This window comes from Curtobacterium sp. MEB011, from assembly GCF_030209655.1.
In the GTDB taxonomy this organism is placed as follows: Bacteria; Actinomycetota; Actinomycetes; order Actinomycetales; family Microbacteriaceae; genus Curtobacterium; species Curtobacterium poinsettiae.
Genome location: NZ_JARVRN010000002.1, coordinates 110,817 through 336,324, shown reverse-complemented (window position 1 = coordinate 336,324; position 225,508 = coordinate 110,817). Strand labels below are relative to the sequence as shown.

Annotated in this window: 221 protein-coding genes, 6 tRNA genes and 1 pseudogene (1 of these 228 running past the window's edge); 102 read left to right on the top strand and 126 right to left on the bottom strand. The window is 70.2% G+C overall.

The window, feature by feature from the left end; all coding sequences use genetic code 11:
* The 5 genes from QRN30_RS03495 to QRN30_RS03475 form a co-directional block, all read left to right on the top strand.
* Window positions 1–15, top strand: the end of a protein-coding gene (locus QRN30_RS03495; protein ID WP_071249837.1) for an SRPBCC family protein. 438 nt of this gene lie to the left of the window's left edge; only the last 15 of its 453 coding nucleotides appear in the window; its start codon lies beyond the left edge, outside the window; the stop codon is at window positions 13–15.
* A 191-nt stretch (window positions 16–206) separates the two neighbouring features.
* Window positions 207–650, top strand: a complete 444-nt coding sequence (locus QRN30_RS03490; RefSeq protein WP_284760481.1) for a hypothetical protein — start codon at window positions 207–209, stop codon at window positions 648–650.
* Window positions 647–1,102, top strand: a complete 456-nt coding sequence (locus tag QRN30_RS03485; protein WP_214518845.1) for a hypothetical protein — start codon at window positions 647–649, stop codon at window positions 1,100–1,102. The genes QRN30_RS03490 and QRN30_RS03485 overlap by 4 nt, the downstream gene beginning before the upstream one ends.
* Window positions 1,103–1,106: 4 nt before the next feature.
* The gene (locus QRN30_RS03480) at window positions 1,107–2,057 is read left to right on the top strand and encodes a hypothetical protein (RefSeq protein ID WP_284760480.1); all 951 of its coding nucleotides are present in this window, start codon (window positions 1,107–1,109) and stop codon (window positions 2,055–2,057) included.
* Window positions 2,054–3,076: a DUF8805 domain-containing protein gene (locus tag QRN30_RS03475; RefSeq protein ID WP_284760479.1), complete on the top strand. Its 1,023-nt coding sequence runs from the start codon at window positions 2,054–2,056 to the stop codon at window positions 3,074–3,076. Before QRN30_RS03480 ends, QRN30_RS03475 begins: the two co-directional genes overlap by 4 nt.
* Window positions 3,077–3,396: 320 nt before the next feature.
* On the opposite strand, the gene QRN30_RS03470 is transcribed toward QRN30_RS03475, so the two are convergent.
* Window positions 3,397–5,916 (bottom strand): ATP-dependent Clp protease ATP-binding subunit, encoded by a 2,520-nt coding sequence (locus QRN30_RS03470; RefSeq protein ID WP_027467068.1) that lies wholly within the window; start codon window positions 5,914–5,916, stop codon window positions 3,397–3,399.
* A gap of 280 nt (window positions 5,917–6,196) precedes the next feature.
* Window positions 6,197–6,673 carry a Clp protease N-terminal domain-containing protein gene (locus QRN30_RS03465; protein WP_284760478.1) on the bottom strand — a complete coding sequence of 159 codons (477 nt, stop codon included), beginning with the start codon at window positions 6,671–6,673 and terminating at the stop codon, window positions 6,197–6,199.
* A gap of 70 nt (window positions 6,674–6,743) precedes the next feature.
* Between QRN30_RS03465 and QRN30_RS03460 the strand changes: the two genes are divergently transcribed.
* Entirely contained in the window at window positions 6,744–7,676 is a 933-nt protein-coding gene (locus QRN30_RS03460) for an NAD(+)/NADH kinase (RefSeq protein ID WP_017887672.1), read from the top strand.
* Between the two features lie 150 nt (window positions 7,677–7,826).
* Here the strand turns inward: QRN30_RS03460 and QRN30_RS03455 are convergent, their stop codons facing one another.
* The 15 genes from QRN30_RS03455 to tilS form a co-directional block, all read right to left on the bottom strand.
* Entirely contained in the window at window positions 7,827–8,885 is a 1,059-nt protein-coding gene (locus QRN30_RS03455) for a sigma-70 family RNA polymerase sigma factor (RefSeq protein ID WP_017887673.1), read from the bottom strand.
* Window positions 8,886–9,238: 353 nt separating this feature from the next.
* A complete protein-coding gene (locus tag QRN30_RS03450; protein WP_258320880.1) occupies window positions 9,239–9,373 on the bottom strand; it encodes a hypothetical protein in 135 nt (44 codons plus the stop codon).
* Window positions 9,374–9,436: 63 nt separating this feature from the next.
* Window positions 9,437–9,619: a hypothetical protein gene (locus QRN30_RS03445; RefSeq protein WP_139179570.1), complete on the bottom strand. Its 183-nt coding sequence runs from the start codon at window positions 9,617–9,619 to the stop codon at window positions 9,437–9,439.
* Between the two features lie 58 nt (window positions 9,620–9,677).
* On the bottom strand, window positions 9,678–9,881 hold the full coding sequence (locus QRN30_RS03440; protein ID WP_017887676.1) for a hypothetical protein: 204 nt from the start codon (window positions 9,879–9,881) through the stop codon (window positions 9,678–9,680).
* Between the two features lie 29 nt (window positions 9,882–9,910).
* Window positions 9,911–11,437, bottom strand: a complete 1,527-nt coding sequence (gene lysS, locus QRN30_RS03435) for a lysine--tRNA ligase (RefSeq protein WP_071249845.1) — start codon at window positions 11,435–11,437, stop codon at window positions 9,911–9,913.
* Window positions 11,438–11,690: 253 nt separating this feature from the next.
* Complete coding sequence (locus tag QRN30_RS03430) at window positions 11,691–12,383, bottom strand: Rossmann-like and DUF2520 domain-containing protein (protein ID WP_071250364.1); 693 nt, start codon at window positions 12,381–12,383, stop codon at window positions 11,691–11,693.
* Window positions 12,380–14,146, bottom strand: a complete 1,767-nt coding sequence (locus QRN30_RS03425; RefSeq protein ID WP_284760477.1) for a PH domain-containing protein — start codon at window positions 14,144–14,146, stop codon at window positions 12,380–12,382. The genes QRN30_RS03430 and QRN30_RS03425 overlap by 4 nt, the downstream gene beginning before the upstream one ends.
* Window positions 14,147–14,155: 9 nt before the next feature.
* Complete coding sequence (locus tag QRN30_RS03420; protein WP_056072434.1) at window positions 14,156–14,677, bottom strand: PH domain-containing protein; 522 nt, start codon at window positions 14,675–14,677, stop codon at window positions 14,156–14,158.
* A 23-nt stretch (window positions 14,678–14,700) separates the two neighbouring features.
* Window positions 14,701–15,192 (bottom strand): DUF3180 domain-containing protein, encoded by a 492-nt coding sequence (locus QRN30_RS03415; RefSeq protein WP_017887681.1) that lies wholly within the window; start codon window positions 15,190–15,192, stop codon window positions 14,701–14,703.
* A complete protein-coding gene (gene folK / locus QRN30_RS03410; protein ID WP_017887682.1) occupies window positions 15,189–15,743 on the bottom strand; it encodes a 2-amino-4-hydroxy-6-hydroxymethyldihydropteridine diphosphokinase in 555 nt (184 codons plus the stop codon). The genes QRN30_RS03415 and folK overlap by 4 nt, the downstream gene beginning before the upstream one ends.
* A complete protein-coding gene (folB, locus tag QRN30_RS03405) occupies window positions 15,740–16,129 on the bottom strand; it encodes a dihydroneopterin aldolase (protein ID WP_017887683.1) in 390 nt (129 codons plus the stop codon). Before folB ends, folK begins: the two co-directional genes overlap by 4 nt.
* On the bottom strand, window positions 16,126–17,094 hold the full coding sequence (folP, locus tag QRN30_RS03400; protein ID WP_017887684.1) for a dihydropteroate synthase: 969 nt from the start codon (window positions 17,092–17,094) through the stop codon (window positions 16,126–16,128). Before folP ends, folB begins: the two co-directional genes overlap by 4 nt.
* A 6-nt stretch (window positions 17,095–17,100) precedes the next feature.
* Entirely contained in the window at window positions 17,101–19,089 is a 1,989-nt protein-coding gene (ftsH, locus tag QRN30_RS03395; RefSeq protein WP_017887685.1) for an ATP-dependent zinc metalloprotease FtsH, read from the bottom strand.
* Between the two features lie 162 nt (window positions 19,090–19,251).
* Window positions 19,252–19,803 carry a hypoxanthine phosphoribosyltransferase gene (hpt, locus tag QRN30_RS03390; protein ID WP_017887686.1) on the bottom strand — a complete coding sequence of 184 codons (552 nt, stop codon included), beginning with the start codon at window positions 19,801–19,803 and terminating at the stop codon, window positions 19,252–19,254.
* Window positions 19,804–19,812: 9 nt separating this feature from the next.
* Complete coding sequence (gene tilS, locus QRN30_RS03385; RefSeq protein WP_140448690.1) at window positions 19,813–20,832, bottom strand: tRNA lysidine(34) synthetase TilS; 1,020 nt, start codon at window positions 20,830–20,832, stop codon at window positions 19,813–19,815.
* 64 nt (window positions 20,833–20,896) lie between these two features.
* Between tilS and QRN30_RS03380 the strand changes: the two genes are divergently transcribed.
* Window positions 20,897–21,388, top strand: coding sequence for an inorganic diphosphatase (locus QRN30_RS03380; protein WP_017887688.1), 492 nt, complete (start codon window positions 20,897–20,899; stop codon window positions 21,386–21,388).
* Between the two features lie 113 nt (window positions 21,389–21,501).
* On the opposite strand, the gene QRN30_RS03375 is transcribed toward QRN30_RS03380, so the two are convergent.
* Both QRN30_RS03375 and QRN30_RS03370 read right to left on the bottom strand, forming a co-directional pair.
* Window positions 21,502–22,959 (bottom strand): C40 family peptidase, encoded by a 1,458-nt coding sequence (locus QRN30_RS03375; RefSeq protein WP_284760473.1) that lies wholly within the window; start codon window positions 22,957–22,959, stop codon window positions 21,502–21,504.
* 34 nt (window positions 22,960–22,993) lie between these two features.
* Window positions 22,994–24,271, bottom strand: coding sequence for a M23 family metallopeptidase (locus QRN30_RS03370; protein ID WP_017887689.1), 1,278 nt, complete (start codon window positions 24,269–24,271; stop codon window positions 22,994–22,996).
* Window positions 24,272–24,529: 258 nt separating this feature from the next.
* Here QRN30_RS03370 and QRN30_RS03365 point away from each other — a divergent pair.
* From QRN30_RS03365 to QRN30_RS03355, 3 genes are all read left to right on the top strand, one after another.
* Window positions 24,530–24,602 (top strand) — tRNA-Glu (locus tag QRN30_RS03365).
* Window positions 24,603–24,655: 53 nt separating this feature from the next.
* Window positions 24,656–24,732, top strand: a tRNA-Asp gene (locus QRN30_RS03360).
* A gap of 1 nt (window position 24,733) precedes the next feature.
* Window positions 24,734–24,806 (top strand) — tRNA-Phe (locus QRN30_RS03355).
* Window positions 24,807–24,946: 140 nt separating this feature from the next.
* On the opposite strand, the gene QRN30_RS03350 is transcribed toward QRN30_RS03355, so the two are convergent.
* On the bottom strand, window positions 24,947–25,957 hold the full coding sequence (locus QRN30_RS03350) for an aldo/keto reductase family protein (RefSeq protein WP_056072448.1): 1,011 nt from the start codon (window positions 25,955–25,957) through the stop codon (window positions 24,947–24,949).
* 127 nt (window positions 25,958–26,084) lie between these two features.
* Between QRN30_RS03350 and QRN30_RS03345 the strand changes: the two genes are divergently transcribed.
* The gene (locus tag QRN30_RS03345; RefSeq protein WP_274008220.1) at window positions 26,085–27,077 is read left to right on the top strand and encodes an NAD-dependent epimerase/dehydratase family protein; all 993 of its coding nucleotides are present in this window, start codon (window positions 26,085–26,087) and stop codon (window positions 27,075–27,077) included.
* A 107-nt stretch (window positions 27,078–27,184) separates the two neighbouring features.
* Here the strand turns inward: QRN30_RS03345 and rocD are convergent, their stop codons facing one another.
* Both rocD and ddaH read right to left on the bottom strand, forming a co-directional pair.
* Window positions 27,185–28,414 (bottom strand): ornithine--oxo-acid transaminase, encoded by a 1,230-nt coding sequence (gene rocD / locus QRN30_RS03340; protein WP_284760467.1) that lies wholly within the window; start codon window positions 28,412–28,414, stop codon window positions 27,185–27,187.
* Window positions 28,414–29,322, bottom strand: coding sequence for a dimethylargininase (gene ddaH, locus QRN30_RS03335; RefSeq protein WP_017887693.1), 909 nt, complete (start codon window positions 29,320–29,322; stop codon window positions 28,414–28,416). Before ddaH ends, rocD begins: the two co-directional genes overlap by 1 nt.
* 246 nt (window positions 29,323–29,568) lie before the next feature.
* Here ddaH and QRN30_RS03330 point away from each other — a divergent pair, with 246 nt between their 5' ends.
* The 4 genes from QRN30_RS03330 to QRN30_RS03315 are packed head-to-tail and all read left to right on the top strand — an operon-like array spanning window position 29,569 to window position 31,992.
* Window positions 29,569–30,006 (top strand): Lrp/AsnC family transcriptional regulator, encoded by a 438-nt coding sequence (locus QRN30_RS03330; RefSeq protein WP_017887694.1) that lies wholly within the window; start codon window positions 29,569–29,571, stop codon window positions 30,004–30,006.
* Window positions 30,007–30,016: 10 nt separating this feature from the next.
* Window positions 30,017–30,397, top strand: coding sequence for a hypothetical protein (locus tag QRN30_RS03325; RefSeq protein ID WP_284760464.1), 381 nt, complete (start codon window positions 30,017–30,019; stop codon window positions 30,395–30,397).
* A gap of 3 nt (window positions 30,398–30,400) precedes the next feature.
* Window positions 30,401–31,234 carry a nitroreductase family protein gene (locus tag QRN30_RS03320; protein WP_027467047.1) on the top strand — a complete coding sequence of 278 codons (834 nt, stop codon included), beginning with the start codon at window positions 30,401–30,403 and terminating at the stop codon, window positions 31,232–31,234.
* Window positions 31,231–31,992, top strand: coding sequence for a YqjF family protein (locus QRN30_RS03315; RefSeq protein ID WP_056072461.1), 762 nt, complete (start codon window positions 31,231–31,233; stop codon window positions 31,990–31,992). The genes QRN30_RS03320 and QRN30_RS03315 overlap by 4 nt, the downstream gene beginning before the upstream one ends.
* Here the strand turns inward: QRN30_RS03315 and QRN30_RS03310 are convergent.
* Window positions 31,964–32,677 (bottom strand): hypothetical protein, encoded by a 714-nt coding sequence (locus tag QRN30_RS03310; RefSeq protein WP_194589863.1) that lies wholly within the window; start codon window positions 32,675–32,677, stop codon window positions 31,964–31,966. The genes QRN30_RS03315 and QRN30_RS03310 overlap by 29 nt on opposite strands.
* Before the next feature lie 92 nt (window positions 32,678–32,769).
* Between QRN30_RS03310 and QRN30_RS03305 the strand changes: the two genes are divergently transcribed.
* The 4 genes from QRN30_RS03305 to QRN30_RS03290 are packed head-to-tail and all read left to right on the top strand — an operon-like array spanning window position 32,770 to window position 34,890.
* On the top strand, window positions 32,770–33,765 hold the full coding sequence (locus QRN30_RS03305; protein ID WP_194589864.1) for an SDR family oxidoreductase: 996 nt from the start codon (window positions 32,770–32,772) through the stop codon (window positions 33,763–33,765).
* Window positions 33,762–34,106, top strand: coding sequence for a hypothetical protein (locus QRN30_RS03300; RefSeq protein WP_071249865.1), 345 nt, complete (start codon window positions 33,762–33,764; stop codon window positions 34,104–34,106). Before QRN30_RS03305 ends, QRN30_RS03300 begins: the two co-directional genes overlap by 4 nt.
* Before the next feature lie 33 nt (window positions 34,107–34,139).
* Entirely contained in the window at window positions 34,140–34,682 is a 543-nt protein-coding gene (locus tag QRN30_RS03295; protein ID WP_214519290.1) for a dihydrofolate reductase family protein, read from the top strand.
* A 10-nt stretch (window positions 34,683–34,692) separates the two neighbouring features.
* Window positions 34,693–34,890 (top strand): hypothetical protein, encoded by a 198-nt coding sequence (locus QRN30_RS03290; protein WP_042537971.1) that lies wholly within the window; start codon window positions 34,693–34,695, stop codon window positions 34,888–34,890.
* Between the two features lie 93 nt (window positions 34,891–34,983).
* Here the strand turns inward: QRN30_RS03290 and QRN30_RS03285 are convergent, their stop codons facing one another.
* On the bottom strand, window positions 34,984–38,553 hold the full coding sequence (locus QRN30_RS03285) for a bifunctional proline dehydrogenase/L-glutamate gamma-semialdehyde dehydrogenase (RefSeq protein ID WP_284760457.1): 3,570 nt from the start codon (window positions 38,551–38,553) through the stop codon (window positions 34,984–34,986).
* Window positions 38,554–38,681: 128 nt separating this feature from the next.
* Between QRN30_RS03285 and QRN30_RS03280 the strand changes: the two genes are divergently transcribed.
* A complete protein-coding gene (locus tag QRN30_RS03280) occupies window positions 38,682–39,161 on the top strand; it encodes a MarR family winged helix-turn-helix transcriptional regulator (protein WP_161598107.1) in 480 nt (159 codons plus the stop codon).
* Here the strand turns inward: QRN30_RS03280 and QRN30_RS03275 are convergent.
* From QRN30_RS03275 to QRN30_RS03260, 4 genes are read right to left on the bottom strand one after another with little or no spacing between them, the layout of a single operon-like run.
* Entirely contained in the window at window positions 39,158–39,865 is a 708-nt protein-coding gene (locus QRN30_RS03275; RefSeq protein WP_284760455.1) for an anti-sigma factor, read from the bottom strand. The genes QRN30_RS03280 and QRN30_RS03275 overlap by 4 nt on opposite strands.
* On the bottom strand, window positions 39,862–40,377 hold the full coding sequence (locus QRN30_RS03270; RefSeq protein WP_017887705.1) for a sigma-70 family RNA polymerase sigma factor: 516 nt from the start codon (window positions 40,375–40,377) through the stop codon (window positions 39,862–39,864). The genes QRN30_RS03275 and QRN30_RS03270 overlap by 4 nt, the downstream gene beginning before the upstream one ends.
* On the bottom strand, window positions 40,374–41,063 hold the full coding sequence (locus QRN30_RS03265; RefSeq protein ID WP_017887706.1) for a YceI family protein: 690 nt from the start codon (window positions 41,061–41,063) through the stop codon (window positions 40,374–40,376). Before QRN30_RS03265 ends, QRN30_RS03270 begins: the two co-directional genes overlap by 4 nt.
* Before the next feature lie 43 nt (window positions 41,064–41,106).
* Entirely contained in the window at window positions 41,107–42,147 is a 1,041-nt protein-coding gene (locus tag QRN30_RS03260) for a TerC family protein (RefSeq protein WP_042537974.1), read from the bottom strand.
* 188 nt (window positions 42,148–42,335) lie between these two features.
* On the opposite strand from QRN30_RS03260, the gene QRN30_RS03255 reads away from it, so the two are divergent.
* Complete coding sequence (locus tag QRN30_RS03255; protein ID WP_052481691.1) at window positions 42,336–43,007, top strand: HAD family hydrolase; 672 nt, start codon at window positions 42,336–42,338, stop codon at window positions 43,005–43,007.
* Window positions 43,008–43,019: 12 nt separating this feature from the next.
* On the opposite strand, the gene QRN30_RS03250 is transcribed toward QRN30_RS03255, so the two are convergent.
* The 3 genes from QRN30_RS03250 to QRN30_RS03240 form a co-directional block, all read right to left on the bottom strand.
* Window positions 43,020–43,547 (bottom strand): AAA family ATPase, encoded by a 528-nt coding sequence (locus tag QRN30_RS03250; RefSeq protein WP_042537976.1) that lies wholly within the window; start codon window positions 43,545–43,547, stop codon window positions 43,020–43,022.
* A 65-nt stretch (window positions 43,548–43,612) separates the two neighbouring features.
* The gene (locus QRN30_RS03245; RefSeq protein ID WP_042538049.1) at window positions 43,613–44,977 is read right to left on the bottom strand and encodes a hypothetical protein; all 1,365 of its coding nucleotides are present in this window, start codon (window positions 44,975–44,977) and stop codon (window positions 43,613–43,615) included.
* A 50-nt stretch (window positions 44,978–45,027) separates the two neighbouring features.
* Window positions 45,028–45,360, bottom strand: a complete 333-nt coding sequence (locus QRN30_RS03240; RefSeq protein WP_020381114.1) for a hypothetical protein — start codon at window positions 45,358–45,360, stop codon at window positions 45,028–45,030.
* Window positions 45,361–45,432: 72 nt separating this feature from the next.
* Here QRN30_RS03240 and QRN30_RS03235 point away from each other — a divergent pair, with 72 nt between their 5' ends.
* Window positions 45,433–46,290 carry an NAD-dependent epimerase/dehydratase family protein gene (locus QRN30_RS03235; protein ID WP_042537979.1) on the top strand — a complete coding sequence of 286 codons (858 nt, stop codon included), beginning with the start codon at window positions 45,433–45,435 and terminating at the stop codon, window positions 46,288–46,290.
* Window positions 46,291–46,376: 86 nt separating this feature from the next.
* On the opposite strand, the gene QRN30_RS03230 is transcribed toward QRN30_RS03235, so the two are convergent.
* Window positions 46,377–47,345 carry a DNA-3-methyladenine glycosylase family protein gene (locus QRN30_RS03230; RefSeq protein WP_284760447.1) on the bottom strand — a complete coding sequence of 323 codons (969 nt, stop codon included), beginning with the start codon at window positions 47,343–47,345 and terminating at the stop codon, window positions 46,377–46,379.
* A 74-nt stretch (window positions 47,346–47,419) separates the two neighbouring features.
* Here QRN30_RS03230 and QRN30_RS03225 point away from each other — a divergent pair, with 74 nt between their 5' ends.
* The 6 genes from QRN30_RS03225 to QRN30_RS03200 all read left to right on the top strand — a co-directional run bounded on the left by QRN30_RS03225 (window position 47,420) and on the right by QRN30_RS03200 (window position 53,340).
* The gene (locus QRN30_RS03225; protein ID WP_031260061.1) at window positions 47,420–48,448 is read left to right on the top strand and encodes a 6-phosphofructokinase; all 1,029 of its coding nucleotides are present in this window, start codon (window positions 47,420–47,422) and stop codon (window positions 48,446–48,448) included.
* Window positions 48,449–48,675: 227 nt separating this feature from the next.
* On the top strand, window positions 48,676–49,653 hold the full coding sequence (locus QRN30_RS03220) for an MDR family oxidoreductase (RefSeq protein ID WP_042537980.1): 978 nt from the start codon (window positions 48,676–48,678) through the stop codon (window positions 49,651–49,653).
* A gap of 79 nt (window positions 49,654–49,732) precedes the next feature.
* On the top strand, window positions 49,733–50,401 hold the full coding sequence (locus tag QRN30_RS03215) for a GntR family transcriptional regulator (RefSeq protein WP_017887715.1): 669 nt from the start codon (window positions 49,733–49,735) through the stop codon (window positions 50,399–50,401).
* Between the two features lie 3 nt (window positions 50,402–50,404).
* The gene (locus QRN30_RS03210) at window positions 50,405–51,727 is read left to right on the top strand and encodes a hypothetical protein (protein ID WP_262118241.1); all 1,323 of its coding nucleotides are present in this window, start codon (window positions 50,405–50,407) and stop codon (window positions 51,725–51,727) included.
* A complete protein-coding gene (locus tag QRN30_RS03205; protein ID WP_017887717.1) occupies window positions 51,724–52,521 on the top strand; it encodes an ABC transporter ATP-binding protein in 798 nt (265 codons plus the stop codon). Before QRN30_RS03210 ends, QRN30_RS03205 begins: the two co-directional genes overlap by 4 nt.
* A gap of 99 nt (window positions 52,522–52,620) precedes the next feature.
* The gene (locus QRN30_RS03200; protein ID WP_284760443.1) at window positions 52,621–53,340 is read left to right on the top strand and encodes a hypothetical protein; all 720 of its coding nucleotides are present in this window, start codon (window positions 52,621–52,623) and stop codon (window positions 53,338–53,340) included.
* A gap of 48 nt (window positions 53,341–53,388) precedes the next feature.
* On the opposite strand, the gene hemL is transcribed toward QRN30_RS03200, so the two are convergent.
* The 11 genes from hemL to hemE all read right to left on the bottom strand — a co-directional run bounded on the left by hemL (window position 53,389) and on the right by hemE (window position 63,209).
* Entirely contained in the window at window positions 53,389–54,720 is a 1,332-nt protein-coding gene (gene hemL / locus QRN30_RS03195; protein ID WP_284760441.1) for a glutamate-1-semialdehyde 2,1-aminomutase, read from the bottom strand.
* Window positions 54,717–55,772 (bottom strand): porphobilinogen synthase, encoded by a 1,056-nt coding sequence (gene hemB / locus QRN30_RS03190; RefSeq protein WP_284760440.1) that lies wholly within the window; start codon window positions 55,770–55,772, stop codon window positions 54,717–54,719. The genes hemL and hemB overlap by 4 nt, the downstream gene beginning before the upstream one ends.
* Entirely contained in the window at window positions 55,769–56,350 is a 582-nt protein-coding gene (locus tag QRN30_RS03185) for a uroporphyrinogen-III synthase (protein WP_231564045.1), read from the bottom strand. The genes hemB and QRN30_RS03185 overlap by 4 nt, the downstream gene beginning before the upstream one ends.
* A 258-nt stretch (window positions 56,351–56,608) precedes the next feature.
* Window positions 56,609–57,661 carry a hydroxymethylbilane synthase gene (gene hemC, locus QRN30_RS03180; protein ID WP_235517694.1) on the bottom strand — a complete coding sequence of 351 codons (1,053 nt, stop codon included), beginning with the start codon at window positions 57,659–57,661 and terminating at the stop codon, window positions 56,609–56,611.
* Complete coding sequence (locus QRN30_RS03175) at window positions 57,658–58,890, bottom strand: ferrochelatase (protein ID WP_071249887.1); 1,233 nt, start codon at window positions 58,888–58,890, stop codon at window positions 57,658–57,660. Before QRN30_RS03175 ends, hemC begins: the two co-directional genes overlap by 4 nt.
* Entirely contained in the window at window positions 58,887–59,639 is a 753-nt protein-coding gene (gene hemQ / locus QRN30_RS03170; protein WP_017887724.1) for a hydrogen peroxide-dependent heme synthase, read from the bottom strand. The genes QRN30_RS03175 and hemQ overlap by 4 nt, the downstream gene beginning before the upstream one ends.
* A 68-nt stretch (window positions 59,640–59,707) precedes the next feature.
* Window positions 59,708–59,938 carry a DUF3618 domain-containing protein gene (locus tag QRN30_RS03165; RefSeq protein WP_017887725.1) on the bottom strand — a complete coding sequence of 77 codons (231 nt, stop codon included), beginning with the start codon at window positions 59,936–59,938 and terminating at the stop codon, window positions 59,708–59,710.
* Between the two features lie 41 nt (window positions 59,939–59,979).
* Window positions 59,980–60,438, bottom strand: a complete 459-nt coding sequence (locus QRN30_RS03160; protein ID WP_017887726.1) for a phage holin family protein — start codon at window positions 60,436–60,438, stop codon at window positions 59,980–59,982.
* Window positions 60,435–60,689 carry a hypothetical protein gene (locus QRN30_RS03155; protein WP_017887727.1) on the bottom strand — a complete coding sequence of 85 codons (255 nt, stop codon included), beginning with the start codon at window positions 60,687–60,689 and terminating at the stop codon, window positions 60,435–60,437. Before QRN30_RS03155 ends, QRN30_RS03160 begins: the two co-directional genes overlap by 4 nt.
* 100 nt (window positions 60,690–60,789) lie before the next feature.
* A complete protein-coding gene (locus tag QRN30_RS03150; protein WP_194589867.1) occupies window positions 60,790–62,106 on the bottom strand; it encodes a protoporphyrinogen/coproporphyrinogen oxidase in 1,317 nt (438 codons plus the stop codon).
* Entirely contained in the window at window positions 62,103–63,209 is a 1,107-nt protein-coding gene (gene hemE / locus QRN30_RS03145; RefSeq protein ID WP_194589868.1) for a uroporphyrinogen decarboxylase, read from the bottom strand. Before hemE ends, QRN30_RS03150 begins: the two co-directional genes overlap by 4 nt.
* 38 nt (window positions 63,210–63,247) lie before the next feature.
* Here hemE and QRN30_RS03140 point away from each other — a divergent pair, with 38 nt between their 5' ends.
* Window positions 63,248–64,570, top strand: coding sequence for a glutamyl-tRNA reductase (locus QRN30_RS03140; RefSeq protein WP_017887730.1), 1,323 nt, complete (start codon window positions 63,248–63,250; stop codon window positions 64,568–64,570).
* 35 nt (window positions 64,571–64,605) lie between these two features.
* Window positions 64,606–65,004, top strand: a complete 399-nt coding sequence (locus tag QRN30_RS03135) for an NUDIX hydrolase (RefSeq protein WP_017887731.1) — start codon at window positions 64,606–64,608, stop codon at window positions 65,002–65,004.
* 3 nt (window positions 65,005–65,007) lie between these two features.
* Here QRN30_RS03135 and QRN30_RS03130 read toward each other — a convergent pair whose 3' ends face one another.
* Complete coding sequence (locus QRN30_RS03130) at window positions 65,008–65,283, bottom strand: hypothetical protein (RefSeq protein ID WP_071249893.1); 276 nt, start codon at window positions 65,281–65,283, stop codon at window positions 65,008–65,010.
* Between the two features lie 99 nt (window positions 65,284–65,382).
* Between QRN30_RS03130 and QRN30_RS03125 the strand changes: the two genes are divergently transcribed.
* The 4 genes from QRN30_RS03125 to QRN30_RS03110 all read left to right on the top strand — a co-directional run bounded on the left by QRN30_RS03125 (window position 65,383) and on the right by QRN30_RS03110 (window position 69,668).
* Window positions 65,383–66,060, top strand: coding sequence for a DUF4232 domain-containing protein (locus QRN30_RS03125; RefSeq protein ID WP_284760435.1), 678 nt, complete (start codon window positions 65,383–65,385; stop codon window positions 66,058–66,060).
* Between the two features lie 191 nt (window positions 66,061–66,251).
* Window positions 66,252–67,523 carry an SGNH/GDSL hydrolase family protein gene (locus tag QRN30_RS03120; protein WP_284760434.1) on the top strand — a complete coding sequence of 424 codons (1,272 nt, stop codon included), beginning with the start codon at window positions 66,252–66,254 and terminating at the stop codon, window positions 67,521–67,523.
* A gap of 291 nt (window positions 67,524–67,814) precedes the next feature.
* Window positions 67,815–68,234, top strand: coding sequence for a GNAT family N-acetyltransferase (locus QRN30_RS03115; RefSeq protein ID WP_284760433.1), 420 nt, complete (start codon window positions 67,815–67,817; stop codon window positions 68,232–68,234).
* 60 nt (window positions 68,235–68,294) lie between these two features.
* Window positions 68,295–69,668, top strand: coding sequence for a hypothetical protein (locus tag QRN30_RS03110; protein ID WP_284760432.1), 1,374 nt, complete (start codon window positions 68,295–68,297; stop codon window positions 69,666–69,668).
* Window positions 69,669–69,827: 159 nt separating this feature from the next.
* Here QRN30_RS03110 and QRN30_RS03105 read toward each other — a convergent pair whose 3' ends face one another.
* On the bottom strand, window positions 69,828–70,766 hold the full coding sequence (locus QRN30_RS03105; RefSeq protein ID WP_017887737.1) for a serine hydrolase: 939 nt from the start codon (window positions 70,764–70,766) through the stop codon (window positions 69,828–69,830).
* Complete coding sequence (locus QRN30_RS03100) at window positions 70,766–72,730, bottom strand: M13 family metallopeptidase (protein WP_284760430.1); 1,965 nt, start codon at window positions 72,728–72,730, stop codon at window positions 70,766–70,768. The genes QRN30_RS03105 and QRN30_RS03100 overlap by 1 nt, the downstream gene beginning before the upstream one ends.
* Window positions 72,731–72,811: 81 nt before the next feature.
* On the opposite strand from QRN30_RS03100, the gene QRN30_RS03095 reads away from it, so the two are divergent.
* Window positions 72,812–74,149, top strand: coding sequence for a uracil-xanthine permease family protein (locus QRN30_RS03095; protein ID WP_284760428.1), 1,338 nt, complete (start codon window positions 72,812–72,814; stop codon window positions 74,147–74,149).
* A 165-nt stretch (window positions 74,150–74,314) separates the two neighbouring features.
* Here QRN30_RS03095 and QRN30_RS03090 read toward each other — a convergent pair whose 3' ends face one another.
* Entirely contained in the window at window positions 74,315–75,079 is a 765-nt protein-coding gene (locus QRN30_RS03090) for a hypothetical protein (protein WP_284760427.1), read from the bottom strand.
* Window positions 75,079–75,654 carry an RNA polymerase sigma factor gene (locus tag QRN30_RS03085; protein ID WP_284760425.1) on the bottom strand — a complete coding sequence of 192 codons (576 nt, stop codon included), beginning with the start codon at window positions 75,652–75,654 and terminating at the stop codon, window positions 75,079–75,081. Before QRN30_RS03085 ends, QRN30_RS03090 begins: the two co-directional genes overlap by 1 nt.
* A gap of 237 nt (window positions 75,655–75,891) precedes the next feature.
* Between QRN30_RS03085 and QRN30_RS03080 the strand changes: the two genes are divergently transcribed.
* The gene (locus QRN30_RS03080) at window positions 75,892–77,202 is read left to right on the top strand and encodes an MATE family efflux transporter (protein WP_284760424.1); all 1,311 of its coding nucleotides are present in this window, start codon (window positions 75,892–75,894) and stop codon (window positions 77,200–77,202) included.
* A gap of 83 nt (window positions 77,203–77,285) precedes the next feature.
* Window positions 77,286–78,503 (top strand): lipopolysaccharide biosynthesis protein, encoded by a 1,218-nt coding sequence (locus QRN30_RS03075; RefSeq protein WP_284760422.1) that lies wholly within the window; start codon window positions 77,286–77,288, stop codon window positions 78,501–78,503.
* A gap of 68 nt (window positions 78,504–78,571) precedes the next feature.
* Here QRN30_RS03075 and QRN30_RS03070 read toward each other — a convergent pair whose 3' ends face one another.
* Window positions 78,572–81,523, bottom strand: coding sequence for an NACHT domain-containing protein (locus tag QRN30_RS03070; protein WP_284760421.1), 2,952 nt, complete (start codon window positions 81,521–81,523; stop codon window positions 78,572–78,574).
* Window positions 81,524–81,980: 457 nt separating this feature from the next.
* Window positions 81,981–83,111, bottom strand: a complete 1,131-nt coding sequence (locus QRN30_RS03065) for a substrate-binding domain-containing protein (RefSeq protein WP_284760420.1) — start codon at window positions 83,109–83,111, stop codon at window positions 81,981–81,983.
* A 115-nt stretch (window positions 83,112–83,226) separates the two neighbouring features.
* Between QRN30_RS03065 and QRN30_RS03060 the strand changes: the two genes are divergently transcribed.
* Entirely contained in the window at window positions 83,227–84,534 is a 1,308-nt protein-coding gene (locus QRN30_RS03060) for an MFS transporter (RefSeq protein ID WP_231564046.1), read from the top strand.
* A gap of 12 nt (window positions 84,535–84,546) precedes the next feature.
* Here the strand turns inward: QRN30_RS03060 and QRN30_RS03055 are convergent, their stop codons facing one another.
* The 6 genes from QRN30_RS03055 to QRN30_RS03030 all read right to left on the bottom strand — a co-directional run bounded on the left by QRN30_RS03055 (window position 84,547) and on the right by QRN30_RS03030 (window position 92,591).
* Entirely contained in the window at window positions 84,547–86,070 is a 1,524-nt protein-coding gene (locus QRN30_RS03055) for a helix-turn-helix domain-containing protein (protein ID WP_284760417.1), read from the bottom strand.
* The gene (locus QRN30_RS03050) at window positions 86,067–87,161 is read right to left on the bottom strand and encodes a DUF917 domain-containing protein (RefSeq protein WP_284760416.1); all 1,095 of its coding nucleotides are present in this window, start codon (window positions 87,159–87,161) and stop codon (window positions 86,067–86,069) included. The genes QRN30_RS03055 and QRN30_RS03050 overlap by 4 nt, the downstream gene beginning before the upstream one ends.
* A 65-nt stretch (window positions 87,162–87,226) precedes the next feature.
* Window positions 87,227–88,351 (bottom strand): S-methyl thiohydantoin desulfurase family protein, encoded by a 1,125-nt coding sequence (locus tag QRN30_RS03045; RefSeq protein ID WP_017887750.1) that lies wholly within the window; start codon window positions 88,349–88,351, stop codon window positions 87,227–87,229.
* The gene (locus tag QRN30_RS03040; protein WP_284760413.1) at window positions 88,348–89,529 is read right to left on the bottom strand and encodes an S-methyl thiohydantoin desulfurase family protein; all 1,182 of its coding nucleotides are present in this window, start codon (window positions 89,527–89,529) and stop codon (window positions 88,348–88,350) included. The genes QRN30_RS03045 and QRN30_RS03040 overlap by 4 nt, the downstream gene beginning before the upstream one ends.
* The gene (locus QRN30_RS03035; protein WP_042538007.1) at window positions 89,526–91,082 is read right to left on the bottom strand and encodes a hydantoinase/oxoprolinase N-terminal domain-containing protein; all 1,557 of its coding nucleotides are present in this window, start codon (window positions 91,080–91,082) and stop codon (window positions 89,526–89,528) included. The genes QRN30_RS03040 and QRN30_RS03035 overlap by 4 nt, the downstream gene beginning before the upstream one ends.
* 144 nt (window positions 91,083–91,226) lie before the next feature.
* A complete protein-coding gene (locus QRN30_RS03030) occupies window positions 91,227–92,591 on the bottom strand; it encodes a purine-cytosine permease family protein (protein ID WP_042538008.1) in 1,365 nt (454 codons plus the stop codon).
* A gap of 175 nt (window positions 92,592–92,766) precedes the next feature.
* Between QRN30_RS03030 and nucS the strand changes: the two genes are divergently transcribed.
* From nucS to QRN30_RS03010, 4 genes and pseudogenes are all read left to right on the top strand, one after another.
* Entirely contained in the window at window positions 92,767–93,462 is a 696-nt protein-coding gene (gene nucS / locus QRN30_RS03025; RefSeq protein WP_017887754.1) for an endonuclease NucS, read from the top strand.
* 101 nt (window positions 93,463–93,563) lie between these two features.
* Entirely contained in the window at window positions 93,564–94,238 is a 675-nt protein-coding gene (locus QRN30_RS03020; protein ID WP_042538010.1) for an HAD hydrolase-like protein, read from the top strand.
* Window positions 94,235–95,512: an MFS transporter gene (locus tag QRN30_RS03015; RefSeq protein WP_042538012.1), complete on the top strand. Its 1,278-nt coding sequence runs from the start codon at window positions 94,235–94,237 to the stop codon at window positions 95,510–95,512. The genes QRN30_RS03020 and QRN30_RS03015 overlap by 4 nt, the downstream gene beginning before the upstream one ends.
* A 289-nt stretch (window positions 95,513–95,801) precedes the next feature.
* A pseudogene (locus tag QRN30_RS03010) lies at window positions 95,802–96,419 on the top strand (ArnT family glycosyltransferase); the annotation flags it as partial.
* A 1,401-nt stretch (window positions 96,420–97,820) separates the two neighbouring features.
* Here the strand turns inward: QRN30_RS03010 and QRN30_RS03005 are convergent.
* The gene (locus tag QRN30_RS03005; protein WP_259576513.1) at window positions 97,821–98,654 is read right to left on the bottom strand and encodes an SDR family oxidoreductase; all 834 of its coding nucleotides are present in this window, start codon (window positions 98,652–98,654) and stop codon (window positions 97,821–97,823) included.
* A 94-nt stretch (window positions 98,655–98,748) separates the two neighbouring features.
* A complete protein-coding gene (locus QRN30_RS03000; protein ID WP_284760409.1) occupies window positions 98,749–99,390 on the bottom strand; it encodes a nucleoside/nucleotide kinase family protein in 642 nt (213 codons plus the stop codon).
* Between the two features lie 54 nt (window positions 99,391–99,444).
* Here QRN30_RS03000 and QRN30_RS02995 point away from each other — a divergent pair, with 54 nt between their 5' ends.
* The 3 genes from QRN30_RS02995 to QRN30_RS02985 all read left to right on the top strand — a co-directional run bounded on the left by QRN30_RS02995 (window position 99,445) and on the right by QRN30_RS02985 (window position 100,789).
* The gene (locus QRN30_RS02995) at window positions 99,445–99,813 is read left to right on the top strand and encodes a VOC family protein (RefSeq protein ID WP_071250378.1); all 369 of its coding nucleotides are present in this window, start codon (window positions 99,445–99,447) and stop codon (window positions 99,811–99,813) included.
* Between the two features lie 74 nt (window positions 99,814–99,887).
* Window positions 99,888–100,076 (top strand): hypothetical protein, encoded by a 189-nt coding sequence (locus QRN30_RS02990; RefSeq protein ID WP_017887761.1) that lies wholly within the window; start codon window positions 99,888–99,890, stop codon window positions 100,074–100,076.
* On the top strand, window positions 100,073–100,789 hold the full coding sequence (locus tag QRN30_RS02985) for a hypothetical protein (RefSeq protein WP_071249937.1): 717 nt from the start codon (window positions 100,073–100,075) through the stop codon (window positions 100,787–100,789). The genes QRN30_RS02990 and QRN30_RS02985 overlap by 4 nt, the downstream gene beginning before the upstream one ends.
* A 9-nt stretch (window positions 100,790–100,798) precedes the next feature.
* Here the strand turns inward: QRN30_RS02985 and QRN30_RS02980 are convergent, their stop codons facing one another.
* From QRN30_RS02980 to QRN30_RS02970, 3 genes are all read right to left on the bottom strand, one after another.
* Window positions 100,799–101,239, bottom strand: coding sequence for an NUDIX hydrolase (locus tag QRN30_RS02980; protein ID WP_056072589.1), 441 nt, complete (start codon window positions 101,237–101,239; stop codon window positions 100,799–100,801).
* Between the two features lie 263 nt (window positions 101,240–101,502).
* The gene (locus QRN30_RS02975) at window positions 101,503–102,825 is read right to left on the bottom strand and encodes a carboxylesterase family protein (protein ID WP_083389191.1); all 1,323 of its coding nucleotides are present in this window, start codon (window positions 102,823–102,825) and stop codon (window positions 101,503–101,505) included.
* Window positions 102,826–102,935: 110 nt separating this feature from the next.
* Complete coding sequence (locus QRN30_RS02970) at window positions 102,936–104,234, bottom strand: MFS transporter (protein WP_017887765.1); 1,299 nt, start codon at window positions 104,232–104,234, stop codon at window positions 102,936–102,938.
* Window positions 104,235–104,484: 250 nt separating this feature from the next.
* Here QRN30_RS02970 and QRN30_RS02965 point away from each other — a divergent pair, with 250 nt between their 5' ends.
* The gene (locus QRN30_RS02965) at window positions 104,485–105,285 is read left to right on the top strand and encodes a sugar phosphate isomerase/epimerase family protein (protein WP_031260100.1); all 801 of its coding nucleotides are present in this window, start codon (window positions 104,485–104,487) and stop codon (window positions 105,283–105,285) included.
* Entirely contained in the window at window positions 105,282–106,397 is a 1,116-nt protein-coding gene (locus QRN30_RS02960; protein ID WP_056072597.1) for a Gfo/Idh/MocA family protein, read from the top strand. Before QRN30_RS02965 ends, QRN30_RS02960 begins: the two co-directional genes overlap by 4 nt.
* A gap of 144 nt (window positions 106,398–106,541) precedes the next feature.
* Here QRN30_RS02960 and glgX read toward each other — a convergent pair whose 3' ends face one another.
* The 4 genes from glgX to QRN30_RS02940 all read right to left on the bottom strand — a co-directional run bounded on the left by glgX (window position 106,542) and on the right by QRN30_RS02940 (window position 110,105).
* A complete protein-coding gene (gene glgX / locus QRN30_RS02955) occupies window positions 106,542–108,560 on the bottom strand; it encodes a glycogen debranching protein GlgX (protein WP_284760405.1) in 2,019 nt (672 codons plus the stop codon).
* A gap of 59 nt (window positions 108,561–108,619) precedes the next feature.
* Window positions 108,620–109,234, bottom strand: coding sequence for a TetR/AcrR family transcriptional regulator (locus tag QRN30_RS02950; protein ID WP_042538020.1), 615 nt, complete (start codon window positions 109,232–109,234; stop codon window positions 108,620–108,622).
* A gap of 133 nt (window positions 109,235–109,367) precedes the next feature.
* Window positions 109,368–109,904, bottom strand: coding sequence for a MarR family winged helix-turn-helix transcriptional regulator (locus QRN30_RS02945; RefSeq protein WP_284760404.1), 537 nt, complete (start codon window positions 109,902–109,904; stop codon window positions 109,368–109,370).
* A gap of 18 nt (window positions 109,905–109,922) precedes the next feature.
* Window positions 109,923–110,105 (bottom strand): hypothetical protein, encoded by a 183-nt coding sequence (locus tag QRN30_RS02940; protein ID WP_017887771.1) that lies wholly within the window; start codon window positions 110,103–110,105, stop codon window positions 109,923–109,925.
* Window positions 110,106–110,331: 226 nt separating this feature from the next.
* Between QRN30_RS02940 and QRN30_RS02935 the strand changes: the two genes are divergently transcribed.
* Window positions 110,332–110,790 carry an Hsp20/alpha crystallin family protein gene (locus QRN30_RS02935; protein WP_017887772.1) on the top strand — a complete coding sequence of 153 codons (459 nt, stop codon included), beginning with the start codon at window positions 110,332–110,334 and terminating at the stop codon, window positions 110,788–110,790.
* Between the two features lie 11 nt (window positions 110,791–110,801).
* A complete protein-coding gene (locus QRN30_RS02930) occupies window positions 110,802–111,128 on the top strand; it encodes a hypothetical protein (protein WP_042538024.1) in 327 nt (108 codons plus the stop codon).
* Between the two features lie 69 nt (window positions 111,129–111,197).
* On the opposite strand, the gene QRN30_RS02925 is transcribed toward QRN30_RS02930, so the two are convergent.
* Window positions 111,198–112,079: a manganese catalase gene (locus QRN30_RS02925; protein WP_259551313.1), complete on the bottom strand. Its 882-nt coding sequence runs from the start codon at window positions 112,077–112,079 to the stop codon at window positions 111,198–111,200.
* Window positions 112,080–112,576: 497 nt separating this feature from the next.
* On the opposite strand from QRN30_RS02925, the gene QRN30_RS02920 reads away from it, so the two are divergent.
* The 3 genes from QRN30_RS02920 (at window position 112,577) to QRN30_RS02910 (ending at window position 115,393) form a co-directional block, all read left to right on the top strand.
* On the top strand, window positions 112,577–113,263 hold the full coding sequence (locus QRN30_RS02920; protein WP_017887776.1) for an SDR family NAD(P)-dependent oxidoreductase: 687 nt from the start codon (window positions 112,577–112,579) through the stop codon (window positions 113,261–113,263).
* 250 nt (window positions 113,264–113,513) lie between these two features.
* Window positions 113,514–114,725, top strand: coding sequence for a sensor histidine kinase (locus QRN30_RS02915; RefSeq protein WP_236558901.1), 1,212 nt, complete (start codon window positions 113,514–113,516; stop codon window positions 114,723–114,725).
* A complete protein-coding gene (locus QRN30_RS02910; protein WP_056072621.1) occupies window positions 114,722–115,393 on the top strand; it encodes a response regulator in 672 nt (223 codons plus the stop codon). Before QRN30_RS02915 ends, QRN30_RS02910 begins: the two co-directional genes overlap by 4 nt.
* On the opposite strand, the gene QRN30_RS02905 is transcribed toward QRN30_RS02910, so the two are convergent.
* The 10 genes from QRN30_RS02905 to QRN30_RS02860 form a co-directional block, all read right to left on the bottom strand.
* Window positions 115,390–116,148 carry a triose-phosphate isomerase family protein gene (locus QRN30_RS02905; protein WP_042538028.1) on the bottom strand — a complete coding sequence of 253 codons (759 nt, stop codon included), beginning with the start codon at window positions 116,146–116,148 and terminating at the stop codon, window positions 115,390–115,392. The genes QRN30_RS02910 and QRN30_RS02905 overlap by 4 nt on opposite strands.
* Window positions 116,145–117,851 (bottom strand): dihydroxyacetone kinase family protein, encoded by a 1,707-nt coding sequence (locus tag QRN30_RS02900; protein ID WP_056072624.1) that lies wholly within the window; start codon window positions 117,849–117,851, stop codon window positions 116,145–116,147. Before QRN30_RS02900 ends, QRN30_RS02905 begins: the two co-directional genes overlap by 4 nt.
* Complete coding sequence (locus tag QRN30_RS02895; protein ID WP_284760401.1) at window positions 117,848–119,239, bottom strand: MFS transporter; 1,392 nt, start codon at window positions 119,237–119,239, stop codon at window positions 117,848–117,850. The genes QRN30_RS02900 and QRN30_RS02895 overlap by 4 nt, the downstream gene beginning before the upstream one ends.
* A 120-nt stretch (window positions 119,240–119,359) precedes the next feature.
* Window positions 119,360–120,148, bottom strand: coding sequence for an SDR family NAD(P)-dependent oxidoreductase (locus QRN30_RS02890; RefSeq protein ID WP_042538032.1), 789 nt, complete (start codon window positions 120,146–120,148; stop codon window positions 119,360–119,362).
* Window positions 120,149–120,164: 16 nt separating this feature from the next.
* A complete protein-coding gene (locus QRN30_RS02885; RefSeq protein ID WP_071249941.1) occupies window positions 120,165–121,118 on the bottom strand; it encodes a 3-hydroxyacyl-CoA dehydrogenase family protein in 954 nt (317 codons plus the stop codon).
* A complete protein-coding gene (locus QRN30_RS02880) occupies window positions 121,115–122,137 on the bottom strand; it encodes a sugar phosphate isomerase/epimerase family protein (protein WP_017887785.1) in 1,023 nt (340 codons plus the stop codon). The genes QRN30_RS02885 and QRN30_RS02880 overlap by 4 nt, the downstream gene beginning before the upstream one ends.
* Window positions 122,138–122,184: 47 nt before the next feature.
* Complete coding sequence (locus QRN30_RS02875) at window positions 122,185–122,946, bottom strand: GntR family transcriptional regulator (protein WP_284760400.1); 762 nt, start codon at window positions 122,944–122,946, stop codon at window positions 122,185–122,187.
* A 457-nt stretch (window positions 122,947–123,403) separates the two neighbouring features.
* The gene (locus QRN30_RS02870; RefSeq protein WP_031260109.1) at window positions 123,404–124,012 is read right to left on the bottom strand and encodes an RHS repeat-associated core domain-containing protein; all 609 of its coding nucleotides are present in this window, start codon (window positions 124,010–124,012) and stop codon (window positions 123,404–123,406) included.
* Window positions 124,013–124,332: 320 nt separating this feature from the next.
* Window positions 124,333–125,091, bottom strand: coding sequence for an RHS repeat-associated core domain-containing protein (locus tag QRN30_RS02865; RefSeq protein ID WP_284760399.1), 759 nt, complete (start codon window positions 125,089–125,091; stop codon window positions 124,333–124,335).
* A gap of 452 nt (window positions 125,092–125,543) precedes the next feature.
* Window positions 125,544–129,773, bottom strand: a complete 4,230-nt coding sequence (locus QRN30_RS02860) for an RHS repeat-associated core domain-containing protein (RefSeq protein ID WP_162243028.1) — start codon at window positions 129,771–129,773, stop codon at window positions 125,544–125,546.
* Between the two features lie 499 nt (window positions 129,774–130,272).
* Between QRN30_RS02860 and QRN30_RS02855 the strand changes: the two genes are divergently transcribed.
* Complete coding sequence (locus QRN30_RS02855; protein WP_052481874.1) at window positions 130,273–131,157, top strand: phosphotransferase; 885 nt, start codon at window positions 130,273–130,275, stop codon at window positions 131,155–131,157.
* 21 nt (window positions 131,158–131,178) lie between these two features.
* Here QRN30_RS02855 and QRN30_RS02850 read toward each other — a convergent pair whose 3' ends face one another.
* The 4 genes from QRN30_RS02850 to QRN30_RS02835 all read right to left on the bottom strand — a co-directional run bounded on the left by QRN30_RS02850 (window position 131,179) and on the right by QRN30_RS02835 (window position 138,562).
* The gene (locus tag QRN30_RS02850; RefSeq protein WP_052481873.1) at window positions 131,179–132,081 is read right to left on the bottom strand and encodes a GNAT family N-acetyltransferase; all 903 of its coding nucleotides are present in this window, start codon (window positions 132,079–132,081) and stop codon (window positions 131,179–131,181) included.
* A 177-nt stretch (window positions 132,082–132,258) separates the two neighbouring features.
* Window positions 132,259–134,232, bottom strand: coding sequence for a S9 family peptidase (locus tag QRN30_RS02845; RefSeq protein ID WP_231564106.1), 1,974 nt, complete (start codon window positions 134,230–134,232; stop codon window positions 132,259–132,261).
* Entirely contained in the window at window positions 134,205–135,998 is a 1,794-nt protein-coding gene (locus QRN30_RS02840; RefSeq protein ID WP_017887791.1) for an N-acetylglutaminylglutamine amidotransferase, read from the bottom strand. Before QRN30_RS02840 ends, QRN30_RS02845 begins: the two co-directional genes overlap by 28 nt.
* Window positions 135,998–138,562, bottom strand: a complete 2,565-nt coding sequence (locus tag QRN30_RS02835) for a carboxylate--amine ligase/circularly permuted type 2 ATP-grasp protein (protein WP_284760396.1) — start codon at window positions 138,560–138,562, stop codon at window positions 135,998–136,000. Before QRN30_RS02835 ends, QRN30_RS02840 begins: the two co-directional genes overlap by 1 nt.
* 110 nt (window positions 138,563–138,672) lie before the next feature.
* Here QRN30_RS02835 and QRN30_RS02830 point away from each other — a divergent pair, with 110 nt between their 5' ends.
* Complete coding sequence (locus QRN30_RS02830) at window positions 138,673–139,326, top strand: DUF1345 domain-containing protein (RefSeq protein ID WP_042539994.1); 654 nt, start codon at window positions 138,673–138,675, stop codon at window positions 139,324–139,326.
* 84 nt (window positions 139,327–139,410) lie between these two features.
* Here QRN30_RS02830 and QRN30_RS02825 read toward each other — a convergent pair whose 3' ends face one another.
* Both QRN30_RS02825 and QRN30_RS02820 read right to left on the bottom strand, forming a co-directional pair.
* The gene (locus QRN30_RS02825; RefSeq protein WP_156155365.1) at window positions 139,411–139,572 is read right to left on the bottom strand and encodes a hypothetical protein; all 162 of its coding nucleotides are present in this window, start codon (window positions 139,570–139,572) and stop codon (window positions 139,411–139,413) included.
* Between the two features lie 35 nt (window positions 139,573–139,607).
* Window positions 139,608–140,288, bottom strand: a complete 681-nt coding sequence (locus tag QRN30_RS02820) for an NUDIX domain-containing protein (protein WP_017887795.1) — start codon at window positions 140,286–140,288, stop codon at window positions 139,608–139,610.
* A gap of 90 nt (window positions 140,289–140,378) precedes the next feature.
* Here QRN30_RS02820 and QRN30_RS02815 point away from each other — a divergent pair, with 90 nt between their 5' ends.
* On the top strand, window positions 140,379–140,858 hold the full coding sequence (locus QRN30_RS02815) for a hypothetical protein (protein ID WP_042539991.1): 480 nt from the start codon (window positions 140,379–140,381) through the stop codon (window positions 140,856–140,858).
* A gap of 100 nt (window positions 140,859–140,958) precedes the next feature.
* Here QRN30_RS02815 and QRN30_RS02810 read toward each other — a convergent pair.
* Window positions 140,959–141,045, bottom strand: a tRNA-Leu gene (locus QRN30_RS02810).
* Window positions 141,046–141,131: 86 nt separating this feature from the next.
* Here QRN30_RS02810 and QRN30_RS02805 point away from each other — a divergent pair.
* The 7 genes from QRN30_RS02805 (at window position 141,132) to pknB (ending at window position 150,355) form a co-directional block, all read left to right on the top strand.
* Window positions 141,132–141,812 carry an FHA domain-containing protein gene (locus QRN30_RS02805; RefSeq protein WP_017887797.1) on the top strand — a complete coding sequence of 227 codons (681 nt, stop codon included), beginning with the start codon at window positions 141,132–141,134 and terminating at the stop codon, window positions 141,810–141,812.
* Window positions 141,809–142,360 carry an FHA domain-containing protein FhaB/FipA gene (locus tag QRN30_RS02800; RefSeq protein WP_042539989.1) on the top strand — a complete coding sequence of 184 codons (552 nt, stop codon included), beginning with the start codon at window positions 141,809–141,811 and terminating at the stop codon, window positions 142,358–142,360. The genes QRN30_RS02805 and QRN30_RS02800 overlap by 4 nt, the downstream gene beginning before the upstream one ends.
* A 6-nt stretch (window positions 142,361–142,366) precedes the next feature.
* A complete protein-coding gene (locus tag QRN30_RS02795; RefSeq protein WP_017887799.1) occupies window positions 142,367–143,725 on the top strand; it encodes a Stp1/IreP family PP2C-type Ser/Thr phosphatase in 1,359 nt (452 codons plus the stop codon).
* Window positions 143,722–145,167, top strand: a complete 1,446-nt coding sequence (locus tag QRN30_RS02790; protein WP_017887800.1) for an FtsW/RodA/SpoVE family cell cycle protein — start codon at window positions 143,722–143,724, stop codon at window positions 145,165–145,167. The genes QRN30_RS02795 and QRN30_RS02790 overlap by 4 nt, the downstream gene beginning before the upstream one ends.
* Window positions 145,164–146,618 (top strand): peptidoglycan D,D-transpeptidase FtsI family protein, encoded by a 1,455-nt coding sequence (locus QRN30_RS02785; protein ID WP_017887801.1) that lies wholly within the window; start codon window positions 145,164–145,166, stop codon window positions 146,616–146,618. The genes QRN30_RS02790 and QRN30_RS02785 overlap by 4 nt, the downstream gene beginning before the upstream one ends.
* Window positions 146,615–148,402: a serine/threonine-protein kinase gene (locus QRN30_RS02780; protein WP_042539987.1), complete on the top strand. Its 1,788-nt coding sequence runs from the start codon at window positions 146,615–146,617 to the stop codon at window positions 148,400–148,402. The genes QRN30_RS02785 and QRN30_RS02780 overlap by 4 nt, the downstream gene beginning before the upstream one ends.
* A 120-nt stretch (window positions 148,403–148,522) precedes the next feature.
* Window positions 148,523–150,355, top strand: coding sequence for a Stk1 family PASTA domain-containing Ser/Thr kinase (gene pknB / locus QRN30_RS02775; RefSeq protein WP_262118207.1), 1,833 nt, complete (start codon window positions 148,523–148,525; stop codon window positions 150,353–150,355).
* Window positions 150,356–150,689: 334 nt separating this feature from the next.
* Here the strand turns inward: pknB and QRN30_RS02770 are convergent, their stop codons facing one another.
* On the bottom strand, window positions 150,690–151,334 hold the full coding sequence (locus QRN30_RS02770; RefSeq protein WP_017887804.1) for an anthranilate synthase component II: 645 nt from the start codon (window positions 151,332–151,334) through the stop codon (window positions 150,690–150,692).
* Window positions 151,335–151,415: 81 nt separating this feature from the next.
* Here QRN30_RS02770 and QRN30_RS02765 point away from each other — a divergent pair, with 81 nt between their 5' ends.
* Window positions 151,416–151,670: a cell division protein CrgA gene (locus tag QRN30_RS02765; RefSeq protein WP_017887805.1), complete on the top strand. Its 255-nt coding sequence runs from the start codon at window positions 151,416–151,418 to the stop codon at window positions 151,668–151,670.
* 349 nt (window positions 151,671–152,019) lie between these two features.
* On the opposite strand, the gene QRN30_RS02760 is transcribed toward QRN30_RS02765, so the two are convergent.
* Together QRN30_RS02760 and QRN30_RS02755 are read right to left on the bottom strand one after the other, a co-directional pair.
* On the bottom strand, window positions 152,020–152,874 hold the full coding sequence (locus QRN30_RS02760; RefSeq protein WP_042539983.1) for a rhomboid family intramembrane serine protease: 855 nt from the start codon (window positions 152,872–152,874) through the stop codon (window positions 152,020–152,022).
* Window positions 152,875–152,881: 7 nt separating this feature from the next.
* Entirely contained in the window at window positions 152,882–153,421 is a 540-nt protein-coding gene (locus tag QRN30_RS02755) for a peptidylprolyl isomerase (RefSeq protein ID WP_017887807.1), read from the bottom strand.
* Window positions 153,422–153,536: 115 nt separating this feature from the next.
* Here QRN30_RS02755 and QRN30_RS02750 point away from each other — a divergent pair, with 115 nt between their 5' ends.
* Window positions 153,537–154,112: a hypothetical protein gene (locus QRN30_RS02750; RefSeq protein WP_017887808.1), complete on the top strand. Its 576-nt coding sequence runs from the start codon at window positions 153,537–153,539 to the stop codon at window positions 154,110–154,112.
* Between the two features lie 413 nt (window positions 154,113–154,525).
* Here QRN30_RS02750 and QRN30_RS02745 read toward each other — a convergent pair.
* From QRN30_RS02745 to dnaA, 10 genes are all read right to left on the bottom strand, one after another.
* Window positions 154,526–154,598: transfer RNA gene (locus QRN30_RS02745), tRNA-Ala, on the bottom strand.
* Between the two features lie 56 nt (window positions 154,599–154,654).
* Window positions 154,655–154,731, bottom strand: a tRNA-Ile gene (locus tag QRN30_RS02740).
* Between the two features lie 75 nt (window positions 154,732–154,806).
* The gene (locus QRN30_RS02735) at window positions 154,807–155,214 is read right to left on the bottom strand and encodes a DUF3566 domain-containing protein (RefSeq protein WP_017887809.1); all 408 of its coding nucleotides are present in this window, start codon (window positions 155,212–155,214) and stop codon (window positions 154,807–154,809) included.
* A complete protein-coding gene (gene gyrA, locus QRN30_RS02730) occupies window positions 155,207–157,864 on the bottom strand; it encodes a DNA gyrase subunit A (protein WP_284760394.1) in 2,658 nt (885 codons plus the stop codon). Before gyrA ends, QRN30_RS02735 begins: the two co-directional genes overlap by 8 nt.
* 114 nt (window positions 157,865–157,978) lie before the next feature.
* Window positions 157,979–159,982, bottom strand: a complete 2,004-nt coding sequence (gene gyrB, locus QRN30_RS02725; protein WP_017887811.1) for a DNA topoisomerase (ATP-hydrolyzing) subunit B — start codon at window positions 159,980–159,982, stop codon at window positions 157,979–157,981.
* A gap of 133 nt (window positions 159,983–160,115) precedes the next feature.
* On the bottom strand, window positions 160,116–160,616 hold the full coding sequence (locus QRN30_RS02720; protein ID WP_017887812.1) for a DciA family protein: 501 nt from the start codon (window positions 160,614–160,616) through the stop codon (window positions 160,116–160,118).
* Window positions 160,616–161,986: a DNA replication/repair protein RecF gene (gene recF, locus QRN30_RS02715; protein ID WP_350225042.1), complete on the bottom strand. Its 1,371-nt coding sequence runs from the start codon at window positions 161,984–161,986 to the stop codon at window positions 160,616–160,618. The genes QRN30_RS02720 and recF overlap by 1 nt, the downstream gene beginning before the upstream one ends.
* Before the next feature lie 31 nt (window positions 161,987–162,017).
* Window positions 162,018–162,905 carry a phosphogluconate dehydrogenase (NAD(+)-dependent, decarboxylating) gene (gene gnd / locus QRN30_RS02710; RefSeq protein WP_284760393.1) on the bottom strand — a complete coding sequence of 296 codons (888 nt, stop codon included), beginning with the start codon at window positions 162,903–162,905 and terminating at the stop codon, window positions 162,018–162,020.
* Between the two features lie 71 nt (window positions 162,906–162,976).
* Window positions 162,977–164,122 (bottom strand): DNA polymerase III subunit beta, encoded by a 1,146-nt coding sequence (gene dnaN, locus QRN30_RS02705; RefSeq protein WP_017887815.1) that lies wholly within the window; start codon window positions 164,120–164,122, stop codon window positions 162,977–162,979.
* Between the two features lie 407 nt (window positions 164,123–164,529).
* Window positions 164,530–165,984: a chromosomal replication initiator protein DnaA gene (gene dnaA, locus QRN30_RS02700; protein WP_017887816.1), complete on the bottom strand. Its 1,455-nt coding sequence runs from the start codon at window positions 165,982–165,984 to the stop codon at window positions 164,530–164,532.
* A 514-nt stretch (window positions 165,985–166,498) separates the two neighbouring features.
* Between dnaA and rpmH the strand changes: the two genes are divergently transcribed.
* From rpmH to QRN30_RS02655, 9 genes are all read left to right on the top strand, one after another.
* Entirely contained in the window at window positions 166,499–166,636 is a 138-nt protein-coding gene (rpmH, locus tag QRN30_RS02695; RefSeq protein ID WP_022889115.1) for a 50S ribosomal protein L34, read from the top strand.
* Between the two features lie 48 nt (window positions 166,637–166,684).
* The gene (gene rnpA / locus QRN30_RS02690; RefSeq protein ID WP_017887818.1) at window positions 166,685–167,035 is read left to right on the top strand and encodes a ribonuclease P protein component; all 351 of its coding nucleotides are present in this window, start codon (window positions 166,685–166,687) and stop codon (window positions 167,033–167,035) included.
* Window positions 167,032–167,412 carry a membrane protein insertion efficiency factor YidD gene (gene yidD, locus QRN30_RS02685; protein WP_017887819.1) on the top strand — a complete coding sequence of 127 codons (381 nt, stop codon included), beginning with the start codon at window positions 167,032–167,034 and terminating at the stop codon, window positions 167,410–167,412. Before rnpA ends, yidD begins: the two co-directional genes overlap by 4 nt.
* Before the next feature lie 8 nt (window positions 167,413–167,420).
* A complete protein-coding gene (gene yidC / locus QRN30_RS02680; protein ID WP_071249959.1) occupies window positions 167,421–168,389 on the top strand; it encodes a membrane protein insertase YidC in 969 nt (322 codons plus the stop codon).
* Window positions 168,390–168,890 carry a Jag family protein gene (locus tag QRN30_RS02675; protein ID WP_017887821.1) on the top strand — a complete coding sequence of 167 codons (501 nt, stop codon included), beginning with the start codon at window positions 168,390–168,392 and terminating at the stop codon, window positions 168,888–168,890. It abuts the gene before it with no gap.
* Window positions 168,887–169,546: a 16S rRNA (guanine(527)-N(7))-methyltransferase RsmG gene (gene rsmG / locus QRN30_RS02670; RefSeq protein WP_071249963.1), complete on the top strand. Its 660-nt coding sequence runs from the start codon at window positions 168,887–168,889 to the stop codon at window positions 169,544–169,546. The genes QRN30_RS02675 and rsmG overlap by 4 nt, the downstream gene beginning before the upstream one ends.
* Window positions 169,547–169,627: 81 nt before the next feature.
* On the top strand, window positions 169,628–170,521 hold the full coding sequence (locus QRN30_RS02665; RefSeq protein ID WP_017887823.1) for a ParA family protein: 894 nt from the start codon (window positions 169,628–169,630) through the stop codon (window positions 170,519–170,521).
* Window positions 170,521–171,489, top strand: coding sequence for a ParB/RepB/Spo0J family partition protein (locus QRN30_RS02660; RefSeq protein ID WP_214532066.1), 969 nt, complete (start codon window positions 170,521–170,523; stop codon window positions 171,487–171,489). Before QRN30_RS02665 ends, QRN30_RS02660 begins: the two co-directional genes overlap by 1 nt.
* Window positions 171,490–171,653: 164 nt before the next feature.
* Window positions 171,654–172,142, top strand: a complete 489-nt coding sequence (locus tag QRN30_RS02655) for an RES family NAD+ phosphorylase (protein WP_284760391.1) — start codon at window positions 171,654–171,656, stop codon at window positions 172,140–172,142.
* Window positions 172,143–172,253: 111 nt separating this feature from the next.
* Here the strand turns inward: QRN30_RS02655 and QRN30_RS02650 are convergent, their stop codons facing one another.
* The 5 genes from QRN30_RS02650 to QRN30_RS02630 all read right to left on the bottom strand — a co-directional run bounded on the left by QRN30_RS02650 (window position 172,254) and on the right by QRN30_RS02630 (window position 180,339).
* Window positions 172,254–173,216 (bottom strand): D-alanine--D-alanine ligase family protein, encoded by a 963-nt coding sequence (locus QRN30_RS02650; RefSeq protein ID WP_284760390.1) that lies wholly within the window; start codon window positions 173,214–173,216, stop codon window positions 172,254–172,256.
* A gap of 60 nt (window positions 173,217–173,276) precedes the next feature.
* Window positions 173,277–174,581, bottom strand: coding sequence for an aminotransferase-like domain-containing protein (locus QRN30_RS02645; protein ID WP_284760389.1), 1,305 nt, complete (start codon window positions 174,579–174,581; stop codon window positions 173,277–173,279).
* A 150-nt stretch (window positions 174,582–174,731) separates the two neighbouring features.
* Window positions 174,732–175,058 carry a thioredoxin gene (gene trxA / locus QRN30_RS02640; protein ID WP_071291672.1) on the bottom strand — a complete coding sequence of 109 codons (327 nt, stop codon included), beginning with the start codon at window positions 175,056–175,058 and terminating at the stop codon, window positions 174,732–174,734.
* A gap of 66 nt (window positions 175,059–175,124) precedes the next feature.
* Complete coding sequence (gene trxB / locus QRN30_RS02635) at window positions 175,125–176,123, bottom strand: thioredoxin-disulfide reductase (RefSeq protein WP_017887829.1); 999 nt, start codon at window positions 176,121–176,123, stop codon at window positions 175,125–175,127.
* 94 nt (window positions 176,124–176,217) lie between these two features.
* The gene (locus QRN30_RS02630; RefSeq protein WP_284760388.1) at window positions 176,218–180,339 is read right to left on the bottom strand and encodes a DUF6049 family protein; all 4,122 of its coding nucleotides are present in this window, start codon (window positions 180,337–180,339) and stop codon (window positions 176,218–176,220) included.
* 127 nt (window positions 180,340–180,466) lie between these two features.
* Here QRN30_RS02630 and QRN30_RS02625 point away from each other — a divergent pair, with 127 nt between their 5' ends.
* The 6 genes from QRN30_RS02625 (at window position 180,467) to dnaB (ending at window position 185,831) form a co-directional block, all read left to right on the top strand.
* The gene (locus tag QRN30_RS02625; RefSeq protein WP_284760386.1) at window positions 180,467–181,933 is read left to right on the top strand and encodes a CCA tRNA nucleotidyltransferase; all 1,467 of its coding nucleotides are present in this window, start codon (window positions 180,467–180,469) and stop codon (window positions 181,931–181,933) included.
* Between the two features lie 176 nt (window positions 181,934–182,109).
* Entirely contained in the window at window positions 182,110–182,499 is a 390-nt protein-coding gene (rpsF, locus tag QRN30_RS02620; protein ID WP_017887832.1) for a 30S ribosomal protein S6, read from the top strand.
* 3 nt (window positions 182,500–182,502) lie between these two features.
* Window positions 182,503–183,072 carry a single-stranded DNA-binding protein gene (locus QRN30_RS02615; protein WP_017887833.1) on the top strand — a complete coding sequence of 190 codons (570 nt, stop codon included), beginning with the start codon at window positions 182,503–182,505 and terminating at the stop codon, window positions 183,070–183,072.
* Window positions 183,073–183,172: 100 nt separating this feature from the next.
* Window positions 183,173–183,430, top strand: a complete 258-nt coding sequence (gene rpsR, locus QRN30_RS02610) for a 30S ribosomal protein S18 (RefSeq protein WP_017887834.1) — start codon at window positions 183,173–183,175, stop codon at window positions 183,428–183,430.
* Window positions 183,431–183,444: 14 nt separating this feature from the next.
* Entirely contained in the window at window positions 183,445–183,897 is a 453-nt protein-coding gene (rplI, locus tag QRN30_RS02605; RefSeq protein ID WP_017887835.1) for a 50S ribosomal protein L9, read from the top strand.
* A 569-nt stretch (window positions 183,898–184,466) separates the two neighbouring features.
* The gene (gene dnaB, locus QRN30_RS02600; protein WP_031260130.1) at window positions 184,467–185,831 is read left to right on the top strand and encodes a replicative DNA helicase; all 1,365 of its coding nucleotides are present in this window, start codon (window positions 184,467–184,469) and stop codon (window positions 185,829–185,831) included.
* 305 nt (window positions 185,832–186,136) lie between these two features.
* On the opposite strand, the gene QRN30_RS02595 is transcribed toward dnaB, so the two are convergent.
* On the bottom strand, window positions 186,137–186,655 hold the full coding sequence (locus QRN30_RS02595) for a GrpB family protein (protein WP_284760384.1): 519 nt from the start codon (window positions 186,653–186,655) through the stop codon (window positions 186,137–186,139).
* Between the two features lie 52 nt (window positions 186,656–186,707).
* Window positions 186,708–187,109 carry an NUDIX domain-containing protein gene (locus tag QRN30_RS02590; RefSeq protein ID WP_284760383.1) on the bottom strand — a complete coding sequence of 134 codons (402 nt, stop codon included), beginning with the start codon at window positions 187,107–187,109 and terminating at the stop codon, window positions 186,708–186,710.
* 222 nt (window positions 187,110–187,331) lie between these two features.
* On the opposite strand from QRN30_RS02590, the gene QRN30_RS02585 reads away from it, so the two are divergent.
* Window positions 187,332–187,754, top strand: coding sequence for a hypothetical protein (locus tag QRN30_RS02585; protein ID WP_140448621.1), 423 nt, complete (start codon window positions 187,332–187,334; stop codon window positions 187,752–187,754).
* A gap of 51 nt (window positions 187,755–187,805) precedes the next feature.
* On the opposite strand, the gene QRN30_RS02580 is transcribed toward QRN30_RS02585, so the two are convergent.
* The 3 genes from QRN30_RS02580 to QRN30_RS02570 all read right to left on the bottom strand — a co-directional run bounded on the left by QRN30_RS02580 (window position 187,806) and on the right by QRN30_RS02570 (window position 190,108).
* Window positions 187,806–188,108 carry a transcriptional regulator gene (locus QRN30_RS02580; protein ID WP_042540960.1) on the bottom strand — a complete coding sequence of 101 codons (303 nt, stop codon included), beginning with the start codon at window positions 188,106–188,108 and terminating at the stop codon, window positions 187,806–187,808.
* A complete protein-coding gene (locus tag QRN30_RS02575; protein WP_156155399.1) occupies window positions 188,105–188,548 on the bottom strand; it encodes a hypothetical protein in 444 nt (147 codons plus the stop codon). Before QRN30_RS02575 ends, QRN30_RS02580 begins: the two co-directional genes overlap by 4 nt.
* A 510-nt stretch (window positions 188,549–189,058) precedes the next feature.
* Entirely contained in the window at window positions 189,059–190,108 is a 1,050-nt protein-coding gene (locus QRN30_RS02570; protein WP_502869528.1) for an IS110 family RNA-guided transposase, read from the bottom strand.
* Window positions 190,109–190,443: 335 nt separating this feature from the next.
* Between QRN30_RS02570 and QRN30_RS02565 the strand changes: the two genes are divergently transcribed.
* Entirely contained in the window at window positions 190,444–191,610 is a 1,167-nt protein-coding gene (locus tag QRN30_RS02565) for an IS30 family transposase (protein ID WP_284760378.1), read from the top strand.
* Window positions 191,611–191,651: 41 nt separating this feature from the next.
* Window positions 191,652–191,903 (top strand): hypothetical protein, encoded by a 252-nt coding sequence (locus tag QRN30_RS02560; RefSeq protein ID WP_140448618.1) that lies wholly within the window; start codon window positions 191,652–191,654, stop codon window positions 191,901–191,903.
* 347 nt (window positions 191,904–192,250) lie between these two features.
* Here the strand turns inward: QRN30_RS02560 and QRN30_RS02555 are convergent, their stop codons facing one another.
* A complete protein-coding gene (locus QRN30_RS02555; protein ID WP_284760376.1) occupies window positions 192,251–192,637 on the bottom strand; it encodes a hypothetical protein in 387 nt (128 codons plus the stop codon).
* A 132-nt stretch (window positions 192,638–192,769) separates the two neighbouring features.
* On the opposite strand from QRN30_RS02555, the gene QRN30_RS02550 reads away from it, so the two are divergent.
* Window positions 192,770–193,102, top strand: coding sequence for a hypothetical protein (locus QRN30_RS02550; protein ID WP_284760373.1), 333 nt, complete (start codon window positions 192,770–192,772; stop codon window positions 193,100–193,102).
* A gap of 315 nt (window positions 193,103–193,417) precedes the next feature.
* Here the strand turns inward: QRN30_RS02550 and QRN30_RS02545 are convergent, their stop codons facing one another.
* From QRN30_RS02545 to QRN30_RS02535, 3 genes are all read right to left on the bottom strand, one after another.
* Window positions 193,418–193,618, bottom strand: coding sequence for a hypothetical protein (locus tag QRN30_RS02545; protein ID WP_259576583.1), 201 nt, complete (start codon window positions 193,616–193,618; stop codon window positions 193,418–193,420).
* 590 nt (window positions 193,619–194,208) lie between these two features.
* Window positions 194,209–194,676: a hypothetical protein gene (locus QRN30_RS02540; RefSeq protein ID WP_056072299.1), complete on the bottom strand. Its 468-nt coding sequence runs from the start codon at window positions 194,674–194,676 to the stop codon at window positions 194,209–194,211.
* Window positions 194,677–194,862: 186 nt separating this feature from the next.
* Window positions 194,863–195,297, bottom strand: a complete 435-nt coding sequence (locus QRN30_RS02535) for a hypothetical protein (protein WP_262160893.1) — start codon at window positions 195,295–195,297, stop codon at window positions 194,863–194,865.
* A gap of 283 nt (window positions 195,298–195,580) precedes the next feature.
* On the opposite strand from QRN30_RS02535, the gene QRN30_RS02530 reads away from it, so the two are divergent.
* Genes QRN30_RS02530 through QRN30_RS02515 form a run of 4 tightly spaced genes read left to right on the top strand, consistent with a single transcriptional unit; the run spans window position 195,581 to window position 198,096 of the window.
* Window positions 195,581–196,045, top strand: coding sequence for a hypothetical protein (locus QRN30_RS02530; RefSeq protein WP_284760369.1), 465 nt, complete (start codon window positions 195,581–195,583; stop codon window positions 196,043–196,045).
* A gap of 54 nt (window positions 196,046–196,099) precedes the next feature.
* Window positions 196,100–196,519 carry a DoxX family protein gene (locus tag QRN30_RS02525; RefSeq protein WP_017887847.1) on the top strand — a complete coding sequence of 140 codons (420 nt, stop codon included), beginning with the start codon at window positions 196,100–196,102 and terminating at the stop codon, window positions 196,517–196,519.
* A 48-nt stretch (window positions 196,520–196,567) separates the two neighbouring features.
* Entirely contained in the window at window positions 196,568–197,128 is a 561-nt protein-coding gene (locus QRN30_RS02520) for an MOSC domain-containing protein (RefSeq protein WP_284760367.1), read from the top strand.
* On the top strand, window positions 197,128–198,096 hold the full coding sequence (locus QRN30_RS02515) for an NAD-dependent epimerase/dehydratase family protein (RefSeq protein ID WP_284760366.1): 969 nt from the start codon (window positions 197,128–197,130) through the stop codon (window positions 198,094–198,096). The genes QRN30_RS02520 and QRN30_RS02515 overlap by 1 nt, the downstream gene beginning before the upstream one ends.
* Window positions 198,097–198,117: 21 nt before the next feature.
* Here the strand turns inward: QRN30_RS02515 and QRN30_RS02510 are convergent, their stop codons facing one another.
* The gene (locus QRN30_RS02510) at window positions 198,118–198,564 is read right to left on the bottom strand and encodes a MarR family winged helix-turn-helix transcriptional regulator (RefSeq protein WP_269429906.1); all 447 of its coding nucleotides are present in this window, start codon (window positions 198,562–198,564) and stop codon (window positions 198,118–198,120) included.
* A gap of 173 nt (window positions 198,565–198,737) precedes the next feature.
* On the opposite strand from QRN30_RS02510, the gene QRN30_RS02505 reads away from it, so the two are divergent.
* The 4 genes from QRN30_RS02505 (at window position 198,738) to QRN30_RS02490 (ending at window position 202,035) form a co-directional block, all read left to right on the top strand.
* Window positions 198,738–199,391: a COG1361 family protein gene (locus tag QRN30_RS02505; protein WP_017887851.1), complete on the top strand. Its 654-nt coding sequence runs from the start codon at window positions 198,738–198,740 to the stop codon at window positions 199,389–199,391.
* A 105-nt stretch (window positions 199,392–199,496) separates the two neighbouring features.
* On the top strand, window positions 199,497–200,381 hold the full coding sequence (locus tag QRN30_RS02500; RefSeq protein WP_214584699.1) for a S26 family signal peptidase: 885 nt from the start codon (window positions 199,497–199,499) through the stop codon (window positions 200,379–200,381).
* Entirely contained in the window at window positions 200,378–201,235 is an 858-nt protein-coding gene (locus tag QRN30_RS02495; protein WP_071250004.1) for a LamG domain-containing protein, read from the top strand. Before QRN30_RS02500 ends, QRN30_RS02495 begins: the two co-directional genes overlap by 4 nt.
* 230 nt (window positions 201,236–201,465) lie before the next feature.
* On the top strand, window positions 201,466–202,035 hold the full coding sequence (locus QRN30_RS02490; protein WP_017887854.1) for a manganese efflux pump MntP: 570 nt from the start codon (window positions 201,466–201,468) through the stop codon (window positions 202,033–202,035).
* 83 nt (window positions 202,036–202,118) lie between these two features.
* Here QRN30_RS02490 and QRN30_RS02485 read toward each other — a convergent pair whose 3' ends face one another.
* A complete protein-coding gene (locus QRN30_RS02485; RefSeq protein ID WP_017887855.1) occupies window positions 202,119–202,454 on the bottom strand; it encodes a DUF4190 domain-containing protein in 336 nt (111 codons plus the stop codon).
* An 85-nt stretch (window positions 202,455–202,539) separates the two neighbouring features.
* On the opposite strand from QRN30_RS02485, the gene QRN30_RS02480 reads away from it, so the two are divergent.
* A complete protein-coding gene (locus tag QRN30_RS02480; RefSeq protein ID WP_284760358.1) occupies window positions 202,540–202,896 on the top strand; it encodes a hypothetical protein in 357 nt (118 codons plus the stop codon).
* Between the two features lie 29 nt (window positions 202,897–202,925).
* Here QRN30_RS02480 and QRN30_RS02475 read toward each other — a convergent pair whose 3' ends face one another.
* Window positions 202,926–204,323 (bottom strand): hypothetical protein, encoded by a 1,398-nt coding sequence (locus QRN30_RS02475; protein WP_284760357.1) that lies wholly within the window; start codon window positions 204,321–204,323, stop codon window positions 202,926–202,928.
* A 138-nt stretch (window positions 204,324–204,461) separates the two neighbouring features.
* On the opposite strand from QRN30_RS02475, the gene QRN30_RS02470 reads away from it, so the two are divergent.
* The 3 genes from QRN30_RS02470 to QRN30_RS02460 all read left to right on the top strand — a co-directional run bounded on the left by QRN30_RS02470 (window position 204,462) and on the right by QRN30_RS02460 (window position 207,239).
* On the top strand, window positions 204,462–205,184 hold the full coding sequence (locus tag QRN30_RS02470; protein ID WP_284760355.1) for an SDR family NAD(P)-dependent oxidoreductase: 723 nt from the start codon (window positions 204,462–204,464) through the stop codon (window positions 205,182–205,184).
* A 97-nt stretch (window positions 205,185–205,281) separates the two neighbouring features.
* Window positions 205,282–205,974 carry a DUF6766 family protein gene (locus QRN30_RS02465; RefSeq protein WP_262161584.1) on the top strand — a complete coding sequence of 231 codons (693 nt, stop codon included), beginning with the start codon at window positions 205,282–205,284 and terminating at the stop codon, window positions 205,972–205,974.
* A gap of 140 nt (window positions 205,975–206,114) precedes the next feature.
* Window positions 206,115–207,239, top strand: a complete 1,125-nt coding sequence (locus QRN30_RS02460; RefSeq protein ID WP_056072268.1) for a LacI family DNA-binding transcriptional regulator — start codon at window positions 206,115–206,117, stop codon at window positions 207,237–207,239.
* Here the strand turns inward: QRN30_RS02460 and QRN30_RS02455 are convergent.
* Window positions 207,169–207,564, bottom strand: a complete 396-nt coding sequence (locus QRN30_RS02455; RefSeq protein ID WP_159556167.1) for a MerR family transcriptional regulator — start codon at window positions 207,562–207,564, stop codon at window positions 207,169–207,171. The two genes, QRN30_RS02460 and QRN30_RS02455, sit on opposite strands and share 71 nt — an antisense overlap.
* A gap of 95 nt (window positions 207,565–207,659) precedes the next feature.
* Between QRN30_RS02455 and QRN30_RS02450 the strand changes: the two genes are divergently transcribed.
* Together QRN30_RS02450 and QRN30_RS02445 are read left to right on the top strand one after the other, a co-directional pair.
* Complete coding sequence (locus tag QRN30_RS02450) at window positions 207,660–208,361, top strand: SDR family oxidoreductase (protein WP_042539945.1); 702 nt, start codon at window positions 207,660–207,662, stop codon at window positions 208,359–208,361.
* 121 nt (window positions 208,362–208,482) lie between these two features.
* A complete protein-coding gene (locus tag QRN30_RS02445; protein ID WP_159556166.1) occupies window positions 208,483–209,466 on the top strand; it encodes a matrixin family metalloprotease in 984 nt (327 codons plus the stop codon).
* A gap of 91 nt (window positions 209,467–209,557) precedes the next feature.
* Here QRN30_RS02445 and QRN30_RS02440 read toward each other — a convergent pair whose 3' ends face one another.
* Window positions 209,558–210,208 carry an NAD(P)H-binding protein gene (locus QRN30_RS02440; protein ID WP_056072266.1) on the bottom strand — a complete coding sequence of 217 codons (651 nt, stop codon included), beginning with the start codon at window positions 210,206–210,208 and terminating at the stop codon, window positions 209,558–209,560.
* A gap of 139 nt (window positions 210,209–210,347) precedes the next feature.
* Between QRN30_RS02440 and QRN30_RS02435 the strand changes: the two genes are divergently transcribed.
* Window positions 210,348–210,833 carry a DUF4126 family protein gene (locus tag QRN30_RS02435; RefSeq protein WP_017887863.1) on the top strand — a complete coding sequence of 162 codons (486 nt, stop codon included), beginning with the start codon at window positions 210,348–210,350 and terminating at the stop codon, window positions 210,831–210,833.
* Between the two features lie 439 nt (window positions 210,834–211,272).
* Window positions 211,273–212,244, top strand: a complete 972-nt coding sequence (locus tag QRN30_RS02430; RefSeq protein ID WP_042539937.1) for an NAD-dependent epimerase/dehydratase family protein — start codon at window positions 211,273–211,275, stop codon at window positions 212,242–212,244.
* Between the two features lie 9 nt (window positions 212,245–212,253).
* Here the strand turns inward: QRN30_RS02430 and QRN30_RS02425 are convergent, their stop codons facing one another.
* The 4 genes from QRN30_RS02425 to QRN30_RS02410 form a co-directional block, all read right to left on the bottom strand.
* Entirely contained in the window at window positions 212,254–213,447 is a 1,194-nt protein-coding gene (locus QRN30_RS02425; RefSeq protein WP_284760344.1) for an MFS transporter, read from the bottom strand.
* A gap of 155 nt (window positions 213,448–213,602) precedes the next feature.
* Window positions 213,603–213,806, bottom strand: a complete 204-nt coding sequence (locus QRN30_RS02420) for a hypothetical protein (RefSeq protein WP_017887867.1) — start codon at window positions 213,804–213,806, stop codon at window positions 213,603–213,605.
* Window positions 213,803–214,723, bottom strand: a complete 921-nt coding sequence (locus tag QRN30_RS02415; RefSeq protein ID WP_284760341.1) for a helix-turn-helix transcriptional regulator — start codon at window positions 214,721–214,723, stop codon at window positions 213,803–213,805. Before QRN30_RS02415 ends, QRN30_RS02420 begins: the two co-directional genes overlap by 4 nt.
* Window positions 214,724–214,908: 185 nt before the next feature.
* On the bottom strand, window positions 214,909–216,066 hold the full coding sequence (locus QRN30_RS02410; protein WP_284760339.1) for a PQQ-dependent sugar dehydrogenase: 1,158 nt from the start codon (window positions 216,064–216,066) through the stop codon (window positions 214,909–214,911).
* Between the two features lie 110 nt (window positions 216,067–216,176).
* Here QRN30_RS02410 and QRN30_RS02405 point away from each other — a divergent pair, with 110 nt between their 5' ends.
* The gene (locus tag QRN30_RS02405) at window positions 216,177–216,575 is read left to right on the top strand and encodes a (R)-mandelonitrile lyase (RefSeq protein ID WP_284760338.1); all 399 of its coding nucleotides are present in this window, start codon (window positions 216,177–216,179) and stop codon (window positions 216,573–216,575) included.
* Entirely contained in the window at window positions 216,572–217,243 is a 672-nt protein-coding gene (locus tag QRN30_RS02400; protein ID WP_017887872.1) for an SDR family NAD(P)-dependent oxidoreductase, read from the top strand. The genes QRN30_RS02405 and QRN30_RS02400 overlap by 4 nt, the downstream gene beginning before the upstream one ends.
* Window positions 217,244–217,498: 255 nt before the next feature.
* Here the strand turns inward: QRN30_RS02400 and QRN30_RS02395 are convergent, their stop codons facing one another.
* The 6 genes from QRN30_RS02395 to QRN30_RS02370 all read right to left on the bottom strand — a co-directional run bounded on the left by QRN30_RS02395 (window position 217,499) and on the right by QRN30_RS02370 (window position 223,725).
* Window positions 217,499–220,321, bottom strand: a complete 2,823-nt coding sequence (locus QRN30_RS02395; protein ID WP_284760337.1) for an ABC transporter permease — start codon at window positions 220,319–220,321, stop codon at window positions 217,499–217,501.
* Window positions 220,318–221,046: an ABC transporter ATP-binding protein gene (locus QRN30_RS02390; protein WP_017887875.1), complete on the bottom strand. Its 729-nt coding sequence runs from the start codon at window positions 221,044–221,046 to the stop codon at window positions 220,318–220,320. Before QRN30_RS02390 ends, QRN30_RS02395 begins: the two co-directional genes overlap by 4 nt.
* Window positions 221,043–221,627, bottom strand: a complete 585-nt coding sequence (locus QRN30_RS02385) for a PadR family transcriptional regulator (protein WP_071250014.1) — start codon at window positions 221,625–221,627, stop codon at window positions 221,043–221,045. The genes QRN30_RS02390 and QRN30_RS02385 overlap by 4 nt, the downstream gene beginning before the upstream one ends.
* Before the next feature lie 178 nt (window positions 221,628–221,805).
* Entirely contained in the window at window positions 221,806–222,687 is an 882-nt protein-coding gene (locus QRN30_RS02380; RefSeq protein ID WP_017887877.1) for an aldo/keto reductase, read from the bottom strand.
* A 125-nt stretch (window positions 222,688–222,812) separates the two neighbouring features.
* Window positions 222,813–223,358, bottom strand: coding sequence for an acyl-CoA thioesterase (locus QRN30_RS02375; RefSeq protein WP_284760333.1), 546 nt, complete (start codon window positions 223,356–223,358; stop codon window positions 222,813–222,815).
* A gap of 139 nt (window positions 223,359–223,497) precedes the next feature.
* Window positions 223,498–223,725: a hypothetical protein gene (locus QRN30_RS02370; protein WP_284760332.1), complete on the bottom strand. Its 228-nt coding sequence runs from the start codon at window positions 223,723–223,725 to the stop codon at window positions 223,498–223,500.
* A gap of 119 nt (window positions 223,726–223,844) precedes the next feature.
* Between QRN30_RS02370 and QRN30_RS02365 the strand changes: the two genes are divergently transcribed.
* On the top strand, window positions 223,845–224,831 hold the full coding sequence (locus tag QRN30_RS02365) for an aldo/keto reductase (RefSeq protein ID WP_284760331.1): 987 nt from the start codon (window positions 223,845–223,847) through the stop codon (window positions 224,829–224,831).
* Between the two features lie 164 nt (window positions 224,832–224,995).
* Here QRN30_RS02365 and QRN30_RS02360 read toward each other — a convergent pair whose 3' ends face one another.
* Window positions 224,996–225,478, bottom strand: a complete 483-nt coding sequence (locus QRN30_RS02360) for an FBP domain-containing protein (protein WP_284760330.1) — start codon at window positions 225,476–225,478, stop codon at window positions 224,996–224,998.
* Window positions 225,479–225,508 lie beyond the last annotated feature (30 nt).

The following is a 225,508-nucleotide window of genomic DNA, read 5'->3' as shown; positions in this document are numbered from 1 at the left end:
GACGTGCAGGCGTAGTCCGCACCACACGACGAACGGGAGGCGCGGTGCCAGCTGGCACCGCGCCTCCCGTTCGTCGTCCCCCGTTCGGCATCCCCCCATCGAAATGCCGACCTGACGAGCGAGCGCGAGCCTGGCAGAGTGGTGACACCGGCTGACGCGCTGGATCAGTTTTATCATGTCTGAGACAGATGTGAGAGTGGGGACACGTGATCGAGTACAACGACGACGACGCACACCGTCGGGAACTGTCGCGCAAACTGCAGCTCCTGATGGACGTCGTCGAGGCCAACTCGGGCCAGCGACCCCCGTACAAGGAGATCGCCGCCGAGATCGAGGCGCAGGGTGCGTCGATGAGCCGACCGCGCTGGGGCTACATGCTCGGCGGCAACGGTCCGGCCGTCCGTGACCAGCGACTCCTGGCGGCCCTGGCGGCCTACTTCGGCGTCCCGGCGGAGTACCTGGCCGACGCCGCCGGCAACACGGACGTGCCCGAGCGGGTGCAGGCGCAGCTCGAACTCGTGCTCGAACTGCGCAAGCGCGAGGTCGTGGCGTTCGCCACCCGGCGTCTGGGCGAGTTCGCCTCGGCGGACGAGATCCGCGACTTCACCGACCACCTGCGTCGGCTCGACGAGTCGGGCGGCACCCCGTGAGCGGGTACCGCGACCGGTTCGGCGCCCTGCGCCGGCAGACCGAGGCCCGTCGTCGCGTGCAGCGTCTCGGGCTCCCCCGCCGGCTGACCCTGCCGGAACTGACCGCGCGGGCCGAGGCGGCGCTCGGCAAGCCCATCCACGTGCGCACCACCGAGCTGCCGGGCGACCTGTCCGCGCGGCTCATCCAGCGCACCGACCACGCCCTGCTCGAGACCCGCCCCGGGCTGTCCGAGCGCTCCCGGGTCGCCTGCGTGCTGCACGAGCTCGCCCACGTGTTCATGGACGACACCGGCTGCGACCACCAGGCGTACACGGGGCTGCTCACCGGCCGGACGGCGTTCACCCGTTCGCTGGACACCCCGCACGAGCAGGCCGTCGAACTCGTCGCCGACCAGCTCGCGCTGCGGATCGGGCTGCTCGACCCCGAGGGTCAGCCCGGGATCTTCCGGTGATGCGATGACACTGCACGTCTGGGGATCGATCCCGGTCTGGCTCATCCTGGCGGTCCTGGTCGTCCGGCTGTTCCTCGTGCGCACCCAGTCGGCCAGCGTCACCTGGCTGATGGTCTGCTGCAGCTGTGTCGCGGTGGGGCTCACGATCAACCAGCCCGACGTCACCACGTTCCTCGCCGGCGTGACGAACGTGCCGAACATCGCCGACCTGATCGGCCGCTGCCTGATGGTGTGCGGCATGTTCGCCCTCGCGCAGTCGGTCGAGGCAGCGGCGCGCTCCGCCAAGCTCCTGCGCGCCAGCCGCATCATCGGCTGCGTGCTCGTGCTCGTCGCCCTCGTCGTGCTGTTCAGTCGCATCGACGCACCGACCCCGACGGCACAGTTCATGGTGGTCTACGGCGACCAGCTGCCGACCGCGCTGTACTCCGCCGTCGAGATGACCTACATCGCCATCGTCATCGCCCGGTCCGCCGTCGCCGTGCTGCGCGGGTTCCGGAGCGGGGACGGACTCGGCCGCCTGTACTGGCTCTTCGTCGTCGGGGCAGCCGGTCTGGTGCTCCTCGCCGGCATCGCGATCGCCCTGGACGCCGTGCACGTCGCCGGTGCCGACGGCGCGGTCGGGGTGCTGTCGAAGCTCTACACGCCGGTGTTCCTCGGCTCGATGGTCCTGCTCGCCATCGGTGCGGCCGGCGGTGTGCTGCCCGACGCCGCTCGGGAGTTCCGCGACTGGCGGGCCGCCCGACGCCGGTTCCGCGCCCTCGAGCCGGAACTCCGTCGGCTCGAGATGGCTTCGGGCAACACCGGGCTCTACTTCACGATCGTGTGGCAGCGTCGCCAGTGGCGGAGCCGGCAGCACCGGCTCTCCGTCGAGATCGAAGACCGCGCGCGCGAGGCCGGGCAGGCAGTGCCGGCCGCTGCGACGCTCACCACGGCACGACTCAGGGAGATCACATGACCGGCGCACGCATCACGGCACTCGGCACCGCAGCGGGGGCGGTCGGCACGCTCGGCCTCAGCGCCTTCGTCGCACGGCGGCTGCTGTTCCCCACGCCCTACACGGCGACCGCCACGGTCCGCCGTGCCACGGACACCGAGGTCGAGCTCACCGCCACCCGCGACACCCGCCTGCCGGGCACCTACGACCTGCAGCGGGACGGTACCCGGGTGCAGGTCGGCGCGATCACCACCGCGAGCACCCAGGACGGGGCCAGCGGCGACGGCGACACCGTCCGACGCAGTGTGACCGGCCCCGTGCCGACCGGTGAATGGGCCTGGGACGCCATGCGGTACGACGGGCCGGACGAGGTGCCCGGCACCGAGCCCGAGGCGCCCACGACCCACGTGGTCCACGTACACGGACAGTCCCTCGGCCCGCGCCAGGTGCTGCGGGGCGTCGGGGTCTGGCGTTCGCTCGGTGCGTCGTCCCAGGTCATCGACACCACCGACCTGCCGCTCCGCTCCCTCGATGCCGGGGCCGCCGAGCGCATCGTCGCCGCCGTCCGCGCCGCCCGTGCCCGCGGTGCCCGGCGCGTCGTCCTGCAGGGCTGGTCCGCCGGAGCCCTCGCCTGCTCCGTCGCCGCCGGCCGGGTGGACGTCGACGGGATCGTCGCCGTCTCCCCGCTGCTCGACGTCGCCTCGGCACTCCGCGGCGCCGTCCGTGGTGCACGCCTGCCCGCCTTCGTCGGGACCGTCGCCGGCCGGATCGCGACCACGAACGTGCTGTCCCGTCTCGCCGGGGCCTCGACGCCCGTCACGACGACGACCTGGCAGGACTCCGCGACGCCGACGCTGCTGATCCACTCCGAGGCGGACGCCCTGGTCGCCGCCGACGACGTCGCCACGGTGGCTGCACGGTCGGGTGCCACCACCCTCGCCTTCCGCACGGCTCCGCACACGCTGGAGTGGAACGAGGACCCGGAGCGCTGGGAGCGCGCCGTCCGCGACTTCGCCGCACAGCTGCCCGACGCCGCCTGACGCGGCGGACGCCCGCCCGCACGCACGGCCGACCGCAGGCACCACCGACCGGAGGCACCACCCCTGAAACGTGCAACGGCCCCGGTCTGCGAACAGACCGGGGCCGGCTGCGTCTCGACCCGTTGGGGGGAACCGGTCGAGCGCGACGCGCGAGGAGTTGGGGGGAACGTCTCGCGCGTTGCCACAACAGTACCCCCGGACGGGGGCCGATGGGCGCACGACGCGCAGATCGGCGGGTGGAGATCTGGACGCGACCCGAGAACGGACAGGAGGCCCGGTGCCAGCTGGCACCGAGCCTCCTGTTCGTGGAGTGTCAGGTCCTAGGACTCGATCTCGCCCTGGGGCGTGTCGGTCGCGGCCTCGACCGCGGCTGCACCGGCGAGGACCTCTTCGCGGCCCGGCTGACGCCCGGTCTCGAAGTGGAACGCACCGTCGACGAAGTCGACCTTCACGTGGTCACCGGCGTTGAGCTCACCCTGCAGGATGTGCTCGGACAGCTGGTCCTCGACCTCGTGCTGCATCGCGCGACGCAGGGGCCGAGCACCGAGGGACGGGTCGAACCCGACCTTGATGAGCTGCTCCTTGGCCGGCAGCGTGAGCTCGACGGTCATGTCGCGGTCGAGCAGGCGGTCGGCCAGACGCTTCACGAACAGGTCCACGATCTGCAGCAGCTCGGGCTGCGACAGCTGCGGGAACACGATCGTGTCGTCGACACGGTTCAGGAACTCGGGCTTGAAGTGCTTCTTGAGCTCCTCGTTGACCTTGCCGCGCATGCGGTCGTAGCCGACGGCCGAGTCACCCTCGACCTGGAAGCCCACCGGGCCACCGGCGATGCCCTGCGAACCGAGGTTCGTGGTCATGATGATGACGGTGTTCTTGAAGTCGACCACGCGGCCCTGACCGTCGGTGAGACGGCCTTCCTCGAGCACCTGCAGCAGCGAGTTGAAGATGTCCGGGTGGGCCTTCTCGATCTCGTCGAACAGGACCACGGAGAACGGCTTGCGGCGCACCTTCTCGGTGAGCTGGCCGCCTTCTTCGAACCCGACGAACCCGGGAGGGGCGCCGAACAGGCGGGACACGGTGTGCTTCTCACCGAACTCCGACATGTCGAGGGAGATCAGCGCGCCCTCGTCGTCGAACAGGAACTCGGCGAGTGCCTTGGCGAGCTCGGTCTTCCCGACGCCCGTGGGGCCGGCGAAGATGAACGAGCCGGAGGGACGGTTCGGGTCCTTCAGGCCGGCACGGGTACGGCGGATGGTCTTGGACAGGGCCGAGATGGCCTCTTCCTGACCGATGACGCGCTCGTGCAGTGCCTTCTCCATGAAGACGAGACGCGAGGTCTCCTCTTCGGTGAGCTTGAACACCGGGATGCCCGTGGCCTGGGCCAGGACCTCGGCGATGATGCCCTCGTCGACGGTGCCGGACGCGGCGACGTCACCGGCACGCCACTGCTTCTCGAGGCGGAGACGCTCGCCGAGGAGCTTCTTCTCCTCGTCGCGCAGGCTCGCGGCCTTCTCGAAGTCCTGCTCCTCGATGGCGGCTTCCTTCGACCCGCGGACCGTCGAGATCTTCTCGTCGAACTCACGGAGCTCCGGCGGCGCCGACAGGATCGACAGGCGCAGGCGGGCGCCGGCCTCGTCGATCAGGTCGATGGCCTTGTCGGGCAGGAAGCGGTCCTGCACGTAGCGGTCCGCCAGGTTCGCCGCGGCGACGATCGCACCGTCGGTGATGGACACCTTGTGGAACGCCTCGTACTTGTCGCGCAGACCCTTGAGGATGTTGATCGCGTGGGGCAGCGACGGCTCGTTGACCTGCACCGGCTGGAAGCGACGCTCGAGTGCGGCGTCCTTCTCGAAGTGCTTGCGGTACTCGTCGAGCGTGGTGGCACCGATGGTCTGGAGCTCTCCGCGGGCGAGGAGCGGCTTGAGGATCGACGCGGCGTCGATCGCGCCCTCGGCTGCACCGGCACCGACGAGCGTGTGGATCTCGTCGATGAAGACGATGATGTCGCCGCGGGTGCGGATCTCCTTCGTGACCTTCTTCAGGCGCTCCTCGAAGTCACCGCGGTAGCGGGACCCGGCGATGAGCGACCCGAGGTCGAGCGAGTAGAGCTGCTTGTCCTTCAGCGTCTCGGGCACGTCGCCCTTGACGATCGCCTGGGCGAGGCCCTCGACGACAGCGGTCTTGCCGACGCCGGGCTCACCGATCAGGACGGGGTTGTTCTTGGAGCGGCGGGAGAGGATCTGCATGACCCGCTCCATCTCCTTCTCGCGCCCGATGACGGGGTCGAGCTTGCCGTCGCGCGCGGCCTGAGTGAGGTTGCGACCGAACTGGTCGAGGACCTGCGAACCCTGCTGCGCGTTCTGCTGCTGCTCGCCGCCGACGGCGACCGCTTCCTTGCCCTGGTAGCCGGACAGGAGCTGGATGACCTGCTGGCGCACCCGGTTCAGGTCGGCGCCGAGCTTCACGAGGACCTGGGCTGCGACACCCTCGCCCTCGCGGATCAGGCCGAGCAGGATGTGCTCCGTGCCGATGTAGTTGTGGCCGAGCTGCAGCGCCTCGCGCAGGGACAGCTCGAGCACCTTCTTGGCGCGCGGCGTGAACGGGATGTGCCCGGTCGGCTGCTGCTGGCCCTGCCCGATGATGTCCTGGACCTGCTCGCGCACGGCGTCGAGCGAGATGCCCAGCGACTCCAGCGCCTTGGCAGCGACGCCCTCGCCCTCGTGGATGAGGCCGAGGAGGATGTGCTCGGTGCCGATGTAGTTGTGGTTGAGCATCTTCGCTTCTTCTTGAGCGAGGACGACAACACGACGGGCCCGGTCGGTGAATCTCTCGAACATGTGCTCTCCCTTGGCCCCTGATGAGCGGAGCCGACGCTGTGCCGGTCTCGTGTGAGTCCGGCCAAGTACTTCGAGAGTAACCAGCGCTCCCCCCGCGGGCTGCCCCTGTTCGCCGTGGGCGTGACCGACGTGCGTCTTGTGCGCAGTGAGCGAACGACGAGACGGACCGGGCCCCTCCGCCGGTACCGGACCGACGCGCCAGCGGCGGGTCCGCCGTGCGGACGGGAGGCCCGTGGCGATCCCGCCACGGGCCTCCCGTGTGCGCTGTGGTCGCGCTGGGTCAGGCGCGCCGCACCGCGCGACGCAGGTCGCGTCGGAAGCGACGCGGGTCGACGCCGAGGGCGTCGAGGACGTCGTGCGCCGATCCGGCGAGCGGGTCGTCGACGGCGTCGAGCACGGCGAGCACGACGTGCGGCGGCCAGATGCGTTCCGATCGACCGGCGATCGTCGCGGCTCGGGCGAGCACGCGCATCGCGGCGGGCGTGCAGGCGACCCGGTCGTGCTCGCCGGGGCAGGTGGTGTGCGCCCCGACGAACGCGCGGATGCTCGCCCGGACGGCGTCGGGCGAGACCCGGTGGGCGTCGAAGACCGGCCGGAAGCGGGGCATGCCGGCACACAGGGTGACGGCCGCGAGGAGCAGGTGCTCGGCGTCGACGAAGCCGAAGCCGGACTCGTGGGATTCGAGGTCGGCGAGCAGCACGATCTCGCGGCCGTGCCGGACGGAAGGGAGGGCGACGGAGAGCTGAGCGGTCTGCATGTATTCAGAATATCGCATACCGGTTCGATCGACCAGCCCGCATCAGAGGTCCGCTCGGTACGATCCCCTCATGGAGCAGCCCGTCGTCGGCCTCGTCGTCCACCCGACCAAGAACGTGCAGGAGTCCGTCACGACCCTGCAGCGCTGGAATGCGTCCGGCCAGGGCGAACTGCTCGCCCGCCGCGCGGACGCCCAGCGCATCGGTGGCGGGGTCGAGGTGGTCGACGACGACGACTTCACCGACCGCGTCGACCTGGTCGTGGCGCTCGGCGGCGACGGCACCATGCTCGGCGCGATGCGGCTCGTGGCGAGCCGCCCCGTGCCCGTCCTCGGCGTGAACTACGGCAACGTCGGGTTCCTGGTCGAGATCGAACCGCCCGAACTCGAGAGCGCGCTCGACCGGTTGTCCGCCGGCGAGTACCAGCTCGAGCCGCACCACGCGCTCGAGGCCCGGCTGTCCTGGGGCGGCGCCCGCACCGACTACCTGGCGTTCAACGACCTGACCATCGTGCGGCGGCCCGGCTCCGGGCAGGTCTCGGCCGACCTGAGCGTCGGCGGCCTCGGGTACGGGTACTACCGCGCCGACGCCATCGTGGCCGCCACTCCGGCGGGCTCCACCGCGTACAACTACGCCGCCGGCGGCCCGGTGCTCTCCCCCGCACTCTCCGGCTCCGTGGTGACCCCGGTCGCGCCGATGGCGGGGATCGACCGCTCCGTGGTGCTCTCCGCGCGCGAGCGCTACCGGTTCGACATCGCCGAGGGCACCAGGAGCGCAGCGCTCGAGGTCGACGGGCTCGTGGTCGGCGAGGTCGCGACCGGGGCGCAGATCGACATGCGGCTCCGCAAGGACGCCGGCAGCGTGGTGCGCCTCGACGCCGAGCGGCACGGGCGCACCGGCCGCGTGAAGCTCAGCCTGCTCGACCTGCCGGTGCGGCCCGACCAGCTGGTCGAGCTCATCCCGAGCGACCTGCGGCAGAAGCTCCGGCGCGAGATCGACGACTGACACCGCGGGCGGGTGCCCCGGGAACGTGAATGGCCCGCTCGAGCAGTGCTCGAGCGGGCCGTCCCATCACCCCACCGGATCGTCTTCCCACAGAACGACCCGGTTTCCCCGCGCCGACACGGGTGAGCGTGCCGGCCGAAGTCCACTGACCTAGTCGGTCAGGTACAGCTGCATGTCCTGCGAGACCGCCTTGGCGAACAGGCGGAGCTTGGCGCGCGACTCCACCCGGCTGACCGCCTGGCGGGTCGTGTGCACGATCTTCGAGATCTCGTCGAGCGTCATCGGCTTGTCGTCGTCCAGGCCGTAGCGCATGCGGATGACGTTGGCCTCGTCGCTCGGCAGCTCGGAGACGATGGAGCGGATGTCGCGGTGCAGCAGCGTCGTCTCGGTGAGCTCGTTCGGGCTGGCGGCGTCCTCGTCCTCGATGAAGTCACCGAGTTCGCTGTCGTCCGAGTCGCCGACGACCGTGTGGATCGAGACCGGCTCGTGCGAGCGGCCCTTGAGGTCGACGAGTTCCTCGACGCTCATGCTCAGCTCGGCCGCGACCTCTTCCGGCATCGGCGCGCGGCCGAGGTCGACGGTCAGGTCACGCTCGGTGCGCGAGATCTTGTTGATGAGCTCGACGGTGTGCACCGGGATGCGGATCGTGCGCGCCTTGTCGGCGAGACCACGCGAGATCGCCTGGCGGATCCACCAGGTGGCGTAGGTCGAGAACTTGTAGCCCTGCGTGAAGTCGAACTTCTCGACCGCGCGGACCAGGCCGAGGTTGCCTTCCTGGATGACGTCCATGAAGGGCAGGCCGCGCTGCGAGTACCGCTTGGCGATGCTCACGACGAGACGGAGGTTCGAGGTGATCATGCGCTCCTTGGCGCGCTCACCGTCGCGGACGAGCCAGCGGAGTTCACGCTGCAGGGTCTTCGCCAGACCCTTCTCGGTGGCGAGCTTCTCTTCGGCGAAGAGCCCGACCTCGATGCGGCGGGCGATCTGCGCTTCTTCCTCGGCGGTGAGGAGCGAGAGACGGCCGATGTGACGGAGGTAGTCGCCGACCTGGTCGACCGAGGCACCGCGGACACCGGCGAGCTGCTCGTCGGCCTCGACCTCGGTGTCGAGGGAGGTGGTGGCGGACTCGGCGGTCGCGGTCTTCGATGCCGATGCCTTCTTGGTGGCGGTGCGGCGGGTGGTGCTGGGTGCAGCCGTTGCGATCGTCATGGTGTTTCTCCCTGCGTTCGACGGTGATGGCTTCGTGGGGTGGTACCGGGGGGTGCTGATGAGTAAAGCGGCCCGGAGGTGTACCCCACAAATCGTTCGGAGCGATTCTCAGGGATCTCCGTGCTTCACCCTCGGCAGCATCCCCAGCGGGGTACAGCACACCGCCAGTCTGGTCCCCCATCAGGCCCCGGATCAAGCCGGAACTGCCGTGTTTCCGGCGTTGCAGACGTGTTTCACCAGCGTTTCCAACCGTGTACCCCGAGGGACTGCGTACTCCGGACATGCAAAAGGGGTACGTGCGACCCGATCAGTGTGATCTGGTCGTCGTACCCCGAACAAGGGATGGGTGGGGGTCACCAGGAGGGTTCGAGCCACCCGTCCCGGCGCTTGGACACCTCGAGGTCGGCGTCTCGGTCGAACTCGTCGTACTCGCTCTCGATGTCCCCGACGAGGCTGCGGCCCGTGAAGGGATGTGCGGTGGTTGCCATGCGGACGATGCTCACCCCGGCACGCGTCGGCGAGGTGAACGGTGTGTGACGGTCGGTCGGCGCTCAGACGTCGAGGTCGTCGACGTCGCCCTCGTCGTCGAGGGCTCCACCGTCGGCGACGCCGGTGGCTCCGCCGGGTCCGTCCGTGCCGTTCGGCGCGCCGGACGTGCCCGACACCCGGTGGCCGAAGGCGTCCTCCACGTCGAGGTCGTCGAGGTCGTCGACGGGATCGGGGGAGGTCGGCATGCGCGACAGGATCACACCGCGCGGTGAACACGGGGTGAAGTGGATCGTGCGCGGGCGGCTACTCGCCGGGCGTCGGAGCCGGCGCGGGACGACCGTGCTCGCGCTCGAAGCGGGCGCGCTCTTCGGCCTCGACCTTGGCGTACGCGGCACGCTCGGTCCGGTCGGCACGCATGATCGCGCGCATCACGAACCAGAAGATCAGGCCGACGACGATGGTCGGCGTCAGGGCGAAGACGATCCCGCTTACGACTCCATCAGGCACCCGAGCATCGTACCCCGGTGGACTCGGAGTTATTTGACCAGCGGGAACAGGATCGTCTCGCGGATGCCGAGACCCGTGATGGCCATCAGCAGGCGGTCGATCCCCATGCCCATGCCGCCCGACGGGGGCATCGCGTGCTCGAGCGCCCGCAGGAAGTCCTCGTCCACACGCATCGCCTCGAGGTCGCCGCCGGCCGCGAGCTTCGCCTGCTCGACGAAGCGCTCCCGCTGCACGACCGGGTCGACGAGCTCGGAGTACGCCGTGCCGAGCTCGAAGCCACGGACGTACAGGTCCCACTTCTCGACGACGCCCGGACGGGTGCGGTGCTGCCGGGTGAGCGGCGAGGTGTCGACCGGGAAGTTCATCACGAAGGTCGGACGGTCGAGCGAGTCGATGACGAAGTGCTCCCAGAGCTCCTCGACGTACTTGCCGTGCGTGGCGTGGGCGACCTCGACGCCCTCGGCCTCGGCGAGCGCCTGCAGCTCGGACAGCGGGGTCTCCGGGCTGATCTCGCGCCCGGCGGCCTCGGACAGCGAGCCGTACATGTCGATGCGGGGCCACTCGCCACCCAGGTCGTAGGTGCTGCCGTCGGGCAGGGTGACCTCGAGCGCACCACCGGTGACGGCGCGGGTCGCGTTCTGCACGAGCTCCTGGGTCAGGTCGGCCATCTGCTCGTAGTTGCCGTACGCCTGGTACGCCTCGACCATCGCGAACTCGGGCGAGTGCGACGAGTCGGCACCCTCGTTCCGGAAGTTGCGGTTGATCTCGAACACCCGGTCGATGCCACCGACGACGGCCCGCTTCAGGAACAGCTCGGGGGCGATGCGCAGGAACAGCTCGGTGTCGAAGGCGTTCGAGTGCGTCACGAACGGTCGGGCCGAGGCGCCGCCGTGCTGGGTCTGCAGCATCGGGGTCTCGACCTCGAGGTACTCGTGGGCGGTGAAGGTCTGGCGGAGCGACGCCATCACGGCAGCTCGGGCACGCACGGTGGCGCGGGCTTCGTCGCGGACGATGAGGTCGAGGTAGCGCTGGCGGACCCGCGTCTCCTCGTTGAGCTCGTTGTGCAGGTTCGGCAGCGGCAGGATCGCCTTCGCCGCGATCGCCCAGTCGTCGACCATGATCGACAGCTCGCCGCGGCGCGAGGAGATCACGCGGCCGTGCACGAACACGTGGTCACCGAGGTCGACGAACTCCTTCCAGCGGGCGAGGGAGTCGTCCCCCACCTCGGCCAGGGAGACCATCGCCTGGATGCGTGCGCCGTCGCCGGACTGCAGCGACGCGAAGCAGAGCTTGCCGGTGTTGCGCGAGAACACGACACGGCCGGCGATGCCGACGACGTCCTGGGTCTCCTCGCCGGTCTCCAGGTGCGCGTACTGCTCGCGCACGGCCGGGATCGTCGTGGTGAGGGGGAGCTCGGCGGGGTACGCCTCGATGCCCGACTCCAGCAGCTTCGCCCGCTTGTCGAGCCGGACCTGTCGCTGCTCGCTGGTCTCCTGCTCGGCCAGTGCGGCGGCGTCGGTGATCGCGGTGTCGGGGGTGACGGTCTCGTCGGTCATGCGGGTGCGGCTCCGATGGTCGTGGGGGTCGGGGGAAATGCTACCCGCGCCACGCTCCCGCCCCGGAACCGTGCCCGCCGGACCAGGAGCCGAGGCCGCGGTCACAACACCCCGCACGCGTCACGCCCGCCGGTCACGATCTGTCGGCCGGAGCGCTCGCAACCGACAGGTCGTGACCACTCGGGGGAACTGAGCGGGGAGTCATGACCGACCGCCGACCGACCGCGACCCCGACCCCGACCCCGACCCCGACCTACAGCTTCGACTGCCCGTCGGCCGCGGTCAGCGCGTTGTCGACGGCGGAGCGGACGAGCGCCCCGAGGACGCGACCCGGGTGTTCGACGCCGATGCCGGACAGGGTGCCTGCGGACTGGTCGACGATAGCCGTCGAGAAGCTCACGGCCGCCCGCACCGCATCGGCGTACGCGGGCCGGTCGCCCTCCGCCACGACGAACGGCTCGGCGCCCATCTCGACCACCAGTGCCTGCGCGATGGGGAGCACGGGTGCCGGGGCGGTCACCGCGCAGTACGCGTCACGGAGCCGTGACAGGTCGACGCTGGTGCCCGTGAACGCCATCGCGGGGTGGATCGCGAGCGGGATCGCGCCGGCCGCCATCGCCGGGGCGAGGATGCCGACGCCGTGGTCCGGGCTGGTGTGCACGACGAGCTGCCCGGGCTGCCAGATGCCGGCGTCGGCCAACCCCTGCACGAGCGAGGCGAGCTGGTCGTCCGGCACCGCGAGCAGGACGAGTTCGCTGCGCTCGACCAGGTCGGGCGTCGCGAGCACCGGGGCGCCGGGCAGCATCGCCTCGGCACGGTCGCGGCCCTCTTCCGACACGGCGGTCACGCCGACGACGGCGTGCTCCGCGTTCGCCAGGGCTGCTCCGAGGACGGGTCCGACCCGTCCGGCGCCGACGATGCCGACCCCGAGACGCCCGGCCCTCATCGTGCGGCTCCGGTGGGCGGGACGTCGCCCCGCCCCGGGCCGGGAGGCGCGGCGTCCTGCCGGTGGGCCGCGGCGGGCCCGGCAGGGGCTCCGGACCCGGGCCACGGTGCGTCCGCAGCGTGTGTGGCGGACGCGGGGCGGGCCTCCCGTTCGCGCCAGCGGTGGGTCGTGTCGACGGCGGCGGCATCGACGGCGCGCTGGGTGGTCTCGGACCAGAAGCGCTGCGCGTCACGCGCGTCGATCGCGCCGATGCGTGCCGAGACCGGACCGGCGACGGTGTGGACGTGGACGGTCGCGACCCGCAGGGCACGCTCGAGCGGTCCCTGCTCGACCTTGACGCTCTGCACGCGGGGCAGCGGCACGATGACGAGCGACCGCCAGACGGCGCCGAGCCGCAGCAGCACCGCGCCCTGCACGAACCGGTAGCCGTTGCGCCGGAACGCGAACGGGCGGAGCCACGCGCCTCGCCGTGGGGAGTGCACGAAGCCGCCGCGGTCACCCGAGGTGGTGAGGCTGTCGTCGACGACGTCCACGGCTTCGGCCGCGCCCTCGCGCAGGGCTTCCGGCGAGGCCTCGGGGCCGGCGACGACGGTGCCGACGAGCCCCGGCAGGATGATGTCGAGGACCTCGCGGACGTCCGCCGTCGTGCCCACGGGCAGCACGATCGAGGACACCTGCTGGTTGCTGGACGCCCCGTTGCCGGCGCTCGTCGCACGGTTGATGCGGATGTCCCACCAGCCGAACGGGCGCCACAGCAGCGGCTGCGCGACGCTCACGGCGTGGATGCGCCCGGGCGGCAGCGTCTCGTTCGACGTCGAGACCAGCCCGAAGCCGATCCGGATGCCGTCACGCGTCTCGGCGATCGTGTACTGCAACGAGCGGGAGAACTTGCGGACGTAGTACCCGCCGGCACCGAGGACGGCGGGGAACAGCCCGAACAGCACCGCGAACTCGCCGGTGAGGGCGACGCTGACGATCATGCCGGCGATGACGAGCAGCAGGAACAGCGTCGTGCCGGACAGCAGCATCGACACGATCAGCCGCCCCGGGCGCACCTTGACGATGCGGGTGGCGTGCACGGCCGCCGGGTCGAGCTCGGGCGAGAACATCTCGTCGACGCGGTCCTGCAGTGCGCCGTGCGACTGCCGCGACGGACCACCGTGGCCGTCGTCGTCCTTGGCGCCGGACGCCAGCACCAGGATCCGCTGCCGCAGGTCGTCGGCGGCGCGGACCCCGAGGTAGGCGAGCTGCACGTTGGCGTCGTTGCCGGCCTGCGCGATCTCGAGCTTGGCGGTACCGAACACCCGGGGCACGAGCGGCCGCTGGATGTTGATGCCCTGGATCCGGTCGAGCCGGGCCTTGCGGTGGTTCCGGAACAGCACGCCGGAGCGCACCTCGACGATCTCGCCGGTGACGCGGAACTCGTGCATGCGCCAGGACAGGTAGAACAGCCCGATCAGCACCAGGAGCAGCACCACGATGCCGAGCAGGACCCAGCCGACGACGCCGTGCTCGTACACGTACCGGACCGGGTCACCGTCCTCCTGCTGGTCGCCGGGGATGAAGAACTCGACGAGCTGGTCCCGCAGGCTGTTCAGCACGTAGCCGAGGACGACGATGAGGAAGATCCCGCCCTTGAGCAGCGGGGTGAGCGGGTGCAGGCGGTGCCACTCGCCGTCGGTCAGGGGTGCCGCGGCGGCCGCGTTGCCCCCGGTGGGCGGCGCGGGCGGAGCGGGCGGCGGGGTGCCGGGTCGGAAGGTCACGAACGGCCCCTACAGTCCGGCGCGACGGGACTCGGCGAGCTCGACGAGGCGGTCGCGCAGCTCGTCGGCGTCCGCTGCCGGCACACCGGGGATCCGCACGTTGGTCGCGGCGGCGGCGGTGACGAACTTCAGCTCGCTCATGCCGAGCGCCCGGTCGAGCGGGCCCCGGGCGACGTCGACGAGCTGCATCCGGCCGTAGGGCACGGCCGTGAAGCGCTGCCACATCAGCCCGCGGCGCACGACCAGGTCGTCGTCGCGGAGCGCGTAGCCGATGGCCCGGACCCGTCGGGGCGTGAGCGCGGCGGTGATCGCCGTGGTGACCGCGACCGCGATGCCGACGGAGAGCCAGACGGTGCCGGCCCCGGAACCGAAGCCGTCGTTGACGACCCCGATGAGCACGAAGCCCGCGGTGAGCACGACACCGATCACGAGCGTGGCGATGAGTTCGGTCCACACGAGCTTCGTGGACACCCGGTGCCAGGAGATCCCACCGAGGCCGAGGCCCGGCTCGTCGAGTCGTTCACGCGGCATCGCGGCCTCCTGGGGTTGCTCGGTCAGTTCACCGTCGTCGAGCCGTTGCGGGGATCGTCACGGTCGTCGTCGTCACCCGGGGGTGCGACGCACATCCGTTCCGCGACCAGTGCGCAGACCGTCAGGACGATCCCGCCCCCGACGGCGATCACGTTCGGCAGGGTCGAGCCTAGCGAAGGCGTCGCGGAACGGGTCAGCAGGTACAGCACCAGGCCCAGGGCGAACCCACCGAGCAGCGTGCCGCAGATGCTGGACGCCTTCGCGAGCACGACGACCCGCGTCGCGTAGAGCGGGTCGACGGGCCGCTGCCGCCCGGCGCCCTCGCGTGCGTGGCGGCGCACCGGCCTGGCCATCAGCACGACGGCGACGCCGATGAACGCGAGCGTGATGCCGAGCGGGAGCGAGAACAGGAACGTCGGCAGCTGGCGCGACGCCAGGACGGCGTCGAGGGCGAACCCGGCGGCCACCGTCACGACGGCGATGCTGAGCAGCGTGGAGGCGCGGGTGGGCTTCATGCGCTGGTCGCGCTCCTCGCCGGTCTGGAGGCCCGTGCCGGCTCCGCGAACAGGCGCGGCTCGTCGACGCGCTCGGTGTCGTCCCCCACGGCGGCGAGCAGGTCGGCCACCGGTCCGGCGCCGGGCAGGACGGCCTCGGGGTCGGCGTCGAGCCAGGGGGCGAGCACGAACGCGCGCTCCGCTGCCCGGGGGTGCGGCACGACCAGGGTGTCCGTGGCGATCCGCAGGTCGTCCACGGCGACGACGTCGAGGTCGAGGGTGCGGTCGCCCCACCGGACCTCGCGCGTGCGGCCGTGGGCGTCCTCGATGCCGTGCAGGGCGTCGAGGAAGGGCTGCGGCTCGAGGTCGGTGTCGACGACCACGACGGCGTTCCGGTACCGGGGCTTCGAGGTGTCGAGCCCGTCCAGGGTCACGGCGACCGACTCGACCTCGCGGCTCGAGGCCACCGGCACCACCCCGGGCAGGGCGGCGATCGCGGTGGCCGCCGCGCGGAGGGTGCTCCCCCGGTCACCGAGGTTCGCACCGAGGGCGACGACGACCCGGTGGGTCATTCTTCTTCCTCGTCCGGCACCGTGGCGCCGCGGCTGCGGTGGATGGTGATCGAGACGTCGGTGAACGGCACGGTGATCGGTGCCTGCGGCTTGTGCACCGTGACCTCGGTCGCCAGCGCGGCACGGTGGGTGAGCACGGCCGCGGCGATGCGCTCGGCCAGCGTCTCGATCAGGTCGACGGGGTCGCGTTCGATCTCGGCGACGACCTGCTCGGCGAGCACGCCGTAGTGCACGGTGGCGTCGAGGTCGTCGCTGCCCGAGGCCGCACGGGCGTCGAGCTCCACGGCGACGTCGACGACGAAGTCCTGGCCGTCCTCGCGCTCGTGGTCGAAGACGCCGTGGTGTCCGCGGGCGCGGACCCCGGTGAGTCGGATGGTGTCGTTCACGATCGAGCTGCCCTCCAGGCGTCCCAGACGTCGAGCACGGCACGGGTCGGTGCCGGGTCGTGCACGCGCACACCCCACGCGCCGCGTTCGGCGGCGAGCAGGCTGATGGCGGCGGTGGCGAGGTCGCGCTCCCTGGGAGGAGCGCCCTCGGGGCTCCCGACACCGTCGAGGAACCGCTTGCGTGAGGCGGCGACGAGCACCGGCAGGCCGATGGAGGCGAAGCGCTCGTAGCCGGCCAGGATCTCCCAGTTCTGCACGCCGTGCTTGGCGAAGCCGAGGCCCGGGTCGATGACGACCTGCTCCTGCCGGACGCCGAGCACGATGAGCTCGGCGACGCGGAGCTCGACCTCGCGACGGACTTCTTCGACGGCGTGGGTGTACTCGGCGTTGCGGTACATCCGGTCGCTGTGTCCCCGCCAGTGCATGACGACGAAGCCGACGCCCGTGGACGCCACGACGCGGGCCATGTCCGGGTCGGCGAGGCCACCGGAGACGTCGTTGACGATGGCGGCACCGAGGTCGACGGCACGCTCGGCCGTCGCGGCGTTCATCGTGTCGACACTGACCGGGATTCCCTCGGCGACGAGCTGCTGCACGACCGGCAGCACGCGTTCCTGCTCGACGGGCACGGGCACGCGCTCGGACCCGGGCCGGGTGGACTCGCCACCGACGTCGATGACGTCGGCACCGGCGGCGACGAGGTCACGTGCGTGCTGCACGGCGGCGTCGTAGGCCTGGTGCAGACCGCCGTCGCTGAACGAGTCGGGGGTGACGTTGAGGATGCCGAGCACCCGGGTGCGCTCCTCGGCCGGACCACCGCGGTCACGGCGACGGCCGGTCACGACCTCGGGCACCGGCTGGGGTGCACGGAGGTCGATCGCGACCGTCGCCGGTTCGGCGGCGGCGGCGCGGGCACGACTCACCTCGGCGAGTCGACGCTCTCGTCGCGTCGGCAGCTCGGACATGCGGGCCTACGCGGGGGCGATACCCGGGTTGCCGAACGGGCGACGACGGGTCTTCGAGGTCGACTCGGAGTCCGTCGGGTCCGCTGCGGTCGCGGCGGCCTTGCCGGGCACGTCGATCGCGGGCAGGTTGCTGACCGGGCGCTTGTCGCTCGAGAGCCACTGCGGGCGCTCGGGCAGCTTGCGGACGTCCTTGAAGATCTCCACGAGCTCCGGGGCGTCGAGCGTCTCCTTCTCGAGGAGCTCACCGGCCAGGCGGTCGAGGATGTCGCGGTTGTCGTTGAGCACCTGGTAGGCCTCGTCGTGCGCGGCCTCGAGCAGGGCGCGGGTCTCGGCGTCGACCGTCTGGGCGATGTTCTCCGAGTAGTCCCGACCGGTGCCACCGCTCATGTCACGGCCGACGAACGGCTCGCTGGACCCGGAACCGAGCTTCACGGACCCGACGGCCTGGCTCATGCCGTACTCCGTCACCATCTTGCGTGCGGTGCCGGTGGCCTTCTCGATGTCGTTCGAGGCGCCCGTGGTCGGGTCGTGGAACACGATCTCCTCGGCGACGCGACCACCCATGGCGTAGGTGAGCTGGTCGAGGAGCTCGTTGCGGGTGACCGAGTACTTGTCCTCGAGCGGGAGCACCATCGTGTAGCCGAGGGCACGGCCGCGGGGCAGGATCGTGATCTTCGTGACCGGGTCGGTGTGCCGCATCGCCGCTGCCGCCAGGGCGTGGCCGCCCTCGTGGTACGCGGTGATCAGGCGTTCCTGGTCGGACATGATCCGGGTGCGGCGCTGCGGGCCGGCCATCACGCGGTCGACGGCCTCGTCGAGGGCACGGTTGTCGATGAGCTGCGCGTTCGAGCGGGCGGTCAGCAGGGCCGCCTCGTTCAGGACGTTCGCCAGGTCGGCGCCGGTGAAGCCCGGCGTCTTGCGGGCGAGCAGCTCGAGGTCGACGCTCGCGGCGAGCGGCTTGCCCTTCGCGTGCACCTCGAGGATCTGCTTGCGGCCGGCGAGGCCCGGGGCGTCGACGCCGATCTGACGGTCGAAGCGGCCGGGGCGCAGGAGCGCGGGGTCGAGCACGTCGGGACGGTTCGTCGCGGCGATGAGGATGACGTTCGTCTTGCCGTCGAAGCCGTCCATCTCGACCAGGAGCTGGTTCAGCGTCTGCTCGCGCTCGTCGTTGCCACCGCCGATGCCGGCACCACGGTGACGACCCACGGCGTCGATCTCGTCGATGAAGACGATGGCCGGCGAGTTCGCCTTGGCCTGCTCGAAGAGGTCACGGACACGGCTCGCACCGACACCGACGAACATCTCGACGAAGTCCGAACCGGAGATCGAGTAGAACGGCACACCGGCTTCACCCGCGACGGCGCGGGCGAGCAGGGTCTTGCCGGTTCCGGGAGGGCCGTAGAGCAGCACGCCCTTCGGGATCTTCGCCCCGACGGCCTGGAACTTCGCGGGCTCCTTGAGGAACTCCTTGATCTCGTGGAGTTCCTCGATCGCCTCGTCGGCACCCGCGACGTCGGCGAACGACACCTGCGGGTTCTCCTTGTTGTTGATCTTGGCCTTCGACTTGCCGAACTGCATCACCTTCGAGCCGCCGCCCTGGGCGCTCGAGAGCAGGAACCAGAACAGGGCACCGATGATCAGGAACGGCAGCAGGATGCCGAGCAGCGACAGGAACCAGTTGCCCTGCTGCACGGTGTCGTTGTAGCCCTTGGGCAGGTTGGAGTCGTTCACCGCCTGGATGACCTCTTCGCCGCGGGGCGTGGAGTAGTAGAACTGCTCCTGCTTGTCGCCGTCCTTGAGGACGAGGTCGACCCGCTGCTCCGTGGAGTTGACGGTCACGGACGAGACCTTGTCGTCGGCGAGCTGCTCGAGACCCTTCTGGGTGTTGATCTCTTGCGTGCTGCCCTGGCTGATGACGCTCCAGCCGATGAAGATGCCCGCCAGCGCGATCAGCACGTAGAGGTACGGGCCGCGGAAGATGCGCTTGAAGTTCATGTGATCCGGGCGCGAGTGCCCGACACCTTTCTCTGCCGAAGTTGCGTGCAGGTCAGCATACGGCCGCGATTCTGTGGCGAGAATGGGTGTCCTCTGCGGGCGAACTCACCCCCGGGCCGGAGTCGGCCGAGTGCGACCCGCGCGCAGCGGGTCGCTCGTCGGTCAGGAGTAGACGTGCGGGGCGAGGACGCCGACGCCGCGCAGGTTGCGGTAGCGCTCGTCGTAGTCCAGGCCGTACCCGACGACGAACGCGTCGGGGATGTCGAAGCCCACGTACTTCACGTCGACCTCGACCTTGGCTGCCTCGGGCTTGCGCAGCAGGGCGACGATCTCGACGCTCGCGGCACCACGCGACTGCAGGTTCTGCTTGAGCCACGACAGGGTCAGGCCGGAGTCGATGATGTCCTCGACGATCAGGACGTCGCGCCCGTGCAGATCGGTGTCGAGGTCCTTGAGGATCCGCACCACGCCGGACGACTTCGTGCCGGAGCCGTACGACGACACCGCCATCCAGTCCATCCGCGCCTGCATCTTGAGGTGGCGCGAGAAGTCCGCCATCACCATGACGGCACCCTTGAGCACCCCGACGAGCAGCGGGTCGCGGCCCGCGTAGTCGGCGTCGACGACCGCCGCGAGCTCGGCGAGCTTCTCGTCGATCTGCTCGGGGGTGAAGAGCACTTCGGACAGGTCTGCCTGGACGTCGGAGAGTTCCACCACGCCAGCCTAACCGGCGCTGAACTCGATGCGGTCGCCGGTCCGCGTGGCACGGACGCCCGGCAGGTCGATCGGGCCCTGTCCGCTCCAGTCCGTGACGAGCCGGCAGACCTCGAGCGTCTGCACGCGGGACAGCGTCACCCCGAACTCGCTCTCCACCGCCAGGCGCACGAGCCGCTGCCGGAGTGCCGGCGGGTTCGCCCCGAGCGCCCGCACCGACAGCGAGATGCCCGCCTCGGAGTGCTCGGCGATGTCCTCCGCGATCTCCTCGGCGAAGTGGTCGAGTGCCGCGGAGTCCTCGCGCAGCTGGTCGGCCGTCCGGGCCAGGGCCTCGGGGACCCCGGCGCCGAGCTCCCGTTCGAGCACCGGCAGCAGGGTGTTCCGCACCCGCACCCGTGCGTACGCGGGGTCGTCGTTCTGCGGGTCGTGCCAGGGCGCCAGCCCCGCTGCGGCGCACGCCTGCCGGGTCGCGTGCCGCCGGACGGTCAGCAGCGGACGGCCGTAGGCCGGACCGGCGTCACGCCGGGCGAGCGGCTGCATGCCGGACAGGCTGTCCGGTCCGCTGCCGCGCAGCAGGCCGAGCAGCACCGTCTCGGCCTGGTCGTCCAGGGTGTGCCCCAGCAGCACCAGGGGTGACCCGGTGGCGGCCGCGACCTCGGCGATCGACGCGTGTCGGGCCTCCCGGGCGGCGCCTTCCGGGCCACCGTCGGAGCCGACCGCGACCCTGCGGACCGTCACCGGGTCGAGTCCCAGCTCGGATGCCTGCCGGGAGGCGCGGCTCGCGACCGCCTCGGAGCCCGCCTGGAGCGCGTGGTCGACGACCACCGCCCCGGCCCGGAGACCCTGCTTGCCCGCCTCGAACGCGGTGGCCGCGGCGAGGGCGAGGGAGTCCGGTCCGCCGCTCAGTGCGACGAGGACCAGGTCGCCTTCGGCGACCACGCCGTCGTCGACGGCTGCGGCGAGCAGGTCACGGACGGCCAGACGGGTCTCGGCGACGGCGGGGTCGAGCCGGGGACGCGGAGAGTTCACCCGGTAACGTTAGCCGCGCTTTCGCAACACACGACAGTCCCCGAAGCAGACACAGGAGCGCAACATGGCCGCGTACGACGTCGTCGTCGAGATCCCCAAGGGCAGCCGCAACAAGTACGAGGTGGACCACGAGACCGGTCGCGTCTACCTCGACCGCGTGCTGTTCACCTCGTTCGTCTACCCCACCGACTACGGGTTCTTCGAGAAGACCCTGGCCGACGACGGTGACCCCGTGGACGCCCTGCTGCTGCTCGAGTTCCCGACGTTCCCCGGCGTGGGCGTCAAGGTCCGCCCCGTCGGCGTCTTCAAGATGAGCGACGAGGCCGGCATCGACGAGAAGGTCCTCGTCGTCCCCGCCAAGGACCCGCGCTGGGCGCACATCCAGGACATCGCGGACGTGCCGGAGCAGACGAAGGCCGAGATCGCGCACTTCTTCGAGCACTACAAGGACCTCGAGCCGAACAAGTGGGTCAAGGCCGAGGGCTGGGGCGACGCCGCCGAGGCCGAGCGCATCGTGCAGGCTGGTCAGGCCGCGTACGTGCCCGGTTCGCACTGACGATCCCCTGACGACGAACGGCGCCCGCTCTCCATCCGGAGGGCGGGCGCCGTTCTGTGCTGGTGCTTGCTCACGCAGCCGCTCTGGGAGGGAACGGGCACACCGGGAGCTGGCTACAGGGAGCCGCTCGGGCGGGCGACGTACGGCATGAGCTGGTTCGGCAGCCAGATCGCTCGCTCGACGACGCCGACGCCGGGCCGTGCAGCCTCGACCATGGTGCCGTAGCTCGTCACGATCGAGTCGTGGTACGCCCCCGACGACGTGCCGTTCGACGAGTAGAACAGGATGTCGCCGGGCTGGCGCTGGGACAGCGGGACGAGGCGACCGATCGACTTGAAGTAGTTGTACTGCCAGACGACGTTGTGCCCGCCGGTCGCGATGCCCTGCGAGCTGTAGGCCATCATCACCAGGCCGGAGCAGTCCCAGGTGTTCGGGCCGGCGCCGTTCAGCACGTACGGCTTGCCGAGCTGTCCGCGGGCGAACGCGATCGCACCGGCGGCCTTCGAGGGGCTGCTGGGCGCGGGCGCCGGGGCGGGGGCTGGAGCAGGAGCGGGAGCCGGGGCCGGTGCAGGGGCGGGGTTGCTCGGCCGCGTCGGGGTGCTGGGCTTGCTCGGGGTGCCGGGGTTCGACGGGGTGCTGGGCTGGGCCGGAGTGGAGGTGCCGCCGGTGGTGCCGGAGTTGCTGCCACCGCCGGTGCTGCCGGTGCCGCCGGTGGTGCCGGAGTTGCTGCCGCCGCCGGTGCTGCCGGTGCCGCCGGAGGAGCTGCCGGTGTTGCCGCCACCGGGGTTGCGCGTCTGCTTCGCGATGGCCGCCGCGGCTGCCTTCGCCTGCTGGGCGCTCCAGTACGCGGTCTCCGTCGCGACGCTCGTGCCCTTCAGGTACGCGAGCTGGCGCAGGACCTCGCCCTGCTGCTCCTGCTGCTTCTGCACCCGTTCCTGGGCGCCGGCAGCGGCGGCGTTGGCCGTCGCGAAGGTGGTCTTCGTCGCCTTCGTCGCCTTGCTCAGGGCCTTCTCGGCGGCGGACTGATGGGCTGCCAGGGACTCCACGGTCTTCTGGTCGGCGCGGGCCTCGGCCAGGACCGTCGCGGAGCGCTCGGACAGGTGCGACATCGTGCCGACCCGGTAGAGCAGGTCCTTGGAGTCCGACGAGTCCATGAGCATCGTCGTCGACAGGTCGCCGCCACCGGTGCGGGACAGCTCGACCACGAGCCCGGCCACCTGGCCGGCGGAGTCGTCCGCCCGGGCCTTCGCGCGCTTCGACTGCGCGGACAGGTCGGCGAGGTCGTCCTTCGCCTCCTGCTGCTGCGACGCGGCAAGGGCGTACGCCTGCCCGGCCTGCTGCTCGGCGACGCCCGCCTGGTCGGCGGCATCCTGCAGCGTGCTGAGCCGGTCGCTCAGCTCGTCGACCGTCTGCTGGGCGTCGGCCGCGTCGGACTTGGCGGCCTTGACGTCGTCCCAGGAGGGGCCCGAGGGCGCGGCCTGGGCCGGTCCGGCGATGAGGACCGACAGGCCGATGCCGAGCACGGCGATGGTCGCGATCCCGCAGGAGAACGAGCGAGCGGAGGTGGTCATGACGTGGGACGACTCGTTCCGGTGGCGCTGATGCTCATACCGAGATCCCCCGCGCTGCCATGAAGGGGACCGGGTCGACGGCAGCGCCGTTGATCCGGGTCTCGAAGTGGAGGTGGCACCCGGTCGACCAACCGGTCGAACCGATCTTGGCGATCTGCTGCCCCGCGGTGACGTGCTGGCCGGCGGTGACCATGATCCCGCCGTCGACGACGTGGCCGTACGCGGTCGAGATGCCGCCGCCGTTGTCGAGGATGACCTCGTTGCCGTACCCGCCACCGTTGCCGGCGAAGGTGACGGTGCCGTCGTGTGCCGCGTAGATCGGGGCGTAGCAGGCCGGGGCCAGGTCGACACCCGCGTGCAGGGCGCTGATGTGCGTGTACGGGTCGACGCGGTAGCCGTACGGGCTCGTCTGGAACCCTCCGGCGGGGCGGACCCACCCGGCGGGGTTGGCGCTGCCGCCGCCGGTGCCGCCCTGGCTGGTCGCCGCGGCCTTGGCTGCTGCCTTCGCGGCGGCTGCGGCGAGGCGGGCCTGGCGGGCCTTCTCGGCGGCGACGCCCTTGCGGTAGTCGGCCTCGACGCCGCGCTGCTTCGAGGTGAGCGCGGTCAGCTGCGCCTCGAGCCGGGATTCGTTGTCGTTCTGGGCGTCGACCGCGGTCTGTGCGGCGTCGGCTGCGCCCTGGGCCTGCTGCATCTTCGACTGCGCGGCGTCGGCGAGGTCCCCGAGGGCCTGCTTGGCACGATCGGCCTTGTCAGCGAGCCCCTGGGCCACGCCACGGTCCTGCGAGGCCTGTGCGTAGATGCCCTCGGACTGCTCGCTGAGCTTCGACATGGCGCCGAGCTCGTACAGCAGGTCTCCGGAGTCGGACGGGTGCGTGAGGATGTCCGTCGTCACGTCGTCGCCGCTGGTGCGCCCGAGCTGGGCGGCGAGCTGGCCGGCCTGCGCCTCGGACTGCGCGGCGGTCTGCTTCGCATCGTCGGCCTGCGACTGGAACTTCTTCTGCTTGAGCGTCGCCTCGTCGTACTTGTTCTGCGCTGCCTGGTACGCCTCACCGGCGGCCTGCGCGGCCTTCTGCTTGGCGGCGGCCTCGCTCTTCAGTGACGAGATGAGCGACTTGATCTCACTGACCTTCGCCTGCTGGGCGCTGGTCGACGACTTCGCCTGCTGCACCTCGTCCCAGCTGGGGTAGCTCGCAGCGCTGGCGGACGACGTCGGGGCGATGGCCGCGAGCGTGCCGGCCGTGAGCGCGACGGCGACCGCGGCGGCGATCAGGCGGCTGCGGGTGCTGAGGGAGAGCGGAGTGGAGGTCGACATGTATCTCGATTTCGTAACAGCGCGGCAAGGCTCACGCACGTAACACTGTTAACAGTTGCAACAGTAACAACACCGGTCGCAGGCGCGACAGCCCCTCGGACGAGGGGCGCGACCGCCGTCGATGCTCGCACCGACCGCTTCGGAGACCCGTGCACGGACGGCGCGACACGCCGGGGATGCACGGTTGGCGAGGTCGGATTTGTGAAACCCCGAGGGCATCCGTATGCTTGTCCATCGGTAGCGCGATGCACTGCTTGCGGCCCTATCGTTTAGTGGCCTAGGACACCGCCCTTTCACGGCGGCAGCACGGGTTCGAATCCCGTTGGGGTCACTCCTTGAGTGAGCGAGCAAGTAGTACTGAGCAACACCACAGCAATTCAATATGGCCCTGTAGCGCAGCTGGTTAGCGTGCCGCCCTGTCACGGCGGAGGTCGCGGGTTCAAGTCCCGTCAGGGTCGCCACGGCTGGATAGCTCAGTTGGTAGAGCGTTCGACTGAAAATCGAAAGGTCCACGGATCGATGCCGTGTCCAGCCACCGGTGAAGGCCCCCTGCTTCGGCAGGGGGCCTTTTCCGTTGTCTGGCCGGTGTGACCTGCTCGCAAAACACCGGTGTTCGCGCATCGAGCCGCGGCATGCGCGTGTTCAACGGGCGAACACCGGTGTTTTACGGACTGACTACGCCTCGCGCGTCTTCGGGCTGCTGTCGTTCGTCTTCGCGGGGTCGCGCTCGACCACGGCGCCCAGGGCATCGTCGATCCGCGACATGAGCTCCGCCGGGATCGTGACGCCGGCAGCGCCCGCGTTGTCGTGGACCTGCTCCGGGCGCGATGCCCCGATGATCGCCGAGGCGACGTTCTCGTTCTGCAGGACCCAGGCGACCGCGAGCTGCGCCATCGACAGGTCGAGCTCCTTCGCGATCGGCTCGAGCTCCTGCACCGAGGACAGCACCTCGTCGCGCATGAAGCGCTTGATCATGTCCGCGCCGCCCTTGTCATCGGTTGCACGGGAACCCTCGGGCAGCGGCTGACCCGGCTTGTACTTGCCGGTGAGCACACCCTGGGCGATCGGGGACCAGACGATCTGCGAGATGCCGAGCTCCTTCGACGTGGGGACGACCTCGTCCTCGATGACCCGCCACAGTGCCGAGTACTGCGGCTGGTTCGAGATGAGCTGGAAGCCGAGGTCCTTCGCGAGCGCAGCACCGGCCCGCAGCTGGTCCGCGGTCCACTCGCTGACGCCGACGTACAGGACCTTGCCCTGGCGCACGATGTCGGCGAAGGCCTGCATCGTCTCTTCGAGCGGAGTCTCGTGGTCGTAGCGGTGCGCCTGGTACAGGTCGACGTAGTCCGTCTGCAACCGCTGCAGCGAACCGTCGATCGACTCGAGGATGTGCTTGCGGGACAGCCCGGTGTCGTTGTGGCCCTTCGGACCGGTCGGACCGAACACCTTCGTGGCGATCTCGAGGGACTGGCGCCGCTCCCCCTTGAGCGCCTCTCCGAGGACCGTCTCCGCGCCGGTGTTGGCGTAGACGTCGGCGGTGTCGAACGTCGAGATGCCGACCTCGAGGGCCGCCTTGACGCAGGCGATCGCCGCGTCGTTCTCGACCTGGGATGCGTGGGTGAGCCAGTTGCCGTAGGTGATCTCGGAGACCTTGAGGCCCGAGTTGCCGAGGTAGCGGTACTCCATGTGCGTGTCACTCCTGTCGTGGGGCGCGTCGGTGCGACCCGAACCGTGACGGTAGTCGGCTCGGACGGTGCAGGATCACATGGGACGACGGCGCGACGCTGCGCCGCATCGAAGCGAGGGAGCATCCATGACCGGAGCGAGCGTGTTGTTCATCGGCGGGAGCGGCGTCATCAGCGCCGCCTGCGTCCGGGAAGCCGTCGAGCAGGGGTTCGACGTGACCGTGCTCAACCGGGGGACCACCGGGGGCAGGCCGATCCCGGAGGGTGTGACGCGCCTCCAGGCCGATGTGTCGGACCGCAGCGCCCTGGCGGACGCACTCGGCGACCAGCGGTTCGACGTGGTCGTGAACTGGATCGCCTTCACGCCGGACCAGGTGCAGGCCGACGTGGACTTCTTCGCCGGGCGGACGCGGCAGTACGTCTTCATCAGCTCGGCCTCCGCGTACCAGACGCCGGCGACGCACCTGCCGATCACGGAGTCGACGCCGCTGAAGAACCCGTACTGGCAGTACTCGCGCGACAAGATCGCGTGCGAGGAACTGCTGATGCAGGCGTACCGGGAGCAGGACTTCCCGGTGACGATCGTGCGGCCGTCGCACACCTACGACGAGACGAAGCTGCCGCTGACGGGCGGCTGGACCGCTGTCGCTCGGATGCGTGCCGGCAAGCCGGTCGTCATCACCGGCGACGGCACGTCGCTGTGGACGCTGACCCACAGCCGCGACTTCGCGGTCGGGTTCACGGGGCTGCTCGACCGGGCCGAGGCGATCGGTGAGCCCTTCACGATCACGAGCGACGAGGCCCCGACGTGGAACGCCATCGCGCACGAGATCGCGGCTGCGGCCGGGGTCGAGGACCTGCGGATCGTGCACGTGCCGGCGGACGCGATCAACGCGGTAGACCCCGAGTGGGGCGCGGCGCTGCTCGGCGACAAGGCGAACTCGTCGGTGTTCGACAACAGCAAGATCCGGTCGCTCGTGCCGTGGTACCGGCCGCGCACGACCTACCGGCAGGGTGTGCGCGAGGTCATCGCCTGGTACGAGGCGCACCCCGAGGAGCAGGTGATCGACGAGCGGCTCGATGCCCTGATGGACGAGCTGGTGGCGCGCTGGGCGGTGTGAGCCGCACTTGGTGACGCGCGCCGGCGCACGCAAGACACCGGTGTTCGCGCTCCGCACCGCGGCATGCGGGGGTTCAACGCGCGAACACCGGTGTTTTGCGGATCAGGTCAGGCGCGCGCGGCGAGCACCTCGGCCAGGGTTCCGATCGCGAAGCGCACCTCGTCGTCGGTGACGACCAGGGGCGGTGCGAAGCGGATCGTCGACCCGTGGGTGTCCTTCACCAGGAGCCCGCGGTCGGCGAGGTCCTTCGAGATCTCCTTGCCGGTGCCGAGTGCGGAATCGATGTCGATCCCGGCCCAGAGTCCGGCGACCCGGTGCGAGACGACACCCTTGCCGAGCAGGTCGTCGAGTAGGCCGCGCAACAGCGGTTCGCCGTCGAGGGCCCGCTGCTGGAACGTGCCCTCGCCGAGCATCGCCACGACCTCGGCACCGACGGCCGCCGCGAGCGGGTTGCCGCCGAAGGTCGATCCGTGCTCGCCGGGGCGCAGGACGCCCAGGACATCGCGCGAGCCCACCACCGCGGACACCGGCACGATACCACCACCCAGGGCCTTGCCGAGTGTGATCAGGTCGGGACGCACCCCGACGCGCTGCACCGCGAGCGTGTGCCCCGTGCGACCGAGGCCGGACTGGATCTCGTCCGCGATGAACAGCGCACCGAACTCGTCGCAGACCGCGCGGACGTCAGGAAGGTACGACTCCGGCGGGATGACCACGCCGCCCTCGCCCTGGATCGGCTCGAGCAGCACGGCGACGACGGTCTCGTCCATCGCCTCGCGCAGCGCCGCAGCGTCGCCGTACGGCACCGTGCGGAAGCCGGGCGTGAACGGCCCGAAGTCGTCGTGGGCCGACGGGTCGTCGGAGAACGAGATGATCGTCGTGGTGCGCCCGTGGAAGTTGCCGGACGCGACGATGACCGTCGCCCGCTCGGCCGGCACGCCCTTGACGCGGTAGCCCCAGGCGCGGGACACCTTGATCGCGGACTCGACGGCCTCGGCACCGGTGTTCATCGGCAGGACCATCTCGGTCTCCGTCAACGCCGCCAGTGCTGCCGCGAACGGCCCGAGCTGGTCGTTCACGAACGCGCGGCTGGTCAGCGTCACGCGGTCGAGCTGCGCCCGCGCGGCGTCGAGCAGTCGCGGGTTGCCGTGGCCGAAGTTCACCGCCGAGTACGCGGCCAGGCCGTCCAGGTACCGCTTGCCGTCGACGTCGGTGACGGTCGCTCCCTGACCCGACGCGATGACGACGGGCAGTGGACTGTAGTTGTGCGCGAGGGCGCGGTCCTCGACGGCGAGCGCCGCCGCGGTGTTGCCCCCGAGCGACGCTGCCGCAGACATCAGCTGACCCCGAGCGAACGCGCGACCGAGGTGCCGGTGCCGACCGGGTGCAGATCGAGGGTGCAGCACTTCACGCCACCACCGCCGAGCAGCAGCTCGGACAGGTCGACGCCGATCGGGTTGTAGCCCTTCTCGCGCAGCTGCTCGGCGAACCGAACGGCCCGGGCGGCGATCACGACGTTGTACCCGTCGGAGTACGAGTTCAGGCCGAGGATCGCGGCGTCTTCTTCGGTGGCGATGATCGCGTCCGGGAAGCGCTCGCGCAGGATCGCCAGCGACGGCTCGTCGAAGGCGCTCTCCAGGTAGGCGATGTTGCTCGTCCCGTCGACGGCGGGCTCGGGGTCGAGCACGGCGATGGCGGTGTCGAGGTGGTAGAAGCTCGGGTTGATGAGCTTCAGCGTGACGACCTCGCGGCCGTAGATCGTCGCGAGCTCGTCGTGCGAGGTGCTGTCCGACCGGAAACCGGTGCCGGCGAAGATGGTGTCACCGATGAGCAGGAAGTCGCCCTCGCCCTCGTTGGTCTGCTCAGGCTCGGCGACGGTCAGGCCGGCCTGGCGGAACCAGTCCATGTACGCGGGGCCCTCGGGCTGGCGCTCGGGGTACTGGAACTTCGCGCCGTACGCGATGCCGTCGAGGACGAACCCGCCGTTGGCCGCGTAGACCATGTCCGGCAGGCCGTCGATCGGGTCGATGTACGAGATGTCGAAGCCGAGCTGCTCGTAGACGGCGACGAGCGACTCCCACTGCTCGACGGCCTTCGACGTGTCGGTCGGCTCCTCCGGGTGCATCCACGGGTTGATCCGGTAGCTCACGGTGTAGAAGTCCGGCTTGCACATCAGGATCGTGCGCTTCGTGGCGACACGGGCCGGGGTGGCGACGGACTCGGGGGCGGGTGCGGTGTTCGACATCAGTCCTCCTGGAAGGGACCGGGGCCCGAGCCTGCCAGGAACCGAAACGGAACGAGGAGAAGAGCTCCGGTGAGATGCAGGCTCACTCACCGCAGCGGACCAGGTCGACGCCACTCCGATCCTGACACACACCGTCCAGCAAGTGCAGTACGGGGGCCCCGACGGCGTGACACCCGTTCGGGTGACGCACGTTTCGTGCGCGAGACCCACCGGCCTCGCAACAAGTCCGCGTACGATAGGGGACAAATGGACACGCTCGACCACCGCATCCTGGATCAGCTCCGGGACAACGCCCGCGCCGGCTACGGCGACATCGGGTCGGTGGTCGGACTCTCGGCCTCGGCCGTCAAGCGCCGTGTCGACCGGCTGGTCGGTGACGGCGTCATCCAGGGCTTCACGATCAAGGTCGACCCCGCCGTCGAGGACCGCGGCACCGAGGCCTGGGTCGAGCTCTACTGCCGCGGCACCGTCTCGCCCGACGAGCTGCGTGCCCTGCTCGACACCGTCCCCGAGGTCATCGACGCCGGCACGGTCACCGGCAGCGCCGACGCCGTCGTGCACATGCGCTCGAAGGACCTGTCCGCGCTCGAGGAGGCGCTCGACAAGGTCCGCCTCGCACCCCAGGTCGACCACACCCGCTCCGCGATCGTGCTCTCCAAGCTCGTCAGTCGAGAGACCGCGTAGCGTCCCACGCATGGGACGGAAGACGGCCGGGAGGCGCGGATCACCGCCCACGGGATCGCGTCCGGCCCGGCAGCTGGTCACCGCTGCGGGCCTCGCCTACGTCGCGAACTGCCTGTGGGGCACCGCGGTCGCCGTGCGGCTGATCCGCACGAAGAAGCTCCGTGTCGTGCACCACGGCCTGTTCGTCGCGACCGCGACCCTGACCGGCGTCGCCGCGACGACCCCCGCGTGGACCCGCGACCGGACCGCACTGTTCCTGCTGCCGGCACTCGTGCCCCTGGCGGTCGCTCCACGCACCAACCCGCGCTCCGGAGCACACTGGAAGGTCGCGGTCGCCGCCGCACCGTCCTACCTGGGGGCCGTGCTCGCCCGCAGGCGATCAGAGAGGTGAGCAGTGGAGCTGTTCGAGGCCATCCGACGACGACGCACGACGAACGGGCCGTTCCTGCCCGATCCGGTGTCGGACGAGCACCAGCGGCTGCTCATGGAGCTCGCCGGCCGGGCGCCGTCGCAGCTCAACAGTCAGCCGTGGCGCTTCGTGCTGATCGAGGAGCGCCAGACGATCGACCGTGTCGCCGAGATCAGCGGCAGCTCGATGACCCGCACCATGGCCGAGGGAACGTTCTTCGAGCGGTACAAGCCGTACTTCCGGTTCTCGAAGGCAGAGATGGACGAGCGACGCGACGGGATGCTGTTCGACAAGCTCCCCGGGCCGCTTCGGCCGTTCACGAAGCAGGTGTTCACGAAGCGCGGGCAGCTGCTCATGAACACGCTCCGGGTGCCGCAGACCCTGGGTGAGGAGAACCGGAAGCTCGTCGCCGGGTCGCCGCTGCTGCTCGGCGTGATGCTCGACCGCCACGAGTACCGGAAGGAGGAGCTGTCCGGCTTCTACTCGGTGTTCAGCATGGGCGCGGCGATGGAGAACATCTGGCTCGCGACGACCGAGCTCGGCCTGGGGATCCAGTTCGTGTCCTTCCCGATGGAGACCCCCGGCGCGTGGGAGGAGATCGAGGGACTGCTCCGCGTGCCCGAGTCGCTCGAGCTGATGGCCGTCTACCGGATCGGGTACCTGCCCCCGGAACGACGACGGCCGGCCATCGACTGGACGTCGAGCGAGCGGAAGCGTCCCTCGCAGTACGTGTTCCGCGGCACCTGCGACACCCCGCAGCGCGGGTGGGACGACGCACCCGTCGCAGCCCACATCGAACCGGAGGCGACCACATCGTGACCGACACCCGACCCACCCAGAGCGCCCCGGGCCTCCAGCCCGTCGCCCCCGGCCTGCCGGGCCGTCCCTGGATCTCGCAGGACTGGCTCGACGTCGTCTTCGTGCACTGGCGCGTCGACGTGTCGGCGGTGGCGCCGCTGCTACCGGCCGGCACACGGCCCGACACGATGGCGCTCGACGGCACCGACGACGGCGTGACCACCTGGGTGGGCCTCATCGCGTTCCGGTTCGAGGACACCCGGTTCCCGCCGTTCTCGACCGGGAGCATCGGCGACTTCGTCGAGCTGAACGTCCGCGTCTACACGGTCGACGAGCAGGGACAGCGCGGGGTGGTGTTCCTGTCGCTCGACGCCGGCAAGCTCCTGCCGACCATCGGGGCGCGCGTCGCGACGGGCCTGCCGTACCGGTGGGCGGTCGCCGAGTCGCGCAGCGGTGACGGCCGCGTCGGGTACGCGATGCGTCGGCACGGCACCCACCTGCGGTCGATGCTCGACATCCGGGTGGGCGAGGCACTCGACGAGCCAGGGGCCCTCGAGACGTTCCTGACGGCGCGGTGGGGCATGCACGTGCACCGGGCCAGACGGACGCGCTTCTGGCCGAACGAGCACGAGCCGTGGCCGTTGCACCGGGCCTCGGTGGTGTCGCTGCGGGACGACCTGGTCGGGGCGGCCGGGCTGCCCTTCGGGCTGACCGAGCTCGAGCCGGACTCGGTGCTCTACTCGCCGGGGGTCACGACGCGGTTCGGTCGGGGGCGCTGAGCGGATCGGTGCCCGGCTCCGGTCCCGGTCGCTGACCCTCGACGGCCTCCGCCCCGTCGAGGTCGGGCTGGGCCGTCCTCGACGCGGCTCGCCAGTTCAGCACCGCGACGACGACGGCGACCGGGATGACCAGGACGCTCCACCCGATCCACAGCGATGCGTGCGCTTCGTCGACGACCGGGACCGTCAACGCCACGACCGCGAACACGGCCGCCACCACCGCGACGGCCGCCGACGCCACCGCACGACCGCGCCGCTCGAACCGCGTCGGGTCGTCGCGTCGCATCGTGTACAGGCCCGTCGCGACGACCAGGTACCCGATCAGGAGCGTCCGTGCTCCCACCGCGAAGGCGAACACCGACAACGCGACGCCGACCACGTTCCACACGAGGACCTGTGTGCGATGCAAGTGCCAAGCCTCCGCCCGACTCGGGTACCAGTACGCACGCCGCCCGGCGACCGCGAGCACGAACGCACCGACCAGCACCACGGCGCCGACCGGGATCACGACGGGCAGGGCGGGACGCTGCAACCAGATGCCGATCGCCACGATCGCCATCACCCCGACTGCCAGAGCCGTCGGCGGACCCCACCACTGCTCGGGGACGATCGGCGTCCGGCGGATCCAGCGCGGCTGCGGCTCCGCGTCCGGCTCCGGTTCCACGGGGTCGTCTCGCGTGTCCACACCACCATCATGCTCGGCCACCATCCGGAGGCACGGGTCGTCGGGGGACAGCGGCTGAGTGGTGCACGGGCGACCGCAGGTACAAGGGAGCCATGACTCGAGTGGCAGTGGTGACCGGTGGATCCGCAGGACTGGGACGGGCGACCGTCCGGGAGCTCGCCGCACGGGGGTGGGACGTGGCCGTGCTGGCCCGCGGGCAGGAGGGCGTCGACGCCGCCGTCGCCGAGGTCGAGGCCGCCGGGCGACGCGGGCTGGCCCTGGTCGCCGACGTCTCCGACCGCGACGCCGTCGAGGCCGCGGCCGACCGGGCCGAGCGGGAGCTCGGACCGATCGACCTGTGGGTGAACGGCGTGATGGTCGGGGTGTTCGGGAAGTTCCTCGACACCGCCCCGGAGGACTTCGAGCGGGCGCTGCACGTGACCTACCTCGGCTTCGTGAACGGCACCCGGTCTGCACTGTCGCGGATGGTCCCCCGCGGTCGTGGGCACGTGATCCAGGTCGGTTCGGCGCTCGGGTTCCGCGGGATCCCCCTGCAGGCCGCGTACTGCGGCGCGAAGCACGCGATCGTCGGGTTCACCGAGTCCGTCGTCTCCGAGCTGCGCGAACAGGGCAGCAAGGTCAAGGTGTCCCGCGTGGACATGCCGGCGCTCAACACGATCCAGTTCCAGTGGGTGAAGTCGAAGCTGCCGCACCACCCGCAGCCCGTCGCCCCGATCTACCAGCCCGAGGTCGGTGCCCGGGCCATCGCCGCGGTGGCCGAGCGGCCGCGCAGCCGCACCTGGGTGGGCGAGTCCACGGTCTACACGATCCTCGGCAACCGGATCAGCGGACGCTTCGCCGACTGGTACGCCGCCAAGACCCTGGTCGACGGGCAGCAGGCTCCGGACAAGGACGGCCTCGAGATGCGGGACAACCTGTACGAGCCGGTGCCGGGCGACCACGGTGCACACGGGGTCTTCGACGAGTCCGCGCACGCCTGGTCGCCGCAGACCTGGTGGGTGGAGCACCGCCGGGTCGGCAACGGGATCATCGGGGCGGTGCTCGGTGCCGCCGGGGCCGTCGCACTCGTCGCGGGACGCCGACGATGAGCCGCCGGTCGTCGACCGTGTCCGGAGCAGCCGTCGTCGAGCTGGCCCGAGCTGGGCTCGGCCTGTGGCACCTGAGCCGTGCGGCCCGAGGGTCGGACCAGGCGGCGCTGCACGGCGTGCTCGGGATCCGACAGCTCGGACAGGCCGTGCTCGTCGCGCGGGCGGGTTCCGGCAACGCGCACACCCTGAGCGCCGTCGTGGACACCCTGCACGGCGTGACGATGGTGCCGCTGGCCGTCGCCGATCCCCGTCGCCGCCGGTTCGCGCTCGACCAGCTCTGGATCGCCGCCGCCCTGGCGATCGCCGAGGCAGCGGTCGTCGGTCGCGGCAGTCGGCGCTGAGTGCTGTCGGGGGTGCTCGGTAGCGTCCCCGGCATGAGCACGATCTACTCCGTCGCATCCTCGCTGGACGGCTTCGTCGCCGCGCCCGACGACGACCTCGACTGGCTGCTGCAGTTCGGCTTCGAACCGTTCCAGGAGCACCACGACCGGTTCTACGCGGGCGTCGGCGCGATCGCGATGGGGTCGACGACGTACGAGTGGCTGCTCGAGCACGACGACACGTGGGCGTACCCGGACCTGGCGACGTGGGTGTTCACGACGCGAGACCTGCCGGTGCCGGACGGTGCCGACGTGCGCTTCGTCTCCGGCGAGGTCGGCGACCACCAGGCCGACCTCGAGAGCGTGGCCGACGGCCGTGACGTCTGGGTCGTCGGCGGCGGACTGCTCGCGGCGCAGTACCAGCAGGCGGGCATCCTCGACGAGCTGCGGGTCACCGTGATGCCGGTCGCGCTCGGTGCCGGAGCACCCCTGCTGCCGGTCGCCGCACCGACCCCGGTGTTCGAGCTCGTCGGCACCACGCGGTTCGACGGCGGGGCGGTCGAGCTCCACTACCGTTCCGCAGCAACCGCGGCGTAGCGTCCGGAGCATGAGCGACAACGAGCAGACCGAGCCCGTCATGGACGGTGCCACCGATGCCACGAACCACGAGAAGCTGCAGGGTCTGATCGAGCAGGTCGACCACGACCACGCCGGTGAAGGTGCCGGCGCGATGGCAGACCACCTGCGGGACCGCATGGCCGAGACCGGCGTCGAGGACGAAGAAGCGGGTGACGCCGAGGACTGATCCCCGGGGCACTTCGTGAGCAGAAGAGGTCGGGTCCCGTCTGGGGATCCGACCTCTTCTGCTCACGAAGCGAAACGCAACGCGCGGAACTGCTCAGACGCGCAGCTCGGAGAACTCGCTGTCGACGTCGCCGAACCGGTGCGCGGTGATCGACACCGACTGCTCGCGCAGGTACGGCAGCATCTCGATCACGCCGGCCTCGACCACGGGGGCGTCGTGGATCGCGACGTCGATGCTCGCGCCCAGTGCTTCTTCGAGGGCCTGGGAGTCGCCGCCGAGCAGCCGGATGCGGGCCCCGGGACCACCGAACGCCGTGTGTGCCGGGCGGTCCTGCCCCTGTGACAGCACGGCCTCGAGCGCGTCGACGGGCTCGTCGTCCTGACCGCTGGACCAGTCCGCCTGGAACACCGCCCCCGACGACGCGCGGGCGTGGAACTCCTGGTCGGACTCGACCAGGTGGTCGACGACGTCGAGCGGCGACCGGTTCCCCGCCAGCAGCTGGGTGAGGGGGCCGGGCAGCGGCCGAGCCGTGCTCAGCAGGACGTGCGCCCGTGCCGAGGTCGCCGCGACGAGCGTCCGGACGAGGTCCACGGTCGAGGCGTTCTCGGCCTGGCGCACGATGACGGACTGGGGACGGTGACGCAGCACGTTCCGCTGCACCACGAGTCCCGCCAGGTCCTGCGAGCGGAACAGGGTCTCGCGTGCACGGACGTCGCTCAGGGCACCGGCGCGCACACGGTCGAACTCCTCGAACGACAGCCCGCTGCGTGCGGCCTCGATCACCGCGGTCACGCGCGGGGGCAGGCCGTGCAGCTGGATGCTCCGGTGCACCGTGCGGGGCGTGGGCAGCCACCTGCCGAGCGTCGCGACGTACATCGGACCGCCGGCCTTGGTGCCGGTACCGACCGACGAACCCTTCCAGCCGCCGAACGGCTGGCGCCCGACGACGGCACCGGTGGTGCCGCGGTTGACGGAGAGGTTGCCGGCGCGGACACGGGCGAGCCACTCGGACACCTCGTCGACGTCGAGCGAGTGGATGCCCGCCGTCAGCCCGAAGTCGGTGCCGTTCTGGATCGCGATGGCCTGCTCGAGGGTCTCGGCCCGCATGATGCCGAGCACCGGGCCCGAGTACACGGTCTGGTGGAAGTCGCTGCCGGGGCGGACACCGTCGCGGATGCCCGGCGACCAGAGCCGACCGGAGTCGTCGACCGCCTCGGGCTGCACGAGCCAGGACTCCCCCGGGCCGAGCTCGGTCAGACCCTGACGGAGGGCGCCCTGCGGCTCCGTGATGAGCGGGCCGACCTGCGCCGTGGGGTCGTCGGGCCACGCCACCCGGAGCGTGCGGGTGGCGTCGACGAGCTGCCGCTGGAAGCGCTCGCTCTCGCCCACCGACCCGACCAGGATCACCAGCGACGCCGCCGAGCACTGCTGTCCGGCGTGCCCGAAGGCGGACCGCACGATGTCCTGCACCGCCAGGTCCAGGTCGGCGCTCGGCGTGACGACGATGGCGTTCTTGCCGCTCGTCTCGGCGTTGAGCGGCAGCCCGGCGCGCCACCAGCGGAACGAGCGGGCGGTGTCGGACGAGCCGGTCAGGATGATGCGGTCGACCGTGGGGTGGCCGACGAGGTCGCGGCCGAGTTCGTCCTCGGCCAGGTCGACGAGCTGCAGCAGCGAGTGCGGCACCCCGGCGTCCCAGAGCACGTCGGCGAGCACGGCCCCCGAGCGCTTCGCTTCGGGTGCGGGCTTGAACACGACACCGCTGCCCGCGGCGAGCGCGGCCAGCACGCCCCCGGCGGGGACCGCGACGGGGGAGCTCCACGGTGACACGACGACGGTCAACCGTGGCGGCACGTACTGCGCGCCCTCGACGTCCCCGAGGCGCCGAGCGCGCTCGGCGTAGTAGTGGGCGGCGTCGACGGCGTCGGTCACCTCGGTGTCGGCCTCGGTGAAGGTCTTGCCGGTCTCGGCGGCCATGACCTCGATCAGGTCGGCGCGGCGGGTCTCGAGTTCGTGTCCGATGAGGTCGAGGAGCTCGGCGCGGTCGGACGGGTCCTGTCGGCCCCAGTTCACGCCGGCCTGGGCGGTCCGGGCCATGATCCGCTCGAGCTTGGAGCGGTCGGCGACCTTCGCCCCACGGATCGTCTGCGCACCGAGCTGCGAGCGCGGCACCCGGCGCAGGACGTCGAGTGCCCAGGCCCGGTTCGCGGCGACGGACGGGTCGGTGTCGGGGGCGTTCCGGAACGCGTCCCGCAGGACCGGTTCACCGAGCGCGCGGTGGCGGTCCTGGGTGCGGTGGCTGGCGGGGACGGGTTCGTCGAGTGCGGCGACGGATGCCAGGAACCGGCTGTGCTCCCGCTCGAACACGCTGGCGTCGTGGTCGATGTCGGACGCGGCGGCGAGGAAGTTCTCGGGGCTGGCGCTCTCCTGCAGGCGGCGCGCCAGGTACGCGATGGCGGAGTCGAACTCGTCGGGCTGGACGACGGGCGTGTAGAGCAGGATCTGCCCGACGTCGGCGCGGACGGCCTGCGCGTGGGTCGACGCCATGCCGAGCAGCATCTCGACGTCGACGGCGTCGGTCACCCCGCGCCGATGGGCGAGCACCCACGCGGTGGCGAGGTCGAACAGGTTGTGCCCGGCGACCCCGATCCGCACGGCGTCGGTGCGTTCCGGCGTCAGCGCGGCGTCGAGCATCCGGAGGTAGGCGGTGTCGGTCTCGCGCTTGCTGCCCCAGGTGGCGAGGGGCCACCCGTGCACGATCGCGTCGACGTGTTCCATCGCGAGGTTCGCGCCCTTGACGAGCCGCACCGTGATCGGGGCTCCGCCGCGCGACCGGCGTTCCTGCGCCCACTCGGTCAGCGCGTCGAGCGCTCCGGCGGCGTCGGGCAGGTAGGCCTGCAGCACGATGCCGGCCTGCAGGTCGGCGAACTCGTCACGGTCGAGCAGCGTCCGGAACACGGCGAGGGTGACGTCGAGGTCGCGGTACTCCTCGATGTCGAGGTTGATGAACTTGGCGGGGCGTCCGGCGGCCGTCGGCGCCGCGGCCAGGCGGTACAGCGGGACGAGCCGGTCGACGACGCGCTCGACGGTCTGGTCGAAGGCCCACGGCGAGGTCTGCGGCACGACGGCGCTCACCTTGATCGACACGTGGTCGACGTCGTCGCGGGCGAGCAGGTCCATCGTGCCCTGCAGGCGTCGGTCGCTCTCGCCGCTGCCGAGGACGGCTTCGCCGAGCAGGTTCACGTTGAGGCGGGTGCCCGGTCCGCGGAGCTTGGCGAGCGCGGGACCGAGCTTGCTCGTGCTCGCGTCGATCACCAGGTGCCCGGTCATCCGGCGCAGGATCCGGCGCGCGGTGGGGATCACGGCCCACGGCGCCATGGTGGCGAACCCGCCACCCAGCGTCACCGCACCGCGCAGGTACCAGGCGAGGAAGTCGGGGACGTCACGGCTCAGCTGCTCGAGGTTGCGCGCGGCGACCCGGGGGTCTTCGGGACGGACGACCTTGTCGACGAAACCACGGGTGAAGTCGAGGCCCTGCTCGTCGCGCAGGACCTGGGCCAGACGGGCCGCACCCGGGTCGGGCTTCACCCCGGCGGACGCCGCCAGCCACCGGCGCACGAGCGCGACGGCGTCATCGGTGGTGTCCTGGAGGCGAGCACTCGGCATCCCCCGATCGTATGCCGCACGTCCGACGCGGCCTCGGAGCACGCCGTACGTCGGCCAGGAGTCATCCGAGCGGATGAAAGCACCCGTGGCGCGGTCCGATGCCCCGCCCGGTGGATACGCTGGTCGGCATGTCGACGGAGGGCAACGGTGGCCACGACTGGGTCACCTGGGACGCGTACCACGACGCCTGGCGACGGCTCGACCGGGCGCTCGACCGGGCCGTCCAGGCGGGAGCCGGCATCTCGGTCCCCGAGTTCGAGATCCTGATCGGCCTGCACCGCGACCCCGACCACCGTCTGCGCGTCCGGGACATCGCCACGGGGATCGGCTGGGAGAAGTCGCGCGTGAGCCACCAGGTCACGCGGATGGTGGCCCGCGGCCTGGTCGAGCGCGCCGACTGCCCGAGCGACGCGCGCGGCAGCTGGGTGGTGATGACCGCGGACGGTCGTCGAGCGGTGCTCGCCGGCATCCGCGCGCACACCGGTGCGCTGGAGGACCTGTTCTGGAGGCCCGTGGGGACCGACGCCGAGACGCTGCGGTCCGTCAGCGCGCGCGTCCAGGACGCCGTCGGCCCCGACGACGCTGCGGACGAGGCCGACGCCGGCTAGAGCGTGACGACGGCGAGCGCGCCGCGCTCACCGCGCAGCCGCACCTGGACGCTCCTGATGTCGTCGCGCGGGATGTCCGTCGAGGCCGACAGTCCGCGCGCATCCGCACCGGCAGCCGTCCACGAGCCGACGGTCTGCGTCGTGCCGTCGTTCCGGACGACGACGAGGTCGTAGAGGATCGACCCGTCGGGGGACCACGCCTTGCCGCCGTACGAGCACCCCCAGTCGAAGCGGGTGCCCCACTGCTCGCCGCTGACGGCCAGCTTGACGTCGAAGCCCTGCACGCCGCTCATGTCGTACCGGTCGGCGGTGGCCGCAGCGGTCGGCGCGGAGCCGGCCTGCACCGTGGTGCGCTCCCCCGCTGCCCCGACCGCGAGCCCGCCCAGGACGGCGGCGACCACCGCGAGCCCCGCGGTGGCGGCGACCCAGACCCGGCGACGGCGGCGACGGTGTCGGACGCGGTGCGCGACGGAGGCGAGGTCGCTCTCGGAACGGGTGTCGGGCCTCCCGTCCGGTTCCGCGATCTCGATCGCCTGGTCGGCCGGCAGCTTGCCGAGCAGACCCGGCAGACCGACCAGCTCGGCGACGGCGGCCGCACAGCGGTCGCAGTTCTCGATGTGTCGCTCGTACTCCAGGCGCTCGCTCGCCGGGAGCGACCCGAGGACGTACGCCGCATCCCACTCTGCGTACTTGTCGTCGCTCATCGGGTCACTCCTCGTTCCTGCAGTGCGAGCCGGAGGGCTCGCAGCCCGTAGTGCAGCCGCGACTTGGCGGTGCCCTCCGGGATGTCGTGTCGTCGTGCGATCTCCGGCACCGTGTGCCCGAGCCAGTACGCGTCGACCACCACGCGGCGGTGGTCCGGGGTCAGCGACGCGAGTGCGTCGGCGACCACGATCCGGTCCAGCACGGCGTCCGTGCTGTCCGACTCGATCCGTTCCACCTGGTGTTCGGTGCCGTGCTCGCGCCGGTTGTGTGCGGAGCGCGCCTCGTCCACGACCAGGTTGCGCGCCACCGTGAACAACCACGCCCGTGCGCTGTCGGGTGCCCGTTCGAGCACGGCCGGGCGCTGCCAGGCGCGGACCATCGCCTCCTGCACGACGTCCTCGACCGTCGAGCCGTCCCGCGTGAGGTGCCGGACGTACCGCGTGAGCGCGTCACCGTGCTCGCGGTACAGCGTCGCGAGCAACTCGTCCGCGGAACGGCTCGTCACGGTCACTTCCCGAGGTCGAGGGAGAACTCGACGGAGCCCTTCCCGTCCACGGTGACGAAGCCGAGCGAGGGGGCCTTCACGCCGTAGTCGGCGAAGGTGATCGGCACGGTGCCGGCGACCTGGACGGTGCCGCCCTTGCCGACCGCGACCTGCGCGTCGGCCGTGACCGGCTTCTCGACGCCGTGCAGCTCCATCGTGCCGGTCAGGGTGACGTCCTGCGTGGAGCCGTCGAGCGCCTTCGTGACGTCGACGGGCTTGGTGAGCTCGAACGTCGCCGTCGGGTACTTGTCGGTCTGCAGTGCGGTGGAGCGGAAGTACTCGTCGCGTGCGGCTTCGGGGGTGCTGATCTTGCCGACCTGCACGGTGACGGACGCCTTGGTGAGCGAGCCGCCGTCGACGACGGCGGTGCCCTTGACGTCCTTCGTGCGACCGACCACGTTCACATCATTCCCCTGCAGGACCTCGTGCACCCGGTACCCGGCGTACGAGCTGCTCTTGCTGGTCCAGGTGCCGTCGGCGTCCTTCGCGTCGAGGGTGCCGGACGAGGACGCCGACAGCGAGGGTGCTGCCGCGGCCTGGCCGTTGACGGTGTTCGCGTAGATGACCGGGCCGGCGATGACGGCTGCTGCCGCCACGACGACGACGCCGGCGGAGATCCCGATGATGACCTTGGTGCGTTTGCGGAGTGCCATACCCAGACAACGAGAGAGCGGAGCGGATCGTTCAAACGGGTTTTCAGTCGGAGGTCCGGGCGGGGTCCTGGTCGGCTCGGTCCTGGTCGATCTCGGCTGCGCCGTCGTCGGTCGCGGGGGTCTCGTCGCGCATGCGCACGAGGCTCGCCAGCGTCGACACGGCCATCGCGGCGACGATCACGAGCAGGGACACCCACGTGTTGATCTCCGGTGCCCACTCGATGTGGTGGCCGCCGTTCAGGAACGGCAGCTCGTTGTCGTGCAGCGCGTGCAGGACGAGCTTCACACCGATGAAGGCCAGGATCACGGCGATGCCGTACTTCAGGTAGACCAGGCGCTCGAGCAGGCCGCCGAGCAGGAAGTAGAGCTGCCGCAGGCCCATCAGGGCGAAGACGTTCGCGGTGAACACGATGAAGGGACTCTCGGTGATGCCGAAGATCGCCGGGATCGAGTCGAGCGCGAACAGCAGGTCGGTGGTGCCGATCGCGATGAGCACGACGAGCAGCGGCGTGAAGTGCCGGACGCCGTCGTGGTGGGTGCGGAACTTCATGCCGTCGAACGTGTCGGTGAGGCGGACCCGGCGGCGCAGCAGCCGGACGATGAAGCTGTCCTTCTGGTCGTCCTCGTCCTCGCCGCGGAGCTGCTGGATCGCCGTCCAGATCAGCCAGGCACCGAAGATGTAGAAGATCCACGAGAAGTTCTCGATGAGCTGCGCGCCGACCAGGATGAAGATCCCGCGGAGCACGAGCGCGATGATGATGCCGAGCAGCAGCACCTCTTGCTGGATCTTCTTCGGCACCGAGAAGCGCGCCATGATGATGACGAACACGAACAGGTTGTCGATGCTCAGGCTGTACTCGGTCAGCCAGCCCGCCAGGAACTGCCCGGCCGAGTCGCCGCCGGCGAAGACCAGCATGAGCACCGCGAAGACCAGCGCCAGCCCGACGTAGACGCCCACCCAGATGCCGGATTCGCGCAGCGTCGGCACGTGCGGGCGACGCGCGACGATGAGCAGGTCGGCGAGCAGGATCGCGACCAGGGCGATCATCGAGCCGACTTCGAACACGACGGGGAGCTCGGGCATGCGGAGCCTTCCTTGCTGGTGGTGGGGCGGGCCGCTTCGTGAGTGGCCCGGACCAGTCTCCGGCATGATCCGGGCGGTGGCGAACCCCGGGGCTGCGTGCGGCGGACAGTGCTGTGCACCTCGCGGGGGTCCGCAGCTGTTCACCTCGCAGGGTCCGCACGGACCGGGAGCGGCCCTAGCCTGGGCACGTGGGGACTCCGCGAGCGATCGGCTTCGACCTGGACGGCACGCTGTTCGACCACCACGGGTCGGCTCGGGCGGGCGTGACCCGGTTCCTGCAGGGCTTCGGCGTCGAGGCCACGGAGGCGGTCCTCCGCGACTGGTTCACGGCCGAGGACGAGCAGTTCGAGCGTTGGCGGTCCGGGGCGATCAGCTTCCAGGAACAGCGACGCGCACGGCTCCGCACGGTCCTGCCGCCGCTGGGTGTCGTGGTCGCCGAGGACGACGCCGGCCTGGACGCGGTGTTCGACGACTACTCGGGTGCGTACCGGGACGCGTGGCGGCTCTTCCCCGAGAGCCTGCCGCTGCTGCACGAGCTGCGCGAGCACGGACACCGCCTCGGGCTCCTGACGAACGGCACGGAGACCCAGCAACGCGACAAGCTCGCACGGACCGGGCTGGCCGACGCGTTCGACGTCGTCTGCACCTCGGAACGCATCGGGTTCCAGAAGCCGGACGTCCGCGCGTTCGGAACCCTGGCGCGGGAGCTCGGCGTGGACCCGGCGGACTGTCTCTTCGTGGGCGACGACCCCGAGCGCGACGTGGTCGGTGCCAGGGCGGCCGGGATGCGGGCGGTGCTGGTCGACCACGGGCAGCCGGAGCGCCCCGGCATCCGGGAGCTCGTGCTGTCAGCGCTCTGACGTCACCGCCGGTCAGCGCTCTGACGTCACCGCGTCCGCGACGGCGCGGGCGACCTCGCTGGCCGGGGTGTCGGTCGCGTCGATGACCTCGGCCTCGGCGTGCAGCCAGCCGCGCGCCGCTTCGGCGTAGGCGTCGACGTACGCGAACCGGAACGTCGACGGGCCCACGATCGGGTCGTGCTGGATCCGGTCGCGGAGCGTCGGCTCGTCGACGTGCAGCACGAAGTGCCGGACCGGGATGCCGTGGGCGGCGAGTCCCGCGGCGATCTCGCGCCAGTAGGCCTCGACCAGGACCGTCATCGGCATGATGAGCGGTCCGCCCACGTAGTCGTGCACCCGGCGGGCGGTCTCGACCACGAGCGGCCGCCACGGGTCCCAGTGCTGGAAGTTGTCACTGGCCGGCAGCCCCGGCGTGACGTCCATCAGCACCTCGCCGACCTTCTCGGCATCGAGGACCCGCGAGCCGGGCAGCAGCGGCTGGAGCAGTCGGCTCGTCGTCGTCTTGCCCGCCCCGTGTGTTCCGTTCAACCAGACGATCACACCAGGACCCTAGCCGCCGACCACCCCGTGGGGCGGTCGGCGGCCGGTTGTCGATCGACGAACGATCAGCGACCGCTGAGGTCGTACGGGCTCATCGTCGAGTCGACCGTCGTCATGTACCCACCCCCGGCGAGCGCCGTGGGCAGCGTGATGGTGCGGAGCACGGACGGCGTCGCACCGGCGGTGTCGATCTGGGTGATCTTCCCCTCGTCGCCCCGCGTCACGAACACACTGCGGCCGTCGTCGGTCGCGGCGGTGAACCGCACCGACGCCCCGGTGGCGGGCTGTCCGGCGACGGGGCCCTTGCGCAGCGGCGTGAGCGCGACCGAGGTCGTCCGGCCGGAGTAGACGCCGTCGGCCTGCTTGCGCACCAGGACGAGCGAGTCGCCGGTGCCCGACGTCAGCGCGACGGCGGCGAACCGCGCGGTCACGGCGACCCGGGTGAAGGAACCGGTGCCGAGGTCGACGCTGCTGATCCTTCCCGACGACGTCGACGAGGTGGTCAGGTAGGCGGGGACGGCGTTCCACGGGGTCCCCGCGGCCGTGGTGCCGGCCTGGGTGCCGACCACGGTCGTGCCGTCCGGTGCCATGCGGGGCCGGTAGCTCTGCACGCTCGGCTTCGGGTAGGCGACGGACCGGGAGCCCGTGAAGCCGGTCCGTGTCACCCGGACGGTCTGCACGCCGGCGGCCAGGTCGGAGCCGATCACCGTCCCGGTGGCGTTGACGATCGGGCCGTGCGGGTAGGCGCCGAGGGGCGTGGTCGCGACGGGGCGCGGGTGGGTCGCACCCTGCATGATCGCGGACACGGAGTAGGCGTCGAGTCGTCCGCCCGCGGTGACCACCAGGCGCAGGGGGCTGCCGACCAGGAACGTCTCGACCTCTTCGGTGCCGCGCTTGCCCGTCGTGGCGAGCTGCACGGCCGAGGTGTCGATCCGAGCGGTGTGCTCCGTCTTCCGCCGCAGGTCGATCACCGTGACCCGCTGGCGCTCGGAGCCGTCGAAGTCGGACCCGACCGCCAGGTGACGCCGCGCCGTGTCGGTGGACAGCCAGCCGGCGCGCTCCCACCGGCCGTCGCCGTTCGGGATCGCGTAGTGCTGCGCGATGCGGGCCGTACCGCGGGGGCCGATGGCCAGGACGTCGAGCTGCGGCTTCGACTCGTCCATGAACGCGATCTGCCCGTGGCCGAGCTGCACCGAGCCCGCGTGGGTGCCGAACTCGATCCCGCTCAGGGTGGCGGTCCGCCTGCCGGTCACGGCGTCGTTGACGTACACGCGCTTCGCGGTCGGGTCGGCCGTGACGAGCCAGCTGTGGTGGGCGGTCCGGGTCACGGTGGGTGCAGCCGAGGCGGGGACGGCGATCGCGGTGGCGACGAGCGGGACGAGCCCCGCGATGACGAGTGCCGGGAGGAGACGTGGAGGTCGAGCGGACATGGAGCTCCTGAGTGCGGTGCGGATGAGGGTCATCTAGACGATAACCGTTCTCATCTAGGCGAGACACTCCAGAACTGTACGAAGACGCTCAGCATCCCGACGAAGGGGATGGCACCCACGGCCACCGACAGGGCAGCGAAGCAGATCGCCGGCGTCCTGGCTTCGAGTCCGCGGAGCCGCACCGCAGCGACGAGCGCGCCGACCGCGAACGGGAACGTCCCGAGCACGGCGTACAGCGGCCACGACAACGGCGCCCACGACGCAGCGCTCTCCCCCACGGCTCCGACGGAGACGATCGAGCCGGCGACGACGAGCGCGATCTCGACGAACGGGGGCACGGCGATCGCCACGTCACGCACCACCCGTCGCCGCTGCCGCCCCATGCGCCGACCCTAGTGATCCGTGATGTGCGCGCCTCCCCGCCTTCCACCAACCGGCCGTGCCAGTGTCGAGCCGTGCAGAACTCCACGACAGTCGTCATCGCCGGATGCGGCGACCTCGGGACCGAAGCCGGCCTGCGCTTCGCCGACCAGGGCCACCGCGTGATCGGACTCCGCCGCCGCGCCGAGCTGGTCCCCGCGCCGATCACCGGCCGGAGCGTCGACCTGCGCCACGAGGTCCCCGCGATCCCGGCCGACACGAGCGTCGTCGTCGTGGCCTTCGCCGCCGGCAGCCGCGACGTCGACGAGTACCGCGCCACCTACGTCGACGGTCTGCGCAACGTGCTCGACGGCATCGACGCCTCGGACGCCGACCCCCGGGTGCTCGTCGTGTCCTCGACCGCGGTCTACGACGTCGCCGACGGCAGCGAGGTCACCGAGGAGACCCCGGCGCGTGGTGCGACCCCGACCGCCGAGGTCCTGGTCGAGGCCGAGGTCCTGCTGCGCGAACGGTCTCCCGGCGCCGTGCTGGTCCGGCTGTCGGGCGTCTACGGCCCCGGCCGCGAGCGACTCATCGACCAGGTCCGGTCCGGGTCCGCGCGACTGGCGCCGGGCACCTCACCGCACACGAACCGCATCCACCGCGACGACGCTGCCGCCGCACTCGTGCACCTGGCGGCGCTGCCCGACCCGGCACCGCTCTACCTGGGTACCGACGACGAGCCGAGCCGACTGGACGACGTGCTGCGGTTCCTGGCCGACGAGCTCCACGTCGCCGAGCCGTCCACCGGCGAGGGCGACGCACGGCAGGCCGGCGGCGACAAGCGCCTGTCCAACACGCTGCTCCGGTCGACGGGGTGGACACCGCAGTACCCGACGTTCCGCGAGGGCTACCGCGCCGTCCTGGCCGGCGAGGGCACCCGCCACCCCTGACACCCTGCGAGACACCGGTGTTCACGCTCCGAACACGCGCGTGCCGGTGTGCGACGCGCGAACACCGGTGTTCTGCGGACGACCGCTCAGCGGCCGCGGTGGTCCTGGATCGTGATCCGCGGCCCGAACGACGGCTTCCGGAACCCCGAGCCGGCGATCAGGCGCACGATGCGCTCCCGGTGCCCGCGCCAGGGCTCGAGCAGCTCGAGCATCCCGTCGTCGTCGACCGGCGAACCGGTCAGCGCCCAGCCGACGAGCGCCGGCACGTGGAAGTCCCCCACGCTCGGTGCGTCCGGGTCGCCGTGGGATCGCTGCGCGGTCTCGGCGGCGGTCCACCGGCCGACCCCGGGGATCGACTGCAGCTTCGTGGACACGGCCTCGCCGCCGCGGCCGTGCGCCAGGGTCCGCTCGAGTGCCGGCGCGAGCTGCACGGCGCGCATCACGGTCGCCGAGCGCCCCGGTTCGATGCCGGCCCGGTGCCACTCCCAGCTCGGGATCCGAGCCCACGTCCGGGCGTCGGGCGGCACCATCATGCCCGCGGGTGCCGGGCCGGGCGCCGGGGTGCCGTGCCGACGGAGCAGGTACCGCCACGCGCCCCACGCCTGACGCGAGGTCACCTTCTGCTCCATGATCGCCGGCACGAGCATCGCGACGACGGTGTTCGTGCGGAGCAGCCGGAGCCCGGGCTGCCGGTGTCGTGCCGCGGCCAGGAACTCGTTGCCGGAGACGTCGAACGACGACCAGTCGTCGCCGCGACCGAGCAGCTCAGGAGCGTGGGAAACGGCCCAGGGCGCTCCGCTCCCCCACGCCGAGACCGCGATGGTGTCGCCGGCCCGCCGGATCGCGACGGAAGCGGGGCCGGAGGGCGTCTGCAGCGCGAGCCACACGACACCGCCGGCCACCTGGAAGGCCGGGTCGCCGGAGCCGCGCTGCAGGGGCCGCAGGGTCGACGCGACGTCCACCGCGCCTCCAGGCCGGTACACCGTGTCGACGCGCGACGCGTCACCGGACGCACCAGCGTCGTCGACGGCGGCGGCGGAAGCGAGCAGGGACACACGGGGATGGTAATGCTGAACCACCGTCAGTCATGATGGGCAGTGATCCCCACCACCCGACGACGGAGTTCACCATGCGCATCGGCATCCTCACCTCCGGAGGCGACTGCCCCGGCCTGAACGCGGTCATCCGCGCGATCGTCCTCAAGGGCATCGCCATCTACGGCCACGACTTCGTCGGCTTCCGCGACGGGTGGCGCGGCGTGGTCGACGGCGACATCGTCCCGCTCGGCCGCAAGGACATCCAGGGCATCGCGAAGCAGGGCGGCACCATCCTCGGCACCAGCCGCACGAACCCGTTCGAGGGCCCCAACGGCGGGGTCGAGAACATCGAGCGGATGCTCGAGAAGCACGGCATCGACGCCATCGTCGCGATCGGCGGCGAGGGCACCCTGGCCGCCGCGAAGCGCCTCACCGACGCCGGGCTGAAGATCGTTGGCGTGCCGAAGACCGTCGACAACGACCTGGGTGCGACCGACTACACGTTCGGCTTCGACACCGCCGTCGCCATCGCGACCGAGGCCATGGACCGCCTGCGCACCACGGGCGAGTCGCACTCGCGCTGCATGGTCGCCGAGGTGATGGGCCGGCACGTGGGCTGGATCGCGCTGCACTCCGGCATGGCAGCGGGCGCGCACGCGATCCTCATCCCCGAGCAGAAGACGAGCATGGAACAGATCGCGAAGTGGGTGCGGGCCGCCTACGACCGCGGTCGTGCCCCGCTCGTGGTGGTGGCCGAGGGCTTCGTCCCCGACCACGAGGACACCGCGCACACCGAGCGTGGCCTCGACGCCTTCGGGCGCCCGCGGCTCGGTGGCATCGGCGAGCGCCTCGCGCCGCTCATCGAGGAGATGACGGGCATCGAGACGCGGGCCACGACCCTGGGGCACATCCAGCGCGGCGGCACGCCGACGGCGTACGACCGGGTGCTGTCGACCCGGCTCGGCCTGGCGGCGATCGACTCCGTGGTCGAGGAGCGCTGGGGCCGGATGGTGGCGCTCCGGGGCACCGAGATCGAGCACGTCTCGTTCGAGGAGGCGCTCGGCGAGCTCAAGACGGTGCCGCAGGCGCGCTTCGACGAGGCCGCCATCATGTTCGGCTGAGCGGGCTGGGCCGGGCTGGGGGCTGGGGGCTGTTTCGGGCGCACCTGGTCGAATCGGGCGTACCCCGTCGGTTGTTCCGCCCCGGTACGCCCGATCCCACCAGCCATCGCGCACGTTCTGGGAAAGAGCGGGCAGACCGCCGGGCGCGACCGGCTCGGCGATGACGCGCCAGCGGCATGCCGGGCGCGCCGACCGAGCCTGCGAGGGAGGGGGGTAGCGTCCGGCGCATGACCCGCGCCGTCCTCGTGTCCAGTGCAACCCCGCCCACCGTCACCGACGTCGACCTGCCGGATCCGGCCGAGGGCGAGGTCCTGGTCGACGTCACGTACTCGAGCGTCAACTACAAGGACGGGCTGGCCCTGGCGCGGAACCCCGGTGTCGCTCGGCTCGACCCGCTCGTTCCGGGGATCGACGTCGTGGGCACGGTGTCCGGGCTCGGTCCCGGCGTGCACGAGGTGGCGATCGGCGACCGGGTGGTGCTGAACGGTGCCGGCCTGGGTGAGAGCAGGCACGGGGGCTGGGCGGCGCAGGCGGTCGTGCCGTCCGGATCGCTCGTCGTGCTGCCCGAGACGATCGACGACTCGTTCGCGGCGGCCATCGGCACGGCGGGGTTCACCGCGATGCTCAGCGTGCTGGCGCTCGAGCGCTTCGTCGCGCCGGACGACGGGCCGGTGCTCGTGACCGGCGCGTCCGGCGGGGTCGGCACCGTGGCGATCGCCCTGCTCGCGGCCCGCGGGTACCGGGTGACGGCGTCGACGGGTCGCTCGGCCAACACGGACTCGCTCCGCCGGCTCGGTGCCACCGAGGTCATCGAACGCGGCACACTGTCCGAGCCGGGCAAGCCGATGCAGCGTGCCACGTGGGCCGGAGCGGTGGACAGCGTCGGCGGGGCCACCCTGGCGAACGTGCTGGCCTCGACCCGGTGGGGTGGCGCGGTGACGGCCTGCGGGCTGGCGCAGGACTCCGCGCTGCCGACGACCGTGCTGCCGTTCATCCTGCGGTCGGTCTCGTTGCTCGGCATCAACTCCGTCGACGCCCCACCGGAGCTCCGCCGTCGAGCGTGGGACCGGCTGGCGACCGACCTCGACGCGGCGCTGCTGGCCGACGTCACCCGCACCGTCACGCTCGAGCAGGCGATCACGGTCGGCGCCGAGGTGGTCGCAGGGCGGGTGCACGGTCGCACCGTGGTCGCCGTTGCGGGCTGAATCCCGGCGTTTTTTAGCAAACGTTTGCATATTGGCACGCTAGGATTTCGAGTGTCGATTTCGTCCTCGAGGAGATGACATGCCGGTCCCCAAGTCCACCGTGGAGAGCTCTCCCCGGAAGCTCCTGCGCGACGTCGTCTACGACAAGATGCTCGCGGCGCTCCGTGACGGCACGCTGCAGCACGGCGAGCGCCTGAACGACGACGAGCTGGTCCAGTGGCTGGGTGTGAGTCGCACCCCGATCCGTGAGGCGATCGCGAAGCTCGTCGACATCGGCCTGGTCGAGATGGAGGCGAACCGGTACACCCGCGTCGCCACGCCCACCTTCGACGACTGGGTCACCGCGACCCGCGCGACCGCAGGGTTCTTCGAGCTCAGCCTGCGCTGGGGCGTCCCCGAGTACAGCGACGAGGACGTCGAAGCCCTCACCGCGTTGCTCGACAAGGCCGACCGCATGCGCAAGGTGCGGGACTACGGCTTCAGCGGCGCCCTCACCGAGATCATCGAGTTCGCCGTCGAGCACTCCGGCAACCCCCTGGTGCAGAACGCGGCCGTGGGTGCCATGGAGCGGGTCCGCTTCACGCTCAACCCGACGCCGCCGTTCGAGCAGTACGGATCCGAGGCGTTCTTCTCGATCCTGCGCGAGGCCCTCACCGAGCGTGACGGTGAAGGGGCCGCCGAGGCCGGTCGAGCCCTCACCCGCAACTTCGAACAGCACATCGAGGCGGTCCGCGCCGACCGCGGCTGACCCGTGGTCGTCGGCGAGTGGGGTGACGCCGACCCCTGGGCGGCGGCGAACGACGACGCCTACGCGTCCCTGCTCGCCCACGTCCGCACCGGCCCGCGTGGACCGGTGCCCGTCGACCTCGACGCACTGGGGTGGGAGTGGGGCACGCCTCGCGGCCGGGTCCGTGCAGCGGCGGCTCGCCTCGAGGACCTCGGCATCCTGTCCCGGCGCCCGGACGGCTCGTGGTGGTACGACGAACTGTCCGACGCCGACCTCTCGGACACGCTCGACTTCTGGGTCGCGCTGGTCGGCCCGGCCCTCCGCGCGACCATCCCGGCGCTCACCCCTCAGCTCCACGCCGAACTCGACCGCCGGGTCGCGCGGGCTCGCACCACTGCGGCACTCCGGTTGCCGGAGTACCCGACGGTGTTCTCCGCCGCCTGCCAGTTCTGGTTCGAGCACTCCCCAAACACCCTGGTGCGCAGCCTGGGCCTGCGTGCGTTCGAGCGGATGCGGTGGGCCCGGGTCCCGACGCAGCTCTGGTCGGTCCACGAGGTGCACACCTGGTTCGCCACCACGTCCCGCGCGGTGGAGTCCGGTGACCCGGCCGTGGCGACGGCGGCGGCCGAGGTCATGGACGGGCTGTTCGAGGTCCACCGGCGGAACGTCGGGATCCCGCGGACGCACCGCCCGGCGGACGACACCACCGAAGACCGCGTCGGTCCGGTCGGCCGTACCCTGCTGCGAGACGTCCGCTCCGGCGCGTTGGCGGTGGGGTCCACGCATCGGCTCGAGGACCTCGTGACACGGACCGGTGCCACACCCGAGCAGGTGCACGGAGCACTGCGCTGGCTGCACGACCTGGGGCTCGTCGACGACGACGACGGCCGGTACCGCGTCGGGCAACCGTCGCTCGCGACCTGGCGCGACACGATGGAGCTGCTCACCGGCGTCTTCACCCACGGCGCCGTCCACGTCCTGCCCGGCCTGCGGGGCCCCGCGCTCGAGGAGTTCCGCATGCTCGTCGCACGGGCACGCGCGGACGGCCAGGTGCGCGATCACCGGTACACGGAGAGTTCGTTCGCGGTCACACGCTTCCTGTCCGAACAGTCCGGCAACCGCTGGGTGCGTGAGGCCCTGCGCCTCGCGATGGCCCGGCTCGCCTACGCGTTGCCCGAGGCACCCGCGTTCCGGCAGTGGGACGCAGAAGCGCTCTGGCTCACGCTCGACGCGGCGGCCGGCAGCGGCGACGTCGAGACCGCCCGAGCCGCTGCCCGCCGGTTCGTCGACGTCGCACGAGCCCACGTGGACGACGTCACGGCGCGGTGGGGCACGATGGGGTCATGACCGACGCGCGCGACGACGTCCTGATCCACGCCACCGGGGTCCGCGTCACGCGCTCCGGCCGCGACCTGCTGCACGACATCGACCTGACCGTCCGCCGCGGCGAGCACTGGGCGCTGCTCGGACCGAACGGTGCCGGCAAGTCCACCCTGCTCGCCGTCCTCGGCGCGACCGGACACCCCACCGCGGGCACGGTCGAGGTCCTCGGTCGCCGACTCGGACGCGTCGACGTCCGCGAACTCCGTCAGCACATCGGCCACGTCGACCCCCGACACCGCATGCTGTCGCCGCTCACCGTCCTCGAGACGGTGCTGACCGGCCTGACCGGCACGACGGACCTCATGATGCGGTGGGAACCCTCGGCCGAACAGGTCGCCCTGGCCGAGCAGCACGTCGCCGACGTGGGGCTCACGGCGCGACGGGACGCCCGGTGGCCGGTGCTGTCGCAGGGCGAGCGGGGCCGCGCCCTCATCGCCCGGGCCCTGATGTCCGAGCCCCAGCTGCTCCTGCTCGACGAGCCCGCGACCGGGTTGGACGTCGCCGCCCGGGAGCACCTGCTCGAGACCGTCGACGCCCTGCGGCACCGGCACCCGGGCCTCGGCAGCGTCATGGTGACCCACCACCTGGAGGACCTGCCGGCCTCGACGTCGCACGCGATGCTCCTGCGCGACGGCGCCGCGGTGGCCCAGGGCACCTCGGACCAGGTCATCACGTCGTCGGCGGTGTCGCACGCGTTCGACTTCCCGCTCGCGATCCTGCGGGCCGAGGGGCGCTGGGCCGCACGCCGATCCGCCTGACGCGTGCTTGAATGGGCGTTCCGTGTCCGCGGCCCGTGTCGGGGAGGGACCCGGCACCGCACCACGGTGTCACGCCGCTGACCGTCACCAGGGGGAACCATGACGAACACGCCGCCGCCCTTCCCGGGGTCCGAGCCGCAGCCGAACGACGGCCAGCCGAACACCGGCCAGCCGAACGGCCAGCAGTACCCGCAGCAGCCCGCCGGGCCGCCCCAGCCCGACGGCCAGCCGTCCGCGCAGCAGCCGCCGCAGTACCAGCAGCAACCCCCCGCCGGCCAGCAGTACCAGCAACAGCCGTACACCGGTCAGCCGCAGGCCCAGCAGCCGTACGCCCAGCAGCCGTACGCCCAGGCAGCCCCGGCCGGTGCCGCACCGTACGCGCCCCCGCCCAAGTCCTCGTCCCGCGGCAAGCGCGTCCTGATCTCGGTGCTCGGCGTCGTCGCCGCCGTCGTGGTGGCGTTCCTCGTCCGCCAGGGCCTGAACGCGGCCTTCAGCGACTCCACCGAGGAGAAGGTCTCGAAGGCGGTCGAGCAGATCCGCGAGCAGAGCGACCTGCCGAAGCAGGTCGACTCCGTCACGACGTGGACCGGGATCGAGGCCGAGGGCGCCGCGATCCACTACGACTACACGGTTTCGGCGAACGTCGACCCGGCCTCGATCACCGAAGGTGCCATCCGCGACGCCGTCGGGCCGAACCTCTGCTCGAACAGCGAGACGAAGAAGCTCCTCGACGAGGACGTCGACATGCGGTACACCTACAAGTTCGAGGGCTCGTCGAAGACCGTCGACACGACCTTCACCAAGGCCGACTGCTCCTGAGTCCCGCGGCCCGTCACGCGGTCGCGGCGGCAGCAGCCCCCGCGCCCGTCACGCGGTCGCGGCGGCAGCAGCCCTCGCGGCCGCGGGCAGGGCGTCCAGGATCCGTCCGACGGCGCGGTCGTCGTGGGCGGCGGTGACGAACCACGCCTCGAACACGCTCGGCGGCAGGGTCACCCCGGCGTCGAGCATCGCGTGGAAGAACGGCGCGTAGCGGAACACGTCCTGTGCCCGCACGTCGTCGTAGTTGCGGGGTGCCTGCTCGGTGAACGCGAACGAGAACAGGTTGCCGGCGTGCTGCACGGTGTGGGCGACGCCCGCGGCCGACAGTGCCTGGCTCGTGGCGGTCGCGATGGTCGACGCCGTGCGGTCGAGGTGCTCGTACACCTCGGCCGTCGCGGCGCGGAGCGTGGCGGTACCGGCAGCGACCGCGAGCGGGTTGCCGGAGAGCGTGCCCGCCTGGTACACCGGCCCGAGCGGGGCGAGGAAGTCCATGACCTCGCGCCGACCACCGAGGGCGGCGAGGGGCATGCCACCACCGATGACCTTGCCGAACGTGATGAGGTCGGGCTTCCACCCGGCGCCGTCCGGCACGACCTTGGACGCCTCGAGGCCCCACCAGCCTGCGGCTCCGACCCGGAACCCGGTCAGGACCTCGTCGACGATGAGCAGCGCCCCGTGCGCCTGCGTGATCTGCGCCAGTGCCCGGTTGAAGCCGCGCTCGGGAGCCAGGACGCCCATGTTCGCGGCGGCCGACTCGACGATCACGGCGGCGATCCGCTCGGAGTGCTCGTCGAAGGCCCGGCGGACGGCGTCGAGGTCGTTGTACGGCAGCACGAGGGTCTGCGCGGCGGTCTCGGCGGTGATGCCCGCGCTGCCCGGCATGGCCAGGGTCGCGACACCCGAGCCGGCCTCGGCCAGCAGGGAGTCCGAGTGGCCGTGGTAGTGCCCGGCGAACTTCACGAGCAGGTCGCGGCCGGTGTACCCGCGGGCCAGTCGGATCGCGGTCATCGTGGCCTCGGTGCCGGTCGACACCATGCGGAGCTTCTCGATGGGGCCGTCGCCGTCCACCGACACCCGCTGCTTCACGAGTTCGGCCAGCTCGGTCTCGCCCGGGGTCGACGCCCCGAACGACAGTCCGCGCGCGGCGGCCTGCTGCACGGCCTCGACCGTGCCGGGGTGGGCGTGCCCGAGGATCGCTGGCCCCCACGACGCGACGAGGTCGACGTACTCGCGACCCTCGGCGTCGTTGACGTAGGCGCCCTTCGCGGACACCAGGAAGCGCGGGGTGCCGCCGACCGACCCGTAGGCGCGGACCGGGGAGTTCACGCCACCGGGGATCGCGTTCTTGGCGCGGCCGAAGAGCTGGTCGTTCGTGGTCATTCGGGGGCCTTCCCGGTCGAGGCGATGCCGGCGACGTCGGCGGTGCTGCCCGAGGTGCGGAGGCCCGCTTCCTCGTTGAGCTTCCGCGCGATGTCGACGGCGAAGTAGGTCAGGATCGCGTCGGCACCGGCGCGCTTGATGCCGACGAGCGACTCCATCGCGGCTGCGTCGCGGTCGATCCAGCCGTTCTGCGCTGCTGCGGTGATCATCGCGTACTCGCCCGAGATCTGGTACGCCCAGACCGGGACCGGCGAGGTCGCCGCGGTCTCGGCGAGCACGTCGAGGTAGCTCATCGCGGGCTTCACCATCACGATGTCGGCACCCTCGTCGACGTCGAGTGCGACCTCGCGCTGGCCCTGACGACCGTTCGCGGCGTCGATCTGGTAGGTCCGACGGTCACCGACGAGCGACGACGACACCGCTTCGCGGAAGGGGCCGTAGAACGCCGAGGCGTACTTCGCGGCGTAGGCGAGCAGCGCGGTGCCGCTGTGTCCAGCGCTGTCGAGGGCGTCACGTGCGGCGGCGATCTGGCCGTCCATCATGCCGCTCATGCAGACGAGCTCGGCGCCGGCCTCGGCCTGCGCGACCGCCATGTCGCGGTAGCGCAGCAACGTGGCGTCGTTGTCGACGGAGCCGTCGGCGGCCAGCACGCCGCAGTGCCCGTGGTCGGTGAACTCGTCGAGGCACAGGTCGGACTGCACCACGAGGGCGTCCCCCACCTCTTGCCGAGCCACGCGGATCGCCACGTTGAGGATGCCGTCCGGATCGGTCGCACCGGAGCCGTCGGCGTCCTTCGTGGTCGGCACGCCGAACAGGTTCACGCCACCCACACCGACCGACGCGGCGTCGACCAGCGCACGGCGGAACGAGTCGAGGGAGTGCTGCTGCACACCCGGCATGCTCGAGATGTCCACGGCGTCGGTCGCGCCTTCGCGGATGAACATCGGCAGCACGAGCTCGGCGGGGTGGAGCCGGGTCTCGGCCACGAGTCGTCGCATCGCAGGGGTGGCGCGGAGCCGACGGGGGCGGACCTGGGGGAAGCGTCCAGTCACGGGTGACCTTCCTGGTGGGGGGTGGTGGGGTTCAGTGCCGCGACGACGGCGTCGAGCAGGGCTTCTGCGGACCGGTCGTGTGCGACGGCGTGCACGGGCAGGCCGGCGGCACGTGCGTCGGTTGCGGTCCCGGGGCCGATGCAGGCCACGGTGGTGCGGGGGTCGAGCGGGGTCATCCGGCGGGCGATCTCGCGGGCGACGCTGCCGCTCGTCACGAGCACCGCAGCGGGCGCCGTGTCGAAGGTGATCGGCTCGTCGCCGGTCCCCACGGTACGGTACGCGACCACGTCGTCCACGTCGATGCCGCGGGCACGCAGGCCGTCGACGAGCGTGGGTGCCGCGATCTCGGAGCGGGGGAACAGCACGGTGCCGTCGGTGTCCGGCAGCTCCTGCACCAGTCCGGCGGCGGACGTCTCGGCCGGGACCAAGTCGACGACCCAGCCCGCAGCGCGCGCGGCACGGGCGGTCGGCTCGCCGACTGCGGCGACGCGCACCCCGGCCGGGAGGCCCGCCACGCGTCCCGCCAGGACCGTCACGGCCGTCGCACTGGTCACCACGACCCATGCGTAACCAGCCACGTTGGTTCCGTCACCGACAGAACCGGGTGATCCGAGCCTCCCGGCCGCACCGGAGGCGACCAGTCGCCGGACCGCAGCGTCGAGCGCGGAGGGGTCCGACGGCGGAGCGTCCGTGATGAGGGGGACGACGACGGGGGCGAGCCCACGGGCCCGGGCGGCCGCGGCGACCCGGTCCCCCCACGCACCGCCACGCGGGACGAGGACGACCGGGGGTCGCGCCTCGTCCGTCGCGGTGGTGGAGGGTTCCGTGGTGACCGCCTACTCGGCCGGCGTCGCCAGGCCGGGGCCGGCGGTGTACGGCCCGTCCGTGGTGTCCTCGGCGACGGTGGTCGCCAGGTCGGCGAGCTCCGCAGCACCGTTCTCGAGCAGCTCGGTCGCCACGCGGCCACCGACCGCGAGCGCCTCGTCGAGACGGTCCTGCGCCGAACCGTCGAGCACGGCCGCGTGCGACGCGGTGCGGTACTCGGTGCCGTCGGGGCGGTAGACGGTCGCGGACACGAGCAGGAGCTCGGCGTCCACGACGGCCGTCGCACCGATCGGGGCGGAGCAGCCGGCCTCGAGCTTGGCGAGCACCTCGCGCTCGGCCGTCACCGTGAGGCGGGTCGGGGCGTGCTCGATCTTGCGGAGTGCCGCGAGCAGCCCCCGGTCGGTCTCGTCCGTGCGGATCTCGACCGCGAGCGCACCCTGCCCGGGAGCACTCGGCCAGAAGCCGAGGTCGAGCAGTTCGGTGGCGGCCGACAGGCGGTCGATGCGCCCCAGGCCGGCAGCGGCGAGCACCACGGCGTCCAGGTCGTCGTCCACCCGACCGAGGCGGGTGTCGATGTTGCCGCGGATGTCGACGACGTCCAGGTCGGGCCGTGCGGCACGGAGCTGCGCGGCACGGCGCGGCGAACCGGTACCGACCTTCGCGCGGTCCGGCAGCGTGTCGACGGTCGCACCGTTCCGGGCGACGAGGACGTCGCGGGCGTCCGCCCGCTTCGGGACGGCGCCGATCGTCAGACCCGGGTACGGGGCGGTCGGCAGGTCCTTCAGCGAGTGCACGAGCACGTCGACCTCGCCGGCGACCAGGGCTTCACGCAGGGCACTGGCGAAGACACCGGTGCCGCCGAGCGAGGCCAGGGACGCACGGTTCGTGTCGCCCTCGCTCGTGACGGTGACGAGTTCGACGGGTCGACCGGCCGCCTTCGCCAGGCGGTCGGCGACGTCCTGCGACTGCGCGACCGCGAGCCGGCTGGCACGGGTGCCGAGCCGGATCGGGGCCGGGCGATCGGGGGACGTCGTGTTGGGGTCGTTCACGGGTGCGTCGGTCACGGGGCGACGCCGGCGGCGGCGGGCTTGAACCCCGCTCGCACGTTCTCGCAGCAGCCCGGACGGCACACGTCGTACCAGGGGCCGATGTCGGTCATGTGCGGACGCTCGGCCTTCGGCGTGCCGTTGACCCGCTCGAGCACCAGGTCGACGAGACCGGACACGTAGGCCGGGTCGATGCCGGGGGTCTGCGTGCGGAGCGACCAGAAGCCGAGCTCACCGGCGGTCTCGGTGGCTTCCTCGTCGAGGTCCCACATGACCTCCATGTGGTCGCTGACGAAGCCGAGCGGGACGATCAGCACGGCACGCGTCGGGCCGCCCTTGAGGTCCTCGTTCATGTAGTCGTTGATGTCCGGCTCGAGCCACGGCTGCGTCGGGGGGCCGGAACGCGACTGGTAGACGAGCTTCCATCCGGGCTTCGACGTGCCCTGCAGGTGGGCGTGCTCGGGCTGCTCGAGGAGCTCGGCCCAGGCCTGGTCGAGCACGACCTCGCCCACGGCGAGGTGCTGCGCCTCGTACGCGCCGTGCTCGTCGAACCCGCGGTAGTCGGGGCCGGAGCGGGCGGCGTCGGTCGAGGGGATCGAGTGCGTCGAGAAGAGCACCTGCAGCTCGGTCGCGACGTCCAGGCCATCGTTCTCGGCGATCGCGCGGGCCATGCCGTCGCGGACGCCGTCGATGAACGGGCGGACGAAGCCCGGGTGGTCGAAGAACTGGCGGACCTTGTCGATCTGGATCGTGTCGATCAGACCGGTCTCGTTGAGCACGCGGGCGTAGTCCTCGCGGTACTGCCGGCAGCTCGAGAACGACGAGTACGCGCTCGTGGCGATGGCGACGAGCTTGGTGTAGCCCTTGTCCGCCGCCTCGGTGAAGGCCTCTTCGAGGTAGGGCGCCCAGTTGCGGTTGCCCCAGAGGACCGGCATGTCGATGCCGCGCGACGCCAGCTCGGCCTCGAGCGCGGCCTTGAGCGCACGGTTCTGCGCGTTGATCGGGCTCACGCCGCCGAAGTGGCGGTAGTGGTGCGCGACTTCTTCGAGACGCTCGTCCGGGATCCCGCGGCCGCGGGTGACGTTGCGCAGGAAGGGGATGACGTCGTCCTGGCCCTCGGGACCACCGAAGCCCGCGAGCAGGATCGCGTCGTACGCGGTCGGGGTCTCGACGTGCTCGGGTCCGGACGCTGCCGCTGGGGTCGCGGCGAGGACCTGGCCGTTCGTGATCATGCTGGTGTCGGTCATGACAGCACCTCCGGGAGTTCGGCGGTCGTCACGCGACGACCCGTGAAGAAGGGGACCTCTTCGCGCACGTGCATGCGCGCCTCGGTGTAACGGAGATCGCGCATCAGGTCGACGAGGTCGACCAGGTCCGGGCTCTCGAGCGGCAGGATCCACTCGTAGTCGCTCAGGGCGAAGGTCGCGATGGTGTTCGTGAGCACGCGGCGGTACTTCGCGCCGGCGATGCCGTGGTCGCGGAGCATCTTCGAGCGCTCGTCCTCGGGCAGCAGGTACCACTCGTAGGAGCGGACGAACGGGTACACCGTGATCCACGCCTCGGGGTCCTTGCCGCGCAGGAACGCGGGGGTGTGCCGCTTGTTGAACTCGGCTTCGCGGTGCATGGCCATCACGTGCCACACCGGCTCGGCGTCCTGGAACAGTCCGGTGCGGCGGATCTCGCGCAGCACGGCCTGGATCGCCTGTGCGTCGTCGCCGTGCAGCCAGACCATGACGTCGGCGTCGGCGCGGAAGGCCGAGACGTCGTAGAAGCCACGGATCGTGACCCCGCGCTCGGCGGCGCTGGCGATCACGGTGTCGAGTTCGGCCACGGCGTCGTCGCCGACGCGGTGGATCGGACCGAGGGGCCGGCGGAACACTGCCCAGAGGGCGTACGCCGTCAGCAGGTTCGGGTCGATCCCGGAGTCCGGGTGACCGGTCTCGGCGGGTTCGGCGTGGGGGTGGTCGTTCGCGGGCACGGGCGCGTCGGAGCTCATGGATCCATTGTCCTATCGGTTGCCAGGGTGGTGGCCGCCCCGCCTCCGGTGGACCGCGCTCGGGCGGTCTACCGCCGTCGGAGCACCATCACGACGATACCCCCGACCACTGCCACGCCGGCTGCGAGACCGGCCAGGTAGGGGACGGGCTGCTCGTCGAGGCCGCGCTTGAACCTCGACGCGGCGATCCCGATCTGCTTCGGGACGTTGAGCTTGTCCTCGATCGCGTCGAGGGTGTCGAACAACTGGGCGCGGGTCGCGGCGACGCGGGCAGCGAGATCGTCGTGCGGGTCGGTCACGGTTCCTCCGTCGGTGGTGCGGCTGTCGGGGCTGTCGGCGCTCAGGAGCGGCTGTCGACGTCCGGCTTGCGGCTGCCGTACTGCGTCGGCGGGGTCGGCTTCTTGCCGAGGCCCTTGACCGCGTTGATGTCGTTCTTGACGCTGTCGATCGTGCGCTTGGGCGTGAGGGGCAGGCCCTTCTTCAGGCGCTTCCAGCCGACCAGGCCGAGGATCGCGGCGATGACGAGCATCACCACGGCCACCACCAGTGCGGCCAGCCACGCCGGCATCACGGTCGCCAGGCCCATCACGGCTGCGGTCAGCAGGACGCCGATCGCGTAGAGCACCACGACGAGCGCACCAACCAGCAGCCCGGCTGCCAGACCGAAGATCTTCGCCTTCGCGAGCATCTCGGCCTTGAGCAGGTCGATCTCGCCCTTGACCAGGCCCTTGACGAGCTTCGGGACGTCACCGACCAGGCCGAACAGCGAACGCGACTTGCGATCGCGGGTGTCCGTCATGAGGTGGTGGTGTCCTTCTTCTGGCCGACCTTGCGGACGGCCTTCTTGGTGGTCTCACCGATGAACTCGGCGACGTCCGGGGTCTTGTCGGCGATGAAGTCTTCAGCGACGTGCACGCCCTTCTGGACGCCGTTGCTGTTCCAGACCTTGCCGCTGACGGTCTTGATCTGCTCGTACCGCGCCCGTCCGGCTCGCGATCCCAGGACGTACCCGAGTGCGGCGCCGGCGACGAACAGGAGCTTTCCGCGCATGTGCGATTCCTCCGTGCATTGGTTGTGCGGTGGTCATGCACCGAACGGAATACGTCCGGCGGTCTCACCAACAGTAGCCCTCAGGGGCTGCGCGGTCCGCTCAGGAACGAAGGAGCTCGTCGGCTGCCTTCCGGGCCGCGCCGATGATGCCCGCCAGGCCGCGTCCGGTCGAGGCCTCGCCGATGCCGACGACACCCTCGGCCAGCCCGGCTTCGGTCAGGTCCGGCCCGTACCAGCCGACGCGTGCGGCCCCGCTGACGCGGTCCGCCGTGATCGGCACGCCGAGCAGCGTGGAGGCGTCCTGCAGGGCACGGCTGCCGACGGGGTCGGCCGGGTCGACCGGGAGGCTCGTGGCCACGCCCGCGGTGTCCGTCGCGCCGGTCGCGTAGCTGAGTCGCAGGACGTGGCGTCCGTCCGCCACGTCGGCCAGCCACGGCCACTTCACGGTGGCGTGCGTCAGGGCCTTCGCCGAGACGGCCTGCGCGTCCGGGTGCACGAGCATGCCGGTGCCACGCGGGGCCGCGTCGAGCTCCGGCTGGTCGACGACGAGCGTGACGAGCTGGATGCCCGTCCGGTCGGGTGCAGCCGTGCGCTCCGGGTCGGCGACGGAGGACAGGGTGTGCTGGGCCGGCAGCCGTTCGGTGGTGCCGTCGGCGCCGACGATCTCCACCGCGTGCGCCTCGATCCGGGTCGCCCGGGTGTGCAGCCGGACGTCCACCCCGTAGGTCGCCATGTCGGCGACGAGCTCGTCCACCAGGCGCACCGTCCCACCGCGGATGCCCTGCACCGGGGTGCCGGCGGCCGCGCGTGCCCGCAGCGACAGGACCGCCCGTGCCAGGGAGCCCTCGCGCAGCAGTGCGGCGCGCAGGCCCGGAGCCACCCGGTCGGGGTCGAGCTGGTCGGGGTGGGTGGAGTGCACGCCACCGGCGATCGGCACCACGAGGTCGTCGAGCACCCGCTCCCCCATGCGCCGGCGGACGAGTTCGCCGAGCGAGGAGGCCTTGGCGCCCACCGGAGCCGGCAGCAGCGAGTCCATCTGGGCTCGCAGACCGCCCTGCTGTCCGACCACGGCCAGCACGTCGGCCGCCATCGGGGTGCTCGGGATGCCGAGGAGCCCGGTCGCGGGGATCGGCGAGGTCCGGCCGTCGCGGGTCATCAGCCACGCGCCGCGGGGGTCGGGGGCGACGACGTCGTTGCCCAGTCCCAGCTCGGTCGCCAGGCGGCCGACGGCGTCCGTGCGGGTGGCGAACGAGTCCGCCGCCATGTCCAGGTCGATCCCGCCGACGGTGTGCCGACGGATCATGCCCCCGAGCTCGCCCGAGGACTCGACGAGCACCACGTGGGCGCCGCCCTTGGCCAGGTCACGCGCGGTGACGAGCCCGGCGATCCCGCCGCCGACCACGACGACGTCGGTCATGCGCCGGCTCCGTCCCCGAGGGAGTGGACGAGCTCGACCACGCGGGTCAGGACGTCCGGGTCGGTCTCCGGCGGGACCCCGTGGCCCAGGTTCACGACGTGGGCCCGTGCGGCACCGCCCCGACGGACGACGTCGCGGACGTGCGCTTCGAGGACGTCCCACGGCGCCGAGAGCATCGCCGGGTCGATGTTGCCCTGCACGCTGACGCCGGTGCCGACGCGCCGGACCGCCTGGTCGAGGGGCAGGCGCCAGTCGACCCCGATCGCGTCGACGCCGACGGTGTCCGTGCCGAAGGTCGTCATGTCGGCCAGGACCTCGCCGCTGCCGACACCGAAGTGGATGCGCGGGACCCCGAGCTCGGCGACGTACGACATGGCCCGGGCGGAGTGTGGCGCGACGTACCGGATGTAGTCGGCGCGGGAGAGCGACCCGACCCACGAGTCGAACAGCTGCGCGGCCGAGGCCCCGGCGAGCACCTGGGCCCGCAGGAACATCCCGGACACCTCGGCGGCCCAGGCGAGCAGCCGCGACCAGGTCTCGGGGTCGGCGTGCATCAGCGTGCGGGCGCGGATGTGGTCCTTCGACGGACCGCCCTCGACCAGGTAGGCGGCCAGGGTGAACGGTGCCCCCGCGAAGCCGATCAGCGGGGTGTCGCCGAGCTGCTCGACCGTTCGGCGGACGGCCTGCTCGATGGGGGCGAGGGCCGCGGGGTCGAGCTGCTCGAGCGCGTCGACGTCCGCGGGGGTGCGGATCGGCGACGAGAGCACCGGACCACGACCGGGGACGATCTCGACGTCCACGCCGGCGAGCTTGATCGGCACGACGATGTCGCTGAAGAAGATGCCCGCGTCGACCCCGTGCCGGCGCACCGGCTGCAGGGTGATCTCCGACGCCATCTCCGGGTCGAGGCACGCATCGAGCATGGCTGTGCCGATCCGAAGCTCGCGGTACTCCGGCAGGGACCGTCCGGCCTGCCGCATGAACCACACCGGGAGCGTCTCCGGACGGTCACCCCGCAGGGCCCGTACCAGGCGGGAACCACTCGTCCGCCCTGATGCCAGGGGGTGGGAGTCGGGGAGGGATGTGCTCGTCGCTTCGGTCACCGGATGATTCTCCCATCGAGCGCGTTACCATTGACTACGTGCTCATCTGTCTCACGGCGTCGCATCGCAACGCCAGCTTCGATCTCCTGGAGCGACTGAGCATCGGTGCACCCGCGGCAGCCAGCCGACTCGTCACGGATGCCGGCGTCCTCGACGGTGCAGTGGTCCTCGCGACCTGCAACCGCTTCGAGGCGTACCTGGACATCGCGGGCGACGAGAGCGACTCCGCCGTCTCCGCCACCGTGCAGGCCGTGGCCGCCGCGAGCGACCTCGACGCGACCGAGGTCCTGGACTCCGTCAACGTGCTCGGCGGCAAGGACGTCGTGCAGCACCTGTTCGCCGTGTCGAGCGGTCTCGAGTCCGTCGTCGTCGGCGAGACCGAGATCTCCGGCCAGGTCCGTCGCTCGCTCGAGGACGCCCGGTCGAACGGCACCACCACCTCGGACCTCGAGCGCCTGTTCCAAGAGGCCGCGCACACCTCGCGCGGCGTCAAGACCCGCACCCGCATCGGCGCCGCCGGCCGGTCGCTCGTGCGCCTCGGCCTCGAACTCGCCTCGTCGCGCGTCACCGACTGGGCCCGCACCCGCGTGCTGCTCGTCGGCACCGGCAGCTACGCGGCGACCACCATCGCCGCCCTGCGCGACCGCGGTGCCACGAACATCCAGGTCTTCTCGCCCTCGGGTCGCGCGTCCTGGTTCGCCGCCAAGCACGACCTCGTCGCCACCCGTGACCTGCGCCAGGCCATCGGGGCGAGCGACGTCCTGATCACCTGCACCTCGAGCGAGGTCCCGGTCGTCGCACCGGCCGACCTCGACGACGGGGTCCGCCGCATCGTCATCGACCTCGGGCTCCCCCGCAACGTCGACCCCGCGGCCGCCGGCGTCGACGGCGTCGAGCTGCTCGACCTCGAGACGATCAGCATCCACGCCCCGATCTCCGAGCTGAACGCCGAGTCCGAGGCCCGCGCGATGGTCGACGACGCCGTGTCCCGGTTCCGCGCCCAGGCGATGGAGCAGTCGACGACCCCGGCGCTCGTGGCGTTCCGCAAGCACGTGTTCGACATCCTCGACGACGAGATCGAGCGGGCCAAGCGCCGCGCGGACGCCGACGGCGAGTCCGTCGAGCACACCGAGCGGGCGCTCCGGCACCTGGTCGGCGTCCTGCTGCACCGTCCGTCGGTCCGCGCCCGTGAGCTCGGTCGGGCCGGTCGCGGCGAGGAGTTCGTCGGGGCGATCGACTCCCTGTACGGCGTCCGCCCCGACGCCGAACCGGAGCTGCCGTCGCCCGTCGTCCCGCTGGCCGACCGCACGGCCCTGGACCCGACCACCCCGGGTCGCGACGACCAGGCGGACGCGAGCTGAGCCTCCAGACAGGCGCCCAACCACCCACACTGCGCGTGAGTGCGCTGCTGCTGGTGCGTGACCGACGTGTCCTGATGGTGCGCGCCCGGGCGCGCGACGTGCTCTACCTGCCCGGCGGCAAGGCGGAGCCGCACGAGACCGACGTCGAGGCCGCCGTGCGCGAGGCGTACGAGGAGACCGGCCTGCGGCTGACCGCCGCCGACGTCGAACCGTTCGGCGTCGTGTTCGAGCCCGCCCACGGGCAGGCTCCGGGGACGATGGTCGCGATGACGCTGTTCCTGGTCCGGCCGGGAGGCCCACTGGACTCCGCCACGCCCGTCGCCTCGGCCGAGGTGGACGAGGTCGAGTGGGTCACCTCCGCCGACGCGGGTCGCTGCCCGCCTGCGGGCGTGGAGACGCTCCGCCGCCTGGTGGCGGCGGAGCTGATCGACTGACCGTCAGGCCTTGTCGGTGTCGGTGTACTCGCCGACCTCGCCGTTCTGGGCCGGCTCGGCCTCGCCGGGGATGTCCGAGTCGACGTACTCGCCGTCGGGCCCGGCGCCGTTCGGACGGGTCTCGCCGGGGATGTCGCTCGAGACGAACTCGCCGACGGGCTCCGTCGACTCGACGTGCTCCTCGCCCGGGATCTCGCTGTCGGTGAAGGCTCCGGCGCGGGGCTCGACCCCGTCCGCGCGACCCTCGTCGCCTCGTGCCTGTTCGTGCTTGCCCGTCATGTCCGACCTCCGCTGCTCGGGTTGCTTGCCTCGGAGTGTGCTCGGGGTCCCTGGACGCCGACCGAACCGGATGCGGCGTTCGGTGGTTGCCTGTGCAGCATGCAACGCAGCAGCCGATCCAAGTTCCTGCTCGTCGTGACCGGGCTCGTCGCCGTCGGGACACTGGCGGGGTGTGCCTCGGACGGGCAGCCCGCCGCCACCGAGACGGTCACCGCGCCCGCGCCGTCGCCGTCCGCGTCCGCGCCGGCGTCCGCACCGCAGTCGTCGGACGAGTCCGCCTCGACGGCACCGTCCACCGGTTCCGGGTCGTCCGCCGGTTCCGGTTCTGCTTCCGGTGACCGGTGCCCGGTGTCGTCGCTGGCAGGACGCATCGAGGCCGGCAGCGGTGGTGCCGCCGGCAGCGTCATCGTGCACCTGGTGCTCGAGAACACCGGGTCGACGACCTGCACCGTGCAGGGGTGGCCGGGCGTCTCGTTCGTCGGGGGTGGCACCGGCAAGCAGATCGGCGCGGCCGCGACGCAGGAGAAGAGCGCGCCGCACCCGACCGTGACCCTCGCACCCGGCAAGACCGCCGTCGCACCGCTCAAGATCGTCCGGGCCGAGAACTACCCGTCGGGTGACTGCTCGGCGAAGACCCCGGACGGCTTCCGTGTGTACCCGCCCGGGTCGAAGCAGTCCCTGTTCGTGAAGGACACGGACTACAAGGCCTGCGCGTCCGCCGACGCCTCGCTGCTGTCCGTGCAGGCGTTCGTCCCGGAGGGGCAGGCGACGTCGTAGCGGTCGGACGTTCGACGACAGCTGTCGGACGATCCGCTGGCACCGATCCCGGGAGTGGACAGGTCTGTTGCTCACGACGGAACTGACCTATGGTCGTCGTGGGATGGGGGTTCTCTCAGGTTGCCGCAGGTCGGCAGGACCGGAGAGTGCGCTCGTGCCGTGACCACCGCATCGATGCTCTTGGGGGAAACATGACGGATCACAGTTCGAAGAGCGGCCGGGGGATCTCGAGGCGAGGTCTGCTGCAGGGCGCCGCCATCACGATCGGCGGATCAGCCCTGGCCGGCGCTGCGGCGTCACCGGCGACCGCGGCAGCCACCAAGCCGTTCATCCCGTCGGGACTGTCCTACTCCGCGAGCGACCCGCTCGCCGGGTTCTTCCGCAAGGTCGCCGCCGGCACCGCGACCATCGTCACGGCGGGCGACTCGATCACGGAGGCGTTCGGCGCGGCCTCGCCGCAGAAGGGGTACCCGGCACGGGTGCGGGCACGACTCCGCAACGGTGCTGGGCAGGCACCCGGCGGGTTCGACTACGTCCCCGCCCGCTCGCAGTACGCCACGGTCGACAAGCCGCCGACCACGGTGACCTACGTCTCGTACACCGGAGCGAGCGGTGCCGCGATCGACCTCCGCTCCGCCACGTACGCAGGCGCGCGGAGCACGAAGTCCGGACTCGGCCGACGAGCCGTCGCGCTGACCGGCACCGGCGTCCGGTCGGCGACGTTCACGCAGCGCTGCACGTCCTTCGTGCTGTCGTGGCGGGCGACGAGCACGCGAGACGCCGTCTCCGTCGCCATCGACGGCACCAAGGTCACCCTGCCGGCGGTCTCCACCGGTGAGCAGACCTGGACCAGCCCGAAGTCGGCCTCCGCGGTCCGCACCGTCACGGTGACGTGGCAGAGCGGCGAGCCGTTCCTCGAGGGCTGGCAGCTCTTCGACGGCGACGAGGGCGGTGGGTTCCACGTCCTCGAGGCATCGCAGTCGACCTCGCGCACCGAGGGGTTCTCCCTCGCGTCGTCGGCCGCCAACGGCAACGACACCTGGGCGGATGCGCTCCGTCGGTTCTCGCCCGACCTGATCACGTCGATGTGGGGAACGAACGACTACGGCGTGGTCACCCCCGCGGTGCTGACGCAGCAGACGGTCAACTACCTGGACCTGGTGCACGACCGCAGCCCGGACTCGGCGTTGCTCGTGATCATGCCGTACCAGCTGGGCAAGGCGTCGACCACCGAGTGGGCGAAGTACCGCGCCGCACAGCAGCAGGCGGTGACCACGTTCCGGTCCGCGAACCCGGGTGTCGCGATCGGGTTCTTCGACCTCGGTGCCTACGTGCCACCGTACTTCGGGCAGACCGGCACGACGGGCAACACCTACATGTACGACGGGATCCACCCGAACGACACCGGCTACGACGTCATCGCGGCGATCCTCTACGCCTACCTGACGTCGACACCGGCCTGAGCTGGGGCCCCGTCCGCGTGGTGATCGCGGGCGGGGCGCAGTCCGTGACGAGCGGGAGCTCCGGACCGTGGGCACCGCGAACCGCAGGTACGGACAGGCCAAGGAGCGCCGTCGTGGGGATTCGGGTCGACACGACGGCGCTCACACCACACGTCATCGTGTGCCAGGCGACGCTCGCCCCCGCGCGTCGCCAGCAGCGATGCTCGTCCGGATCCGACCGGGCGTCAAGGAATAGATGAGCACGACTCGCCGGTCGCGCCCGTCCCCGTGAGCTCGGGCACGATGGGCTCCATGAGCACGACGATCAGCGACGAACGCCCGGGGATCGACGAACTGGTGGCGCTGTACGACGCCGTCGGGTGGACCGCGTACACGCAGGACCCCGCAGCCCTCACCGCGGCGATCGTCGGCTCTCACACCGTGCTGACCGCCCGCGACGACGACGGACACCTGCTCGGCCTGCTCCGCACGGTCTCCGACGGCGTGACGATCGTGTACGTGCAGGACGTCCTCGTCGTGCCGTCCGCGCACCGGTCGGGCGTCGGTGGTGCACTCCTCGACGCAGCCCTGCAGCGGTACGCCGACGTTCGTCAGACGGTCCTGCTCACCGACGCCGAGGCGGGGCAGCGGGCGTTCTACGAGTCGCGTGGCTTCGTCGAGGCCCACGACGTCGAACCCCAGCCGCTGCGCTCCTTCGTGCTCCTGCGCTGAGCGGGGATGGGTCCCGCGACCGATTCCGTGCGGCACCACGGCGTTCCTAGACTCGGACGCATGGGGGCTCGCGCACGGACACGTTCAGCAGGAGCGCTCGCGACCGCGCTCATCGTCGCGCTCACACTCGCCGCGTGCACGTGGTCACCGCCACCGCCGACCGGATCGGAATCGGCGCTCGCGAAGCTCATCACCCGGATCGAGCGGTTGCCCGGCGTCGACACGGCCGAGGGCGAGGTCCGTCAGGTCGACGCGAAGGACGACCCGCACAAATGGATCACGTCGCTCGAGGTGCGGGCCGACTCGAGCGACCTCGCCGTCGCCGAACGGATCCGGCACACGGCGGCGCGGGGTGTCAGCGGCACGACGCTGTCGGTGACCCTGGACGTGCCTCGCGGGCGGGTGTCGGCACCGGTCGTCCTCGATCCGATGGACCGCGACGTCGTCGACCTGGCCGGACGGCTGCGTGCGGAGCCCTTCGTGCGCAGGCTCTGGGTGACCCCGTCAGGTTCCACGATCTGGCTCGTGCCGGGCGTCAGCTTCACCGACGCCGTCGCGCAGGCCCGTCCGATCGTCGGCGACCACCCGGCCTCGCTGGACCGGGGTGACGTTTCGGTGGGGATCACGGCGACGCACCCCGGGCGAGCACTCCTGCGCACGATCGACGGGTTGGACGGCGACGGTGACCACCACGTCGAGCGCCTGTCCTACTCACCGGGCACGACCTACGCCGACGCTGCGCAGGCCACCACCGACGCCGCCGCCGCCGAGTCCGCCACAGCCGGGGAGGCCGAACGCCCCTCCCTGTCGGTCTCGGGCGGAGGACTCGGCGCCGTCGCCGACGTCCTCGTCCGGACGAAGGACGAAGCCGCCGACGCACACCGCGCTCCGCGCACCGCGTTCTCCGTCGGCCTCGACGGGACGAGTGGCTGGCTCGGACTCCCCCTCGACGCGAAGAAGCCGCAGGACGCCACCGCCCCGGGCACCACGACGACGAGCCCCACGCCGGCCCCCTGGGTGCCCGCCGACGTGAGCGACCACGCTGCGACGCTCCGGGCGTTCCTCGAGCGCTCGGCCGACGCAGCCGGGGTCCCCGCGACCGTCACCACGGGCACCGAACAGTGCGCGCCGTCCGGGTCGACCTGGTCGCCCGATGCGACCGGCACCCGGGCGACGGCGTTCAGCGTCGTGCCGGTGTTCCAGATCGTCGACGACGCGCAGGGGCCGTTCGACGCCGTGACCGCGCTGTGGACGTCCGAGGGCTTCGAGGTCAGCGGTCGGGCGATGGGCCGGGACTACTGGTCGTCGTCTTCGGATGCGGATCCTGCCACGGCGAGCATCCGGGGCACGGTCGACGGGCTGAGCCTGAGCGCCGAGTCGGTCTGCGTCCCCGGCCCTGACACGGCGACACCGCGTTCCGGCACCCGCCCGTAGCGTCCACGGGTCCCCGGGTCTCGGCTCCGCGGGTCCGCGGGTCTCGGCTGCGCGGACAGTTTCGCCGTCGTGAACCCCGCGAACCGTCCGCCGGACCGAGACTCGGCACGAGCAGCGGCAGCGGCAGCGCGGCACGAGCAGCGACAGCGGCAAGCGCGCTCAGCGACGAGCCGGGGCGTGCACCGCCTCGAGCACCTCGGTGCCCATGGTCCGCAGCGCCTCGACCACGGCCAACCGCCGCTGCAACGAAGCGTCGTCGAACGTCACCGTCACGGCGTAGCTGACCGACGACCCGGGCCCCCGCAGGATCCCCGCCTCGGCCCGCACGCCGGTGCTCGACCCGGTGACCGCGACGACCTGCAACCCGTGGTCGAGTGCCCGGTGCGCCAGGGGGTCGAGGCCGAAGGAACCGGCGACCAGGTTCAGGTCGCTCGCCAGGGACAGCCAGCCGAGCACCCGGTTCGACACCGCCTCGTCGACGACCTCGCCGAGCGCCAGGCCGCGCATCACCCACGACAGTTCCCCGGTCGGTGCGACGGACGCGTCGGGGGCATCATCCGGCCCACGGCGGTCCCGCACGCGGTCGATCAACGCCGTGCGCTCGATGCCCAGGGACTCCGCGCGCTCGCGGACGGCGTCGATGCCCACCGTCGTCAGCAGCGCGTTCATCGCCCAGGCATCGGCGGTGGCCCCGACCAGGGTCGCCAGGTCGGGTACCTGCATGGTCGGCTCCTGCAGGAACTGCCACAGGCCGGCGCCGGTCGCGGTGTCGCGGGCCATCCGCTGCAGCCGGTCACCGTGCAGGCGGCCGTCCTCGAGCTGGGCGGCGACCTCGATGAGCAGCAGGACGCGGCCCAGGCTCGCGACCGGCTGCACCAGGGTGTCGTCGATCCCGAGCAGTGCCTTGCCGCTCGACGTGTCGATCACCGAGGCACTCACCCCGGCGCCCTCGAGCGCGAGCGCACCGAGGGCCTCGGTGGTGGCGGTGAAGCGGTCGTCGGCCCGGCCGCTGTGCCGCCCACGACCGCGGCCGCCACCTGCTGGGCGGTCGTCCGGTCGCCGGCGGCGCGACGACCGGGCCGCGTCCGACTCCGTCATCACCAGATGGCGACGCGCTCGGCGGGGTCGAGGTACATCGCGTCCTGCTCGGTCACGGCGAAGGTGTCGTACCAGACGTCGATGTTGCGGACCACCTGGTTGCAGCGGAACTCGTTCGGCGAGTGCGGGTCGATCGACAGCAGACGCGCAGCCTCTTCCGGTCGGATCGCCATCCGCCAGGCCTGTGCCCAGCTCAGGAAGAAGCGCTCGGCGCCGGTCAGTCCGTCGACGACCGGGGGCTCCTGACCGTCGAGCGACAGCAGGTACGCCTTCCACGCGATCGACAGGCCACCGAGGTCACCGATGTTCTCGCCGATCGTCAGGGCACCGTTCACGTGGCTGTCGGGCACCTCGGTCGGCACCAGGGCGTCGTACTGGGCGATGAGGGCCTTCGTGCGCTCCTCGAACGCCGCGCGGTCGGCCTCGGTCCACCAGTTCTCGAGCTTGCCGTCGCCGTCGTACTGCGAGCCCTGGTCGTCGAAGCCGTGGCCGATCTCGTGCCCGATGACGGCACCGATCGCGCCGTAGTTCGCGGCGGCGTCGCGGTCTGCGTCGAAGAACGGGAACTGCAGGATCGCGGCCGGGAACACGATCTCGTTGAAACCGGGGTTGTAGTACGCGTTGATCGTCTGCGGGGTCATGAACCACTCGTCGCGGTCGATCGGCTTGCCGATCTTGCCGAGCTCGCGGTCGACCTGGAACGAGGCGACGGCGCGGACGTTCGCGACCAGGTCGTCGGCGAGGACGGGCAGCGCCGAGTAGTCGCGCCACTTCACCGGGTAGCCGATCTTCGGCGTGAACTTGTCGAGCTTGTCGAGCGCACGGGCACGGGTCTCGTCGGTCATCCAGTCGAGCGCCGTGATGCTCTGTCGGTACGCTTCGACCAGGTTGGCGACGAGGTCGTCCATCTTGGCCTTCGAGGTCTCGTCGAAGTGCTCCTGCACGTAGATGCGGCCGACGGCCTCGCCCATCGCACCCTCGACCAGCGAGACGCCACGCTTCCAGCGCTCGCGCTGCTTGGGCGCACCGGTGAGTGCGGTGCCGTAGAACGAGAAGTTCGTGGCCGAGAACGCGCTCGTCAGGTACGCGGCGGAGCCACGGATGACCTGCCAGCGCAGCCAGTCCTTCCAGACCTCGAGCGGCTGGTCGTTCAGCAGGTCGGCCAGGCCGGTGATGAACGAGGGCTCGCGCAACACGACGGTCTCGAACGCGCCGGCGGGGGCGTCGATGGCTTGCCACCAGGTCTGCAGGTCGACGCCCTTCGCGAGCGCGGCGACCTCGGCCCACGGCAGCTTGTTGTAGGTCTTCTGGCTGTCACGGGTGGTGACGTTGTCCCAGTGCTTCGACGCCAGCGCCGTCTCGAGTGCGACGACGTGCTCGGTGCGGGCGCCGCCGTCGTCGAACCCGGCGAGCGGGAACATCGCCGCGACGAACTCGCGGTACTTCTCGCGGATGTCGGCGAACCGCTCTTCGCGGTAGTACGACTCGTCGGGCAGGCCGAGGCCGGACTGCTCCAGGAACACGACGTAGGACTCGGGGTCGCCCGGGTCGTTGTCGACGAAGAGCTGCAGGAAGCTCGGCAGGCCGAGGCGCTCGAAGCGGCCGACGGCGGCGATGACCTCGGGCACGGACTCGATGGCGGTGATCTCGGCGAGCAGGTGCTCGATCGGTGCGGTGCCGAGCTCCTCGAGGCGCGCTTCGTCGGTGAACGAGGTGAAGAGGTCACCGACCTTGCGCTCCTCGGTGCCGGGGGCGGCCTGCTGCGAGCGCTCGATGATGTCGCGCACGGCGATCTCGGCGGCTTCGGCCAGCACCGTGAAGGAGCCGTACCGGGCCTTGTCGTCCGGGATCGGCGTCGCCTCGATCCAGGTCCCGTTCACGTGGCGGTACAGGTCGTCCTGGGGGCGCACCGCGGGGTCGAGTTCGTCAGTGTGGATGCCGGAGGCACGTGCGACGTCGGTCATGCGGTCCACGATAGCCACCGACCCCATGGGGCAGGTCGATCCGGGTCGTCACCGGTGCATCGCTGCCGGTACGGTCATCGCATGGGACTTCCGTGGAAGCTGCACGGCGACGGCAAGACCGTCTCCGCGACGACGATCGTGGCACCCGACGAACGGCTCACCTGGCCCCGGACGATCGGCCTCGGTGTGCAGCACGTCGTCGCGATGTTCGGCGCCACGTTCCTGGTTCCCCTGATCACCGGGTTCCCGCCGTCGACGACGCTGCTGTTCAGCGGCATCGGCACGATCCTGTTCCTGCTCATCACGGGCAACCGCCTGCCGAGCTACCTCGGCTCGTCGTTCGCCTTCATCGCCCCGATCGGTGCGGCGACCAAGATCGGCGGCATCCCGCTCGCCCTGTCCGGCATCATCGTCGTCGGTGCGCTGCTCGCGATCGTCGGACTCGTCGTGCACCTGGCTGGTGCCGGATGGATCGACCGGCTGATGCCCCCGGTGGTCTCCGGCGCGATCGTCGCCCTGATCGGCTTCAACCTGGCACCGTCGGCCCGGGACAACTTCACGGAAGCCCCGGTCATCGCGGTCATCACCCTCGCGACGATCATCCTGGTCACCGTCCTGTTCCGGGGCCTCATCGGCCGCCTGTCGATCGTGATCGGCGTGCTCGTCGGGTACGTCGCCGCGCTCATCGGCGGTCAGGTCGACTTCTCGAAGGTCGGTGACAAGGCGTGGATCGGTCTGCCGGACTTCACCGCTCCCGCGTTCGACCCGTCGCAGCTGCCGATCTACCTGGCGTTCGTGCCGGTCGTGCTGGCGCTGGTCGCCGAGAACGTCGGCCACGTCAAGGGCGTCGGGCAGCTGACCGGCCGTGACCTCACGCCGCTCACCGGTCGCGCGCTCTTCGCCGACGGCATCTCGACCGTGCTGGCCGGCATCGGCGGCGGCTCCGCCACCACCACCTACGGCGAGAACATCGGCGTCATGGCCGCCACCCGCGTCTTCTCGACCGCCGCCTACTGGGTCGCCGCGATCGCGGCCGTCCTGCTCGGCCTGTCGCCGAGGATCGGCGCCGTCATCTCCTCGGTGCCCGCCGGTGTGCTCGGCGGCGCCACCACCGCCCTCTACGGTCTGATCGGCATCATCGGCATCCGGATCTGGGTCGAGAACCGCGTCGACTTCTCGAAGCCGAAGAACCAGCTGACCGCCGGAATCGCCCTGATCATCGGCATCGCGAACTTCACGTTCACCTTCGGCCAGGCCAGCTTCGGCGGCATCATCGTGGGCACGATCGCCGCGATCGTCGTCTACCACGTGATGGACGTCATCGGCCGGGTCCGCGGCACCGACGAGCCCTCGACCGAGGCCGCCGACCCCGCGCACGCCGCCACCGGCGCAGTCCCCGCGGAACCGCGCGCCGACTGACGCGAGTGGTCGGCCGGCCGTCGCCACGCGCCTGACGACGTGGGACCACCGGACTGGAGGCCCGTGGCGGCGCCGCCACGGGCCTCCCGTCCGTCACGTGGTGCGTTGCGGACCGGAACGCCCCCCAGTCGGTCGCTCCGGTCCGCAACGCGCTCCTCGCCCGGTTCAGCGCGGCGCGCTGGGCGACGGGGTCGCGGTCTGCACGGACTCCTGCTCGTCGATGTACCGCTGATCGAGCGGGACCTCGACGGCGACCCCCGCCGTCCACTGCCCGACCACGGTGGTGCCGTCGGACTCGTACACATCGCCGCCGTCCGGCTCGCTCCACAGGACCCAGCCCTTGCGGCCGTTGTCCGCCCTCCCGGGGACCAGATCCGGGTGACCCGACGCGTTCGGGACCCCGTAGGTCTGGCCCTTGTCGTTGACCGCCCAGTCCGACGTGACCGCGTTGGCGTACTGCAGCGTCGCCGTCCACCGCGTCCCCGCCGATGCTTCGATGCTGAACGTCGTGGTCCCTCGCTCCGGGAGCCGGCCGTCGACGACGTGCATCGTCCCTTCGTCCCGACAACTCAGGCCGGATGCGCCCCCTCCGACGGTGGGGACTCGGACCATGCCGACGTCGTTGCGGCACGTGATGTCGACGATCACGGCACCGGCGGTGTCGGGAGCCTGCCCGATGTCGATCAGTGCGGGACCGGTGTGCGTCGCAGTGGTCGTGCGCCCGACTGCTGCCGTCGTCGTGGTCCCCGGGAGCCCGGCGACGACCAGGGCGGCGGCGCTCGTCGTCACCGCGATCGCTGCGACGGAGACGATCGAGACGCCGATGCGTGCACGTCGTTGCTGGCGCTGCAGGGCGCTGGGTCGTGTCCCGATGGCGGCCAGCTCCGAGCGGACCGCTGCAGCGGCGTCGGGATTCATGTCGATGCTCATCAGTAGGTGCCTTCCGGTGCGTTGCGGACACTGGGACGGAGGTCGTGCAGGTCGCGTTGCAGGCGCTGGCGCATCCGGTGCAACCGCACGCGTGCCGCCGGCGGTTTGAGACCGACCGCCTGCGCGGCCTGCCAGACCGGCATCTCCTCGACCCCGGTGAGCACCAGCAGCGCGGCATCCTGCGGCGCGAGGCCCCGGATCGTCGTCCTGAGGCGTTCGCGGGCCTCGAGGTCTTCGGCGTCCGTGGCAGGAGCGTGGGGATCGTCCCGAGGGAGCGCGTCGAGGAGTTTCCGGTACCGCGCCGCCGCGCGTCGGTGGTTCTGGGTCAGGTTGACCGTCGTGACCAGCAACCACGGAGCGACGGAACTCGCCACCAGAGTGACGCTCTTGCGCTTGCGCCAGAGCTCGTAGAACGCCGCCGCGGTGATGTCCTCGGCGTCGTGGGAGTGCTCCGTCAGGCTCAACGCCCGCCGGTAGATGCGCGGTCGGTGCCGGTCGAACAGCGCGGCGAACGCAGCCCCGTCATCACGGACCGCTCGCGTCCACAGCGGGCCGTCGTCCTGTTCGTCCTTCACACTCTGGAGTGTCCGGTCATGGCTCCAGCGTTACAGACGCCAGCGGATCGGCTCGTCGCGCAACGAGGTCGTGCGGGGCGCAAGCCCGAGGACGTGGGACCGCCGGACTGGAGGCCCGTGGCGGACACGGCCACGGGCCTCCAGTCCGTCCCGGGGTCACGCCCACCCCGCCTGGTGACCACGACGGGTCGGCATCGCCGACAGAATGGGTCGGTGCACCGACCGACGCGACCCGCTGTGACCGCTGAGCGGCGCGCGGTCGACCGCGACATCGTGCGGCTGGCGGTGCCGGCGCTCGGAGCGCTCGTGGTCGAGCCGCTGTTCCTGCTGACCGACACCGCGCTCGTCGGGCACCTCGGGGCGACGCCGCTGGCGGCCGTCGGGCTCGCGAGTGCCGTGCTGTCGACGGTGACCGGGCTGCTGGTGTTCCTGGCGTACTCGACGACCCCGGCCGTGGCACGGGCACTCGGTGGTGGCGACCGTCGCGGAGCCGTGCACGCGGGCATCGACGGGATGTGGCTCGCGCTCGTGCTGGGGGTGGTGCTGGCGCTGGTCGGGTGGCCGCTCGCCGGGCCGCTCGTCGACCTGTTCGACGCCTCCGCCGAGGTGTCGGCCGCCGCGACCGCGTACTTGACCGTCTCGCTGATCGGGCTGCCCGGCATCCTGGTCGTGACCGCCTCGACCGGGCTGCTGCGTGGGCTGCAGGACACGAAGACCCCGCTCGTCGTCGCGACCATCGGGTTCGTCGCGAACGGGCTGCTGAACGCGGCCCTGATCTACGGCGCTGGCTGGGGCGTCGAGGGATCCGCCGCCGGCACCGTCATCGTGCAGTGGGCGATGGCCGTCGTCTACGTGCGCATCGCGGTGCGGGCCGCTCGGTCGTCGGGGGCGCCGCTGCGACCCGGCGCCTCGGGCGTCGCCCGGGCCCTTCGGTCGGGCGCATGGCTGTTCCTGCGGACCGCGTCGCTGCGGATCGCGATGCTCGCGACCGTCGGGGCCGCTGCCGGGCTGGGGACCACCGGGCTGGCCACGACGCAGGTCGGACTGACCGTCTTCTCGACGCTGGCGTTCGCGCTCGACGCCCTGGCGATCGCCGGGCAGGCGCTCGTCGGGCACGGGCTCGGCGGACGTGACCCGGAGCGGGTGCGACTGGTGACGCGACGGCTCGTGCTGCTCGGGATCGCCGGCGGTGTGCTGCTCGGGGTGCTGACCCTGGCGGTGAGCGGCGTGCTCGGGCCGGTGTTCTCGGACTCGCAGGCGGTGCGGGACGCCCTGCCCGTCGTGCTGGTGCTCATCGCCGTCGGGATGCCCGTCGCCGGGTACGTCTTCGTGCTCGACGGGGTGCTGATCGGTGCCGGCGACGCGCGGTACCTGGCCATCGCCGGAGGCGTGAACCTCGTCGTCTACCTGCCGCTGCTCTGGTGGGCCGGCGGCACGCTCGCGGGGCTGTGGGCGGCCTTCGCCCTCGGGTACATCGGGGTCCGGGCGGTGACGCTCGGGGTGCGGGCGCACCGGCGCGGCTGGGTGGAACAGGCGTTGGCGCGGTGAGCGGGTCTTCTCCGGCTGGGCCCGCTTCGTCTGCCTCGTCTGCTGAGCCTGCGGCGCCGTCGTCTTCGGTGGCCTCGTCGGCGGTGCTCGCCACGGTCGGCATCGGGGTGCAGGGCGTCGCGAAGCTGCTCGTGACCGTCGTCGTCGGGCGGGTGTTCGGCACCGAGACCCTCGGGCAGACCACGGCGCTGCTGTCGCTCTCGGTGTTCGTCGCGCTGCTCTGGCCGAACGCCGCCGGCAACACCGCGTCGCGGTTCCTGGCGATCGCGCTGCGAGGTCAGCGGTCCGATGCCGCGGTGAACCGGCTGCTCGGGGTGTCGATGCTGGTGTCGAGCGTGGTGCTCGCCGCGGTCACCGTGCCGGTCGCGCTGGCCTGGGGCAACGGCCCCGGGATGGTGCTCGGCGGTGCCGCGGTCGTCGTCGGCTACGGCCTCTACTGCTACGCACGCGGCGCACAGCTCGGCTACGACCGGGCACCACGGGTCGCGCTGTGGGACTCCGTGACGAGCGTCCTGGCGCTCGGGCTGCTCGTGGTGGCGTGCGTCGCGCGGCTCGAGCCCTTCGTGCTGCTGCCCCTGGCCATCGGGTACACGGTGTTCGCGATCGCGTGCTGGCCGCGGGGCAACGGCTTCACGTCTGCTTCACGCGAACCCGCCGCCGGGGTACTCGGGTTCGCAGCGTGGAACGTGCTGGCGGTGGTGACCTCGAACGGGTTGCTGCAGTTGACGATGATCTCGGCGCAGGTGACCTCCTCAGCGCACGACGCCGGTGTCTACGCCGCCGCCTTCACCCTGGCGACGCCGGCGTCGATGCTCGGGCAGGCGTTGGGGCAGGTGCTCGTGCCGGCGTTCGCGCACCGGACCGATGGTGGATCGTTGCGCTCCCGCGGTGCGCTGCTGCTCGTCGTCGGGTTCGCTGCGGCATCCGCCGTCGTGTTCGGCCTGATCGCTCTGCTCGCCGGGTGGTTCCTGCCGATCGTCTACCCCGCCGAGGGTGCTGCTGCTGTCGCCGACCTGCGGTACCTGATGGTCGCGGTGTGGGTGTTCACCGTCGGGCTCGTGCCGGCGGCGTTGCTGCTCGCCGCTGGACGCTCACGGCAGGTCGCCCTTGCCTCGGTCGCCGGGTTCGTCGTCGGGGCTGGGCTCATGGCCGTGCTCGGGCCCGTCGCAGGGGTCGCGGGTGGGACAACAGGGTTCCTGGTAGGGAGTGCGGTGAACCTGGTTGCGGTGGTGGGGGTCGGGTGCGTCCGAGCTCCGAGTTGCGCTGCGGATACCCGTCACCTACAACTTGACGATCAATAGACGTCAATACGGTCTCGCGATCCCTGCATCCCGAGCGGCACCTGGACGCACTTCCGAGGCCCGGGGCTTCAACTCGCCGGCACAACCGCTCTCCTCGGCCGCCGGCGTCCCCGCCGCGACATCACATCCCCACCTGGCCGCTCCTTGAAAACGCTTACCTCCTTACGGAGCCAGGCGCGACAGAAGTTCGCCATCGGCTCTGAGAACGCCTTGAAATCAAGTGACTCGAGAGATCCAACCTGGCCATACCGAACTCCGAACAAACTCCGCGTCCCCACATCTTCTCCAAGCAACTCCGGGTGCCCGAAGTGCGATCCGACAATTTCCGCCTGGGCCATTGCGACCAGCAATCGAACATCATTTCCAGGAGCCTGCGCCTCACCGAGGATATCCTCCCCGATAGACGGCGAGAAGAGGAGAACCGGAATAGGCACCTCGACGGTCGAATCCCCGTTGCTTCTTGCTTCCCAAAAAGCCGCCAGGAAAATGTCGACAAGCGGATCGACCGCTGCAAGGCTCGATAGGTCATACGTCGATGTGAGCAACCTCCCGGCGACCACCCCCGCGAGCGTGCTGGAAAGTGAAACGTACGGAAGCCCGGAGGAAACAGCGTAGAACGCCTCAAAGTCAGCCCGGCCTCGGGCGCTTCGGAATCGCACGGCGGTCTCGGCATCGATCACACCCGAGAGCAACAATGGCATCACCAGATCAGCCTTGCGCTCATCTTCTTCGTAGTCGCTAGGAGAAAGGCAGCGTGCGACGCCAAAGATTTTTAAGAGCCACCAGTCCGATCGCTCGACACCATGAAGGACCCTCTCCAACATCAGGTCGGTAAGTTCAGCAAGAACTTCAATACCCCGCTGGCGCTCCGCCGAGTCGGAACAACGCAGCAGAGTTGTCAAGGACGACGCCAACTCATCCCCGGCCGGGTCACGAAGAGACTCCGGCACCGACAGAATCAAGACATGCGTTGGAGAGCTTCTCCGAAGAAATCCGTTTCGTCGAAGGGGTTGCGCGAAAGCGATAGAAGCACGCATCAAGTCACGAATGAACGTGGGGGAAACCGTCGAGAATGCGGTGCACCTTGCAATAAATGTAATAACGTTTGATCGCCCTAAGCGCGCCCTACGTCTAGGTTCCTCAAGCATCCGCCGAAGCACGCGCTCGGAGCCGCGGTCGGAAGCTTTGTCGGCAATCTGAACAGCCAGCTGGGCAACGACATCCCACTCTTCGGCAGCTACCTTGGGAAGCAGCCGAAGTGCCAGCTTCTCCGGAGTGTCAGAAGTTCGGGTGAGGTGGTACGCCGCAAAGTACTCCATGAAAGTACGGTGTGTGAAAGTGAAAAGCGCTTCGCCCTCGGCAGTCGTTCCGGCGTCCGAGAAAACCCAAGCGCGCCCCTTGCAGAAGTCGACGAACTGTTTTGCCGATCGCTCAGCCTCTTCCTCGCTTTCAGCAGCCCTGTCCTGCAGGTACGTCGCCATGACGCGGACAAGTTCATGGTACGAGACACCCGCGTCCCCGTTTCCGCCATCCATCATCCAATAGGCAATGAATTTCATGGCCGCGTCCACATGTGCACGCGCCTCAAGCGGAACTTCAATGTTCCGATGCCCATCCCATTTCTCAAACAGGAGGTTTGCACATTTCTCGTACACGATAGGCCTACTGCGCGGAATGAAATTCTCTCCGCGGAATATTATGCACATCAACGCAAGCATGAGGGGATTTGACCGGAGATCGGGCACCGCTTCACTTTGCGCAGTAAATGAATCAGCCAACGTTGAGGCTTCTTCATCCTCATAGTCTTCTTGACAGGCAAACCACTTACGGACATACTCTGAAACATCTTCGTCCGAGAACTCCGCCATTGTGGTGACACCAAACGTATCCGGATCTAGTCGCGCTTGCTCGTAACCCACTCTTCGCGATGTAACAAAAAGTCCACACAGCGGATATTTTTCGGCAAAGAGCTCAACCACTCCGCTGATTTCCCGGCGAATGCTGGTGTCAATGAGCTCATCGAGACCGTCCAAAACCACAACAGCTCCGCCGGATACCAGCAGATCATCTATAAGTCCGTCCGGAGCTGCGTGCTGAAAGCGGCCCGATAGAACTTCAGCGATGTAATCAGCGATGGACAAGCCGGTCGCTGTCTTCCTGTTAGCGAATTCGCGCAGCGTTATGTGAAAAGGAACCGGTGCAGACGGATCCGCGGCCCACGTCGACGTCAGGTAATTCGAGAGAGTTGACTTCCCCCCGCCGGGGTCACCCAAAAGAACCGTCCGGTCAACCTGACGCTGGAATGCGTCGACGTCTACCTGGGAGTCGTCTCCGCGGCGATTCTTCGCGTAGCTTGTAAGCCTTGGGACGACGTAGAGCTCGCTCATCGGTATTTTGCGGCTTGTTTCAAAGTCCGGCGGCACAATAAATCCGTGATGGCGCTGGCAAAGCTGCCGATACTTCAATATCCAGCTATCGCGCTCCACGCTATCTCTACTTATGCGCGAGTCGATGCGATCGTGATGCTGTTCGATATTTTCCAGAATGTCTACAGCCCGCTTGAGTAGCGCCCCCTGCTGCAAGTCAGCAAGTATTTGCGGATTAGCGAGTCGAAGGCTGTCGACAGTCGATTTGCACGCGTCCGCGAGCGCGCCCCGAAGACAGGTAGCGAAATGAGTCGCATCCTCGGTCCCTGCGCTTCCTCCGATACCAATTTCAACTAATTTACGGATTGATTCTCCGGCAACCTGGACACGTGCCCCTTCTCCATCTGAGATCAGATAGGCTAGGAAAAATTCACGCAGTGTGGATTTGAATTCTTGGCCGTTGAGAATAGGGCTCACGACATCGCTCGTGACCGCGCCTCGCATGAAACCGGCCAGCTCGAGATCGCTAATATGCCCTTCGATCACGCTTGTGTCCAGGGACTGAATGGTGCTCGCTAGGGTGTCGACGGCCCTGCGTTGCCGCTTAACGTTGATCCCACTCACCACGGATGCCCCAGCGATCGCGGTATCCACGAAGAGACTGACTAGCGCGATGTCCAAAGCGACCCCAAAACCGGCTAAGCCAGATCGCTCGATTGGATCCGGTCGAGCGTCACACTATCGAGCCCAAAGGGATTGAGGAAGAGGGCCGTGGATTCCGCGTTCGAGGGACGTTTGTTAACGCGTTCGCAAGGGTACGCAAACTTCAAACTCATACCCGAAATGTGTCGGTCGCACCGACCAATGTAGTATTTCAACAGTGTTTCGAGGGGTTTCAGGTTCGTTTGAGATTGAAGGACGGACTGGGCGGTTTGCTTTCAAGGTGGGTTGAGCGCGCCTCCAGCATTCGTCGCCCGCGTGAGTGATCCGCAGTCCGCGGGAGCCCGAGTGGCGAGAGAGAGCCGCCATGCCTGTGGCTGGGGCTCTTAGGTGGTTCAGAAACTCAAGTAGGGCCGCCGAATCACCTTCGTGATCCGCGGATCACGCCTATTCAAGTAACCGAAGCGGGCGGCGCCCCCGTCGTGTCCCCCACCCGCAACTCCGACGTGAACGACGCCGGTTGCGGCTCCGCGCCTTCGAGCATGGCCAGGGCGGCGCGGGCTGCGGCCTGGCCCTTCTGCACGAACGGCTGTACCAGGGTGGTCAGGTGCCGGATCGGGGTGCGGTGGAGCAGGCTGTCGTCCACCGTGATGCCGTCGAAGCCGACGACGCTGACGTCCTCGGGGACACGGAGTCCGGCGTCAAGAGCGGCCGAGATCACCCCGACGGCGATCAGATCACTCTGCGCGATGACGGCGGTGGGGCGGGGGCCTTCGGCTGCTAAGAGCTCGGTGCCGGCGAGACGCCCCTCTTCCACCGAGCTGCCGGCGGTTTCGATCGCGATGGCGTCCGGGTAGACCTGGCGCACACCACGCAGGCGTTCGAGCGTGGTGAAGGCGATGCCCTCGGCCTGCCGGGCTGCGTCGATCGGGCCACGGCGGCGTGCGGCATCGAGGGGCAGGGTCACGACGGTCACGTCCTGGTGCCCGAGCCCCTGCAGGTACTCCGCAGCACGGCGTGAGGCATCCCGGTTGTCGAGCTGGACGGGGACAGCGCCCTCGATCTCGGCCGCCTCGATCGCGACGACCGGGATCTGCCGACGGCGCAGCACGGCGACGGCAGGGTCGATCCGGACGTTGCACCCGACGAGCACGACGGCGTCCATCGGGGCATCCACCAGCGGGCCGGCGCCCTGCTCGTCGTCGAGCGGACTCCGGACGAGCAGCAGGGAGACACCCGCGGCACCCGCGACCTCGGCGATGCCGTCGAGCGTCAGGACGTTGACCGGGTCACGGAAGGCATCGCTCAGGCGCTCGTCCATCACGACGCCGATGACGCCGGAACGACCGCGGCGCAGGGAACGGGCACGGGGATCGGGGCCGCCGTAACCGAGGTCGGCAGCGGCGGCGAGCACGCGGGCCTTGGCGTCCTCGGACACCGGGCCGAGACCACTGAAGGCGAGCGAGGCCGTCGACGGCGCGACACCGGCGGCACGGGCGACCGCGGCCAGCGTCGGGCGCGACGAACGGGTGACGCCGCCGCGGGAAGGCGACGCGCCGGGTCCTGTTGCCGGTTCGTCCATCGCCCGTTAGCGTAGCCGGAACGAGCAGTCGAATCGATTCGACAGTCACAAGACCAGCACCGACACGCACCAGAACGCGCAGCACCGAGCGCGCCGCAGCACGATGGGAACCACCATGACGACGCCGTCCACCCGCACCGTCCCGACCACCAAGGCCTGGATCATCGCGGTGTTCGTGGTGTTCACCCTGTCCGGGCTCGACATCGCGACGTGGCTGGGCCGGATCCCGAGCGTCCGCGACTCCCTGGGGGCGAGCACGTTCGAGATGGGCCTGCTCGTGCTCGGCATGGCGGTCGGCTCCATCGGCGGTCTGACGTTCGCCGGGCACATCGTCGCGAAGCTCGGTGCCCGTCGGGGCGTGCAGGTGGCTGCGGCGTGCCTGGCGATCGGCATGATCTTCGCGGGGGTCGCGGTCACGCTCGGGTGGGGCTTCGCCGCCATCTGGATCGCGCTCATCGCGTTCGGCTTCGGCAACGGCCTGTGCGACGTGTCGATGAACGTCTCGGGAGCCGCCGCCGAGAAGGCCGGCGGGCGAACGATCATGCCGCTGTTCCACGCCGCGTTCAGCCTCGGCACGCTCGCCGGTGCGGGCCTCGGTGCGCTGGCCGAGAAGCTCGAGATCCCGGTGTCGTGGCACTTCATCGTGCTCGTCGTCATCACGAGCGCCGCCATGCTCGTCGCCGTCACGAAGTTCCAGGACGAGCACCGCTTCGAGCAGCCGGTGTCGACCGACACCAGCCCGGTCGCGACCCCGCTCACCCGCTGGCAGGTCTGGGCACAGCCGTCCACGCTGTTGATCGGCGTGATCGTGCTCGGCATGGCGCTGGCCGAGGGGTCCGCGAACGACTGGCTGCCCCTCGCGATGATCGACGGCCACGGACTCGACAACGCCGGCGGCGCTGCCGTGCTGACGGTGTTCCTGGCCGCGATGACCGCCGGTCGCGTCGCCGGCAGCCCGCTGATCGACAAGTTCGGCCGCGTGCCGATCCTGCGCATCAGCGCCGCCGTCGCGGTGGTCGGCCTGGGCATGCTCATCTTCATCGACAACGTGCCGCTCGCGATCGTCGGCGTCGTGCTCTGGGGCCTCGGGGCCAGCCTCGGCTTCCCGATGGGCATGTCCGCCGCGGCCGACGACCCCCGTACCGCGGCCGCCAAGGTCAGCGCGGTCGCGACGATCGGCTACGTGGCGTTCCTGGCCGGGCCGCCGCTGATCGGGTTCCTCGGTGAGGAGATCGGCCTGCTCGGAGCGCTGCTGATCGTCTTCGTGTTCATCATCGCGGCCGGCCTGGCCTCGGGTGCAGCGCGCGAGACCGGTGCCGCTGCCCGGCCCGCCCGCGGGACCGCCAAGACGAGCAGGACGACGAAGCGCGAGACCGAGCAGGCCAGCCAGACCGACGAGACGAGCGAGACCAGCCGCAGCTGACACAACCCGCCCTCAGCCGCCATCCCCCGCCCGCGCCCGCGTCGCCAGGTGCAGGGCGAGCCGGGTCTCCGGGTCAGACAGGTCCACCCCGAGCAGCCGCTCCACCCGCGCGATGCGGTCGGACACGGTGTTCCGGTGCACGCCGAGCACCGCGGCGGTCTCGGCGATCGACGACTCCGCGTCCAGGTAGGCGGCGAGCGTCGTCAGGAGCGCCCCGCCACCGCGTTCGAGCGGCGCGAGCAACTGCCGAGAGGCCGGCAGGAACGTGTCCGTCTGCGTCCACGCGAGCAGCAGCTGCGCGAGCCCGAGCCGGTCGACGTGCACGAAGTGCCCGGACTCCGGACGGCTCGCGGCCAGGCGGGCGGCGTCGCCGGCCTCGCCGAGTGTCCGGACCAGCCCGGCAGGGCCCGCCTGCAGACTGCCGACGCCCACGTTGGTCTCCACGGTGGTGCGGAGCGTGTTCTGCGCGCGCCGCAGCCGACCCGCGATGTCGGCCACTGCCTCCCGGCCGGGTTCGTCGGGTTCCGACAGCCACAGCACCCAGCCGTCCGCCTGTTCGACGACGACCGCGTCGAGTCCCTCGGCGCGCACCGCGGCGTCGACCTGCTGGCGGAGCGCGACCAGGTCGACGCCCTGCCGCGCGACCACGCGCGCTCCGACGTGCCAGGCGTCCAGCCGCCACCCGGCGGCGATGGTCCGCTGCACGAGCTGCGGGGCGGGCGCCCCGTCGGCAGCACGGAGTTCGTCGAGCATCGCCATCCGGTAGCGGGCGTCGCGCTCGTCGTCGAGCCGGGTGAGCAGCAGCCGGTGCCCGACGGCGACGGCGGCGACCTGCAGGGCGCTCGCGACCACCTGCTGTTCGGCGGCGATCGGGACGGACAGACCGACGGCCAGCCAGGCGCGCGGTCCGATGCCGGTACCGACCGGGATCGCGACGAGCGTCTCGTCGACGCCCTCGGCGATCAGCACGTCGCTCGTGCCGGCCCGGCGGACGAGCACGGCGCGGGCCGTGTCGTCGACGGCGGCTCCGCGGAGTGCCAGGCCCGAGGCGTCGAGGAAGCGCACCGGGTGGCCGAGCGACCGGTCGAGCCGGACGAACAGGTCGTCGAGTTCGGGGCCGGCGTCGAGCGCGACGCGGGAGGCGTCGAGGGCCGCCCGGGCCGCCGGACCCATCCCGGTGCCGATCAGTTCGTGCAGGCGGACCGAGGTCGCCCACGGGTCCGGGGTGGCGAGCACGGCGACGCCGAGCCGGTCGGCGAGCGTCGTGGTGCCGGGGCCGAGTTCCAGCGATCCGTCGACGACGAGCAGGGTGGTGCCGGCCGCGGAGGCCCGGCGCAGCAGCACGTCGAAGCGTGCGTCCGCACGGTCGACGGGGGTGAGCAGCACGACGACGTCGTCGCCCTGGGCGAGCGACCGGCCGACCTGGTCGGGGGTCCCCACGACACCGCGGACGCTCCGGACCGCCGTGCTGCCGGGGCCGACGAGCAGGCGGGTGCCTGCTGGCAGGAGCGGCAGCAGGTCGCCGACGGCGTTCACGCGAGCACCTCGGGCACGATCTCGGGCACGACGTCGGCGTCGATGCCGAACGCCCGCGGTCCCATGTGCGCGGTGCGGTCGGGGTCCGCCCACCACCACGGCGCAGACGGCAGCAAGAGCACCGCGAGTTCGTTGCCGACCCGCGTGCGGTCGGTCGCCACCGGCGCGAGCGAGCGCGCGTCGACGACGGTGATGACGCTCGGCGTGCTGGCGACGGGCAGGCCGTCGACCAGGCAGTGCACGTACTCGCTGCCCGCCTCGACCCGGGCGACCGCACCGGTGCCGGCGTCGCGGATGGCCAGGCTGCTGCGGACGAACGCGAGCGCGTCCCCCTCGCGCTGCACGTCGATGACCCGGCCCTGCGCGACGACCCGGCCGCCGATGAGCGCGGCGAGTTCCGCCGCGTCGCGTGCGCCGCCCGCGGCGCGTCCGATCCGGAGGGCGCGCTGCACGCTGCCGACGACGGCCCGCTCGCGCAACAACGCCACGGGGACCGGGCCGATCGCGAAGGCCGCCCAGCCGCCGCTGTGCGAGACGGCCTCGCGCCAGACGGTCTCGACGTCGTGGGGCTGCCGGGCGTCGACGACGATCCGCAGACCGCTCGTGGTGGCTGCCGCGGCCGTGACCGTCGTGGTCGGGCCGACGAAGACCGACAGCTGGTCGATGCGCGGGACCGCGCGGCCGACCAGGTCCGCGTCGACGAGCGGCAGTCCGGCGGCGTGGGCGGTGAGGGCCGCGGCCGGTCCGGTCACGCCGCCGATCTGCGCGGCGACGACGGCGTCGGCACGGACGCCCGTCCAGCGTTCGACCGCCGCGAGCGCGGCCGGCAGCTCCTCGCCGCTCGGCATCTTCTCCTCGAGCACGTTGGTCGACCCGATGATCCCCACGGCCACCACCGAGCCGAGCGCGGGGTCGTCGAGGTCGACGACCGGCACGCTGCGGTCGCCGAGCGCGAATCGGAGCGCGCTGACCATGTGGTCGACACGGCCGCCACCGCCGCACCCGAGCAGGGCGGTGCCGCGTCCGAAGACGGTCGCGTCGTCGGCCTGGAGGCCCGCCACACCGCCGCCCCGCCGCTCACCCTGGTCCATGGGTCCATTCTGCTGCCGTGGTCGCGTCCCGGGGCCGGGCCCCGGGGTCGGCGCGGGACCGTTCGTCAGCCGACCGCCGGGGCGGCCGGGCGGACGTGCTCGTGCAGGTCCTCGACCGGGACGAACGGTTCGTCGAGCCCGAAGCACGACGGCCCGAACACGGCGAGCGCCTCCGGGGTCCGCATCAGGTCGGGCGTCGAGATGCCGATCACCCGGACGCGCTGCCCGAACCGCAGGCGCTCGGTGGTGATCGGCTCGGCGGTCTCGGCGTCGAGGACGCAGATCAGGTCGGGCACGACGGCGACGAGCTGCCCGTCCCGCCGGGCGACCAGGTTCTCGTTCTGGAACCGGAGTTCGAGCTCGGAGCCGTCGGTCCCCTGCACGGTGGCGCGCCCGCGGGCGAACCCGTCGACCGTGCGGCGCTCGACGTCGACGACCTTGCCGTCGAACAGCTCGCGCAGGTGCGTGTAGATCGTCGTGCCGAGGGCCTCGGCGAGCGCATCGATGGGGTCACGGTGGGCTTCGCGGGCGACCCGGATGGCCCGACCGACGGCGAGCGCCAGGGAGAGCGTGCGTGGGACGGCGGTCTCCCGCACCTGGCGGCCGGACATGGCGTACTCGGCGATGTAGGCGACGCCGCCGAGCCGGATGGTGACCCCGCGGGCGAGCCACTCCATCTTCTTGTTGTCCGTGCCGGTCTCGATGATGACGCCGTGACCGTTCTCGTCGCTGATCGCCAGCGGGCTGCCGGGGACCCCGTAGACCGAGAACGTCTCCATCTGCAGCTCGGGGAACGCGCGGCCCATGCCGTCCGCGTCGACCACGGGCAGGCCACCGGTGGCGCCGACGAGCAGCGGGATCATCGAGTTGATGCCGCCGCACTCGATGGGCATCGTCGCGGTCGCCGTCCGGCCCAGGTGGGCTTCGAGCCGACGGAGTGCGCCGAGGGGTTCCGGTCCGGCGGGGATGCGTTCGAGCACGACGGTCGGTGCGCCCATCTGGGCGGTGGGGATGACGAGGGCGTCGTCGGGCACTTCGGAAGGGTCGAGGATCGTGACGGGGCCGTGCTGTTCGATCGCGGCACGGACCAGGAGCATCCCGATGGTGGGGTCGCCTCCGCCGCCGGTGCCGAGCAGCGCGGCGCCGCGGGCCAGGTCGGGCAGGTCGTCGACGTCGAGGATCCAGCTCATCGGGCTTCCTCCGTGCTCTCGCCGGGGCTCGTGGTGCCGTCGTGGCGGACCGCGTGGGTGTCGTAGCCGAAGTACCGCGGGCCGGCCAGGCGCAGGCCGTCCGGGGAGTGCCAGCGCTCGTCAGCCGGTGCGGTGACGATCCGGATGCGGGCGCCGAAGCGCAGGGCCTCGGTGGTGATCGGTTCGCCGGTCTCGGCGTCCAGGGTGATGATGAGGTCGGGAGCCGTGGTGCGGACCTGGCCGGCCACCTCGACCAGCAGGTGCTCGTTCTGGAACCGGAGCACCGCCTCCAGGCCGGTGTCGCTGCCGGAACCAGCGATGCGGGCCGTGCCACGGGCGAACCCGGTGACGGTCTTGCGCTCGATGTCGGCGACCTTGCCCTGGAACACGACCGTGCCGCCGAGCACCTCGGTGACCGCCGTGACGGGGTCGGCGTTCTCGCTGCGGGCGCGGACGAGCGTCTCGCCCAGCCGGACGCTCAGCGACAGGCTGCCGCGGACGAACGACTCCTTCACCTGCGCGCCGGACATGGCGTACTGCGCGGTGATCGCGGAACAGCCCATCTCGACCGTCGCCGTGCGGGCGAGCCGTTCCGCCCACCGGTTGTCCACCGTGTCGAAGACGACGGTGTTGCCCTTCTCGTCCGCCAGGGCCATCGGTGTCGCGCTGACCCCGGACAGGGTCGGCAGCACCATCTGCACCTCGGGGAACGCACGGCCCATGCCGTCGCCGTCGACCAGGGGCAGGCCGAGCTCGGCAGCGGCGACGATCGGCGTCGTCGAGTTCACGCCGCCGACCTCGATGCAGGCCAGGTGGGTCGGGGTCACGTTGAGGAACGCCGACAGGCTGCGGATGGCCTCGGCGAACTGGCCGGCGGACGGCAGCTTCTCGACCATCACCGTGGGAGCGCCGATCATCGCGACCGAGAGCACCACGGCGTCGTCGGGCAGGTCCTCGACCTGGACGATCTCGACCGGGCCGTGGGTGCGGACGGCGGCCTCGGCGAGCAGGCGGCCGATGTAGGGGTCACCGCCGCCGCCGGTGCCGAGGATCGCGGCGCCGCGGGCGAGGGCCGAGCAGTCCGCCCCGATGGAGGTGATGGGGACCTCAGCGGACTGCTCGGCGGTCTGGGAGTTGGAGGTGGTCCTGGGCGGGGTCGCGGTCTCGGTGGCGCTCATCGGACCAGCGCCCCGAGTGCCAGGTCGCCCACGGCCTTGGCGCGGATCCGCGTCGCGTTGCCCGGCAGGTACGGGATCGGGACCTCGTCGAAGTCGACGATGTCCACCGAGCCGGGGTCGGCGCCGGCCGCGATGGCGCGGTCGACGGCCTCTTGCCGCGCCTCGTCGACCACGGCGGACCGTCGGCCGTCGCTGATCGCGTAGACCTTGTCGACCTCGCCGCTGACCTGCGCGATCGCCGCACCGATGGCGTTGGCGACCGAGTAGTGCTCCGGGCGGTGCACGGTGCCGAGTCCGGGCAGGGTGTCCGGCAGCAGTACCGAACCGCCACCGACCGCCACGACGGGCAGCGGGTCGGACGAGGTGCGCATCCGCTCCACGATGTCGGCGACGCGCTCCGCGATGACGTCGAGCGCGCGGGCGGCGACCTCGGCCGGCACACCGGCGACGAGCGACGGGTCCCCGATCGCGCCACGGCCACCGCGGACGGCAACGTCGGTCGCGGTCAGGGTGGTGCCGCCGAAGACCAGGCCCTCCTCGGTCAGGCGGTACCCGACGGAGTCCGGCCCGACGACGCTGCCGTCCTCGCGGATGCGGGAGCCGCCGCCGATGCCGACGGACAGGACGTCGGGCATCCGGAAGTTCGTGCGGATGCCGGCGACGGCGACCTCGCCGGTGGCCTCGCGCGGGAAGCCCGCGGTCAGGACGCCGACGTCGCTCGTCGTGCCGCCGACGTCGACGACCGCGCAGGTGTCGAAGCCGGACAGCACCGCGGCGCCGCGCATCGAGTTGGTCGGGCCGGAGGCGAACGTCGCGACCGGGTAGCGACGGGCGTACTCGACGTCCATCAGGGTGCCGTCGTTCTGGCTCAGGAAGAGCGGTGCGTCGATGCCGCTGCCCGTGACCGACCCGGACAGCCCGTCGACGATGCGGTCTGCGAGCTCGCGGAGCGCCGCGTTGATGATCGTCGCGTTCTCGCGCTCGAGCAGGCCGATGCGACCGATCTCGGACGACAGCGAGAACGCCACGTCCGGCCCGAGCTCGGCGGCCATGATCTCCTGCGCGCGCTGCTCGAACTCGTCGTTGATCGGGGAGAACACCGACGAGATCGCGACGGACCGGATGCCCGCGGCGGCGATGGCACCGGCGTGCCGCTTGAGTTCCTCGGGGTCGAGCTCCGAGATGACCCGGCCGTCGAACTCGTGGCCGCCGTGGGCCAGGAACGGCTGCGCGTGCACGGCCGACACCAGGTGCGCGGGCCAGTCCGTGAACGGCGGCAGCGAGGCCGTCGCCGGCAGGCCCAGGCGGACCGCGGCGGTCGGGGCGAGGCCACGTGCCTCGACCAGGGCGTTGATGAAGTGGGTGGTGCCGATCATCACGCCGTCGATGTCCGTGGGGCCGAAGGCGTGCTGTTCGCGCAGGCCGTCGAGCGCGGCGACGATGCCCGAGGTGACGTCGGGGGTGGTGGACCGCTTGACCGCCGCACGGACGGTGCTGCCGTCCATCAGGACGGCGTCCGTGTTGGTGCCGCCGACGTCGATGCCGATGCGCATGGGGTTCCCTTCGGTGGAGCGGTGGTGCGGGTGCGGGGTCTTCGTGGGGGTGGAGCCGGTGTGGGGGGGGTGGTGGGAACCGGCCGCGCCGTCGCGCGGATCAGGGGTGCGGCGACGCGACCGGCCGTTCTGGGACCGCCCGGGTCAGGCGGCGGGGGCGGCCGGTGCGGCGGGCGCAGCCTCGGTCCGACTCACACCGACACCGCGGATCAGCCCGGCCTTGCCGGCGACCACGTAGAGCACGAAGGCGATGACCACGGAGTTGATCGACGGGATCCCGACGGCGACGAAGTACCCGATGAGCGAGGCGACCGCCCAGATGACCAGGGTGGCCGGCACCCAGGTGGGCGAGGTCGCCGGGATGTTCTCGGCGTCGCTCAGCTCACGGCGCCAGCGCTTCACGACGAAGTACTCCGCCACCATGATCCCGGCGATCGGCGGGAAGACGACCCCGAGCACGGACAGGAACGGTGTCAGGGCCCCGAGGAACCCGACCGCGGCGAGCACCGAACCGACGACGCCCATCACGAGCGTCACGAGCCCGCGGTTCACCTGCTTGCCGAACACCGCGTCGATGAAGTTCGTGACGCCGAGGCTCGAGCTGTAGATGTTCCAGTCGTTGATCTTGAACGTGCCGAGCAGGATCACGAGGATGCCGACCCAGCCGACGCTCGACGTGATCACGCGGGTGATGTCCGCGGAGCCGACGGCGTGGGCGAGCAGGACACCGGCCAGGCCGATGACGTACTCGCCGAGGGTCACGCCGAGCAGCGTCTGCTTCACGACGTCGCCGACCGACCGGTTGAAGCGGGTCATGTCCGGCGTGATCACCGCGCCGACGATGAACCCGCCGGCCACCAGGGTGGTGCCGGCCACGAAGCTCAGCTCCGGACCGGCCGGGGCACGCGCGGCGAGCTCGGCGATCGAGTGCCGGCTCAGCTCGACGATGACCGCCCAGCCGACGAGCACCAGGAACAGCGGCACGGTCACGTTCGCCAGCCACTGCATCGAGTGGAACCCGCGCAGCACGATGGCGGTGACGAGCAGCCCGAACACGAGCGACCACGCCCAGGCGGGCAGGATCGGCAGGATCGAGACGAGCCCGGCAGCCGAGACGCCCGACTGGATGCCGAACCAGCCGATCAGGCTCAGCCCGATCGCCAGCCCGACCAGCGCCGAGCCGGCCTTGCCGAACCCGGTCCAGCGGGCGATGACCGAGGTGTTCAGGCCCTCCTTCACGCCGATGACGCCGACGAGGACCGAGACGATCTCCAGGATCACGGCGCCGAGGGTGATCGCCCAGAAGGCGTCCCAGAAGCTCATGCCGAAGCCGAGCGTCGCACCGAGCAGGAACTGGGACAGGGCCGAGATCTGCCCGAAGCGCTGCACGGCGACCTGGAACCAGCCGTAGCGTGCGGACATCGGGACCCGGCTGAGCGAGTAGTCGTCGACGGCGACCGACTCGGAACGGGGGGTTCGTGGTGCTGACACTGCGGTCTCGCTGGCCATCGTGGCTCCTCGGGGAGGGGTGTCGGCGTGGGCCGATCGGGGTGTCAGCCACGGTAGGACGGCATCGGATTGCGGTACATGTGCAGAACGTCGTTACCGGCATGTGAATCCGTGCGTGCTGCACAGCCAGCGCGCCCGGTCCGGGCGACGACATCGCGCCGGTTAGGCTTCCGGGGTGCGTCTCGTCATCGCCCGGTGCTCCGTCGACTACGCGGGCCGGCTCTCAGCCCACCTGCCGCTCGCGACCCGCCTGCTCATGCTCAAGGCGGACGGCTCCCTGCTCGTGCACTCCGACGGCGGCAGCTACAAGCCGCTGAACTGGATGAGCCCGCCCTGCTCGATCGAGATCACCGAGCCGGACGAGGAGCAGTCGGTCGCCGGCATCACCCAGGTGTGGACGGTGACGCAGAAGAAGACGCAGGACAAGCTCATCGTCTCCCTGTACGAGGTCGTGTCCGACGAGACCCACGACCTGGGCGTCGACCCGGGCCTGGTGAAGGACGGGGTCGAGGCGCACCTGCAGCAGCTCCTGGCCGAGCAGATCGAGCTCCTCGGTGACGGCCACACCCTGGTCCGCCGCGAGTACATGACGGCCATCGGGCCCGTCGACATCCTGGCGCGCGACGACGCCGGGGCGAGCGTCGCCGTCGAGATGAAGCGCAACGCCAACATCGACGCGGTGGAGCAGCTCACCCGCTACCTCGAGCTCATGAACCGCGACCCGCACCTGCGTCCGGTGCAGGGCGTGCTGGCGGCGCAGACGGTGGCACCGCAGGCACGCACCCTCGCCGAGGACCGCGGCATCCGCGTCCTCGTGCTCGACTACGACGCGATGCGCGGCATCGAGGGCGGCCACACCCGCCTGTTCTGAGCCGGGTCGGCCCGCCCGGCCTGGAGGCACGGCGCACCCCCGCCCCGCCGCCGACGGAACCCGGATGGTCGCCGCCACGTCCCGGCTAGGGTGGGCAGGACATGACCAGCCCGTTCTCCGCCATCCTGTTCGACCTCGACGGCACCATCAGCGACTCCGCGCCGGGCATCCTCGAGAGCCTGACGCACACCTTCCGCACCGTCGGCGTCCCGGTGCCGGACCGCGACACCCTGATGTCGTTCGTGGGCCCGCCGATCATGGACACGTTCCGGATCGCGATGGGCATGGACGACGAACTGGCCGACCGCACGCTGGCCGTCTACCGCGAGCACTACTTCTCGCACGGGGCGCTCGACTCGGCGATGTTCCCGGACATCGACGTCGTGTTGCGCACCCTGCACCAGGCGGGGCTGCCGATCTCGACGGCGACGAGCAAGCCGGAGACCCCGGCGACCTACATCCTCGAGCACTACGGGCTCACCGGGGACATCGACATCATCACGGGCGCGAGCGACGACGAGGTCCGGTCGAGCAAGGCCGACGTCGTCGAAGAAGCACTGCGCCGACTCGAGGCCCACGGCTTCGACACCAGCCGCCCGGTGCTGATCGGCGACCGGAAGCACGACGTCGAGGGCGCGACCGTGCACGGCGTCCCGGTCGTCTTCGCCGAGTGGGGCTACGGCTCCCCCGACGAGGCCGAGGGCACCATCGCCACGGCTGCGACCCCGCTCGACCTGCTGCCGATCCTGCTGCCGTCCGCGACGCCGTCCGCATGAACGACGTCGCACGACGGGGCCTGCGCGGCGCCGCCTGGCTGCTGCCCGCTGCCATCGTCCTCATCGCCCTGAACTTCCGCGGCCCGATCGTCGCCACGGCCCCGGTCATCGGTGACGTCCGAGCCGACCTCGGCCTGACCGCGACGATCGCCGGGCTGCTGACGACGATCCCGGTGCTCTGCTTCGCCCTCGCGACGCCGTTCGCCAGCTGGGTCATCGCGAAGGCCGACCCCGAGCGCGCGGTGTCCCTGTCGCTCGTCATCGTGCTCGCCGGCACCGTCGTGCGCTCGATGCCCTCGTCGGCGGCGCTGCTGATCGGCACCGCGGTCATCGGCATCGGCATCACGATCGGCAACGTGGTGATCCCGGTGGTCATCCGGCGGGACACCTCGCCGGAACGCGTCGGCCTGGTCACCGGCGTCTACACGTCGGCGCTCAACGTCGGGTCGATGATCACGTCGCTCGGCACCGCTCCCCTGGCGGCCCTGTGGGGCTGGCCGGTCGCCATCGCGATCTGGGCGGTCTTCGCGCTCATCGCCGCCGCTGCCTGGACCTACGCGGTCGGTGCACGGGCCGCCTGGCGACGCCCGGTGCCGTCCGACCACGACGGACCACTGCCGATCACCGGTCCGATCGACCAGGTGCTCGACACCGGGGCGATCCGCACCGCGCGCGCCGCCGAGGCCGCACGGGTCGCCGCCGCCGAACCGATCCGGCCGGCACGACGGCTCATCACCTGGGGCCTGACGCTGGCGTTCGGCGGCCAGGCGTTCTCGTACTACGCCCTCACCGCGTGGATCCCGACCCTGCTGCACGACGAGATCGGCTTCTCGAAGGCGTCGTCGGGCGCGAGCTCGTCGGTGTTCCAGATCCTGGCCGTCGTCGGGGCGCTCGGCGTCCCGCTGCTCGCGACCCGGTGGCGTCCGGCGGCGATCATCGCCCTGGTCGGCACCCTGTGGCTGGCGATGCCGCTCGGGCTGCTGTTCGCCCCGCAGCTCTGGCTGCTGTGGTCGGTGCTCGGCGGCGCGGCCCAGGGCGGCGGCATCACCGTGATCTTCATCGTCATCGTGCGGATCGTCTCCAGCGACGCCGATGCCCGCCGGATGTCCGCGTTCGTGCAGGGCGGCGGCTACCTGATCGGGTCAGCGGGGCCGCTGCTCGCCGGGGCGCTGCACGGTGCGACGGGTACCTGGACCGCACCGCTCCTCGTCGTGCTCGTCGCGGTGCTGACCCTGGGTGTCGTCGGGACGTTCGCCGCGCGACGGGTCTCCTGAGCGCGGAACCGACGGCCGTCCTGCCCGCCCGCCGCCCGGCGTCCTGACCCCGAACCCGAGCGCCGGCTGAGACCCCGCTCCGGCTCAACCCCCGAGGCGCTGACCGACGGGGGCCGCACCCGCACGACCCCTCAGCGCGCGGACCGGCTTCGCGGCCAGCTGGCGGCACGGTCCCGGCCCATCGTCATCCCGGACAGCCAAGGTCCGGAGAGTGGACATCCGACGACCCGCCCGGTGGCGGGACCAGCCGCTCGCGGCACGGCTCACCCTGCTCGTGATCGCGGGCGGCATGACCGTGCTGCTCGCCTGGAACCTGGGCCGTGGTGGGGACTTCGGCTTCTACCAGGCGTCGGCGCGGTCGATGTCCGAGTCGTGGCCGGCGCTCTTCTCCGGCGCGTTCGACCCCTCGGCGACGGTGACGCTCGACAAGCTCAGCGGCTTCGCGGTGCCGCAGGCGCTGAGCCTCCGGTTGTTCGGGCACTCCACCGCAGCGCTCGCGTTCCCGCAGGTCATCGAGGGGCTCGTCACGCTGTGGGCCTGCTCCCTGGTCGGACTCCGCTGGGCCGGTGTCGGGACGGGCCTCGTCGCCGCCGCGGCAGCCGGGTCGACGCCGATCTTCGTGTCGATGTTCGCGCACCCGATGGAGGACGGCATGGTCACCGCCGCGCTGGCGGTCGCCCTGCTGTGCTGGCAGCACGCGGCACTGACCGGGCAGTGGTGGCCGCTCGTCACCGCGGGCCTGGCGGTCGGCGTCGGGTTCCAGGCGAAGATGGTGCAGGCCTGGTTCGTCCTGCCGGCGCTGCTGCTCGGCACGCTGCTGGCCGCGGCCCGGCACGACGGCCGTCCCTTCCGCTTCGGCACCCGGGTCATCCGAGCCGGAGTGCTCGGGGTCGTCGCGGTCCTGGCATCGGTGTCGTGGGTGACCGCGCTGGCGCTCACGCCGTCGGGTTCGCGGCCGTGGGCGGACGGCTCGACGACCGACAGTCCGCTCGCGATGGTGTTCGGGTACAACGGCATCGACCGGTTCCTGCCCGGCGCGGTGCCCGGGTCCGTCCGGTCGTTCACGGTGCCGTTCGGCCCGCACACCTGGCGCGGTGGTGCGGCCGGGTTCGGCAAGCTGCTCGAACCGCACCTGGCGTCGCAGGTGGCCTGGCTCCTGCCCGCGGCGGTGTTCGGCGTGGTGGTCGCGGCCGTGGTGCTGGTCCGACGGCGAGCGCGGAGGACCACGCCGGCGTCGACACGCACAGCCCACGACACCGCCGGCACCCCCTTCGGGCACGCGTTCGACACCCGTGCCGGAGCCGCCACCCTGGCCGTCCTGGTCGTCTGGCTCGGTACCGCGGCGCTCGTGCTGTCGGTGGCCGCGGTACCGCACACCGCCTACGTCGCGGCGATCGGCGTCCAGCTCGCCCTGCTCGCGGCCCTCGGGTGGCGCGGTGCGGTCGGCCTGGTCCGGGCGCAGTCCCGGGCACTTCGGGCGCTCCCCGTCGTCCTCGCCGTGGCGCAGCTCGGCTGGGTGGTGTTCCTCGCCCAGGGCACCGCGATGCCACGCGTGCTCGCCGGGCCCGCGATCACCGTCGCGACGGTTGCCGTCGTCGCCAGCGTGGTGGCGCTGTGCTGGCGACCCCGCTGGGAGGCGACCCGCGGGCCGGGCTGGCACCGGGCCTCCCGGACGACCATCGCGCTCGCAGCCGGCCTCGCCCTGGTCGCCGGACCGGCCGCGTTCTCACTGCAGGCGCTCGACGCAACACGCGACGGCAGCGGCATCGACGCATCCGTCGGGCCGTGGCCCGCGCGCTGGCCGATCCCGGCCGGCACCCCGGACGTGTTCCACGTGTCGAGCCCGGACCCGTGGGGCGGATCGACCCCGTACCCGCGTGCCCTCAGTCGGCTCGTCGCGACCGCGCGACGCCTGGAGGGGTACCGGCACGACGAACCGCTGTTCCTGACGGACACGTGGCACATCTCCGCGCCCGTGATCGACGCGACCGGGCTGCCGGTGCTGACGGACGGCGGGTTCTCGGGCACCGTGCCCGTCTTCACGACGCACCAGATCCGTCGCAGGATCGCCGACGGACTGCGCGTGCTCGTCGTCGAGGCCCACGCGCCCCGCACCGACCCGGTCCTGCGTGCCGCGCTGGCCGGCGGCTGCCGAGCACTGTCCCACGGCACCCGGCACGCACGCCTGCCGATGCAGCCGCGCCGGGCGAACGGCATCACCTGGACGGTGTGGCACTGCGGGCTGCCCGGCCCGTCGGTCGGACCCGGAGTGCACCACGGCCACCACAGCCACCGCGGCCACCACGCGTCAGCGGGCGGCGAGCACCTCGCGCAGGGACATCGGCGTGCGTCCCGTGATGCGTTCGACGTCGCCGGACACGTGGGCGAGCGCCCCCTCGGCGATGGCCGTGTAGGTGCTCACCCAGGCGTCGGCCTGCCACGGCTCCGGGTTCCACTGCGCACGTGATGCGTACGCCTCGTCGAGGGTCTCGGGGTGGTAGCTGACCGTGCGGCCGCGGACCTCGGACACGATCGCGGCCGCCTGGGCCAGGGTGATCGCCTCGGGGCCGGTCAGCTCGTACGTCTGGTCGCGGTGCGCGTCCGGGTCGTGCAGCACCGCGGTCGCGACGCGGGCCACGTCGGCCCGGGCGACCGCCGCCATGGCGCCGTCGCCGGCCGGGCCGCGGATCACGCCGTCCTCGCCGACCAGGTCCTCGACGAAGTCCAGGTAGAAGCTGTCCCGCAGGAACGTGAACGCCATCCCGCTCTCGCGGATCGCCTGCTCCGTCGCCCAGTGGTCGCGTCCGAGCGTGAAGGTCGCGTCGGGAGCCGCGCCGAGGAACGACGTGTAGACGACGTGCCGCACGCCGGCGTCGGCCGCCGCGGTGACGAACGCCCGGTGCTGGTCGAGGCGGTCCTGGGCCTCGGCGGCGGACACCATGAGCAGCACGTCGACGCCCTGGAGCGCCGTCCGGCTCGCGTCGACGTCGGCGAAGGCCGCGACCGCGACCTCGGTGCCGGGCAGCTCCGGCGCACGCGCGGCGTCGCGCACGAGCATCCGGAACGGCACGCCGTCCGCGGCGAGCGCCGCGCTCACGGCGCCCCCGATGTTGCCGGTGGCTCCGGTGATGGCGATGGTCATGGTCGCTCCTCGTGTCGGTGTCGCGTGGTGGTGGTCCGGGTCACGTGGTGGTCGGGGTGGCCTGGTGGTCGTCGACGGTCACGTCGGTCGGCGGTCACGTCCACACCGTCCTGGAGGCCCGGATCACCGTGGGCGCGACCCTCGCGGCGTTCACGCCGTCCACCTCCACCGCCCACGCGCGGGCGGCGTCGTGGTCGCGGCCGTGCCGCATGTGCCGGCCGACCAGGCGGTCGAGCCGCACCCCGTCGTCGACGGCGCAGAACCAGGTCTCGGTGAAGAGCGCGGGCAGCGCCGACCACGGAGCGGTGTCGTCGAGCAGGTAGTTGCCCTCGGACACCACGAGCCGGGTGGTGCGGGGTACCGCGATGCTGCCCGCGACGGGTTCGTCCACGCGGCGGTCGAAGTCCGGTGCCCACACCACGTCCTCGTCGGCGGCGACGAGCCGGCGGACGAGTGCGACGTAGCCGTCGGCGTCGAAGGTGTCCGCCGCACCCTTGCGGTCGTGCCGGCCGAGGGCGTCGAGCGCCGCGTTCGACAGGTGGAAGCCGTCCATCGGGACCTGCACCGCCGTGCCCGCACCCAGGCGTTCGTCGACGGCGGTGACGATGCGGCGGGCGAGCGTGGACTTGCCGGCACCCGGTGCGCCGGCGATGCCGAGCACGGTGCGGTCGCTGCCCGCGGCCAGCTCGACCGCGCGCTCGACGGCTTGGTCGACGGTCGTGCCGGAGTCGCTCACGGCTTCATCCTCGCAGAGCGCACCGACGCCGGACCGCGGTGGTTCACTTGCCGCATGGTCGATGCGACGACGGCGTTCAGCGGGTACTCGGTGCGCGACGTGCCCGAGGCGAAGGCGTTCTACGAGGACGTCCTGGGGATCGAGGTCACCGAGGACCACGGCATGCTCTTCCTGCAGCTCGGCGGTGGACACCAGGTGCTCGTCTACCCGAAGGGTCCGGGTCACGAACCGGCGGCCTTCACGGTGCTCAACTTCCCGGTGCCGGACATCGACGCCGCGGTCGACGAGCTCACCGCGAAGGGCGTCGTGTTCCTGCAGTACGAGGGGATGACCGACGACCGGGGTGTGAACCGGCAGGGCGGGCCGCTCATCGCCTGGTTCACCGACCCGTCGGGCAACGTCCTCAGCGTCATCGAAGGGTGAACATGTTGTATTCCGAAAGCTCGCGTCGGCACTGCTGATCGTCCTACCGTCCTCTCACCGACGAGAGGACGGCCATGACGAAGGTGCTGGGACGGCAGTGGACCCGCGAGGAACTCCTGGCGGAGCGGGCGCGGGTCCGCGCGGAGTGGAACCTCGACGATCGGGAGTTCGCCCCGACCGAGCAGTGGCGGGACCTGTTCACGGACGAGTACCTCACGCAGAACTGGCTCGACAGCATCTCCGCCCTGCTGGGTGAGCGATGAACGAGCAGGCCGCGTCGGCGGCGCGGCACCAGGCGACGATCGCGCAAGCGCTCCTGGACGGAGCCCTGCCCGAGCACGGTGCGTCGATCGACTACGCCCTCGACGAGCGCAGTGGAACCTTCATCATGCAGTCAGTCGCCGCGACCGGAAAGGGTACCCCGGTCCGTTTGACCGTGGGCGATGTGCACACCGCGGACCTGGCCCCGTGGATGCGGTTCCGATGGGTTGATCACCTCGATGCTCTCGTGGTCAGCGAGAGCAGGTACGCCGTTCTGCTCGCGGACGAACGGCAACCACTCGTCCGCTTCGAGTTCCAGGAGGCGTTGACGGCCACGCCCCGGTCGCACTGGCACTTGCACGCCGAGCGCGGAGCGTTCAGTTCGCTGCTCGCCCGAGCGCGCGATCACGGCTCGGGCCGACGGGATGCGGCACGGTTGTCCTCGTTGCACTTCCCGCTCGGCGGCCCGCACTTCCGGCCGAGCCTCGCCGACGTGGTCGAGTTCGTCATCGTCGAGTGCGGCGTGGACGCTCTGCCGACGTGGCGGGACGCGGTGCAGGGGTTCCGCAGCCGTTGGCGCCGCGCAGAAGCCGAGGCAACCGCTCGGCAGTTCCCGGCAGAGACGGCGCAGTCGCTCCGCAACCTCGGGTGGGGTGTCCAGCCCCCGGAACCCACCGCGGTCCCACCGCAGTTCGCGGTGCTGCGCGTGGGATGACGCCAGCGGTCAGCGGGACAGGGCACCCGCCCAGCCGAGGGCGATCGGCACGAGCAGGCCGTGGCGGTGGTGCGGGAGCTCGGCGACGGGGATCCACCGCGACTCGTCGGTCGAGCCGTCGAGCTCGTGACGCAGGGCTCCCCCGGTGATCGTCGCCCGGAACACCACCTGCACGGCCTTCATCGGGCGGCCGTTGGCGTGGATGCGGCGCTCCGCGGGGACGATGTGGTGCCGGACCCCGAGCAGGGCACCGGCCTGGGCCTCGTACCCGGTCTCCTCGCGGATCTCGCGCACGACGGCCTGCTCGACGGTCTCGTCGAACTCGACCCCGCCGCCCGGCAGCGTCCACGTGCCCGCGTCGGGCTGGCGCAGCTTCGCCAGGAGCACGCGGTCACCGTCCGTGATCACGCCGTAGGCGGCGAGCCGGGTGTCGTAGTCCGTGTACTCCATGGGCCGACCATGCCAGGTGGGTGCACCGACGTCGGCCAGCCGCGCCGGGCCTCCAGGCCGTGGACCGGGGTGGGGCGGACGCTCCACCAGCCCGCCGACCGGTCACGACCCCCCGCGGTCCGCACGCCGGGCGGTCACAGACCGTCGGCCCCGCCGCCCACAAACGACGGAACGTGACCACGCGACGCAGCCCGTGCGGTGTGTCGCGACCACCCCGCGGGCCGGGAGGCGCGAGTCGCCGCCGCCACGGGCCGTGCCGCGGGTCAGCCGCGGTCGAAGGTCAGGGTCTCGTCGTCGGGCGCACGGACCTCGCCGGTGCGGGCGAAGTCGGCCCAGATCGCCCGGAAGGCCCGGCCGCGGCGCTCGACCTCGGGCCAGTCGCGCTCGGGGACGAAGCGGGTGCCGGCCCAGGCCTCGCGCCCGCCGAGCAGCAGCGGCAGGTCGCTCATGTGCACGGCTCCGGTCGGGGCGCTCGTCACCCCGCGGTGCAGTCGGTACGAGGTCGCGCGGCCACCCGCACGTCGGTGCCGCTCGGTGAACCGTCGGGCATCGCGCCCGTAGATGACGTCGGACAGCGGGCGCACGACCCACCACCGCAGGGCCGACCGCAGCACGCGCGACCGGGTCACCCGGCGCAGCCCGGGCACGAGCGGCACGTACATGCCGGCCTCGTCCGAGCCGGACCCGATCAGCACGTCGACGTCGGGTGCGACGCGGCTCCACGCGGCGTCCAGATCACGCTCGGCGGGCAGCGGGGCGAACCCGTACTGGGTGCCGAAGGGCATGCCGGCGGCCAGACCGTAGGGTGCGGCGGCCCGGGTGCCGAGCGCCTGGCGGTCGAGCAGGTCGTCGAGCGGGGTGTCGGCGTGCACGCTGCCCACCGCCCGGACCATCGCCCGGTTCATCCGCGCACGACGACGGGACAGCCCGAGCGGTGCGCTCTGGATGATCGCGCGGCGGAACAGCCCCTCGGCGCCGGCGCTGATCATCAGGTGCGCGGCCGCGTCCCCGCCGGCCGACTGCCCGAAGACGGTGACCAGCTCGGGGTCGCCGCCGAACGAAGCGATGTTCGCGCGCACCCAGCGCAGCGACTCGACCAGGTCGAGCAGCCCGAGGTTCGCCGGGATCGTGTCACCGTCGCCGAGGAACCCGAGGACGCCGAGCCGGAACGTGACCGACACCACGATCACGCGCTGCTCGGTCACCAGGTCGCGGGCGTCGTAGATCGGCAGGTCACCGCCGCCGATGACGTACGAGCCGCCGTGGATCCAGACCATCACCGGCAGCTGCTCGCCCGGAAGGACGTCGGCGGGCAGCGTGATGGAGAGCCGTTGGCAGTGCTCGTCGACCTCGATGCCCTGGATCGGGTTGAGCAGCAGGTCGACGAACTCCTCGTGCGGCTGCGGCGCGACCGGCGACGGGGTGGACGCGTGCAGCTCGCCCTCGACCGGTGGCATCGGCTGCGGCGGGGCGAACCGTTCGGCCTGCGCGTACGGGATCCCGAGCACCCGCACCACGTCCCCGTCGACCGTCCCGATGATGCGGCCGGCGGGGGTGTCGAACGGGGCTGGGGCGGCGGCGAGCATGGGGATCACGCTATCGGGGGCCGCTGACGCAACCAGGCAGACGGACGGGAGGCCCGTGGCGGCGTCGCCACGGGCCTCCAGTCCGTCTTCTGGTCGCGTTGCGACGGGCGCTACCGCACCCGCTTGATGGGGATCACGACGAGTGCGCCGATGAGGGCGATCGCACCGGCGGCCCAGCACATGAGCTCGTAGTTGTCGGCTGCTCCGTCGGACCCGACCTTCAGGAAGAACAGGGCGATCGCCGGAGCGAGCGACTGCGGCAACGCGTTCGCGATGTTGATGACACCGAGGTCCTTGCCGGGCCGGTCGGCGTTCGGCAGCACGTCGACGACGAGCGCCGTGTCGATGGCCGAGTAGATGCCGTAGGCGAAGCCCATGATGATCTCGGCGACGTAGAAGCCGGTGACCGTGTCGGCGTGTGCGAGCGCGACGAGCCCCACCGCGAACATGGCCGTCGATCCACCGACGAACACCTTGCGCCGACCGAGCTTGTCCGAGGCCCAGCCGGACAGCGCCGCGCTGATCAGCAGCGCGATCGTGTAGAGCAGGACACCGAAGGCGACGGCGGCCGTGGCGTCCTTCGGCTTCTCGATGCCGATGTGCTCCTGCATGTAGAGCAGGCGGTACGTCGTGAACATGAACGTCGCCAGGATGATGAGGAAGCGCGACCACCAGGCGAACGCGAAGTCCGGGTTCTTGACCGGGTTCGTCCAGAACGACGCGACGAGGTTCAGGAACGTGAACTTCTTGAGCGTGTAGGTCGGCAGGTCGTCGCGGGCCACCACGGCGTACACGGCCACCAGGATGATCGCCAGGATGCCCGGCGCGATGAACAGCACGGGCAGGTTCGCCACGAAGAAGACCGACAGGTACGTGCCGGCGAGCACGGCGATGTTCTGCGCCAGCGCGATGATGCTCGAGGACCGGCCACGCTGCAGCTGCGGCACGTTGTCGGCGAAGCTCGCGAGCAGGGTGGCGAGGGTGGCGTTCGCGGCGAGCTGGGCGAGCAGCCAGGCCAGCGTCAGGTTGAGGACGTCCGGCGAGTAGGCGATCCAGGCGAGGGCGATCGCGAAGACGACGACACCGCTGAGCAGCCAGGGGCGACGACGGCCCCAGCGCGTGCGGGTGCGGTCGGACAGGGCGCCAGCCAGGGGGTTCATGATGAGCGCGCCGAACGCGCCGATCGGCAGCACCGACCCGATGACGTTCGCGGCGTCGTCGCCGACCAGGGCCTGCGCCTTGAGCTGCATGCTCACGTAGACGGGGGCCATGAGCGCGACGAAGAGGCCGAACTGCCCGAGGAACAGGGCGATCTGGTAGCCGATGCCCACCTTCACCGTGCTGACGGGCTGGGTGATGCCCTCTTCCGGGTTGAGCAGTGCCGGGCTGCCGGGTTCGGGTGTGCTCATGACGCCTCCTTGAGTCGATGAAAACCTTGCTCGGCAAGGTTTTTCCGACGCGAGCATACATCGACAGGTGTCGTCTGCAACACCGGGCCCGTCACGGGCCGTGACGCGCGGGCCGTCCGGGCCGCGTCACACGGGGCAGCAAAAACTACACACCGGGTGGTTTTTGGGGTAGCGTCGTCATCGATCTCGCCGCGGAGCATCGCTCCTCGACGGGCCGCGACACCCAGACAGGATCGAAGGAGCCTCTGCAATGCCCACCACTTCTGTGCAGCTGTACTCGCTGCGCGACGCCATCGCCGAAGACCTCGACAAGGCCATCGCCCGTGTCGCCGAGATCGGGTACGAGAACGTCGAGCCCTACGCGTTCGTCGAGCGCGCCACCGACCTCGAGCGTGCGTTCGCGGCCACCGGCCTCAAGGCTCCGTCCGGCCACGTCGCCGTGATCGACGCCGAGGACACCGCGCCGATCTGGGACGCCGCCGAGCGCCTCGGCATCCACACCGTCATCGACCCCTTCATCCCGACCGACCGCTGGCAGACCGCCGACGACGTCGCGAAGATCGCCGAGCGCGTCAACGAGCTGACCGCCGAGGCCGCCGGCCGTGGCCTGCAGTTCGGGTACCACAACCACCAGTGGGAGTTCACGAACAAGGTCGACGGCCGCACCGTCTACGACCTGTTCGTGTCGCAGCTGTCGCCGGAGACCGTCCTCGAGGTCGACACCTTCTGGGCGACCGTCGGTGGCGCCGACGCCCCCACCGTGCTCACGGGCCTGGGCGACCGCGTCGTCGCGATCCACGTCAAGGACGGCAAGGTCGACGGTGACATCCGCACCGCGCTGCCCTCGTCCGAGAGCGCCCTGATCGTGCCCGAGGCACTGCAGCGCGCCTTCGAGAACCAGACCCCCGCCGGCCAGGGCGACGTCGACGTGGCCGCCATCCTCGCCGCCGCACCCGAGGCCATCCGCGTGGTCGAGTTCGACGCGTACAAGGGCGACGTCTTCGAGGGCATCACCGAGTCCCTCACCTGGCTCAAGGACAACGACAAGTGAGCCGCGTCGGGATCGGCATCATCGGTGCCGGCAACATCTCCACCCAGTACCTCGAGAACCTGACGAAGTTCGCCGACGTCGAGGTCCGCTTCGTCGCCGACGTGCTGCTCGACCGCGCTGCTGCCCAGGCGGCGGAGTACGGCGTCGCCGCGTCCGGCACGGTCGAGGAACTCCTCGCCCGCGAGGACATCTCGATCGTGATCAACCTGACGATCCCGGCCGCACACGCCGAGGTCGACCAGCAGATCATCGACGCCGGCAAGCACGTCTGGAGCGAGAAGCCGATCGCCACCGACCACGCGTCGGCCGCGGCGGTGCTCGAGTCGGCGAAGGCCAAGGGCCTGCGCGTCGCGACCGCTCCGGACACCGTGCTCGGCGCGGGCATCCAGACGGCGCTCCGTGCCATCGCCCGCGGCGACATCGGTGAGCCGCTCTCCGCGACCACGCTGTTCCACGTCCCCGGACCCGAGGCGTGGCACCCGAACCCGGACTTCCTGTTCGCCACCGGTGCCGGCCCCCTGTTCGACATGGGCCCGTACTACGTGACGACCCTGGTGCACGCGTTCGGCACCGCCTCGCGCGTGCAGGCCGTCTCGTCGAAGTCGCTCGACCGTCGCACGATCGCGTCCGGCCCCCGCGCCGGCGAGACGTTCCCGGTCGAGGTCCCGACGCACCACGCGGCCCTGATCGAGTTCGCCGGCGGGCAGTCCGCACAGTCGACGTTCTCGTTCCAGCACGCCCTGCCGCGCATGGGCTTCGTCGAGATCAACGGCACGCTCGGCACGATCTCGCTGCCCGACCCGAACACCTTCGAGGGCTCGTCGCAGCTCTGGCGCTACGGGCAGGACGAGCCCGAGACGCTCGAGGCGGTCGGCTCCACCTGGGGCCGTGGCACCGGTGTCGTCGAACTCGCCCGCGCCATCGCCGAGGACCGCCCCGAGCGTGCCTCCGGCGCCGTCGCGCTGCACGTGCTCGACGTCCTGCTCGGCATCCGTGACGCGGCCGAGTCGGGTTCCGCCGTCGACATCACGTCGACCGTGGACGCGATCCCGCCGCTGCCCGAGGACTTCGACCCCGCGGCAGCAGTGCTGACCGCGGGCGCGAACGCCTAGGAGCGCCGCGCGCACCACGAGCACCACTTCGTGAGCAGGAATGGTCGGGTCCCCACCGGGAACCCGACCATTTCTGCTCACCAAGCGAAGCCGCGCGAGCGCCCCGCCCGCGCGAGCGAGCCCGCGCGAGCGCCGCGCCCCGCGTCAGACCAGCGCGGTGAAGGACGCGTCGCGCACGAGCAGCGTCGCCGCGTCGCCCACCACGGCCTGGTCGGGGTCGCTCGACAGCCCGAGCGACCAGTTGCCGCCGCCCGGACGCTCCGGCAGCGTGAACTCCACCGTGGTGCCCGACGCGTTCAGCAGCACGGCCACGGTGTCGTCCCCCTGGTGCAGCACGAGCGTCACGGCCCGGTTGCCGCCGTCCGCCCAGTCGCCGTCCTCGAACCCGGCGGCGTCGGCGCGGAGCACGCTCACCGTCGACTCCGAGTCACCGGGCGCGGTGCGGAACCACTCCGGACGCAGTGCCCGGTGCTGTCGACGGAACGCGATCGCCGCCGTGGTGAAGGCGAGCAGGTCGTTGTCGGCGGCGGCCCAGTCGAACCACGAGATCTCGTCGTCCTGGCAGTACGCGTTGTTGTTGCCGCCCTGCGACCGGGCGAGTTCGTCGCCACCCAGGATCATCGGGACGCCGGCGGAGAGCAGCAGGGTGCCGAGGAAGTTGCGGCGCTGCCGGTCGCGGTAGTCGTTCACCGCGCCGTCGTCGGTCGGGCCCTCGATGCCGCCGTTGAACGAGGTGTTGTCGCTCTCGCCGTCGTTGTTGTCCTCGCCGTTGGCCTCGTTGTGCTTGTCGGCGTACATCGTCAGGTCGGCCAGGGTGAAACCGTCGTGGGCGGTGACGAAGTCGACCGAGCAGAGCGGTGATCGGCGCGACCCCTCGTAGACGTCCGGGCTGCCCAGGACCCGCTGGACGGCGTCGCCCAGCGCACCCTCGTCACCACGCCAGAAGGAGCGCAGGTCGTCGCGGTACTTGCCGTTCCACTCGGACCAGTCGGCCGGGAACCCGCCCACCTGGTAGCCGGCGGTGTCCCACGGCTCGGCGATCATCTTGACCTCGCGCAGCACGGGGTCCTGGTGGATGATGTCGAGGAACGCGGAGTGCTTCTCGGCCTCGCCGTCCTGGCGGGTCAGGGTCGTGGCCAGGTCGAACCGGAAGCCGTCGACGTGCATCTCCTCGACCCAGTAGCGGAGCGAGTCCATGATCAGGCCGAGCGCTGCCGGGTGTCCGACGTTCAGGCTGTTGCCGGTGCCGGTGGTGTCGAAGTAGTTCGCCTCGTCACCCTCGACCAGCCGGTAGTACGACTGGTTGTCGATCCCCTTGAACGACAGCGTCGGGCCCATGTGGTTGCCCTCGGCGGTGTGGTTGTAGACGACGTCCATGATGACCTCGAGCCCCGCGGCGTGCAGGGCCTTGACCATCGACTTGAACTCGGCGACCTGCTGTCCGGCGGTGCCCGAGGACGAGTACTCGTCGTGCGGCGCGAAGAAGCCGATGCTGTTGTAGCCCCAGTAGTTGCGGAGCCCCTTGTCGAGCAGCGTCGAGTCCTGCACGAACTGGTGCGTCGGCAGCAGCTCCACCGCGGTGACGCCGAGGTCGGTGAGGTGCTTGATCGCTGCCGGGTGGGCCATGCCGGCGTAGGTGCCGCGGATCTCCTCGGGGACGTCCGGGTGCTGCTTCGTGAAGCCCTTGACGTGCACCTCGTACACGACGGTGTCGGCGAGCGGGGTCCGCAGCAGGGTGTCACCGTCCCAGTCGAAGGACCGGTCGGCGACGACGGACTTGGGCATCGCGCTGGCCGAGTCGGTCTCGTCGATCTGCTCGGGCTCGTTCATGTCGTGACCGAAGAGCGCCTGGCCCCACTCGTACTCGCCGTCGATCGCGGTGGCGTAGGGGTCGAGCAGGAGCTTCGCGCCGTTGTGACGCAGGCCGTTCGCCGGGTCCCACGCGCCGTGCACGCGGAAGCCGTAGCGGGTGCCGACGGCCACGCCGGGCACGACGTCGTGGAAGGTGTAGCCGGTGCGGTTGCGGAGCTCGGTGCGGTGCTCGGTGCCGTCGTCGTCGAAGGTGCAGAACTCGACGCGCTCGGCGGTGCTCGAGAACAGGGCGACGTTGGCGCCCCCGTCGACGAGCGTGACGCCGAGCGGGGTGCGCGTGGAAGTGGTCATGCTGCCCTTCTACCGGCCGGTCGCTGTGCCACCGGCAGTCTGGGCGTACCCCTGGCCGCTCAGCGCACCGGCGGGACCAGCTGCTCCAGCAGCCGCAGCACCCGTTCACCGTCGACGGCGTCGGGGTCGAGCAGCCACTGCACCTGCAGCCCGTCGGACGCCGCGATGCTCAGGCTCGCCAGGTCGACCGGGTCCAGGTCGGCGCGGATCCGTCCGCTCGCCTGGTCCGCCTCGATGAGCACGGCGAGTTCAGCGCGCAGCCGGGCGAAGCGTTCGCGCATGAAGTCGCGCGTGGCCGGGTGGCCTTCCTGCACGGCGTCGGCGGCGAGCGTCGTGTACAGCTGCACCAGCCCCGGGACGGCACGGTTGCGCGACGCGCTCTCGCGCATGTCGCCGATCGCCGACTTCATCCGGTCGGGTGCGCCCTGCTCGCGGACCTCGTGCTCCCGGTAGACGGCGAGCAGCAGTTCGTCGCGGCTCGGGAAGTAGTGGCGGAGTGCCGCGTGCGTGATCCCGAGGGCCTCGGCCACGGAACGGAGCGACGAAGCGTCGACCCCCTGTTCCGCGACCATGCGGATCATCTCGTCGAGGATCTGCGTGCGCCGCTCGGCGCCCTTGCGGTACCCGCCGCGGCGCGGCTGGGCCGCGTCGGCGTCGTCCGCGGGGTGGGTCATGCACCCAACTTACCGTTGGAAGGTTTTTACGCCACCGTCGGACGGGAGGCCCGTGGCGGGCGCACCACGGGCCTCCCGTCCGCATCGCGGTCGCGCCGCACCCGTCGGGTCGCGTCAGCCGGGCGCGCTCGCGTCAGTCCTGGTCGTCGACCGTGTACTCGTCGACCGGCGCGGGCGAGCCCGCGGCGAGCGCGTCGACGATCTTCGTGAGCGAGTCGGCGAGGACGGCGTTGTCCGCGTCGGGCAGCTGCTCGAGCACCTGGACGACGGCCTCGTGGAACCGTGCGTACGAGGCGTCGATCTTCTCGGTGGCCTGGTCCGTGGGGGCGAGCACCTGCGCACGGCGGTCCGTGGGGTGCGCCGCGCGGGACAGCAGCCCCTTCTGCACGAGCCCGTCGACGATCTTGGTGACCGACGCGTTCGAGACGGCGAGCATGACGGCCAGGTCCTTCGGGCCCGTCGTCCGGCCGTCCCGGTGCGCCTGCAGCAGGTACCGGACGGCGAGGAACTCGTTCTTCGTCAGGCCGCTCTCGATGCGGGCGGACTCGATCTGCTGGTCCTCGGCGTGCTGCAGGCGGAGCAACGCGTCGACGGCGGTCTTCGCGGCCCGCGACTCGGGGTCGCGGGTGTAGAGGTGGACGTGCTCTCGACGGACGACGGTCAACGGCATGGGGTCATGCGCTCCTTGCTATACGGCAGGCGTGGTGAAGAAGTCCGCGTAGGACGGCTCGGAGCGACCGGCGAGCAGCGAGGGGTCCTGGATGCGACGCGCGACGTACGCGTCGATGACCGCCGGGTCGGTGAGGCCGACGCGCGTGTGGCTGCTGCCGATCGTCGCGACCCGAGGCATCCCGGAGTACGTGCTGTGCATGTCCTGTCCCGCCCTTCTTGCTTGCCGTGTGTCCCGTTCGGACGGCTGAACTCTTTCACACAGTGAACGGTCAGTTCAACGAACCATTCGCGCTGTGTACGTTTTGCGCGCTGCGTGGTTCTCGGCGTCCTCTGAGCGTTCTTTTGGCACTCGCCAGGGTCGAGTGCTAAAACGGTGGCAGTTGAGTCGAGGGGACTCAACGAGAACCACGAAGGAGTTGATTTCGATGACGATGAACTTCGACCCGTTCCGCGAGCTCGACCGACTCGCGGGTTCGCTCCTCGGCACCGCAGCCGGTCCGCGCTCGATGCCGATGGACCTGTACCGCACCGGGGACCACTACGTCCTCGACGTCGACCTGCCCGGCATCGACCCGGGCTCCGTCGACATCGACGTGGACGGTTCCGTCCTGACCATCCGCGCCGAGCGCACCCTGGGCGCGCCCGAGGGCTCGCAGTGGCTCACCCGTGAGCGCCAGCCCGGCACGTACGTCCGGCAGCTGACGCTCGGCGACGGCCTCGACGCCGAGCGCATCACCGCCGGGTACGACAACGGCGTGCTCAGCGTCACGATCCCGGTCAAGGAGTCCGCGAAGCCGCGCAAGATCGCCGTCACCGTCGGTGGCGGGTCCGAGCAGCTCGCGGTCGGTTCCGGTGCCGCCGGTTCCGGCACCGCCGCCGAGTGAGGAGCTGAGCGATGACGTCCGTCCTGCTGCACGCGGTGGTCGCGGTCCTCGTCGTCACCGCGGCGCTCGCACTGACGAGCCTGGACCGGCGCACCGCCGTGCTCCTCGGGGCCACCGGCAGCCTGACCGGCACGTTCCTGGCCTGGGTCGCCGCGCCCCGGCTGTTCGAGCAGTCGCTCCTGGCGCCCTGGGTCGCGTCGGTGCTCGGCACAGCCCTGCTGATCGCGGGGTGGAGTGCCGTCCGCGCCTACTCGGGCATCTTCGAGGCGCCGCGCGACGAAGAACCCGAGACGGGGGCGCTGATGACCGTGGGCGGGTCCACCCCGTCGGTGCGGTGACCCGCTGACGGACAGGAGGCCCGGTGCACGTCGTGCGCCGGGCCTCCCGTCGTTCCGTGGGTTGCGGGACTACTCCTTGTGCAGCGTGTCCTGCACCAGGCCGGCCGTCTTCTCGACGACGTTCGGCAGCTCGGTGGTGCCGTACAGCCGGACGTCGGGGTGGGTGGGCGGGGGCATCGGGACCGAGGTCGTGGGGCCGTCGTGGTACGAGTACTCGCCCTTGCCGTCGAACGAGGGGCCGCTCGCCCACGGGCCGTTCTTCGCCTCGGCACCGTCGGAGAAGTTGAGGTACTGGTAGTTGACCTCCTGGTTCTCCTTCGACTGCGGGAAGTTGCTCGGCACGGGGAAGCCCTCGACGCCCTGCTCGCGCAGCTCAGCGGCGGCGGTCGCCCACATGTTCTGGTGCATCGTGTCGCGGGCGATGAGGAAGGACAGCAGGTCCCGCACGCCGTGGTCGTCGGTCATGTGGTAGAGCCGGGCGGCCTGCACACGGCCCTGCATCTCGGCGTTCTCGTTCGCCGTGAAGTCGGCGAGCAGGTTGCCGCTGGCGGTGATGAACGAGCCCTGCCAGGGGTTGCCGTTGCTGTCCACTGGACGGGCGCCCGCACCGGCGACGATGGCGTGCTGGACGTCCGTGCCACCGACGATCGCGGCGACCGTGGGGTCGTCCTGCACCGCGTCCTCGGTGATGCCGAGCGGGGACTTCTCGAGCAGCTGCGCGATCATCGTCGCGAGCATCTCGACGTGGCCCATCTCCTCGGCGCCGATGCCGAACACCATGTCGCGGTACTTGCCGGGGATGTGCATGTTCCACGCCTGGAACTGGTACTGCATGGCGACGGAGATCTCCCCGTACTGGCCACCGAGCACCTCCTGCAGCTTGCGGGCGTAGATCGCGTCGGGCTTGTCGGGCGTTGCCGTGAACTGCAGTTCCTGCTTGTGGAAGTACACGTGGCTCTCCTTCACTCCAGCGGGTGCCCGTCGATCGAGCGGGTCCGTGTGCGATGGTCGGCGCGACCGCCTCAGCGCCGCCTCAAGGAAAGCCAGATCGCGCAGACGGGCGTCAGCGTCCTCTCCCGCGTCGACGCAAGGCGACGACCCCGGCCCACACCGTGCAGCCGGTGAACCCGAGAACGAGCACGGACACGACGGGGATCGCGAACCCATCTCCGATCGACTGCTGTCCGCGGAGCCAAACGACGACGAGGAGCAGTACCAAACACCCTGCGGCGATGATCGTCGCGACATTTCCAGCTGCTCGTGAGCCCACGTCCACCTCGTTCCGTTGCGATACCCACCGCCATGCACACCTGACGGCTTGCTTGTGATTCCTCAAGAGTAAGTTCGTTGGACGAAGATCTGACCACCGGAGCTCCTGCCGCCATCGGGTGGGGGCTCCGGTGCGCGACGGGCGGGCAGACCGCACCGTCCCGGCATAGCGTGGCCGCGTGGACCTCGAACTCAAGAACCGTGTCGCACTCGTCGTCGGAGGCAAGGGGTACATCGGTACCGCCGTCGCCGACCGCCTCCGCACCGAGGGGGCGACCGTCGTCGTCGCTTCCCGCAGCGCCGAGGACTCCGACGGCAGCGTGCCGATCGACACCGCCTCGCAGGAGTCGGTGGACGTTGGCATCGCCGCCGTCCTCGAGCGGCACGGGCGCATAGACGTGCTGGTCGTGACCGCTGCACCGAGCGCGAGCACCCTCGACCCGGCCCGGAAGTCCGACCCGGAGCAGGTCCTCGACGCGATCGACGGCAAGGCGCTCGGGTTCCTCCGCGTCGCGAACGCCGTGCTCCCCGCCCAGCGCGAGGCCGGGTTCGGTCGCGTGGTCGTGGTGAGCGGGCAGAACGCCTACTTCTCCGGCAACATCACGGCGTCGCTCCGGAACACTGCGGTGAGCGTCATCGCGAAGAACCTGGCCGACGACGTGGCGGGCACCGGGGTCACGGTGAACGTCGTCAACCCCGGGACCGTGACGGACACCCCGTCCGCCGAGGTCCGCCCAGGTGGCCCCGGCGACTCGACACCGCAGCAGATCGCCGACCTCGTCGCGTTCCTGTCGTCGCCGCTGAACGCGGTGTCCGGCGAGTCCGTCTCGATCGCGCACCGGCAGCTGGGATCCGTCGTCGTCTGATCCCCGAGTACCGGGTGATCGCCCCTCGCTTCACCCGCAGGGACGAAGCGCTTCGCCCCTGCGCCCGATGCCCCGGCGACTCCGCGCCACGAGTCTGGTGACATGGAGTCCTCGACGAAGCACACGATCGCCACGCTGCTGCTCTGCGCCGCGATCGTCACCACGACCGTCATCGCCCTCGCCGCCATGACCGCGGGCGCGTGACGTCGGTCCGCGCTGCACGGCGTGGGCGGCATGCGATGATCGAGCCGTGACCGAACGGGGCAGGTTCCTCCGGCCGCTCGCCACCCGGTCGATCGCCGTCGACGTGGCCTGGGCGGCCCTGGCGGCGTTCGTCTTCCTGCTGCCCATCGACCTCGAGCTCGAGCACGCGAGCCTCGCCGCGGTGCTGTCGGCCTCGGTGGCGATCGCCCTGCGCCGCATCTCCCCGTCCGCTGCGATGGCGATGGTCGTCGTCCTCGGGGTGATCCAGGTCGGCGGCGGCGAGCGCCCGTCGCTGGTGGACCTCGCGATGTTCGTCGTGATCGGGACCGCCGCGGTCGTCGGCACCCGCACCGAGGTCGTCGTCTCCGGTGTGCTCGCGGTCGTCGCCGGCGCTGGGGCGACGGTCTACCTGGCGTCGACCGGCTTCCGGTTCCTCGTGCTCATCAACGGTCCCCGCGACCAGGCGTTCCTGGCGATGGCCGCCCCGGTGACCGCGCTGCTCGGTGTCTGGGCGGGCGGGGTCGCCGTCCGCGCCTTCCGCTCCCGCGACCGCGAGTCGGAGCGCCGTGCCGATGCCGAGGCCGCGGCATCGCGTGCCGAGGCCGTCGCCACCGAGGCCGAGGCCACCGCCACCCGCGCCATCGACGTCGCCGAGTCCGAACGCATCCGCGCGGACATCGCCCGCGACGTGCACGACGTCGTCGGCCACTCGCTCGCGGTCATCATCGCGCAGGCCGACTCGGTGCCGTTCCTCGACGACGAGGCGCGCATCCGAGCGGTCAGCGCCACCATCGCGAGCACCGCCCGGAGTTCCCTGGTCGAGGTCCGACAGGTCCTCGGGCACATCGACGGCTCCGCCGAGGCGACCGGCCCGGGGTCGCTCGAGGAAATCGTGCAGGGCATCCGCGACGCCGGGGTCGACGTCGACCGCACGGTGCGCGGGGTCCCGCTGGCCCTGCGCCCGGACACCGGCACCGCTGCCCGCCGCGTGCTGCAGGAGATGCTCACGAACGCCCTGCGCCACGGCGCCCCCGGCAACCCGGTCGTCGTGCGGGAGACCTGGCGGAACGCCGACCTGGTGCTCGAGGTCGAGAACGTCGCCGGTGACGGCACCACGGCCGGCTCGGGCCGCGGGATCGACGGCATGGACTCGCGCCTCGGCGCCCTCGGTGGGTCGTTCGACGCCGCCGTGCTGGACGACGTGTTCACGGCACGCGCCCGCATCCCGTTCGACGTCCAAGGGGGACCCGTCCGATGACCGAACCGATCAGGATCCTGCTCACCGACGACCAGGCGCTGTTCCGCGCGGGGCTCCGGGTGGTGCTCGATGCCCAGGACGACATGCGTGTGGTCGGTGAGGCCTCCGACGGGGCCGAAGCGCTCGCGCTCATCCCCGAGGTGCGCCCCGACGTGGTGCTGCTCGACATGCGGATGGCCGGCATGGACGGCGTGGAGACCGTCCGGCAGCTCTACTCCGGCGCCGTCCCGGGGCCGCTGCCCCGCGTCGTCGTGCTCACCACCTTCGGGCTCGACCCGGCGGCGGCGACCGCGATCCGGCTCGGCGCCAGCGGCTTCCTGCTCAAGGACACCACGCCGCCGTTCCTGTTCGCCGCGGTGCGGGCCGTGCACGAGGGCAGCTCGGTCATCGCCCCGAACGACCTCGCGCAGCTGTTCGGCACCGACGTCGCCCGGGCCCCGGCACCGCAGCCGCCGGAGTTCGCGACCCTGACCGAGCGGGAGCGCGTCGTGTTCGGGTGGGCGTCCCGCGGCCTGTCGAACGCCGAGATCGCCACGAAGGAGTACGTCACCGAGTCGACGGTGAAGACTCAGATCTCGAGCATCCTGGGCAAGTTGTCACTGCGCGACCGGGTGCAGCTCGTCGTCTACGCACACGACCACGGGCTGGCGGGCACCCGCGAGGACTAGTCCGCGGCGACCTCGTCGAGGATCGCCTCGACCGCTGCCGGGTCGTGGGCGAAGCGTCCGAGGAACAGCCCGCCGATCCGGCCCTGCCCCCGCGTGAGCAGGCCGGGTCCGGCGCTGCCCCCGTAGAGCACGGTGCTGCCGTGCAGCTCCGGCCGGGTGGCGAGGTGCTGCTCGATCCCGGCGAGCACCGCCACGATGTGGTCGTCCGGTGCGGGTACCGGGGCGCCGATCGCCCACACCGGTTCGTAGGCGACGGTCAGGGGTCCGGCGCGCCCGTCCGCGACGGCGGTCGACACGGCCCGGTCGAGCTGCGCGGTCACCGCCGCCACGGCCTCGGTCGGATCGGAGGCCCGGTCCGGCTCCCCGACGCAGACCAGCGGACGCAGGTGGTTCCGGAAGGCCGCGTGCACCTTCCCCGCGATCGTCGCGTCGTCCTCGTGGAAGAGGGAGCGCCGTTCGGCGTGCCCGATCTCGACCAGGTCGACACCGATCTCCCGCAGTTCGGCGCCGGAGACCTCGCCGGTGAACGCGCCCGCGTCGGCCCACGACAGGTCCTGCGCGGCGAGCTGCACACCGGTGCCGGTGAGCAGCTCACGCACCGGGACGAGGGCCGGGAACGTCGGCGCCACGAAGAGCGACGCCGCACCCGAGCGCACCGCGGGGTGTCGCCGGGCGATGTCGGCGACCTCGGCCGCCCACGACAGCGTCCGGGCGTGCGAGAAGTACGTCTTCAGCGACACCCCGACGGTGATCACGGGGCGACCGTCTCCACGACGAGGGCGAAGGACAGCGCACCGGGGTCCGCGGTGCCGACGGCCTGGTCGGCGTGCGTCCGCGCCCGGCCCATCCTCGGCACCAGGGACTCGGTGGCGTCCGCTGCCTGACGGGCGGCACGGGCCGCGTCACCCCAGGCCTCGGCGAGCGCCGCCCCGGCGTCGAGCCGGGTGCGGAGCACCTCGTCGAACGGCACCAGCGCGTCCACCATCGTCTTGTCACCGACGGTGGCGCCGAACGCGAGCACGGCCTCGGTGGCCGCGCGGACCCCCTGCGCGACGGTGGCACCCGACGGACGCGAGTCGTCCCCGACCACGCGACCCAGTGCCTCCAGGGCGGCACCCCAGATCGCACCGGACGTGCCGCCGGCCTTGTCGGACCAGGCGTCCGCGGCGACCAGCAGGACGGTGCCGGCACCGGCACCGCGGCTGACCGCGTCGGCGGCCGCGACGTCGGCGGCGTGCGATCCGCGCTGCATCCCGATGCCGTGGTCGCCGTCACCGGCCACGGCGTCGATGCGCCCGAGTTCGTCGGCGTGCTCGTCGAGGACGGCGCGGACCGCGGCGAACCCGGCGGCGACCTGCTCGGCGACCGCACGGGACTCGTCGGTCGCCTGGCCGATGCCGACGCCCTCGGCGTCCGCCGCCACGGTGGACGGGTCGACGCGCTGTTCGGCGACGGCACCGCCCTTGCGGTAGGCGGGCGTGTCCGCGGGTGCTGCCCAGAGTTCCTCGAGCTCGTCGTCGAGCCAGAACAGCGTCAGGGAGACTCCGGCCATGTCGAAGCTCGTGACGAGTTCGCCGACCTCGGGCTCCACGATGACGACCCCGGCGTCCGCCAGGCGCCGCTGCACCGAGCGGTAGACGACGAAGAGCTCCTCGTACTTGACCGAGCCCAGACCGTTCAGGATCGGGACCACCCGCTGGCCCTCGAGTGCCACGCCGTCGGGCAGTTCGTCGAGCAGCCGGCACACCAGCAGCTCGGCCAGCCCGTCCGCGGTGGGCACGTCCGTCTCGTCGATGCCACGCTCGCCGTGGATGCCCATGCCGACCGCCATCCGGCCCTCGGGGACCGTGAACAGGGGTTCTTCGGCACCCGGCAGCGAGCACCCGGAGAACGCGACGCCGAAGCTGCGCGTCCGGTCGTTCGCCCGCTCGGCGACGGCGGTGACCGTGTCGAGGTCGTCCCCGCGCTCGGCGGCGGCGCCGGCGACCTTGAAGACGCAGAGGTCGCCCGCGATGCCGCGGCGCTTCGCGCGGTCGTCGGCCGGGGCGCTCGTCACGTCGTCGGTGACGCGGACCGTCCGGACCGGGATGCCGTCGGCCTCGAGCGTGCGGGCAGCGGCGTCGAAGTTCAGGACGTCTCCGGCGTAGTTGCCGTAGCTGAGCAGCACCCCACCCCCGTGTTCCGCGGCCTTCGCGACGCCGGTGACCTGCTGGGCGCTGGGGCTGGCGAACAGGTTGCCCATCGCGGCACCCGCGGCCAAGCCGTGTCCGACCAGTCCGCCGAACGCGGGGTAGTGCCCCGAGCCGCCGCCGATCACGACGGCGACCGTGCCGTCGGGGCTCGTGGTGGCGCGGGCGACGCCGCCGTGCACCTTCCGCACCCACCGTTCGTTCGCGGCGACGAAGCCGTCGGTCGCCTCGTCGGCGAAGTCCGCCGGGTCGTTGAACAGTCGGGTCATCGCTTGCTGCCCTTCGGGTCGGTGGTGCGGACGTGCGAGGTGTCGAGCAGCTCGTCGGCCTTGGCCCCGCGGAAGAACTTGGTGCAGAAGATCATCACCGCGGCGACGAACGCCAGGACACCGAGCGAGACGATGCCGAACGCACCGCTGTCGGTGGGCACCACCTCGTTGATCGCGGTGCGCATGATCGGGGCGACGAACCCGCCGAGGTTGCCGAGCGAGTTGATCAGGCCGATGCCCGCGGCGGCTGCGGCACCGGTCAGGAACGCCGTCGGGTACGCCCAGGTGATCGGGCCGACGGACAGGAAGCTCGCGACGGCCAGCGTGATGAACAGGATGCCGAGCACCGGCTGCCCGTTCGCCCCCGCCCACGCCGAGCCGAGGATCGACAGGCCGGTCGTGACGTAGAACAGGGTGCCCCAGCGCCGGCGTCGGCCGACGGAGTCCGCCCGCGACCCGATCAGGTAGCAGGCGACGAGCCCGACGAGCCACGGGATCGCGGTCACGAGCCCGACCTGCCAGCCGACGTCCTGCCCGAGCAGCGAGGACACCTGCTGCGGCAGGTAGAACGTCGTGCCGTACACGGCGACCTGCAGGCAGAAGTAGATGATCGTGAAGTACCAGACGCGCCCGCTCGCCATCGCGCGCCAGATGCCCTTCGGGCCGTCCTCGGTGCGAGCGGTGTCCTCGCGCTCCATGGCCGCGGTGAGCGACGCCTTCTCGCCCGGTTCGAGCCACTTCGCCTGCTGTGGACTGTTCGTCAGGAACACCAGGGCCGCGACACCGGCCAGCACCGCGAGGATGCCCTCGCCGGCGAACATGACCTGCCAGCCGTGGAACGGGGTGACCCGGTCACCGACGCTGATGAGGCCGCCGGACAACGGGGCGCCGATCATCTGCGAGAACGGCTGCGCCAGGTAGAAGATCGCGAACATGCGCACGCGCACCTTGTTCGGGAACCACTCGGACAGGTACATGATCACGCCCGGGAACAACCCGGCCTCGGTCACACCCAGGATGAACCGCAGGATGATGAACATCGTGTCGTTCGTCGTGAAGGCGAACAGTGCGGCGACGATGCCCCACGTGACGGCGATCCGGGCGAGCCAGAAGCGCGCACCGAACCGCTTGAGCAGCAGGTTCGACGGGATCTCGAAGATCGCGTAGCCGATGAAGAAGATGCCGGCGCCCAGGGCGAAGGCGGCGTCGGAGATACCGCGGTCGACGCGCAGGGCCTCTTCGGCGAAGCCGACGTTCGTGCGGTCGAGGAACGCGACGAAGTACAGGATGACGAGCATCGGCATGAGGTGCTTCGTCGCCTTGCCGATGGCGGACTTCAGGCCGGGGTCGTTCGTCGACCCGAGCGCGGGGGCAGGGGGTAGTGACACGGGTTCGCTCCTTTGCGAGCACGGTGCGGTCGTTCTGGCGTCCGGCGGTCGGTTCGGTCGTCCGGACGGGAGGCACGGATCGCGTCGCCCGGTCGGCGCGCGTTCCGCGGGCGGCTGGCCCTAGTGCATGTACAGGCCGCCGTCGACGTTGAGCGTCTGGCCCGTGACGAACCCGGCGTCCTCGCTGATCAGGTACGCGATGGCGGCAGCGATGTCCCGCGGGGTGCCGATGCGCGGCAGCACGCCGTCGGCGGCCATCTCGGCCTTCCGCTCCTCGGACAGGGTGCCGCCCATGATGTCGGTGTCGATCGGACCGGGGGCGATCGCGTTGACCGTGACGCCGCGTGGGCCGAGCTCGCGTGCCAGACCACGGGTGAGGCCGATCACGCCGGCCTTCGCCACCGTGTACGGGGTCTTGCTGAAGGTGCCGCCGCCGCGCTGGGCGGAGACCGACGACAGGTTCACGATGCGCCCGTAGCCGGACCGCACCATCGACTCCGCCGCCCGCAGGCTGGCGAAGTGCACGCCGTCGAGGTTGATCGACAGCACACGGTGCCACTCCCCCTCGGGCAGGTCGAGGTAGGCGTGCGCGGACGAGACCCCGGCCAGGTTCACGAGCGCGGTGATCGGCCGGAGTTCGGCCTCGATCGTGTCGAAGGCCGCACGGACGGCGGACTCGTCGGCGACGTTCGCACCGACACCGACGGCCCGCACGCCGTGCTGTTCGCGGATCTCGGCGGCGACCTGCTCGCTCGCCGTCTGGTCGAGGTCGACGATCCCGACGTCCCACCCGGCCTCGGCCAGGTGGTGGGCGGTGGCGCGGCCGATGCCCCGCGGTGAGGCGGCCCCGGTGAGGACGACGGTGCGGGTCTGTTCGGTCTGTTCGGTCTGGGGGTTCTGCGTGCTCATGGTTCGTGCTCCGGGCTCAGTGGATCGGTGCCGGGCCGAGCTCGTCGAGGAGCTTCTGCATCGCGACGTACGCCTTGTTCCGGTAGGCCACGAGCTCGGGCGTGCGGTCGGCCAGCACCTCGAGGTACCCGGCGCCGGACTTCGTGCCGAGTTCACCGGCGTCGACGTGCTGCTGCAGCGACGGCGGGGTGGCGAAGCGCTCGGGCCAGCGGGTCTGCAGCGACTCGAAGCAGAAGGCGTAGACGTCGAGCCCTGCCATGTCGGCGATCGCGAACGGGCCGAAGAACGGCAGGCGGAACCCGAACGTGGTCCGCACGATGGTGTCGATGTCGTCGGGGCTCGCGATGCCCTCGTCGGCGATCTTCGTGGCCTCCTCGAACAGCGCGTACTGCAGGCGGTTCAGGACGAACCCGGTCGAGTCCTTCACCCGTGCCGACTGCTTGCCGGTCGCGGCGACGACGGTCTCGCCGACCTCGATCGCGTGCTCGTTGGTGGTCGGGTGCGGGATGAGCTCGACGCCGGGGATGAACGGAGCCGGGTTCGAGAAGTGCACGCCGAGGAACCGCTCCGGGCCCACGACGGCCTCGGCCAGCGACTCGATCAGGATCGTCGAGGTGTTCGAGCCGATCACGGCGTCGGGGCGGGCGGCCTCGCTGATGCGGCGGAGCGTCGCGTGCTTGATCTCGAGCTTCTCGGGCACGGCCTCCTCGATGAAGTCCGCGTCGGCGACGGCGGCCTCGATCGACTCGGCAGCGCTCAGGTGTGCGCGGACCCGATCGACGGCGTCCTCGGGGAACAGCCCGTCGGCGACGAACTGCGCAGTCTCGGTGAGCAGCCGCTCCAGGTTCTGCTGGGCGATCTCGGCCGAGACGTCGGCGATCCGGACCGTGTGGCCGGCGAGGGCGAGGACCTGGGCGATCCCGCCGCCCATGTAGCCGGACCCGACGACGGCGATGTCGAGGGTGCTCATCGGATTGCTCCTTCGGTGCTGGTTGCTGCAGTCGGGGTCGCCGTCGCGTCGAGCTTCGTCGTCGCGAGGACGGATCGGATGTACTGCTGGTTGGTGGCGCAGACGCCGAGGCTGTCCCCGCCGTACTGCTCGGTCATGACGATCCCGCGGAACCCGTCGGCGACGGCGTCGCGCAGGACCTGGCGGTAGTTGATGAGGCCCGTCTCCATGGTGCTCGGCGCACTCGTCGCCCAGCTGCCGTCGCCGGCCTCGTCACGCGTGTAGTTCTTCACGTGCAGGTAGTTCGTGTGCGGCATGGTCTTCGCGAACAGCTCCCGCCAGTCCTCGACCGGACGGTGCAGACGGATGAGGTTGGCTACGTCCGCGTTCAGGCCGACGTTGTCGAGCCCGATCTCCTCGACCAGGCGGACCGCGCTGTCGGCAGTGCCGAGGTACGTGTCCTCGTACAGCTCGAGCGCCATCGGCAGCCCGACGCTCGCAGCGTGCTCGCCGAGCTCCCGCAGTCGCTTGACCGCGGCGTTCCAGACCTCGGGGTCGTCGGGGTCCTTCGGGCCCGGCGCCGTCCAGAACCACAGCGCCCGCTTCTGGGCGTCGGTGAACGGCTGGTGCAGCCCGGTCGAGAACACCTGCATGCCCCACTCGGCCGCCGCGTCGATCGTGCGGTGGGCGTAAGCGAGGTTCTCGTCCTCGTGCCCGGGCTGGATGACGCTCTTGCGCTGCAGGTGCACCGACGGGATCCCGATGCCGTGCGACTTCGCGACGGCGAACAGCTCGTCGCGGCGCGAGGCTTCGAGGTCAGCGGGCCGGATGTGGCTGTCAGCGAGTTCGGCCAGCGAGAAGCCGACGGCCTCGATCTGCCCGAACACCTCGTCCCACACCTCGGCGGGGGCGTCGTGGAATGCCGTCCCGTCGCGGGTGACCTGCGCGAACCCGTGCAGGCACGCGGCGACCGGCCAGGTCTCCGACGTCCAGGTGGTGGGGTCCCAATCCTGGTCGACCCAGTCCTGTGGAGTGGTCACGGAATGCTCCCTTGCATGTCGTGGTGGTTCAGCCTTGAACCTCTTTCCTATAGGAAAGATACTCGCACGACGCCGGAACGCAACCCCTCCGCCTCAGCTCGTGTGGGACGCGTCCGCGCGCGAACGCAACCGGACGGCGTCGATGTGGAGCCGCATCGCGGCGACGGCCGACGTCGGGTCCGCAGCGAGCGCCTCCAGGATGGCCCGGTTTCCTGGACCGCACGATCCGTGTCGTCCCCGCCACCCTCGACGATCTGCCGCATGCGGTGCACGCGCGTCGTGATGATCTCGGACATCTCCTCGAGGAACGGGTTCCGTGTCGCGTCGAAGATCAGCTGGTGGAACTGCCAGTCGCTGCGGAAGAAGCGGGCCATCAGCTCTTCCGGCGCGTGCGCAGCACCGACGGAGGCGACCTCGGCGGCCACCGCAGCCTGCTCGTCGAGCGCTGCTGCCAGTCGCTCGCGCAGGCCGCCGACGTCGCCGCGGGCCGCGAGCTCGACCGCGCCGCTCTCGACGATCAGCCGGGCGTCGAACAGTGCCTCGAGCTGGTCACCGGCCAGGGGCGGGGAGACCCGGTACCCCTTGTTCGCTTCACGGGTGACGAGGCCGGTGCGTTCGAGTTGCACCAGGGCTTCGCGGACCGGGGTCGGCGAGACCCCCAGCGAGCGAGCGAGGCCGTCGATCGACAGCCGCATGCCCGGTTCGACGTCGTGGCCCATCAGGACCTCGAGCACCCGGTCGTAGACGCGGTCACGCAGGCCGAGCTGCGTGATGCGCTCCGTCCCGAAGCCGGGCATGGTCGTGGACATGGGTCGATCCTAGAGAATCCACGACTCGGGCTGAGTGCGAGGGCTCCGACCAGGCTGCGCTGCCATCGGCCCCCCACTCTTGCGAAATCGACTCACCCGCATGATCGGGCTCACGATGGACTTGCTCGCAGACATTGCGGCCTTCCAGTCCCCTTCACCTGATCGACCATGCGCCCTTGCCCCGACACGACGCCCGAATGTCGTGGTTTCTCCGTCAAAGGCCGCTCACGTCCTAGTTCGTCAGGACAAGGAGGATCAGCGCCACCCCGTCGATCAACGCGACGATGATCCCACTCCAGAACCATCGCCCTCCGGCTCCGCGATGGAGCTTTCCGTCGCGCCATCCTTCTGTGGAAATTGTTCGCTGGACACCCACTCCAACGAGCACCAGTGCGCCGACTGCAATAACCAGCAGGACTGTCCATGTGATCCAAAAGCCCGACATGTTGCGGCCCTCCTAGCCACGCGGCAGGTACTTGATCAGCTTGCCGGCGATGCCACCGCCGAAGCCTCCAATAGCCCCGCTTACCGTTCCTTCGAGTGCCGCCTGCCCATAGTTATCTCCACCTTCAACTGCTTCCTGGGCGATACCGCCAAAACCTCCGAACACTCCACCCAAGACCACTCCACCCACCAAGCAACCGATTCCTGCGGTTGACGCGCAAACTGCGGCGGTCCCGACGGCAGCGATTGTCGCCACACCCGCATTGACGGCCGCTCCCCCGACGCTACGACCCGAGGAATCTGACTTATTGATGGGGTCAGCTCCCGCGAACGCGTAGCGGTTGGCATTACTCGGGCTGAGGGGCGCGTCGAGAGTGTCACGTTCGATCCACCCGCCCGTGACGCTGGACTGCCAGCGGTACCCGAACTTGGTGAGCCCGTTGTCGGTGCTGGACGAGCGGAGACCACTCTTGAACCCGTAGGGGTTCTGCTTCCACTGCGCGCTGTCGCCGCCGACGGTGACGGTTTCGACGCCGTACGGGTCGTACGAGACGGTGTACGCGGTCTTGCCAGTGTCAGCGATCGCGGCGACAGGGTTGCCGGTGCCGTCGATGACCCACATGCTCGTGGTGCCGTCGGTGGTCTGCAGGTCCAGCGGCTGCCCCGTGCCCGGGTCGCTGATTTGCCGGTGCTATGCAACGCTATATCTCGGTGAGCACCCAAACCATCAGCGATGCTTAGTGCGACTTGGGAACGCTAAGCCTATCGCAAAATATCCGAGGAGAGCAGCACTCACTACGGCTAGGGAGCCACGCCATAAACTACCCTCTACGAAAGAAAGCACAGCGTAAATTCCAATGATCACGGCCGCTACGCCCATCACCCCAGCCACTAACTTCTGTTCGTTTTTACTTCGTGTCCTGTTGATGATTCACACCCCTATTATCGCAGCTGGTCCGAGAACGGGTTCTGGCACGGAGCTACGTAATCACTCTGCCAACGATATCCCGAAGCCCTGTCAGCATCTACTGCGGCGTCGCACTCGGCTGTCTGCGCGAATGCATCCTCGCAGGTGGCAACAGCTCCAGCACCACCGGCTACGAGCGACTTCCATCCGGATACCGGGGCTGTAGCAATACCCGCGGCACATCCCAGGCTGGTCCAGAACCGGGAAGCAGCGCCTGTTGGATCTGTGAGATTGATCGGGTCCAAGCCTGCGTAGCCATACCGATTAGCGTTAGTCGGTTCGAGCGGTGCGTCGAGGGTATCGCGTTCGGTCCACCCACCGATGGTGCTGGACTGCCAGCGGTACCCGAACTTGGTGAGCCCGTTGTCGGTGCTGGACGAGCGGAGACCACTCTTGAACCCGTAGGGGTTCTGCTTCCACTGCGCGCTGTCGCCGCCGACGGTGACGGTTTCGACGCCGTACGGGTCGTACGAGACGGTGTACGCGGTCTTGCCAGTGTCAGCGATCGCGGCGACAGGGTTGCCGGTGCCGTCGATGACCCACATGCTCGTGGTGCCGTCGGTGGTCTGCAGGTCCAGCGGCTGCCCGTTCCCCGGGTCGCTGATGACCGACGCAGTCCCGGTGCCCGCGATGGTGCGGCTGGTGATCACGGGGACACCGTTGGAGTCGGACGTGCCATACGTGTAGTCGTACTCGGTTCCCCCGTCGGTGGCCTGCGAGAGCAGCTTGTTCATGTTGCCGCCGGCGTACTCGTAACGGGTGGTACGGTCGCGCGCAGGGGTCGCACCAGCTCCTGTGCGGACCGGAGTCGAGACGAAGCTCCTCCGGTCCGTTCCACACCCCAGTGGGGTCGCGCAGACCGTGCGGTGAACGACCGGCTACCGGACAGCCCAAGCCTTGATCGCTTCGGCGATGGTCGCACCGTCCTCACCCGGCGACCGCTGGACCAGTAGTGGAGGTCTCAACCGATGGAGCGGTCGCTCGCACCAACTACTGCGAATCGTCCGGTGTTAATTTGAGCACAACCAAGATGGGCGGCAAAACGGCTACTACGAAAGCGCCAAGAATGATCAGCGCAAACACTATGTCAACCTGTTGCAGTCCGACAATTAGTCCAATAACGAGGACACCCACAAGAGCAGGCGAAATCGCGACAATGCGATCGCGTTTCGGGTTGGATTGTTTTTTACTCACTATAACCTCCAGCAAGGGACGCGCCGAGCACGAAACCGGCACCGAATATTGCACCCAACGCAGTGCCGATTGCAGCCCCCGGTCCTGCACCTGGCCCACACCCAATTGCGATGGTGGCGATGCAACCGACCGCAGCCCCGATCCCCGTTCCGACGCCTGTTGCAAGAAGGAAGTCCGCTCCCGCCAGCCTCCAATTATAGAGGCCAGTCGGATCACTGCCGTTGATCGGATCGGCACCCGCAAAGGCGTAGCGGTTGGCGTTCGTTGAGCTGAGGGGTGCATCGAGGGTGTCGCGTTCGATCCATGCCCCAGTGATGCTGGACTGCCAACGGTAGCCGAACTTGGTGAGCCCGGTGTCGGTGTTGCTCGAGCGGAGCCCGACCTTGAACCCGTAGGGGTTCTGCTGCCACTGCGCACTGTCGCCGCCAACGGTCACGGTTTCAACGCCGTACGGGTCGTACGAGACGGTGTACGCGGTCTTCCCGGTGTCGGCGATCGCGGCGGCCGGGCTGCCGCTGCCGTCGATGACCCACATGCTCGTGGTGCCGTCGGTGGTCTGCAGGTCCAGCGGCTGCCCGTTCCCCGGGTCGCTGATGACCGACGCAGTCCCGGTGCCCGCGATGGTGCGGCTGGTGATCACGGGGACACCGTTGGAGTCGGACGTGCCATACGTGTAGTCGTACTCGGTTCCCCCGTCGGTGGCCTGCGAGAGCAGCTTGTTCATGTTGCCGCCGGCGTACTCGTAACGGGTGGTGACGCCGTCCTTCGTGGAGGACGTCATCTGCTGCGCCCCGTTGTAGGTGAACGTCTGCCCGGGCGCCTTCACCAAGTTGCCGACACCGTCGTACGCGTAGCCGTCAGAGGTGATCTGCCCGACGGTGTTGTAGGTCAGCGTCTGCGAGCTGGTGACGTCGCCGCCGCGCTTGGCGGTGAGCCGGTTCCCGGCCGCGTCGTAGGTGTACGCCCACGTGATGTTCGTCGCACCGCCGGCCTGCGCGGCCTTGGTGAGGCGACTGTTCGAGTCGTACGTGTACGTGGTGGTCTGCTGGGTGATGTTGTCCTTGACCCACTGGATCTTGTCCGTGGCGTTCGCACTGTTCGTCGCCGAGCAGTCGCCCCCGGCGTCGATCCCGGTGATGTAGCAGTACGTCAGGCTCACGACGGGCTTGGACGGGTCGTCGGCGTTCACGGCGCGAACACCGGTGACGTGGTCGGACACGCCGTAGGTGATCGTCTGGTGCGCCTGCCACGACGTCGGGTCCTTGGTCGGATCCGTGTTCTCGACAGCGCCGAGCCAGGCGTCGGTGCGGCGGCCGTGGTCGTCGTTCTTGTAGACCTGCTTCGCCGTACCGCCGTTCGCGGTCGGGTAGGTGGTGCGGGTCAGGACATTGGCGACGTCGTAGTCGTGCGTGACGGTGCCGTGGGCGTCGGTGACCTTGGCCGTGTTGCCGGCGAGGTCGTAGCCGTAGGACACGGTGCCACCGCCGGCGGTGTTCACGGTCGAGGTGAGCCGGTTCCGCTGGTCGTAGGTGTTGGTGATGGTGCCGGTCGCGGATTGCTCGGTGAGCTGATTGCCGTTCCCGTCGTAGGTGTTCGTCACCGTTGCGGTGCCGTCATCGAACGAAGTCGTCAGCAGCCGGTCGTCGTTGTCGTACGAGTACGTCGTGACGCCGCCGTCACCGTCGGTGTGGTTCTTCACACGGCCGAAGTCGTCGTAGGAGTACTTCTGTTCCCCGACCGTGTTGGCCGGCGCCGTGATGGCGAGCAGCTGGTCGTGGGTGTCGTACGAATACGTCGTCTTCCGATCACCGTCGCCGGGAGCCGTCGCGGACTTCACCGCACCCCACGCATACGGGTCGGTGCCCTTCTTGTTGTACTCGAGCTCTGCCTTCGCCGCCTCCGGACCGGAGCCGCCCGTGGCGGTCGACGTTCGGTTGCCGGGGCCGTCGTAGCCGTAGTTGGTCTCATTACCCGAGCTGTCGGTGACCTTTGACGGCAGGTAGGCAGCCGATCCGGAACCGTACGTCGCCGAGTTCTTCGTGCCCGCGCCGGACTCCGACTGCGTCAGCGACTGCTCGTTGTTCGCCCCGTAGGTGTTCTTCGACGTCGATGCGCTTGCGCCCGCGCCGACACTCGAGTTCTCGACGCCGTTGTTCGTGGACTTGTAGGAGCGGGACTGTTCCCGCTTCGCGGCGTCGACGACGTTCGTGACGAGATCGTTCCCGTCGAGGGTGTAGTTGGTGTACTTCGTGTCCGCCACAGCGACCGACTGATCGGACCGCGGGTCAGCAACCAGCGTGGTGGTGTCGTCCTTGAACGAGAATCGCGTCACAGCGGTCCCCGGCGAGCCGGCAGTGGTGTTGCGCTGTTCGACCTTCGTGACCCGGTCGGACGAGTCGTACGTGAACGCCGTCACGCCACCCTCGGGCGCCGTGATCGAGGTCAGGTTTCCGCTGGTGTACGCGAACGTGGTCTTCTTGCCGAGCGCGTCCGTGTAGGTGGTGATGTCGCCGGTGCTGTTCTTCGTCCACGACACGCTCCGCGAGCTCGAGCCACTGGTCTGCGAGAACGTCTGCACACCGTTGGCGTACGACGAGTTCGCCGTCCGGGCCCCGGTGACACCCGCGGTCGAGACGAGGGACTTCAGGGTGAAGCCCGGCTCGTCGGAGTTGAAGCTGATCTGGTTCTTGTTCCGGTCCACGATCGAGGTGGGCTGACCCGCGAGGTTGAAGTGCGTCGTCGAGTTCGACGTCCACCCCTTCAACGTGTACTCGTGCGTCGTGCTGTTGTCGACGCGGGTCAGGGTCTGCTGCAGACCAGCCGGGCTGGTGAAAGCGCCCTGCGCCCCGGACGGACGGAACTGCCACGTCGTCCCGACGGCGTCCGTGTAGATGACACCGTCGGCGTTCGCGGTGAGGTCCCCAGCGCCGGCGAGGGCGTACTGCCACCGGTTCGCGTCCATCGTGTTGGTGTCACCGACGGTGGTGCTGCGCGAGTTGTACGCGGCGCCGATCGTGGTGTTCTCGGTCACTCCCGGCAGGCTCATCGCAGTCGTGCTGACCAGAAGGTTGCCGGTGCCGACGTCGACGGACGCGTTGGTCTGGTCCGTGATCGGGAACGGGAGTGTCGTCGCCGAGGTTCGTTTGCCGGTCCGGTTCGTCTCACCCGGGCCGCCGGGCAGCGAGTTGTACGCACCCTGCAGGTCCACGAGGTAGTCCATCGCCCCCTTGCCCATGTTCTTGATGCGGATCTTCCCGTTCGCCCCCACCGGAGCGACCACGGTGTTCGACACCTTCGAGGTCTTGTCACTGCTGATCGCCGACGAGGTCGGCTCAGCCGCACCATCGGCCCACATCTTCGCGTACGAGTCCGCACCGCTGTCGTTGACCGCAGTGAACGTCACCGCGGCAGCCGACAAGCCGCCCTCAACGGTCGGGGCGCCCTGGACGCCACCGACCTGCACCGTGAACGAGGCACCCGAAGCGATGCTCGCGGTCTTGCGGGTGTCGATGAGGCGACCGTTCAACGGGGTGAAACCACCGCCCGGGTTCGACTTGAGGAAGTAGCCCTGGATGTCGACGACGAGGTCGATCTTCCCGCCCTCCGCGGCGGTGTCGATGCTGAACTTCCCGTCGGCGTTCAACGCGACCTGCGCGTTCATCGCCGTCTCGAGGTCCTCATTCGAGTTGTAGTTGAGGACGCCGGTGCTCCGGGTCTCACCGGTGGGCGTCGGACGGACGTAGCCGGCCTTGCCCGATCGGTTGATGACGATGATGTTCACCGCGACCGCCGCGGCACCCTCGGGGATGCCGTTCGAGCCCGTCGCCTGGATCGTGCGCTGCGAACCCGCGGGGATCTGCCCCTGCGCGCCACCGATCCCGCCACGAGAGTCGAGCACGCGCGACGGGGACATCGCCACGAACCCACCGGCCGAGACACCGTTCTTCGTCGACGTGTAGTAGCCGGTGATGTCGATGATGACCTTCGACTGCGCCGTCTCGGTCCGCACCTGGATCGTGCCGTCGTCCGCGACCGCGAGCAGCCCGGTGTTCGACCGGTTCCCACCGACACCGGAGTTGTAGATCATCAGCAGCGTCGTCGTGTCGGCATCGTCGGCACGCATCTGCAGCTGCCCCGACCCCTTCGGGTCAGCGACCGTGACCATCATCGTCACGGCGCCGATCCCCGACGACGGGAGCCCGGCGGCTCCGGCGATCTTCACCGTGCGGAACGTCCCTGCCGACGTCGCACCTTCCAGCACGCGGGCGTTCGAAGGCATCGGCACGTACTGCCCGCCCGTCCCGGTCACCACAGCCTGTGCCGATGTCGGCTGCGACACCACCACCAACAACGAACCCAGCAGGGCGACCAACGCCACCACCGCCAGCATCACTCCACGAACACGACCGGACCACGACGCAGCGAACACGCTCAAGAAACCCCTCTTGCGGCTGCTGCAGCTCACCAGTCCCTGCGACGGTGCTGTGCAGCCACACAGCACGTTACGGAGCTTCGCTCACGCATGCTCCCCCACATCGGGGGGTCGATAGTTGCATGATGGAACCGATAAGACCGGCCCAGAAACACCGGGGTTCCGCGCCCCCACGGCGCCGGACTCGGAACGGTGATCTTCACGGGTACTGCAACGATCCGCGCGATCCGGACACCGGACGCGGGCTGCAGCCTCCCGAGCTGTCGGAGCAGGACGGTAACGTGCCGCCATGCACTGGGGGGACACCGGACTCGATGACGACCAGATCGCGTTCGTGCAGGAGACGCTCCACGATGCCGTCGTCGTGGCCGATGACTCGTGGGGGCTCCTCGACACCAGGGTCCTGCACATCCGCGCTGGCGACGACGGCTTCACCGTGAAGGCCTCCGGCCCGACCAACACGCACTTCCCCCGCGAGCTCGAAGCGCACCGCACCGCCACCGCCGCGCTCCGAGCGAGCGGGGACACCGGTGCCCTCGTCGCGGCGAACGAGGAGCACCGCGTCCTCGTGCTCGAACGCGTCCCCGGGCACCTCGCCCTCGGGACCCCGGACGAGCACGATCCAGACGTCCACCGTCAGGCCGGATCACTGCTCCGACGACTGCACGACCAGGACACCCGCCAGGACCCGACGTTCCTGCAGCATGAGCAGGCGAAGGCACTGGCCGCCCTCGACGCACCGCACCGGATCCCCGACGACGTGGTCGCCCGCGCACGAGCGGCACTGCGCGCGCTCCCGAACGACACCTCGACGCAGTCCCTCGTCCCGACCCACGGCGACTTCCACCCGCGCAACTGGATCGTGGACAACGACGCCCGCGACGCCCGCGACGACCACCACCGCAGGCTCCGCGTCATCGACTTCGGCCGGTTCGGCTGGCGCCCCGCGTCCTTCGACCTCACCCGCCTCGCGGTGCTGCACTGGCAGCACGATCCCAGGCTCGAAGCGGCGTTCTTCGACGGGTACGGCGACGATCCGCGCACTCCGGACGCGTGGCGCTGGCTCCAACTCCGCGAAGCAGTGGGGACGGCGACCTGGGCCTACGCGGTCGGCGACGAGGGCTTCGAAGCCCAGGGCCACGACATGCTCCAGGGTGCCCTCGCCGCGTTCTGACCCGTCAGACCGGAACGCAGCTCACGGCACCCGCACGAACCGCGGCGCCCCACGGTCCCGCAACCGGAAGCCGAGGTGCTGGTAGAGCCCGATCGCACCGGTGTTCCCGGCGGCCGCGTGCATCAGCGGGGTCTCGCCCCGCTCCCGGATCCCGTGCGCGACGGCGAGCACCAACCGGCGCCCGAACCCCTGCCCCCGGTACGCCTCGTCCGTGCACACCGCGCTGATCTCGGTCCACCCCGGCGGGTGCAGGCGCTCCCCCGCCATCGCGACGAGCCGTCCGTCCCGCCGGATGCCCAGGTACGTGCCGAGCTCGATTGTCCGCGGCAGGAACGGCCCGGGCTTCGTCCGCTCGACCAGGGCGGTCATCTCCGGCACGTCGTCGGGCGTCAGCACGACGGCTTCGTCGTCCGGCGCACCCTCGATCGCCTCACCGGTCAGCTGCACGCCGCCGGCACCCTCGACGAGGTCCCACCCCTCGGGCAGGACGGCAGCCGCACCGACGCCGAGCATCCCGCCCGACCCGAGCAGCGCCCGGACGTCCTCCCAGTCCTGCGCGGTCGGCTGTGCGGGGATCCCCGTCCACACCGACACGTCCGTCTGGTAGCGGACGACGTCGCCGCGCCGCTCGGCGAACCGCGCGTGGTGGCTGTTCAGTGCGGCCATCGCGGGGGCGTCGAGCATGCGCGTCGGGGTGCCGTCGTCGGCGATGGTCAGGTCGAGGGTCCGGAGCGCCTCGCCCCGGGAGTCTCCGCCGCGGAACCCGAGGTCCTCGATCCGCCGACGATCGCCGTCCGCCCACCCGGCGGTGTCCGCGACCACGCCCGAGGCGTACTGGTTCGTGGCACGGTGGACGACCTGCTCGACGTCCGCTGCCGAGGCCACGAGGACCTCTCCGGGTCGCGTCAGATCAGTGGTCGTCATCCCACCATTGTCCGCCCGCGGCGAGCGCCGCCGGCGCATCGTTGCACCCGGTGACGGCACGGTGCGAAGTTGACCACCCGGTGCGAGGAAACAAGCTCGCACCGAGCGTGCAACCTCGCACCACGAAGAACCCGCGCGCGCACCAGACCAGCACCGAGCACCCCGCCCCGCCAGGCCTCACCCCAGCCGCGCCGCCACGAACTCCACCATCCGCCGCACGAGCAGCGCCTGCGACGCCGCCCGCCGGTACTCGTGCCCCTCACCCGCGAGCTCCAGGTACTCCACGTCGTGCGCCCGCTCCCGCAGCGCCGCGACCACCTGGTGCGCCTCACCGATCGGCACGTTCGTGTCGAGCTCCCCGTGCACGACGAGCAACGGCGCCGTGACGTCGTCGATCGCCCGCATCGGCGACAGGGCCGCGAGCAGGGCTTCGTCCTCGACGGGGTGGCCGTACTTCGTGGCGGCAGCGGCCGCGATCCACGGTTCGGTGTCCCGGTAGAAGGTCGCGAAGTCGCTCATCCCGCACACCGCGACCCCGGCCGCGAACACGTCGGGCGTGAACGCCAGGGACGCCAAGGTCGCGTACCCGCCGTACGAGCGCCCCTCGACGGCGACCCGGGAGCGATCGGCGTACCCGTTGGTCACCAGGAACCGCGCGCAGTCGACGACGTCGGCGAGCGCGTTCCACCGCAGCGCCAGGTCGTCGGCGTGCACGAACTCGTGACCGTACCCGGAGGACCCGCGGATGTTCGGCGCGAACACGGTCACCCCGGCGGCGGCGAGCGCCTGGTGCTGCGGCGAGAACGTGGGGCGTTCCTGCGACTCCGGTCCGCCGTGCAGGTGGACAAGCGCTGCGCGCGGGCCGGGAGGCACGGCAGCAGCAGCACGAGCGCCGACGGCCGACGACGTGGCCGGCTCCACAGCCCGGTACAGCCAGCCCGTCAGCTCCAGCCCGTCACGGGCGGCGAACCGCTCGAGCGTCGGCTCGACCAGCTGCACGTCGGGCAGCACCGGCACGTCGGTGACCCGGCTCCAGGTCAGCGCGTTCGTGTCGAGCCGCCACAGTTCGCGCGGCCGGGTCGGTCCCTCGACGGCGAGCAGCACGCTCCGGCCGTCACGGCTGAGCACAGGGTCGGTGACGATGTACCCGGGCAGGTCCGGCACGGGGGTGCGCGAGGCGTCGTGCGTGTTGATGAGGTCGAGTTCGCTGCGACCGTCGACGTTCCAGACGAGCAGCAGGGTACGGCCGGCGTCGTCGGCGTCCAGGTACTCGAGCTCGGCGTCGTCGCGCTCGACGATCCGCCGCGGTGTGCCACGCCAGCCGTGCGGGCCGACCGGCTGCGCGACGAGGCCGCGGCGGGGCAGTCCGGCCTCGGTGGCGACGTAGGCGACGAGCGGGCTGGTCTCGCTCGCGGGCGAGGGCCGCAGGAACGCGATCTCGGCGGACCCGTCGGGGTCGTCGGCGAACAGGGCGTGGCTCTCGTCGGTCAGCCGGTCGACCACCACGACGAACTCCTGGCCGCGCTGGCCGTCGCTCAGCACGACGAGCCGTTCCTCCACCGACAGGTCGAGGATGTGGATGAGCTCCCCCACGGCCAGGTCGTCGCGGTCACCGGTGACCGGGTCGACCAGGTACGCGCGGGCCGGCTGCTCGGGCTCGGTCGAGGGCAGGGTGATGACGACCCGGTGGCCGCTGCGGCTCCACGGCCCGAGTTCGGCGTGCTGGTACCGCGAGCCGGCGATCTGCGCGGCGTCGGTGCCGTCCGGCCGCACCACCCAGACCTGCTGCTTCACGCCGCCGTCGGTCGCGATGGCGACGGCGAGCCACTCCCCGTCGGACGACCACGACACCCGGATCACGGGGTCGTCGGACAGCGCGATCCGCACCGGTTCCGGCAGTTCACCGTCGACGACGACGTCCTGCACGAAGACCTCGGGGGTGCCGTGCCGGTCGCTCACGAACGCCACGCGCCGGGCGTTCCGGGTCATGGTCGGTCCCCACGACCCCCAGGCGGCGGTGAGCTGCGCACCCAGGTCGGCCGCGGCCCTGGTGGTGACCGACGGCTCGACGGTGGCCGACGACGCGACGCCCTGCGCGCCTCCAATCCGGACGGCACCCACGGTCACCGCACCCCCTGCTGCTGCAGCCACATCTCGATCAGGCCGAGCTGCCAGAGCGCGTTCGCGCCGATCGCGGTCCTGGTGCTGTTCGGGTCCTGCAGCATCCGCTCGACGGTGGCGGGGTCGAAGAGCCCGCGCTCCCGCGCCTCGGGGGCGTGCAGCGCGTCACGGACGCGCTGCAGGTACGGGCCCTCGAGCTGCCGGATGGCGGGGACCGGGAACGAGCCCTTGCTGCGGTCGATGACGGCGTCGGGCACGATCCCGCGCGAGGCGCGCTTCATCACGCCCTTGCCGCCGTCGGTGAGCTTCATCGACGGCGGGATCGCGGCGGCGAGCTCGACGAACTCGTGGTCCAGGAACGGCACGCGGGCCTCGAGCCCCCACGCCATCGTCATGTTGTCGACGCGCTTCACCGGGTCGTCGACGAGCATGATCGTCGTGTCGCTGCGGAGCGCGGCATCCACGCTCGTCTCCGCGCCCGGCCGTGCGAACTGGCGGTCCACGAACGCCGACGGGGTGTCGTCGTCGCTCTTCCACCGCTCCCCGAGCAGGCCCTGCAGCGCCGGCCACCGGCGGTCCATGAACACGGAGCGGTAGGCCTCGGCGGCCTGGTCGCGCGGCACGTCGGCGAGCGGCGGGTACCAGTCGTAGCCGGCGAGCACCTCGTCGGCGCCCTGGCCGGACTGCACCACCTTGACGTGCTGCGAGACCTCCTGCGACAGCAGGTAGAAGGCGACGCAGTCGTGGCTGACCATGGGCTCGCTCATGGCGGCGACAGCACCGTCGATGCCGTCGAGCAGCCGCGACGAGGGGATGTGGATGCGGTGGTGGTCGGTGCCGAAGTGCCGGGCGACCTGGTCGGAGTACTCGAACTCGTCGCCGGATTCACCACCGGCCGCCTCGAACCCGATGCTGAACGTGGCGAGGTCCTGTTGCCCGGCCTCGGCGAGCAGCCCGACCACGAGCGAGGAGTCGATCCCGCCGGAGAGCAGCACCCCGACCGGCACGTCGGCGACCATCCGACGCTCGACGGCGGTGCGGAGCGAGCCGATGAACGCCTGCTCCCAGTCCCGCTCGGACCAGTCCGCCCTGGCGGGGTCGCGCTCGAAGCGGGGCTCCCAGTAGACGGTGTCGTGCGCGGTGCCGTCGGGCTCGATCACCCGGACGGTCGCGGGCGGGAGCTTGCCGACGCCGGACAGGATCGTGCGGGGCGCGGGGACGATCGAGTGGAAGCTCATGTACGAGGCGAAGGCGACGGGGTCGATGGACGTGTCGATGCTCGACCCGTCGTCTCCTGCCAGGATCGCGGGCAGGGAGCTCGCGAACCGGAGCCCGCCCGGGACGGGCGCGACGTAGAGCGGCTTGATGCCCAGCCGGTCCCGCGCCAACACCAGCCGGCCGCTGGCGTGCTCCCAGATGGCGATGGCGAACATCCCGATCAGGTGGTCGACGAACCCGGTGCCCCACTCGGCGTACGCCAGGGCGATGACCTCGGTGTCCGACGTCGACGCGAACCGGTGCCCCTTGCCGTGCAGCTCGTCGCGGAGCTGCCGGTAGTTGTAGACCATCCCGTTGTAGGCGATCGTCAGCCCCGCCTCGGCCAGCACCATCGGCTGCGCGCCCGCGGTGGACAGGTCGACGATGGACAGCCGTCGGTGCCCGAGCGCGACCGGGCCGCGAGCCCACAGGCCGTCACCGTCCGGGCCGCGGTGCGTCATGCAGCCGGTCATCCGGGCGACCGCCCCGACGTCCGGCGCTCGGCCGTCGAACCGGATCTCGCCCGCGAGTCCACACATCAGCGCTCTCCCTCGGTGTCCGCCGGGGCGTTCCCGACGATCCACGTGTCCTTCGCGCCGCCGCCCTGCGACGAGTTGACGACCATGCTGCCCTCGGGTGCGACGCGGGTCAGGGCCACGTCGGCCAGGTGCACGTCGTCCGGTCCGGTCCCCGTCGCGTACACGAAGGCCCGCAGGTCCACGTGCCGCGGGTCGAGCCCGGCCGGTCCGATCGTCGGGTGCGAGGACAGCTGCACCACCTCCTGCCCCACCCACCCGGCGGGGTCCGCGGCGATCTCGCGCCGTCGTTCGGCGACCTCGGGGGCGCTCGCGCTCGGTCCGATCAGGACCCCGCGGCCACCCTCGCCGTCGACCGGCTTCGTGACGAGTTCGCCGACGCGGTCCAGGACCGACAGCCGTTCGACCTCGATGCTCGTGCGGTACGTCGGCACGGACGCCAGCAGGGGTTTCTCGTCCAGGTAGTACCAGATCAGGTCCGGCACGGTGACGTACATCGCCTTGTCGTCGACCAGCGCGTTGCCCGGCGCGTTCGCCAGGTAGACGCGTCCTGCCTCCGCCGCGTCGAGGATCCGCGCACCGAGGTCGGGAGCGTGCTCCGCCGTCAGCTCGCTGACGTCGCGGTCGATCCGCAGGTACAGCCCGTCGAGCACGTCATCCGTCGTCGCGTCGACCACGCGTCCGTCGCGGACGTCCAGGTCGGACCCGGACACCAGGCGCAGCCCGGCCCCGTCGGCCAGCCTGCGGTGCTCGAACCACGCGCCGGCGGCGGGGCCGTCACTGACCAGCGCGATCACCGGGTCGGTCGCGCCCGTCACCGCGGTGGTGTTCGCGCAGAGGGTCCGGCGCAACCGGTCGGTCACGCCGTGCGGGTCGCGCAGGTTCGCCGGCCGCGGGGCGTCCGGCACGACGTCGTCCATCAGCTCGCGCAGGGCGATGCCGTACGCGACGCCCGAGGGCGAGCGGACGTTGTCCTCGAGCACCCGCCAGCCGCCGAACTCGTTGCGCACCAGGTCGAACCCGAGCACCGGCGCACGGACCGCGGTCGCCGGCAGCCGGGTGGCGTCCGGGTCCCAGCCCTTCGCACCGACGAAGTGGTCCGCGTCCAGCACGCCGTCGGCCACGATCCGCCGATCGCCGTACGCGTCGCGCAGGAACAGTTCGATCGCGCGGGACCGCTGCCCCAGGCCACGCTCGAGCTGCGACCACTCGTACGCGCTGATCGTCCGGGGCACCAGGTCACAGCCGAACGCCTGCGCACCGCCGTCGACCACGAAGCCGACCTGGTGCTCGCGGGTCCAGGCGTCGCGGGCGGTGCAACGGTCGATCGCGGTCTCGGCGTCCCAGCCGTCGAAGAAGGCAGCCAGGTCACGGAACGCCGGTCGGGGTCGCGCCCCGGGGCCGACCGCCTCGTCGCCGGCACGGACGCGGTACCCGGGGAGCGGGACCACCGGGTCCTCGTCGCGTCCGGACGGCAGCCCCGCGGTGTCCTCCACCACCAGGGCGACGACGTCGTCGATCTCCCCGCGCTCGGCGTACGCGGTGCGCTGCCGATCGGTGGAGTTGCCGCGGGCCAGGGTGGCGTCGAGCAGCTCCGTCACCGTGCCCCAGTCGCCGAGCTCCTCGAGCTCCGGGCGCAGGCGGGACACGAGCTGGCGCACCGCGACCTCGGCGGGCAGGCGTTCGGGGTGCTGCCCGAGGCCGACCAGCTCGCCGCTCAGCCCGGAGCGGGCGGCCTGCCACATCGCCGCACGGTGCAGCGGTTCGCTGCGCGGGTGCCACTCGGCGCCGGACACGACCGACTTCTCGGCCTTGCGCACGGCGGCGCGGAAGAGTCCGGCGATGAGCACGGCGTCGTCCACCACCGGGGTCGCGTCGCAGACCCGCAGCTCGAGCGTCGGCGCGTGTGACGACGGCCGGACGTCGAAGTAGGCCATCTTCTTGTCGGCGATCACGCCCGAGGCGATCAGGTCGTCGAGCACCCGGTCGTACTCGGCGGCGTCCTCCACCGGGCCGAAGCTGCCGGCCGACGGCCACCGCTGCCAGATGATGCTCCGGAACGAGGCGTACCCGGTGTCCTGCCCGTTCCAGAACGGACTCGACGCACTCAGGGCCAGCAGCACCGGGAGCACCGGTGCCACCCGCTGGGCGATCAGCACCGCCAGGTCGCGGTCGCTCACCCCGACGTGCACCTGCAGGCCGCAGATGAGCTGCTCGTCGACGAGCATCCGGTACTGCTCCTGCATCCGGCCGTACCGCCCGCCGGCGCTCAGCTCGAAGTCGGCGTACTCCGACCTCGGCGCGGTGCCGACGGCGGCGATCGTGACCCCGGCCGGGGCGATCGCGGCACTGAGCTCGCTGCGCAGGTCGACGATCACCCGCCGCAGGTCGTCGAGGGTCCGCACCACCGGGGTGTTCGTCTCGATCGTCGTGCGCTGCAGCTCCGCGCCGAAACGGTCGGTGGGCAGCTTGGGCAGAAGGCGGGGGGCCTTCGCGGAAAGTCGGCCGGACTCGAGGTCGATGAGGTGCAGCTCTTCCTCGGCGCCGAGCGTCAGCTCTGCACTCATGGCTGGAACCTACGCGAGACGCCCGTGCCGTGTCTGCCGCGGCACTCCCCCGACTCACACTCGTAACACGCCCGCGGGGTGCGGTCACGGCACCGTGCGACACTCACTCCGTGACCCAGACCAGGACCGGCCCCCGACACGAACACCGGGCACCGGTCGCCGCGGCGGTGCTGGTCAACCTGGCGCTCAGCCTGTTCCTGCCCGACGAGGTGCTGTTCTTCCCGTCGTGGGTCGTGCCGGTGCTCGGCGTCCTGCTGCTCACCCCGCTGATCGTCTTCAACCCGCGGCGCCTGACCCGCGAGACCACCTGGTCCCGGTGGGTGTCCTTCGCGCTGGCGGGACTGCTGACCGTCGCGAGCCAGCTCACGGTGATCCGGACGATCACCGAGTTGCTGGGCGGCCACGCGGACGGAGCGGCCGTACTGCTCACCGCCCTGCAGGTGTGGGTGAGCACGATCATCGTGTTCGGGCTCGTCTACTGGGAGCTCGACCGCGGGGGTCCGGTGGCCCGGCGACGCCCCGAACTGTGGTCGAGCGCCGAAGCGGACTTCCAGTTCCCGCAGGAAACCGACCCGAAGACCGCCGACTGGCGCCCGGTCTACCTCGACTACCTCTACGTCGCGATGACGAACATGATGGCCTTCAGCCCCACGGACACGATGCCGATGACCGTCCGGGCGAAGATGATCATGGCGTACCAGGCGCTCAGCGGGTTCATCCTGCTGGCGCTGGTCATCTCGCGCGCGGTCAACATCATCAGCTGACACCGCGCTCCGGAGCGGTGGAACCACGGACGGGAGGCACGGTGCCAGCTGGCACCGTGCCTCCCGTCCGTCGTCCGGTCGCCGCTACTGCGGGTCGGCGGGCTCGCCGCCCGAGTCGACGTCGCTGTCCTGCTGCGGGTCCTTCGTCGCGTCACCCGTCGACGACCCGTCCGGCAGGTCCTCGGTGTACTGCTGCTGGGTCTCGGTGGGATCGCTCGATCCGTCCGGTGTCGTCGAATCAGTCATGGCCCGGACGGTACGCGGACCGGCACCACGACCGTTCAGCGAGCGGACCCGCGCCGGAGCGCCACCCACTGCAGCAGCATGATCGTCTTGCCGTCGGCGATCCGGCCGTCCGCGACCATCGCGAGTGCCGCATCGAGCGGGAGCTCGAGCACCTCGATGTCCTCACCCTCGTCCTCCACACCGCCGCCGGCCTCGACCCGGTCCGCGGGCGTGTACGCGCCCACGTAGAAGTGGACCCGCTCGGTGACCGAACCGGGGCTCATGAACACGGCGCCCAGGTGCTCGAGCGCGCCGAGCCGGATGCCGAGCTCCTCGGCGGCCTCGCGCCGGACGGCGGTCTCCGGGTCGTCCTCGTCGAGCAGACCCGCAGCGGCCTCGATCAGCATGCCGTCCGGGTGTCCGTTCACGTACGCCGGCCACCGGAACTGCCGCGTGAGCAGCACCGTGCCGCGCTCGGCGTCGTACGGCAGCACCGTCGCACCGTTGCCGCGGTCGTAGGTCTCGCGCTGCTGCCGGTCCCACCGACCGTCACGGCGCCGGACGTCCAGGGTCGTGCGGCGGAGCACGTGCCATCCGTTCGACACCACCTCGACGTCCCGCACGACGACGTCGGGGTTGCGGTCGAGGTCGCGGCCGACGGCGTCGAGCCCCGTCCGGCCACGATCGTCGGGGACGTCCACTCCGGGACGCTGGACGGTGGTGCGTTCGTCGGTCACACGATCACCGTAGCGAGGCACCCCGGCAGGACTCCGCCCCCTCGGTACGCTCGACGTGCCGCACCAGGGAGCGGCAGAGGACGGTGCAGCATGACCAGGACGTTCATCCTCCGACGACCGGACCGACCGCAGGTGGTCACCGTGTCATTCGTGCTGTGGCTGGTGTGGGTGGTCGCCTGCATCGCTGCCACGGTGCTGCAGTTCTGGAGGCCGGACGCGGCGGTCGACCCGGCTCCGGTCATCGCCGGGATCGTCGCCCTGGTGCTCTGGGCTCTGGTGACGTGGGCGGTGTTCCGGACGGCAGCGGGATCCCGGGTCGCACGCATCGTGCTCGTCGTCGTCGCGGGCTTCCGCGCGGTCCTGAGCATCACCGGCGGCCAGCTCGACGTCCTGACGATCGCACTGTCGGTCGTCGCCGCGGTCCTGCTCTTCATGCCCACCGCGCGCCCGTACTTCGCCGCACGAGCGGCGTGGAGGACCGGCCACGGGTTCGACGGGACCGGCGTGTCGGGGCCGAGCCGTGCCTCCGCGCCGGATCCTGACCACACGACGGAGGCGGACCGGTCCTGACGCCGGAGGTTCGACGGACGGCCCGGGGAAGCCCCTCGAGACCAGGCCCCGGAAACAGGAAAGGCCCCGGATTCCTCCGGGGCCTTTCCTGTTCTTCGCCTGGTGCGCGAGGGGGGACTTGAACCCCCACGCCGTTTCCAGCACACGGACCTGAACCGTGCGCGTCTACCAATTCCGCCACTCGCGCCAGCCCCGAAACACTACCACGCACAGACGGGTGTCAACGCCAACCACTACCATGCAGTGGTTGACGACCGACGACACGGGAGACGCATGGGCCTGCTGGACAACTTCGAGCGAGGGTTGGAACGCGCCGTCAACGGCGCGTTCGCCAAGACCTTCCGCTCCGGGGTGCAGCCCGTCGAGATCTCGAGCGCCCTGCGGCGCGAGCTCGACACCAAGGCCGCGGTGGTCTCCCGCGAGCGCATCCTCGTGCCGAACGAGTTCACCGTTCGTCTCGCGCCGCCGGACTGCACGCGCATGAACGACGTCGGTCGTCCACTCATCGACGAACTGACCCAGATGGTGCACCAACACGCCGTGGCGCAGAACTACTCGTTCTCCGGCCCGGTCACCATCCGGCTCCAGCAGGACGGCACACTCTCGACGGGCATCCTGCAGGTCGACTCCACCACCGTGCAGCGCGACGTGGCCTGGATCCCCGTGCTCGACATCGGCTCCCAGCGGCACCGACTGCACCGCGGGCGCACGGTGATCGGGCGCGGCAGCGACGCGGACATCACCATCGCGGACACCGGGACGAGCCGCAAGCACGTCGAGGTCCTGTGGGACGGCAAGCACGCGCAGGCCACCGATCTCGGCTCCACGAACGGCTCGAAGCTGAACGGTCAGCACTTCCAGCAGGCGATCGTTGAGCCGGACTCCACCATCGAGATCGGTCGGACCCGTATGGTGTTCCGGGTGATCCCGGAGAACGACGGAGGTGCTCGATGACCACAGGCCTGACCCTGCTCGTCCTGCGCTTCGTGTTCCTCGCGGTGCTCTGGCTGTTCGTCTTCGTGATCGTGTTCGCCCTGCGCAGCGATCTGTTCGGCCAGCGCGTCCGCACGATCCCGACCGATCCCAAGTCGGCCCCGTCCGGACCGAGCACCCCCACCGTCCCGGCAGCGGCGGCCCCCGGCCCCGCGTCCAGCGGCGCGTTCACGGACGTCATCGGACAGCCCGGTGGTGGGCAGCGTCCCGCCTCGTCGGCCGCGTCCCGCCTGGTCATCACCGAGGGTGCGCGCGAGGGCATGGAGATGCCGCTCGGTGGCGGCCCCATCACGATCGGGCGCTCGAGCGAGTCGAACGTCGTGATCCGCGACGACTACACCTCGACCAACCACGCCCGCCTCGACCTGCGCGCCGACGGCTGGCTCCTCACCGACCTCGAGTCCACGAACGGCACCTTCGTCAACGGTCAGAAGGTGAGCGCTCCCGTCCTCGTGGCAGAGGGCACGCCGATCACGATCGGGACGACGACGTTCGAGCTGCGGCGGTAACCCGGCATGACCGCTCGCACGCTGAGCGCCGCTGTGTCCCACGTGGGGCGCATCCGCGCGAACAACCAGGACTCCGGCTACGCCGGGGCGCACCTGTTCGCGGTGGCGGACGGCATGGGCGGCCACGCCGGCGGTGACGTCGCCTCGGCGATCGCGATCCGCCGCATCCGCGAGGTCGACCGCGAGTTCCCCTCGGCGCACGACGCCGAGTTCGCACTGCAGTCGGCACTCATCGCCGCGAACCAGCTGATCACCGAGACCGTGTTCGAGCACCAGGAGCTCACCGGCATGGGCACCACGGTGTCCGCGATGATCCGCGTCGGCGAGCAGATCGCGATCGCGCACATCGGCGACTCCCGCATCTACCGCCACCGCGACGGCGAACTGCAGCAGATCACGTCGGACCACACGTTCGTCCAGCGACTGGTCGACAGCGGCCGGATCACGCCGGAGGAAGCCGCGGTCCACCCGCGCCGCTCCGTGCTGATGCGCGTGCTGGGCGACGTCGACGCAGCACCCGAGGTCGACACCGCGATCATGGACATCCAGCCGGGCGACCGCTGGCTGCTCTGCTCCGACGGGCTGTCGTCGTACCTGGCCGAAGAGCGGATCCGGCACGCCCTGGCGTCGAACATGGACGCCAACCAGGTCACGCAGCGCCTGGTGAAGGAGACGCTCGACCACGGCGCCCCCGACAACGTCACCGTCGTGGTGATGGACGTCACGGACACCGAGCCCGAGGACGACGACGACGCGGCCACCACCGTCGGGTCCGCCGCGGCGCCCCTCACCTTCGAGGCGTCGACCGGCCGCAAGCCGATCCGCCTCCCCACGATCCTGCTGCACCCGCTCAAGGTCACCACCGCGCCCGAGGACTCGCACTTCGAGCCCGAGTCCGACCAGTTCTTCGCCGAGCTGATCGCCGAGGACCGCCGACGCCGCATCCGTCGTCGGGTGTCCTGGACCGTCGCGCTCGTGGTCGCCGTCGCCGTGCTCGTCGGCGCCGTGTTCGTCGGCTGGCGGATCACCCAGGACCACTACTACGTCGGCACCGACCGGGGCACCGTCGCGATCTACAAGGGCGTGCAGCAGTCGATCGGGCCGTTGGCGCTGTCGGATGTGTACGAGGACAGCGACATCACGGTCTCGTCGCTGCCGGACTACACCCGCGAGAACGTCCGCTCGACGATCAACGCGCAGTCGCTCTCCGACGCCCGTGACATCGTCGAGCGCCTGCGCAAGGCCGCCGCGACCGGTGAGGACCAGGCCGGCACCGGCGGGGACGGCAACGCGAGTCCGTCGCCGTCGCCCTCACCGACGCGATCGTCCTCGCCGTCGCCGAACCCGACGCGGAGCTCGCGATGAGCACCGCCACGGCCGCCCAGTCCTTCACGCAGGCGATCACGATCAAGCTCCGGGAGCCCGCCCGTGCGCGGAACCTCGAGCTCTTCCTGCTCGTCATCGCCTGCGGCATCTGCGCGGGCGCGATGGTGCTCGTGCAGCTCGGCACCAAGGGCCGGCTGTTCGACCAGTCGGTGCTCTGGGTCGGTGGCGGCATCCTCGGCCTCGCGCTCGTCATGCACGTGGTGCTGCGCGTCGTCGCGAAGAACGCCGACCCGTTCATCCTGCCGATCGCGCTCGTCCTGAACGGCATCGGCATCGCCGAGATCTACCGCATCGACGTCCACAACGGCCTGTCCGGCTGGGACGCCATCGGCGTGAAGCAGATCGTCTGGACGATGCTCGCGATGGTCCTGGCGATCATCACGCTCGTCGCCGTCCGGAACCACCGGTTCCTGCAGCGGTACCGCTACATCTTCATGGCGCTGACGATCGTCCTGCTGCTCCTGCCAATGCTGCCCGGCATCGGCACGAACATCGGCGGCGCGCGGGTCTGGATCAAGATCGGCCCGTTCTCGTTCCAGCCCGGTGAGCTCGCGAAGATCACCATGGCGCTGTTCTTCGCCGGGTACCTCGTCACCGCCCGTGACTCGCTGTCGATCGTCGGCAAGAAGTTCCTCGGCATGACGTTCCCGCGTGCCCGCGACCTCGGGCCCATCCTGGTGATGTGGGGCGCCGCGATGGCCGTGCTCGTGTTCCAGCGCGACCTCGGCACCGCCCTGCTCTACTTCGGCCTGTTCCTCGTGATGATCTACGTCGCCACGGCACGGGTCAGCTGGGTCGCGATCGGTCTCACGCTGTTCATCGGTGGCGCCCTCGTCGCACAGAGTCTCCTCGAGTACGTCCGTGGCCGCTTCGAACAGTGGCTCGACCCGTTCAACCAAGAGGTCTTCAGCCGCGACACCCAGGCGAGCTACCAGCTCGTGCAGGGCCTGTTCGGCTTCGCGAACGGCGGGATCACCGGCACCGGCCTCGGCCAGGGCCGGCCGTACATCACCCCGGTCGCCAACGCCGACTACATCGTCGCGTCACTCGGCGAAGAGCTCGGCCTGATCGGTGTCTTCGCGATCCTCGCGCTCTTCATCGTGTTCGCGTCCCGTGGCATCCGCGTCGGGTTCATGGCGCAGGACGACTTCGGCAAGCTGCTCGGTGTCGGCTTCGGCTTCATCATCGCCCTGCAGGTGTTCGTCGTCGTCGGCGGCATCACCCGGATCATCCCCGTCACCGGTCTGACCACCCCGTTCATGGCCGCGGGTGGTTCCTCGCTCATCGCCAACTGGATCATCGCCGCGATGCTGCTGCGCCTGACCGACGCGATCCCCGCCGAACAGCGTGTCCAGCAGGGCGCGATCCCCGCCGCGAGCGGGCGGTCCGCGCGCGCGACCAGGAAGGAGCGTCGTCGATGAACCGACAGCTCCGCGGTGTCTCGACCGTCATCGTGCTCATGTTCGTCGCACTCTTCGTGTCGACGACCTCGATCCAGTTCTTCTCGGCAGACTCGTTGCGCGCCGACTCCCGGAACTCCCGAACCATCTTGGACAGTTACTCGACCAAGCGCGGCGCGATCCTCGTGGACGGCAGCCCGATCGCCGAGTCGACCCCGGTGAACGACCAGTACGAGTACCAGCGCAAGTACACGAACGGCGACCTGTACTCCGCGGTCACCGGCTACTTCACGATCGGCCAGGGCAACACCGGCATCGAGAGCGCGGAGAACACCGTGCTGTCCGGCAACTCGGACGCCTCGTTCTTCCAGAACCTCAACTCGATCCTCACCGGCCAGGACGTCCAGGGCGACAACGTCAACCTGACCATCGACCCGGACGTGCAGCAGGCCGCGTACGACGCCCTCGGCACGAACAGCGGTGCGGTCGTCGCGATCCAGCCCAAGACCGGCAAGATCCTGGCGATGGTGTCGAAGCCGAGCTACGACCCGAACTCGCTCACCTCGCACGACACGGCCGAGGTCAAGCGGCAGTACGACGCGCTGCTCGGTGCCGACACCGCCCCGTTGCAGAACCGTGCCATCGGCGGCGACCTGTACACGCCCGGATCGGTGTTCAAGCTCGTCGTCGCCTCGGCGGCGCTCGAGGGCGGCAAGTACAACCTCGACTCCACGTTCCCGAACCCGTCGCGGCTGCAGCTGCCGGGGACGAGCTCGTACATCAACAACGCCGAGGGCGGCACCTGCGGCGGCGGCGACAAGGTCAAGCTGCGCACCGCGATCCAGTACTCGTGCAACATCCCCTTCGCCGAACTCGGTCAGAAGCTCGGGTACGACGCGATCAAGGACATGGCCGACAAGTACGGCTTCGGCGACGCCATCGAGATCCCGATGGCCGCGACCGCCAGTCAGTACCCCGACGTCGACTCGACGGCGCAGCTCATGCTGAGCGCCTTCGGTCAGGCGAGCGTCCGGGTCTCCCCGCTGCAGATGGCGATGGTGTCGGCCGGCATCGCGAACGGCGGCAAGGTCATGCAGCCCTCACTCGTCGACTCGATCACCACGAGTGACCTGAAGACCGTCGAGTCCTTCTCTCCGAGGCAGTACAGTGATCCGCTGTCGTCCTCCGAGTCCGCTGACCTCACCGAGGCCATGCAGAGCGTCGTGAACGCGGGGACCGGTACCAATGCCAAGATCGACGGTGTCGACGTCGCCGGCAAGACCGGCACGGCTGAAGGCGGCACCGGCGATCCGTACACGCTCTGGTTCACGGGGTTCGCCCCCGCGAAGGACCCGGAGGTCGCCGTGGCGGTGGTCGTCGGGAACGGCGGCGGGCTCGGGCAGTCCGGAGTCGGCAACACGGTCGCGGCCCCGGTCGCGAAGAAAGTCATGGAGGCGGTGCTGAACAAATGAGACCCACCAGCGGACTCACCTTCGGTGGGCGGTACCAGCTCTCCTCCCGGGTCGCCATCGGCGGCATGGGCGAGGTGTGGCAGGCGACCGACCTCGTCATCGGCCGAACCGTCGCACTCAAGATCCTCAAGGACGAGTACCTCGGTGACCCCGGCTTCCTCGAGCGCTTCCGCGCCGAGGCCCGGCACGCTGCCCTCGTCAACCACGAGGGCATCGCCAACGTCTTCGACTACGGCGAGGAGGACGGCAGCGCCTACCTCGTGATGGAGCTCGTCCCCGGCGAGGCCCTGTCGACCATGATCGAACGCGAGCACACGCTCCCGGTCGACAAGGTGCTCGACATCGTCGCGCAGACCGCGAACGCCCTGCAGGCCGCACACGCGGTCGGCCTGGTGCACCGCGACATCAAGCCGGGCAACCTGCTCATCACGCCCGACGGTCGCGTCAAGATCACCGACTTCGGCATCGCCCGCATCGCCGACCAGGTCCCGCTCACCGCGACCGGTCAGGTGATGGGCACGGTGCAGTACCTGTCGCCCGAGCAGGCCAGCGGCCACCCCGCCTCGCCGTCGACCGACATCTACTCGCTCGGCATCGTCGCGTACGAGGCCCTGGCGGGTCGTCGTCCGTTCACCGGTGAGTCGCAGGTCGCGATCGCGATGGCGCACATCAACGAGCAGCCTCCGCCACTGCCCGGGGACATCCCGGAGCCGGTCTCGGCCCTGGTCATCTCGTGCATCGCGAAGAAGCCCGCCGACCGTCCCGCGACGGCAGCGAACCTGGCCCGCGCTGCCCAGGCGCTCCGCCGTGGTGACGTCGCCGCCGCCACCGTGGCCGTCCCCGCCATCGCGGGGAACGGCACCGTCGCGTTCAACCCGCCCCAGGGCCAGGGGAACGACGCCGCGACCGCACTCATCGGCACCCAGGCAGGATCGATGGCCGGCGGACCCGGGGCCCCCCGCTCGCCCGTCAGCGACGAGCCCGAGGAACCGAAGAAAAAGCGTGCCTGGATCTGGTGGGTCGTCGGCATCGTCGTCGTGCTCGCCATCGCCGCCGGCACGGCGTACGCCCTGAACGCGAACAACACCCCGGAGCCCGAGCCCACGAAGTCCTCGAGCACGCCGAAGCCGTCCCGCACGCCCAGCGAGACGCCGTCCCCCGAGCCGACCGAGACCCGCGTCACGGTGTCGGCAGCCGACTACCAGGGGCAGAACGCCGAGGACGTCGCGAACCAGCTGCGTGCCCGGGGTCTGCAGGCCGAGGTCGTCGACGGATCGAACGCGACGACGTCCGACCAGGTCGGCACCGTCGAGTCGCTCAGCCCCGAGGGCAGCCTGGCACCGAACACGCTCGTCACGATCAAGTCCTACGGCGACGTGCTGACCGCACCGGCGCCCGAGCGTGCCACCGGTGGGACCGTCAGTGAGTCCGGTCGCGTGACCTTCAGCTGGCCGGCGTACACGAGCTGCCCCGCCGGGTACTCGGACGTCAGCTACACGTACACGATCGACAACGGCACCGTGACGTCGAACGGCAGCAGCTCCGGCTCCACCTCGGGCACCGCGGTGACCGTCGCCGGTGCCCAGTACGGCAAGGTCGCCCTGTCGTACAAGGTCACCTGCAAGTCGCCGCAGTCCGATGCCTCGGTCGTCTCGGCGTCCTCGCCGGGCGCCCAGGTCGAGTGGACCGAGCCCACGGACCAGGAGACGACGGACCCGGGTGACGGAACGGACCCCGGCGACGGGACCAACCCGAGCCAGCCCGGCCCGCAGGACGGCCAGTGAACGACCCCCGGACGGGGGCTGTCGACACCGTTCGGTAACGGTTCGGTCGACCCCTCTCCGGCCAGCGTCTCACCAGGTCGTGCTGCCGTACACTAGCCGGACGAACAGACGGAGGAGTACGTGCCAGAAGGTGTGACCGCGGGGATCACGCTCCTCGCCAATCGCTACGAGATCGGTGACGTCATCGGTCGGGGCGGCATGGCGACCGTGCACCTCGGCAACGACACCCGCCTCGGCCGCAAGGTCGCGGTGAAGCTCCTCAAGCCGAGCCTCGCCAACGACCCGGCCTTCCGCACGCGCTTCCGGCAGGAAGCCCAGGCTGCTGCGCGCATGGCACACCCGACCGTCGTGCGCGTGTACGACGCCGGCGAAGAGACGGTGTCCGAGCCCTCGGGTGCCGAGGTGCAGGTGCCCTTCATCGTGATGGAGTACGTCGAGGGCCGACCGCTCTCCGACATCATCGCCGAAGGTGCCGTCGCCCCGGACGAAGCCGTCCGCATCACCGAGGGCATCCTCACCGCGCTCGAGTACTCGCACCGCGCCGGCGTCGTCCACCGTGACATCAAGCCCGCCAACGTCATGGTCACGCACAGCGGCCAGGTGAAGGTCATGGACTTCGGCATCGCCCGGGCGATCACCGACACCTCGGCCACGGTGGCCCAGACCACGTCGATCCTCGGCACGGCCTCGTACTTCTCACCGGAGCAGGCCCGCGGCGAGACCGTCGACGCCCGCACCGACCTGTACTCCACCGGCGTCGTGCTCTTCGAGCTCCTCACCGGTCGCGCGCCGTTCCTCGGGGACACCCCGGTGGCGGTCGCGTACCAGCACGTCAGCGAGCAGCCGGTCGCACCGTCGACGATCTCGCCCGAGGTGTCCCCGGCCCTCGACGCCGTGACGCTCCACGCCCTGGTCAAGGACCGCACGCGCCGGTTCCAGAACGCGGCCGAGTTCCGCGCGGACCTGCAGCAGGCCGCGGCCGGCCGGGTCCCCACCTCCACCAAGAAGCAGCAGCAGAACGCCCAGAACGATGCGTCGACCGTGCTGTTCGGCGTCGATCCCCGCACGACGACCAACGCCGCCTCGGCGTTCCGCGAGCTCGACGACGACACCGCCGAACACCGCCCGCAGCGCACGCAGAACCGTCCGCCGGTCGCGTGGATCTGGGTGGGCATCCTGCTCACCGTCGCGGTCATCGTGGCCGTGGTGTTCTTCGTCGCGAACCTGCAGCCCGGCAAGCCCCCGGTGTCGTCCTCGGTCAGCGTGCCGAACGTCGCAGGGTCGACGTACAGCTCCGCGGCCAGCGCCATCGAGAAGAAGTCCCTCAAGCCGGTCAAGGTCGAGGAGAACTCCGACAGCGTCGACAAGGGCCTGGTCATCCGGACCGACCCGGGTTCGGGCGTGAACGTCGGACGCAACCAGAACGTCAACGTCGTGGTCTCCATCGGACCGGAGCGCGTCCCCGTGCCCGAGCTGAACGGGCAGTCGCAAGCCGCAGCGCAACAGGCGCTCGACAACGCCGGCTTCCGCTTGGGCGCGATCTCGAGCGACTACTCGACCGACGTCCCCGAGGGCACGGTCCTGAGTTCCGACCCCGAGTCGGGTTCCCTGCACACCAAGGGCATCGTGATCAACCTGACGGTCTCCAACGGCAAGGTGCAGCTGCCCGACGTGACGCAGCAGCAGTACTCGGCGGCGAAGGCCACCGTGGAGCAGCTCGGGCTCACCGTGAACCCGGCGCCGTCCTACTCGTGCACCGGCGGCGTGGTCACGCAGCAGGACACCCCCGCTGGCGACGTCGCGCAGGGCAGTGCCGTCACGCTCACCTACTGCGCACGAGCTGCGGCGCCGCCGAAGGCACCGTCGTCGAACAACAACAACGACAGCGGCGGCAGCGGTGGTGACGGTGGGAACACCGACCGCGGTGGCGACGACGGTGGCGACGGCCGCTGAGCCGACCACGGGGCCGGGCGGCGGACCCGACCATCTCGTGACGGGGGCGTCCTGACGGACGGGTGACGGGCCTCCAGTCCGCGGACCGGCGTTGCGGTCGCGTGCGCCGCGCCCGTTCGTCACGGCTCCTTCGTCACGGCGTGTTCGTCACGGCGTGTTCGTCACAGCCTGGAGGCACAGCGCACGCCCGCCCCAGAACGCGCGGCACGCAGGCGGCCCGGTCCAGTGCCAGGCACACGCCGGCGTGTCGGCGTGACGCCCCGCAACGCACGAGACGCCGCCGATTCCGGCGGCGTCTCGTGAAGACGACGGCGTCTGCCGCCGTGGAGGCTCGTCAGGCGCGGTGCGTCGCGATGAGCGGCCCGAGGCCGGCGGCGCGCTCGGCCGCTCCGGACAGCCCGGTGGTCTCGAGCCAGTTGCCGACCATGCGGTAGCCGCCCTCGGTCAGGACCGACTCCGGGTGGAACTGCACACCGAACACGGGGTGCTCGCGGTGCTGGACCCCCATGATGACTCCGCCGCCGGTGCGCGCCGTCACGGTGAGTTCGTCGGGGACCGTGCCATCGACGATCGCGAGCGAGTGGTAGCGCGTGGCCGTGAACGGGTGGGGGACGCCGTCGAACAGCGGACTGCCGTCGTGGTCGACCTGGGAGGTCTTGCCGTGCATGAGCTCCTCGGCGTGGGTGACCGTGGCACCGAGGGCCTCGGCGATGGCCTGGTGCCCGAGGCAGACGCCGAGGAGCGGGACCTCGGCGGCGATGGCGGCGTGCACGGTGGGGATCGAGACGCCCGCGGCCGCCGGTGTCCCCGGACCCGGGGAGAGCAGCACGCCGTCGTACTCGGCGATGCGGTCGGCGATCTCGGACTCGGGGAAGGCGTCGTTGCGGACGACGTCCGTCTCGGCGCCGAGCTGCTGCACGTAGCCGTTGAGCGTGTAGACGAAGCTGTCGTAGTTGTCGACGACGAGGATCCTGGTCATGGCGGTCCACCGTACTCGTGGGCGATGTGTGCGGCGGTCCGCGGGCCGATCCACACACGTGGTCACGGTAGGATACCGGCCATGGCCAAGGACAAGGACCGCACCAAGCCCGCCCGGAGGACCCGAGCCGACTCGGTCGACACCGCTGGGGACGCCCCCAACCCGGTGTGGTTCAAGCCGGTCATGTTCGGCTTCATGCTCGTCGGCCTGGTGTGGGTGATCGTCTTCTACATCTCGAACGCCACCCTGCCGGTCCCGAGCCTCGGCTCGTGGAACATCCTGATCGGCTTCGGCATCATGTTCGTCGGCTTCCTCATGACCACCCGGTGGCGCTGACCTCCAGGCTGCTGCCCCCGACGCCCGTCACACCGCAAGGTGCGGCGGGCGTTCTCGTTCTCCACAAGCAGGAGCGCCTCCAGACCGCACATCCTCGACGATCCTGCTGTTCTCCACACTTCTCCCCACTCTCCACACGATCATCCACAGCACCGCCCCGGAGTTATCCACAGCTGAGTCCACAGTGGGGATAATCACACTGGTGTAACTCACCACCTTCTCCACACCTGTGGATAACTCTCGGTGGCGCTGTGGACAGCTGTGGACGAGCAGGGCACGGACAGCACCGGGAACGACGAACGCCCCGTCGCAGTGCGACGGGGCGTTCGAGGAGCGCGTTGTGGCGGTGTCAGCCGATCGTGACCGCGTACCCGACAGCGGTGAGCGCGATGCCGAGCACCGCCGCTCCGATGATCAGGGCGATCTGCAGCGGTCGCTTCCGGACGTTGCGCGTCTGTGCGAAGACGAAGCCCATCAGGAACCCGCCGATGATCCCGCCGACGTGCGCCTGCCACGAGATGTTGACTCCGGGCAGGAACCCGATGACCAGGTTCAGTCCCATGAGCACGAGGAGTTGCACGGCGTTGTTCCCCAGGCTGCGCTGCAGCACGAAGAACGCGGCGAACAGCCCGAAGATCGCACCCGAAGCACCCAGCACGGTCGTCCCCGGCGCCAGGAAGGTGACGAGCATGGACCCGAAGATCCCGGTGATGAAGTACAGCGCCACGAACCGCCAGGTACCGAGCATGTTCTCGAGCATGCGACCGAAGATCCAGAGCGCCCACATGTTGAACAGGATGTGGAAGATGCCCGAGTGCACGAACAGCGAGGTCACCACACGCCAGGGCTGCGTCGGCAGCAGCAGCGAGTTGTAGGCGAGCAAGCTCGTGAAGAACCGTCCGCTGACCTGGTCGAGCAACCAGATCGCCACCGTGATCGCCACGATGACGGTCGTGCCCTTCTGGTCGAGCATCGCGAACCGACGCCGAGCGACCGTGAACCCGCTGGGGGCTCCGGACGCTCGGCGGTTCGCTGCGAACTGTGCGCGCTGTTCACGCACGCACTCCGGGCAGTGCACCCCGACCGCCGCCGGCGTCTGGCACTCCGGGCAGATCGTCCGCCCACAGCGCTGGCAGAGCACGAAGCTCAGCCGGTCCGGATGCCGGTAGCAGGTGTTGTTCGGGTTGTACGCCTGGTCGGTCACGTGCGGGTCAGACGCCTTCGACGTCGATGCTCTGGATGACGACGTCCTCGACGGGCTTGTCGCGGCCGTCGGTCGGCACGGCCTCGATCGCGTCGACGACCGCGCGGGACTCGTCGTCGGCGACCTCACCGAAGATGGTGTGCTTGCCCTGCAGCCACGGCGTCGCCACCGTGGTGATGAAGAACTGCGAGCCGTTGGTGCCGCGGCCGCCCTGGATGCCGGCGTTCGCCATGGCGAAGATGTAGGGGTTCTGGAACGTGAGCTCCGGGGAGATCTCGTCGTCGAAGCGGTAACCCGGGCCGCCGATGCCCTGGCCGAGCGGGTCGCCGCCCTGGATCATGAAGTCCTTGATGATGCGGTGGAAGATCACGCCGTCGTAGAGCTTGTCGGTCGAGACCTTGCCCGTGCCGGGGTGGGTCCACTCCTGCTGGCCCGTTGCGAGGTCGACGAAGTTCTTGACGGTCTTCGGTGCGTGGTTGCCGAACAGGTTGACGCGGATGTCGCCCTTGTTGGTGTGGATCGTTGCGACAGCGGTGTGCAGAGACATGTTCCGATTCTCGCATGTACTCCTGACCGTGGACGGATCCCACAGCTACGGCTCCGTGACCTGTCAGGCAGTGTGGTGGCAGGATGGGGTCACGCCGATCCGATGGAGGTACCAGATGACGACGATCGAGATCCCGCGAAAGCGTCGGAAGCAGATCAAGAAGCTCAAGGGCCAGACCGCCTCGCTCCTCGGCGAGCAGCGCAAGGTCCTCGAGCACGCGAACGCGATCCTGGCTGAGGCCCGGACCAACGCCGCGGACGCAGCTCGCAAGGACATCGCACCCCGCGTGCAGAACGCGATCGACAACGGGATCCGTCCCGCGTTCGCGACCGGCGTGCACGCTGCCACCTCGGCAGCGCAGAGCGCTTCGCACAAGTTCCAGTCCGAGGTGGTCCCCGGACTCGTCTCGACCGCTGGTTCGGTGCTGAGCGTGACCGATCTCGCGAAGGACCCCCGGGTCAAGAAGATCGTGAAGAACGCCCAGAAGAAGGGCAAGAAGGCCAAGAAGGCCGCTGCGAAGTACGTCCCGTCGCAGCAGAAGAAGGGCCTCGGCTTCGGCGGAGTCGCACTCATCATCGTCGGCGTCGTCGCCGTCGCCGGTGCTGCGTACGCCGCGTACCAGACGCTCCGTGCCGACGACGACCTCTGGGTCGCCGACGACGCTGACACGGCGGAGAAGCCCGCCGCCTGACCTCCCGGTTCGTACGAAGGGCCCCGGCACCAGCCGGGGCCCTTCGTCGTTCCCGGGCCTGGCGACCACGCACCCGCGCACGGTGACGCGCCCTGAACGCGCCCGCCCACCCGCCTGGAGGCCCGCACCGGCCTGGCACCGCGCCTCCCGTCCGGCGGGCCGTCACGCAACACGCCCCGGGGCAGCCACCGACAGGTCGCATCCTGTCGTCCGGAGGACGCGCAGACGACAGTTCCAGCCACCTCGGCAAACCGCACGCGGCATGTCGTGACCACTCGACAAGAAGCAACCTGCAGGGAGAGTGGCGAACCCAACCATCGCGGAGCGGCGCGTCGCCGAAGGCGCGCAGACAAGCACGACGACCGAAGACGGCGGAGCGAGGAACGAGCGAAGCAGGACTCGTGCAGAGGGAGTGGAGCCTGGGAGAATCGAACTCCCGACATCCTGCTTGCAAAGCAGGCGCTCTACCAACTGAGCTAAGGCCCCGAGTGCCACCGAGGTGATCGGCGACAGGATCGGATTGTCGTGCTGTTCCGGAGAACTGGTGGGGCTACAAGGACTTGAACCTTGGACCTCTTCGTTATCAGCGAAGCGCTCTAACCGCCTGAGCTATAGCCCCTCAGACCGGATGAAAGCCTACCGTACCGATCCCAGAGAACGAAATCGAGCGGTCGGCCTCATCCGGCCGGGTGTGTCAGTTGTTCGTGAAGCCCACGAGCAGCCCGCCCGTGATCCGCACACTGAGGTTGTAGAGCACGCTCACGATGGCGCCGAGCACGGTGCCGACGACCACGTTGAGGATGCCCACGACGATGGAGAACCCGAGGACCTGGCCCAGCGAGAACTGGTCCATGATCGAGTAACTGTTCTGACCGGTGACGTCCTTCAGCAGGGCGTCGATCTGGGTGAACACACCCGTCTGGTTCAGGATGACCCACACCAGTGCCGTGGCGACCACGATCACGATGCTGCCGGCCAGGGCGATGAGGAAGCTCAGCTTCACCATCGACCAGAAGTCGACGTAGACCAGTCGCAACCGCACCTGGCGGGTGCCGACGGGTCGCTTCGCCTTCTTCTGGAGCTTCTCGGCGACACTACTCATTGCTTGACTGGTCCTCTCCGGCCTCGTCTACGACGGGCTCGGTGTCGATGGGATCAGTGGAATCCGGGGCCGCTTCGGCAGGGCTGACCGTCTCCACCGGGCCCGCGGGCTCGATCTCGGCGTCGTCCTGGTCGTCCAGGTTCCGCTCGGTGTTCCGGGCCACCGCGATGATCCGGTCGTTCTCCGCGAACCTCGCGAAGACGACGCCCATCGTGTCACGGCCCTTGGCAGGGACCTCGGCCACGGCAGACCTTACCACCTTGCCCGATTGCAGCACGACGAGCACTTCGTCGTCCTCGCCGACGATGAGAGCGCCCACAAGATCGCCTCGGTCGAGCGCCAACTTGGCCACCTTGATGCCCAGACCGCCACGGCCCTGCACGCGGTACTGGTCGACTGCGGTGCGCTTGGCGTAGCCACCCTCGGTCATCACCCAGACGAAGCCGTCGTCGGAGACGACCCGGGCCGCGAGCAGCGAGTCACCGTCGCGGAAGGACATGCCCTTCACACCCGAGGTCGATCGACCCATCGGACGCAGGGTGTCGTTCGTCGCGGTGAACCGGAGCGACATGCCCTGGCGGGACACCAGCAGCAGGTCGTCGTGCTCGTCGACGAGCAGCGCCTGGCGGAGCTTGTCGCCGTCGCGCAGGTTGATGGCGATGATGCCGCCGGTGCGGTTCGTGTCGTACTCGGTCAGCGCGGTCTTCTTCACCAGGCCGTGCTCGGTCGCGAGGACGAGGTACTGGGCGACCTCGTAGTCGCGGATGTCGAGCACCTGCTGGATCTGCTCGTCGGGCTGCATCGCCAGCAGGTTCGCGACGTGCTGGCCCTTCGCGTCACGGCCGGCTTCCTGCAGCTCGTACGCCTTGGCGCGGTAGACCCGGCCCTGGTCGGTGAGGAACAGGAGCCAGTGGTGCGTCGTCGTGACGAAGAAGTGCTCGACGATGTCGTCGGCGCGGAGCTGGGCCCCACGGACACCTCGGCCACCGCGGTGCTGCGAGCGGTACTGGTCGCTCCGCGTGCGCTTGACGTACCCGCCGCGGGTGATGGTGACGACCATCTCCTCTTCGGGGATCAGGTCTTCCATCGACATGTCGCCGTCGTAGCCGAACATGATCTCGGTGCGGCGGTCGTCGCCGAAGCGGTCGACGATCTCGCTGAGCTCGTCGCGGATGATCGAGCGCTGACGGCTCTCCGACGCCAGGATGTCCTGGAAGTCGGCGATCTTGCGCTCGAGTTCCTCGGCCTCGTCGTGGATCTTCTGGCGCTCCAGGGCCGCGAGGCGACGGAGCTGCAGCTCGAGGATCGCGCGCGCCTGGATCTCGTCGACGGACAGCAGGTCCATCAGGCCGGTGCGGGCCTCTTCGACGTCGGGCGAACGACGGATGAGCGCGATGACCTCGTCGAGGGCGTCGAGCGCAGCCAGGTACCCGCGCAGGATGTGGGCGCGCTTCTCGGCCTCGCGCAGCCGGTACTGCGTGCGGCGCACGATGACGTCGACCTGGTGGGCGACCCACGCCGAGATGAAGCCGTCGAGCGGCAGGGTGCGGGGCACGCCGTCGACGATCGCGAGCATGTTCGCGCCGAAGTTCTCCTGCAGCTGGGTGTGCTTGTACAGGTTGTTCAGCACGACCTTGGCGACGGCGTCGCGCTTCAGCACGATGACCAGGCGCTGCCCGGTCCGACCGGAGGTTTCGTCGCGGATGTCGGCGACGCCGGCGAGCTTGCCGTCCTTGACCAGTTCGGCGATCTTGATCGCCAGGTTGTCCGGGTTGACCTGGTACGGCAGCTCGGTGACGACGAGGCAGGTGCGCCCCTGGATCTCCTCCACCGAGACCACGGCACGCATCGTGATCGAGCCACGGCCGGTGCGGTAGGCGTCCTGGATGCCCTTGGTGCCGAGCACCTGCGCACCGGTCGGGAAGTCCGGGCCCTTGATGCGCTGCATGAGCGCGGCGAGCAGCTCTTCGCGGGTGGCGTCGGGGTTGTCGAGCGCCCACTTCGCACCCTCGGCGACCTCGCGCAGGTTGTGCGGCGGGATGTTCGTGGCCATGCCGACCGCGATGCCGACGGACCCGTTGACGAGCAGGTTCGGGAACCGGGCCGGCAGGATCGCCGGCTCCTGCGTGCGGCCGTCGTAGTTGTCCTGGAAGTCGACGGTGTCCTCGTCGATGTCGCGGACCATCTCGAGCGCGAGCGGCGCCATCTTCGTCTCGGTGTACCGCGGGGCGGCGGCGCCGTCGTTGCCGGGCGAACCGAAGTTGCCCTGGCCGAGCGCCAGCGGGTACCGGAGCGACCACGGCTGCACCAGGCGGACCAGGGCGTCGTAGATCGCCGAGTCACCGTGCGGGTGGAACTGGCCCATCACGTCACCGACGACGCGGGAGCACTTCGAGAACGCACGGTCCGGGCGGTAACCGCCGTCGAACATCGCGTAGATCACACGGCGGTGCACCGGCTTGAGGCCGTCGCGGACCTCCGGCAGGGCACGACCGACGATGACCGACATCGCGTAGTCGAGGTACGAGCGCTGCATCTCGAGCTGCAGGTCGACCTGCGAGATGCGGTCACCGGAGACGACGATGTCCCCGCTGTCGCCGTGGACGATCTCGGGCTGCTCGTCGGCGCCGTTCTCGTTGTCGTCAGCCATGTGGCTTCGTTCCCTTTCTGGACAGCCTGGAGGCTGTGGTTCCGTTGGTCGCGCCGGGCGCGACCACAGGTGGTCAGGACTGGTCGACGCGGCTCACACCGCGCCTCCTGGCCGTTAGATGTCGAGGAAGCGGACGTCCTTGGCGTTCTGCTGGATGAACTGGCGACGCGCGTCGACGTCCTCACCCATCAGCGTCGAGAAGGTGCTGTCGACCGCGGCTGCGTCCTCCAGCGTGACCTGCAGGAGCGTGCGGGTGTCCGGGTTCATCGTGGTGTCCCAGAGCTCCTTGTAGTCCATCTCGCCGAGGCCCTTGTAGCGCTGGATCCCGTTGTCCTTCGGGATGCGCTTGCCGGCGGCGAGGCCGGCCTGCATCAGGGCGTCGCGCTCCCGGTCGCTGAACACGTACTCGTGCGCCGAGTTCGACCACTTCAGGCGGTACAGCGGCGGCTGCGCGAGGTACACGTACCCACGCTCGATGAGCGGACGCATGTAGCGGAAGAGCAGCGTGAGCAGCAGCGTCGTGATGTGCTGGCCGTCGACGTCGGCATCGGCCATCAGCACGATCTTGTGGTACCGGGCCTTGTCCGGGTCGAAGTCCTCACCGATGCCGGCGCCGAACGCCGTGATCATCGACTGGATCTCCTGGTTGGCGAGGGCACGGTCGAGCCGGGCCTTCTCGACGTTCAGGATCTTGCCGCGCAGCGGCAGGATCGCCTGGGTCATCGGGTTGCGGCCCTGCACGGCGGAACCACCGGCCGAGTCGCCCTCGACCATGAAGATCTCCGACAGGGTCGGGTCCTTCGACTGGCAGTCCTTGAGCTTGCCGGGCATGCCGCCCGACTCGAGCAGCCCCTTGCGACGGGTGGTCTCGCGTGCCTTGCGGGCCGCGAGCCGAGCCTGCGACGCCTGGATCGCCTTGCGGACGACGTCGCGTGCCTGCGTCGGGTTGCTCTCGAACCAGTGGGTCAGCTCGGTGCCGACGACGCGCTGCACGAACGACTTCGCCTCGGTGTTGCCGAGCTTGGTCTTCGTCTGCCCCTCGAACTGCGGCTCGCCGAGCTTCACGGAGATGACGGCGGTGAGCCCTTCGCGGATGTCGTCACCCGTGAGGTTGTCGTCCTTCTCCTTGATGATCTTCGCCTCACGCGCGTAGCGGTTGACGAGGGTCGTGAGCGCGGCGCGGAAGCCCTCTTCGTGGGTCCCGCCTTCGTGCGTGTTGATCGTGTTCGCGAAGGTGTGGACGCTCTCCTGGTACGAGGTGTTCCACTGCATCGCGACCTCGAGCGCGATCTTGCGGTCCGGGTCCTCGGACTCGAAGCCGATGACGTCGGGGTGGACGAGGTCGGCCTTCTTCTGCGCGTTGATGAACTCGACGTAGTCGGCGAGCCCACGCTCGTACATGAAGGTGTCGTTGCGAGCTTCTTCCCCTTCTTCGGGGGCGCGCTCGTCGCGCAGGTTGATCCGCAGACCCTTGTTCAGGAAGGCCATCTGCTGGAAGCGCGTGCGCAGGGTCTCGTAGTCGAAGACGACGGACTCGAAGATCTCGGCGTTCGGCCAGAACGTGATCGTCGTCCCGGTCTCGTCGGCCGGTTCGTCCTTCGAGACGGGGGCCACTGGGACACCGTCGGTGTAGCTCTGACGCCAGACGTGGCCCTGCCGACGGACCTCGACGTCGAGCTCGGAACTCAGCGCGTTCACGACGGACGAACCGACGCCGTGCAGACCACCGGAGACGGCGTAGCCGCCACCACCGAACTTGCCGCCGGCGTGCAGGACGGTGAGGACGACCTGCAGGGTCGAGACCCCCTCGGCCGCGTGGACGTCGACCGGGATGCCACGGCCGTTGTCGACCACCCGGACGCCACCGTCTTCACGGATGCTCACGTCGATGGTGTCGCAGTACCCGGCGAGGGCTTCGTCGACCGAGTTGTCGACGATCTCCTGGACCAGGTGGTGCAGACCGCGGGGACCGGTCGAACCGATGTACATACCGGGACGCTTGCGGACCGCCTCGAGCCCCTCGAGCACCTGAATCTGGTCTGCGCCGTAGGACGGTTCGCTCTGCGGGGTCTCCGCTTCGAGCGGGTTCTGCGGGTCGTCTTCAGATTCTGATGCCATGTCGAGCGTGCTCCTGCCTGCGCGCGGAACGCCCGCGCACTGCACCTCCCAGTCTACCGCAGAGCCCCCTCTTTCGAGGGCTCATCTGCCCCACAGACGGGCTTTTCTGGCACTCCAGGATGATTTCGTCGCCTCAACCGTAGGTGTCGCGAGGACCGCGCCCCTGGACCGTCCTGGGGCCGCGTTTCCAGGTGGGGGCGTCCGGGCCGGAAACCCTGATCGACTCGACCCCTGCTTCCGGGTGCCGTTCCGCGATGGTGGTCGTGACCGTCGCGCGCATCAGTCGGAGCTGGGTCGCCCAGGCCGTCGAGTCGCACCGGATGACGAGTGCGCCGTCGTCGATGGTCACCGGGCGGGAGTGCTTCGCCAGCTCCTCGCCGACGACGCTCGGCCAGTCCACGAAGAGCTCGGAGCGGGCGAGTGGTTCGGTCCACCCGAGCTCATGGGCGAGCGACCCGACGATGTCGGCGAGGCCCTTCGGCTCACGGCCGCGCCCGTACGGCACGGTGTCGGCGTCGAACTCGCGAGCGCGTCGGCGGCGGGCATCGGTGCCGCGCTTGGACGGGTCGCCGAACACGGCGCGCAGGTGCCGGTACACCTGCGAGGGTTCGGTGGGCTTGCGGGGCTTCGGCATCAGGCGTCGGCTCCGGCGGGGGTGGGGCCGTCGTCGGTCGGATCGGTCTTGCTGTCGGCGCCCGCCATGGTGTCGGCGTCCGCCGGCTCCGTCGCGTGGGTCTCGACCGTCGCGTCCGTCCGGTCCGTCGCGTCCGTCCGGTCCGTCGCGTCCGTCCGGTCCGTCCGGTCCGTCGACGGACTGGAGGCGCGGGTTGCGTCCGCCTCGTCGGTCACGATCGTGCCCGCTTCGATCCGCACCGTGTGCGCCGCCAGCTTCGGGGGCACGTCACCGAACACCGCTGCCGTGATGAGCACCTGCTCGTAGTCGGCGACCGCGTTCGCCAGCCGTTCCCGTCGCGATTCGTCGAGCTCGGCGAACACGTCGTCGAGGATGATGATCGGGTCGCCCAGGTTCGACTCCGCGCGCAGGATGGACGCGCTCGCGAGCTGTATCGCCAGCGCGAAGGACCAGGATTCGCCGTGACTCGCGTAGCCGCGGGCCGGTAACCCGTTCAGTTGGAACAGCACGTCGTCCCGGTGCGGTCCGACGAGGGTGAGTCCGCGGTCGAGTTCGTCCCGCCGACGTCGTTCGAGCGCTGCCGCGAACGCCTCGGCCGCCGACGCGACGGTGACCGGTTCGTCGGGCGTCCCGAGCACGGGGTCGGTGGCCGCCGCGGACTCCGGGTCGCCACCGCGGATCGACAGGACACCCGTGATCGAGGCGTCGTGGTGCTCGCCGGCGACGGTCGCGTAGGCCTCGGCCACGAAGGGGGCGAGGCGTCGGGTCAGGTGGTCGCGAGCCGCGACGATCTCGGCACCGAGCCCCACGAGGCGGTCGTCCCAGACGTCGAGCGTCGACAGGGCGTTGGCCTTCGCACCCGTGGCGCGGGCCGACTTCAGCAGGGTGTTCCGCTGCCGGAGCGTGCGGTCGTAGTCGGCGAGCACACCCTGCATCCGCGGCGCGATCTGACCGAGCAGCTCGTCGAGCATCCGGCGTCGCCCGGCCGGTTCGCCCCGCACCAGGGCGAGGTCCTCCGGTGCGAAGAGCACCGACGTGCAGTAGCGCGGCAGCTCCCGCGGCTTGATCGCCGAACGGTTCACCTGCGCACGGTTCGCACCGGTGCGGTTGATCTGCACCTCGGCGAGGATGCTGCGGTCCTCGTGCGCGAGTCGAGCCCGGACGATCGCGGCGTCACAACCCTGGCGGACGAGCGCTGCGTCGGTGGGGACGCGGTGCGAGCCGAGGGTGGAGAGGTACCCGATCGCCTCGACCAGGTTGGTCTTGCCCTGTCCGTTGCGCCCGACGAACAGGTTCGGCCCGCGTGCGAGGTCGACGTCCGCCTCCCGGTAGTTCCGGAAGTCGGTCAGTTGGAGATGGTCGACGTGCACGCGGGCCGAGGCCGGGTTCCCCCGGGAAGTCCTAGGACTTCTTGACGGCGTGGCCGCCGAACTGGTTGCGGAGCGCCGCGACGGCCTTCATCGTCGGCGAGGCACTGCCCTGGCGCGAGACGAAGCGCGCGAAGATCGACGCCGAGAGCGCCGGCATCGGCACGGCGAGCTCGATGCCCTCTTCCAGCGTCCAGCGACCCTCGCCCGAGTCCTCGACGTAGCCCTCGAGCTCGTCGAGCTTCGGGTCTTCGTTCAGGGCCAGGACCATGAGGTCGAGCAGCCAGGAACGGACGACCGTTCCGCGCTGCCACCCGGCGAACACGGCGGGGACGTCGGTGATCAGGTCCTTGGCCTCGAGGAGCTCGTAGCCCTCGCCGTACGCCTGCATGATCGCGTACTCGATGCCGTTGTGGACCATCTTCGCGTAGTGGCCGGCGCCGATCGGGCCGGCGTGCGAGAAGCCTTCTTCGCGGGGGCCCTCGGGGCGCAGGGCGTCGAAGACCGGCATCGCGAACTCGACGTCCGCAGCGTCACCGCCGACCATCAGGCCGTAGCCGTTGTCCTTGCCCCAGACACCACCGGAGACGCCGGCGTCCATGTAGCGGATGCCGCGCGCACCGAGCTGCTCGGCGTGCTTGGTGTCGTCCAGCCACTTCGAGTTGCCACCGTCGATGACCAGGTCGCCCTCGCCGAGGACACCGGCCAGGTCGGTGATCACGTCGTCGGTGATCTTGCCGTGCGGGACCATGACCCACACGAGGCGCTTGCCCTCCGGGAGGGCAGCGGCGAGGGCGGCGAGGTCAGCGACGTCGGAGACGGCGGGGTTGGCGTCGTACCCGGTGACCTCGATCCCTGCGTTGCGGAGACGGGCACGCATGTTGTTGCCCATGCGACCGAGGCCGACAAGACCGATGTGCATGATTTCCTCTTCTGTTCGTCGTCGCGCTGATGCTGCCGGTGGTGTGCGCCAGCGCAGGTTGCCTGTTGCGCCTATCGCAGCAGCAGGTTGGGCTGCAGCAGGTACCGGTATCCATCGGTCGCTGCGGCCTCTTGCGAAGTCTGGCCGGTGATCAGCACCGGGCCCGGCTTGTTGGGGTTCTCCGTCTTGGTGAAGGAGATGCGGACGAACTCGGAGTGCACCGCGTTCAGCCCGTCCAGGAGGAAGGCGGGCTTCAACGAGACCACCGTTTCCTCGCCGGTCAACAACGCACTGATCGACTCTGACGCCTGCGCTTGTTCGGATCCGATCGCCTCGAGCGTGAGCCCGTCGACCGTGAAGGAGAACCGGAGCGCGGCTTCGCGCTCCAGGACGAGGGAGACCCGTCGGACCGCTTCGACCAGCTCCGCGGTGTTGATCACCGCGTGGTCGTTGACGGTCTCGGGGAAGAGCCGGCGGACCGGCGGGTAGTTGCCCTTGATGAGCAGCGACGTCACGGTCTTGTCGTCGGCGTGGAAGGCGATGAGCTCGCGGTCCGAGTTGCCGCTGATCGACACCGACACCGTCGACGCCGAACCGAACGTGCGGCCGACCTCCTGCAGGGTGCGGGCCGGGACCAGTGCGTGCAGGGGGTCCGAGCCGACTCGGCCGGAGTCCCACGCGATGGTGCGGACGGCGACACGGTAGCGGTCGGTCGCGATGAGGGACAGGTCGTTGTCGCCGACCTCGAGCTGCACGCCCGTGATCACCGGGGTGACGTCGTCACGGCTGGCGGCGACGGCGACCTGGGACACGGCTTCGGAGAACGCGTCGCCCGGGATGACACCCGTCTGCGGACCGATCTCCGGCAGCGTCGGGTACTCCTCGACCGGCATGGACAGCAGCGTGAAGTGTGCCGAACCGCAGGTGACCGAGATCTTCGCGTCCTCGGTGGTGAAGGACACCGGGGCGTTCGGCAGCCGGCTCGCGATGTCGTTCAGCAGCCGGCCGGAGACCAGGACGGTGCCCGGTTCGTCGATCTGCGCCGAGATCGACGTCTGCGCCGAGACCTCGTAGTCGAACGACGAGAGCGTCAGGCGATCCCCGTCGGCGTGGATCAGGACGCCCGACAGGATCGGCAGGGTCGTGCGCTGCGGGAGGAGCTTCACTGCGAAGGAGACGGCTTCGGAGAAGACGTCCCGGTTGACCTCGAACTTCACAGCTGGAACCCCTGTCGATCGGCTTGGACTGTCCGGCCGCCCCATTCTGGCACAGGCGGAGGAGCGCCGGATTTCTTGTCATCCCGCCGTCCACAAGGTTGTCCCGCGGAGATTGATCGTTAACCAGGAGTAATGGTGTTAACGCCTGTGCACACTGTGGATAACCCTGTGCATCCCGGTCCGGAGTAGGGAACTACACGCTTGTGACTTGTGAGCGGTGTGTGAGCGTTAACGGGATGAATGAATCTCATCTATCCACTTCCATCCCCAGTCTCCACAGGCGACCGCCCACCTGTGTACAACTGGGCGGCGTGTCCTCCACAGTTATCCACAGGCTATCCACACTGTGAGAACTCCGGCCCATGGAACCGTCTCAGATGGTGGATGGGTCCGGGAACCCGCCGATCTCAGCGGTAGCGGCGGTCCTGTTTGATGCGGCTGGTGAGCTCGGTGACCTGGTTGTAGATCGACCGACGCTCCTTCATCAGCTCGGTGATCTTCTTGTTCGCGTACATGACCGTGGTGTGGTCGCGGTTGCCGAACAGTTGCCCGATCTTGGGCAGGGACAGGCTCGTCAGCTCACGGCACAGGTACATCGCGATCTGTCGTGCCGTGGCGATCGCCTGGGAGCGGGACGAGCCGTAGAGGTCGTCGACGGAGAGCTTGAAGTACTCCGCGGTGTGGTTGATGATGTCCGTCGGCGCGACGACGTTGTCCTCGTCGAGGGTGATCAGGTCCTTGAGCACCGTCTGCACCAGTGCCATGTCGACGGCCGTCCGGTTCAGGCTCGCGAACGCGGTGACCCGGATCAGGGTGCCCTCGAGCTCGCGGATGTTGCTCGACACCTTCGACGCCATGAACTCGAGGATGTCGTCGGGCACCTGCAGGTGGTCGGACTGCGCCTTCTTGCGGAGGATCGCGATGCGCGTCTCGAGCTCGGGCGCCTGGACGTCGGTGATCAGACCCCACTCGAAGCGCGACCGCATCCGGTCTTCGAACCCGGTCAGGTGCTTCGGCGCCACGTCCGACGTGATGACGACCTGCTTGTTGTGGTCGTGCAGCGTGTTGAAGGTGTGGAAGAAGGCCTCCTGGGTGGAGTCCTTCCCCTGCAGGAACTGGATGTCGTCGATCAGCAGGATGTCGATGTCGCGGTAGCGCTGCTGGAACTGGTTCGACCGGTTGTTCGCGATCGAGTTGATGAAGTCGTTGGTGAACTCCTCGCTCGACACGTAGCGGACGCGGATCCCCGGGTAGAGGCTCTCGGCGTAGTGCCCGATGGCGTGGAGCAGGTGGGTCTTGCCCAGTCCGGAGTCCCCGTAGATGAAGAGCGGGTTGTAGGCCTTGGCCGGTGCCTCGGCGACGGCGACGGCTGCGGCGTGGGCGAACCGGTTCGACGAGCCGATGACGAAGTTGTCGAAGTTGTACTTCGGGTTGAGCCGCGACTCCGGGCGCCCGCTGGTGCCGGGAGAGTCGATCTGGCTCGGGACGAACGGCGCCTCGATGTACTGACGCGGCGCGGCACTCTGCTCGACGGCTTCCTGCACGGGTTCGGCGTACTCCGGCACGTTGGGGTCCACCCGCGGCTCCGACGCCATGTCCGGGTTGACCGTGATCGCGAAGTTCGCGACCGAGTCGTCGCCGATGCGTGCGACGGCCTCGGTGATCGGGATGCGGATTCGCTGCTCGAGCATGCCGCGGGTCAGGTCGTTCGGGACCTCGAGGTACAGGGTGCCGGCGAGCACGCCCTTCGGCTCGACCAGGTTCAGGAACCCGTGGAGCTGCGGCGTGATGCGGGGGTCCTCGGCGAGGATTCGGAGTACGGATGACCAGAGGTCCTCGACGGGGTCGGCCGGCATCGTCATGTCGCGCTCGTCTCCAGGGGTCGTGTCGTGCGTTCGCTGCCGGACGAGAGTGCGTCCCGCGGGGTCGGACATGCCGTGGCGTCCTCGGCGACCGCACTCGGGACAGGGTCGTCTCCGGCGGATCGTCGGTGGCTCCGGAGAGTTCTCCGAAGCCTCGTTGCCACGGAGGTTCCCACAGGGTTGTCCACAGTGTTGTCCACGACCGCTCCGAGTCGTCCGACAGGAGTACTTCCCTGTCGTACCGGGCCTTCGAGGCGATCGATCACACCACTGTAAAGGACCGGACCGAGTCCCACCGAACGGAAGTTGTCCCCAATGTGGAGAATGGGCTCGAGCGACACCAGCCACGGGTGTGACGGCACCACCTGTCCGCCTGGGGTTTGACCTGCCCGCCGCTGTCACGTACCGTTAACCAGTTGACTGCGGCCCTTTGGTCGCGCCCATCTGCGTCGTCCGCACCCGGACGACTACACATACGTGACGGCTCGCCGCGAGCAGCCGTGTGGAGAACATCATGAGCAAGCGCACCTTCCAGCCGAACAACCGTCGCCGCGCCAAGAAGCACGGCTTCCGCCTCCGCATGCGGACGCGTGCCGGCCGCGCCATCCTGTCGGCGCGTCGCGCCAAGGGCCGCACCGAGCTCTCGGCCTGATCAGGCTCATCCGCCTGATCCGGTCCTCGGTCTGACCCCGGCGTCGCAGTGTTGGCCAGCGCCAACCGCATCGTGCGCGGGGACGACTACCGGAACGTCGTGCGTCGTGGTCGCAAGAGCGCCACGGCGCACGTCGTCGTGTCCGTGGTCCGCCAACCGGCCGACCGCGACGGACCGACACGCTTCGGCTTCATCGTCGCGAAGACGGTGGGCAACGCCGTGACCCGGAACCTGATCAGGCGGCGGCTCAAGGCGATCGCGCACGACCTGCTCGTCGAGTGCCCAGAAGGGTTCGACGTGGTGGTCCGTGTACTGCCAGCCGCATCGCAGGCCGGATGGCCTACCCTGCTCGAAGACGTCACGCGCTCCTTCGCGCGCGGGGTGGAGAAGGCAGCATGAACCGCACTCTGTGGACCCGGCTGGCCTGGGTCATCGCGTTGCTCCCACGCAACGCGTGCGTCGTCGTGCTCCGGGCCTACCGTGCGGTGATCTCCCCGCTGTACGGCAACGTCTGCCGCTACCACCCGTCGTGCTCCCGGTACGCCCTCGACGCGATCCAGCAGTACGGCGTCGTGCGCGGATCCGCCATGGGCGCCTGGCGCATCGCCCGCTGCAACCCCTGGGCTGCCGGCGGCATCGACGACGTCAAGGAACGTCGTCACCCGTTCGTCGTCAACCGGTTCGGGTTCGTCCTCGCGCCGATCCCGCAGCAGCCGCACCCCGCGGTCGGAACGGCCCGGCCGGTCCTGCTCCCCCAGCGCACTCGAAAGGCGTAGCCGTCCCCATGGACATCATCGGATTCGTCCTCTGGCCGCTCAAATGGGTGGTCTCGGCCATCCTCGTCGGCTTCCACTGGATCTTCGAGAGCATCGGGATGGACCCGAGCGCGGGCATCACGTGGGTGCTCTCGATCATCTTCCTGACGTTCGTCGTCCGCGCGGCGTTGATCCCGATCTTCGTCCGGCAGATCAAGTCGCAGCGTCGCATGCTCGAGGTCGCGCCGCAGCTGAAGAAGATCCAGGACAAGTACAAGGGCAAGAAGGACCAGTTCTCGCGCGAGGCCATGAGCCGCGAGACGATGGCGCTCTACAAGGAGACCGGGACCAACCCGCTCAGCTCCTGCCTGCCGCTGCTCCTGCAGATGCCGATCTTCTTCTCGCTGTACTCGGTGCTGCACGAAGCGCAGATCAACAAGACCGGCATCGGCCTGCTGACGAACGACCTCGCGGCCTCGTTCGGCAACGCGGCGCTGTTCGGCGCTCCGCTGCACGAGACGTTCACGAACGCCTCCGGCTGGGAGGTCCGCGCGATCGCCGGCTTCATGATCGTCGTCATGACCGCGTCGCAGTTCATCACGCAGCTGCAGCTCGTCGCCAAGAACATGTCGCCGGAGACCAAGGAGTCTCCGATGTACCGCCAGCAGAAGATGATGCTGTACATCCTCCCGCTGGTCTTCGTGATCTCGGGCCTCAGCTTCCCCCTCGGCGTCATGTTCTACTGGCTCGCCTCGAACCTCTGGACGATGGCGCAGCAGTACTTCGTCATCCGCAGCATGCCGACCCCGGGTTCCGAAGCTGCTCTGGCTCGTGAAGCCCGCCTGGCCAAGAAGGCCCAGCGTCGCGGGACGGCCACTCCGGTCCTCGCCGAGGCCGGCGCCGGCGTCGGCGCGACGGAGATCGAGCCCGTGCGCGTCACCACCCAGCGTCAGCAGCCGGTCGGCAAGCAGCGCCAGAAGAAGAACGGGAAGAAGTAAGTGACCGAGCAGGACACCGCGGCCGCCGTCGAGACGACGGACACCGAGACCGAAGACGTCCGCGACGAAGCGGACATCGCAGCGGACTACATCGAGGAACTCCTCGACATCTGTGATCTCGATGGTGACATCGAGATCGAGGAACGCGGCGGTCGCGTGTACTTGTCGGTCACCGACGACGGAGAGGCACTTCGTGTCCTCTCGAAGCCCGACACGGTGACCGCACTGCAGGAACTCACCCGCATCGCGGTGCAGGCGGAGACCGGCGAGTTCAGTCGGCTCATCCTCGACGTCGGCGGCTCGCGCGACGCCCGTGCCGAGGAACTCCAGCGTCTCGTCGACACCGCGGTCGAGCGGATCGAAGCCGGTTCGTCGACGGCAGCACTCCCCCCGATGTCGTCGTACGAGCGCAAGCTCGTCCACGACCTGGTCGCTGAGAAAGGCTTCCACTCGGAGTCCGAGGGTGAGGGTCGGGACCGCCACACGGTCGTCACCCGATGACGGACGAGCCAGTGGCCCCCACGGCCGCACCGGTGCTGGAGACCGAGCCTGCTGCCGCCGTGACGCTGTTCGGCGACCAGATCGAGGTGGCGCGGTCGTTCACGGACGAGCTGGCGCGACGAGGTGAGGAGCTGGGCCTGATCGGCCCGCTCGAGCTCCCCCGGCTGTGGACTCGACATATCCTCAATTCTGCGTTGCTGGCACCCCTCCTGGAGGCGCGTGGCCGGGTTGCGGACGTCGGTTCCGGGGCAGGACTGCCAGGCCTTGTGCTCGCCATCGCCCGCCCCGACGTCGAGTTCGTGCTCATCGAGCCGATGGAGCGTCGGACGGATTGGCTCCGCGCTGAGGCCGACCGGCTCGGCCTGCAGAACGTGACGGTGCTCCGTGGCCGTGCAGAGGACGTCGCTGACGAAGTGGTGGTCGACCAGGTCACCGCTCGGGCCGTCAGCGCGCTCTCGAAGCTGATCCCCCTGACCGTGCCCTTGGTTCGGTCCGGTGGCCAGCTCATCCTGATGAAGGGTGCGCGTGTCGACGAAGAGATCGAGAAGGCCCGCAAGGTGATCCTCCGGAAGCGCCTCTCCGACGTCGAGGTGCTCGAGCTCGGAGACGGTGTGGTCGACGAGACCACTCGCGTCTTCCGGGCTACAGTTGACTGACGCTGCGGCTCGGGCCGGGTCATCCGGCCGCCAGTGGCTCCGCGTTCCACGTGAAACATCGAACCGGGGAAGAGGCACTCGTTGAGTTCATCGACCGACTACGACGCGTCGACACCGCTCGCTCGCGAGATCGCCGACCTCAACCGTCGCCGCCGCGCGATTGCGACGCAGCAGTTCCCGCTGCCTGCTGAGACGCGGATCATCACCGTCTCGAACCAGAAGGGTGGCGTCGGCAAGACGACATCGACGGTCAACCTCGCAGCGGGACTCGCCCACGGTGGCGCTCGAGTGCTCGTGATCGACCTCGACCCGCAGGGCAATGCGTCGACCGCACTCGGCGTCGATCACCAGGCCGAGGTCGCGAGCATCTACGACGTCATCGTCGATGAGGCACCGATGGCCGACACTGTCCAGGCCTCCCCCGAGTCGGACACGCTCTGGTGTGTGCCGGCAACGATCCACCTCGCCGGTGCAGAGATCGAGCTCGTCTCCCTCGTTGCACGTGAGCAACGCCTGCGGACCGCGCTCGACATGTACCTGCAATCGCTCGACGAGCCGTACCACTACGTCTTCATCGACTGCCCGCCGTCGCTCGGTCTGCTGACGATCAACGCGTTCGTCGCGGCACAAGAGGTCCTGATCCCGATCCAGTGCGAGTACTACGCGCTCGAAGGGCTGAGCCAGCTCCTGCGGAACATCGAGCTGATCGAGCGCCACCTCAATCCGAACCTCCGGGTGTCCACGATCCTCCTCACGATGTACGACAGCCGCACGAACTTGGCGAACCAGGTGGCGAACGACGTCCGGGAGCACTTCGGTGACCAGGTACTCAAGGCGATGATCCCCCGTTCCGTCCGAGTGAGCGAGGCACCCAGCTACGGGCAGAGCGTCGTCGCGTACGACGTGAACTCCACCGGGTCGCTGTCCTACCTGGAAGCGGCCGCCGAGATCGCAGCACGAGGAGCGAAGCACTGATGGCACCGAAGCGAACCGGGCTCGGCCGAGGCATCGGCGCCCTGATCCCCACAGCGACGGACCAGCAGGACCGTCCCGTGGATGTGTTCTTCCCGACCGGCGGCTCCCCCGCCTCCGCGCCGACGGCGGACGATCTCGTGGCAGTGCCGGGCGCCCGTCTGGCGAACCTCAACCCGCTCGACGTGATCCCCAACGCGCAGCAGCCGCGGAAGGAGTTCCGCGAAGAGGAGCTCCAGGAGCTCGTCCACTCCATCCGCGAGATCGGCGTCCTACAGCCCATCGTCGTGCGTCCCATCGCCGGAGCGACAGGGACGGACCCGCAGTACGAGCTCATCATGGGTGAGCGTCGTCTGCGAGCCACCAAGGAACTCGGGCTGAGCACGATCCCTGCGATCGTGAAGGACACCCCTGACGACGCGATGCTCCGGGATGCACTGCTCGAGAACCTCCACCGGGCACAGCTCAACCCCCTCGAAGAAGCGTCTGCCTACCAGCAGCTCCTCGCGGACTTCGGCATCACGCAGGAGCAGCTCGGTCAGCGCATCGGACGGTCTCGACCGCAGATCACCAACACCATTCGGCTCCTGCGCCTCCCCTCCCCCGTCCAGCGCCGAGTCGCCGCAGGTGTCCTCTCTGCCGGGCACGCCCGTGCCATCCTCGCTGCGCCGGACGCAGAGGCGATGGAGTACCTGGCAGAGAAGATCGTCAACGAAGACCTCTCGGTCCGGGCGGCTGAGGCGATTGCGCAGCAACTCGCCTCGAAGACCCCGCAGACGAAGCCGAAGCCCGAGCCGTCGAAACGTCAGGCGCACTTCGACGACCTCGCAGAGCGGCTCGGTGACCGGTTGAACACCCGGGTGAAGATCGCGGTCGGCGCCCGGAAGAGCTCGGTCACCATCGACTTCGCGAACGGTGACGATCTCAACCGGATCCTCGCCGAGCTCGGCGTGCGGGACCTCGAGAGCTGAAGCAGGCCTCACGCGGCGCTGTGAGGCGCTGTGAGCCTCTGGGACGCCCGATCTGCGGTCCGCGGTCGTGCGACTCCTGCTGGGCGCTCTGGCGGCGCCGCAGCGCTCCGGACGATGCTGCGCCTTCGGTGGACGCGATCGGCCTCAGCTGAGATGGTGGGGTGGTGACCACCAGCGGCTCGCCTTTCACGCCGGCGATCCGGGGGACGTTCTTCCGGGCCGTGGATCCGAGGTTCCGAGAGTTCGCGATCGCGGGATCGCGCTCCGTGTGCCGATATTCCAGGGCCGATGAGCCGACGTTGTACCTCAGTGCGTCGGTCGGAGGAGTCGAAGCTGCGATGGTCGCGCACAGGGACGTCCGTGCGGAGACGTTGGAGATCGTCGCGATCGATGTCGAGGCTGCACGAATCGTCGACTTGCGTGATCCAGGCACGCTCGATTCGATCGGCATCGACCTGCAGGACGCTGTTGCTCCATGGCAGGACATCGCCGCCGCCGGTGGTACGCCCGGCTCGTGGCAGGTGCGCGACCGCTTGCTCGAGATCGGCGCCGACGGACTCATCGATCCGTCTCGGAAGAGCCCCGGCCTGTGGCACTTGGTGCTGTTCCGGTGGAACGAGGACGACGCGCCAACCGTTGTGATCCGTCGATGAGATCGGCCGGACGAGCAGTGCGACGTTCCACGTGGAACATCGAAGCCCGTCAATCACGCCGGCGTGGTCCCGAACGCGCGGTGTTCCACGTGGAACATCGCGCGGCACTGATCAGGCGCGGTGGTCCCGGATGGCCTGCTCGGCGAGCTCGGCGTAGGTCCAACCGAGGTCGAAGCCCGACGCCGAGAGCGCTTGCGGCAGCAAAGACGTCTCCGTGAGCCCGGGGAGCACGTTGGCCTCGAGGAACCACGGTGTTCCGGCGCCGTCGATGATCAGGTCAACGCGCGACAGGTGACGGAGTCCCAAGGCCGTGTGCGCGGCGACTGCTGCTTCTGCCGCTGCCGCCGCGAACTCGTCTGACAGTCGCGCCGGCGTGTAGAAGGTCGTCTCCCCCGCGTTGTAGCGAGCCTCGAAGCCGTAGATACCGTTGCGGGGCACGATCTCGACGGCGGAGAGGGCGACCGGGCCGTCGCCGGTGTCGATGATCCCCACGGCCACCTCGGTGCCGCGGATGAGCTGCTCGACCACGACGTCGTCGCAGTACGTGTAGGCAGTGACCATGGCGCGTGGCAGGTCGTTGACGTCGTCGACGAGGGTCACGCCCTGGGCGCTCCCGCCACGTGCGGGCTTCACGGCGAGTGGCACTGGGTGTTCGGTGGCGATCGACTCGAGGACGCCGACGGCGCCGAGCTCACGGAAGGCGTCGTGGGACAGTGTCACCGAACGAGGGGTCCGCACGCCGGCGCGGGCGACCAGTGCGGACGCCGTGGGCTTGTCCCATGCCAGCCGAGCCGAGGTCGAACGCGAGCCGACGAACGGGATGTCCACGGCCTCCAGGATGCCCCGCAGGGCCCCGTCTTCACCGGAGGCGCCGTGCAGCGCCGGCCACACGACGTCCGGGCGGGACTCCGCGAGGGCGGGCAACAGGAGCGCGTCGGCGTCGCGGAGATCGACCTGCCAGCCGTAGCCGGTCAGTGAGTCGGCGACCCGCCGACCGGATCGCAGGGAGACGTCCCGCTCGTGCGAGATGCCTCCGGCGACGACGACGACGTGACGACGGGTGAGCTCGGCCATGCGGGGTCCTCCGGTGTGGAACTGCGGTGCTGTGCGATCAGCGCCGCGCAAAAGTGCTGATCAGGAGATGTTCGGCGGCGGCGCGCTGACGGATGACGTCGCTCGGACCACCGTGTTGGGGCGCGTGGTCGGCCCGAAGGTCTCGATGAGTTCGAGCTCGTCGTTGACGACGTTCGCCAACCGCTTGACGCCGACGCGGATCTGCTCCGGCGTCGGGTAGCAGAACGACAGGCGGATGTGTCCACCGCCACGTCCGTCGGCGTAGAACGCCGTCCCCGGTGTGTAGGCGACGAGCTCCTTGACGGCACGCGGCAGCATGCCCTTGGAGTCGAGCGACTCCGGCAGCGTCAGCCAGACGAAGAAACCACCGTTCGGCTTGGTCCAGGACAGGTCGGGCAGGAACTCCCCCAGCGCGGACAGCATGGCGTCACGTCGCTCGGCGTAGATGCCCCGGAAGGTGTCGACCTGACCCTTCCAGTCCGCGGCGTCGAGGTAGGCGTTCACGACGTACTGGCCGAAGGAGTTGGGCGCGAGGACGGCCGACTCGTTGGCGAGCACGAGCTTCTCGCGGATCGCGTGCGGCGCGAGTGCCCAGCCGACGCGGAACCCGGGCGCGAGCGTCTTGGAGAAGGAGCCGAGGTACACGACGCCCTCTTCGTCGATCGAGCGGATGGCCTGGGGTGCCGGCTCGTCGAACCAGAGGAGTCCGTAGGGGTTGTCCTCGAGCACGAGGATGTTGTTCGACCGGCAGATGTCGAGCACCTCGATGCGTCGCTCTCGGCTCATAGTGACGCCGGCCGGGTTGTGGAAGTTCGGGATCGTGTAGAGGAACTTGATCCGCTTGCCCTGGGTGCGGAGGTTCGCGATCGCCTCACGCAGCGCCTCGGGGACCAACCCGAGCTCGTCGGTCGTCACGTGCACCGTCTCGGCCTGGTAGGACCGGAAGACGCCGATCGCACCGACGTAGGACGGCGACTCGGCGAGCACGACGTCGCCCGGATCGACGAACAGCCGTGTGACGAGGTCGAGCGCGTGCTGCGAGCCCGTGGTGACCACGACGTCCTCGGCGCTGGCGCGGATGCCCTCGAGGCTCATGACGTCCACGATGTGCTCGCGGAGGGAACGCAGGCCCTGCCCCCCGCCGTACTGGAGGGCCATGGCGGCGTGCTCGTTCATGACACGGTCCAGGGAACCCGTGACGAGCTCCCTGGGGAGCGCGGAGACGAACGGCATACCGCCGGCCAGCGAGACCACTTCGGGGCGCGAGGCGACGGCGAACAGGGCTCGGACCTCGGAGGCGCTCAGCCCGGCGGTGCGCTGGGCGTAGGAGTCGTACCAGGGGTCGAGGCTGTTGCCGTTCGTCATCGAGTGCTCCGTTCAGTGGGACATTCCCGCCACACTACGACATCGGCCCGGGGAACCCGGGTTCCGCGACGGGGCCGATCGGCATCCGGTGGCTCCGGACGATAACGGCCCCGCTCTCCGGGGAGAGCGGGGCCGTTCGTGCGGGGCGACCTACGCGAGGAACTCGGCGAGGTCGGCCTCGAGCGCGGGCTTCGGCTTGGCGCCGATGACGGTCTTGACGACCTCGCCACCCTTGAAGACCTTCATCGCCGGGATCGACGTGATCTGGTAGTTCATGGCCGACTGGGGGTTGTCGTCCACGTTGAGCTTGACGATCTCGATCTTGCCGGCGTGCTCTGCAGCGATCTGGTCGAGGATCGGCGAGACGGCGCGACACGGGCCACACCACTCGGCCCAGAAGTCGACGAGGATCGTCTTGTCGGACTTGAGGACCTCGTCCGAGAAGGTGGCGTCGGTGACAGCCTTGGCGTTGGACATGTGTGCTCCTTCGAGAAGTCGTTCAGGGGGTACAACGGCGATGCCGTCGTGGTATTCCGAGACTGCTCAGGCCCGGGAGGCGATGACGTCGACCATGGCGGGTTCGGTCGGACCGACACCCTCGGCCTCGTTCGTCAGTTCGTCGTCGAGCTCGGCGAGGTACTTCTCGGCGTCGAGCGCGGCGACCGTGCCCGAACCGGCGGCCGTGATGGCCTGACGGTAGGTCGGGTCGATGACGTCACCGGCGGCGAAGACACCCGGCAGGTTGGTCTTCGACGAGCGGCCCTGGACAGCGATCGTGCCCTCGGGCGCGATGTCGATCTGGCCGTGGATCAGGTGCGTGCGCGGGTCGTTGCCGATCGCGATGAACAGGCCGTCCAGTGCGAGCTCGGACTCCTCACCCGTCACGGTGTCCGTGAGGGTGACGCCCTCGACCGCGGAGTCACCCGTGATGCCGGTGACCGCCTTGTTCCACGCGAACTCGATCTTCGGGTCGTTCATCGCGCGGTCCTGCATGATCTTCGACGCACGCAGCGAGTCCTTGCGGTGGATGACCGTCACCTTGTCGGCGAAGCGGGTGAGGAACGTCGCCTCTTCCATCGCGGAGTCGCCACCGCCGACGACGGCGATGTTCTTCTGGCGGAAGAAGAAGCCGTCGCAGGTCGCGCACCACGAGACACCGTGGCCGGACAGGCGCTCTTCGTCGGGGAGACCGAGGTGGCGGTACGCCGAGCCGGTGGCGTAGATGACCGCGAGGGCCTCGTACGTCTCGCCCGAGCCGACGGTGACCTTCTTGACCTTGCCGGTCAGGTCGACGGAGACGGCGTCGTCGTACAGGACCTCGGCACCGAACTTCTCGGCCTGCTCCTGCATCTTGATCATGAGGTCGGGGCCCTGGATCCCCTCGGGGAAGCCGGGGAAGTTCTCGACCTCGGTCGTCTTGGTGAGTTCACCGCCCGTCTCGACACTGGAGGCGACGATGAGCGGCTTGAGCTCTGCGCGCGCTGCGTAGATGCCGGCGGTGAACCCGGCCGGACCGGAACCGATGATGATGAGCTGGCGCATGCCTGATTGCCCTTCCGTTGCGTCTGACCGGGTCAACCCATCGTACCGGCGTGGCATTCCGCACGACCCGTGAGCGTGCGGTGCTCGGCTGGGATCAGCGGCCGAGCTTGCTGCGGAGCATCCGGACGGCGTTGCCGATCTCGCCGTTCTTCGCGACGACCAGGGCTCCGAAGTACACGGCGACCATCGCGGCGCCGGTCAGGACGATCGTGATGAGGGCCCCGGTGCGGTCGGACATCGCGAACCCGGACTCCGAGAAGGCACCGAAGAAGTTCACGACGAGGAGCCCGACGACGCCGGAGATCAGCGCCGCGATGACGAACTGGACGTGCGACCGGGTGATCACCGGCCCCTCGATGTGCCCCAGCCGCTTGCGGACGACCACGAGCGCGACGATCGTCTGCGCCGATCCGGCGATCGTGGTGCAGGCGGCGACACCGATGCCGATGACCGAGGTCGGGAACGTCGAGACCGCCAGGGCCCCGATGACGAAGAGCACCGACTGGATGCACTGCATGAGGAACGGGGTGCGGTGGTCGTGCATCGCCCAGAAGACGCGCTGGATGACGAACAGCATGCTGAACAGGACGAGACCCGGCATGTAGGCGACGAGCACGGCACCGACCTGCAGCGCGCTCTCGAACGTTCCCTCGTACAGGCGGCCGAACGGGACCGCGACGACGATCAGTGCCACCGAGGCGAAGACGGTGAACAGCCCGACGATGCGCAGGGACAGCGACAGGTTGCGGCGGACCGCGTCGAGGTCACCGCGCTCGGCGTCGTGGCTCATCCGGGTGAAGTACGCCGTCGCGATGGACACCGTGATGATCGAGTGCGGGAGCATGAAGATCAGCCAGGCGTTGCCGAGCACGGCGTTGCCCGGACCGTCGTCCCGTCCGAGCCACGCGACCTGCGACTGCACGATGCCGGCGACCTGGGTGACGAGGATCATCGCGAAGAGCCAGCCGGCAGCGGTCCCCGTGGACTTGAGGCCCACGCCGCGCCACCGGAAGTCGGGGCGGAACGACAGGCCGGCGCGCTTCCAGAAGAACGGCAGGAACGCGGCCTGGGCGAAGACACCGAGCGATGCGCTGCCGGCCAGGAGTGCGATCTTCGCCGGCGTCCACTGGTCGAGCTGGCTGCCGCTGGTGCCGTACAGGGCGATGAACACGACGAGGCCGCCGATGGCGATGACGTTGTTGAGCAGCGGCGCCCACGTGAACGGCCCGAAGACCTGCTTCGCGTTGAGGACCTCGCCGAGCAGCGAGTACATCGCGTAGAAGAGGATCTGCGGCAGGCACCAGAACGCGAAGGCGACGGCGAGGTCGGTCGCCTCGGGCCCGGAGCCGACCGATGAGCTCGTGTAGAACCGGACCAGCAACGGTGCGAACACCGTCGCCACGATCGCGATGACGACGAACACGGATCCACCGAGCGTCACGATCTTGTTGACGTACGCCTGGCCGCCGTCCGTGCCGGTCTTCATCGCGCGGACGATCTGCGGGATGAGCACGGCGGACAGCAGACCGCCGGCGATGAGCGCGTAGATGTTGTTCGGCAGCTGGTTCGCGACCGCGAAGGCGTTGGCCGAGGGGCTCGCGTTCTGCCCGATCGCGTACGCGAGCACGAACGTCTTCGCGAAGCCGAGGATCCGGCTCACCATCGTGCCCGCCGCGAGCATCGCGCTCGCCCGGCCGAGACTGCGCTCGGCGACCGGCTCGGCGTCGACGTCGGGCTGGGGCTGGCTGGCGCTGATGGTCGGCTCCTCGGCGTCGCGGTCGTCCGCGACGGTGGTGCGTGCTGCGTCGGACGGGAGGCGCGGCTCGGCCCCGGCGCGCGCGATGGCGTCCTGCAGGGGGCCGTGGTCCACCCCCGTGGCCGGCGTTCCTGCGGCCGCAGCGGCCGCAGCGGCCGTGGACGCGGCCACGCTGGGTGAGGTGGCTGCTCCGGAGGGGTGATCCGTGCCTCCAGGCCGGGTCGTCGTCGCCTGCGCGCCCCCGACCGTCGGCTGGACCGCCAGGGGGCGGTTCGGGTCGTCGTCGTCCTCGTCGTCGTCGAGTTCGCCGTTGCGGCGCCGGATGCGCTTGCGGATGCTGCGGAAGATGCCGAAGCCGAAGATGCCGATCAGGGCGATCGCAGCGACCGCGGTGATGACGGTCTCCCACTGCGCCTGCACGTTGAGCTCGACCGTGGCGGGCTGGGCGACGGCGACACCGGTCGGACTCGAGAGCGACATCGTCAGTTCGACCGTGCCGTTCGCGACCGACTGCACCGGGACGGTGGCACGGGTGGAGGAGTCCGGCTGGATCTCGACGACGATGTCGTTGCGGACGACGCGGAGCGCCGAGTTGGACGGCTGCACGGACAGGTGCACCGTGACCGGGTAGTCGGAGCTGTTCCGGATGGACACCGGCAGCGACGACCGGTCGCCGAGCAGGGTGAGACTGCTCGAGTCGACGATGCCGACCTCGGTCGTGCTCTTCGCCCACGCGGCCGCTCGGGCCTCCACCGCGGCTGCGAGACCCTGGTCGTCATCGCGCCAGGCGTTCGAGGCGAGGGCGAGCAGGCGGAGCCGTGCCGGGGCCGTCAGCTGGTTCGGGTCGCCGAGGATCGTCGCGAACGCGGTGAGGCCCTGCTCCCCCCGCACGAGCTTCTGGAGCTGGTCGATGCGGGATTCGCCGGTGGACGCGCTGGCGAGCGTCAGTGACCCGGGTGTGGCGTCCGAGGCGGTGGAGAGGTTGGCGGGAGCGACCCACGGGGTGCCCTCGAGCGCGTCCAGCGCCTGGCTGAGCCGCGTGGAGTCGGACGGCCACTCGCGACCCAGGGTGAGCAGGATCGGGCCCGTCGCCGAGCCTTCACGGGCCGAGGTGGCCAGGGTCGCGGTGAGCTCGGACATCGTCGACGACCAGCTCTGGCGGTCGGGGGCGGTCGCTGCGCGGCGGAGCATCGACGACATCGACTGGTCGGAGACGAGCACGTGGTCGCCGCCGATCTTCTCGGACGCGGCGATCGTGGTGTCCGCGCCGGCCGAGGTGTTGCCGCTCGAGACGATGGTGGTCTTGGTACCGGCTCGCCGGAGTGCGGGGAGGTCGTCGGAGGACACCGTGCCGTCGGTCGGCCAGGCGATCGGGTCCATCGAGTAGGGGAAGTCGAGCAGGGACTCCGTGGTGGGCAGGGTCTCCTGCGCCTGGTCGGTACCCGGGTCGGTCGTGGCGTCGTCCGGGGCCTGGGCGGGCGCCGGTGACGAGGTCTGCCCCGGGGTGGCGCTCGGCGTCGGCGCCGGGGTCTCGGCGCCGGGGAAGTTCTCGGCCTTGACGGACTCGTCGAGGGAGATCGGCGACAGGATGCCGTCGGACCCGGCCTGCCGGAGCCCGGTCACGTCCGCGTCGGCGTAGGGCAACGCGAAGGTCTCGTTGCGCATGGCCTGCAGGCGTTGGAGCCAGCTGACCGCGCTCGAGGGGGCGTTCTCGCCGAGGATCCGGATCGAGGCGATGATCCGGGGGTCGACGGCCACGGCGACGTTGTGGTCTTCGGCCGCGTCGAGCTGCTGCGTGAGGGTGCCGTCCACCGAGGTCGCGGCGGCCAGCACCGGGGCGGTGAGGATGCCGTCGGTGGACTTCGGCACCGTGACGGGCATCGCGACGGACACGCTGACCGGAGCCTGCTCGAAGTCCGGGTACCAGGTGATCGCGGACCGGTCGACGGCGAAGGCGTCACCCGCCGTGTACTCCGCCGCGATGCGCCGGGCACCGAACGACGAGTACCCGCCGAGTGCCACGTTGCCGGAGACGATGTCGACCGAGTCGATCGTGACCGAACGGTGCGCCGGGACCGCCGGGATGTCCACGGAGTCCATCGGGGCGCCGAGGTAACCGGTTGTGGTGGTGTCGTTGAGCCAGCTCGCCAGGACGTCCCGGGTGCTCACCGAGCGGAAGATGTCGAACTCCGCGGTGCCCGCCGGCAGGGCCGCATCGGTGTCGTTCGTGACGGTGACCGACAGGGTGAGGTCCTGGTCGCGCTGGACGATCCCCCGGTTCGCGGGGGCGATCGAGATGGTCGCCTTCCCCGCGTCGGCGGCGGCTGGGTCGGCGACGTGGCTCTTCGGTGCGGAGACCGTGGCGGCCGAGGCGTGGTCGGTGGTGACGGGCGCGACGACCAGGCCGAGCGCGACGAGGGTCGACGCGGCTGCGGCGAGCGTGGTGCGGAGCATCTGCATACGGGGAGCGGGCCACGGGGTCGGTTCGGGCCGAGCACGAGTGTATGAGGCGCGACCATGAACAGGACCCGTGCGCGCGCGGCTTGTGGAGAACTCGGGGCCTCGATCTGGGAGGATGAGCACCGTCATGCAGTCCGTTGCCCAGGCCGTCGAACGACTCGACGCACTCGCCACCACCGAGCCCGTCGACCTCCTCGCTCGGGCCTTCGCCGACGCCGGACACGAACTCGCCCTGGTCGGCGGGCCCGTCCGTGACGCGTTCCTCGGCCGTCCGGTGACCGACCTCGACTTCACGACCGACGCCCGGCCCGACGACATCCTGCGGATCGTCGAACCCATCGCGAGCGCCACGTGGGACGTCGGCCGCCAGTTCGGCACCATCGCCGCACGGGTCGCCGGCGAGCAGGTCGAGATCACCACGTACCGCAGCGACGTCTACGACGGCGAGACCCGTAAGCCCGAGGTCGCGTTCGGCGACACCATCGAGGACGACCTGCTCCGTCGCGACTTCACGGTGAACGCCATGGCGCTGCGGCTGCCGGCCCGCGAACTCGTCGACGTGCACGGCGGTGTCGAGGACCTGCTCGCCGCCCGGCTCCGGACGCCGCAGACCGCGGTCGTCTCGTTCCGCGACGACCCCCTGCGGATGATGCGCGCGGCCCGGTTCACGTCCCAGCTCGGGTTCACCGTCGACGACGACGTGCGTGCCGCGATGCAGGAGCTCGTCGCGTCGATCGACATCGTGTCCGCCGAGCGCGTGCGCGACGAGCTCGTCAAGCTCCTCAACACCAGCGACCCCGTCCCCGGCATCCGGCTGCTCGTCGACACCGGCCTCGCCGAGCGGTTCCTGCCGGAGCTGCCCGAGATGCGGCTCGAGGTCGACGAGCACCACCACCACAAGGACGTCTACGAGCACTCGCTCACCGTGCTCGAGCAGGCCATCGGGTACGAGGCCGAACGGCACGCCGGCGATCCCCCGGACACCGTGCTCCGGCTCGCGGCGCTGCTGCACGACATCGGCAAGCCCGCGACGCGCAAGCTCGAGCCCGGCGGCGCCGTGAGCTTCCACCACCACGACCTGGTCGGCTCGAAGATGGCGAAGAAGCGACTCCGTGCGCTCCGCTTCGACAACGACACCATCGCCGCGGTGTCCCGGCTGATCGAGCTGCACCTGCGCTTCTTCGGGTACACCGAGGGCGCCTGGACCGACTCGGCCGTCCGCCGCTACGTCCGCGACGCCGGGGACCAGCTCGAGCGACTGCACGAGCTCACCCGCTCGGACGTGACCACGCGCAACCGCCGCAAGGCCGATCGGTTGGCGTTCGCGTACGACGACCTGGAGGAACGCATCCGGGTGCTGTCGGAACAAGAGGAACTCGAGTCGATCCGACCGGACCTGACCGGCGACGACATCATGCGCATCCTCGACATCCCGCCGGGGCGTGCCGTGGGCGAGGCCTACCGGTTCCTGCTCGAGGCCCGGATGGACGAAGGACCCCTCGGCGAGGAGACCGCCGAGGAGCGCCTGCGCGCGTGGTGGGCCGCCCGGGGCGAGACCGGCGGCACCGGCGGCACCGGCGCCACCGGCGCCTGAGACGCGACCGCCTGACGGGCGGAACCGTTCTCCACAGGCCGGTGGCGCGCCTCCAGGCAGTCCGGTAGGCTACGCAGGTTGCCCCTCGCGCACCTGCGTGGTCTGGGGCACATGCATCAACCCTCCTGCCCCGGGAACCGCCCGGGGCCGCTGAGACCAGAGGAGGTGGGTTCCGCATGCACCAGTACGAACTGATGGCGATCCTCGACCCCGAGATCGATGAGCGCACCGTCGCTCCCAGCCTGGACAAGTTCCTGGCCGTGATCCGCAACGCGGGTGGCACCGTCGACAACGTGGACGTCTGGGGCCGTCGCCGGCTCGCGTACGAGATCGCGAAGAAGTCCGAGGGCATCTACGCCGTCGTCGACTTCACGTCGTCGCCCGAGGCCGCCAAGGAGCTCGACCGTCAGCTCGGTCTCTCCGAGGCCGTGCTCCGCACGAAGGTCCTCCGCGCTGAAGAGGGCATCGCGCAGGTCGCCGCCCAGAAGCAGCGTGACGAGGCGCGTGCGGCCCGCAAGGCTGCCAACGCCTCCCAGACCGCAACCGCGACCGCGAGCGCCGAGTAACCCGTGGCCGGCGAAACCGTCATCACGGTGGTGGGCAACCTCACCGCGGACCCCGAGCTGCGCTACACGCAGAACGGGCTCGCCGTGGCGAACTTCACCATCGCGTCGACCCCTCGCACGTTCGACCGTCAGGCGAACGAGTGGAAGGACGGCGACGCGCTGTTCCTCCGTGCGAGTGTGTGGCGCGAGTTCGCCGAGCACGTGGCGGGGTCGCTGACCAAGGGCTCGCGCGTCATCGCGCAGGGTCGTCTGCGTCAGCGTTCCTACCAGGACCGTGAGGGCCAGCAGCGCACGAGCATCGAGCTCGAGGTCGACGAGATCGGCCCGTCGCTCCGCTACGCGACCGCACAGATCACCCGCGCAGCGGGTGGCAGTGGCGGCGGTCGTGGCCAGGTCGGCGGCGGCGGCAACGCCCCCGCGGGCAACGGCGGCGGCAACTGGAACAACAACGGTGGCGCTCAGTCGGACGCGCCCTGGTCTCCCCAGGGCGGCCAGCAGGGTGGCGGCAACGCACAGTCGAACGACGTGTGGAGCACCCCCGGCGGCAACTTCGACGACGAGACCCCGTTCTGATCGGAGCACGCAGCGCCGCCTGACAGCGGCAACTGCGAGTTCCGGACTGACCCTCCCGGTTCCGACGGACACACAACTTTTCTTCTAAGGACAAATCACTATGGCTGGAAAGAGCACCGGCGACCGCCGGAAGCCTCGCGGCAAGGGCGGCAAGAACGCTGCTCCCGCGAAGTCGATCAAGGTCGGCGTCATCGACTACAAGGACGTTGCGACCCTTCGCAAGTTCATCTCGGAGCGTGGAAAGATCCGCGCCCGTCGCATCACCGGCGTCTCCGTCCAGGAGCAGCGCCTCATCGCCCGTGCCGTGAAGAACGCCCGTGAGATGGCGCTCCTCCCCTACGCCGGCTCCGGCCGCTGATCGGAGGTCGACACATGTCGAAGCTCATCCTCACCCACGAGGTCTCCGGCCTCGGTTCCGCTGGTGACGTCGTCGACGTCAAGAACGGCTACGCCCGCAACTACCTCATCCCCCAGGGCTTCGCTGTCGCGTGGTCCAAGGGCGGCGAGAAGCAGGTCGAGTCGATCCGTGCCGCGCGTACCGCGCGCGAGCTCGCCACCATCGAAGAGGCACAGGACCTCAAGATGAAGCTCGAGAACGCGACCATCACCCTGTCGGTCAAGGCCGGCAAGGACGGTCGTCTGTTCGGCTCCGTCCGTCCGGGCGACGTCGCTGACGCCGTTCAGGCGCAGGGCGTCGGCTCGCTCGACAAGCGCAAGGTCGAGGTCCCCGCGACCATCAAGACCGTCGGTGACCACGAGGCGACCGTGCGCCTGCGCGAGGACATCACTGCCGTGATCTCGCTCCAGGTCGTCGCTGCCAAGTAGCACCGACGTTCCGCTCCACGACGGGCGGGTCTCCTCCGGGGGGCCCGCCCGTCGTTGCGTTCCGGTGGTGGTCGCGCCGCTTGTCGTACGGCTGTCGCCGAGACGGTCACCGGACTGGAGGCGCGGCTCGACTCGGGCTGGCTGGTTACGGTTCAGACGGGGTCACGTTGGCTGGGAGCGGGCCGAGAACTCTCCCCACAGGAGGGGTGCTTGTCAAGTCGTTTTACACAGTGGAAACGTGTCAAATCGGAACCTTCAAGGGGTAGTTGAACCCCACTTTTCCACACACCGTGTGCAACACAAAAGCCCAGGTCAAGCGGTCGAAAGTGTGTTCGTACGGGCATTTTTCCACAGGGTCCTCCACAGTTGTCCACACAGCAGTCCGGCGTGTTCCGCAGCCTCTCCACAGAGTTATCCACAGGGCCGTTTGTTGGGGATAACTCTCGGGCCGTACGTTGGGCCAGCGACTCGGGGATGTCGGTCGCCGGGGGTAGAAACAGGGGTGCGGGTTCCGGCCGGTGGGTGCTGTCCCGCCGGTTCCGGTCCGTGTCGTCAACAGAGGAGAGCGTGTGTCGATCGCACATCTTGAGCCCGCACCGCAGGACTACGCGGAGCGCGGCATGGAACGCACCCCGCCGCACGACATGCTCGCGGAGCAGTCGACCATCGGCGGCATGCTCCTGTCGAAGGACGCCGTCGCCGACGTCATCGAGACCGCACGCGGCGTGGACTTCTACGTCCCCAAGCACGAGGTCATCTTCGACGCGATCCTGTCGCTCTACTCGCACGGTGAACCCACCGACGTCATCGCCGTCACCGACGAGCTGACCAAGACCGGCCTGCTGTCCCGTGCCGGCGGCGCCGAGTACCTGCACAGCGTCACGAGCATGGTGCCGACCGCCGCGAACGCCGGCTACTACGCCGGCATCGTCGCCGAGAAGGCCGTGCTCCGTCGGCTGGTCGACGCCGGCACCCGCATCGTCCAGATGGGCTACGCGTCGGAAGGTGAGGTCACCGACCTCGTCAACAGCGCCCAGGCCGAGGTCTACAACGTCGCCGGTGGCGTGCAGACCGAGGACTACGTCCCGCTGACCGACGCCATCTCCGCCGCCCTCGACGAGATCGAGGCCGCCAAGGGCCGCGACGGCCAGATGACCGGCGTGCCGACCGGGTTCGCGCAGCTCGACGGCCTGACCAACGGCTTCCACCCCGGACAGCTCATCATCGTCGCCGCCCGCCCCGCCCTGGGCAAGTCGACGCTCGCGCTCGACCTGTGCCGCGCCGCCGCGATCAAGCACGACCAGACCGCCGCGTTCTTCTCGCTCGAGATGGGCCGCGCCGAGATCGCCATGCGTCTGCTCTCCGCCGAGACCAGCGTGCCGCTGCAGAACATGCGCAAGGGCACCGTGGACTCCCGCGACTGGACCACCATCGCGCAGACCCGCGGTCGCATCAACGACGCCCCGTTCTTCATCGACGACTCCCCCAACATGACGCTCGTCGAGATCCGCGCCAAGTGCCGTCGACTCAAGCAGCAGCACAACCTGAAGCTCGTGGTCATCGACTACCTGCAGCTGATGACGTCCGGCAAGAAGGTCGAGAGCCGCCAGCAAGAGGTCTCCGAGTTCTCGCGTGCCCTGAAGCTGATGGCCAAGGAGCTCCAGGTGCCCGTCATCGCCCTGTCGCAGCTGAACCGTGGGCCCGAGCAGCGTGCCGACAAGAAGCCCGCGATCTCCGACCTTCGTGAGTCCGGCTCCATCGAGCAGGACGCCGACATGGTCATCCTGCTGCACCGTGAGTCGGCGTACGAGAAGGACAACCCACGTCAGGGTGAGGCTGACCTGATCGTGGCGAAGCACCGTAACGGGCCGACGGACACCATCACCGTGGCGTTCCACGGGATGTTCTCGCGGTTCGTCGACATGCCGCAGTAGGTGCCTGTGTCGTCCGCCAGCTAACTTGTCCGACTGCCACACAACATGTCTGAAATACGGACTCGGACACGTTGTTTGGCAGCCCGGACGGATCACGTTAGGCAGAGGTCGGCTCAGTCTTCGTGCGTCGCGAGGTGTCCGTATGGCGTGCGTGGACTGAGATAGCTCGCGGACCACCTATGTGAGACGGGGTTCGCCCCGGAGCCGGACTGTATGATTCCGGGCCTGCCCGCAAGCACCCGAGGGCCACTGGAGGACCGGCTTACGGGCACGTTCTGCCGCCCGCCCGCCTGCCGGACACACCCCTACTTGTCGGAGACCGGTACGGAAGGAAGACCTCGGTCAGCTCGGGCACGATCAACGATGGACTGGATGACTGCCGTCTTGGCTGCGTTATACGAAGCTCCGCGGTGCTGAGCTCCCTCTACGGCAGCAACTTTCGCCGCCTCGTAACGCCTCATGTCCCTGGGGTGCGTGAGGAGCCAATCTCGCAAGACGCGCTGGTTGTTGTTGTCCCAGTCGTCTGCCGTGAAGAAGTGCGCGATACGAAGTCGTCGCCCATCGCGTTCGAAGACCATCACGCGATGGGAACGCACGCTGCTTCCGAGTTCCCATCCGCCAGCTTCCAAGCGTTGGCGGTGGGCATCGAAGTCCGCGACGTCGCGGACCCGGACTGCAAGATCGATGATTGGCTTCGCGGCCAGACCAGGAACTGACGTCGAGCCGATGTGCTCGACGAGCCAAACGCTGTTCCCCAGCTTCTGGATCTCCTCAGCGGCAGCTTCGAACTGGTGGGGCCAGGACGGATCGTACGGAACGAGCACAGTTCGCACTCTAGATCCCGCTGCCATCGGGCTGCTGCCCGGCCGCCGATCCCTACCGGCGCGCCTCGAGGACCAGCTGCACCGCTTGCCTCGCCGCTTCCGGCACCAACGGGATTTGGGCGAGCAAGGCCACTTCCACCCACCTCGGCTCGTACTGGTTCAGTTCTGATGCTCGTTCAATCTCTGGGCCACCAAGCACCAACGGACCAGGACGCACTTGGGCTGCGAAGTAGGCCGCTGGAGCGGCGCTATCCACTGGCACGTCGAGCAGATCGCCGATGATCGCCTCAAGGCCAGTCTCCTCGCGCAGTTCGCGCCGGCAAGCCTCGCGGAGGCTCTCACCTTCCTCCACCCCACCACCAGGAAGCACCCAGTAGTTCCGACCGTCCTTCAACCGATCGATGACGAGCAGGCTCTCGTCTCGGATGACGACGGCCGCTGATCTGACGCGCATCCGGCCAGCACACCACGAAACGCCTGTTCGTGTCCCACAGCCCGGCGTCGAGGCGTCCCGATTGACGATCGCCTACCGGGCAGCCGCCCGATGCTTTACGTGCTGACAGTGGCCGAATCGTGTCTTGCCCCTCGAGGAGGGAGATCCATACGTTGTGGTTGCACCATCACGGCACCGTCGCCGACGGGGGGTCGGGTCTGGGGCTTTCACCAAGGGGATTACATGAGATTCAAGAACCGCTTCGCCCTCACAGCCGTCGCGCTCTGCACACTCGCGGCCGGGACAATTACCGCCGGACCTGCTATGGCATCCGCCGACTACGTAGCAGGTGCCGACTACGCAGCAGGTAAGTACCACTACCAGTGCATCGGCGCAGATGGCCGCGTCTGGAGCGTCGGGCCGAGGAAGTCCGTCGCCGCGACATGCAAGGGAGCCAATGCGGTCTCGCAGTACCTCGACAGTGGGCAGCATGTCTGGACCCATGCGCTCACACCGTCCGGGAAACTCGCCACCTTCAAGGGAGGTGCCGACTGCTACATCGCCGTCGGCGGGGCCGCCTTCGCCGCCCTCACCTTCGAGGACACCTGGGTCTGGTACGTAGGCACCGGCTTCGCAGCCGCGGGCCTGCATTCCTGCGCTGGCTGATTGGAGAAAGAACAAGAGGTGCCAGTAGGAACACACTGCTGGCACCTCTTCTCAGTTCTCGGCGGAGCTCAACACACGCCGAAGACGCTCAACGTGATCCGCGAACGCCTCCCGCCCCGCATCCGTCAACCCCACCCAGACACGCGACCGCCCCCGCAACGCCGACTTCCGGCTGGACACGTATCCCACATCAGCGAGCAGCTTGATCTGCTTACTCAACGACGAATCGCTGATCTCGAGACGCTCCCGGATCGTTCCGAACTCCGCCTCGTCAACTGTTGTGAGAAACGCGCAGATCGCCAACCGTCTGGGCGCATGCACCACCTCGTCAAAACCGTCAAGCGGACCGCTCATTGGCCAGCGCCCGTCACACGGCGACGACGGGCACCGTCATACGCCCGCCCGAAGATGAGTGTGACGAGCACGACCACAACGCCAGCGATCACCCCGGGCCAGGAAGAGTCGAACCGCACATCCATCATCCGGCCAACAACGCACAGCACAGCGATGGCAAGGAACCAGGGGACGATCAGCCAGCTGGTCGCACCCCCGAACACCCGCCCGATACGCAGGCCCGTCCTCTGCCCGAGAACGCCGGCCAGCACCCTGCCCGCAGCGATTACCAACACCCCCGCAAGCACCATCGCCCACGCGAACCCCGACGACACCGCTGCTACCCCGACGCCGAACAACATACCGAGCGCACCCCAATACCAAACAGGCACTCCCGGGACAGCCACCTCCCGGACCCGCTGAAGGTCGCGAAGCTGCGCCGCTGCATCCTGATTTTCCATAGTGGAAACTAAACGCCCGATCCGCTCACTTGTCAACCAGGCAACCGACCCACGACCAACATCGGCGCTGTCTCGACCCTTCTATAGGTGAAGTCAAGGAGTCATCGCTGCTCCGAGGTCCCAGGACTAAGGTCGCCGAGGTGAGCAACAGCCTCGTGATCGCGCGCTTTTCTCCAGGACCCTGGTGGGGCTTCAATGGAGTAGACGTCCTGGAGCTCGACGACGTGTCACTGGTCCGGCGGCGCTTCAAGCTGCTGCGCGGCCGCGTGCCAACTGCGGTCCCGCTGACCTCCGTCTCTCTTGTGTCGGTGGAAGTCCGGCCGAAGAAGCGCGGCAGGGATCCTCAGTGGGTTCGCATGGTCCTGCTTTTCGGGGGCGCTCGGAAGGTGTTCACCGGACGAGTAAGAGATGGGCAGCCTTTCGCTCAAGCGCTTACTCGTCGACTGACGCGGCCTACGGCCTGAGCCCGACTGGCGGTCGGATGCTGGAACGCAAGCCTTATCGGTGCCGTCAGGCGGTCATGGTGGCGGTGAGGTGTCGATAGATCTGTCGGGCGATATAGCGCTTGAGCATGCGCTTGACCTCTCTCGTGGTCTTCCCTTCCGCAAGGCGGCGTTGTTTGTAGGCGCGGGTGTCGGGGTCGTAGGAGAGTCGGACGCGGGCGACGGTCTCGAGCGCGGAGTTCAGCCGTCGGTCGCCGTGCCGGTTCAGTCGGTGTCGGCTGGTGTTGCCGCTGGAGGCGGGGATCGGTGCGGCGCCGGCGAGGGACGCGAACGCGGCTTTGCTGCGGACTCGGCCCACGTGCGAGTACGCGGTCAGGAACACGGCCGCTGACACCGGCCCGACTCCGCCGATGTCCAGCACCGACGGCGCGAGAGCAGACACGTGCAGTCGGAGCGCGTCGTGGTTGGCTTCGAGCTTGCCGGTCAGGTCGATGACGTCGCGGGCGAGGCGGACCGCTTCGCCGCGAGCGATGAGCCTGTCGATGTCGTCGCTGGGGTGGTGCCGCCACACTGCAATCGAGGCGATCTGCTTGTCCGTCAGCGGGCGCCGAGCGTCGACGCCGAGGTCGATGGTGCGCAGCAGCGCGATGAGTGCGTTGCGGCTCGCGGTCCGTTGACCGTCCATCGATCTCCGGGCAGACAACAGGAGGCGAAGCGCCGAACGGATCTTGCCGGTCCTGGGCCAAGAGAGCAGTGCGGTGTCGGTGCGCAGCACGGCTCGAGCTGCGGCTTCGGCATCGATGGGGTCGGACTTCCGGCGAGCTCCGCGGTCTGCTCGTCGTGGTGGTCGCGCTTCGACCACGGGGATACCGGCCTGCTGCAGGGCTTCGGTCAGGGATGCTCCGTAGGAGCTGGTCCCCTCGATGGCTGCGAGCCGTCCAGCGGATGTTCGACGATCGATCCAGGCCAGAGCGCGAGCGAGACCTGCCGGGTTCGTCGGGAACATCGCAGTATCGATGATGCCGCCGGTACGGGTATCGAGGACGACGTAGGTGTGGGTTCTGGCGTGCGTGTCGACGCCAATGACTTGCGTGTACTCGTCTGCGACGATGGGCATCGCGGGACTCCTCCCAAGACGGGGACCGTGTTGGTACTCGGCCCGGGAGAGTCGTTGCGGGGCGGATCTCTAACGAGTCACAACCAGCTGGCTGGTCGGACGACCTTCTATCAAGCCATCGCAGCGGACGGGCCGGCACCAGCCCCGCCACCCGCGGCGGACGAGTCGAGACAATGCCACGCCATGATGACGGACAGATAGCCGAAGAGTCACACCACGAGCCGGGACCAGTGCCAGCCTGCCAGCCAGCCCCAGGCCAGCCAAGAACAATTAGAGATAGCCGATCTTGGGTTCGGCCGGTCGTCGCAACACCACCGTGAATCGGAGCGTTGCAGATGAGATCGAGGCTGGAACACCGTGCGCGAGAGGCGCGGTTCTGGGAGCTATTGAGACAAGGTCTCGGGCGGACGGCAGCCTGTAATGCTGTCGGCGTGGATCGACGTCAGGGATACCGCTGGGTCAAAGCAGTCGGCGGGCGGAACCCGTTCGCCCATATGCCTCGCTCGGACAGGTACCTGAGTCAGGACGAGCGGCTGCAGATCGCGGACCTGCGCTTGAACGGTGCCGGCGTGCGCGCGATCGCGAAAGCCCTCGGCCGGGCGCCATCGACGATCAGTCGCGAGCTCAGCAGGAACGCTGCAGCTAACGGGAACTACCGGCCGTACTCGGCGGAGAAGCAGTGCCGAGTCCGAGCGCGGCGCCCGAAGCCCCGAAAGCTTGACCGGGTCGAGCTTGCCCTGCAGGTCGAGCTGCGGTTGGTGCGGAATTGGTCCCCGGAGCAGATCCGTGATGACCTGGCCAGGACGTTCCCGAACCGGCCGGAGATGCACGTGTCGCACGAGACGATCTACCAGTCCCTGTTCGTGCAGGGCCGCGGGCACCTGCGCGCTGACCTGCACAAACACCTCCGCACCGGCCGCGCCCTCCGTCGGCACCGCGGTGAGCCGCGGCGGGCGTCGTGGTCGAAGATCCGCGACATGGTCCTGATCAGCGAACGCCCTGCCGAGGCCGACGACCGTGCCATTCCCGGCCACTGGGAAGGGGACCTCATCGTCGGGATCAACGCCAGGAGCGCGATCGGCACCCTGGTCGAACGCACCACCCGGTACGTGATGCTGCTGCACCTGCCCAACGGGCACAGCGCCGATGCGGTCCGCGACGCAATGATCCCCACGATCCAGGCGCTGCCCGAGCATCTGCGTCGGTCGTTGACGTGGGATCAGGGCACCGAGCTGGCCCGACACAAAGACATCACTCTCGCCACCGACCTCGCGATCTACTTCTGCGACCCGCACAAGCCCTGGCAGCGCGGCTCGAACGAGAACACCAACGGCCTGCTCCGGCAGTACTTCCCGAAATCCACCGACCTCAGCGTCCATAGCCCGGAACGGCTCCTTGAAGTGGCCACCGAACTCAACGCACGGCCTCGCAAGATCCTCGGCGGAATCAGTCCCTCCGATGCGTTCCTGCGTATGAGGAACGGACGCAAAGCTGCGCCTTGACTCAGATCCGGTAAGCGAGGCCCACAACTACCCTTGGCGACATGGGCAATCGAGAGATCAACGACGATCGCGGTGTTACAAGTCGAGGGCGCCGTTCGTGGCGATCGCGCATCCGCGACACCGGGACGATCCTGATGGTGCTCGCGTTCGGCGGCTTCATCACCGCCTTCGCTTTCCTACTGAAGGAGCTTCCCACTATCGCCGGCGTCTCCGCCGTCGGAGGTGCCGCTTGCCTCGTACTCGGTGGGATCTGCTTGTGGGTCGGTCACGAACGACGAGCCGTCCGCGGCTAGCCTGAGCGAACATCGTTCAACAGTTGCGACGACCCTTTGAAAGCACCATCCGCTAATGAGACTGGTGTTCGACGCAGACTTTCGGTTCGATCGAGGTGGATCCCGCCATCGGGCAGGTCAGGGTGAGGTAGTGTTCGCGGGCCAGCGGCCTCCAAGCGGGACTCGTGTCCGACAAGTCGCGAGAGCAGTAGTTGCCGGCCATCCAGCGGCCCGACACAGCACTAGGTCCCCCGCTAGCGAGCCACCGCTGTGCGGCACTTGGTACCTGCTCTTCTTGTACGAGGTCTGCGTCGTGTTCGGGTGCGACTTCGCGTAGCTGCTCTTCACGAGCTTGCCCGTGACCGAGCTCAGCGTGTTCGTCTACACGACGTCATACCCGGTGAGCTCCAGCCGTCGACGGCGCGGGCCCGCGCGGTGCTCTGTTCGTCTGCGTGGCCGTCGGCGGTGATGGTGTTTGTGGAGCGGATTGTGCCGTGGACGGTGGCCATCGATCCATCCTCGCAGCGCGCTCCGACACCTGCGGTGTCGGCGGCCGCGGTCATCATCGATGCTCTGACCGTGACCGTGACCGTGACCGTGACCGTGACCGTGACCGTGACCGTGACCGTTACCGTGACGGAGCGGGTGTCGAGCTCTGCGCGTCGGTGTGGGTGCGGGTCAAGTTCACGATTTTGGCGCTTCTCGGGTATGCGCGAGTGTCGACGACTGACCGGCGCACCCGTGCGCAGCAACAAGGGTGCTGAACGTATTCGCAGCGGTAGTCATACTCCGGGATGACGTGGATTGCCATGTGGCTGCGCAAAACTGCACAGACCACACTCGGCTAAGCCGACGGTGTGATTTCAGTGATTGATTGGGGAATAATCATGAAGGTCAGAGCGAAAGCAGCGGTGGCGATCGCGTCCGTGTTTATCGCGCTGGGAGGGGCCGTCGCCGTGCCTTCGGCGGCAAACGCGCAGAATAGCGCGTCTGACCTGGCATACGCCAAATGTCATTACAGCAAGGACGTCCAATCCTGCAAGTTCCTCGCCATGCAGGGGAAGCACATCACGAAGAGCGAGCTGAAGTGCCTCGCCGCGGCGGGCATCGCCGTAGGGGGGCTTTTCGTGGGAGAGGGCGTCGGAGAGGGACTTGCTCTCAGCATCGCCCGGAAGTACGTCGCGGCCGGAGCCGCGGGGTGCCTGGGTTCGTTCCTCTGATACAATCTGCATCATGACACGTAGAGCAATTCCGTTCTGGGTTGCAGTCGGGGTCGCGTTCCTGCTCGCGGTCCTCTGTTTTTCGTTCGTCCATTCTGGGTGGTCGATTGCCGTTTATGCCGTGCTCATCCTCGGGGTGGCGTTGGCCTACAGGCTGTCGCGCAAGGGGCCCGTACGTAGAGATTGACGCCGCGTGAAAAGCACCCCCGGGCTTCATTGCCCGGGGGTGCTTATTTCGTGGTGGGCTGTCCGCGCATGACACCGTCGCTGAGGATCGCGGGCTGAATTGTCATGCCGTCTTGTCTCTCGCCGGCGTCAAGCGTCGACGGTGATGCCGAGACTGATCCACCCGTCGGGGATCGACTGCAGGTACGCCGCCCGGGCGGCGGCGTAGTTCGGCCCGGACGCTTGGTTCGGCTGGACCAACAACATGTTCACTTCGCCGAATTGAGCGGTCAGCGTCGGCTCCTTCTTGCCCGTCGTGCCGGGCCGCGAGTGACACTGAGAGACGCGCACCCTGAAGCGTCTGCCACGTGGCGATCGCAGTCACAGACCCCGTGCCCATCAACGCCACTGCCGCCACTGCCGCGGTCGTACGCAGGATGAACCCCTCCACTCCTCGGCGGCGGAGCCGCCCATGACGAGCGACGCCGGTCCGAATCATCCTCGGCCGCCGAACAGGTGGCATGTCTTCCCCATCAGAACGCCGAAACCCTGCATGTCCCATCGCTGTGGTCAACGCTCACCACACCGCCGCCACGTCGGCGATGGTCGCCGCATGTCGAAGGCGGGGGAGGCGGGCATCGCACGCTGTCTGTGTGGTTGACGGAGGGGGCAGATCTCGTGCGGACTCCGGTGCATTGGTCGGAAGCTGTCGTGCGGGCGTCAGCGCGCTGATCTGGGGTGTGAACCGTCGCGGTCGAGTCCGGAGTAGATCAGGCGAACTGGGCAGTAGCGATTCAGATCGATGATGAGACCCAGCAGCGCCTACAAGAATGCTGAGCGCTCTCGCACTGAAGTCAGGCGAAGCGGGTCAACACGGGTCCCTGCGTGTGTGGACCGGTGCCCCAGTGCCGAAGGCTTCGCTGTTCACGCGTGCTGCAGGCTCACCCGGTGTTCATGCGAGCGCGCGCCACCGCCAGTCCCTGCTCGGCTGAAGCCCGGAGCACCGGGTCTGCAGTTCGTCGGAGTTCGACGGCGCGCTCGAAGTCCTCGACTGCACGTTCTGCTTCTCCATTGGCGAGGAGCGCTTTTCCTCGGTGTTGCCGCATCACCGCTTCCCGAGCCGTTCCCAGACATTCCGCGACGAGGAGGTCGTACTCCTGCACAGCGACAGCGGTTTCGCCGCGGTCGCGGCGGCAATCAGCCGCGAGTGCCCGGACTCTCGGAGTCTGCTCGAGCAGGCCGAGGGCTCGGAGAGCAGCGTCGGTGTCCCCGGTCCAGAGGAGCTCGATCGGCTTCGTAAGGGGGTCTTCAGCGATCCCGGCCCTGAAGGTGTCCAGGTCCGTGATCGCGGGGCGGAGGTCGGCACCTCGGATGATCCAACCGGGCCCGCCGGCGACGTCGCTCACCATGTACCGAGGGTAGGCGACTGTCGCGACGTGTTCCGGGTGGACGAGGCCGGAGGAGCTGCTGCCGATCGACGTCGAGCGCGTGGCGATGGGGACGGCTCCCCCATGAGACCGCGGCCCTGTTCGGTCGAGGTCACCGACCAGCCGATGTCAGCGCGGGTGACTGGCCGCATCGGATGCCGCTCCGGATCAGCGGCACGCCCAATCGGTCCCGAAGGCTTCGTGCACGCGCCGGAGTGCTTCGGGGTTGCCCCACTCGTCGATCTCCGAGCAGTCGGCGGAGGAGCGCGCTGCGACGAGACCCCAGTTGCCGACGCTCTGCCACGAGTACCGGGTGTCGGAACTCGAGCCCGAGGATGCGCCGCCGCCACCTTGCTGCTCCGGAAGCTGCAGCTGCTCACCGTCGGGGAAGACCAGCACCTGACCCAGCGGGTCACAAGTCGGCAGGCGCGTCGTGTCCAGCTGCTCGACCGAGACCGGCGCTGCGGTGGTGCAGGGCGACAAGGTGGCTTCCCCCGCAGAGAGCGTCAGGAAGTCGTCGTCCCGATCGTGCTGGGCACAACCGACGAGTGCGACTGCAGCCACTGCGAGGATCGCGGGTGCGGTCAGGAACTGAGGGATCACCACCTCAGTCTTGTCCTCGCCCGGCTTCTCGGGTTCACTGCGCTCATGGGTCTCGTCGAAGCAACAGCGTCGTGTGTCGAGTCAGTTCCGGAATGCAACGACACGATGAGCGCATCCACCGACCTGCTGTCGGCGGCGTGGCTCGCATCGGCAGTGGTCGTCGCGGTGCTCGTGGTCTTCGTCGTGATCGTCCTGCGGCGTCGTCGCCGACGGTAGGGCTCTCGCCTCTGGCCTGCTGGACACCTCGACGTGTTAGGTTGTGCACAACCTAATGGAGCACATCGTGAAACTGACCAGCTCGATCGATCTCGTCACCGGCGTCCTGCTCGCCGGGCACGGCATCGTCATGGTTCGCCGCACTCCGCTGCGCGCCCGAGCTCAGCAGATGCAGCGCCGGGGCTTCGAGCCGGGCGTCCCGCACGCACTCGGCATCCCGGCGCTGCAGGTCCTGTCCGGGCTCGGAGTCGCTGCCGCAGCGGTTCGCCGTGCGCCCGGGCGCGACCTGGTCGGCACCGGCGCCGCCATCGCGGCGACCGCCCTGGGCGGGACCCGGCTCGCGATCGACCTCGAAGACCAGTCGGTGACGACCACGACCGGCGCTGCCGCGGCACTCACGCTCGCCGGTGGGCTTCGACTCCTCACCTCGACCCGCGGCCGTCCGGTCGCCCGGATCCTCACGCTCGGTGCCGCCGCTGCCGCGATCACGTTCGAGGCCGCACGCCGACGCCGAGTCCTCCGCAGCCGCTGACCTCGTCCTCCCACTCCACCGAACCCCACCCCGATCGTGAAAGGCACCACTCCGATGGCAACCCGCACCCCCGCAGTCCGCTCAACGCTCCCCCGGACCATCGTCCGCATCCTCTTCGGGGCGATGCTCACCTGGGCCGGCATCAGCCACCTGACCGTGGCGCGCGAGGAGTTCCAGGCGCAGGTGCCGAAGTTCGTGCCGTTGCCGACGGACGTCACGGTGATCGCGTCCGGCGTGGTGGAGATCTCGCTCGGCGCTGCGCTGATGCTCCTGGCACGGCGACAGGTGACCGTGGGGTGGGTCGTCGCGGTGTTCTTCCTGGCGGTCTTCCCGGGCAACATCGCGCAGTGGATGCACCACCGCGACGGCTTCGGTCTGGACACCGACACCAAGCGCTTCGTCCGCCTGCTGTTCCAGCCCGTGCTCATCGCGATCTCGCTCTGGTCCACGAACGCCCTGCGCAAGCGCCGCTGAACAACGCCGCACTCGCGCCGCGCGGACGATGGGTGCAGAATCGGCCCCATGAGCGGGGACGACGAGGACCAGCCGCGCGTGGTCGCGGTCAGCAAGGACGGCGAGCACCGGTTCAGCAAACCGTTGGTCGACGCGGTGACCCTGGTCGCCGGGTGGGGCATCGAGGGGGATGCTCACGCCGGCACGACCGTGCAGCACCGCTCCCGGGTCGCGCGTGACCCGTCGCAGCCGAACCTGCGACAGGTCCACCTGCTCCACGCCGAGCTGTTCGACGAGGTCGCCGAGGCCGGGTTCAGCGTCGAGCCGGGCCAGATGGGCGAGAACGTCACGACGAGCGGCATCGACCTGCTCGGGCTGCCGGAAGGCACGGTGCTGCACCTCGGCGACGACGCCTCCGTCCGGGTCACTGGCCTGCGGAACCCCTGCCAGCAGATCAACGGCTTCGAACCGGGGCTGCTCCGCGCGGTGCTCGGACGAGCCGAGGACGGCACCGTCGAGCGCAAGGGTGGTGTGATGAGCGTCGTGCTCACCGGTGGCACGGTCCGACCGGGCGATCGCATCCGGGTGGAGCTCCCCACCGGCGAGCGACGAGCACTCGAGCCCGTCTGATGCCGCAGCCCACGCGACGCGTCCTGGTGCTCGGTGGAACCGGCTGGCTCGGACGGACGATCGTCGACGAGCTGTTGGTCGAGGGTGCCGACGTCACGTGCCTCGCCCGGGGCACCACCGGCAGCGTTCCCGAGGGTGCACGCTTCGTCCAGGCGGATCGGTCCCTGCCCGGCGCCTACGAACCGGCCACCGGCACCTGGGACGAGGTCATCGAGCTCGCTCACGCCCCCGAGTTCGTCGCACCGGCGCTCGACGCCCTCGCCGACCGGGCCGCCCACTGGACGCTGGTGTCCACGGTCTCCGTCTACGCGCAGAACGACGAACCGGGCGCCGATGAGTCCGCCCGGCTGGTGGAGCCGAAGGACCCGTCCGCCTACGCCGACGCGAAGGTCCTCGCCGAGCGCACCACGCGGCTCAGGCTCGGGTCGCGGCTGCTCATCGCACGCCCGGGGTTGATCGTCGGCCCGGGTGACCCCAGCGACCGGTTCGGCTACTGGCCGGCACGCCTCGATCGCGGCGGGCCCGTGCTGGTGCCGACGACGGCGGAGCGCTTCGTGCAGGTGATCGACGTCGCGGACCTCGCCTCCTGGCTCGTCCGGGCGGGGCGCGACGGGTCCGTCGGCACGGTCAACGCCGTCGGGGCACCGGTGTCGATGCACGACTTCCTGCGGTGCGTGGCCGAGGTCACCGGGTTCGAAGAGGAGCTCGTCGCGGTGGAGGACGACGTCCTGCTTGCACACGACGTGGCCTACTGGGCGGGCCCCCGATCACTCCCCCTGTGGATCCCGGTGTCGGACGCGGGGTTCGCGCAGCGCTCCGCAGTGGCGTTCACCGACGCCGGCGCGGTGACCAGACCCCTCCGGGACACCGTCGTGCGGGTGCTCGACGACGAGCGTGCCCGCGGGACGGATCGGGAACGCCGTGCCGGCCTCACCTCGACCGACGAACGGGCGGTCCTCACCAGGTAGACGCGCGGTCACCACGAGAGCTCAGGACGCAGCGGCAGCCTGCTCGTACAGACTCGTCGCCAAGTCGTTGAGCACCTCGTGCAGGTCCCCGTTGTGCGCCCCGTCGACGGCCCGGAGCATCGCCGCGTACCGCTCCTGGTAGTCCGACACGACGACATGGCCCGGGGGGAGCAGCCGCAGCAGTGATCCTCGGCGATCGGCCGGGTTCGGTGCGCGCTCGAGGAGCCCGGCGGCGCTCATCCGGTCGATCATGTTCGTCACCGCACCGGAGGTCAGCCCCAGGTACCCGGCGACCTCGGTCGGCGTGGAGTACCCGGTGTCGCTGATGAGCACCATGGCCCGGAGCGCGTTCTCGTGCACGCCCGCGCGAGCGCTCAGCTGACTCACCAGGCTCGCGTTCGCGCGCACCACAGCGGTGAACGCGGTCATGAGCTCGGCTGCGCTGTCCCCGCTTCGTGCTGCTGTCACGACGGTCTTCCTCCGGGTCGGGTGATGGGGGGACAAGGGCCGTCCCCCGCACTGGGGTAAGTATACGAGTCGCACACATGCTCAATCACTGACTATCTTAACCATTGAAGCAAAACAGCCCGAATGTCTTGCTCCCCCCGACCACCGAGCATCACCGAACGAAGAGGTACCCCGTGTCCACCAAGCTCCGCACCTCCGCACTGAAGCGGATCCGCTTCGCCCCCGTGGCCCTCCTCGCGGGTATCTTCGCCGCCGTCCTGCTCTCCCTCTCGCTCACCGGCACCCTGTCAGGGTTCGCCGCGAGCATCACGAACAGCAGCAACACCGCCGCCAGCGGCACGCTGATCATGCAGGAGCAGAACGCCGGCGCCACCGTCACCTGCCTCAGCACCGACGGCGGCTCGGTCTCGACGAACTCGGCGACCTGCTCGACGATCAACAAGTTCGGCGGCAGCACGACGATGACCCCGGGCAACACGGTCAACACCGCGATCTCGATCAAGAACACCGGCACCGCGAACGCCAGCACCTTCACGCTGAACCCGGGCGCCACGTGCACCCAGTCGGCGAACGGTTCGGCCAACGGCACCGCGACCGACCTGTGCGCCAAGATGAACCTCGTCGTCACCTCTGGCTCGACCACCGTGTTCAGCGGCACCCTCGCCAGCTTCAAGGGTGCGGCCGCGTCGGCCATCACGATGCCGCAGGCCCCGGCCGCCGGTGCGAGTGTCCCGTTCAACTTCGCGGTGACCCTGGACTCCTCGGCCGGCAACACCTACCAGGGCCTCGCCGCCTCGGTCCCGATGACCTGGACGTTCACGGCCTGATCCGGCCCGATCCGGTCCCCATCACCACTCCCCAGACCGGCGACGCTCGGCCGACCCCCCTCCGGTCGAGCGTCGCCGTTTCCCTGAACCCCCGGAGCAGCACCCATGAGCCAGACCGCAGCGATGCCGCTCAGCGGCATGCTCGACCGCCCGGTCCTGCGCGGCCGCCAGGTCACCCGCTCCGAGACCGTCCTGGCGTGGTCGGTCGCCGCGATCGCTGCACTCCTGCTCACCGCCGCCGTCCTGTTCCTCTCCGCCGGCGGCCGCTGGTTCGTCGTCGAGACCCCCTCGATGGGCGAGGCTGCCCCGGTCGGCACCCTCGTGCTCGACCTGCCGGTGGACGCCTCCACCCTGCGGGTCGGCGAGATCGTCTCGTTCGAGACCTCCGCCAACCCGGACGTCGTCTACACGCACCGCATCGTGTCGATCGACGCGGACGGTGGGCTCCACACCCGTGGTGACGTCAACGGCGCGATCGACCCGTGGACGCTCACCCAGGCGGACGTCATCGGCACCCCGGCGCTCCTGGTCCCGCACCTCGGGTGGCTGTTCCGGGCCGCCTCGGTCCTGCTCATCGGCACGCTGATCATCCTGACCCTGACCAGCGCGTTCACCGACCGGGTGACCCGCACATGCCTGCGGATCACCGGCGGCGCCCTCACGGCCGCGTACGCGGCCTTCGTGTTCAAGCCGTTCGTCAACGTGACGACGATCACGAACACGTCGAGCCCGAACGGGGTCGAGGCGACCGTGGTCTCGTCCGGGATCTTCCCGGTCCGCATCGACGCCCACGGCGGCAACAGCGTCCACCTGGTCGACGGCGAGGTCGGGCGCGTCGTCATCCACGAGCTCACGGAGCACGGGAACTACCAGCTCATGTCGAACATCGACCTCGACCCCCTGGGTTGGGTCGCCTTGATCGCCGTGTGCCTGGTGCCGCTCGTGGCCTGCCTGGCGGTCGGCCGTGTCGAGGCGGTGCGTCCCTCGTGATCCTCGGTCGCCTGCGCGACGGCCGCGTCGTCGCTGTCCTGCTCGTGGTCGCCCTGGCTGTCGTCGTCCTGCTCAACCAGTTCGCGCCGACCCGCTCGGCCTTCAGCGCACGTGTGACGAACAGCACGAACACCGCGGCGACCGCGCCGTACTTCACGTGCACGGGTGCGGTCGGCGCCGACACCGCGAACGCGCTGTTCGCCTACCGCCTGACCGAGGCCTCGGGGTCGAGGACCGCGACCGACTGGTCGGGTCGCGGCTCCAACGGCACCTACCAGGGCACCATGACCGCGACCACGCCGAGTCCGAACGCCTGCCCACGTGACAGCGGCAGCGCCTACGCGCTGAACGGTTCCACGAGCTACGTCTCGACCCCCCGCTCGGTCGCGAACCCGACGACCTTCAGCGAGGAGGTCTGGTTCCGCACGACCGTCGCGGGCGGCATGCTCATCGGCTTCGGGAGCAGCCAGACCGGCGCGTCGAGCCAGCACGACCGGAAGCTCTACGTGACCACCACGGGGCAGCTCGCCTTCGGTACCTACACCGGCAGCGCCACGCAGGTGCTCACGTCGCCGAGGTCGTACACCGACGGCAGCTGGCACCACGTGGTGACGACGATGTCGCCGACCAACGGCATGCGCCTGTCCGTCGACGGCAAACTCGTCGCGTCGAACGCGGCCTTCACGACCGCCGAGAACTTCACCGGGTACTTCCGCATCGGCTACGACGTCGTCAGCGGCTGGCCGGGTGCTTCCAGCAACCCGTACTTCACCGGGTCCATGCGGTACGCCGCCGTCTACAGCACCGAACTGACGGCCAGCCAGATCGCCGCGCACGCGGCCGCAGGTTCCTGACGCACTGACTGCCGGCCTGGAGGCGCATCGCGGCGCCGCCACGGGCCTCCAGTCCGTCCACTGGTCACGTCGACGACGTGGGCCGGGTTGGCGGACCGGGCCCACCAACCCCCAGATTCGGCGCGACGAATCCCGCTGATCAGGCCTTTTCGTGCCCCGGACCGTGCCAGGATCGTCAGGTCCTGAGACGTCGGCGTCTCCGTCCGACCCTCTCGAAAGGCGCCGTTCCCATGTCGTTCTGGGCCCTCTTCCTCATCGCGCTCGGCGTCTCCGCAGACGCCTTCGCCGTCGCCCTCGGCAAGGGCCTGCACATGAAGCGCTTCGACGTGCGGCACGCGATCGTGATCGCGCTGACGTTCGGGGTGTTCCAGGCGGTGATGCCCCTGATCGGCTGGCTGCTCGGGTCCGCGTTCGCGCAGTACATCGCGGCCTTCGACCACTGGGTCGCGTTCGGGCTGCTCGCGCTGATCGGCGGGAAGATGCTGTGGGAGGCGTTCTCGAAGCACGAGGACACCGAGCAGGACACCGATCGGCTGCCGGTCCGGGAGCTCCTCGTGCTCGCGGTCGCGACCAGCATCGACGCCCTGGCGGTCGGGGTCACCCTGGCGTTCCTGCCCGTGTCGATCGGCGGCGCGGTGCTGCTCATCGGGATCACCACCGCGGTGCTGTCGTTCGTCGGGGTCCTGGTCGGTCGCCGTGTCGGCGCCCGCTTCGGCAAGCCGGCGGAGATCGCGGGTGGTGTCGTGCTGATCCTGATCGGCCTGAACATCGTGCTGGAGCACACCGGCGTCATCGGCTGAGGCCGCGTCTCCGGAACCGACCCCGGACACACCGGAGGCCCGTGGCGAGCTGCCACGGGCCTCCGGTCTGGTGCTGGTGCGCGTCAGTAGCCGGTGGTGCTGCCCGCCGGGGCGTTCGCGACGGCTGTGATCACGAGGATGATCCACAGGATGCCGAACACGACCGACAGGGCGCTGATGATGACGCCGGCGAGGGCTAGGCCGCGGCCGCGCTCCCCGGTCTTCTTGATCTGCGAGAGGGCGATGATCGACACGACCAGGCCGGCGATGTTCACCACGAAGGCCAGGACGAACCCGACGATCGCCATGACGTTGAAGCGGTCGGACGACGGCTGCATGGGCGCACCGTACGGCTGTGGTCCGCCGCCGGCGTAGGGGTTCGGGTTCTGCTGGTTGAACTGGGGCGTGCCGTCACTCATGGCGCCGCGTCCTCTCTGGTCAGGGATTGTCGACACAGGAAACGTACAGGACGAGCGGGCTGAACGGGGGTGGGATCATCGGAACATGGGATGGCTGCGCCGACACGTGCTGCACGGCGGCCGGTACGACGAGCGTGATCGACGTGACCAGCTCCGGCGCTACGTCGTCCGGGGCGACCGGCTCGTCGCGTTCCTCACCGGGCACGGCGATCCGTCCGCCGCGCGGGTACGGGCGCGCGTGGACCATGCGCGGGAGCTGCTCGAGCACGGATGGTCCCGTGACGACCTGCTGACGGTCGCCGCCCCGGTGTGGGCACCGTGGCCGAGCAGCAAGGGGCGTGATGCGGGGGCGCCTGCTCCGGAGGACGCCGACCGGGCGGACGGGTTGATCGCGGACCTGAACGCCGTGGCACTCGAGCTGCGCGCCGTCGCCGAGGTCTGACGGTGCACTGACCGGCAGCACGACACCCGTCAGATGTCGAGCACCCCGTCCACCGCGTCCGACCGGTCGGCGATGTGCCCGGTGGCGATCTCCTCCTCCAGGTGCACCGTGACGTACGTCCAGTCCTCCACGTGCCCGGCGTCGTCGAACACCCGGTAGCGCCGGCGGAGCCGCAGGTACGGCACGGCGCGGTGCTCGAACGACACCACGAGCTCGGTCGCCGGCCACGCCCCCTCGACGGTGACCTCGACGGCCCGGTAGTCGCTCGCCGACCGCCGGGGTTCGGGGTGGTCGCGGGTCCACAGGATGCCGGGCTGGTCGAGGGCTTCGAACACGGCCACGAGGTCCGCGACCGCGCGCTCCCGTGCGGCAGCGTCCAGGTCGTGCAGCGGCCAGTGCGCGCCCTCGACGTCGGTCAGGTCGAACCGCTCCGTCCACGGCGCGAGGGCTGCTTCCAGACGCTCCTGTTCGTCCTCCCACGACGTCTCGTCCTCGTCGCTCGCGGCACGGGAGGGCAGGTCATCGGTGGTGACGGTGACGGGGAGGCCGCCGCTCACGTCGAGGTCGACCTCCCGGGACACGTAGACGATGCTTCGGAACACGGACGCGTCGGGGTCCCGTCGCGGACCGGTCGGTGCGTACCGGATGGTGAGCACCGAGCCCGTGCGGCGGACGTCCTCGACCAGGTGGTCGACGGCGATCGTCGTCCGGCTGCCGTCGTTGCGGACGAGCACCAGTTCAGTCGGCGGGGTCGGCAGGGGCGGAGCGGGTTCCGCCTGCGGTTCAGGCGGCGGGACGAAGCCGCCCTCGACGCCGCCGAAGCTGACGCTCCAGTACCGGGGCCCATCGTCGTCATCGTCGTCCAGCAGCTCGGGGTCGTCGTCCTCCGGCTCCTCGCCGGCAGCGAGCGTCGCTGCCCACTCCTCCGGGGACGGCCAGAACGGCTCCGACGGCGCCCACGGCAGGGTCTCCGGGTCGACGCCGTCGAACGGGTCGGCCGAGTCCTCGTCGAGGTCATCCGCGGACGCGTCGTCCTCGGGCTCCTCGTCCTCGTCATCGCCTGCCCACATCGACGCGTCACGCGGGTCGCCGATCCACAGGCCGTCGACGTCCGCCCCGAGCACGTGTCGATCACCGAGGTCGACGGTGCACGTCACCCCGGTCGGCGTGACGTGCACGGCCGTCCGCGACTCGGTGTCGAGGTCGCCTCCCGCGTCCTCGCGTGACAGGTAGACGACCCAGGCGCCGGCCGCGGTCGCGAGGACCTCGACGTCGTCGACCGCACCGTCCGGCAACGGCGCGTCCGGCCACGTCACCCACCGCACGTCGTCGCCGGTGACGACCGCCGCGACCGGTCGTGTGGCGTCCGGCACGATCGTCGCGTCACCGACGCCGACGGCGTCGATCGGCTCGAGGAAGCTGCTCATGCAGCGACCGTACCGCGGCCCTGTGGCCGGCCCGTGAACAGCCGGGAGGCCCGTGGCGGGCCCGCACCGTGCCTCCCGTCCGACCGTTGCCGGTCCACCTGCCGGACCCGCCGCAGCGGCCGGGCGCATGATGGGCGGATGGCACGCATCCTCGTCACCGGATCCACCGACGGCCTCGGGCGGGGAACCGCCGACTCGCTGCTCCGCAGCGGGCACGACGTCGTCGTCCACGCGCGCAACACGGCCCGCGCCGAGGCGGTCGCCGACCTGGTGGAGCGCGGCGCCGAACTCGTCGTCGCCGACCTGGCGGACCGCGACGCCGTGATCGCCACCGCTCGCCAGCTCGACGCCGGCACCCCGCTCGACGCCGTCGTGCACAACGCCGGCGTGATCTCGGGCCGTTCCCTGGTGCCCGTCAACGTCGTGGCGCCGTACCTGTTCACCGCATTGCTGCGCTCGCCCGAGCGGCACGTGTACCTGAGCAGCGGGATGCACCGGGGCGGCCGTCCGCGCCTGGACACCGTCGACTGGACCGGCGCGTCGGAGACGAACTCGTACTCCGACACGAAGCTGTTCGTGACGGCACTCGCCGCCGAGGTGCCGCTCCGACGCCCGGGCGTGCTGAGCAACGCCGTCGACCCGGGCTGGGTGGCGACCAAGATGGGCGGGGCCGGTGCTCCGGACGACTTCGAGCTCGGACACCGCACGCAGGAGACCCTGGCCACCGATCCGAACCAAACCGTGACGGGTGGTTACTGGTTCCACGGTGAGCAGCAAGCACCACACCCGGCGGTCACCGACCAGCGGTTCCGCACCGACCTGCTCGACGCGCTCGCCGAGGCCACCGGCATCACGCTCTGAGTCGCTGACGGAACCACCGCGACCGGTCGGGTGCTCCTGCGAAGGCGTTCGTCGCGCCCGGACGAGGATGGCGTCGACACGACGAACGGAGGACCCGGTGACCCTCGGCCTGCACAACGGATCGAGTGGGTGGCGGCGCGTGCGACGGCACGGCCTGCTCCTCGCGAACGTCGCCGTCTTCGTCGTGTGCTTCGTCGGCATGGTGTTCTCCGGGTGGCGGGTGTCCGTGGCGGACGCGCTGCAGCACGGCGAGGCGGCCGTGTCGCTCTGGGGCTTCCTGACGAGCGGGGACTTCGCCGAGGCGACCTTCGAGAACTGGGAGAGCGAGTTCCTGCAGATGGGCGCGTACATCGTGTTCACGGTGTTCCTGTTCCAGAAGGGGTCGAGCGAGTCCGAGCCCCTGGACGAACAGAGCCCGCAGGACGATGACCCCCGGGAGCACGCCGACGACCCGAAGGCGCCGTGGCCGGTACGCCGGGGCGGGATCGTGCTCGTGCTGTACGAGAACTCCCTGCTGATCCTGTTCGCGGTGCTGTTCCTCGGCAGTGTCGTCGGGCACGTGATCGGAGGCGCTGCGGCCTACAACGAGGAGCAGCTCGAACACGGTGACAGCGTGGTCTCGGCGTGGGGCTACCTGGGCACGAGCCAGTTCTGGTTCGAGTCGATGCAGAACTGGCAGTCGGAGTTCCTGGTCATCTCGGTGATGGTGATCGCCACCGTGTCCCTGCGGCAACGAGGGTCGAGCCAGTCGAAGCCCGTGGCCGCGCCGACGGAGCAGACCGGCGCCTGAGCGGACGGGAGGCCCGTGGCGGGCCCGCCACGGGCCTCCCGTCCGGTCCGCACCGCGCTGGTGCGGTAGCGTCCTGCCCAACGCAGTCCGCACACGTGAGGGGGCGCCCGATGGCGCAGGGGCACCGCTCTCCACCCACGATGAGCGACGTCGCCGCCGTTGCAGGTGTCTCGAAGAAGACCGTCTCGAACGTGCTGTCCGGCTACGAACACGTCTCCGTCCGCACCCGTGACCGCGTGATGGCCGCCGTCGACGAGCTCGGCTACGAGCTCAACGTCTCGGCCCGCAACTTCCGCGCCGGACGCTCCAAGGTGCTCGGCCTCGCGGTGCCGGAACTGCGGCAGGCGTACTTCGCCGAACTCGCCGATGCCGTCATCCGCGCTGCCGGCGCCGTGGGCTACACCGTGCTGATCGAGCAGACCGCGAGCGGCGTGCGCGAGGCGGACGCGATCACCCGCATGCGCGAGCACTCCATCGACGGCATCATCTACAGCCCGTTGACCGTCCGACCGAGCGACGCCGCCGCGCTCGAGGTGAAGTTCCCCCTCGTCGTGCTCGGTGAGCCGATCCCGGACGCCCCTGTGCCGTTCATCGCCATGTCGAACGCCGACGCCCTGCGCGACGCGACCACCCACCTGCTCGACGCCGGTCGTCGTTCGATCGCGTTCATCGGTTCCGATCCGGCGGGCCCGGTGCGCACGGCGCAGGAGCGGTTGCGGGGCTACCGCGAGGCACTCGACGACCACGGCGTGCCGTTCGCGCCCGAGCGCGTCGTGCCGACCGCGCTGTGGCACCGGGCCGAGGGGGCGGCGGCTGCACGACAGCTCCTAGAAGCCGACGTGCCGGTCGACGGGATCGTCTGCTGCAACGACGCGCTGGCGCTCGGGGCGATGAGCGCGCTGCAGCTGGCGGGCCGGACCGTGCCGGACGACGTCGCGGTCGTCGGGTTCGATGACATCGAGGAGTCGGCGTACTCCACCCCGGCGTTGACCACGGTGTCGGCCGACTTCGACCGCACAGCGGCGACGGCCGTCGGGGTGCTCGTCGCCCAGCTCGAGGAGGGTGCCCCGGCGACACCGGGCGTGCTGCGCTCGCGCCACGCGCTGGTGGTGCGGGCGTCGTCAGCGACCCGCTCGGGACGCGAGGCCCGTGGCGGACCCGCCACGGGCCTCCCGTCCGTCCTGGGGTGGTGTCTCAGGCCGCGACCGGCTCCGCAGGTCGGTCACGCAGTGCCGGGCAGTGCTCGGCGGTGGGGTGCTCGGTGATCGCGATGACCTGCTCGAGGCGCCCGCGGACCGCCTCGAGCTCGGCCAGCTGCGCGGTGATCCGGTCCCGCTCCGCGAGGAGGAGCGCGAACGACTCCGGCGTCGACTCCCCGCGGTCGACGCACGGCAAGAGCTGCACGATCGTGCGGCTCGCGAGCCCGGCGGCGAACAGCTGCTGCACGAGCTGGACCCGCTCCACGGCTGCGTCCGTGTAGGTCCGCTGCCCGCTCGCGGTGCGCGACGCGGTGAGCAGTCCCTGCTCCTCGTAGTACCGCAGCGAGCGGACGCTGACGCCGGTCGCGGCTGCGAGGTCACCGATGCGCATGTCGACTCCGATCCGGGCTTGCCCCTGACATGGATGTGAGGTCTTAGCGTAGCCGAGCCACTGCGGGAGACACCCGCGCGGCAGGAGGAGACACCATGGACATCGCTGGATCGGTCGCACTCGTCACGGGCTCGAACCGGGGCATCGGACGCCGCTTCGCGCTGCAGCTGCTGGAGCGCGGCGCCACCAAGGTCTACGCGACCGCACGTCGACCCGAGCTCGTGGACATCGAGGGCGTCGTGGCGCTGCCGCTCGACATCACCGACCAGGCATCGGTCGAGGCGGCGGCCGCCGCCGCGGGCGACGTCACCCTGCTCGTGAACAACGCCGGCATCTCGACGACGGGCTCGCTGCTCACCGACGACCTCACCGATGCGCGCCGCGAGATGGACACGCACTACTGGGGGAACCTCGCGATGATCCGGGCGTTCGCGCCGGTGATCGAGCGGAACGGTGGCGGCGGCATCGTGAACGTCCTGTCCGCACTGTCCTGGTTCGTCTACCCGGGATCCGGCGCGTACGCGGCGGCGAAGGCCGCCGAGTGGAACCTGACGAACGCCGTCCGGCTCGAGCTCGCAGGCAAGGGGATCAGCGTGCAGGGGCTGCACCTCGGGGCGGCGGACACCGACATGATGGACGGCTACGAGGGGCCGAAGGTCGACCCGGCCGACGTGGCGCGGGCCGCGCTGGACGGCGTCGAGCGCGGTGCGGCCGAGGTCGTCGTCGACGACTGGAGCCGGATGGTGAAGGCATCGCTCGCCGATGCACCGGAGCGCTTCTACGCGCAGTTCGCCTGAGCGTCGCCCCTGACTGGGGGCATGTCCCCGCAGCGCAGTCCTGGACCCGGCGCTGGGTCATCAGCGACCATGGACCCGGATCAGGAACGGGGGGCACGTCGCCCGCCGCTGGAAGGGAACCATGCGTCCTGTCAGGAACGCACTCAGCACCGGGGCGATCGTCGCGATCCTCGCCGGGCTCACCATCACCGCAGCACCCGCCCAGGCGGCGACCCCGGGGACCGGCGCGAGCTGCGCCCCGGGGACCCTGTCGGTGCAGACGCTCGAGAGCGGCTGCACCGCGACGTCCGGCACGGTCGTCACGCCCGACGGCCGCACCTTCGCGCTCCCCGCACCGGGTGAGAGCGTGATGGCGAGCAGCACCTCGGCGCCGGGCGCGCCCGAGCTCGCCGACGTCCTCATCGCGAACAACGGCTCCGCCGGCGTCGCCGTCCGCGTGGACGAGGCATGGCGCGGGTCCGCTCCCGCCGTCCAGCAGGAACGTGCGCAGAGCCAGGCCGCGACCGCGCAGGAGCCCGCCGCGACGACCGCTGCGACCACGAAGTGCACGAGCACGGCGTGGAAGGCGTCCGGCTACAGCTGGGCGAGCACGGTCAAGTGGTACTACAACCAGACCGGCCAGAAGTCGACCTACGCCAAGGACGCCCTGCGCAAGGGCGCGAACGCGTGGAACGGCACCATCTCGGCCTGCGACCGCACGGTGACGTCGACGGCGAAGAACGACTACCTGCGCCTCGCGACCCAGAAGCCGAACCTCACCGACCAGGGCGGCTGCTCGCGGAACAACGGGTACAACGTGATGGGCTGGGGCAAGCTCCCCACCGGCACCCTCGGGGTCACGTGCGTCTGGTTCGACGGCAACGGCAACGCCCGTGAGGCCGACCAGCGCTACGCCACCGGCTTCAAGTGGAGCTCGACGGCCACCTGCTCGGGCGCCCGCTTCGACACCCAGGTCGTCGCGACGCACGAGTGGGGCCACCTGTACGGGCTCGACCACGTCGCCACCGGTACCGGTCAGGTCATGGAGCCGTCCGGCGGCTACTGCGAGCTCGGCGGCCGCACGCTCGGCCGTGGCGACATGACGGGCATCTCGACGCTCTACTGAGCTCGATGCGCTCCTGGGACAACGACGGGGTCGCGGCGGAGAACCGCCGCGACCCCGTTCGTCTGTCTGCCTGTGGGGCTGGAGGTCTTGCTCAGACCGCGTCGGCGCGCAGGAACTCCGCCACCGGGGTCGACCCCTCGTTGAACCGGAAGGTGTTGCCGGCCGTGCCCGGGTTCTCGACCACGTCCGCGACCACGTGCGCCACGTCACCGCGCGGCACCTGGCTCGACGTGCCGTCCCAGTCGACGGACCCGGTCGGCTCGTCATCGGTCAGGGTGCTCGGGGCGACGATCGTCCACTGCAACCCGGAGTCGCGGAGCACGGCGTCGGCGATCATCTTGGACTGCGCGTAGGCGAAGAAGTCCTGGTCCTGCGGGACCCCGTGGTCGAGCTGCGAGCCGGAGAACGACACCATCACGTAGCGGTCGACCCCGGCCTGCTTCGCCCCCTGGATCGAGAGCACCGCGGCGTCGCGGTCGATGGCCCAGGTGCGGTCGACGGAACCGCCACCGGCACCGGCCGACCACACCACCGCGTCGTGCCCGCGCACGAGCTCGGCGAAGTCGTTCAGGGACTGCTGCTGGATGTCCGCGACGTGCGGTTCGCCGCCGTGCGCCCGGATCTCGTCGGACTGGTCGGCGTTCCGGATGACGGAGGTGACGGTGTGCCCGCGCTCGGACAGGATGCGGGTGGCGAGGAGTGCGACCTTGCCGTGGCCGCCGAAGACGATGACGTTGCTCATGGTCCGGACGCTACTCGGGGCGGCTCCGTACCCGGGGAACGCGGGACGTCCGCTCGTCGCTCGTCGCCCGTCGCCTGCGATGCTCGGAACACCCGGGGGCACCGTGCGTACCGTCGGGGGCAACACGACAGGAGTCACGATGAGCAAGCAGCACGAGCAGCACACCCTGGTCCGCACCCTGGTCCTCGGCATCATGAGCGGCGGCCGGAGCGCCACCCCGCTCGCCGTCCTCGCACTGAACCACGACCGGTCCTCGCTGAAGGGGTCGTGGCAGCAGTGGAAGGTCTTCAGCACCCCGCTCGGCCGTGGGCTGCTCGTGGCGTCCGCGGTCGGTGAGCTCATCGGCGACAAGCTGCCGAAGACCCCGAACCGCATCGCCCCCTCTGCGCTGCTCGGTCGCGTCGCGTCCGGTGCCCTCGCCGGTGCGGCCCTCGGCACCACCGGCAAGCGCGACCTGCGCATCGAGGGCGCGATCCTCGGTGGCGTCGGCGCCCTCGTCGGCAGCTTCGTCGGCTGGGGCGTGCGCAAGCTCGTCGGGAGCACGGGACTTCCCGACCCGGTCGTCGCGCTCGCCGAGGACGCCGCGGTCGTCGCGGGCTCGGTGAAGGTCATCACCGCCGACTGAGGGGCGGGAGCGGCGGTCGGGACGTGCCGCTCAGGTCCGTGGGGTGGTCGCGATCTGTCGGTCGCCGGGTCGGTGGCCGACAGTTCGTGACCGGTCGGCGTTCGCCTCGCGACGTGTCGTGACCGGCCGACGGATCGGCCGACGGACCGACGGGAGGCGCGGTGCCAGGCCGCCACGGGCCTTCCGGCGGGCAGGTGCGAGCGGTCATGACATGCCGCTCAGGTCCGTGGGGTGGTCGCGAAGTGTCGGTCGGCGGGTCGGCAGTCGACAGTTCGTGACCGGTCGGCGTTCGCCTGGCGACGTGTCGTGACCGGCCGACCGACGGCCGACCGTCCGCCCGACAGCGGTAGGCACGGTGCCCGACCGCCACGGGCCTTCCCGATCGCCACACCCGACCGTTCCTGCTCACGATCCGCAGGCCGCGGCCTACGGTGGCCCCATGCACATCGTCGTCATCGGAGCCACCGGCCACATCGGCTCGTTCCTCGTCCCCCGTCTCGTCCGCTCTGGTCACCGGGTCGTCGCCGTCACCCGCGGCACGAGCACCCCGTACGCCGACGCCCCGGAGTGGCAGCAGGTCGAGCGGATCACCGCCGACCGCGAGCAGGAGGACCGCGACGGCACCTTCGGCAGCCGCATCGCCGCGCTCGGTGCCGACGCCGTCGTCGACCTCGTCTGCTTCACCGAGTCCTCCGCCGCAGCCCTGGTCGACGCGCTCCGCGGCACCGGTACGCACCTGGTGCACTGCGGCTCGATCTGGCGCGCGGGTGTCTCGCACGTGCTGCCGATCACCGAGCGGAACGCGACCCAGCCGTTCGGCGACTACGGCGTCCAGAAGGACGCCATCGCGCGGATGCTCAAGGAAGAAACTGCATCAGGCGGTTTGGTCACGACGTCCCTGCACCCCGGGCACATCAGCGGGCCGGGCTGGACGCCGATCGGTCCGCTCGGCAACCTCGACACGTCGGTGCTGACGAAGCTGTCCGCCGGCGAACCGCTCGAGGTCCCCGGGCTCGGTGCCGAGACGATGGCACACGTGCACGCCGACGACGTCGCGCAGGCGTTCCAGCTGGCGGTCGAACACCGCAACGCTGCGGCCGGCGAGGACTTCTTCATCACGGCCCCGACGGCGCTCACCGCGCGCGGGTACGCCCACCTGGCAGCGTCCTGGTTCGGCCAGGAGGCCCGGCTCGACTCCGTCACGTGGGACCGGTTCCGCGAGACCACGGCTCCGGAGCACGCTGACGCCAGCTGGGAGCACCTGTCCCGCAGCCAGGTCTTCAGCACCGAGAAGGCGAACCGGCTGCTCGGCTACGGCCCGGCGTTCACCGCCGAGGAGACCGTGCTCGACGCCGTGCGCTGGCTCGTCGACCACGGGGAGCTCGAGGTCGCGAACCCCCTGGTCCGCTGAGCACCGTGGTCACACCCGCTCCGGCTCGACCACGAGCCCGCGGTTCCGGTGCGAGACCCAGACCGTCGCGGCGAACCCGGTCAGCACCGCAGCGCCGATCGTGACCGCCGTCCAGCCTCCGGCGTTCCACAGCACCGACGCCAGCGCGGAGCCGATCGCCCCGCCGATGAAGTTCGAGGTGACGAAGGCGGTGTTGAATCGGCTCCGCGCGGCCGGGTCCACCGAGAAGAGCCGGGTCTGGTTGAGCACGTTCGCGGCCTGCACGGCGACGTCGAGCAGCAGCACGGCGAGCAGCACCACGACGATCGAGTGCGCACCGATCCCGGCGACGACCAGGGAGACGAGCAGGAGCACGATCGCTCCCCCGGTGACGGGTACCGACAGCCCCCGGTCGTGCATTCGCCCGACCCGCTGGGCCGCCACGGCACCTGCGAGCCCCACCAGGCCGACCAGCCCGATGCTGCTGGTGGAGAAGTCGTAGGGGTCGCTGCTGAGCAGGAACGTCAGGGCGGTCCAGAACATCGTGAACACGGCGAAGACCGACGAGCTGATCACCAGCGTGACCTGCACGGTCCGGTGGGTCCGGACGGCACGGAACACCGACAGGATGAGCTGCGGGTACGCCACCTCGGCGCGGGTTCCGAGCTCCGGGATGGCGCGCCGCAGCAGCAGGGCGAGGACCACCGCGACGACAGCGGCGAGCACGTAGATCGCACGCCACCCGAACGCGTCCGCGACCAGGCCGCTGATCGTCCGCGACACCAGGATGCCGGTGAGCACCCCGGACGCGATCGTGCCGACCACGCGTCCGCGCTGCGCGGGGTCGGCGAGGTCCCCGGCCAGCGGGATGAGGAGCTGCCCGGCGACCGTGGTCAGCCCGACCAGCGCCAGGGCGACCAGGAGCGTCGCGAAGGTCGGAGCGATCGCGGCGAGCAGCAGCGCGACGGCGGAGGCGACGAGCACCCAGGGGATGAGGCGCCGGCGGTCGAGGACGTCCCCGAGCGGCACGACGAGCAGGATGCCGAGGGCGTAGCCGACCTGGGTCAGCGTGACGAGCAGTCCGGCGAGCGACGCCGAGGTGCTGAGCGACGATGCGATGTCGTCGAGCAGCGGCTGCGACCAGTACAGGTTGCCGACCGCCGCTCCCCCGGCGACGGCGAACAGCAGTGTCCGGCCCGTCGACATCGAGTGCTCCGTGCTCATGCTCCGGGTGCTCCGAGCGAGGCGTTCCGCAGGGTCTCGTCCACGAAGTCGGCGTGGTTCCGGGTGAACTCGGGGTCGGTGTCGACGAACGGCATGACCTCGACGCTAGGGCCGACCGCGGGGCCGTGACAGGTGCTGTCTTCCCCCCTCAGCCGTCACCGCCGCCGGAACAGCTCCCCCAGGTGCCACGGCCCGGGCGCGAGCCGCACCGCTGCCTCGGCTCGGACCCGTTCCTCGAGTTCGCGGTCGCGGGTGAGTTCGTGGATCTCCTGCTCGGCACGCCACCGGAACCGCAGTCGACCGAGGAACCCGGTCGTCGGAGCCTGGACGACGGTCTCGACGGACTCGGTCTCGTTCACGCGTCCTCCCCGGCAGCAGCAGCGGCGGCAGCGCCAGCAGCACCAGCGGAGATGGTGTCCGTCGACACGGCCGTCGCGCTCGTCGCAGCGAGGTTCGCCAGCAGCTGCAGCCGTTCCTCGGAGGACGACCCGGGCTCGGTGCCGTACACGACCATGGTCAGTCCGGAGTCGGTGACGAGCTCCATCGTCTCGTAGGTCATGTCGATGTCGCCGACGTCCGGGTGGTGCACCCGCTTCACGCCGCTCCGGTGCCGCATCACGTCGTGCGCGGCCCAGCGTCGCCGGAACTCGTCGCTGCGGGTGGAGAGCTCCCCGATCAGGTCCGTCAGCCCCTTGTCGTACGGCGAGCGGGCCGCCTCGGCGCGCAGTGCGGCGACCACGTCCCCGGCGACCGAGTCCCAGTCGCGCCAGAACTGCCGCCCCCGCGGGTCGAGGAACGCGAAGCGCGCGGTGTTCGGGGTACCGGAGGGCGAGAGGAACAGCGGCGAGTACACCGCTCGGGCGAGGGTGTTGCCGGCCAGGAAGTCGAAGCGGCCGTTGCGGACCCAGGCGGGCGCGCTGATCGAGTCGAGCACCCGCTGCACGTTCGGCCGGACCTTCGACGTCGGGGTCGTCCGGCGCGAGGCGCCCGAGGCGTTCTGCAGGCGGGCCAGGTCGAACAGGTGCGCGTGCTCGGCGTCGTCGAGACGGAGTGCGCGGGACAGCGCTTCGAGGACGCCCTCGGACACACCGGTCAGGTTCCCGCGCTCGAGGCGGACGTAGTAGTCGACGCTCATCCCCGCGATCAGTGCGAGCTCTTCACGACGCAGTCCCTTGACGCGGCGGACCCCGCCGAAGTCGGGCAGCCCGACCTGCTGCGGCGTGACGCGCTCGCGGCGTGTGCGCAGGAAGTCACGCACTTCGCTCCTGGTGTCCATGCGTCCACGGTACGGCCGGCAGGGTGGCGGAAGCAGGGGCTGCTGGTACCCGTCAGGTGGCGCCCGGCGGTCTGACGCGACCACGAGCGGCCCGGAGGCGCGGTGCGGGCCGCGCTCGGCCGTGCGGTGGTCGCCACCTCCGCGTCAGGCGACCTGGTGCGAACGAAGGGCCACAAGCCTCCCGTTCACGTGCGCGTGAACGGGACGGAGACGATCCGGTCGTCCCCTCTCGACGGCGTCCCGCGGCCGTCGGTGTTGTTCGTGACGAACCAGAGCGTGTCCGACGGCCCCTCGAGCACCGTCCGGATGCGGCCGAAGTCACCCGCGAAGTACTCGGTCGCGGTGCCGGGCTCGTCGGCAGGGACCGCCCGGAGCACCTCGCCCCGCAGGTTCGCGACGAACACGGTGTCGTCGACGACGGCGAGGCCGCTCGGGGACGCCTCGTCGGTGGACCACTGCTGCACAGGGTCGACGAAGCCCTGGTCCTGGCCGCCGGTGCCCTCGACCTCGGGCCAGCCGTAGTTCGACCCCGGTTCGATGACGTTGAGCTCGTCGTGCGTGTTCTCGCCGAACTCCGACGCGAACATCGTGCCGTCCGACGACCACCCCATGCCCTGCACGTTGCGGTGCCCGAGGCTCCACACCGGTGACCCGTCGATCGGGTTGTCGGCGGGGACGTCGCCGTCCGGCGTGAGCCGCAGGATCTTGCCCGCGAGCGAGTCCTCGTCCTGCGCGTCCGTGCTCGCACCGGCGTCCCCGACGCTCGCGTAGAGCATGTCGTCCGGACCGAACGCGATCCGGCCGCCGTCGTGGAACGAGTTCTTCGGCAGCCCGTCGATGATCGTCGTCGCCTCGCCGAGTCCCCACGAACCGGTGTCCCCGGTCAGCTCGTACCGCTGGATCCGGTTGCCGTCGTCGGCCGTGGAGTACACGAACAGGTCGTCGTCGTGCAGTGCGAGCCCGAGCAGTCCTCCCTCGCCGCCGTGGCTGACACCGTCGACGGTGCCGACCTGGCGGGTGGTGCCGTCGGACCGCAGCTCGAGCACCCGGGCCGAGTCGCGCTCGCTGACCAGCGCGTCGCCGTCGTCACCGGTCAGGACCACCGACCAGGGGGCCTCCAGGCCGGTGACCACGTCGGTGGTGTCACCGTCGAGCGCCACCTGCCCGGCCGACAGGTCGGCGGGTGCGGTCGCGCGCGCCGACGGCGAGCCGCCGCGATCGGACCCGTCCTGCTCCGTTCCGTCGCTGCTCGTGCAGGCGGTGAGGGCCAGCGCCGCGACGGCGGCGAGGCCGGCCACCGACCAGAGGCGGCGGCTGCGGGGCGTTCCGGCGGGTGTGTCCACGATGATCCTCCCGGGGTCGTGGGTCGATCACACACGCTGCGTTCGGGAAACCCCTGAGGGGGTCTGTCGGCACCTCTCGACGGTGCGCACGGCGGCCTACCGTCGTCGGCATGCAGATCGAACCGAAGCAGCCGACCGTCAAGAACCCGCCCGAGCAGTTCACCGGCGACGTGTACCTCGACGCCATCGCCTCGCCGAAGGAGCCCGGTCAGACGATGACCGTCGCCAAGGTCCGGTTCCTGCCCGGCGCCCGCACCGCCTGGCACTCGCACGCCAAGGGGCAGACCCTGCACGTCACCGAGGGCGTCGCGCGGATGGGCACCCGGGACGGACACGTCATCGAGGTGCAGGCTGGACAGACCGTCACCACGCCGGCCGGCGAGGAACACTGGCACGGCGCGACCCCCACCGACTCCATGGAACACCTCGCGATGCTCGATGCCGCCGACGACCCGGCGACGACCACCACCTGGCTCGAGCACGTGAGCGACGAGGAGTACACCGCATGACCACCATCGCCATCGTCGGGGCCGGCAAGGGCCTCGGCCTCGCCGTCGCCGAGCGCTTCGCCCGCGAGGGCTTCGCCGTCGCCCTGATCTCCCGCAACCAGGACCGCCTGGACGGCCTCGCCGCGGAGCTGCGTGAGCGCGGCCACACCGCAGCCGGGTTCGCCGCGAACGTCCGTGACGGGGACTCCCTGCGCACCGCACTCGAGCGCGCCACCGAGCAGCTCGGCCCCATCGAGGTGCTGCAGTACAGCCCGCTCCCCGCCAAGGAGTACATGCGCCCCGTGCTCGAGACCACGGCGGACGACCTGGTCGGCCCGATCGAGTTCTCGGTCTACGGCTCGGTCAACGCCGTCCGCCAGGTGCTGCCCGGCATGCGCGCGATCGGCCACGGCACGATCCTGTTCGTCAACGGCGGCAGCGCGGTCCGACCGGGCGCCCGCGTCACCGGCACGTCCGTCGCCTTCGCGGCCGAGAGCGCCTACGCGCAGCTGCTGCACGACGCCGTCCGCGACGAGGACGTCCACGTCGGGCAGCTCATCATCCCGTTCGGCATCGACGACGGGCAGCCCGAGCACTCCGGGGAGTCCATCGCCGACCGCCTGTGGGCGATCCACACGGAGCGCGGCGACTTCCGCGCCTACGCGGAGGCGCTGCCCGAGCTCCCGTGAGCGGCATCGAGTGAGCAGAACGCGACGGGTCCGGAGACGCGACCCGTTGTCTTCTGCTCACTCCCTGACGGACTGGAGGCCCGTGGCGACGCCGCCACGGGCCTCCAGTCCGAGCAGCCGCTGGCGGTGGAGCTCACCGAGCAGCACGGTGCCGATCCCGAAGGCGTCGGCCACTTCGTGAGCAGAAGACGTCGAGTCCGAGCAGCCGACTCGACATCTTCTGCTCACCAAGCGAAGCCTCACGCAGCACGCGCGTCAGTGCGCCCGTCGCACCGCCACCCGCCGCCGACCCCGCGACGTCAGCCACGCCCCGGCCGTCACCACGAGGGGCAGGCCGATCGCGAGCAGCGCCAGCACCGGCCAGTCCGGCACGAACGGCATGTGGTTCACCCCGACCGGACTCTCGGTGAACCGCAGGGTCAGGGCGCGGATCGGCAGGAGGCCGAGCAGCGTGCCGATCACCGAGCCGACCGTGGCCAGGATCGCCGCCTGCCAGGTCGACACCCCACGGCGCAGACGCGGAGCGGCACCGATGGCGTCGAGCACCTCGTCGTCCCGACGCCCGTCGGACCGTGCGAGTCCGATCGCCACCGCCGTCGCACCGATGGTCACGGCCGCGGCGAGTGCGAGGACGATCGCCCGGATGAGCGCCTCGTTGTCGGTGGGACCGGCTTCGTACGTGAACGTCGGGCCGCTCCACCGTGCACGGTCGTCGCCGCCGAAGCTCTGCCACGCCGAGCTCAGCTCGTCCGCCTGGGCCGGGTCGAGGTCGTGGGGCAGCGTCGTGACGAGCATGCCGTCGACCACGGGCACGCCGTACTGCTCGGCGGTCGCCTTCGTCATGAAGACGCCGACCTGGATCCGCGGGGTCTGCACGTCGAGCACCGCGGGGATCGAGACGCTGGCCGCCGGTCGGGTGCGCTCGGTGATGGGCTCGCTGTCCCACGTCCGGTCGTGGAACGTGTCGATGCGGACCGCGCCGTCGTGGGCGTACTCGGGCCAGAGCGACACGGCCCGACCGCCCTCGAGTGCGCTCCGGACGGCTGCGGACGGCTGGTGTCCGGTGAGCACGGCGTAGTCGTCGACGGTGCCCGTCCAGATGTGCGGCATCGACGCGCTCGCCGTGTCCAGGTAGTACGAGCAGCTCGTCGTGTCGTTCGCCGGGCAGTCGTACGCGCTCCAGCGGTGCGGGATCGTGACGGTCGAGGGGGTGTCGCCCGGCTGCTCCTGCGTGACGCCGAGCACCCGGATGCGGTCCTGGTCGAAGACACCGGACACCACCTTCGCGGCGTGGGCGGTCAGCTCCGCGTCGTGGCGACCGGTACTGCCGCCGTCCTTCGTCTCGGTCAGCACCTCGGACGTCGCCACCCCGACCGCCGTCGTGTACTCGTACCCGCGGACGTACTGGGCGTGGCTCGACGCACTCCACGTGATGACGACCGAGGCCACGAACACGACGCTCATCACGCTGGCGAGCACCGGCACCGTGCGGACCGGGTTGCGTCGGGCGTCGCGGGCGGCCAGTCGCGCCGACAGACCGGCCCGCGAGGTGAGCCGGGTGACCAGGGCGAGCAGCCACGGTGAGCAGATGGCGATGCCGAGCTGCATCAGGCACGGCCCGAGCGCGACACCGGCACCGACCACCCAGGCCCAGTGGTCGTCCTGCACGGGACGGTCGTTGAGCATGAGCACCCCGACGCCGCAGACCATCGTCGTCAGGGCCCCGAGGACCACGAGCAGCGGCCCCCAGATGCGCCGACGTCGGCGGGCCGGACGGCTGACGGGCACCGGACGGAGCGAACCCCGCAGGGCTGCGAGCACGTTGATCCGGGTGGCCGACCGTGCGGCGACGAGCGCGGAGACGAGTCCGGCGAGCACTCCCGCGGCGGCGATGGACAGCAGCAGGAGCGGCGGCACGTGCAACCCGGGGAACGACACCACGTTGCCGTTGTCGATGAGTCGGTAGGCGAGCACGCCGATCCCGGTGCCCACGGCCACGCCGAGGACCGCGCCGACGAGCCCGAGCACCAGGCCGGACCCGGCGACGATCGTGCGGACGAACCGTCTGTCACCGCCGACGCTCGTGACGATGGCGTACGAGCGGGTGTCCGCCCGGGTGCCGACCAGGAACGCGGCACCGGCGAGCAGGGCGACCTCGAACATCGCGAAGACGCCGAGCAGTGCCATCGCGCCGAGGTACCAGCCGACCGTCGAGCTCATCTGACCGCCGGGGAGCCGGGCGTCCGGCGGGTCGAGCACGACCGGACGCGACTGCACGACGATGCCGTGCGCGTTGAGCTGCCGGATCTCCGACCAGGTCGGGGCGTCCGACGGCAGGTACACGGTGACGTCGGTCAGCCCGACGTCGTCGGTGGTGTCGGTCGTCGAGAGCGTCGTGCCCCAGGGCAGGAAGATGCCCTGCGATCCCGGGTCGGTGCCCAGGTCGGTCATGGTGCCGGTGATCGTGAAGCGCTTGGTGACGGGGTCGGTCAGGTCCACCGTGTCACCGATCCGCGCCCCGAGGCGGTCGAGCGTGGCCGGCGTGACCATGAGCTCACTGCGTGTGGTCGGCCGGGAACCCTCGAGCACGTGCCAGTGACCGTCGAGCGACGGGTCCCAGACGCTGCCCTCGACGGCGGTCAGCCCGACCGGACCCTTCGGCCCCTGGAGCACGACGGGCGTGCTGCCGACCGGGATCGACAGCGCACCGTCGGGCACGTGTGCCAGGACGTTGGCGAACGGGGAGTCCTGGTCCGACTTCGTGACCGGGCTGTTCCGCTTCGAGTCGGTGAACTCCCACTGCACCGGGTCCTGCACCATGCCGGGCAGGTCCGGGCCGGACACCCGCATCTGCGCCGAAGCATGGCCGAGGTCGTGGTCGAGCCGTTCGGTGGCGGTGGCCTGCGTCGACTGCACCACGACGGCGACGGCCGCGAACCCCGCGGTGGGGATCCCGATGAGCGCGATGATCAGTGCCGCGCGGCCTGCCTTCGCGAACGCCAGCCGACGCCCCAGACGGAGCGCCGGTCGGAGGGCGAACGGCGTCCGGGCGGTCCCGGAACGCCGGCCCCGGCTCACGACGCGGTCCGGTCCGTCAGCGCGGTCTCGACGCCCGAGTACACGGTCTCGTCGACGACACGTCCGTCGCGCAGGAACACGATCCGGTCCGCCCAGGCGGCGTGCCGGGCGTCGTGCGTCACCAGGAGGGCGCCCGCCCCCGCGTCGACGTGCCGACGGAGCATGCGGAGCACGACCTCGCCGGTCTGCGAGTCGAGTGCGCCGGTCGGTTCGTCGGCGAGCACGAGTCGACGTTCACCGACCACCCCGCGGGCGATCGCGACGCGCTGCTGCTGCCCGCCGGACAGGTCGTCCGGGTAGGCGTCGGCACGGTGCGACAGCTCGACGTTGTCCAGCGCGAGTTCCGCGGCGCGACGGGCCTGCGAGGCCTTCCACCCGTCGAGCTCGAGCGGCAGCGCCACGTTCTCGACCGCGGTCAACGAGGGGATCAGGTTGAAGTCCTGGAACACGAACCCGATCAGCCGGCGCCGCAGCGCTGCGAGTTCCCTGGCGGGACGGTCGGAGACGAACGCGCCGTCGATCAGGACCTCGCCGCTCGTCGGCGGCAGCAGGGTTCCGGCGCAGGCGAGCAGCGTCGATTTGCCCGACCCCGAGGTGCCCATCACGGCCACCATCTCGCCGCGCTCGACCCGCAGGTCGATGCCGGCCAGGGCGGTGACGGCCTTGGCGCCGGAGCCGTAGTGCACGCTCACGGCGTCGAGCTGCAGGAGCGGTGCGGCGGTCACCGTGCGCTCCGGGGAGCGGCAGCGGAAGCGGAGGCGTCGGCACTGGCCGGTGCCGCCGGGTGCTCGTCCGGCCGGTACCGCGCGACACTCGACTCCACGTGGTCGAGCCAGCGCACCTCTGCCTCGGCCTGGAACACCATCGACTCGAGCACGAGCGACCACGCCAGGTCCGACGACGGGTCGGTCGTCCGCTTCAGCCGCGTCAGGTCCTGCAGGTTCCGGATCGCGGCACCACGCTGCACCTGTACCAGCCGGGCGACGTCGACCCCGGGCACGGTCACGGCGAGGGCGAACTTGATCGCCAGTTCGTCGCGGCCACGCTTCGCCGGCACGGGCTCGCTGAACCAGCGGGCCACCTCCGCCCGCCCCGCATCGGTCGCCGTGTAGACGACGTGGCCGTCGTCGTCGGCGTCGCCGCGGGCGACCAGGCCGTCGCGTTCCAGTCGGTCCAGGGTCGTGTAGACCTGGCCGATGTTCAGCGGCCAGCTCCCGCCGGTGCGGTGCTCGAACTCCCCCCGGAGCTGGTACCCGTAACCGGGTCCCCCCACCAGCAGCGCGAGTACGCCCATCCGAACGCTCATGACACTTCCCCTGTCCCGGGCCACCATGGCCATACCGAGTATGCACATACCCGGTATGCGTACGCAAGCACGGATCTGGACAGGGCCGATGAACGGACGGGAGGCGCGGTGCCAGCTGGCACCGCGCCTCCCGTCGGTCGGCTGGTCGCGTTCGCGACCCGCGGTCGCGTCCGAAGGGTCAGTGACCCAGCTTCGCCAGCTCCTCGAACTCGTCGTCGGTCAGCTCGACCGTGGCACCCGCCAGGTTGTCCTCGAGGTGCGCGACGCTCGACGTGCCGGGGATCGGCAGCATCACCGGGGAGCGCTTGAGCAGCCACGCGAGCGCGAGCTGCGCCGGGGTGGCGCCCTTGCGCTCGGCGATCTCGGTGAGCGGCGAGTCCTCGCCGGTCAGGCCACCCGTGGCCAGGGGGAACCACGGGATGAAGCCGATGCCCTGCTGCTCGGACCAGTCGAGCAGCTCCTCGGCGTCACGCTTCTGCAGGTTGTAGAGGTTCTGCACGGAGACGATCGTGGCGATCTGCTGCGCGGCCTTGACCTCGTCGACGGAGACCTCGGACAGGCCGATGTGGCGGATCTTGCCCTCGTCCTGCAGCTTCTTCAGCTCGCCGACCTGGTCCTCGAGCGGGACCTTCGGGTCGATGCGGTGCAGCTGGAACAGGTCGATGCGCTCCAGGCCCAGGCGGCGGAGGCTCATCTCCGCCTCTTGCCGCAGGTACTCGGGGCGGCCGACGGGCGGCCAGACGTTCGGGCCGGTGCGGGTCAGGCCGGCCTTCGTCGCGATGACGACGTCGTCGCCGTAGGGGTGCAGGGCCTCCTTCAGGAGCTCCTCGGCGACGTAGGGGCCGTACGAGTCGGCGGTGTCGAAGAAGTTCACGCCGAGCTCGACGGCGCGCTTGAGGACGCGGATCGCCTCGTCGTGGTCCTTCGGCGGTCCCCAGACGCCGGGGCCGGTGAGCTGCATGGTGCCGTAGCCGAGCCGGTTGACCTCGAGGTCGCCGCCGATGCGGAAGGTGCCGGAGGACGCGGCCGGACGGTTCGTGGTGTCAGTGCCTGTGGTCATGTCCCCGGTCTACGCCCGGTGCGTTGCCGGTCCCTGAGTCGGTGTCCCCCGACCGCTTGCCGTGTTCGCAGAGTCCACGGACGGGTTCGTGCGCACCGTGGCGTTCGGAGCGGTCGTGCTGCCGTTCAGGCCGCGCTGCTGCTGATCCGGGTCGCGCTCGCCCAGTCGTGCACCCAGTCGGGCAGGGTCAGGTCGCGGTCCGCGCCACCCGCAGCCTCGAGCAGGTCCGCGGTCGGCACGGTCCCGCCGGCACGCCGCAGGAACCGGGCCTGCACCACGGCTCGAGCCATCACGGCGCCGCCGCGCACGAACGTCTGCTCCAGGTACACGGCACGGTCGTCGACCCCGAGCACGTGGGTGCGGAGCTCGAACCGCTGCCCGAGCGTCAGCGACCGCTTGTACGTGATCGTCTGCGCCGACACGACGGGGTACCAGCCACGTTCGGACAGCGCCGCCCAGTACCCGGAGCGGAGCATCAGGTCGAGCCGACCCAGGTCCAGCATCGACAGGTACTTGCCGTTGTTGACGTGCCGCAACGGGTCGAGGTCGGTCGGAGCGACCCGGAACGGCGTCCGGACCTCGTCCCAGAGCGACGCCCGGCGGCGTCCACCGACCCGAGCGCGCAACCGGGTGCGCAGCTGCAGCAGGAGCAGTCGGAAGTACAGGTTCACGGGACGATCACACCAGTGGACCGCGTGCTCGCGCCAGCACCTTGGAGGAACCTCACCAAGCGCGCGGGCGACCGGCGAACCGGAACGCCTGGTCCCGACAAGCGGCGCGAACGGCGGGGCGCAGTCCAGCTCGGCCGGTTCAGCCGGGGATGCCGCCGCCGGCGCCGGTGATGCCGGGGTGCGCGGACTTGGCGAGCCCCTCGGTCCTGGAGTGCGCCGCATCGGCTTCGGCCGCGGCGCGTGCGCTGTCACACGGATCCGACAGGTCTTCGATCGATTCGAGCGCCCGCCGACGACGACGGTTCTGCACCTCGAGCACGGTCAGCAGGGCGCCGATGACGACGACCACGGAGATGACGATCCACATGACGACCACGACACTCCCCCGAACCCGGGGCCCCTGCCCCGTCCTGGCAGCGTAGCGATGACGAGGCGGGTACAGCCAGTGCCTCCCGCCGTCCCGGGGACCGGGAGTAGACCTGCAGCATGCACACACGCAAGCTCGCAGACCTCGAGGTCGGACCCATCGGCCTCGGAACCATGGGCATGAGCGCCTTCTACACGGGCGCCGGCACCGACGACGACGAGTCGATCCGCACCATCCACCGCGCGATCGACCTCGGCGTCACCCTGTTCGACACCGCCGAGGCGTACGGCCCCTACACGAACGAGGAACTCCTGCGCCGCGCGCTCGAGGGCCGTCGCGACGACGTCGTCATCGCGACCAAGTTCGGCCTGTACCGCCACGAGGCCGGTGAGGAGACCCCGACGCAGCAGCGCGGTCTCTCCAGCCAGCCGGAGTCCGTGCGCGAGGCGCTCGAAGGCTCCCTCCGTCGCCTCGGTACGGACCACATCGACCTCTACTACCAGCACCGCGTCGACCCCGCCGTCCCGATCGAGGACGTCATCGGCCAGCTCGCCGGCTTCGTGCAGGAGGGCAAGATCCGGCACATCGGGCTGTCCGAAGCCGGAGCCGACACCATCCGCAAGGCCCACGCCGTCCACCCGATCACCGCACTGCAGAGCGAGTACTCGCTGTGGACGCGGGACCCCGAGGGCGACGTGCTCGACACCCTGCGCGAGCTCGGCATCGGCCTGGTGCCGTACTCGCCGCTCGGCCGCGGGTTCCTGACGGGTGCCATCACGAAGCCGTCCGACCTGGACTCCGACGACTTCCGCCTGGCGAACCCGCGCTTCCAGCAGGAGGCGTTCGCGCAGAACATGCGCATCGTCGACGCCGTCAAGGACATCGCGACCGAGGCCGACGCCACTCCGGCGCAGGTGTCGCTCGCATGGCTGCTGGCCCAGGGCGACGACATCGTCCCGATCCCCGGCACGAAGCGGGTCTCACGCCTCGAGGAGAACGTCGGCGCAGCCGACCTGACCCTCACGACGGACCAGCTGTCGCGCCTGTCGGCGCTGCCGGTCCCGACCGGCGACCGCTACCCCGACATGTCGACCATCGGTCGCTAGACGCGACCGGTTGACGGACGGGAGGCCCGGTGCCAGCTGGCACCGGGCCTCCCGTCCGTCGTCAGTCGCGTTCGCGGAGGCGAGACGCCGGCGTCAGCGCGTGACGCCCCCGAATCCGGCGGCGTCTCGCTGACTCGGCGGCGTCTTGCGAGCACGCCGGCGTCTCAGACCTCGGCGGCGAAGGACGCGGCCCGGACCTGCAGGTCCTCGATGCGCCGGAGCCGCGCTGCCTCGACGTCGTAGCCCTCGTAGGCGGGCGGCGGCAGCTTCCGGACGTTCCGCGAGCACTGGAAGTCCTGGCACACCAGGGTGCCGACGGTGTTGCCGTTGCGACCGGCCGGCCCGGACCGCTTGGCGCTGTAGAACGTGACGTCGTTCGGCAGCTTGACGTCCTGGCACCACGAGCACTGGGCGCGGGAGCGCGGCGAGGCCTCGGCCTGCCGGAACAGGATGCCGATCAGTTCGCCGTCCAGGGTCGGCACGACGGCGTACGCCCGCCGACCGATCTTCGGGTCGCGCCAGCCGAGGTAGTCGAGCGCGTCCCAGTCGAGCGTCTCGAAGCCGGCGGGCAGTGTGATGTCGGTCGTCTCCTTGCGGGAGGCGTTGACGAAGGACGTGCGGAGGTTCTTCTCCACGATGGGGAGCATGGGTGATCGCTTTCGAGCAGGCCCGGGGTG

Coding starts and splice junctions, on each gene's coding strand:
- QRN30_RS03480 (WP_284760480.1), top strand. CDS start 1,107: ATGACACTGCACGTCTGGGGATCGATCCCGGTCTGGCTCATCCTGGCG.
- QRN30_RS03475 (WP_284760479.1), top strand. CDS start 2,054: ATGACCGGCGCACGCATCACGGCACTCGGCACCGCAGCGGGGGCGGTC.
- QRN30_RS03470 (WP_027467068.1), bottom strand. CDS start 5,916: ATGTTCGAGAGATTCACCGACCGGGCCCGTCGTGTTGTCGTCCTCGCT.
- QRN30_RS03465 (WP_284760478.1), bottom strand. CDS start 6,673: ATGCAGACCGCTCAGCTCTCCGTCGCCCTCCCTTCCGTCCGGCACGGC.
- QRN30_RS03460 (WP_017887672.1), top strand. CDS start 6,744: ATGGAGCAGCCCGTCGTCGGCCTCGTCGTCCACCCGACCAAGAACGTG.
- QRN30_RS03455 (WP_017887673.1), bottom strand. CDS start 8,885: ATGACGATCGCAACGGCTGCACCCAGCACCACCCGCCGCACCGCCACC.
- QRN30_RS03450 (WP_258320880.1), bottom strand. CDS start 9,373: ATGGCAACCACCGCACATCCCTTCACGGGCCGCAGCCTCGTCGGGGAC.
- QRN30_RS03445 (WP_139179570.1), bottom strand. CDS start 9,619: ATGCCGACCTCCCCCGATCCCGTCGACGACCTCGACGACCTCGACGTG.
- lysS (WP_071249845.1), bottom strand. CDS start 11,437: ATGACCGACGAGACCGTCACCCCCGACACCGCGATCACCGACGCCGCC.
- QRN30_RS03430 (WP_071250364.1), bottom strand. CDS start 12,383: ATGAGGGCCGGGCGTCTCGGGGTCGGCATCGTCGGCGCCGGACGGGTC.
- QRN30_RS03420 (WP_056072434.1), bottom strand. CDS start 14,677: ATGCCGCGTGAACGACTCGACGAGCCGGGCCTCGGCCTCGGTGGGATC.
- QRN30_RS03415 (WP_017887681.1), bottom strand. CDS start 15,192: ATGAAGCCCACCCGCGCCTCCACGCTGCTCAGCATCGCCGTCGTGACG.
- folK (WP_017887682.1), bottom strand. CDS start 15,743: ATGACCCACCGGGTCGTCGTCGCCCTCGGTGCGAACCTCGGTGACCGG.
- folP (WP_017887684.1), bottom strand. CDS start 17,094: ATGTCCGAGCTGCCGACGCGACGAGAGCGTCGACTCGCCGAGGTGAGT.
- ftsH (WP_017887685.1), bottom strand. CDS start 19,089: ATGAACTTCAAGCGCATCTTCCGCGGCCCGTACCTCTACGTGCTGATC.
- QRN30_RS03380 (WP_017887688.1), top strand. CDS start 20,897: ATGGCCGCGTACGACGTCGTCGTCGAGATCCCCAAGGGCAGCCGCAAC.
- QRN30_RS03375 (WP_284760473.1), bottom strand. CDS start 22,959: ATGACCACCTCCGCTCGCTCGTTCTCCTGCGGGATCGCGACCATCGCC.
- QRN30_RS03370 (WP_017887689.1), bottom strand. CDS start 24,271: ATGTCGACCTCCACTCCGCTCTCCCTCAGCACCCGCAGCCGCCTGATC.
- QRN30_RS03350 (WP_056072448.1), bottom strand. CDS start 25,957: ATGGAGTACCGCTACCTCGGCAACTCGGGCCTCAAGGTCTCCGAGATC.
- QRN30_RS03345 (WP_274008220.1), top strand. CDS start 26,085: ATGACCGGAGCGAGCGTGTTGTTCATCGGCGGGAGCGGCGTCATCAGC.
- rocD (WP_284760467.1), bottom strand. CDS start 28,414: ATGTCTGCGGCAGCGTCGCTCGGGGGCAACACCGCGGCGGCGCTCGCC.
- ddaH (WP_017887693.1), bottom strand. CDS start 29,322: ATGTCGAACACCGCACCCGCCCCCGAGTCCGTCGCCACCCCGGCCCGT.
- QRN30_RS03330 (WP_017887694.1), top strand. CDS start 29,569: ATGGACACGCTCGACCACCGCATCCTGGATCAGCTCCGGGACAACGCC.
- QRN30_RS03325 (WP_284760464.1), top strand. CDS start 30,017: ATGGGACGGAAGACGGCCGGGAGGCGCGGATCACCGCCCACGGGATCG.
- QRN30_RS03305 (WP_194589864.1), top strand. CDS start 32,770: ATGACTCGAGTGGCAGTGGTGACCGGTGGATCCGCAGGACTGGGACGG.
- QRN30_RS03300 (WP_071249865.1), top strand. CDS start 33,762: ATGAGCCGCCGGTCGTCGACCGTGTCCGGAGCAGCCGTCGTCGAGCTG.
- QRN30_RS03295 (WP_214519290.1), top strand. CDS start 34,140: ATGAGCACGATCTACTCCGTCGCATCCTCGCTGGACGGCTTCGTCGCC.
- QRN30_RS03290 (WP_042537971.1), top strand. CDS start 34,693: ATGAGCGACAACGAGCAGACCGAGCCCGTCATGGACGGTGCCACCGAT.
- QRN30_RS03285 (WP_284760457.1), bottom strand. CDS start 38,553: ATGCCGAGTGCTCGCCTCCAGGACACCACCGATGACGCCGTCGCGCTC.
- QRN30_RS03280 (WP_161598107.1), top strand. CDS start 38,682: ATGTCGACGGAGGGCAACGGTGGCCACGACTGGGTCACCTGGGACGCG.
- QRN30_RS03275 (WP_284760455.1), bottom strand. CDS start 39,865: ATGAGCGACGACAAGTACGCAGAGTGGGATGCGGCGTACGTCCTCGGG.
- QRN30_RS03265 (WP_017887706.1), bottom strand. CDS start 41,063: ATGGCACTCCGCAAACGCACCAAGGTCATCATCGGGATCTCCGCCGGC.
- QRN30_RS03260 (WP_042537974.1), bottom strand. CDS start 42,147: ATGCCCGAGCTCCCCGTCGTGTTCGAAGTCGGCTCGATGATCGCCCTG.
- QRN30_RS03245 (WP_042538049.1), bottom strand. CDS start 44,977: ATGTCCGCTCGACCTCCACGTCTCCTCCCGGCACTCGTCATCGCGGGG.
- QRN30_RS03240 (WP_020381114.1), bottom strand. CDS start 45,360: ATGGGGCGGCAGCGGCGACGGGTGGTGCGTGACGTGGCGATCGCCGTG.
- QRN30_RS03225 (WP_031260061.1), top strand. CDS start 47,420: ATGCGCATCGGCATCCTCACCTCCGGAGGCGACTGCCCCGGCCTGAAC.
- QRN30_RS03220 (WP_042537980.1), top strand. CDS start 48,676: ATGACCCGCGCCGTCCTCGTGTCCAGTGCAACCCCGCCCACCGTCACC.
- QRN30_RS03215 (WP_017887715.1), top strand. CDS start 49,733: ATGCCGGTCCCCAAGTCCACCGTGGAGAGCTCTCCCCGGAAGCTCCTG.
- QRN30_RS03205 (WP_017887717.1), top strand. CDS start 51,724: ATGACCGACGCGCGCGACGACGTCCTGATCCACGCCACCGGGGTCCGC.
- QRN30_RS03200 (WP_284760443.1), top strand. CDS start 52,621: ATGACGAACACGCCGCCGCCCTTCCCGGGGTCCGAGCCGCAGCCGAAC.
- hemL (WP_284760441.1), bottom strand. CDS start 54,720: ATGACCACGAACGACCAGCTCTTCGGCCGCGCCAAGAACGCGATCCCC.
- QRN30_RS03175 (WP_071249887.1), bottom strand. CDS start 58,890: ATGACCGACACCAGCATGATCACGAACGGCCAGGTCCTCGCCGCGACC.
- hemQ (WP_017887724.1), bottom strand. CDS start 59,639: ATGAGCTCCGACGCGCCCGTGCCCGCGAACGACCACCCCCACGCCGAA.
- QRN30_RS03160 (WP_017887726.1), bottom strand. CDS start 60,438: ATGACGGACACCCGCGATCGCAAGTCGCGTTCGCTGTTCGGCCTGGTC.
- QRN30_RS03155 (WP_017887727.1), bottom strand. CDS start 60,689: ATGCGCGGAAAGCTCCTGTTCGTCGCCGGCGCCGCACTCGGGTACGTC.
- QRN30_RS03150 (WP_194589867.1), bottom strand. CDS start 62,106: ATGACCGACGTCGTCGTGGTCGGCGGCGGGATCGCCGGGCTCGTCACC.
- QRN30_RS03130 (WP_071249893.1), bottom strand. CDS start 65,283: ATGACGGGCAAGCACGAACAGGCACGAGGCGACGAGGGTCGCGCGGAC.
- QRN30_RS03125 (WP_284760435.1), top strand. CDS start 65,383: ATGCAACGCAGCAGCCGATCCAAGTTCCTGCTCGTCGTGACCGGGCTC.
- QRN30_RS03120 (WP_284760434.1), top strand. CDS start 66,252: ATGACGGATCACAGTTCGAAGAGCGGCCGGGGGATCTCGAGGCGAGGT.
- QRN30_RS03115 (WP_284760433.1), top strand. CDS start 67,815: ATGAGCACGACGATCAGCGACGAACGCCCGGGGATCGACGAACTGGTG.
- QRN30_RS03110 (WP_284760432.1), top strand. CDS start 68,295: ATGGGGGCTCGCGCACGGACACGTTCAGCAGGAGCGCTCGCGACCGCG.
- QRN30_RS03105 (WP_017887737.1), bottom strand. CDS start 70,766: ATGACGGAGTCGGACGCGGCCCGGTCGTCGCGCCGCCGGCGACCGGAC.
- QRN30_RS03100 (WP_284760430.1), bottom strand. CDS start 72,730: ATGACCGACGTCGCACGTGCCTCCGGCATCCACACTGACGAACTCGAC.
- QRN30_RS03095 (WP_284760428.1), top strand. CDS start 72,812: ATGGGACTTCCGTGGAAGCTGCACGGCGACGGCAAGACCGTCTCCGCG.
- QRN30_RS03090 (WP_284760427.1), bottom strand. CDS start 75,079: ATGAGCATCGACATGAATCCCGACGCCGCTGCAGCGGTCCGCTCGGAG.
- QRN30_RS03065 (WP_284760420.1), bottom strand. CDS start 83,111: ATGGACGAACCGGCAACAGGACCCGGCGCGTCGCCTTCCCGCGGCGGC.
- QRN30_RS03060 (WP_231564046.1), top strand. CDS start 83,227: ATGACGACGCCGTCCACCCGCACCGTCCCGACCACCAAGGCCTGGATC.
- QRN30_RS03050 (WP_284760416.1), bottom strand. CDS start 87,161: ATGGACCAGGGTGAGCGGCGGGGCGGCGGTGTGGCGGGCCTCCAGGCC.
- QRN30_RS03045 (WP_017887750.1), bottom strand. CDS start 88,351: ATGAGCTGGATCCTCGACGTCGACGACCTGCCCGACCTGGCCCGCGGC.
- QRN30_RS03040 (WP_284760413.1), bottom strand. CDS start 89,529: ATGAGCGCCACCGAGACCGCGACCCCGCCCAGGACCACCTCCAACTCC.
- QRN30_RS03035 (WP_042538007.1), bottom strand. CDS start 91,082: ATGCGCATCGGCATCGACGTCGGCGGCACCAACACGGACGCCGTCCTG.
- QRN30_RS03030 (WP_042538008.1), bottom strand. CDS start 92,591: ATGGCCAGCGAGACCGCAGTGTCAGCACCACGAACCCCCCGTTCCGAG.
- QRN30_RS03020 (WP_042538010.1), top strand. CDS start 93,564: ATGACCAGCCCGTTCTCCGCCATCCTGTTCGACCTCGACGGCACCATC.
- QRN30_RS03015 (WP_042538012.1), top strand. CDS start 94,235: ATGAACGACGTCGCACGACGGGGCCTGCGCGGCGCCGCCTGGCTGCTG.
- QRN30_RS03005 (WP_259576513.1), bottom strand. CDS start 98,654: ATGACCATCGCCATCACCGGAGCCACCGGCAACATCGGGGGCGCCGTG.
- QRN30_RS02995 (WP_071250378.1), top strand. CDS start 99,445: ATGGTCGATGCGACGACGGCGTTCAGCGGGTACTCGGTGCGCGACGTG.
- QRN30_RS02990 (WP_017887761.1), top strand. CDS start 99,888: ATGACGAAGGTGCTGGGACGGCAGTGGACCCGCGAGGAACTCCTGGCG.
- QRN30_RS02985 (WP_071249937.1), top strand. CDS start 100,073: ATGAACGAGCAGGCCGCGTCGGCGGCGCGGCACCAGGCGACGATCGCG.
- QRN30_RS02980 (WP_056072589.1), bottom strand. CDS start 101,239: ATGGAGTACACGGACTACGACACCCGGCTCGCCGCCTACGGCGTGATC.
- QRN30_RS02975 (WP_083389191.1), bottom strand. CDS start 102,825: ATGCTCGCCGCCGCCCCAGCCCCGTTCGACACCCCCGCCGGCCGCATC.
- QRN30_RS02970 (WP_017887765.1), bottom strand. CDS start 104,234: ATGAGCACACCCGAACCCGGCAGCCCGGCACTGCTCAACCCGGAAGAG.
- QRN30_RS02965 (WP_031260100.1), top strand. CDS start 104,485: ATGCCCACCACTTCTGTGCAGCTGTACTCGCTGCGCGACGCCATCGCC.
- glgX (WP_284760405.1), bottom strand. CDS start 108,560: ATGACCACTTCCACGCGCACCCCGCTCGGCGTCACGCTCGTCGACGGG.
- QRN30_RS02950 (WP_042538020.1), bottom strand. CDS start 109,234: ATGACCCACCCCGCGGACGACGCCGACGCGGCCCAGCCGCGCCGCGGC.
- QRN30_RS02945 (WP_284760404.1), bottom strand. CDS start 109,904: ATGCCGTTGACCGTCGTCCGTCGAGAGCACGTCCACCTCTACACCCGC.
- QRN30_RS02940 (WP_017887771.1), bottom strand. CDS start 110,105: ATGCACAGCACGTACTCCGGGATGCCTCGGGTCGCGACGATCGGCAGC.
- QRN30_RS02935 (WP_017887772.1), top strand. CDS start 110,332: ATGACGATGAACTTCGACCCGTTCCGCGAGCTCGACCGACTCGCGGGT.
- QRN30_RS02930 (WP_042538024.1), top strand. CDS start 110,802: ATGACGTCCGTCCTGCTGCACGCGGTGGTCGCGGTCCTCGTCGTCACC.
- QRN30_RS02910 (WP_056072621.1), top strand. CDS start 114,722: ATGACCGAACCGATCAGGATCCTGCTCACCGACGACCAGGCGCTGTTC.
- QRN30_RS02900 (WP_056072624.1), bottom strand. CDS start 117,851: ATGACCCGACTGTTCAACGACCCGGCGGACTTCGCCGACGAGGCGACC.
- QRN30_RS02890 (WP_042538032.1), bottom strand. CDS start 120,148: ATGAGCACGCAGAACCCCCAGACCGAACAGACCGAACAGACCCGCACC.
- QRN30_RS02885 (WP_071249941.1), bottom strand. CDS start 121,118: ATGAGCACCCTCGACATCGCCGTCGTCGGGTCCGGCTACATGGGCGGC.
- QRN30_RS02875 (WP_284760400.1), bottom strand. CDS start 122,946: ATGTCCACGACCATGCCCGGCTTCGGGACGGAGCGCATCACGCAGCTC.
- QRN30_RS02870 (WP_031260109.1), bottom strand. CDS start 124,012: ATGTGGGTCATCGACGGCACCGGCAACCCTGTCGCCGCGATCGCTGAC.
- QRN30_RS02865 (WP_284760399.1), bottom strand. CDS start 125,091: ATGAACAAGCTGCTCTCGCAGGCCACCGACGGGGGAACCGAGTACGAC.
- QRN30_RS02855 (WP_052481874.1), top strand. CDS start 130,273: ATGCACTGGGGGGACACCGGACTCGATGACGACCAGATCGCGTTCGTG.
- QRN30_RS02850 (WP_052481873.1), bottom strand. CDS start 132,081: ATGACGACCACTGATCTGACGCGACCCGGAGAGGTCCTCGTGGCCTCG.
- QRN30_RS02840 (WP_017887791.1), bottom strand. CDS start 135,998: ATGTGTGGACTCGCGGGCGAGATCCGGTTCGACGGCCGAGCGCCGGAC.
- QRN30_RS02835 (WP_284760396.1), bottom strand. CDS start 138,562: ATGAGTGCAGAGCTGACGCTCGGCGCCGAGGAAGAGCTGCACCTCATC.
- QRN30_RS02825 (WP_156155365.1), bottom strand. CDS start 139,572: ATGACTGATTCGACGACACCGGACGGATCGAGCGATCCCACCGAGACC.
- QRN30_RS02815 (WP_042539991.1), top strand. CDS start 140,379: ATGACCAGGACGTTCATCCTCCGACGACCGGACCGACCGCAGGTGGTC.
- QRN30_RS02805 (WP_017887797.1), top strand. CDS start 141,132: ATGGGCCTGCTGGACAACTTCGAGCGAGGGTTGGAACGCGCCGTCAAC.
- QRN30_RS02800 (WP_042539989.1), top strand. CDS start 141,809: ATGACCACAGGCCTGACCCTGCTCGTCCTGCGCTTCGTGTTCCTCGCG.
- QRN30_RS02795 (WP_017887799.1), top strand. CDS start 142,367: ATGACCGCTCGCACGCTGAGCGCCGCTGTGTCCCACGTGGGGCGCATC.
- QRN30_RS02790 (WP_017887800.1), top strand. CDS start 143,722: ATGAGCACCGCCACGGCCGCCCAGTCCTTCACGCAGGCGATCACGATC.
- QRN30_RS02785 (WP_017887801.1), top strand. CDS start 145,164: ATGAACCGACAGCTCCGCGGTGTCTCGACCGTCATCGTGCTCATGTTC.
- QRN30_RS02780 (WP_042539987.1), top strand. CDS start 146,615: ATGAGACCCACCAGCGGACTCACCTTCGGTGGGCGGTACCAGCTCTCC.
- QRN30_RS02770 (WP_017887804.1), bottom strand. CDS start 151,334: ATGACCAGGATCCTCGTCGTCGACAACTACGACAGCTTCGTCTACACG.
- QRN30_RS02765 (WP_017887805.1), top strand. CDS start 151,416: ATGGCCAAGGACAAGGACCGCACCAAGCCCGCCCGGAGGACCCGAGCC.
- QRN30_RS02755 (WP_017887807.1), bottom strand. CDS start 153,421: ATGTCTCTGCACACCGCTGTCGCAACGATCCACACCAACAAGGGCGAC.
- QRN30_RS02750 (WP_017887808.1), top strand. CDS start 153,537: ATGACGACGATCGAGATCCCGCGAAAGCGTCGGAAGCAGATCAAGAAG.
- QRN30_RS02735 (WP_017887809.1), bottom strand. CDS start 155,214: ATGAGTAGTGTCGCCGAGAAGCTCCAGAAGAAGGCGAAGCGACCCGTC.
- gyrA (WP_284760394.1), bottom strand. CDS start 157,864: ATGGCTGACGACAACGAGAACGGCGCCGACGAGCAGCCCGAGATCGTC.
- gyrB (WP_017887811.1), bottom strand. CDS start 159,982: ATGGCATCAGAATCTGAAGACGACCCGCAGAACCCGCTCGAAGCGGAG.
- QRN30_RS02720 (WP_017887812.1), bottom strand. CDS start 160,616: ATGCCGAAGCCCCGCAAGCCCACCGAACCCTCGCAGGTGTACCGGCAC.
- gnd (WP_284760393.1), bottom strand. CDS start 162,905: ATGCACATCGGTCTTGTCGGCCTCGGTCGCATGGGCAACAACATGCGT.
- dnaA (WP_017887816.1), bottom strand. CDS start 165,984: ATGACGATGCCGGCCGACCCCGTCGAGGACCTCTGGTCATCCGTACTC.
- rpmH (WP_022889115.1), top strand. CDS start 166,499: ATGAGCAAGCGCACCTTCCAGCCGAACAACCGTCGCCGCGCCAAGAAG.
- yidD (WP_017887819.1), top strand. CDS start 167,032: ATGAACCGCACTCTGTGGACCCGGCTGGCCTGGGTCATCGCGTTGCTC.
- yidC (WP_071249959.1), top strand. CDS start 167,421: ATGGACATCATCGGATTCGTCCTCTGGCCGCTCAAATGGGTGGTCTCG.
- rsmG (WP_071249963.1), top strand. CDS start 168,887: ATGACGGACGAGCCAGTGGCCCCCACGGCCGCACCGGTGCTGGAGACC.
- QRN30_RS02660 (WP_214532066.1), top strand. CDS start 170,521: ATGGCACCGAAGCGAACCGGGCTCGGCCGAGGCATCGGCGCCCTGATC.
- QRN30_RS02650 (WP_284760390.1), bottom strand. CDS start 173,216: ATGGCCGAGCTCACCCGTCGTCACGTCGTCGTCGTCGCCGGAGGCATC.
- QRN30_RS02645 (WP_284760389.1), bottom strand. CDS start 174,581: ATGACGAACGGCAACAGCCTCGACCCCTGGTACGACTCCTACGCCCAG.
- trxA (WP_071291672.1), bottom strand. CDS start 175,058: ATGTCCAACGCCAAGGCTGTCACCGACGCCACCTTCTCGGACGAGGTC.
- trxB (WP_017887829.1), bottom strand. CDS start 176,123: ATGCGCCAGCTCATCATCATCGGTTCCGGTCCGGCCGGGTTCACCGCC.
- QRN30_RS02630 (WP_284760388.1), bottom strand. CDS start 180,339: ATGCAGATGCTCCGCACCACGCTCGCCGCAGCCGCGTCGACCCTCGTC.
- QRN30_RS02625 (WP_284760386.1), top strand. CDS start 180,467: ATGCAGTCCGTTGCCCAGGCCGTCGAACGACTCGACGCACTCGCCACC.
- rpsF (WP_017887832.1), top strand. CDS start 182,110: ATGCACCAGTACGAACTGATGGCGATCCTCGACCCCGAGATCGATGAG.
- rpsR (WP_017887834.1), top strand. CDS start 183,173: ATGGCTGGAAAGAGCACCGGCGACCGCCGGAAGCCTCGCGGCAAGGGC.
- rplI (WP_017887835.1), top strand. CDS start 183,445: ATGTCGAAGCTCATCCTCACCCACGAGGTCTCCGGCCTCGGTTCCGCT.
- QRN30_RS02590 (WP_284760383.1), bottom strand. CDS start 187,109: ATGCGCGTCAGATCAGCGGCCGTCGTCATCCGAGACGAGAGCCTGCTC.
- QRN30_RS02585 (WP_140448621.1), top strand. CDS start 187,332: ATGAGATTCAAGAACCGCTTCGCCCTCACAGCCGTCGCGCTCTGCACA.
- QRN30_RS02580 (WP_042540960.1), bottom strand. CDS start 188,108: ATGAGCGGTCCGCTTGACGGTTTTGACGAGGTGGTGCATGCGCCCAGA.
- QRN30_RS02575 (WP_156155399.1), bottom strand. CDS start 188,548: ATGGAAAATCAGGATGCAGCGGCGCAGCTTCGCGACCTTCAGCGGGTC.
- QRN30_RS02570 (WP_502869528.1), bottom strand. CDS start 190,108: ATGCCCATCGTCGCAGACGAGTACACGCAAGTCATTGGCGTCGACACG.
- QRN30_RS02565 (WP_284760378.1), top strand. CDS start 190,444: ATGAGATCGAGGCTGGAACACCGTGCGCGAGAGGCGCGGTTCTGGGAG.
- QRN30_RS02560 (WP_140448618.1), top strand. CDS start 191,652: ATGGGCAATCGAGAGATCAACGACGATCGCGGTGTTACAAGTCGAGGG.
- QRN30_RS02550 (WP_284760373.1), top strand. CDS start 192,770: ATGAAGGTCAGAGCGAAAGCAGCGGTGGCGATCGCGTCCGTGTTTATC.
- QRN30_RS02540 (WP_056072299.1), bottom strand. CDS start 194,676: ATGGTGAGCGACGTCGCCGGCGGGCCCGGTTGGATCATCCGAGGTGCC.
- QRN30_RS02525 (WP_017887847.1), top strand. CDS start 196,100: ATGGCAACCCGCACCCCCGCAGTCCGCTCAACGCTCCCCCGGACCATC.
- QRN30_RS02520 (WP_284760367.1), top strand. CDS start 196,568: ATGAGCGGGGACGACGAGGACCAGCCGCGCGTGGTCGCGGTCAGCAAG.
- QRN30_RS02515 (WP_284760366.1), top strand. CDS start 197,128: ATGCCGCAGCCCACGCGACGCGTCCTGGTGCTCGGTGGAACCGGCTGG.
- QRN30_RS02500 (WP_214584699.1), top strand. CDS start 199,497: ATGAGCCAGACCGCAGCGATGCCGCTCAGCGGCATGCTCGACCGCCCG.
- QRN30_RS02490 (WP_017887854.1), top strand. CDS start 201,466: ATGTCGTTCTGGGCCCTCTTCCTCATCGCGCTCGGCGTCTCCGCAGAC.
- QRN30_RS02485 (WP_017887855.1), bottom strand. CDS start 202,454: ATGAGTGACGGCACGCCCCAGTTCAACCAGCAGAACCCGAACCCCTAC.
- QRN30_RS02480 (WP_284760358.1), top strand. CDS start 202,540: ATGGGATGGCTGCGCCGACACGTGCTGCACGGCGGCCGGTACGACGAG.
- QRN30_RS02475 (WP_284760357.1), bottom strand. CDS start 204,323: ATGAGCAGCTTCCTCGAGCCGATCGACGCCGTCGGCGTCGGTGACGCG.
- QRN30_RS02470 (WP_284760355.1), top strand. CDS start 204,462: ATGGCACGCATCCTCGTCACCGGATCCACCGACGGCCTCGGGCGGGGA.
- QRN30_RS02460 (WP_056072268.1), top strand. CDS start 206,115: ATGAGCGACGTCGCCGCCGTTGCAGGTGTCTCGAAGAAGACCGTCTCG.
- QRN30_RS02455 (WP_159556167.1), bottom strand. CDS start 207,564: ATGCGCATCGGTGACCTCGCAGCCGCGACCGGCGTCAGCGTCCGCTCG.
- QRN30_RS02450 (WP_042539945.1), top strand. CDS start 207,660: ATGGACATCGCTGGATCGGTCGCACTCGTCACGGGCTCGAACCGGGGC.
- QRN30_RS02445 (WP_159556166.1), top strand. CDS start 208,483: ATGCGTCCTGTCAGGAACGCACTCAGCACCGGGGCGATCGTCGCGATC.
- QRN30_RS02440 (WP_056072266.1), bottom strand. CDS start 210,208: ATGAGCAACGTCATCGTCTTCGGCGGCCACGGCAAGGTCGCACTCCTC.
- QRN30_RS02435 (WP_017887863.1), top strand. CDS start 210,348: ATGAGCAAGCAGCACGAGCAGCACACCCTGGTCCGCACCCTGGTCCTC.
- QRN30_RS02430 (WP_042539937.1), top strand. CDS start 211,273: ATGCACATCGTCGTCATCGGAGCCACCGGCCACATCGGCTCGTTCCTC.
- QRN30_RS02425 (WP_284760344.1), bottom strand. CDS start 213,447: ATGAGCACGGAGCACTCGATGTCGACGGGCCGGACACTGCTGTTCGCC.
- QRN30_RS02415 (WP_284760341.1), bottom strand. CDS start 214,723: ATGGACACCAGGAGCGAAGTGCGTGACTTCCTGCGCACACGCCGCGAG.
- QRN30_RS02405 (WP_284760338.1), top strand. CDS start 216,177: ATGCAGATCGAACCGAAGCAGCCGACCGTCAAGAACCCGCCCGAGCAG.
- QRN30_RS02400 (WP_017887872.1), top strand. CDS start 216,572: ATGACCACCATCGCCATCGTCGGGGCCGGCAAGGGCCTCGGCCTCGCC.
- QRN30_RS02385 (WP_071250014.1), bottom strand. CDS start 221,627: ATGAGCGTTCGGATGGGCGTACTCGCGCTGCTGGTGGGGGGACCCGGT.
- QRN30_RS02380 (WP_017887877.1), bottom strand. CDS start 222,687: ATGACCACAGGCACTGACACCACGAACCGTCCGGCCGCGTCCTCCGGC.
- QRN30_RS02370 (WP_284760332.1), bottom strand. CDS start 223,725: ATGTGGATCGTCATCTCCGTGGTCGTCGTCATCGGCGCCCTGCTGACC.
- QRN30_RS02365 (WP_284760331.1), top strand. CDS start 223,845: ATGCACACACGCAAGCTCGCAGACCTCGAGGTCGGACCCATCGGCCTC.
- QRN30_RS02360 (WP_284760330.1), bottom strand. CDS start 225,478: ATGCTCCCCATCGTGGAGAAGAACCTCCGCACGTCCTTCGTCAACGCC.